The organism is Sulfobacillus sp. hq2 (assembly GCF_002903155.1).
In the GTDB taxonomy this organism is placed as follows: domain Bacteria; phylum Bacillota; class Sulfobacillia; order Sulfobacillales; family Sulfobacillaceae; genus Sulfobacillus; species Sulfobacillus thermotolerans.
In genome coordinates, this window is record NZ_NWUL01000031.1 from 1 (window position 1) to 230,686 (window position 230,686).

Annotated in this window: 222 protein-coding genes, 4 tRNA genes, 1 other RNA gene, 2 pseudogenes and 2 riboswitches (1 of these 231 cut by a window edge); of the genes and pseudogenes, 153 read left to right on the forward strand and 76 right to left on the reverse strand. The window is 51.5% G+C overall.

Annotated features, from left to right (window positions below):
- Positions 1-238: 238 nt before the first annotated feature.
- Positions 239-1,138: a heme o synthase gene (locus tag CO251_RS06880; RefSeq protein ID WP_103375071.1), complete on the forward strand. Its 900-nt coding sequence runs from the start codon at positions 239-241 to the stop codon at positions 1,136-1,138.
- A 142-nt stretch (positions 1,139-1,280) separates the two neighbouring features.
- Positions 1,281-2,609 carry an MFS transporter gene (locus CO251_RS06885; protein ID WP_103375072.1) on the forward strand — a complete coding sequence of 443 codons (1,329 nt, stop codon included), beginning with the start codon at positions 1,281-1,283 and terminating at the stop codon, positions 2,607-2,609.
- On the opposite strand, the gene CO251_RS17180 is transcribed toward CO251_RS06885, so the two are convergent.
- Positions 2,606-3,190 carry a hypothetical protein gene (locus CO251_RS17180; RefSeq protein ID WP_146039012.1) on the reverse strand — a complete coding sequence of 195 codons (585 nt, stop codon included), beginning with the start codon at positions 3,188-3,190 and terminating at the stop codon, positions 2,606-2,608. The two genes, CO251_RS06885 and CO251_RS17180, sit on opposite strands and share 4 nt — an antisense overlap.
- Before the next feature lie 197 nt (positions 3,191-3,387).
- Here CO251_RS17180 and CO251_RS06895 point away from each other — a divergent pair, with 197 nt between their 5' ends.
- The 4 genes from CO251_RS06895 to CO251_RS06910 all read left to right on the forward strand — a co-directional run bounded on the left by CO251_RS06895 (position 3,388) and on the right by CO251_RS06910 (position 7,122).
- A complete protein-coding gene (locus CO251_RS06895) occupies positions 3,388-3,678 on the forward strand; it encodes a hypothetical protein (protein WP_103375074.1) in 291 nt (96 codons plus the stop codon).
- A 380-nt stretch (positions 3,679-4,058) separates the two neighbouring features.
- Positions 4,059-5,861 (forward strand): alpha/beta fold hydrolase, encoded by a 1,803-nt coding sequence (locus tag CO251_RS06900; protein ID WP_103375075.1) that lies wholly within the window; start codon positions 4,059-4,061, stop codon positions 5,859-5,861.
- Positions 5,862-5,922: 61 nt separating this feature from the next.
- Complete coding sequence (locus tag CO251_RS06905) at positions 5,923-6,138, forward strand: NfeD family protein (protein WP_103375076.1); 216 nt, start codon at positions 5,923-5,925, stop codon at positions 6,136-6,138.
- A 12-nt stretch (positions 6,139-6,150) separates the two neighbouring features.
- Complete coding sequence (locus CO251_RS06910; RefSeq protein WP_103375077.1) at positions 6,151-7,122, forward strand: SPFH domain-containing protein; 972 nt, start codon at positions 6,151-6,153, stop codon at positions 7,120-7,122.
- 61 nt (positions 7,123-7,183) lie between these two features.
- On the opposite strand, the gene CO251_RS06915 is transcribed toward CO251_RS06910, so the two are convergent.
- Positions 7,184-8,650, reverse strand: a complete 1,467-nt coding sequence (locus CO251_RS06915) for a DHA2 family efflux MFS transporter permease subunit (protein ID WP_242968394.1) — start codon at positions 8,648-8,650, stop codon at positions 7,184-7,186.
- A gap of 108 nt (positions 8,651-8,758) precedes the next feature.
- Here CO251_RS06915 and CO251_RS06920 point away from each other — a divergent pair, with 108 nt between their 5' ends.
- The 4 genes from CO251_RS06920 (at position 8,759) to CO251_RS06935 (ending at position 11,845) form a co-directional block, all read left to right on the forward strand.
- Positions 8,759-9,655: a LysR family transcriptional regulator gene (locus CO251_RS06920; protein ID WP_103375079.1), complete on the forward strand. Its 897-nt coding sequence runs from the start codon at positions 8,759-8,761 to the stop codon at positions 9,653-9,655.
- Between the two features lie 163 nt (positions 9,656-9,818).
- Positions 9,819-10,823 carry an NAD(P)/FAD-dependent oxidoreductase gene (locus CO251_RS06925; protein ID WP_103375080.1) on the forward strand — a complete coding sequence of 335 codons (1,005 nt, stop codon included), beginning with the start codon at positions 9,819-9,821 and terminating at the stop codon, positions 10,821-10,823.
- Positions 10,824-10,983: 160 nt separating this feature from the next.
- Positions 10,984-11,502 carry an HPP family protein gene (locus CO251_RS06930; RefSeq protein ID WP_158246219.1) on the forward strand — a complete coding sequence of 173 codons (519 nt, stop codon included), beginning with the start codon at positions 10,984-10,986 and terminating at the stop codon, positions 11,500-11,502.
- A 145-nt stretch (positions 11,503-11,647) separates the two neighbouring features.
- Positions 11,648-11,845, forward strand: a complete 198-nt coding sequence (locus CO251_RS06935; protein WP_103375082.1) for a hypothetical protein — start codon at positions 11,648-11,650, stop codon at positions 11,843-11,845.
- Here CO251_RS06935 and CO251_RS06940 read toward each other — a convergent pair.
- The 3 genes from CO251_RS06940 to trxB all read right to left on the reverse strand — a co-directional run bounded on the left by CO251_RS06940 (position 11,842) and on the right by trxB (position 13,722).
- Positions 11,842-12,132 (reverse strand): hypothetical protein, encoded by a 291-nt coding sequence (locus CO251_RS06940; protein ID WP_103375083.1) that lies wholly within the window; start codon positions 12,130-12,132, stop codon positions 11,842-11,844. The two genes, CO251_RS06935 and CO251_RS06940, sit on opposite strands and share 4 nt — an antisense overlap.
- Positions 12,133-12,377: 245 nt before the next feature.
- Positions 12,378-12,647, reverse strand: coding sequence for a ferredoxin family protein (locus CO251_RS06945; protein ID WP_103375084.1), 270 nt, complete (start codon positions 12,645-12,647; stop codon positions 12,378-12,380).
- Between the two features lie 115 nt (positions 12,648-12,762).
- Complete coding sequence (gene trxB, locus CO251_RS06950) at positions 12,763-13,722, reverse strand: thioredoxin-disulfide reductase (RefSeq protein ID WP_103375085.1); 960 nt, start codon at positions 13,720-13,722, stop codon at positions 12,763-12,765.
- A gap of 253 nt (positions 13,723-13,975) precedes the next feature.
- On the opposite strand from trxB, the gene CO251_RS06955 reads away from it, so the two are divergent.
- The 7 genes from CO251_RS06955 to CO251_RS06985 all read left to right on the forward strand — a co-directional run bounded on the left by CO251_RS06955 (position 13,976) and on the right by CO251_RS06985 (position 19,447).
- Positions 13,976-15,397, forward strand: a complete 1,422-nt coding sequence (locus tag CO251_RS06955; RefSeq protein WP_242968397.1) for an amidase family protein — start codon at positions 13,976-13,978, stop codon at positions 15,395-15,397.
- A gap of 64 nt (positions 15,398-15,461) precedes the next feature.
- Complete coding sequence (locus CO251_RS06960; RefSeq protein ID WP_103375086.1) at positions 15,462-16,310, forward strand: cytochrome c oxidase assembly protein; 849 nt, start codon at positions 15,462-15,464, stop codon at positions 16,308-16,310.
- A gap of 36 nt (positions 16,311-16,346) precedes the next feature.
- Entirely contained in the window at positions 16,347-17,168 is an 822-nt protein-coding gene (locus CO251_RS06965) for a histidinol-phosphatase (RefSeq protein ID WP_103375087.1), read from the forward strand.
- A gap of 94 nt (positions 17,169-17,262) precedes the next feature.
- The gene (locus CO251_RS06970; RefSeq protein ID WP_103375485.1) at positions 17,263-18,225 is read left to right on the forward strand and encodes a multidrug resistance efflux transporter family protein; all 963 of its coding nucleotides are present in this window, start codon (positions 17,263-17,265) and stop codon (positions 18,223-18,225) included.
- Between the two features lie 18 nt (positions 18,226-18,243).
- Positions 18,244-18,534 (forward strand): hypothetical protein, encoded by a 291-nt coding sequence (locus CO251_RS06975; RefSeq protein WP_103375088.1) that lies wholly within the window; start codon positions 18,244-18,246, stop codon positions 18,532-18,534.
- A gap of 22 nt (positions 18,535-18,556) precedes the next feature.
- Positions 18,557-19,189: an HAD family hydrolase gene (locus CO251_RS06980; protein ID WP_103375089.1), complete on the forward strand. Its 633-nt coding sequence runs from the start codon at positions 18,557-18,559 to the stop codon at positions 19,187-19,189.
- Between the two features lie 72 nt (positions 19,190-19,261).
- The gene (locus tag CO251_RS06985) at positions 19,262-19,447 is read left to right on the forward strand and encodes a hypothetical protein (RefSeq protein ID WP_103375090.1); all 186 of its coding nucleotides are present in this window, start codon (positions 19,262-19,264) and stop codon (positions 19,445-19,447) included.
- Between the two features lie 126 nt (positions 19,448-19,573).
- Here the strand turns inward: CO251_RS06985 and CO251_RS06990 are convergent, their stop codons facing one another.
- Positions 19,574-19,753: a hypothetical protein gene (locus tag CO251_RS06990; RefSeq protein WP_103375091.1), complete on the reverse strand. Its 180-nt coding sequence runs from the start codon at positions 19,751-19,753 to the stop codon at positions 19,574-19,576.
- A gap of 227 nt (positions 19,754-19,980) precedes the next feature.
- The gene (locus CO251_RS06995) at positions 19,981-21,162 is read right to left on the reverse strand and encodes an acetoin utilization protein AcuC (protein WP_242968399.1); all 1,182 of its coding nucleotides are present in this window, start codon (positions 21,160-21,162) and stop codon (positions 19,981-19,983) included.
- A gap of 99 nt (positions 21,163-21,261) precedes the next feature.
- Here CO251_RS06995 and CO251_RS07000 point away from each other — a divergent pair, with 99 nt between their 5' ends.
- The 3 genes from CO251_RS07000 to CO251_RS07010 all read left to right on the forward strand — a co-directional run bounded on the left by CO251_RS07000 (position 21,262) and on the right by CO251_RS07010 (position 24,681).
- Positions 21,262-23,613, forward strand: a complete 2,352-nt coding sequence (locus CO251_RS07000) for a GNAT family N-acetyltransferase (RefSeq protein WP_158246221.1) — start codon at positions 21,262-21,264, stop codon at positions 23,611-23,613.
- Between the two features lie 89 nt (positions 23,614-23,702).
- Positions 23,703-24,044: a hypothetical protein gene (locus tag CO251_RS07005; protein WP_103375093.1), complete on the forward strand. Its 342-nt coding sequence runs from the start codon at positions 23,703-23,705 to the stop codon at positions 24,042-24,044.
- Between the two features lie 37 nt (positions 24,045-24,081).
- Positions 24,082-24,681 carry an NUDIX domain-containing protein gene (locus tag CO251_RS07010; RefSeq protein WP_158246222.1) on the forward strand — a complete coding sequence of 200 codons (600 nt, stop codon included), beginning with the start codon at positions 24,082-24,084 and terminating at the stop codon, positions 24,679-24,681.
- 117 nt (positions 24,682-24,798) lie between these two features.
- Here the strand turns inward: CO251_RS07010 and CO251_RS07015 are convergent, their stop codons facing one another.
- A complete protein-coding gene (locus CO251_RS07015; protein WP_103375095.1) occupies positions 24,799-25,953 on the reverse strand; it encodes a LysM peptidoglycan-binding domain-containing protein in 1,155 nt (384 codons plus the stop codon).
- An 11-nt stretch (positions 25,954-25,964) separates the two neighbouring features.
- A riboswitch (cyclic di-AMP (ydaO/yuaA leader) is annotated at positions 25,965-26,111 on the reverse strand.
- A 312-nt stretch (positions 26,112-26,423) separates the two neighbouring features.
- On the opposite strand from CO251_RS07015, the gene codA reads away from it, so the two are divergent.
- The 9 genes from codA to CO251_RS07060 all read left to right on the forward strand — a co-directional run bounded on the left by codA (position 26,424) and on the right by CO251_RS07060 (position 36,018).
- Positions 26,424-27,701 carry a cytosine deaminase gene (codA, locus tag CO251_RS07020; protein WP_103375096.1) on the forward strand — a complete coding sequence of 426 codons (1,278 nt, stop codon included), beginning with the start codon at positions 26,424-26,426 and terminating at the stop codon, positions 27,699-27,701.
- A 274-nt stretch (positions 27,702-27,975) separates the two neighbouring features.
- Complete coding sequence (locus tag CO251_RS07025) at positions 27,976-29,154, forward strand: D-alanyl-D-alanine carboxypeptidase family protein (protein WP_158246223.1); 1,179 nt, start codon at positions 27,976-27,978, stop codon at positions 29,152-29,154.
- A 131-nt stretch (positions 29,155-29,285) separates the two neighbouring features.
- Complete coding sequence (locus CO251_RS07030) at positions 29,286-29,918, forward strand: restriction endonuclease (protein WP_103375098.1); 633 nt, start codon at positions 29,286-29,288, stop codon at positions 29,916-29,918.
- Positions 29,919-29,969: 51 nt separating this feature from the next.
- Entirely contained in the window at positions 29,970-30,452 is a 483-nt protein-coding gene (gene ybaK, locus CO251_RS07035; RefSeq protein ID WP_103375099.1) for a Cys-tRNA(Pro) deacylase, read from the forward strand.
- A gap of 466 nt (positions 30,453-30,918) precedes the next feature.
- The gene (locus CO251_RS07040) at positions 30,919-32,292 is read left to right on the forward strand and encodes an ammonium transporter (RefSeq protein ID WP_103375100.1); all 1,374 of its coding nucleotides are present in this window, start codon (positions 30,919-30,921) and stop codon (positions 32,290-32,292) included.
- A gap of 96 nt (positions 32,293-32,388) precedes the next feature.
- Complete coding sequence (gene hemE, locus CO251_RS07045) at positions 32,389-33,465, forward strand: uroporphyrinogen decarboxylase (protein ID WP_103375101.1); 1,077 nt, start codon at positions 32,389-32,391, stop codon at positions 33,463-33,465.
- Entirely contained in the window at positions 33,462-34,385 is a 924-nt protein-coding gene (gene hemH / locus CO251_RS07050) for a ferrochelatase (RefSeq protein ID WP_242968401.1), read from the forward strand. Before hemE ends, hemH begins: the two co-directional genes overlap by 4 nt.
- Positions 34,386-34,390: 5 nt before the next feature.
- Entirely contained in the window at positions 34,391-35,812 is a 1,422-nt protein-coding gene (gene hemG, locus CO251_RS07055; protein ID WP_103375102.1) for a protoporphyrinogen oxidase, read from the forward strand.
- Positions 35,809-36,018, forward strand: coding sequence for a sulfur carrier protein ThiS (locus CO251_RS07060; RefSeq protein ID WP_103375103.1), 210 nt, complete (start codon positions 35,809-35,811; stop codon positions 36,016-36,018). The genes hemG and CO251_RS07060 overlap by 4 nt, the downstream gene beginning before the upstream one ends.
- Before the next feature lie 69 nt (positions 36,019-36,087).
- Here the strand turns inward: CO251_RS07060 and CO251_RS07065 are convergent, their stop codons facing one another.
- Both CO251_RS07065 and CO251_RS07070 read right to left on the reverse strand, forming a co-directional pair.
- On the reverse strand, positions 36,088-37,644 hold the full coding sequence (locus tag CO251_RS07065; RefSeq protein WP_103375104.1) for a fatty acyl-CoA synthetase: 1,557 nt from the start codon (positions 37,642-37,644) through the stop codon (positions 36,088-36,090).
- A 26-nt stretch (positions 37,645-37,670) separates the two neighbouring features.
- Positions 37,671-39,590 (reverse strand): S9 family peptidase, encoded by a 1,920-nt coding sequence (locus CO251_RS07070; protein WP_242968405.1) that lies wholly within the window; start codon positions 39,588-39,590, stop codon positions 37,671-37,673.
- 179 nt (positions 39,591-39,769) lie between these two features.
- Here CO251_RS07070 and CO251_RS07075 point away from each other — a divergent pair, with 179 nt between their 5' ends.
- Together CO251_RS07075 and CO251_RS07080 are read left to right on the forward strand one after the other, a co-directional pair.
- Complete coding sequence (locus CO251_RS07075) at positions 39,770-40,975, forward strand: hypothetical protein (protein ID WP_103375105.1); 1,206 nt, start codon at positions 39,770-39,772, stop codon at positions 40,973-40,975.
- A gap of 121 nt (positions 40,976-41,096) precedes the next feature.
- The gene (locus CO251_RS07080) at positions 41,097-41,369 is read left to right on the forward strand and encodes a TMEM165/GDT1 family protein (RefSeq protein WP_103375106.1); all 273 of its coding nucleotides are present in this window, start codon (positions 41,097-41,099) and stop codon (positions 41,367-41,369) included.
- A gap of 6 nt (positions 41,370-41,375) precedes the next feature.
- Here CO251_RS07080 and CO251_RS07085 read toward each other — a convergent pair whose 3' ends face one another.
- Entirely contained in the window at positions 41,376-42,365 is a 990-nt protein-coding gene (locus CO251_RS07085; RefSeq protein WP_103375107.1) for a hypothetical protein, read from the reverse strand.
- 232 nt (positions 42,366-42,597) lie between these two features.
- Between CO251_RS07085 and CO251_RS07090 the strand changes: the two genes are divergently transcribed.
- Positions 42,598-42,672 (forward strand) — tRNA-Arg (locus tag CO251_RS07090).
- 521 nt (positions 42,673-43,193) lie between these two features.
- The gene (locus CO251_RS07095) at positions 43,194-44,087 is read left to right on the forward strand and encodes an aminoglycoside phosphotransferase family protein (RefSeq protein WP_158246224.1); all 894 of its coding nucleotides are present in this window, start codon (positions 43,194-43,196) and stop codon (positions 44,085-44,087) included.
- A 144-nt stretch (positions 44,088-44,231) separates the two neighbouring features.
- Here CO251_RS07095 and nadA read toward each other — a convergent pair whose 3' ends face one another.
- From nadA to nadC, 3 genes are read right to left on the reverse strand one after another with little or no spacing between them, the layout of a single operon-like run.
- The gene (gene nadA, locus CO251_RS07100) at positions 44,232-45,182 is read right to left on the reverse strand and encodes a quinolinate synthase NadA (protein ID WP_304465936.1); all 951 of its coding nucleotides are present in this window, start codon (positions 45,180-45,182) and stop codon (positions 44,232-44,234) included.
- Positions 45,182-46,696: an L-aspartate oxidase gene (locus CO251_RS07105; RefSeq protein WP_103375110.1), complete on the reverse strand. Its 1,515-nt coding sequence runs from the start codon at positions 46,694-46,696 to the stop codon at positions 45,182-45,184. Before CO251_RS07105 ends, nadA begins: the two co-directional genes overlap by 1 nt.
- Positions 46,693-47,532 (reverse strand): carboxylating nicotinate-nucleotide diphosphorylase, encoded by an 840-nt coding sequence (gene nadC / locus CO251_RS07110; RefSeq protein ID WP_103375111.1) that lies wholly within the window; start codon positions 47,530-47,532, stop codon positions 46,693-46,695. Before nadC ends, CO251_RS07105 begins: the two co-directional genes overlap by 4 nt.
- A 221-nt stretch (positions 47,533-47,753) precedes the next feature.
- Between nadC and CO251_RS07115 the strand changes: the two genes are divergently transcribed.
- Entirely contained in the window at positions 47,754-48,863 is a 1,110-nt protein-coding gene (locus CO251_RS07115; RefSeq protein WP_103375112.1) for a shikimate dehydrogenase, read from the forward strand.
- A 39-nt stretch (positions 48,864-48,902) separates the two neighbouring features.
- On the opposite strand, the gene glnA is transcribed toward CO251_RS07115, so the two are convergent.
- The gene (gene glnA / locus CO251_RS07120) at positions 48,903-50,231 is read right to left on the reverse strand and encodes a type I glutamate--ammonia ligase (protein ID WP_103375113.1); all 1,329 of its coding nucleotides are present in this window, start codon (positions 50,229-50,231) and stop codon (positions 48,903-48,905) included.
- Between the two features lie 180 nt (positions 50,232-50,411).
- Between glnA and CO251_RS07125 the strand changes: the two genes are divergently transcribed.
- From CO251_RS07125 to argH, 7 genes are all read left to right on the forward strand, one after another.
- Entirely contained in the window at positions 50,412-50,888 is a 477-nt protein-coding gene (locus CO251_RS07125; RefSeq protein WP_103375114.1) for a DUF421 domain-containing protein, read from the forward strand.
- 68 nt (positions 50,889-50,956) lie between these two features.
- Positions 50,957-51,949 (forward strand): N-acetyl-gamma-glutamyl-phosphate reductase, encoded by a 993-nt coding sequence (gene argC / locus CO251_RS07130; RefSeq protein WP_103375115.1) that lies wholly within the window; start codon positions 50,957-50,959, stop codon positions 51,947-51,949.
- A gap of 8 nt (positions 51,950-51,957) precedes the next feature.
- On the forward strand, positions 51,958-53,190 hold the full coding sequence (gene argJ / locus CO251_RS07135) for a bifunctional glutamate N-acetyltransferase/amino-acid acetyltransferase ArgJ (RefSeq protein WP_242968406.1): 1,233 nt from the start codon (positions 51,958-51,960) through the stop codon (positions 53,188-53,190).
- Between the two features lie 14 nt (positions 53,191-53,204).
- Positions 53,205-53,966: an acetylglutamate kinase gene (argB, locus tag CO251_RS07140; protein ID WP_103375116.1), complete on the forward strand. Its 762-nt coding sequence runs from the start codon at positions 53,205-53,207 to the stop codon at positions 53,964-53,966.
- Between the two features lie 18 nt (positions 53,967-53,984).
- A complete protein-coding gene (locus CO251_RS07145) occupies positions 53,985-55,160 on the forward strand; it encodes an aspartate aminotransferase family protein (protein WP_103375117.1) in 1,176 nt (391 codons plus the stop codon).
- 22 nt (positions 55,161-55,182) lie between these two features.
- Entirely contained in the window at positions 55,183-56,406 is a 1,224-nt protein-coding gene (locus CO251_RS07150) for an argininosuccinate synthase (protein WP_103375118.1), read from the forward strand.
- Positions 56,406-57,797 carry an argininosuccinate lyase gene (gene argH / locus CO251_RS07155; protein ID WP_242968408.1) on the forward strand — a complete coding sequence of 464 codons (1,392 nt, stop codon included), beginning with the start codon at positions 56,406-56,408 and terminating at the stop codon, positions 57,795-57,797. The genes CO251_RS07150 and argH overlap by 1 nt, the downstream gene beginning before the upstream one ends.
- A 3-nt stretch (positions 57,798-57,800) precedes the next feature.
- Here argH and CO251_RS07160 read toward each other — a convergent pair whose 3' ends face one another.
- The 5 genes from CO251_RS07160 to CO251_RS07180 all read right to left on the reverse strand — a co-directional run bounded on the left by CO251_RS07160 (position 57,801) and on the right by CO251_RS07180 (position 63,007).
- Positions 57,801-58,619 carry an FTR1 family protein gene (locus CO251_RS07160; protein WP_146039013.1) on the reverse strand — a complete coding sequence of 273 codons (819 nt, stop codon included), beginning with the start codon at positions 58,617-58,619 and terminating at the stop codon, positions 57,801-57,803.
- Between the two features lie 151 nt (positions 58,620-58,770).
- Positions 58,771-61,215, reverse strand: a complete 2,445-nt coding sequence (locus CO251_RS07165; protein ID WP_103375120.1) for a cation-translocating P-type ATPase — start codon at positions 61,213-61,215, stop codon at positions 58,771-58,773.
- Positions 61,203-61,934 carry a sulfite exporter TauE/SafE family protein gene (locus CO251_RS07170; RefSeq protein ID WP_103375121.1) on the reverse strand — a complete coding sequence of 244 codons (732 nt, stop codon included), beginning with the start codon at positions 61,932-61,934 and terminating at the stop codon, positions 61,203-61,205. The genes CO251_RS07165 and CO251_RS07170 overlap by 13 nt, the downstream gene beginning before the upstream one ends.
- Positions 61,935-61,989: 55 nt before the next feature.
- Positions 61,990-62,559 carry a hypothetical protein gene (locus CO251_RS07175; RefSeq protein WP_103375122.1) on the reverse strand — a complete coding sequence of 190 codons (570 nt, stop codon included), beginning with the start codon at positions 62,557-62,559 and terminating at the stop codon, positions 61,990-61,992.
- Positions 62,546-63,007 (reverse strand): FixH family protein, encoded by a 462-nt coding sequence (locus CO251_RS07180; protein ID WP_158246225.1) that lies wholly within the window; start codon positions 63,005-63,007, stop codon positions 62,546-62,548. The genes CO251_RS07175 and CO251_RS07180 overlap by 14 nt, the downstream gene beginning before the upstream one ends.
- Before the next feature lie 251 nt (positions 63,008-63,258).
- Between CO251_RS07180 and CO251_RS07185 the strand changes: the two genes are divergently transcribed.
- From CO251_RS07185 to CO251_RS07225, 9 genes are all read left to right on the forward strand, one after another.
- Positions 63,259-64,137, forward strand: coding sequence for an NAD(P)-dependent oxidoreductase (locus CO251_RS07185; protein WP_103375124.1), 879 nt, complete (start codon positions 63,259-63,261; stop codon positions 64,135-64,137).
- Positions 64,137-64,811: an HAD family hydrolase gene (locus CO251_RS07190; protein ID WP_103375125.1), complete on the forward strand. Its 675-nt coding sequence runs from the start codon at positions 64,137-64,139 to the stop codon at positions 64,809-64,811. The genes CO251_RS07185 and CO251_RS07190 overlap by 1 nt, the downstream gene beginning before the upstream one ends.
- Positions 64,812-64,813: 2 nt before the next feature.
- Positions 64,814-65,521, forward strand: a complete 708-nt coding sequence (locus CO251_RS07195; RefSeq protein WP_103375126.1) for a metal-dependent hydrolase — start codon at positions 64,814-64,816, stop codon at positions 65,519-65,521.
- 11 nt (positions 65,522-65,532) lie between these two features.
- Positions 65,533-66,237 carry a hypothetical protein gene (locus CO251_RS07200; RefSeq protein ID WP_103375127.1) on the forward strand — a complete coding sequence of 235 codons (705 nt, stop codon included), beginning with the start codon at positions 65,533-65,535 and terminating at the stop codon, positions 66,235-66,237.
- Positions 66,238-66,276: 39 nt separating this feature from the next.
- Complete coding sequence (locus CO251_RS07205; protein ID WP_242968411.1) at positions 66,277-66,717, forward strand: OsmC family protein; 441 nt, start codon at positions 66,277-66,279, stop codon at positions 66,715-66,717.
- A gap of 91 nt (positions 66,718-66,808) precedes the next feature.
- A complete protein-coding gene (locus CO251_RS07210) occupies positions 66,809-66,988 on the forward strand; it encodes a hypothetical protein (protein ID WP_146039014.1) in 180 nt (59 codons plus the stop codon).
- Positions 66,989-67,088: 100 nt separating this feature from the next.
- Positions 67,089-68,156, forward strand: coding sequence for a redox-regulated ATPase YchF (gene ychF / locus CO251_RS07215; RefSeq protein WP_103375129.1), 1,068 nt, complete (start codon positions 67,089-67,091; stop codon positions 68,154-68,156).
- Positions 68,157-68,173: 17 nt separating this feature from the next.
- Positions 68,174-69,442: a glutamate-1-semialdehyde 2,1-aminomutase gene (gene hemL, locus CO251_RS07220; protein ID WP_173677080.1), complete on the forward strand. Its 1,269-nt coding sequence runs from the start codon at positions 68,174-68,176 to the stop codon at positions 69,440-69,442.
- A 26-nt stretch (positions 69,443-69,468) separates the two neighbouring features.
- A complete protein-coding gene (locus CO251_RS07225) occupies positions 69,469-70,275 on the forward strand; it encodes a prolipoprotein diacylglyceryl transferase (protein WP_103375130.1) in 807 nt (268 codons plus the stop codon).
- Here CO251_RS07225 and CO251_RS07230 read toward each other — a convergent pair.
- Positions 70,235-71,047: a L,D-transpeptidase gene (locus CO251_RS07230; RefSeq protein ID WP_146039015.1), complete on the reverse strand. Its 813-nt coding sequence runs from the start codon at positions 71,045-71,047 to the stop codon at positions 70,235-70,237. The two genes, CO251_RS07225 and CO251_RS07230, sit on opposite strands and share 41 nt — an antisense overlap.
- Positions 71,048-71,085: 38 nt before the next feature.
- On the opposite strand from CO251_RS07230, the gene CO251_RS07235 reads away from it, so the two are divergent.
- Both CO251_RS07235 and CO251_RS07240 read left to right on the forward strand, forming a co-directional pair.
- Positions 71,086-71,325, forward strand: a complete 240-nt coding sequence (locus CO251_RS07235; protein WP_103375132.1) for a MoaD/ThiS family protein — start codon at positions 71,086-71,088, stop codon at positions 71,323-71,325.
- Positions 71,326-71,354: 29 nt separating this feature from the next.
- A complete protein-coding gene (locus CO251_RS07240; protein WP_103375133.1) occupies positions 71,355-71,774 on the forward strand; it encodes a molybdenum cofactor biosynthesis protein MoaE in 420 nt (139 codons plus the stop codon).
- A gap of 19 nt (positions 71,775-71,793) precedes the next feature.
- Here the strand turns inward: CO251_RS07240 and CO251_RS07245 are convergent, their stop codons facing one another.
- The 3 genes from CO251_RS07245 to CO251_RS07255 all read right to left on the reverse strand — a co-directional run bounded on the left by CO251_RS07245 (position 71,794) and on the right by CO251_RS07255 (position 74,464).
- Positions 71,794-72,522 (reverse strand): LytTR family DNA-binding domain-containing protein, encoded by a 729-nt coding sequence (locus CO251_RS07245; RefSeq protein ID WP_103375134.1) that lies wholly within the window; start codon positions 72,520-72,522, stop codon positions 71,794-71,796.
- Between the two features lie 48 nt (positions 72,523-72,570).
- Entirely contained in the window at positions 72,571-73,812 is a 1,242-nt protein-coding gene (locus CO251_RS07250; RefSeq protein ID WP_242968413.1) for a sensor histidine kinase, read from the reverse strand.
- Between the two features lie 61 nt (positions 73,813-73,873).
- Positions 73,874-74,464 (reverse strand): isochorismatase family protein, encoded by a 591-nt coding sequence (locus CO251_RS07255; protein ID WP_103375136.1) that lies wholly within the window; start codon positions 74,462-74,464, stop codon positions 73,874-73,876.
- A 456-nt stretch (positions 74,465-74,920) separates the two neighbouring features.
- On the opposite strand from CO251_RS07255, the gene CO251_RS07260 reads away from it, so the two are divergent.
- Positions 74,921-76,552 carry an APC family permease gene (locus CO251_RS07260; RefSeq protein ID WP_242968415.1) on the forward strand — a complete coding sequence of 544 codons (1,632 nt, stop codon included), beginning with the start codon at positions 74,921-74,923 and terminating at the stop codon, positions 76,550-76,552.
- A gap of 116 nt (positions 76,553-76,668) precedes the next feature.
- On the opposite strand, the gene CO251_RS07265 is transcribed toward CO251_RS07260, so the two are convergent.
- Positions 76,669-77,667 carry a hypothetical protein gene (locus CO251_RS07265; protein WP_103375137.1) on the reverse strand — a complete coding sequence of 333 codons (999 nt, stop codon included), beginning with the start codon at positions 77,665-77,667 and terminating at the stop codon, positions 76,669-76,671.
- 185 nt (positions 77,668-77,852) lie between these two features.
- Here CO251_RS07265 and CO251_RS07270 point away from each other — a divergent pair.
- Positions 77,853-78,044 (forward strand): annotated as a pseudogene (locus CO251_RS07270) (glutaredoxin family protein); the annotation flags it as partial.
- A gap of 30 nt (positions 78,045-78,074) precedes the next feature.
- Here CO251_RS07270 and CO251_RS07275 read toward each other — a convergent pair.
- From CO251_RS07275 to CO251_RS07285, 3 genes and pseudogenes are all read right to left on the reverse strand, one after another.
- Positions 78,075-78,281 (reverse strand): annotated as a pseudogene (locus CO251_RS07275) (thioredoxin family protein); the annotation flags it as partial.
- Between the two features lie 12 nt (positions 78,282-78,293).
- Positions 78,294-78,725: a hypothetical protein gene (locus tag CO251_RS07280; protein WP_103375140.1), complete on the reverse strand. Its 432-nt coding sequence runs from the start codon at positions 78,723-78,725 to the stop codon at positions 78,294-78,296.
- A 191-nt stretch (positions 78,726-78,916) separates the two neighbouring features.
- Entirely contained in the window at positions 78,917-79,144 is a 228-nt protein-coding gene (locus CO251_RS07285) for a DUF2892 domain-containing protein (RefSeq protein WP_103375141.1), read from the reverse strand.
- Positions 79,145-79,305: 161 nt separating this feature from the next.
- Here CO251_RS07285 and CO251_RS07290 point away from each other — a divergent pair, with 161 nt between their 5' ends.
- The gene (locus CO251_RS07290; protein WP_103375142.1) at positions 79,306-79,848 is read left to right on the forward strand and encodes a histidine phosphatase family protein; all 543 of its coding nucleotides are present in this window, start codon (positions 79,306-79,308) and stop codon (positions 79,846-79,848) included.
- Between the two features lie 7 nt (positions 79,849-79,855).
- On the opposite strand, the gene CO251_RS07295 is transcribed toward CO251_RS07290, so the two are convergent.
- Complete coding sequence (locus tag CO251_RS07295; RefSeq protein WP_103375143.1) at positions 79,856-80,134, reverse strand: SHOCT domain-containing protein; 279 nt, start codon at positions 80,132-80,134, stop codon at positions 79,856-79,858.
- A gap of 68 nt (positions 80,135-80,202) precedes the next feature.
- On the opposite strand from CO251_RS07295, the gene CO251_RS07300 reads away from it, so the two are divergent.
- A complete protein-coding gene (locus CO251_RS07300) occupies positions 80,203-80,745 on the forward strand; it encodes an arsinothricin resistance N-acetyltransferase ArsN1 family A (RefSeq protein ID WP_207654635.1) in 543 nt (180 codons plus the stop codon).
- An 11-nt stretch (positions 80,746-80,756) separates the two neighbouring features.
- Here the strand turns inward: CO251_RS07300 and CO251_RS07305 are convergent, their stop codons facing one another.
- The gene (locus tag CO251_RS07305) at positions 80,757-81,344 is read right to left on the reverse strand and encodes a CPBP family intramembrane glutamic endopeptidase (protein WP_103375144.1); all 588 of its coding nucleotides are present in this window, start codon (positions 81,342-81,344) and stop codon (positions 80,757-80,759) included.
- 202 nt (positions 81,345-81,546) lie between these two features.
- Here CO251_RS07305 and CO251_RS07310 point away from each other — a divergent pair, with 202 nt between their 5' ends.
- Positions 81,547-83,679, forward strand: coding sequence for a DPP IV N-terminal domain-containing protein (locus tag CO251_RS07310; protein WP_103375145.1), 2,133 nt, complete (start codon positions 81,547-81,549; stop codon positions 83,677-83,679).
- 5 nt (positions 83,680-83,684) lie between these two features.
- On the opposite strand, the gene CO251_RS07315 is transcribed toward CO251_RS07310, so the two are convergent.
- Together CO251_RS07315 and CO251_RS07320 are read right to left on the reverse strand one after the other, a co-directional pair.
- Positions 83,685-84,509, reverse strand: a complete 825-nt coding sequence (locus CO251_RS07315; protein ID WP_103375146.1) for a hypothetical protein — start codon at positions 84,507-84,509, stop codon at positions 83,685-83,687.
- An 86-nt stretch (positions 84,510-84,595) separates the two neighbouring features.
- The gene (locus tag CO251_RS07320; protein WP_103375147.1) at positions 84,596-85,354 is read right to left on the reverse strand and encodes a trans-aconitate 2-methyltransferase; all 759 of its coding nucleotides are present in this window, start codon (positions 85,352-85,354) and stop codon (positions 84,596-84,598) included.
- A 256-nt stretch (positions 85,355-85,610) separates the two neighbouring features.
- Between CO251_RS07320 and CO251_RS07325 the strand changes: the two genes are divergently transcribed.
- A complete protein-coding gene (locus CO251_RS07325) occupies positions 85,611-86,027 on the forward strand; it encodes a DnaJ domain-containing protein (RefSeq protein WP_103375148.1) in 417 nt (138 codons plus the stop codon).
- A 43-nt stretch (positions 86,028-86,070) separates the two neighbouring features.
- On the opposite strand, the gene CO251_RS07330 is transcribed toward CO251_RS07325, so the two are convergent.
- Both CO251_RS07330 and CO251_RS07335 read right to left on the reverse strand, forming a co-directional pair.
- Positions 86,071-86,556, reverse strand: a complete 486-nt coding sequence (locus CO251_RS07330) for a hypothetical protein (RefSeq protein WP_103375149.1) — start codon at positions 86,554-86,556, stop codon at positions 86,071-86,073.
- Between the two features lie 102 nt (positions 86,557-86,658).
- Positions 86,659-87,615 carry a TrkA family potassium uptake protein gene (locus CO251_RS07335; RefSeq protein WP_103375150.1) on the reverse strand — a complete coding sequence of 319 codons (957 nt, stop codon included), beginning with the start codon at positions 87,613-87,615 and terminating at the stop codon, positions 86,659-86,661.
- 142 nt (positions 87,616-87,757) lie between these two features.
- Here CO251_RS07335 and CO251_RS07340 point away from each other — a divergent pair, with 142 nt between their 5' ends.
- Complete coding sequence (locus tag CO251_RS07340) at positions 87,758-88,387, forward strand: FMN-binding negative transcriptional regulator (protein ID WP_103375151.1); 630 nt, start codon at positions 87,758-87,760, stop codon at positions 88,385-88,387.
- 212 nt (positions 88,388-88,599) lie between these two features.
- Complete coding sequence (panD, locus tag CO251_RS07345; protein ID WP_207654641.1) at positions 88,600-88,992, forward strand: aspartate 1-decarboxylase; 393 nt, start codon at positions 88,600-88,602, stop codon at positions 88,990-88,992.
- A gap of 55 nt (positions 88,993-89,047) precedes the next feature.
- Here panD and CO251_RS07350 read toward each other — a convergent pair whose 3' ends face one another.
- Together CO251_RS07350 and CO251_RS07355 are read right to left on the reverse strand one after the other, a co-directional pair.
- The gene (locus CO251_RS07350) at positions 89,048-90,337 is read right to left on the reverse strand and encodes an MFS transporter (protein WP_103375152.1); all 1,290 of its coding nucleotides are present in this window, start codon (positions 90,335-90,337) and stop codon (positions 89,048-89,050) included.
- Complete coding sequence (locus tag CO251_RS07355; protein WP_158246226.1) at positions 90,321-92,708, reverse strand: TIM-barrel domain-containing protein; 2,388 nt, start codon at positions 92,706-92,708, stop codon at positions 90,321-90,323. The genes CO251_RS07350 and CO251_RS07355 overlap by 17 nt, the downstream gene beginning before the upstream one ends.
- Positions 92,709-92,976: 268 nt before the next feature.
- Between CO251_RS07355 and CO251_RS07360 the strand changes: the two genes are divergently transcribed.
- On the forward strand, positions 92,977-93,915 hold the full coding sequence (locus CO251_RS07360) for an alpha/beta hydrolase (RefSeq protein ID WP_158246227.1): 939 nt from the start codon (positions 92,977-92,979) through the stop codon (positions 93,913-93,915).
- Between the two features lie 132 nt (positions 93,916-94,047).
- Here the strand turns inward: CO251_RS07360 and dps are convergent, their stop codons facing one another.
- On the reverse strand, positions 94,048-94,527 hold the full coding sequence (gene dps / locus CO251_RS07365) for a DNA starvation/stationary phase protection protein Dps (RefSeq protein ID WP_103375155.1): 480 nt from the start codon (positions 94,525-94,527) through the stop codon (positions 94,048-94,050).
- Between the two features lie 238 nt (positions 94,528-94,765).
- Here dps and CO251_RS17365 point away from each other — a divergent pair, with 238 nt between their 5' ends.
- Together CO251_RS17365 and CO251_RS07370 are read left to right on the forward strand one after the other, a co-directional pair.
- The gene (locus CO251_RS17365) at positions 94,766-94,927 is read left to right on the forward strand and encodes a hypothetical protein (protein ID WP_158246228.1); all 162 of its coding nucleotides are present in this window, start codon (positions 94,766-94,768) and stop codon (positions 94,925-94,927) included.
- An 87-nt stretch (positions 94,928-95,014) separates the two neighbouring features.
- Complete coding sequence (locus tag CO251_RS07370; RefSeq protein WP_103375156.1) at positions 95,015-96,181, forward strand: MFS transporter; 1,167 nt, start codon at positions 95,015-95,017, stop codon at positions 96,179-96,181.
- 34 nt (positions 96,182-96,215) lie between these two features.
- Here CO251_RS07370 and CO251_RS07375 read toward each other — a convergent pair whose 3' ends face one another.
- The 3 genes from CO251_RS07375 to CO251_RS07385 are packed head-to-tail and all read right to left on the reverse strand — an operon-like array spanning position 96,216 to position 98,907.
- Positions 96,216-96,584 carry a hypothetical protein gene (locus CO251_RS07375; protein ID WP_103375157.1) on the reverse strand — a complete coding sequence of 123 codons (369 nt, stop codon included), beginning with the start codon at positions 96,582-96,584 and terminating at the stop codon, positions 96,216-96,218.
- The gene (locus CO251_RS07380; protein WP_103375158.1) at positions 96,581-97,012 is read right to left on the reverse strand and encodes a hypothetical protein; all 432 of its coding nucleotides are present in this window, start codon (positions 97,010-97,012) and stop codon (positions 96,581-96,583) included. Before CO251_RS07380 ends, CO251_RS07375 begins: the two co-directional genes overlap by 4 nt.
- Entirely contained in the window at positions 97,009-98,907 is a 1,899-nt protein-coding gene (locus CO251_RS07385) for an MFS transporter (protein ID WP_242968427.1), read from the reverse strand. The genes CO251_RS07380 and CO251_RS07385 overlap by 4 nt, the downstream gene beginning before the upstream one ends.
- Before the next feature lie 180 nt (positions 98,908-99,087).
- Here CO251_RS07385 and CO251_RS07390 point away from each other — a divergent pair, with 180 nt between their 5' ends.
- Positions 99,088-100,941, forward strand: coding sequence for a YhgE/Pip domain-containing protein (locus CO251_RS07390; RefSeq protein ID WP_103375159.1), 1,854 nt, complete (start codon positions 99,088-99,090; stop codon positions 100,939-100,941).
- Positions 100,942-101,069: 128 nt separating this feature from the next.
- Positions 101,070-101,543: a glutathione peroxidase gene (locus CO251_RS07395; RefSeq protein WP_103375160.1), complete on the forward strand. Its 474-nt coding sequence runs from the start codon at positions 101,070-101,072 to the stop codon at positions 101,541-101,543.
- Positions 101,544-101,588: 45 nt separating this feature from the next.
- Here the strand turns inward: CO251_RS07395 and CO251_RS07400 are convergent, their stop codons facing one another.
- Positions 101,589-102,656 carry an AI-2E family transporter gene (locus CO251_RS07400; RefSeq protein WP_103375161.1) on the reverse strand — a complete coding sequence of 356 codons (1,068 nt, stop codon included), beginning with the start codon at positions 102,654-102,656 and terminating at the stop codon, positions 101,589-101,591.
- A gap of 219 nt (positions 102,657-102,875) precedes the next feature.
- Between CO251_RS07400 and CO251_RS07405 the strand changes: the two genes are divergently transcribed.
- Positions 102,876-103,622 carry a M48 family metallopeptidase gene (locus tag CO251_RS07405; RefSeq protein WP_103375162.1) on the forward strand — a complete coding sequence of 249 codons (747 nt, stop codon included), beginning with the start codon at positions 102,876-102,878 and terminating at the stop codon, positions 103,620-103,622.
- Between the two features lie 78 nt (positions 103,623-103,700).
- Here the strand turns inward: CO251_RS07405 and CO251_RS07410 are convergent, their stop codons facing one another.
- A complete protein-coding gene (locus CO251_RS07410; RefSeq protein ID WP_158246229.1) occupies positions 103,701-104,984 on the reverse strand; it encodes a nitrate/nitrite transporter in 1,284 nt (427 codons plus the stop codon).
- A 186-nt stretch (positions 104,985-105,170) separates the two neighbouring features.
- On the opposite strand from CO251_RS07410, the gene CO251_RS07415 reads away from it, so the two are divergent.
- The 10 genes from CO251_RS07415 to aceB all read left to right on the forward strand — a co-directional run bounded on the left by CO251_RS07415 (position 105,171) and on the right by aceB (position 117,524).
- A complete protein-coding gene (locus tag CO251_RS07415; RefSeq protein WP_103375164.1) occupies positions 105,171-105,953 on the forward strand; it encodes an IclR family transcriptional regulator in 783 nt (260 codons plus the stop codon).
- Between the two features lie 43 nt (positions 105,954-105,996).
- Positions 105,997-106,923 (forward strand): LysR substrate-binding domain-containing protein, encoded by a 927-nt coding sequence (locus CO251_RS07420; protein ID WP_207654643.1) that lies wholly within the window; start codon positions 105,997-105,999, stop codon positions 106,921-106,923.
- A 152-nt stretch (positions 106,924-107,075) separates the two neighbouring features.
- On the forward strand, positions 107,076-108,818 hold the full coding sequence (gene gcl, locus CO251_RS07425) for a glyoxylate carboligase (protein ID WP_103375166.1): 1,743 nt from the start codon (positions 107,076-107,078) through the stop codon (positions 108,816-108,818).
- A 19-nt stretch (positions 108,819-108,837) separates the two neighbouring features.
- Positions 108,838-109,617 (forward strand): hydroxypyruvate isomerase, encoded by a 780-nt coding sequence (hyi, locus tag CO251_RS07430; RefSeq protein ID WP_103375167.1) that lies wholly within the window; start codon positions 108,838-108,840, stop codon positions 109,615-109,617.
- A gap of 36 nt (positions 109,618-109,653) precedes the next feature.
- Positions 109,654-110,562: a 2-hydroxy-3-oxopropionate reductase gene (locus tag CO251_RS07435; RefSeq protein ID WP_103375168.1), complete on the forward strand. Its 909-nt coding sequence runs from the start codon at positions 109,654-109,656 to the stop codon at positions 110,560-110,562.
- A gap of 49 nt (positions 110,563-110,611) precedes the next feature.
- Positions 110,612-111,886, forward strand: a complete 1,275-nt coding sequence (locus tag CO251_RS07440) for an FAD-binding oxidoreductase (RefSeq protein ID WP_103375169.1) — start codon at positions 110,612-110,614, stop codon at positions 111,884-111,886.
- A gap of 2 nt (positions 111,887-111,888) precedes the next feature.
- On the forward strand, positions 111,889-113,238 hold the full coding sequence (locus CO251_RS07445) for a (Fe-S)-binding protein (RefSeq protein WP_103375170.1): 1,350 nt from the start codon (positions 111,889-111,891) through the stop codon (positions 113,236-113,238).
- A gap of 36 nt (positions 113,239-113,274) precedes the next feature.
- Positions 113,275-114,738 carry an FAD-linked oxidase C-terminal domain-containing protein gene (locus CO251_RS07450; RefSeq protein ID WP_103375171.1) on the forward strand — a complete coding sequence of 488 codons (1,464 nt, stop codon included), beginning with the start codon at positions 113,275-113,277 and terminating at the stop codon, positions 114,736-114,738.
- Positions 114,738-115,901: a glycerate kinase gene (locus CO251_RS07455; RefSeq protein ID WP_103375172.1), complete on the forward strand. Its 1,164-nt coding sequence runs from the start codon at positions 114,738-114,740 to the stop codon at positions 115,899-115,901. The genes CO251_RS07450 and CO251_RS07455 overlap by 1 nt, the downstream gene beginning before the upstream one ends.
- Positions 115,902-115,940: 39 nt before the next feature.
- The gene (gene aceB, locus CO251_RS07460) at positions 115,941-117,524 is read left to right on the forward strand and encodes a malate synthase A (protein WP_103375173.1); all 1,584 of its coding nucleotides are present in this window, start codon (positions 115,941-115,943) and stop codon (positions 117,522-117,524) included.
- A gap of 67 nt (positions 117,525-117,591) precedes the next feature.
- Here the strand turns inward: aceB and CO251_RS07465 are convergent, their stop codons facing one another.
- The 11 genes from CO251_RS07465 to CO251_RS07515 form a co-directional block, all read right to left on the reverse strand.
- Positions 117,592-119,382 carry an ABC transporter ATP-binding protein gene (locus CO251_RS07465; RefSeq protein WP_103375174.1) on the reverse strand — a complete coding sequence of 597 codons (1,791 nt, stop codon included), beginning with the start codon at positions 119,380-119,382 and terminating at the stop codon, positions 117,592-117,594.
- On the reverse strand, positions 119,375-121,117 hold the full coding sequence (locus tag CO251_RS07470; protein WP_207654644.1) for an ABC transporter ATP-binding protein: 1,743 nt from the start codon (positions 121,115-121,117) through the stop codon (positions 119,375-119,377). Before CO251_RS07470 ends, CO251_RS07465 begins: the two co-directional genes overlap by 8 nt.
- Before the next feature lie 292 nt (positions 121,118-121,409).
- Positions 121,410-123,137 (reverse strand): peptide ABC transporter substrate-binding protein, encoded by a 1,728-nt coding sequence (locus tag CO251_RS07475; protein WP_242968430.1) that lies wholly within the window; start codon positions 123,135-123,137, stop codon positions 121,410-121,412.
- A 615-nt stretch (positions 123,138-123,752) separates the two neighbouring features.
- Complete coding sequence (gene ilvD / locus CO251_RS07480) at positions 123,753-125,429, reverse strand: dihydroxy-acid dehydratase (RefSeq protein WP_103375176.1); 1,677 nt, start codon at positions 125,427-125,429, stop codon at positions 123,753-123,755.
- Between the two features lie 310 nt (positions 125,430-125,739).
- Positions 125,740-126,693 (reverse strand): ABC transporter ATP-binding protein, encoded by a 954-nt coding sequence (locus CO251_RS07485; RefSeq protein ID WP_103375177.1) that lies wholly within the window; start codon positions 126,691-126,693, stop codon positions 125,740-125,742.
- Positions 126,690-127,679, reverse strand: a complete 990-nt coding sequence (locus tag CO251_RS07490) for an ABC transporter ATP-binding protein (protein ID WP_103375178.1) — start codon at positions 127,677-127,679, stop codon at positions 126,690-126,692. Before CO251_RS07490 ends, CO251_RS07485 begins: the two co-directional genes overlap by 4 nt.
- On the reverse strand, positions 127,676-128,623 hold the full coding sequence (locus CO251_RS07495) for an ABC transporter permease (protein ID WP_242968432.1): 948 nt from the start codon (positions 128,621-128,623) through the stop codon (positions 127,676-127,678). Before CO251_RS07495 ends, CO251_RS07490 begins: the two co-directional genes overlap by 4 nt.
- Positions 128,620-129,606 carry an ABC transporter permease gene (locus tag CO251_RS07500; RefSeq protein WP_103375179.1) on the reverse strand — a complete coding sequence of 329 codons (987 nt, stop codon included), beginning with the start codon at positions 129,604-129,606 and terminating at the stop codon, positions 128,620-128,622. Before CO251_RS07500 ends, CO251_RS07495 begins: the two co-directional genes overlap by 4 nt.
- Before the next feature lie 18 nt (positions 129,607-129,624).
- Positions 129,625-131,274 (reverse strand): ABC transporter substrate-binding protein, encoded by a 1,650-nt coding sequence (locus tag CO251_RS07505; protein ID WP_103375180.1) that lies wholly within the window; start codon positions 131,272-131,274, stop codon positions 129,625-129,627.
- Positions 131,275-131,318: 44 nt separating this feature from the next.
- A complete protein-coding gene (locus CO251_RS07510; protein ID WP_158246230.1) occupies positions 131,319-133,691 on the reverse strand; it encodes an alpha-amylase family protein in 2,373 nt (790 codons plus the stop codon).
- Positions 133,678-134,715 (reverse strand): LacI family DNA-binding transcriptional regulator, encoded by a 1,038-nt coding sequence (locus CO251_RS07515; RefSeq protein WP_103375182.1) that lies wholly within the window; start codon positions 134,713-134,715, stop codon positions 133,678-133,680. The genes CO251_RS07510 and CO251_RS07515 overlap by 14 nt, the downstream gene beginning before the upstream one ends.
- Positions 134,716-135,052: 337 nt before the next feature.
- On the opposite strand from CO251_RS07515, the gene CO251_RS07520 reads away from it, so the two are divergent.
- A complete protein-coding gene (locus CO251_RS07520; protein WP_242968434.1) occupies positions 135,053-136,633 on the forward strand; it encodes a glucoamylase family protein in 1,581 nt (526 codons plus the stop codon).
- Between the two features lie 168 nt (positions 136,634-136,801).
- On the opposite strand, the gene CO251_RS17185 is transcribed toward CO251_RS07520, so the two are convergent.
- Both CO251_RS17185 and CO251_RS07525 read right to left on the reverse strand, forming a co-directional pair.
- A complete protein-coding gene (locus CO251_RS17185; protein ID WP_146039016.1) occupies positions 136,802-137,350 on the reverse strand; it encodes a hypothetical protein in 549 nt (182 codons plus the stop codon).
- A 194-nt stretch (positions 137,351-137,544) separates the two neighbouring features.
- On the reverse strand, positions 137,545-138,207 hold the full coding sequence (locus CO251_RS07525; protein ID WP_103375183.1) for a CAP domain-containing protein: 663 nt from the start codon (positions 138,205-138,207) through the stop codon (positions 137,545-137,547).
- A 905-nt stretch (positions 138,208-139,112) separates the two neighbouring features.
- Here CO251_RS07525 and CO251_RS07530 point away from each other — a divergent pair.
- From CO251_RS07530 to CO251_RS07555, 6 genes are all read left to right on the forward strand, one after another.
- Positions 139,113-140,054: a D-2-hydroxyacid dehydrogenase gene (locus CO251_RS07530; RefSeq protein ID WP_103375500.1), complete on the forward strand. Its 942-nt coding sequence runs from the start codon at positions 139,113-139,115 to the stop codon at positions 140,052-140,054.
- A 153-nt stretch (positions 140,055-140,207) separates the two neighbouring features.
- Positions 140,208-140,546, forward strand: a complete 339-nt coding sequence (locus CO251_RS07535; RefSeq protein WP_369825245.1) for a GNAT family N-acetyltransferase — start codon at positions 140,208-140,210, stop codon at positions 140,544-140,546.
- Between the two features lie 139 nt (positions 140,547-140,685).
- Complete coding sequence (locus CO251_RS07540) at positions 140,686-141,294, forward strand: ATP-dependent Clp protease proteolytic subunit (RefSeq protein ID WP_103375185.1); 609 nt, start codon at positions 140,686-140,688, stop codon at positions 141,292-141,294.
- Between the two features lie 147 nt (positions 141,295-141,441).
- On the forward strand, positions 141,442-142,803 hold the full coding sequence (locus tag CO251_RS07545; RefSeq protein WP_158246231.1) for a CCA tRNA nucleotidyltransferase: 1,362 nt from the start codon (positions 141,442-141,444) through the stop codon (positions 142,801-142,803).
- A 42-nt stretch (positions 142,804-142,845) separates the two neighbouring features.
- Positions 142,846-143,589, forward strand: a complete 744-nt coding sequence (locus CO251_RS07550; RefSeq protein ID WP_103375187.1) for an SDR family oxidoreductase — start codon at positions 142,846-142,848, stop codon at positions 143,587-143,589.
- 422 nt (positions 143,590-144,011) lie between these two features.
- Positions 144,012-145,241 carry an MFS transporter gene (locus CO251_RS07555; protein ID WP_103375188.1) on the forward strand — a complete coding sequence of 410 codons (1,230 nt, stop codon included), beginning with the start codon at positions 144,012-144,014 and terminating at the stop codon, positions 145,239-145,241.
- A 77-nt stretch (positions 145,242-145,318) separates the two neighbouring features.
- Here the strand turns inward: CO251_RS07555 and CO251_RS07560 are convergent, their stop codons facing one another.
- The 3 genes from CO251_RS07560 to CO251_RS17900 all read right to left on the reverse strand — a co-directional run bounded on the left by CO251_RS07560 (position 145,319) and on the right by CO251_RS17900 (position 148,800).
- The gene (locus tag CO251_RS07560) at positions 145,319-147,124 is read right to left on the reverse strand and encodes a S9 family peptidase (RefSeq protein WP_103375189.1); all 1,806 of its coding nucleotides are present in this window, start codon (positions 147,122-147,124) and stop codon (positions 145,319-145,321) included.
- A gap of 102 nt (positions 147,125-147,226) precedes the next feature.
- Positions 147,227-147,865 (reverse strand): N-6 DNA methylase, encoded by a 639-nt coding sequence (locus CO251_RS17895; RefSeq protein ID WP_255398125.1) that lies wholly within the window; start codon positions 147,863-147,865, stop codon positions 147,227-147,229.
- On the reverse strand, positions 147,859-148,800 hold the full coding sequence (locus CO251_RS17900) for a class I SAM-dependent DNA methyltransferase (protein WP_207654646.1): 942 nt from the start codon (positions 148,798-148,800) through the stop codon (positions 147,859-147,861). The genes CO251_RS17895 and CO251_RS17900 overlap by 7 nt, the downstream gene beginning before the upstream one ends.
- Before the next feature lie 227 nt (positions 148,801-149,027).
- Here CO251_RS17900 and CO251_RS07570 point away from each other — a divergent pair, with 227 nt between their 5' ends.
- Positions 149,028-149,621 carry a hypothetical protein gene (locus CO251_RS07570; RefSeq protein WP_103375190.1) on the forward strand — a complete coding sequence of 198 codons (594 nt, stop codon included), beginning with the start codon at positions 149,028-149,030 and terminating at the stop codon, positions 149,619-149,621.
- A gap of 351 nt (positions 149,622-149,972) precedes the next feature.
- Here CO251_RS07570 and CO251_RS07575 read toward each other — a convergent pair whose 3' ends face one another.
- Positions 149,973-150,959 carry a hypothetical protein gene (locus CO251_RS07575; RefSeq protein WP_146039018.1) on the reverse strand — a complete coding sequence of 329 codons (987 nt, stop codon included), beginning with the start codon at positions 150,957-150,959 and terminating at the stop codon, positions 149,973-149,975.
- A 274-nt stretch (positions 150,960-151,233) separates the two neighbouring features.
- On the opposite strand from CO251_RS07575, the gene CO251_RS07580 reads away from it, so the two are divergent.
- The 3 genes from CO251_RS07580 (at position 151,234) to CO251_RS07590 (ending at position 154,821) form a co-directional block, all read left to right on the forward strand.
- Positions 151,234-152,943 (forward strand): recombinase family protein, encoded by a 1,710-nt coding sequence (locus tag CO251_RS07580; protein WP_103375192.1) that lies wholly within the window; start codon positions 151,234-151,236, stop codon positions 152,941-152,943.
- A complete protein-coding gene (locus tag CO251_RS07585; protein ID WP_103375193.1) occupies positions 152,940-153,524 on the forward strand; it encodes a hypothetical protein in 585 nt (194 codons plus the stop codon). The genes CO251_RS07580 and CO251_RS07585 overlap by 4 nt, the downstream gene beginning before the upstream one ends.
- Before the next feature lie 166 nt (positions 153,525-153,690).
- Positions 153,691-154,821 carry a hypothetical protein gene (locus CO251_RS07590; protein ID WP_103375194.1) on the forward strand — a complete coding sequence of 377 codons (1,131 nt, stop codon included), beginning with the start codon at positions 153,691-153,693 and terminating at the stop codon, positions 154,819-154,821.
- Between the two features lie 389 nt (positions 154,822-155,210).
- On the opposite strand, the gene CO251_RS07595 is transcribed toward CO251_RS07590, so the two are convergent.
- Together CO251_RS07595 and CO251_RS07600 are read right to left on the reverse strand one after the other, a co-directional pair.
- Positions 155,211-155,295: transfer RNA gene (locus tag CO251_RS07595), tRNA-Leu, on the reverse strand.
- A gap of 77 nt (positions 155,296-155,372) precedes the next feature.
- A tRNA-Leu gene (locus CO251_RS07600) sits at positions 155,373-155,459 on the reverse strand.
- A gap of 116 nt (positions 155,460-155,575) precedes the next feature.
- Here CO251_RS07600 and CO251_RS07605 point away from each other — a divergent pair.
- The 12 genes from CO251_RS07605 to dapB all read left to right on the forward strand — a co-directional run bounded on the left by CO251_RS07605 (position 155,576) and on the right by dapB (position 164,934).
- Complete coding sequence (locus CO251_RS07605; protein ID WP_103375195.1) at positions 155,576-155,983, forward strand: cytochrome c maturation protein CcmE; 408 nt, start codon at positions 155,576-155,578, stop codon at positions 155,981-155,983.
- A 17-nt stretch (positions 155,984-156,000) separates the two neighbouring features.
- The gene (locus CO251_RS07610) at positions 156,001-158,037 is read left to right on the forward strand and encodes a heme lyase CcmF/NrfE family subunit (protein ID WP_103375501.1); all 2,037 of its coding nucleotides are present in this window, start codon (positions 156,001-156,003) and stop codon (positions 158,035-158,037) included.
- The gene (locus tag CO251_RS07615; protein WP_103375196.1) at positions 158,030-158,257 is read left to right on the forward strand and encodes a hypothetical protein; all 228 of its coding nucleotides are present in this window, start codon (positions 158,030-158,032) and stop codon (positions 158,255-158,257) included. Before CO251_RS07610 ends, CO251_RS07615 begins: the two co-directional genes overlap by 8 nt.
- 2 nt (positions 158,258-158,259) lie before the next feature.
- Positions 158,260-159,078, forward strand: coding sequence for a hypothetical protein (locus CO251_RS07620; protein WP_103375197.1), 819 nt, complete (start codon positions 158,260-158,262; stop codon positions 159,076-159,078).
- Positions 159,071-159,799, forward strand: a complete 729-nt coding sequence (locus tag CO251_RS07625) for an ABC transporter ATP-binding protein (protein ID WP_103375198.1) — start codon at positions 159,071-159,073, stop codon at positions 159,797-159,799. Before CO251_RS07620 ends, CO251_RS07625 begins: the two co-directional genes overlap by 8 nt.
- Positions 159,800-159,816: 17 nt before the next feature.
- On the forward strand, positions 159,817-160,464 hold the full coding sequence (locus CO251_RS07630; protein WP_103375199.1) for a heme exporter protein CcmB: 648 nt from the start codon (positions 159,817-159,819) through the stop codon (positions 160,462-160,464).
- 2 nt (positions 160,465-160,466) lie between these two features.
- A complete protein-coding gene (gene ccsA, locus CO251_RS07635) occupies positions 160,467-161,156 on the forward strand; it encodes a cytochrome c biogenesis protein CcsA (RefSeq protein WP_242968440.1) in 690 nt (229 codons plus the stop codon).
- A gap of 27 nt (positions 161,157-161,183) precedes the next feature.
- The gene (locus CO251_RS07640; RefSeq protein ID WP_146039020.1) at positions 161,184-161,405 is read left to right on the forward strand and encodes a CcmD family protein; all 222 of its coding nucleotides are present in this window, start codon (positions 161,184-161,186) and stop codon (positions 161,403-161,405) included.
- A gap of 249 nt (positions 161,406-161,654) precedes the next feature.
- Positions 161,655-162,044: a cobalamin B12-binding domain-containing protein gene (locus CO251_RS07645; RefSeq protein ID WP_103375201.1), complete on the forward strand. Its 390-nt coding sequence runs from the start codon at positions 161,655-161,657 to the stop codon at positions 162,042-162,044.
- Positions 162,041-162,994 (forward strand): methylmalonyl Co-A mutase-associated GTPase MeaB, encoded by a 954-nt coding sequence (gene meaB, locus CO251_RS07650; protein WP_103375202.1) that lies wholly within the window; start codon positions 162,041-162,043, stop codon positions 162,992-162,994. Before CO251_RS07645 ends, meaB begins: the two co-directional genes overlap by 4 nt.
- Before the next feature lie 14 nt (positions 162,995-163,008).
- Entirely contained in the window at positions 163,009-164,172 is a 1,164-nt protein-coding gene (locus CO251_RS07655; protein ID WP_103375203.1) for an acyl-CoA dehydrogenase family protein, read from the forward strand.
- A gap of 9 nt (positions 164,173-164,181) precedes the next feature.
- A complete protein-coding gene (dapB, locus tag CO251_RS07660; protein WP_103375204.1) occupies positions 164,182-164,934 on the forward strand; it encodes a 4-hydroxy-tetrahydrodipicolinate reductase in 753 nt (250 codons plus the stop codon).
- Here the strand turns inward: dapB and CO251_RS17370 are convergent.
- Positions 164,918-165,094 carry a hypothetical protein gene (locus tag CO251_RS17370; protein ID WP_158246232.1) on the reverse strand — a complete coding sequence of 59 codons (177 nt, stop codon included), beginning with the start codon at positions 165,092-165,094 and terminating at the stop codon, positions 164,918-164,920. The genes dapB and CO251_RS17370 overlap by 17 nt on opposite strands.
- 93 nt (positions 165,095-165,187) lie before the next feature.
- Here CO251_RS17370 and cysK point away from each other — a divergent pair, with 93 nt between their 5' ends.
- The 3 genes from cysK to CO251_RS07675 are packed head-to-tail and all read left to right on the forward strand — an operon-like array spanning position 165,188 to position 167,482.
- Positions 165,188-166,117, forward strand: a complete 930-nt coding sequence (cysK, locus tag CO251_RS07665; protein ID WP_103375205.1) for a cysteine synthase A — start codon at positions 165,188-165,190, stop codon at positions 166,115-166,117.
- A complete protein-coding gene (locus CO251_RS07670) occupies positions 166,110-166,571 on the forward strand; it encodes an Rrf2 family transcriptional regulator (RefSeq protein WP_103375206.1) in 462 nt (153 codons plus the stop codon). Before cysK ends, CO251_RS07670 begins: the two co-directional genes overlap by 8 nt.
- Positions 166,571-167,482 carry a LysR family transcriptional regulator gene (locus CO251_RS07675; protein ID WP_103375207.1) on the forward strand — a complete coding sequence of 304 codons (912 nt, stop codon included), beginning with the start codon at positions 166,571-166,573 and terminating at the stop codon, positions 167,480-167,482. Before CO251_RS07670 ends, CO251_RS07675 begins: the two co-directional genes overlap by 1 nt.
- Positions 167,483-167,534: 52 nt before the next feature.
- On the opposite strand, the gene CO251_RS07680 is transcribed toward CO251_RS07675, so the two are convergent.
- The 3 genes from CO251_RS07680 to CO251_RS07690 form a co-directional block, all read right to left on the reverse strand.
- Positions 167,535-167,963 (reverse strand): ribulose bisphosphate carboxylase small subunit, encoded by a 429-nt coding sequence (locus CO251_RS07680; protein ID WP_103375208.1) that lies wholly within the window; start codon positions 167,961-167,963, stop codon positions 167,535-167,537.
- 31 nt (positions 167,964-167,994) lie between these two features.
- Entirely contained in the window at positions 167,995-169,437 is a 1,443-nt protein-coding gene (locus tag CO251_RS07685) for a form I ribulose bisphosphate carboxylase large subunit (RefSeq protein ID WP_103375209.1), read from the reverse strand.
- Positions 169,438-169,581: 144 nt separating this feature from the next.
- Positions 169,582-170,253, reverse strand: a complete 672-nt coding sequence (locus CO251_RS07690; RefSeq protein WP_103375210.1) for a hypothetical protein — start codon at positions 170,251-170,253, stop codon at positions 169,582-169,584.
- Positions 170,254-170,392: 139 nt separating this feature from the next.
- On the opposite strand from CO251_RS07690, the gene CO251_RS07695 reads away from it, so the two are divergent.
- Positions 170,393-170,995 (forward strand): hypothetical protein, encoded by a 603-nt coding sequence (locus tag CO251_RS07695; protein WP_242968442.1) that lies wholly within the window; start codon positions 170,393-170,395, stop codon positions 170,993-170,995.
- 144 nt (positions 170,996-171,139) lie between these two features.
- Positions 171,140-171,697 (forward strand): cysteine hydrolase family protein, encoded by a 558-nt coding sequence (locus CO251_RS07700; protein ID WP_158246233.1) that lies wholly within the window; start codon positions 171,140-171,142, stop codon positions 171,695-171,697.
- 98 nt (positions 171,698-171,795) lie between these two features.
- Here CO251_RS07700 and CO251_RS07705 read toward each other — a convergent pair.
- Positions 171,796-171,872, reverse strand: a tRNA-Pro gene (locus tag CO251_RS07705).
- Between the two features lie 240 nt (positions 171,873-172,112).
- Between CO251_RS07705 and CO251_RS07710 the strand changes: the two genes are divergently transcribed.
- The 16 genes from CO251_RS07710 (at position 172,113) to aspS (ending at position 190,312) form a co-directional block, all read left to right on the forward strand.
- A complete protein-coding gene (locus CO251_RS07710; protein WP_103375212.1) occupies positions 172,113-173,180 on the forward strand; it encodes a glucose-1-phosphate thymidylyltransferase in 1,068 nt (355 codons plus the stop codon).
- A gap of 29 nt (positions 173,181-173,209) precedes the next feature.
- On the forward strand, positions 173,210-173,680 hold the full coding sequence (locus CO251_RS07715; protein WP_103375213.1) for a dTDP-4-dehydrorhamnose 3,5-epimerase family protein: 471 nt from the start codon (positions 173,210-173,212) through the stop codon (positions 173,678-173,680).
- 23 nt (positions 173,681-173,703) lie between these two features.
- Positions 173,704-174,735 (forward strand): dTDP-glucose 4,6-dehydratase, encoded by a 1,032-nt coding sequence (gene rfbB / locus CO251_RS07720; protein WP_369825246.1) that lies wholly within the window; start codon positions 173,704-173,706, stop codon positions 174,733-174,735.
- Positions 174,736-174,809: 74 nt separating this feature from the next.
- On the forward strand, positions 174,810-176,111 hold the full coding sequence (locus tag CO251_RS07725) for a MurT ligase domain-containing protein (RefSeq protein ID WP_242968443.1): 1,302 nt from the start codon (positions 174,810-174,812) through the stop codon (positions 176,109-176,111).
- A 2-nt stretch (positions 176,112-176,113) separates the two neighbouring features.
- Positions 176,114-178,009 (forward strand): selenocysteine-specific translation elongation factor, encoded by a 1,896-nt coding sequence (gene selB, locus CO251_RS07730; protein ID WP_103375216.1) that lies wholly within the window; start codon positions 176,114-176,116, stop codon positions 178,007-178,009.
- 10 nt (positions 178,010-178,019) lie between these two features.
- On the forward strand, positions 178,020-178,721 hold the full coding sequence (locus tag CO251_RS07735) for a PP2C family protein-serine/threonine phosphatase (protein ID WP_103375217.1): 702 nt from the start codon (positions 178,020-178,022) through the stop codon (positions 178,719-178,721).
- Positions 178,678-179,175 carry a hypothetical protein gene (locus CO251_RS07740; RefSeq protein ID WP_207654648.1) on the forward strand — a complete coding sequence of 166 codons (498 nt, stop codon included), beginning with the start codon at positions 178,678-178,680 and terminating at the stop codon, positions 179,173-179,175. Before CO251_RS07735 ends, CO251_RS07740 begins: the two co-directional genes overlap by 44 nt.
- Before the next feature lie 70 nt (positions 179,176-179,245).
- A complete protein-coding gene (gene secD / locus CO251_RS07745) occupies positions 179,246-180,457 on the forward strand; it encodes a protein translocase subunit SecD (protein WP_103375218.1) in 1,212 nt (403 codons plus the stop codon).
- Positions 180,458-180,466: 9 nt separating this feature from the next.
- Positions 180,467-181,366, forward strand: a complete 900-nt coding sequence (gene secF, locus CO251_RS07750) for a protein translocase subunit SecF (protein ID WP_242968445.1) — start codon at positions 180,467-180,469, stop codon at positions 181,364-181,366.
- A 116-nt stretch (positions 181,367-181,482) separates the two neighbouring features.
- Entirely contained in the window at positions 181,483-181,902 is a 420-nt protein-coding gene (locus CO251_RS07755; protein WP_103375220.1) for a hypothetical protein, read from the forward strand.
- A gap of 56 nt (positions 181,903-181,958) precedes the next feature.
- Entirely contained in the window at positions 181,959-182,825 is an 867-nt protein-coding gene (locus CO251_RS07760; RefSeq protein WP_103375221.1) for a cation diffusion facilitator family transporter, read from the forward strand.
- Between the two features lie 13 nt (positions 182,826-182,838).
- On the forward strand, positions 182,839-185,148 hold the full coding sequence (gene recJ / locus CO251_RS07765) for a single-stranded-DNA-specific exonuclease RecJ (protein WP_103375222.1): 2,310 nt from the start codon (positions 182,839-182,841) through the stop codon (positions 185,146-185,148).
- Between the two features lie 26 nt (positions 185,149-185,174).
- Positions 185,175-185,693, forward strand: a complete 519-nt coding sequence (locus CO251_RS07770) for an adenine phosphoribosyltransferase (protein WP_103375223.1) — start codon at positions 185,175-185,177, stop codon at positions 185,691-185,693.
- Between the two features lie 20 nt (positions 185,694-185,713).
- Positions 185,714-187,864: a bifunctional (p)ppGpp synthetase/guanosine-3',5'-bis(diphosphate) 3'-pyrophosphohydrolase gene (locus tag CO251_RS07775; RefSeq protein WP_103375224.1), complete on the forward strand. Its 2,151-nt coding sequence runs from the start codon at positions 185,714-185,716 to the stop codon at positions 187,862-187,864.
- Positions 187,864-188,424 (forward strand): D-aminoacyl-tRNA deacylase, encoded by a 561-nt coding sequence (dtd, locus tag CO251_RS07780; RefSeq protein WP_103375225.1) that lies wholly within the window; start codon positions 187,864-187,866, stop codon positions 188,422-188,424. Before CO251_RS07775 ends, dtd begins: the two co-directional genes overlap by 1 nt.
- 148 nt (positions 188,425-188,572) lie before the next feature.
- Complete coding sequence (gene aspS, locus CO251_RS07785) at positions 188,573-190,312, forward strand: aspartate--tRNA ligase (protein ID WP_103375226.1); 1,740 nt, start codon at positions 188,573-188,575, stop codon at positions 190,310-190,312.
- A gap of 37 nt (positions 190,313-190,349) precedes the next feature.
- Here aspS and CO251_RS07790 read toward each other — a convergent pair whose 3' ends face one another.
- Positions 190,350-190,682 carry a phage holin family protein gene (locus CO251_RS07790; protein ID WP_103375227.1) on the reverse strand — a complete coding sequence of 111 codons (333 nt, stop codon included), beginning with the start codon at positions 190,680-190,682 and terminating at the stop codon, positions 190,350-190,352.
- Positions 190,683-190,821: 139 nt separating this feature from the next.
- Here CO251_RS07790 and CO251_RS07795 point away from each other — a divergent pair, with 139 nt between their 5' ends.
- From CO251_RS07795 to CO251_RS07830, 8 genes are all read left to right on the forward strand, one after another.
- Positions 190,822-191,079, forward strand: a complete 258-nt coding sequence (locus CO251_RS07795) for a DUF3243 family protein (RefSeq protein WP_103375228.1) — start codon at positions 190,822-190,824, stop codon at positions 191,077-191,079.
- Positions 191,080-191,206: 127 nt separating this feature from the next.
- A non-coding RNA gene (ssrS, locus tag CO251_RS07800) (6S RNA) lies at positions 191,207-191,391 on the forward strand.
- Between the two features lie 77 nt (positions 191,392-191,468).
- The gene (trxA, locus tag CO251_RS07805) at positions 191,469-191,789 is read left to right on the forward strand and encodes a thioredoxin (protein ID WP_103375229.1); all 321 of its coding nucleotides are present in this window, start codon (positions 191,469-191,471) and stop codon (positions 191,787-191,789) included.
- Positions 191,786-192,808 carry a low-specificity L-threonine aldolase gene (gene ltaE, locus CO251_RS07810; RefSeq protein ID WP_103375230.1) on the forward strand — a complete coding sequence of 341 codons (1,023 nt, stop codon included), beginning with the start codon at positions 191,786-191,788 and terminating at the stop codon, positions 192,806-192,808. The genes trxA and ltaE overlap by 4 nt, the downstream gene beginning before the upstream one ends.
- A complete protein-coding gene (locus tag CO251_RS07815) occupies positions 192,808-194,130 on the forward strand; it encodes a replication-associated recombination protein A (RefSeq protein WP_173677081.1) in 1,323 nt (440 codons plus the stop codon). Before ltaE ends, CO251_RS07815 begins: the two co-directional genes overlap by 1 nt.
- Positions 194,131-194,249: 119 nt before the next feature.
- Positions 194,250-195,005: a hypothetical protein gene (locus CO251_RS07820; RefSeq protein WP_103375231.1), complete on the forward strand. Its 756-nt coding sequence runs from the start codon at positions 194,250-194,252 to the stop codon at positions 195,003-195,005.
- Positions 195,005-196,786, forward strand: a complete 1,782-nt coding sequence (locus CO251_RS07825) for an FAD-binding protein (RefSeq protein WP_103375232.1) — start codon at positions 195,005-195,007, stop codon at positions 196,784-196,786. Before CO251_RS07820 ends, CO251_RS07825 begins: the two co-directional genes overlap by 1 nt.
- Before the next feature lie 5 nt (positions 196,787-196,791).
- Positions 196,792-197,544 (forward strand): succinate dehydrogenase/fumarate reductase iron-sulfur subunit, encoded by a 753-nt coding sequence (locus tag CO251_RS07830; protein ID WP_103375233.1) that lies wholly within the window; start codon positions 196,792-196,794, stop codon positions 197,542-197,544.
- Between the two features lie 73 nt (positions 197,545-197,617).
- On the opposite strand, the gene CO251_RS07835 is transcribed toward CO251_RS07830, so the two are convergent.
- Positions 197,618-198,841 (reverse strand): nitrate/nitrite transporter, encoded by a 1,224-nt coding sequence (locus tag CO251_RS07835; protein ID WP_158246234.1) that lies wholly within the window; start codon positions 198,839-198,841, stop codon positions 197,618-197,620.
- Between the two features lie 375 nt (positions 198,842-199,216).
- Between CO251_RS07835 and CO251_RS07840 the strand changes: the two genes are divergently transcribed.
- The 12 genes from CO251_RS07840 to sigK all read left to right on the forward strand — a co-directional run bounded on the left by CO251_RS07840 (position 199,217) and on the right by sigK (position 210,658).
- The gene (locus tag CO251_RS07840) at positions 199,217-199,669 is read left to right on the forward strand and encodes an Rrf2 family transcriptional regulator (protein ID WP_103375235.1); all 453 of its coding nucleotides are present in this window, start codon (positions 199,217-199,219) and stop codon (positions 199,667-199,669) included.
- 1 nt (position 199,670) lies between these two features.
- Positions 199,671-200,729: a tRNA 2-thiouridine(34) synthase MnmA gene (mnmA, locus tag CO251_RS07845; protein ID WP_103375236.1), complete on the forward strand. Its 1,059-nt coding sequence runs from the start codon at positions 199,671-199,673 to the stop codon at positions 200,727-200,729.
- 12 nt (positions 200,730-200,741) lie between these two features.
- Positions 200,742-201,212: a PRC-barrel domain-containing protein gene (locus tag CO251_RS07850; protein ID WP_103375237.1), complete on the forward strand. Its 471-nt coding sequence runs from the start codon at positions 200,742-200,744 to the stop codon at positions 201,210-201,212.
- 213 nt (positions 201,213-201,425) lie between these two features.
- The gene (locus CO251_RS07860; protein ID WP_103375239.1) at positions 201,426-201,626 is read left to right on the forward strand and encodes a hypothetical protein; all 201 of its coding nucleotides are present in this window, start codon (positions 201,426-201,428) and stop codon (positions 201,624-201,626) included.
- Positions 201,627-201,645: 19 nt separating this feature from the next.
- Positions 201,646-202,707, forward strand: a complete 1,062-nt coding sequence (locus CO251_RS07865; RefSeq protein ID WP_242968447.1) for an AI-2E family transporter — start codon at positions 201,646-201,648, stop codon at positions 202,705-202,707.
- Between the two features lie 77 nt (positions 202,708-202,784).
- A complete protein-coding gene (alaS, locus tag CO251_RS07870) occupies positions 202,785-205,403 on the forward strand; it encodes an alanine--tRNA ligase (protein ID WP_103375240.1) in 2,619 nt (872 codons plus the stop codon).
- A 28-nt stretch (positions 205,404-205,431) separates the two neighbouring features.
- Positions 205,432-205,707 carry an IreB family regulatory phosphoprotein gene (locus CO251_RS07875; RefSeq protein ID WP_103375241.1) on the forward strand — a complete coding sequence of 92 codons (276 nt, stop codon included), beginning with the start codon at positions 205,432-205,434 and terminating at the stop codon, positions 205,705-205,707.
- Complete coding sequence (ruvX, locus tag CO251_RS07880; protein WP_103375242.1) at positions 205,700-206,443, forward strand: Holliday junction resolvase RuvX; 744 nt, start codon at positions 205,700-205,702, stop codon at positions 206,441-206,443. The genes CO251_RS07875 and ruvX overlap by 8 nt, the downstream gene beginning before the upstream one ends.
- 23 nt (positions 206,444-206,466) lie before the next feature.
- On the forward strand, positions 206,467-207,513 hold the full coding sequence (gene mltG, locus CO251_RS07885; protein WP_242968450.1) for an endolytic transglycosylase MltG: 1,047 nt from the start codon (positions 206,467-206,469) through the stop codon (positions 207,511-207,513).
- Positions 207,514-207,574: 61 nt separating this feature from the next.
- Positions 207,575-208,786: a hypothetical protein gene (locus CO251_RS07890; protein ID WP_103375243.1), complete on the forward strand. Its 1,212-nt coding sequence runs from the start codon at positions 207,575-207,577 to the stop codon at positions 208,784-208,786.
- An 87-nt stretch (positions 208,787-208,873) separates the two neighbouring features.
- Entirely contained in the window at positions 208,874-209,641 is a 768-nt protein-coding gene (locus CO251_RS07895; RefSeq protein ID WP_242968451.1) for an A/G-specific adenine glycosylase, read from the forward strand.
- A 312-nt stretch (positions 209,642-209,953) separates the two neighbouring features.
- The gene (sigK, locus tag CO251_RS07900; protein ID WP_103375244.1) at positions 209,954-210,658 is read left to right on the forward strand and encodes an RNA polymerase sporulation sigma factor SigK; all 705 of its coding nucleotides are present in this window, start codon (positions 209,954-209,956) and stop codon (positions 210,656-210,658) included.
- 842 nt (positions 210,659-211,500) lie between these two features.
- Here sigK and CO251_RS07905 read toward each other — a convergent pair.
- Positions 211,501-212,811, reverse strand: coding sequence for an RNA-guided endonuclease TnpB family protein (locus CO251_RS07905; RefSeq protein ID WP_103375245.1), 1,311 nt, complete (start codon positions 212,809-212,811; stop codon positions 211,501-211,503).
- 51 nt (positions 212,812-212,862) lie between these two features.
- On the opposite strand from CO251_RS07905, the gene tnpA reads away from it, so the two are divergent.
- Positions 212,863-213,279: an IS200/IS605 family transposase gene (tnpA, locus tag CO251_RS07910; RefSeq protein ID WP_103375508.1), complete on the forward strand. Its 417-nt coding sequence runs from the start codon at positions 212,863-212,865 to the stop codon at positions 213,277-213,279.
- A gap of 89 nt (positions 213,280-213,368) precedes the next feature.
- Here the strand turns inward: tnpA and CO251_RS07915 are convergent, their stop codons facing one another.
- A complete protein-coding gene (locus CO251_RS07915) occupies positions 213,369-214,355 on the reverse strand; it encodes a GGDEF domain-containing protein (RefSeq protein ID WP_103375246.1) in 987 nt (328 codons plus the stop codon).
- A 156-nt stretch (positions 214,356-214,511) separates the two neighbouring features.
- Positions 214,512-214,607: riboswitch (SAM riboswitch) on the forward strand.
- A 66-nt stretch (positions 214,608-214,673) separates the two neighbouring features.
- Between CO251_RS07915 and CO251_RS07920 the strand changes: the two genes are divergently transcribed.
- The gene (locus tag CO251_RS07920) at positions 214,674-215,861 is read left to right on the forward strand and encodes a PLP-dependent aspartate aminotransferase family protein (RefSeq protein ID WP_103375247.1); all 1,188 of its coding nucleotides are present in this window, start codon (positions 214,674-214,676) and stop codon (positions 215,859-215,861) included.
- 41 nt (positions 215,862-215,902) lie between these two features.
- Here CO251_RS07920 and CO251_RS07925 read toward each other — a convergent pair whose 3' ends face one another.
- The 6 genes from CO251_RS07925 to sufC are packed head-to-tail and all read right to left on the reverse strand — an operon-like array spanning position 215,903 to position 221,349.
- A complete protein-coding gene (locus CO251_RS07925; protein WP_103375248.1) occupies positions 215,903-216,217 on the reverse strand; it encodes a non-heme iron oxygenase ferredoxin subunit in 315 nt (104 codons plus the stop codon).
- A complete protein-coding gene (gene sufB / locus CO251_RS07930) occupies positions 216,218-217,618 on the reverse strand; it encodes a Fe-S cluster assembly protein SufB (RefSeq protein WP_103375249.1) in 1,401 nt (466 codons plus the stop codon).
- Between the two features lie 43 nt (positions 217,619-217,661).
- Positions 217,662-218,081, reverse strand: coding sequence for a Fe-S cluster assembly sulfur transfer protein SufU (gene sufU, locus CO251_RS07935; RefSeq protein WP_103375250.1), 420 nt, complete (start codon positions 218,079-218,081; stop codon positions 217,662-217,664).
- Complete coding sequence (locus tag CO251_RS07940; RefSeq protein WP_103375251.1) at positions 218,078-219,298, reverse strand: cysteine desulfurase; 1,221 nt, start codon at positions 219,296-219,298, stop codon at positions 218,078-218,080. The genes sufU and CO251_RS07940 overlap by 4 nt, the downstream gene beginning before the upstream one ends.
- Positions 219,295-220,569 (reverse strand): Fe-S cluster assembly protein SufD, encoded by a 1,275-nt coding sequence (gene sufD / locus CO251_RS07945; RefSeq protein WP_158246235.1) that lies wholly within the window; start codon positions 220,567-220,569, stop codon positions 219,295-219,297. The genes CO251_RS07940 and sufD overlap by 4 nt, the downstream gene beginning before the upstream one ends.
- A 12-nt stretch (positions 220,570-220,581) precedes the next feature.
- On the reverse strand, positions 220,582-221,349 hold the full coding sequence (gene sufC / locus CO251_RS07950; RefSeq protein WP_103375253.1) for a Fe-S cluster assembly ATPase SufC: 768 nt from the start codon (positions 221,347-221,349) through the stop codon (positions 220,582-220,584).
- Between the two features lie 207 nt (positions 221,350-221,556).
- Here sufC and CO251_RS07955 point away from each other — a divergent pair, with 207 nt between their 5' ends.
- From CO251_RS07955 to gcvPB, 11 genes are all read left to right on the forward strand, one after another.
- A complete protein-coding gene (locus CO251_RS07955; RefSeq protein WP_103375254.1) occupies positions 221,557-222,066 on the forward strand; it encodes a YqeG family HAD IIIA-type phosphatase in 510 nt (169 codons plus the stop codon).
- 68 nt (positions 222,067-222,134) lie between these two features.
- Positions 222,135-222,488 (forward strand): hypothetical protein, encoded by a 354-nt coding sequence (locus CO251_RS07960; protein WP_103375255.1) that lies wholly within the window; start codon positions 222,135-222,137, stop codon positions 222,486-222,488.
- 32 nt (positions 222,489-222,520) lie between these two features.
- Entirely contained in the window at positions 222,521-223,303 is a 783-nt protein-coding gene (locus CO251_RS07965) for a shikimate dehydrogenase (protein WP_146039021.1), read from the forward strand.
- Positions 223,296-223,883, forward strand: coding sequence for an A24 family peptidase (locus CO251_RS07970; protein WP_103375257.1), 588 nt, complete (start codon positions 223,296-223,298; stop codon positions 223,881-223,883). Before CO251_RS07965 ends, CO251_RS07970 begins: the two co-directional genes overlap by 8 nt.
- 61 nt (positions 223,884-223,944) lie before the next feature.
- Entirely contained in the window at positions 223,945-225,108 is a 1,164-nt protein-coding gene (gene aroC, locus CO251_RS07975; protein ID WP_103375258.1) for a chorismate synthase, read from the forward strand.
- Entirely contained in the window at positions 225,092-225,613 is a 522-nt protein-coding gene (locus tag CO251_RS07980) for a shikimate kinase (RefSeq protein WP_158246236.1), read from the forward strand. Before aroC ends, CO251_RS07980 begins: the two co-directional genes overlap by 17 nt.
- The gene (gene aroB / locus CO251_RS07985) at positions 225,613-226,698 is read left to right on the forward strand and encodes a 3-dehydroquinate synthase (protein WP_103375260.1); all 1,086 of its coding nucleotides are present in this window, start codon (positions 225,613-225,615) and stop codon (positions 226,696-226,698) included. Before CO251_RS07980 ends, aroB begins: the two co-directional genes overlap by 1 nt.
- Before the next feature lie 104 nt (positions 226,699-226,802).
- Positions 226,803-227,891 (forward strand): glycine cleavage system aminomethyltransferase GcvT, encoded by a 1,089-nt coding sequence (gene gcvT, locus CO251_RS07990; RefSeq protein WP_103375261.1) that lies wholly within the window; start codon positions 226,803-226,805, stop codon positions 227,889-227,891.
- 45 nt (positions 227,892-227,936) lie between these two features.
- Positions 227,937-228,305: a glycine cleavage system protein GcvH gene (gene gcvH, locus CO251_RS07995; protein WP_103375262.1), complete on the forward strand. Its 369-nt coding sequence runs from the start codon at positions 227,937-227,939 to the stop codon at positions 228,303-228,305.
- A gap of 5 nt (positions 228,306-228,310) precedes the next feature.
- Positions 228,311-229,642 (forward strand): aminomethyl-transferring glycine dehydrogenase subunit GcvPA, encoded by a 1,332-nt coding sequence (gene gcvPA, locus CO251_RS08000; protein ID WP_103375263.1) that lies wholly within the window; start codon positions 228,311-228,313, stop codon positions 229,640-229,642.
- Positions 229,627-230,686, forward strand: partial view of an aminomethyl-transferring glycine dehydrogenase subunit GcvPB gene (gene gcvPB / locus CO251_RS08005; RefSeq protein WP_103375264.1) — the 5' portion only. 422 nt of this gene lie beyond the right edge of the window; 1,060 of the gene's 1,482 nt are visible here — the first part of the coding sequence; its start codon is at positions 229,627-229,629; its stop codon lies off the right edge, out of view. Before gcvPA ends, gcvPB begins: the two co-directional genes overlap by 16 nt.

Genomic DNA, 230,686 nt, shown 5'->3' on the forward strand with positions numbered 1-230,686 from the left:
TCAGTGTCGACAAAAGCGACAAGGCGGCGAAGACGTCCGCCAGTGGGCGTCGGCCGGGCGCGAGTTCGGACCAGCCCCCGTCGATTCCGGGTTGATTAAGGAGGAGGCTGGTATGCAAATGCCAGCCTTTCCATATTCACCGCTTGGCAAATAGGAAGCGGCAAGTTATAGTTAGTTCGATAGTATTACTAATTGAGTGCCCAATTTTGGGCACAAGCTACAAATGGAGGTCGCGCTAATGTACGCCCAGTCGGTATCTGTCCCGCGGAGCTTCTCGTCTGTCTTGATGGACTACGTGACGCTCATGAAACCACGAATTATTTCTTTATTGGTCGTGACCGCCTATTGCGCCATGGTTGTCGGGGCAGGCCGCCTGCCTTCTATTGGACTGACGCTGTTGACGCTGGGAGGTCTTACGTTGTCGAGCGGTGGAGCTCACGCTGTCAATATGTGGTACGATCGTGATATTGATAAGGTGATGCGCCGCACGAAAATGCGTCCTGTAGCACAAGGTCGAATCCCTGGTTCGCATTCCTTGGCATTTGGCATCATATTGCAAGCGATATCCTTTGTCGGATTGGGCCTATGGGTCAATTGGACTACGGCGTTGTGTTCATTAGGCGGGTTTTTATTCTATGTTTTCATTTATACAATGTGGTTAAAGCGACGGACGCCTCAAAATATTGTTATCGGTGGTGCAGCAGGAGCCTTTCCGCCTTTGGTGGGGTGGGCTGCTGTCACGGGTACAATTGGTTGGCCCGCTATTTTGATGTTTTTAATAATCTTTTTATGGACGCCACCACACTTTTGGGCACTGGCCTTATATAAGCAGGATGATTACCGTAAAGCCGCTATTCCCATGATGCCCGTAGTTCGCGGCGAGCACGTGACAAAAGTGCAAAGCATGGTGTACACATGGTTGCTCTTAGCTGCTTCAGTGGCCCTATATTTTACGGGTACGGTGACATGGGTATACTTGGCAATTGCTGTAGCACTTGGAGTTACCTTTATTGGCTATCATGTTTTTTTGCTCCGGGAGCATGAGCCTGATACAATATGGGCCAAGCGGACCTTTAAATTTTCTTTGCTGTACATGATGGCGATTTTCTTTGCCATGGTTGTTGCGATTCCGCACTAACTGCAATGGAAAGAGTCAACAGGCCACGTGCCCGTGGCCTGTTTTTAATGTACTGGTAGTGATAGTAAAATTTGAAAGTGGGAAAACTGGTGTTGCCGGGGTATAGTGGGACAGAAGACAAGCAAGGGAGGGAGGATCTGGGGTGAAACCGAATTACAAAGTCTTGACGGTGTATCTACTTGGTGTGTTTATCGGCGCTTTGGATACAAACGTATTAGGCCCGGTCTTTCCTGTGATTGCGCGGAGCTTTCATGTGACGCTCGAAGGCGCTGCGTGGACAGTGACGGCCTACACGGTTGCTTATATTGGCTCGACGGTTATGGCGGGCGCACTGGGTGACCGATTGGGACACCGCAAGGTGTTTATTTGGGGAGTGAGTTTGTTTGCCCTGGCCTCGCTGACGGCGGCCTTAAGCCGGGTGTTTACCTTATTTGTCATCGCGCGAATTGTGCAAGGAGCGGGTGCCGGAGCGGTCTATCCTAACGGACAGGCCGAGGGCTTAAAACAGTTTCCACCCGAAAAACATGGAATGGCGTTAGGGATGTTTGGAGCGGTTTTTGGATTGGCTAGTATTATTGGTCCAACGCTTGGCGGTGTCTTGGGTCAGTATTTTGGATGGCCTGCCGTGTTTATTATTAACTTGCCAATTGCTTTAATTGTCTTGGCCATGTTGCGGAAAGCACCGCCCTCGGAAATTGTCACGCGCCCTTTGCCCGATTGGGTTGGTGGGTCAAGTTTCAGCGCCGGTCTGGCGAGCGTGCTGTTGGTATTGATGGGCCAAGGGACTGTCCGTCTTGTGTTTTTGGTATTGGCGGTCTTTTTCTTTGGGATTATGGCATGGCGGCAAAAAGTGGCTCGGACGCCGTTTTTGGATACAACACCGTTGGCCAATAAGGCTGGCATTGCGGTAATGGTCGGAGCGGGCCTTATTGGTTTAGACATGTCTGCGGCGATCTTTGTTCCTGCTTTAGTGCAGGCCGACTTGCATTACTCGGTACTGGAGTCGGGGCTCGCGCTCTTGCCAGCTGCCTTTACAGGGGCCCTGCTGGCAGGGGCAGGGGGTGTGATGGTGGATCGCGTGGGAGCTAAACGTATTCTTGCCGTCGGACTAGCAGCAGCGGCTATTGGTGGCGTTTTATTAGCATGGCCGCCGTTGACATTTTTACGATTTATTTTGGCTATGATAGCACTGGGCATGGGGACCGCGTTCACTATGGGAGCTCCGCTAAATCGCTTGGCGTTGGATTTGTACCGATCAGAGCAAGCAGGCGAAGCGTTGTCCTTGATGGCGGTATTTCGCGCCACAGGCCTCGCGGCGGGGCCTATTTTGCTTACCGCTGCTAAAGTCCTGCACGGATTTACCGGTATGTACGGAGCTGTTGCACTCGCCTCCGTGCTCGGGGTCTTTGTCTTTCTTGTGGTGCCTGAGAAGCCGCGGGGTATGGGCCCGGCGTTTATTCAGAAAACCTAAGGTGTCCCAAAGGCCGCTTCAATCGTGCTAGCAGGCGTTGTACCTTGAAATGAGCGCGTAATTTGTCCGTGCTGATTTAAAAGGAAAATGGCGGGAATCATTTCCGCTTTTTTAGCAAAGGGAGTGGCGTCGGTCGGGTCGATTGTGAACGCCGAGAGAGGAAGATGATAGATGGCCGCATATTCCTGCAAGGTGTGGTCAAGGGCTTTTATTCCCGACCGACTAGCTCCATAAAATGGCCCCGTCCCATCATGCCCCGCGGCGGCGTTATTGGCCGGGCCGGCCACTCCAATCCCTCCCCGGGGTGAAATATCGACGAGAGCTATGCGGATATGGTGCGCCTGACCCCAGTGAAAGAGCTGGGGTTCTTGCCACTTAGCTTCCCATGCGCAGTATTTGCACCATGAGGCCATGGCGATGACAACGGCCCCGTTAGTATCTACGAAAGAAGTCTTCTGCCACTTATCTGCAGCGACGGACCACACTTTATATTTGGGCGCCGCCTGGGGGGCCGTGCCACACCCTGAGAGCCCGAGAACGGATAGGGAGATGAAAATACTAGCACGTAAACGTATGTGCACAATGCTACACCTCGCGTGTTTTGTGGTTATTGTAGCATGCCCAGTTCGGTCGGACTAGTTTTCATGGCTAGGGGATAGCGGAAGAGTTTGTCTGCCAAATAATGGGGCATATTGATTCTATAAGAAATTTCTTTTATTATATAATTCATATCTGTTGTTAGCCTAACATTCAGACAACGGCAGTGGGAGTGGTACAAATGGGCACGGTGGTATTGAGCGCTGTCGGGGTCGACGTGGGTGATGCCTTGTGGATACTCATTCCGACAGCAATGTTTGTCAGTTTCGGATGGTGGATGCTTAAGTGGCTAGGTAATGGGCCAAAAGAATCAGCCTACGGCGATGAGTATCCGAAATGGTTGCAGCCGCCGTCTGAGGACAGACCCCGCACATTACCTCCCACATGGGCAGTAATTCGGGGAGGAAAGCGCAATACTGCCGTTACGGTACGTCCAAGGCGCAAGACCGAAAGCCACCATAGTTCTTCTTAATCGCATCCCACCCGAATAGCCGACTGTTCGGGTGGTTTTGCATGTGAGCTCTGATTTCTCTATCCGCCCATAAAAGGACTCATTTCCGTCTCTTCCTTTCAGGTTATGACGTGGACTCTTTTCGTGTGTATCGAGGCGTCTTAGTATGAGCGTTTTTGGATGGGTATCGCTGCGAACCACGAAACGATGTTGCTAAAGAGCCCCCGAAGCACGTTTGTTGTCCGATCTCCGGTATGTTAGCGACTCGGTGTAGCATCCAAGCGACATCGTTTGAGATGTGGATCCGTTGTACCAAGGTTTAGACCTTGGTGAAATTACGGGTGACTCGACATTGAGGGTCCGTGCAAAAACATTCATACTAGAGACCAAGGGGTGATTTTATGAGTGAATGGGAGTTTAATCCACCAGATTTAGAGGATTTTTTTCGCTATGCCACGATTAGTGCCTATGCCGCTAGCGAGGATGGCGCCCAGATTGTTCTTGGAACAAATTTAGGCGGCGTTTTTGATGTGTGGGGTGTGCGACCCGAAGTGGGATATCCTCACCAACTGAGTCATATGGGGCAAATGGTTCACGACTTGCATTATGACCCGCAAGGTCGATACATACTGGTGAGTGCTGATCACGACGGGGACGAGAATACCCAATTATATTTACTACCACCGCGTGGGGGTTCTCTTAAACCCTTGCGTACCGCGCCAGGGCATCGACATATTGTTCTTCATGTATCTAAGGATGGGAACCGCATTTACTATGCTTCCGATAAAGAGAATGCCCTGTTTATGAACAACTACCGGTTCCATCTTGACACTGGTCAAGAAGAAACATTGATTGTGGGCGCCGAAGGACCCACCTATATTGCTCAGGTGTCGGAAGATGAGACATGGGTTGTTGTGTTGAAGATGTTCTCTAACACATACGTGATGGGACTCTACGGAAAACTGGGTGAGGACACGATGCGTCCGTTGGTTCCAGATCCATCCATCCCCCATGTCATCTATGGGGCACAGTTTTACAAAGAAAGCACCATTTTTGTCACGACCAATTATCAAGAAGAGTTTAGCTATCTAGCCCGGTATGATATCGCGACAGGCACGTTAACTAAGCTTATCGCTCAAGAACGCGAGGATTTGCGCGATATTCAAATCGACCGTAAGCGAAACCGGCTATTTATTATGGGGACAGGTGGCGTAGAAGATCACCTCTATATGGTGGATTTAGACAGCGATGATTGGGTCTTGCAATCATGGCCTCTCCCTGTGAGCGTCGTCGCGAATTGGAGCGTTACCAATGACGGAGTGGTTTATGTTTTAGGGCAATCGGAAATTCTCCCCAATAACTTATACCGTGCGGAACCGTTTCACGCTTGGACTCCGTTGACGGATAATCGCTCCATGGGCATCTCCCCTGCGACAGCCACCAAGGCGACTATTGTTCGTTATCCTTCTTTTGATGGCACGCTTATCGAAGCCTTGTGGTTTTCACCCCAAGCTGACCGTCGCAATGGGTATACCATTATTTGGCCGCACGGGGGCCCGCAAGCGGCCGAACGCAAACAATTTCGTAGCGTTGTCCAGTATTTGGTGAGTCAAGGTTATCAGTTTTTTGCTCCGAATTTTCGCGGGAGTACCGGATATGGAAAGAGTTTTGCGCGCCTCGTAGAAGGTGATTGGGGAGATGGGCCGCGGCGTGACCTGATTGCCGGAATTGAATGGTTGATAGAGCAGAGAATGGTTGAGCCTGGGCATTTGTTCCTGCTTGGAGGAAGTTACGGGGGGTATATGAGTCTACTGCTCCATGGACGGCATAGTGAATATTTTCGTGCGGTGGTGGATTTGTTTGGGCCTTCAGACTTACGCACCTTTTATCATTCCGTGCCAGATTCCTGGAAACCCGTGATGAATCAATTTTTGGGCAATCCCGAAGAAAATCCGGAGAAATTTGTTGAAGACTCACCTATAACGTATGTGGAATATATGACACGACCGATGCTCGTCATTCAAGGGGCCAATGATCCTCGGGTTGTTCAACACGAATCAGACCAACTGGTCGATGCGTTGCGCAAACGCGGACGAGATATTGAGTATATGGTGTTGCCTGATGAAGGACATGGTTTTAGCAAAAAGGAAAACGAGATCGCGGTGTACCGCCAGATTGTGGATTTCCTTAAACGTCATCAATGACACACCACGCTGAGATGACTATGATTAAAGCAAGTACTGTCAAACAACGCAGGTGAGGGAGATGTCATATCGGTCTACGGTTGACCAACTTGTCGGGGCGCCTGGGATAGCCATAACAGCCATTCCTGAAGACCGAACTGGTCTGGGCATTGTGAAGGTGAATGGCCAGCAATGGTCGGCGGCAACCGAGGATCCGGTCGCTATCGCGGCCGGTACAAAGGTGTGGGTTGTCGCGCGTGACCGGGTGGTCCTGATCGTTGTCGCGGCCCTGTCTTGAAAGGGAGTGCCCATGATGGTCGAGTTTTTGATTGGAATGGTATTAATCGTTGTCGTGTTGATTTTGCGGGGGACTTTACGCATCGTCCCGCAAGGCTCTGTAGGGGTTATTCAACGTCTAGGAAAATTTCATCACGAAGCGCCGCCTGGCTTGACGATTAAACTGCCGTTGGTCGACTCGTTAAAACTCGTGAGTACGAAATCAGTCACGGTGGCCTTATCTCCTGAACCGGTTATCACAGCGGACAACGTGAGCCCTGTGATTGATGCGTACTTTTTATATCAAGTCGTCGATGCAAAAAGCTACCTCTATGAAATTGCAAACCCGGAGCTCGCCATTAAGAACATTGTGTCGTCGACCCTGCGTTCGGAGGTGGGGCAGCGTAAGCTGGCCGAGGTTATGACACATAGGGAGCAGATTAATACGGCATTGCGCAACGAATTAGATGAGATAACAGGACCTTGGGGGATTCGCATTGTTCAGGCTTCGATTCGCCAGGTGGATTTGACTGACGAAATGCAAAAAGCGATGGAGGCTCAGAAGAAGGCGGATGCCAATAAATTAGCAGCTATTGAACAGGCGCAGGGACAGAAGGAAGCAAGCATTTTGCAAGCGGAAGGCATGCGGCAAGCCGCCATTGCGCAAGCCGAAGGAGACAAGCAAGCTATTGTCATGCGGGCCGAAGCCGCGAAACAAGCCCGTATTTTTGAGGCAGAAGCGGAGTCCATTGCCATTCGCAAATTGGCTGAGGCCCAAGCAGAGGCGACTCGCGTGATGAATACTGCAGTCTTGAGCCTCGCTGAAAACGAAGATCATGATTGGCGCCCAGAACGCATGCATGCGTTGTTGCAATTGAAGTCCCTTGAAACGTTAACCACTGTTGGCCAATCGCCGTCCTCTAAGCTCATCTTGCCCGGGGATGTGACAGGATTGGCAAGCTTGGTTGATATCTTGCGTCCGCAAGATACGGGTGCGAATTCTTAATCACCAAAGGGAGCAGACCAGGCTCCATCTGCTTTGGTCTGCTCCCTTTGGTCTGTTGGTATTATTGACTGGCCGCGTGGGCTTCATGTAGCGCCGCCGCGTGCTTGGGCTCCCTCAAAAATGATAAGGCCGCAGAGATAAAGGCCATCATCGCCATAACCGAAAAGGCCAGGCTCAAGCCGCGTAAAAAGTTTGTCAACGCCGTATGGTCAACATGGGCGGGTTGACCCGAAAAAATGGCCAACATGACGGGGTGTGGTACTGTGGACGCTACAAGCGCCAAGACCATGCCAATCGAAAAGACGTTGCCGGTATTTAAAAGCATGGTCCGGGTACCGGCAGCAATTCCCCGTTCATGAGCGTTGACCGCGCGCATAATGGCACTGGTATTCGGGGAGTTAAACAAGCCGTTGCCGATGCCGGCGATAACCAACCATGAGGCAATATCGATATAGGGCGTGTTGAGAGAAATTGTGGTGGCAAACCCAATAAGCCCTATCCCCATGACGATGGCGCCAGCTGTGGCCAACATACGGGCCCCAATGCGGTCCGCAAACCATCCCGACACGGGGGCAATGATTCCCATGGCCATGGCCATGGGAATGACGGAAATGCCGGCTTCTAAGGCATCTTCCCCACGAGCGCCTTGAAAATAAAAGATGAACAGCAGAACGATCGCCCCGCGAGCCATGGCAATAAACAAATTAGAGAGGTTTCCCATGGCGAATGCCCGGATGCGAAATAATGAGAGGTTTAAAAGGGGGCTCGGCGCGGTGTTTTCCCAACGAATGAAGAACACAAATCCAGCTGCCGCACTTATGGCTGCGATTAAAACGACCGGGGCGTGCCATCCAACGATCCCGCCCCATGTTATCGCGATAAGGGCCCCTAACAAGCTCAACATATAACTAACGTTGCCAGCGAAATCGATGCGCTGTCCTTGTAAAGGTTTCGTTACGTCATGCAGCTGGCGCGCAGCCCACAAGGTTCCCAGGATACCCACGGGGACATTGAACCAGAAGACCCACCGCCAATTGAACAACGTGACTAATAGCCCCCCCAATACGGGACCTAATACCATGCCGACGGCGATGACAATACTATTAATGCCGAGGGCGAGTCCTAACTGTTTTCGAGGAAAGGCGTCGGCCACAATAGCAGTGGCATTGCCCAATACCAGGGAACCTCCGATTGCCTGAATGGCACGGATTATCAACAAAGCTAGCCCGTTAGATACAAAACCGGCGGCCAAACTGGCCGTGGTAAAGAGCGCAAACCCCGCAACATACCACCGCTTGCGTCCGTACATGTCAGAAAAGCGTCCGACCGTGAGCACCAATATGGTTTGGGTGACCATGTAAGACAGCATGACCCAAATTGCCAACAATGATGACATATGTAGCACACGAATCAATGTCGGCAGGGCCACTAACAACGTGGTGTCGTTCAGCACAGCCATAAACATTCCCATGCTGGTTGCCGACAACGCCCACCATTTATAGGCCGAATCCGGTACGTGTCTGTTCAATGCGGTCACCTCCGTTCTTTTTCTTACTTTATTAAAGACCGCATTCTGTAGACGACCAAGGCATTTTGGGGTATACATAGATATAGAAATAATTTATAGGAGAAAGTGATGGATATCACGCTACGACAGTTAACATGTCTCGTAGCGGTCGCTGATCATGGATCCATTTCTGCGGCCGCTCAAGCCCTTGATGTGGCTCAGCCGACAGTGACTCATCAAATCCAATTACTCGAAGATTTCATTGGGCATCGGCTAATAGACCGGAGCGCCAGAGGGATTACCGTCCGCGCAGAGGGGCAAATCGTTGTCGATCGCGCTCGAGCCATTTTACGGGACGTCGGATCCTTAGCCGACGATTTGGAGGATATCCGCAAAGTTCATGGCGATGTCAAATTGGGCATTATACCAACGGCCTCAGCGTCGCACTTTCCCTTTGTCTATCGTCGTATGCTGACCTTATATCCTGATGTTCATTTGGTTGTGTCGGAGGGCCGTTCGTTGGATTTGGTGGAACAAGTCCGCCAAGGTGATCTGGATTTGGCGGTTGTCACCTTGCCTATTCATTACACGGATATCGATATTGTCCCGTTATGGCGTGAAGAACTCGTCGTGATTGACAGTGCCCAGTCAGGGTTTGCTGAGGAGCCCTTATTGGTGAAAACGTTGGGGGGATATCCTTTTATTGGTCTCGATGCCGGCACAGGTTTGCAGCGTACGGTCCTATCTCTGTTTCACGAGCATGGGATTCAACCGAACATTATCTTTCAAGCGACCAGTATTGCTACGGTCATTGGATTTGTGGCCTCCGGTCTGGGGATTTCCATTGTTCCGAATCAGGCGGTTCGGGTATTTGCGGATGTGGGCCAGGTCGTCGTGAGGCACTTGAATCCGACCGCTTTCCGCCAACTTGCGTTAATCCATCGCCCCCTAGATACGATGAGTACGGCGCTTCGCGTGATTTCCCAAACATTCGCCGCACAAGCACGACGTTTTCCGCAAGGCTGAACGTCAACACGTGGTGCAGAATTCTTGCCAACAACGACTTAATACGCTAAATTAAATGACTAAAGTGCTTTTTTGCATCATCTAGTGCCTGAGTCTTGTACATGGAGGAGCCGTAGCTGTCTGCGGTCGGCATGCCGCCTGGAAGAGCCGGGGAACTACAGAGTTGGAGGCGGTTAGGACGGAACTATTTGACTTAACGATAGTTGGTGGAGGCCCGGTGGGCATGTTTGGTGCCACATTAGCCAGCCTTCACGGCATGAAAGTAAAAATTATTGAGAGTTTGCCGGAATTAGGAGGGCAATTATACGCCCTATATCCTGAAAAGCCTGTGTACGACGTGGCGGGATTTCCTGCTGTACCGGCAAAAGACCTTGCTCTGAGCCTAGTCGCGCAAATGGAGCGCTACCGGCCCGAAGTGGTGTTGAAGGAGTCCGTTGAAACGGTAGAAGCGTTGGCGGATGGCACGTTCCTTTTACATTCGAACAAGGGTGTACACGGTACGCGGGCAATTTTGTTGGCCGTGGGTATTGGGTCCTTTTTGCCGCGGCGAATCCCCGCTCAAGGGGCGGAGAGTTGGGAAGGGAAGGGCCTGCATTATTTTGTGCCTCCCTTAGATACGTTTGCGGGCCAACATGTGTTGGTTGTCGGGGGCGGAGACACGGCCGTGGACTGGGCTTTAGCTGTGGCGGGCAAGGCGCGGCAGGTGACGGTGGTGCATCGTCGGAATGAATTTCGTGCCCAAGAGGACAGCGTGCGACAGATGCACGAGACGGACAATATCAACGTGGTCACGCCCGCTGAAGTTGAAGAGATTTTAGGGGCGGACGAGGTTTCGGGTGTGCGTATTCGCCATCAAGAAAAGGGTTCGCACGAATTGAATGTGGATGCAATTATCGGAGGTTTGGGCTTTCATCCGGATTTGGGTCCTGTGAAAACTTGGGGGCTTGAATTAAAAGGTTCGACCATTAAGGTGGCGCCAGAGTCGATGATGACGACTCGACCGGGCATTTGGGCCGTAGGGGACGCCGCTTTTTACCCCGGTAAGGTGAAACTAATTGCGACGGGATTTGGTGAAGTAGGAATTGCCGTGGCACAAATTCGCACCTTCTTGCACCCAGGTGTCAGCGGGCTGCCTCACAGCACAACGCTTAAGAACAAGAATCGTTAAGGGGTTGTGGAATATTTCCGATCGCCGCCTCGGGTAACCGGGAGCGGCTTTTTTCTTGTTCACTGATGTGTGTCTCAGCCGAAAAATCCCTCAGCTATCTAGGATCCATGGGGGAATGACATGGTACACTATTTGCGGCGGAAAAGGAGGGCCAGATATCATGTGGCATCACCGACTGCATTATCATCGGTTTCAATTGCCTTGGTTTGTTTACGTGTGGTTTTTTCTTATTTTGGGGCTTTTTGCTGCCGTAGATCATCTCCCATGGCGAGTGACCGCATTTCTTGTGCCACCTTTTGGCGCAACGCTTAGCCTCATCGTGTCGTTACCGCAACAACACGTGTCGCAGCCCTTTCCCATCATTGCCGGGGGCACTGTGGGCGCTGGGATTGGCAGTCTGATTGCTCTATGGGGACACGGACCATTTCTGGCTGCGCTGGCAGCTTTGGTGGCGTTTGTCATTCTGCCGCCCCTGGGCATGTATTTTCCTCCGGCGGTGGCATTCGCCATTTTTCCTGTGCTGATTAAAACAAGCCCATGGTTTCCGTTCCTATCGGTCTTTCCCTTTACGGTGGTCGCGACGGGCTCGTCCGCTCTTTTGAGTCGATATTGGAAAGGGTGGCCGTCGTATCCTTATGGAAGCCACGCGGAGCCACTGTCCACAGAAAAATCTCTGTAGACATTACGAAAGCACACAAATTTAAGAAAAAAGCGAGGAAAGGCTATACTTCTGCGGGAAGATCGGCCATAATTCTTTATGCTCTATCTTGTCCACTATTGTCATGAAGCGGCACTCCGTGTCGTTTTCTGATGGAGGCGATACGATGGTTCTGCCTTTAACTTGTAAATTGAACCTATCCATTAAAACAGAAATTTATCAGGCACTTGCCGAAAAAGCACAAAGTTTACAGAAGGATGAAGATACGCTGATTGCGGAAGCTCTTGAATGGTACCTTAATCCCGAGACCAACAAGGTGTCCAGTAATGCGCCGCGGATGGCCTTACAAAAAAGGCGATCCTAGCGGCGCGAGCTGTCCGTCATATGAGACTCTTTATTGCGGTACGCCGTAAGGTCAATAACCCGTCCGGGACGACGAGTACGTGGGGGCGCAATTTGGTGAGCGCGCATCCAAAATAACCAAAAGCCCAAGGCCGATTGGCCAATAAAGAATATCGCCGCAAGAGCTATAGTAATTCGCCATGACGTATGCATCGGCAAGCCTGATTCCGACCGAAACATGAGCACAAAAAGCGCAGTGCTAACCACGGGCCAAGCTAACCACAATAACCCTTTCCGATTAGAATCCATGTTAAACTCACCTCATATTCATGGTACGTCGTTTCACCATTTTTACGGATAGTCCCAAAGAACTATTCTTGGGGCGTCTTGTGATCTTTGGTGGGAACGACCGTGTTCCCGATGAAATGAGGCAATAGATGAATGCAAATTTTTAGCGGTGAAGAGCGTGCGGCGTAAGACTGCTTATAGTTCGCAGGGGATGTCAAAAAAAGCCGAGCGTTAAAAAGCGCTCGGCTGGAACACAACATAGAATGCTATTTTCGATAAAAGGCGGCATTGATTTCAATGTATTTTTCGTCTTCGGGAGCGAGGTCTTCCTCCATGAAGATGGCACCAACGGGGCATTCAGGGACACACGCGCCGCAGTCAATGCACACGTCAGGGTCGATATACAGTTGGGGCGTTGCTTCAAACGCCTCGTCTCCGTCCAAACTTTGCGCCGGGTGAATGCAGTCGACAGGACAAACTTCCACGCAGCTCTGATCTTTGGTGTCTTGGCATAACCCGGTAATGACATGAGCCATAAATCTTCCTCCTTAAATTGTGGGGGATGTCTCCCTAATAGTGCCGTAAAGCTCCCGAGCTGTCAAACAAAATTATGCAACGCACTGCATAAGAGGGCGCTTGTTGGGACGCCGTCTAATCGGGTTCCGACATGGACCAATCATAGACAAATGCGCCTTCAAGATACTTTTCCACATCCATGGCGGCTTTGCATCCGCTGCCAGCTGCCGTAATGGCTTGACGGTAGTGGGGATCCATCACGTCTCCACAGGCAAATATACCTTCGACGCTGGTCGCAGAATTATGCAAATTGGTTTTGAGGTACCCCACTTTGTCCGTTTTGAGTTGGTTATTGAGAAAGCTGGTGTTGGGCTTGTGACCAATGGCAATAAAAAGCCCTTCTGCGGGAATGATATGTTTTTGACCGGTTTTGTTGTCTTGGACTTCGAGACCCGTGACGTGATTGTCTTCCGACACGACACGAATGGGGGTCTGATCCATAGCCCATTTGATTTTCGGGTTCGCATGCGCCCTGTCTTGCATAACTTTTGAGGCGCGTAACGTTTCCCGGCGGTGGACGATGGTGACTTCGGAGGCGAATTTCGTCAGGAAGCTGGCCTCTTCCATGGCCGAGTCGCCGCCCCCGACAACGATAATGGGCTTATCCCGAAAGAAAAAACCATCACAGGTCGCACAAGTAGATACACCATGGCCAATCAATTCCGCTTCGCCGGGAATTCCCAGCATTTTGGCCGATGCTCCCGTAGAAATAATCAAAGCGTCAGCAGTGTACGCTTCATCGTCATTGACTGTAACGTGAAATGGACGGTTATGGGTATCGACGGCGGTGGCCATTCCAAAAACGAATTCCGCTCCGAAACGTTCGGCCTGTTTGCGCATGTTGTCCATCAGATCAGGACCTAAAATGGCGTCCGGGAACCCTGGGAAATTTTCAATTTCTGTTGTTAACGTCAGCTGGCCGCCTGGTTCGTTGCCTTCAATGACAAGCGGCTTTAAATTAGCCCGTGCGGCATAAATAGCAGCGGTGAGGCCTGCGGGGCCCGTACCCAGAATGATAACTTTACGCCGATCCATGAATATCACCTCATCTAATGACATGATGTCTCCGGTTATCTTGTCCCGAAGCCTCCAATTCAACCTGGGAATGCAGCTTGCCGCCCTGCATGTGTCGACGTCACGGACCATGATTGCTCAAGGGGGGTGCGCTCGCGTCCCATTTCAAGTGCCTGGCATTTCCAGTAATTTTTATGATACCCTTGGAGGGTATCGACGTCAATTCGGAGAATCGCCGGTGCGCATCCACAAATTAATGACGGGGGGTTCGCGTGTGTCAGCCATTCAGGAATTTTGGCAACGGCGCCATAAGGGATTGGAAACCGCGGAAGAGTGGGTCTGGACATGTTTAACCGCGATCGCGTCACACAATGCCCGGTTAAATGCTATTAAAGAACTAAATCCATATGCAATGGGTCTAGCGCAAACAGCTGACCGTACGTATGGCCAAGGGGCGGTGGGGCCGCTGCACGGGGTGCCGATTGTGGTGAAAGACAATGTCGCGGTGCAGTCGGACATGCATACAACAGCCGGATCATTGGCTTTGGCCGAGGCGTATGCGACGGGGGAGGCTTTTATTGTCCGAAAACTCCGTGCTGCGGGGGCTATTATTTTAGGCAAAACCAATTTAACGGAATGGGCGAATTTTATGGCAGACCATATGCCCAATGGGTACAGTGCTCTGGGGGGCCAAGTTTTGAATCCCTACGGGCCGGGAGTCTTCGATGTCGGCGGATCAAGCTCCGGGTCTGGGGCCGCTGTCGCAGCAGGAATGGCTCCTGTGGCCATTGGGACGGAAACATCGGGATCGATATTAAGCCCGTCTTCACAAAATTCTTTAGTGGGCATCAAGCCTACGGTAGGACTGGTGAGTCGTTCGGGGATTATTCCCATTGCGTATTCGCAAGATACCGCGGGCCCCATGGCCAAAACCGTGGCAGATGCGGCGCTAGTCTTAAGCGTATTACAAGGATACGACTCGGCTGACCCCGTCACCGCGATGGCCCCAGGATATCCCGATTACGTGAGGGATTTAGATCCCCAAGGCCTCCGTCAAGTGCGTATTGGCGTGCCGCGGCATATCTATTGGGACGATACGACAGACGAAGAGCGGGCCTTGTTTGAGCAGGCGTTGGATCTGATGCGCAGGCATGGGGCGACAATCATCGACCCGGCAGATATTGACACCGCGGGAGCTGATTGGACTTATGATGTCCTCTTATATGAATTCCGGGTCGCAGTGAACGCGTATTTAGCGCAATGGCTGCAAGGGGCGCCTCGGACATTGCAAGAGGTCATCGCATTTAATAGCAGTCATCCTGCTAAAGCGCTAAAATATGGACAGGCTGTACTTATTGAATCTGAAGGAACACAGGGACGCTTGACGGATGCACGTTACTTGCGTGGCCGCCACCAAGACCTCATATGGTCGCGCCAAGAAGGGATTGACCGGACCTTAGCTCGGCACGACCTCGATGCGCTCGTGTTTTTAGGTGCAAAAGGGGCTGACATTGCCGCGAGGGCCGGTTATCCGTCGGTCACCGTGCCATTAGGATATACGCGTGAGGGCCGCCCCTTGGCGATGACATTTACCGGAAGCGCGTTTCAGGAAGCGCGGCTCATACGTATGGCGTTTGCTTTTGAGCAAGCGAGCCAAGCACGCCGAGATCCACAAAAACCGCGGCTGACTGTGTAATTAGTCGCTATAATACTGAGCAGAACGAATGGGTTTGATTTAAGGGGCAAGTGAGGGTGAGTCAATGGCGTTCCTATTTCAGCATTATAATTTCTTTGCGTTATGGCACCCAGAAGTCATGCTGCTGGTTATCATCTTGTTGGTGGTATATTTTCAGCTTCTCGGGCCGCTAAAGGCGCGGTTTGGTGACGACCTGCCTGAGACGCCACTGTTGCAGAAAATTTATTTTGTCGCGGCTCTATTGACCTTTTATATTGCGATGGGGACGCCCGTAAAACTGATAGCCGATGACTACCTTTTTTCGGGGCACATGGTGCAATATGCATTGTTAAGCCTGGTATTGCCGCCATTATTATTGGCTGGGATTCCGCAATGGATGATGAATGCGCTGTGGAAAACGCGGTTTTGGTCAAGATTATTGCGCATTACCACGAACCCACCCTTTGCCATTATTGCCTTTAATGTGATTTTCTCTGCCATAGAATATCCGGCTTTGCTAGACGCCAGCTTACGGTTGGATTGGCTCTATGTCCTAGAATCGTATATTATGCTTTTTGCTGCTATCTTTATGTGGTGGCCCATTTTGGCTCCCATTGAACAGCGTAAAAATCGGCGCTTATCTGTGGTCCGCAAGCGAGGGTATTTGCCTGAATTAGGCATGATTTCCCGAGGCTATCAATTGGTGTATATTTTCTTCAACTTTGATTTAATGATGCCCGCCTTAGTGTATATTATTGACACAAGCAGTCCTTTTTACACATTTTATATTCATGCACCGCGCATTTTCGGTATATCTCCCCTTGCAGACCAGCAACTCGGGGTGCTAATTATGGGATTGTCGATGGCTACCGCGTATATTACCGCATTCATTGCGGCTTATACCAAATATGATGACTCCCATTGGTACGAGTAAAAATACAAAGCAAGGTTAGACAAAGGAGCGCTATGGATGTGGTTTGACCATCATGTGCATATGGAACATGGCCCATACTCGCCATTAGAATACCCTATTGCATGGTTGGAAGAGTTTCTCGCAGTGGGGGAAGGCCGTGGAGTGAGCGGCATAGGAATTGTAGAACATGCTTACCGCTTTACGGAGGCACAAGGGCTGTTGCCCGGAGAGTGGTCGCGCCAACGGTGTCGTTATCCTTTAGCGGGGTATACAGCGTTTTTGGATGTGGTGCGCCCTAGCTATCCCATCGCCGTCGGTTTGGAAATGGATTATGTTCCCGAAAACGAAAATGGCATTCGGACATTTTTGTCGCGGTATCCGTGGGATTTTGTTTTAGGGTCGATTCATTTTATTGGCGATTTTGGGCTGGACGTTAGCGAGATGAAAGAACAATATTTTCACCAGCCCGTGGAAGAAATCTGGACGCAGTATTATGCATATTCAATGAAGGCGGCGCAATCGGGTCTCTTTCAAGCGATTACTCACCCTGACTTGCCAAAAATTTATGGATTCCAGAAGCCACCTGAGTCCTTTTTGCTCGGCCTTTATCGGGAAGTTGTGGAAGTTTTAGCCGATATGGGTGTGGCGTTGGAGATAAATACCGCGGGTCTCAGACGGCCTGTTAAGGAAATTTATCCGCATCCCGCATTGCTTGCTGAAGCGAATAGAGCCCATGTGCCCATTACCTTTGCTTCGGACGCGCACGAACCAGAAAATGTTGGGCTGTATTTTCCACAGGCGCGGGTACTAGCTCGCGAAGCCGGGTATGATACCGTGGTATTTTTTGGTCCTCGCGGTATGGAGCACATTGCGTTGTAATGTCATCATACTATGGCAAAGGAGATATGGTTGAGAGAGGAAAGGAGAACGAGACACAGATCCGACCTGCTATCTGGTCTCTATGCAGAGTGTCATGAAAGCGATTGGGCTGGGTATCTTGGCGTCTTTGTTTTTTGCCAGTACGTTCGTCTTGAACCAAACCATGTCGCTTCATGGGGGTAGTTGGCTCTGGACGAGTTCGTTACGGTATTTTTATACCGTGCCTGTTTTGGCTATCTGGGTTGCATGGCGCGGGGAATTGCCCAAACTGGCCTCCTTGATGACTCGTCGGCCATGGCCTTGGTTTTTGTGGGGCACGGTTGGATTTGGTTTATTTTATGCCCCACTGACTTTTGCTGCTGCATATGGGCCATCATGGGCGGTGGCGAGCACGTTTCAACTCACCATCATTATTGGAAGTCTTCTTGTGCCCTTTACAACCCATCAGAAGATTCCTTGGCGTCACTTATGGCCCTCGGTGCCGATTCTTGCAGGGATCGCGATGGTGCAGTGGCAGAGTCATGTCGCGTTGAATCAATCGTTGTTTGTGAGCTTGGCCGCCGTTTTACTGTCAGCCGTAGCATATCCGTTAGGGAATCGGAAGATGATGGCATTGACGACTGGAGACATTTCCGCCGTAACTCGCATTTTAGGGATGACCATTGGTAGTTTGCCGTTTTGGATTGTATTGGCTGGGATTGCTTCGGTCTCAGCTGGAAGGCCACCCGTTTGGCAATGGGAAGAGACCTTTTGGGTAGCTATGTCATCAGGGATTGTGGCTACGGCACTTTTTTTCCGCGCCACCGACCAGGCTCAAGGCAGGCCGGACACGCTAGCTAAGGTGGAAGCCACGCAGTCTATGGAAATCGTGTTTACATTGTTGTTGGCCCTTATTTTTCACCTACCGGGCCATGCCGACGTGGCCAGTATAGCGGGCATGGCGTTGGTCATGGGAGGCATGGTATGGCATGCAGTGGGGCGTCCTCTTAGCAAATGGGGGCAAACTCGACCTGTAGCGGATGCGTCCAACGTCACGGCAAGCCTACTGGATGACTGAGAAGTCAGGGGGATGCGAATGAGCAAAGTGCCAGCGCGCAGTGCCGTAAAAACGGCTATTCAGATGATTCACCGACTGAAGCCAGGGACGAGCCTTCAAATTTTGAATTTCAAAAAAGATCGGAGTGTCTCTATTGTCCGCCACCCAAACGGGCACATGGACGTGATTGAACAGGGATTCGTGCAACAAGTATGGTCTGTGGACGACGATACCGCTTCGACTGTTTTGAAAGAGGCTATTCCCCGGGAATTTCCACGCAGCCATGAATTGCGATTTACCGTAAAGAATGCCCATGAAAAAGCAGAATAAAGAATTGTTGGAGGGATGAGCAGTGGGCTTGGTCATTTTTGATTTAGACGGTACCTTAATCGACACGGTGCCATTGATTACGCGGTGTTTTCAAAAGGTTTTTCGCAAATATGGCCATCGCGAGTTGACGGATGAACAAGTGCATGCCATGTTTGGCCCAGGCGAGTCTGTGATCTTCGCCCGAGAATTTGGCGAGCGCTGGCCGGAGATTCTCGCGGATTATCTTGAGTGTTACCAAGCGGGACACGATACGGTCACGCTGTCGCCGGAAATTGTTGGCGTTTTGGATGGCCTCGCTAATCTTGGCATTAAGATGGCTATTGTGACAAATAAAGAACGCGATACCACAGATATTACGTTGGCCCATTTCAATTTGCGTCACTATTTTATAAAAATAGTGACGGCAAAGGACGTGGCTTATCCCAAGCCGTCGCCCGAGGGCATCAATTTAGTATTAAACACCTGTGAAGAGAATTCTGCCGACGCGATTATGATTGGCGATACGAATAATGATCGCGAGGCGGCCTTGGCCAGTGACGTGCCCTTTATTCGGGCGTTGTGGTTTGTGCCGTCCAGTGAGTGGGATAAGGACACTACGGAAGTCAAAGCGGAGACTATTCATGATTTGAAAGAAATTCTTCCATACGAACTCTAATGGCAAGAGCGGCTCGTATGAAACCGAATGCTTCCCTTTGGCGTTATGTTTTATATAAGGGGGGCGTAGATCATGCCGTTTGTGACATTTCTAACAGGACTGTTGGTGGCCGGAGCGGTGGTGGTTGTGGGGTCTGCTCTCGTTGTGGTGTGGGCCGTGGCATACGGTTCTGGGCGATATTGTCGGCAGCAGATCCAAAATAGCGGGTCAAAACCTCCGTCAACAAAGGCATGGCAAGTGCGGCAACGTGTATCTTAGCAGGGGGGCGGGTGACCGCCTTCTTTTTTATTTGAAGGTTACCTAAAAAGAAATCCCCAACCATCTGTGTTAGCGAGAAGGTTCGGGATTAGAAGCGCGATAGCGGTAGCCATGCCTCTTATCATATTAAGCAGAGGGCTGCATGGCAGCATGATCGCGGGCAGGATTGTCTAAGCGACTGACATACGAGCATTCTGGGTAATTTTCGCAAATGGCATACACATCGCCGGTCAACTTTAGCGTTTGATAACGTACGGTGTAACGCTGACACACGGGGCAAAGCACTTCGTTGGATGTATTCTTCATCAATATCGGCCTCCTTGTGAACTCTTTCACATTTTGTACGCATTCATTATAGCACGGATCACAACAAAGAGGCGGTGACTAGAGGCATTTTATTTAATTATTTAGCAGATATTTTCTGAATTGGCCTCAATGAGGCTCCATAGGGTCCTTATCAACAAGAAGACATACGTCCTCACCCGAAAGGGCGTAAGAAGAGCGGCCCATGATTTTTTGCGTTGTGGTAGACGTCATAACCACGGAATTAAGCGCTTGAGACGATCGACCGTTTCCCGATTTTGTTGGGTGATGGCAAAGGATTGGGCTACGGGTGGAAAGGATTCAGGAGGATCAAAAAAGGTGGTTGGCAATGGGGGAGATGACAGCGGTTGCCAGGTGTCGAGCCAGGATTGCGGAAGGGGCGTATTCACGTCTAAGGACTGGTCGGACATCTCCGCCCATAACAGGGTCCATGCCCGCGGCACGACACGCCAAATTTCGTATCCTCCACCGCCAGTGGCGAGCCACCGACCGTGTGCATAGGTGTGGGCCCATTGGTGGACAAGAGCTGGAACTTTTGCGTAGAAATCGGTCGTGGCAAACAAGTCCGTCAAGGGATCCCAATAATGGCCGTCGCAGCCGTGCTGACTAATGATAATATCGGGTTGGAAATGCTGTAAGGCAGCAGGGACAATGCGTTCCAAGCATTCAAGCCACGACTGGTTATCCGTATAAGGACGGAGGGGGACATTCAACGCGTAGCCTTGTCCGGCCCCTGTGCCCGTTTCTTCAACGCTGCCTGTGCCCGGAAATAAATACTGGCCGGTTTCGTGAAATGAGATCGTTAGGACATGGGGATCATCATAAAATGCTTGCTGCACGCCATCCCCGTGATGCGCATCTGTATCGATATAAGCAATTCGCCATTGTGTCTTTTCTCTCAGCCAATGAATTGCGACCGTCAAATCATTGTATATACAGAAACCAGAGGCTTGGGCGGCCTTAGCATGGTGCAAGCCTCCAGCGAGGTTAAGCGCATGCATGGCCTCGCCTTGAGCAATGACTTGAGCAGCAGCCAGCGTACCGCCCACGGCCAACCGGGCAGCGTCATGCATCCCGGGAAAGACAGGGTCGTCTTCGGTGCCTAGACCGTATGCTGCTGCGCGCTTAAGCAAAGTAGGATTATTCACATCCTCCAGGTTGGTGAAGTGCTGTACCATGTCAATATACGAACGGTGATGAGCACGGACTAGATCGTCTATCGTGGCCGGGGCGGGAAGCACCAGTTGGTCATCAGAGACTAGATGCAACGCGTCGATTAAACTTTTGGTAGCTCTTAAGCGAACCGGGTTAAAAGGGTGGGTTGCACCAAAATCATATTGGCTGTAAGCGTCGCTATATATAAACTTGGCAGTATCGGTCATTGTCCGCATCCGTTCATTTTTCTTCTATTATAGGGGAGCATGGTCTTTGTTGAGAAGCCCAACGTAATATAATCGAAGCAAGCGGGCAAGACAAAGGGGATGGAAGGCTTGGCTAGAATTATTCTCCGAGATGGACGGGTAGCTGAACTGCGGGAAGCAAGGGATACACCAGAGGATCGGAGAATGCTTCATGAGCTATTTCGCCATGCTTCTGCGGATGATTTGTATTTTCGGTTCTTCCATATGGTTAAAGAGGTTTCGGATCGGGATATTGACCAAATGATCCGGATTGACGGCCAAGGAAAGTCTCTCATTTGCGTGAGTCAGGATCAAATCTTAGGGATTGGCCACTACATTATGACGGATGGGGCTAGCGCCGAAGTGGCATTTTTTGTGGATGACCGCGTGCAAGGCAGAGGCCTGGGAACACTGCTGCTGGAACATCTTGCGCAAATCGCATGGCGCCGGGGTCTCAAACAGTTTGAGGCCTATGTTTTAAGCGATAACCGCCGCATGTTACGTGTATTCCAAGATAGTGGGTACGAAATTCATGAGCAACATGAGTCCGGTGTTATTCATCTCGTCTTGCCTTTACAGCAGACAGAACGCACTCGGGCATTGCAAGAAACGCGGGAAAAGTTGGCGACGGCTGCTTCCTTGCGGCCCTTTTTTGAGCCAGCGGTAGTCGCCATCGTGGGAGCATCTCGGGATTCTCACCGCTTGGGCCACTTATTGCTGCGTCACGTGCTTGAAGGCTCCTATAATGGGGTCGTATATCCGGTTAACTCAAGTGCTAAAGCCGTGTTGGGGGTTCGCGCATATCCTTCAGTGCAAGCTGTGCCCGACGCTGTTGACCTTGTGGTCATTGTGGTCGCGCGTGACCAAGTCCAGAGTGTGGTTCAGGATTGCATTATAGCAGGGGTTAAAGCCGTGTTGATCACTTCTGCAGGATTTTCCGACCTGGATGCAAATGGCGCGGCCTTAGAACAGGATATTACCGCTGATCTGAGACGCCATGGCATTCGTTTGGTGGGCCCTAATTCATTGGGCCTGCTCAATGCGCACCCAGAGCATCCGTTGAATGCGAGTTTTGCACCAGCTCTGCCGCCGGCAGGGTCAGTGGCCATTGCTAGTCAATCGGGCGCGTTAGGCATTGCCATCTTAGACTATGCGGCGCGCATGGGTGTGGGTGTTTCGAGTTTTGCAAGCACTGGCAATAAGGCTGATGTGTCCTCCAATGATTTGCTGCAATACTGGGAAGATGATCCGGCGACAGCCATGATTTTGTTGTATTTGGAATCATTTGGCAACCCGAGGAAGTTTTCCCGTATTGCTAGGCGATTGACGCAGCGTAAGCCGATCCTTGCGGTAAAGAGTGCGCGCACCGTCCATAACAGTGTCCCCACTGAGTCGGGATTGCAGCCTGTGGATAATGAGGTGGCCGTGCAGGCCTTATTTCAGCAGAGCGGCATTATTCGGGCTGACACTTTGCAAGAATTATTTGATATCGCGGCCTTGCTTGGTACGATGCCATTACCAGACGGTAATAGGGTTGTGGTCATTACCAACGCTGCGGGCGCTGCCGTCATTACCGTTGACGCATTGGGGGCGGTGGGACTGACCTTGGCTGAACCACCAGTCGATTTGGGTGTGGATGCTCTGGGGCAACGGTACTATGAGGAAGTCGCCAGGGCTTTAAGTCAGTCCGATGTTGACGCGATTATTGTGCTATTTATCCCGGTGGGGATATCGGAGGCTCAGGGGGTGTCCGATGCGATCCGTCAAGCTGTGGAAGAGCAAGGTCTTAGCAAGCCGGTGCTGGCGAATTTTCTCATGATGGGCCATGGACCCATTGACTATATTGAAAGCCCTACATTTCGCATACCCGTGTATCCTTTTCCCGAATTGGCGGTGAGAGCCTTAGGACAAGTGGCCCGTTATGCAGAATATCGGCGTCAACCCATGGGACGATTACCAGATTTGGAGCATATTCATGTGGATGAGGCGAGAACTTTAGTACAACAATGGCAAAGCCCGGACGAGGCGGTATGGACGGGACCCGTGCGAGCGAGTCAAGTGTTGGACATGGTGGGCCTGCGTAGCCAATTGGCGTTAACGGAGGAGGACCAGGGATTTTGCCGGCTCCGCATCCGTTGTCATATGGATCCTTTGTTTGGCCCGATTCTTACGGCGACACCGGTGGATCAAGAAAATATCAGTCGGAGTCGCTTGATTCCTTTAACGGACCGGGATGCGGAAGTTTTTGCTCAGGCTTGGTTGAGAGGGCAGAAGGGCGCTCCATTTTGCAAGAAGGTGTTAAGCGAGTTGTTTCTGCGGGTGTCTCGGCTGATTGATGAAGTCCCTGAAATTACGGAACTAGAGATTGATGAGGCATGGGTTTGCCATGCTGACACAAAAATTGTAAGTGCAAACGTGTTATTGGAGAGGCGGACCCTGTAGTGCGAGAAAAAATTCTTACGAATAGATACAGGATGCAGGAATATTCTTCATGAATGTCGAAAATTTGTATCTGATAATTTGGGGGGTGGATGGGTACGCTTGCAGCTTGCGCGCAAGAACCCTTGCGGTTGGAGCGGGGTTACGTTTATTGGAATATGAGTGTTAAGACCTGCGAGGGAACTCCGGTGATTGCGGTGGATATTATTGGCCGTATGCCGGCAAGACTGTTTATGCGCCTGAAAAATCGTGGCCAATGTCCCAAGACTTATGCCGAGGTTTTTGTAGCGCATGCCTTGCAATACGACGCGGATGCGACAGAGTATCAAGTTCTGAGAGACACGGGACGTTATTTGGTGACAATTCCCGACAGTCTGCGAACGCTGCAAAAGGTCTTTGAAACGTTCAAGATGTCGGCAGCGACACGAGCCTAATTCGATATCGCTTCAAAAGCCAAAGGAGGGCGGACGCGTGAAATCCCCGGAACAGCCATTGACTCCTGCGCGTATTGCTCATATTCTCGAAGGCTTAGCGATTGATGGCCAGCATTATGCGAATAACACCTACGATCAGCATCGTTATGCGCGTATCCAAGAGTTGGCAAGGATTTTGGGCGGAATTTCTAAGGATGCACCTCCTTTAAGTACGATTACGCCTGTCACTCCTAAAGTGGGGGTGGATGGGGCCGTCTTTAAGCAACGGGAACTGTTATTGATTCGTCGTCGCGACTCTCATCAATGGGCACTACCTGGCGGCGCGGTAGAAATCGGTGAAACGCCGAGTGAGGCGGTTATCCGTGAGGTTGTCGAAGAAACAGGTATCGTGATGCAGGCCGATTACGTTGTAGGGGTGTTCGATAACTGGATGGATCGCCGAGAGACGTCACATCATTTATACCATATTGTCATTCGCGGGCACTATGTAAGCGGTGAACTCTTGCCACAACCAGAAGAGATTGCTGACGTCCAATGGGTGCAGCCGGAGGAATTGCCTCCTCAAGACCAGTTTCACCCGGGACATTATGACCGCGTTGTGAAAGTGCTTGATGGGGCGATTGGCGTGATGGATTAGAGACGCCGAAGGTTCCATACCCCTTGTGTCAAGAGACCAAAGTCCAAGACATGCGTAAGAAAAGAAGAGGAGAAGCAGCATATCGCTTCTCCTCTTCTTTTCTTAGTAAGGGCCCATTTATTGATTAACAAAACCTGCCCCGTAATAATGGTCGACATAAAAAGGCGCATCAAGGTTGGAAACCATGACGGTCTGACCGGGAGCTGGCGCTTCAATAAAAGCTTGGGAATATCCAAGAGATGGATCCGAACCAATATATATACCGACGTGGGAAGCACCCGGGCCGTCAGTGCTGAAGAATACAAGGTCCCCGGGTTGTAATTGCGACTCTGGTATCTTAGTAACATAGTCGTACTGGGCCCAACTGGTGCGGGGCATGGGAATTCCGTTTTGTTGGAACACATATTGCACCAAACCAGAGCAGTCAAAGCCAGTAGCCGGAGAAGTGCCTCCCCAGACGTAAGGCACGCCCAAGTACCGTTCGGCCGTTTGCACAATGGCTTGTCCAAAACTAATGGAAGCATTTTGGGCAGGCAATTGAACAGCAGCGCTCGTAGAAGCCTGTGCGCCAGAAGGAATCGCGAGGACTTGTCCTACGTTTAATACATTGGGGTTACTAAGATGATTGTACGATGCAAGAGTCTCCCAAGAAAGTCCGAATTGCTGCGCAATTCCGGCCAAAGTGTTTCCCGCTTGTACCACGTATTCGCTACGATTTCCGGAGGCGGAAGGCGCTGGAGCCGGTGTTGATGGGGCTTGCGCGGCAGGACCTGCGATGGTCAACACTTGACCGACACTGATGAAATTGGGATTGGATAAATTGTTCCAAGACATCAGTTGTGATACGGTAACGTGAAATTGAAAAGCAATTCCGCCAAGCGTATTTCCCGGTTGAACGGTATATGTTGACCGTGCGTCTGTGAACGGCAAGGCTGCGCTTGATACTGCGGTTCCGCGGTCAGCACCACCGTACCCAATGGTCAATACTTGTCCAACACGAATTTCATTGGGGTTGGCGATGTGGTTCAAGGTAGCCAGCGCTGATACAGTCGTGTGAAACTGCCACGCAATGCTGCTTAGGGTATCTCCGGGTTGTACGGTAAACATACGCGCCGACAAATACCGCGGCGTTGCGCTAGCGGAAGCTGCTGCCAGCGTGTGGGGAGAAGGGGAAGTGTAGTGAGATGTTGGAGACATTCCCATAGCGAATGGGATTGCCATTAAACCCACAGCCATACTGGCAACCGCTTTCTTAGACGGCAATAGATTCAAGAAATAGGCTCCCTTCCTTCGGGTATTGCCTTCGAGGTTAGTTCGCTGGTTCGGGCTGAAGGAGCCCTACTGTCCCAATTGTGACAGATTCACCCTGGATTTTGGTCCAGTAATCCCCCGTACGTAATTGTGCAATTACGATTCGGCGTCGTGGAGTCGCCGAAACTATACGAAAAACCGGTGATTTTGTCATTCCATGCCAAAGGCAATAAAGTGCCAAAATTGGCGATGAGAGACCAAGAAATGAAAATATAGTCCTCAGTCTCAAAATTATATATATGTGGAAGAAAATTCCAGGAGGATAAAAGCGAGGAGTATATAAATAATAACAGATAATAGGACTAGGTGCCAAGGCCATTGTTCCTCGTAAGGAATATTTGGCTTTTAGGCTCACAAGACAAGGATTTATAGAAGTTGTGCGTTAAAATTTTTTGTCGGGAGAATTTTGGTGAGAGGGGACAGGCAAAGAAATGGACGCGAGCGGCTCATTGCGTATTGCAAATGTTCGAATAGAGGGCGATTCGGAATTGCGTCAGGTCGTCATAGAAGAGGGGGTGATTCGGTCCATTCAACGCCAAGACAAAAATTTTGCAGCTGATTTAGATGCCGAAGGTGGTTTGTTGGTTCCGTCTTTGGTGGATCCGCATGTGCACTTGGATGCGGTGCTGACCGAGGGCTTTCCCGCACCTAATTACAGTGGGACTCTTATTGAAGGCATTGAGCGCTGGAGTCAGCGCAAACCTTACTTAACCGAAGAGGACGTTATTACCCGAGCGGAAGAGGCGATTCGGTGGCATATGGGGCAGGGCGTATTAAAAATTCGGTCGCATGTAGATATTTGCGATCCGAATTTAACGGCGTTAAAGGCGTTAATAACCGTTCGGGAACGGGTCCGCGACGTCGTGACCCTGCAGTTGGTCGCTTTCCCGCAAGATGGCATTTTTTGTTTTCCCGACGGGCCGGAGTTGATGGACGAAGCAATGCGGTTAGGGGCTGATGTCGTAGGGGGAATTCCGCACTACGAATGGACAAGGGAGGATGGCATTCGGGATGTTGAGTATGCATTTAAACTTGCGGAAAAATATGATAAGCCCATTGATATTCATTGTGATGAGACCGACGACGATCAATCGCGTTTTGTCGAAACGATGGCCAAGCTCGCCTACGAGCGGGGATGGGGACAGCGCGTTACGGCCAGCCACACCACGGCGATGGGTTCATATAACGACGCCTATGCGTTTAAATTAATTCGTATTCTTGCCCGGTCTGGAATGGCTATTGTCGCGAATCCGCTCGATAACGTGGTCCTGCAAGGACGATTTGATACCTACCCGAAACGCCGTGGAATGACACGCGTAAAGGAATTGATGGCGGCTGGGGTGCCTGTCGCCGCGGGCCACGATTCGATTATGGATCCCTGGTATCCGCTTGGCACCGGCAGTCAGCTATTTGTCGCATCCATGCTTGCGCATGTGGGGCAACTGACGGGTACCGAAGAGCTTAAGCAATGTTTCAACAGCATTACATATGCAGGAGCTCGGGTTATGGGACTTGAGGATTATGGTGTGGCTGAGGGTAAAAAGGCGGATTTAGTGATTTTTGATGTCCCCACCTCAACGGATGCGATTCGCCTGTTGCCTCGTCCAAGGTGGGTAATCGCTGGCGGGAGAGTCGTGGCGTCAACACCGCCGATGACAACCGATGTCTTGTGGAACGGAATCGAACAACGAGTGTCTTATTTACGATAAAGTAGGACGACATATACCACGTCCTTAAGGGGGCATGGCTTTAGCGCCAGATATTGCTAGAGCTTGCCCCCTATTAAAATTGTCATGGCTATCGTAAAGTTTTAAATGAGAGAACAGCGGATTTAGGTGGGTTTTTAAGCATTCTTTTGTCGAAAAAAGGCTAAGGTCGCTAGGATTTCTGATTGATGACGTAATAGGTCGTAACCCAAGAGATGTTCTGGGCGTTTTTTCTATGGGTTTTATACCGAGATCTTTTTTGAAAGGGGCTTGGAGTGTGGCGCGATGGGGATATCTTGCTGGAATAGGGGCCTTGGTGGTGGTAGCGTTTGGGGTCCAAATGGTGCGTCCCGTGGGAGCCGCTCGTGTTCGCACAGTCATCGAACCGCCCACCATGGCGTCGTCTTTACACATGGCATGGCCAAGTGGCGCTGAATCTTATCTTGCGGTCAGCCCGGTTGGAAAGGTCGGTCAAGCCGGACCGGATCAGGCGATTCCCATCGGGAGTGTTACAAAGATGATGACGGCCTACTTGTTGTTAAAAAAATATCCACTGAGCGTATATAGTTCGGGACCTTCAGTGACCATTACAGCCAAAGATGTTCAAGAATATCAACAAGACATTAAGACGCAACAGTCTGTGGCAATGGTTACGTTAGGCGAGAAAATTTCTGAACGTAAACTGCTCGAGGGTCTACTAGTGGCTTCGGGGAATAATATTGCCCACATTGTCGCTCGTTGGGTTGCAGGATCGACACCGGCCTTCACGCGCGAAATGAATCAAGAGGCGCAGGCTATGGGGATGACTCATACGCACTTTGTCGGACCCAGTGGGCTGAATCCGGGCAATGTGAGCACCCCCAAGGATGAAACACTCTTTGCTGAACAAGCGATGACCATTCCAGTTTTTCGTGAAATTGTCGCGATGCCTCAAATTTCGTGGCCGGGCGGAAATCAGCCCATTGAGAACTACAATTACCTAGTCGGGCATGATGGGATTACAGGGGTGAAAACCGGTTCAACGCTATACGCCGGCGGATGTTTTGTGTTTTCCGCGCCGCGTACGGTGGATGGCCAGCCTGTCACCATTTATGGTGCAGTGCTTGGACAACAAGGAACCCAATCCATTCCCCAATTGCAAAGGTCTTTAGACGATGGGGAAAGTTTGATTAATCAAATTGCTGCCCAGTTGCGGGTTGACTCTATCGTGCACAAAGGGGAAACGGTGGCACAGGTGGACGTTCCATGGGGCCATTCGGTATCCTTGGTGGCGGATAAATCATTGAGTGCTGTGGTGTGGCCGGGTCTTGCTGTGCATGAATCTTTGCATTGGTCCGGTGGACCAGATGGCGTTCTAGACGTTAACGATGGGCGCCAGCATTGGACTATTCCGGTATCATTGACTGCCCCCGTTCCCAAGCCCAGCCTTATTTGGCGACTTAAACGCGGACTTTAGGCGCCCACTAAGCGCCCAGTAAGGAGTGCGAATGCGGCCTTGGTGTCCTGTTCGCACTCCTTATTTGTTTGGGGGGGAACCCGCTTGCTGGCCAACATCTAAAGCCCTAGACTAAATGGAGGGTGATCGGCATGGCGTATCACGATGAGATGGTAAAAGTACGGCGCAAACTCCTCGAACAGTATTGGCCGCGAGTTCTGCCTGCCGTGCAGCGCCTAATGAAACAACAAAATGCACCGTTAACCGCCAATCAATTTGAAGCCGTCTGTCTTTGGCTTCAACAGGACTTTCACGTGGGTCAAGTGGACCGGGCTTATCTCGATTTGCTGATTAAGAATGCTGAAGCAGAAGTTCTGTATGGCCAAACAACTCGTGCGACGTTCGGACGTTACGTGACAGTAGCCGATTGTGAAGATATGACGGCCCTCCAGTTTGCGCGTGTGATTCACAAACTCTTTGAACATTTTGGTTATCAGGTTGACCCGTTAGATGAGAGCGGGCTGATATTGCGTGCTCCCATGCGCCCACCCATACTGGTGGGGCTAGAAGTCCACAACATTGTCATCCATCAGCCGGTCATCGACCACGTTATCCAGCGTCAGCGCGAGCATAATATGTCCCACGCGATTTTGGTGACGGTCGGGCGCTTTGGTGAGGATATCGTATTGCCGCTGGGGACGGGAACCATCGAATTATGGGACGGAGACCGTTTAGGTGCATTACTCGATCGCGTTCGGCTGGATCCGGCCGTTTTGCTGAGTTAAGGGGATATTAGCAGTCGGGAGATTCGTTGGGACCATAACGGGGAGGATCTCATGGCTAAGAAAACCATGGCGTGTAGGATTTTAGATACCTACGGTATTGCTTATGAACTGCATGCCTATGCATGGTCCGAGGATGCTTTAGACGCACTGTCCGTAGCGAAAAAAGTACAAATTGAACCGGATAAGATTTTTAAGACGTTGGTCTTGCGAGGAGACCGTACGGGGATTTTAGTGGCTATAATCCCAGGGGCGACGCACATCGACTTAAAACGCCTGGCAATGGTATCGCATAATAAGCGCGTGGAAATGGTTCCCGTAAAAGAATTGCCAGCTCTGACGGGGTATGTGCGCGGAGGGGTGAGCCCTTTAGGCATGAAAAAGTCCTATCTTTGTTATGTGGACCGTAGGCTCAATCGAGAAGATGTGATCAGTATCAGTGCAGGTCAACGGGGACTGCAAATTTTCTTGCGCGGCACGGATTTGATTCGCGTCTTGAATGCCAAAGTCGAAGACATCATCACGAATAGCGATTAAAAGGTATTTTTAGAGTGGGACTGGGACTCCGGTGCCGTAGTCTATCAAAGCGATATGATATTTGTAAGGTTTTTGACACAAGGTTAACCATAACCCACAAAAAGCTAGAACATTGTATTAGGGTGCTTCGACAGCACGCGGCCTCCAAATGGCCCCGTGCTGTCTCGTTATAAAGAGGACTGCGCGTTCCTTCTAATCAAGGTAGGGCGGCCAATGCCCATTTAGCCCCGGGTCTTTGTTAAATAATTTGCAGCTTCCATCGGTGAAATGCGTTGCATGTGAGAGTATAACGCCATATATTACGCACCAAGAGAAATATTTTTGATTTTCTTGTCAGGTATCTTGATTTGCGCCGAGAGTTTATGTAACATTACCTTAAATCGTTACTAAATATAAATGCGTAGATACGCATAATCTTGCAAATATGGTTTTGCCATCTGCCGCCGATAAGGAAAGGAGTCAGCCGATGTATATTCCTAGCCCAAGTTACTTGAATACCGGTGACAATTCGTGGCAATTAACGGCCGCGACGTTTGTGGGCCTTCAAAGTGTTCCCGGTCTCGCTATTTTATATGGGGGAATTGTTAAAAAGAAATGGGCCATCAATTCGGCTTTTATGGTGCTCTATGCATTTTCGGTGGTATTGATTACATGGGTCCTCTTTGGATACAGCATGGGCTTTGGGGATCCCATGAAACTTGGACCGGGTATCTTAGGGGCTATCGTTGGGGTGCCGCATCCGGTGTTAAATAGTCTCTATCAACAGGGGCAAGCTTCGATTCCGCTCGTCAATGGGGCGATGCCGTCTTTCCGGTTTCCGCAATCTACGCTGGTCTATTTCCAGTTTGTATTTGCCGCAATTACTCCTGGCATATTAGCCGGTGGCGTTTTAGGACGGATGAATTTCAAAGCGTGGATGTTATTTGTCCCAGTGTGGTCAACGTTGGTCTATAGTGTGAACGCCTTTATGCTGTGGGGAGGCGGCTGGCTCTCTCAATTAGGCGCGGTGGACTACAGTGGAGGCTATGTGATTCACGTGGCAGCAGGAATCTCCGGGTTTGTGGCAGCGGCTGTTGTTGGACCGCGTATGGTCAAAGACCGTAAAAATTTCAGTCCGAATAACTTATTGATTGCCTTAGCGGGTGCAGGCATTTTATGGCTAGGGTGGAATGGCTTTAATGGCGGTGACCCATACTTTGCCAATGCCGATGCGGCGGCGGCTGTTTTGAACACCAACTTAGCAACGGCATTGGCGTTGATATCGTGGACGATTATGGATATGTGGGCTTCGGGCAAACCGTCGCTGGTTGGGGCCATCAACGGAATGGTGTGCGGGCTTGTGGCCATTACGCCTGCCGCTGGGTACGTCAATGGCTATGGAGCGTTGGCGATTGGTGTCGCAGCAGGTGTTGTGCCGTGGATTAGCATGAATAAACTGGGTCGGACGAAACTCTTCCAGAAGGTGGATGACACGTTGGGGGTATTCCACACCCATGCCGTTGCCGGGGCATTAGGAGGGGTATTGACTGGGGTCTTTGCAGACCCGCATATGTTCGAATACCTTAGTACGAAACTTGGGCAAGGATCCTCTGTAACCGGTTGGGTATATGGGAACTTCCATCAGGTTGTGGTGCAAATCGAGGCATTGCTTGTGATTGTTGCTTACGATGCGGTGATGACATGGGTGATTTTGAAGCTTATAGGGCTCGTGGTGCCGCTGCGAGCAACGGAGAAGGAACTGCATTCGGGCGATATCGCCGTTCATGGCGAGGTTTCACAAGAGGTTGAGGATGATGATGAGTACGATGTAGATGCCGGCAAAGTGGTCGCAGAATATTAAAAGGGCGTAAGGAACCCGCGTGCGCCAGCTCAGAGAAGCTGGGTGTGCGCGGGTTTTATGCTATAATGGGGCGATCATGCGAGGAGGGACCGAGTCGTGATAAGCACTAGCCGCTTTATTGAGGCGTGTTGGGGACGGCCTCATGATAAGGTGCCGGTTTGGTTTATGCGGCAAGCAGGCCGGTATCAAGACGGTTACCGGAAATTACGTCAACAATATTCGTTTCTCGAAATGGCGCATAACCCCGATATTTGTACTGAAGTCAGCTGCCGACCTGTGGAAGAACTTGGGGTCGATGCAGCGATTCTTTTTTCCGATATTATGATTCCGTTGGGGCCGATGGGTGTCGATTTTGAAATTCGAGAACACTTTGGTCCGGTCATTGCGCATCCGGTGCGTACTGGCCGCGATCTCAAACAGCTCCGTGTGCTTGAACCTGAAGACGATTTGCCCGAGGTGTTTGAAGCAATTGAAAAGATCTGTGATCGGCTTGGTACGATTCCCCTCATAGGATTTGCGGGTGCTCCTTTTACTTTGGCAAGCTATCTCATTGAAGGAGGTCCGTCGAAGAATTACCTGCATACCAAGCGCTTGATGTGGGAGCAACCCGAGGTTTGGCGCCAGCTTATGGATGTGTTAGCGGACGCTACTGTGCGCCATTTATCGGCTCAGGTGCGGCATGGAGCGCAGGCCGTGCAGGTGTTTGATAGTTGGATAGGAGCGTTGCCGGTTGACGATTACCGGAAGTATGTTATGCCGTCAATGCGTGCAGTCTTTGCCAAGTTGAATGCGCTGCAAGTACCCACGATTTATTTTGGGACGGGAACGGCTTCGCTTCTGCATGCAATGAAAGAAACCGGCCCAACGGTTTTAGGCGTTGATTGGCGAACGCCTATAAGGCAGGCACGCTCGACCGTAGGGTCAGAGGTGACGCTGCAGGGCAATTTAGATCCGATGACATTAGTCTGCGAGTGGGACATTGTTAAAGAACATAGCACGGCGATTCTTCAGGACATGCTAGGGGATCCTGCCTTTATCTTTAATTTGGGGCACGGCGTGCCGCCAGAGGCTCATCCTGACAACTTAAAACGGCTGGTCGAGTGGGTTCACCAATTTCCGGGCACCCCAGCCTCTCAAGAGGTTGCGGACCGCGCAAAGGGGGCATCATTGTGACGGGCGTTCTCTTGATGTCCTATGGGGCTGCGCAAAGTCGGGATGACTTATTGCGCTACTATACGCATATTCGGCATGGGCTTCCGCCTTCGGATGAACAGTTGCGAGATTTGACCCTCCGTTACGACGCGATTGGTGGGCAATCGCCACTGACACTGATTACCAAACGGCAAGTAGCCGGATTGCAGGCTGCGCTCGATGGCGCATGCCCTGGACAATTTCAGGTGTTCTTAGGTATGAAGCACTCGCCACCCTTTATTGCCGACGGCGTTGCAGCCATCCATGAGGCCAACCTGAAGCGGTTTGTGGGTTTAGTGTTGGCGCCCCATTATTCCTCAATGAGTGTTGGGGATTACTTCCAAGAGATTACCCAAGCGTTGCAATCGTACAATCCTTCACCGAAGTTTTTTGGCATTAGGTCATGGCATATGGACCCGGGGCTGATTCGCTTGTTAGCGCAACGTCTTCGGGAGTCGATGGCGCTGTTTTCGCCTGAAGAGCGCGAGGACTTGGTTGTGGTGTTCAGCGCGCATAGTTTGCCCCAACGCATCTTAGCGCAGGGGGATCCCTATCCGGCCCAATTGCGGCAGACCGGCGAGCTTGTGGCCGAGCAAGCAGGCATTTCACGCTATATATATTCATGGCAAAGTGCTGGCCGCACGCGCGAACCGTGGATGGGGCCAGATATTTTGGAGACGCTTTCTTCTTTGCATACCGAGGGATATAACCATGTGCTGGTGGCTCCGGTGGGATTTGTCGCCGACCATTTGGAAGTGCTATACGATTTGGATATTCAGGCTCAGCAACATGCGAAGGGATTAGGCATGCATATTGAGCGCACGGCGTCCTTCAACGATGATCCAGCCTTCTTGCAAATGTTGGCGTCTGTCGTGTGTAAACATGCTGAACAAATGGAGTGACCAAGATGACGCAGGTAGCAGTGGTAGGGGCAGGATTGACGGGATTGGCTGCGGCCTATTATCTAGAACAGAGCTATGATGGACTTGAGATCGACCTGTATGATCCCCAACCGCATGTCGGGGGATGGATTCGGACAGATACGTCAAGAAATCTTGTCATTGAAGGTGGACCCGATTCATTTCTCGCAACGAAACCTGATTTGGTGGCTCTATGCGAGGCCTTGGGTCTCGGAAATCGTCTGATTGGGACGAATTCGCAGGTGCGGGGGGCATATATCTACTGGAACCATCGTTTCATGCCGATCCCGGAGGGAATTCAAACCGGCGTACCCACGAAGGCTAAACCGGTATTAGCCAGTCCGTTGCTGTCTCTTACCGGAAAAGTCGCGCTGGCGAAGGATTTTGTGCTGCCTCGCGGCACCACGGACGATCAATCTTTAGGACACTTTTTACGCCGGCGCTTTGGCAATCAGATTGTCGACCGTTTGGCCGCGCCAATGCTTTCCGGCATCTTTGCGGGAGATATTGACCAAATGAGTCTTAAGGCGACATTTCCGCATTTACTAGAGGCTGAGCAGCAAGCGCGGTCTGTTTATGTAGGATCTAAACGCCGAAAACCGGCGCCACCTAGTCCTTATCTAAAACGCTATCACAGTGTTTTTCTGACCACGGATCAAGGCTTGCAACAAATTCCCGAGGCAATTGCTCAGCACCTAAAGCATTCGCATCTTTTATTGAACAATGGCGTGGAGAAAGTGGAACCCATTGCAGGCGGAGGATTTACCGTGTATGGGATGCAGGGGGCTAAACGGTATGATGCCGTGATTATGACAACCCCTGCGTTTGTTAGTGCCCGTGCGCTGCCGTTTTTGCCTGACGCGGCGACAAATATTTTGCAAAGCATTCCTTACGCTGATTTAGCAGTGATTGGGGCCGCATATCATTCCGAAGATGTGCCAATGAAAACCGATAAGACGGGGTTCTTAGTTCCGCATCAAACGGGGTTACGGATGACTGCCGTCACGTGGGTGTCCTCGAAATGGCGATATCCTCATGTCGATCCGCTCTTTGTTCTCCGGGCCTTCTATGGCCGTGCCACAGAAAATATTTTGACCTTAAGTGATGATGAGCTTCTCAATTTATACTATGACGAGATCAAAAAGACGATGGGAATCTCCCATGCAGCGGAGTACCAGCGGGTGTTTCGAATTCCTAAAGGGATGCCCCAATACATAGTGGGGCATTTAGACCGAATGCAACAGCTGCACCAATACCTCCAGGCATGGCCTCAGTTATTTCTGTTGGGTGCGTTTGAGGGCGGCGTGGGCATGCCCGACCGCGTCCATCAAGCCTTGGTTATGGCGCAGGCCTTTGGGCCCCGTATGGGCTTAGAGCCAAAATCCGCGGCAGAGCAGGGTCTCCAGTGACACTCATTCTGAATGGCAAGGAGTTTCAAACCCGTGTCAGGACCCTAGACCAATTGCTCGCGGAATTAGCCCTATCCGGGGATATGGTCGTGGTATTGTGGTTTGGAGAAATCATTCCTAGTACCCGGCGGAGCCATCATCCGCTACAGGATGGAGACCATATTCAAATTGCGGCATTCTATGGTCAATGCGTGAACTTGGAGTAACGGTTACTCGGCTATGGCCATGAAAAAAGGGAGGCTTGGGAGAAGCGTCCCTTTTTTTGTCCTAGAGCCCTAGGATACGGTCGATGTCCACGATTGGCGAAGGTCACGCTTTAGGATCTTTCCGCTAGGATTTTTGGGTAAGTCCTGACGGATTTGGAATTCCTTGGGGATTTTATAGGGCGCTAAATGCTGCCGGCACAACTTCAGCCAGTCGTCTGGGTTCGGAGTGGTTCCCGCTTTGGGCACGATGACCGCTACGACTTTTTCCACCCAATACGGGTCGGGCACACCAAATACAGCCACTTCGGCGATGTCTGGCGCACGGTAAAGAACTTCTTCCACTTCGCGACTTGCGACATTTTCTCCTCCGGTTTTAATCATATCTTTCTTGCGATCGACCACCGTAAGATATCCATCCTCATCCATGACACCCAAATCACCGCTGTGGAACCATCCGCCTGCAAAAGCGGCCGCGGTTTGTTCGGGGTTGCGGTAATAACCTTGCATAGCATGGGGCGTGCGGTGGCAAATTTCGCCGATTTGACCAGGGGCCACGGGCTCGTTGACATCGTTGAGGAGTATCGTTTCGACGTTGAGTCCTGCTTTACCGCACGATCCGAGCTTCGACAGCTGTTCGTCGGGACCTAGCACCGTAGCTAACGGGGCCACTTCGGTTTGTCCGTAAAAATTCCAAAAGCGGGTATTTGGGAGACGAGTTTGCAGCTCTACCAACACTTCTCGGGGCATAATCGCGGCGCCATAATGGCCTTTGGTCAATGTGGAGAGATTAGTTTTATCAAACAGGTCTGATCGCAAAAGACTAATCCACACCGTGGGTGGAGCAAAAAATTCCGTGACGCCTTCCGCTTCGATGAGAGGTAAAATGGTCTCCGCCTTGGGAACGGATAAAATGACGTGGGTGGCTCCAAGGTATACATAGGGGCCGAGAAAGACGTGTTGCTGAGCGCTGTGATAGAAGGGGAGGGCATGCAGTACGATGTCCTGCGGGGAAAATCCTCCATCGACGATGACGCTGACGTACTCGCTTATAAGATTGTCGTGCGTGAGCATGACGCCTTTGGGGCGCGATTCGGTTCCGGATGTATAAAGAATTTGAGCGAGGTCGTGGGAGTCTGGATAGTCGGTGTCATCGCTAATCATCGGGTCGGACGGCCCCGGATGGAGCGTCGGCAAATCGCCAAGAATAGTCGCCGTGTCGATGAGCAGAGCTGCTAAAGGCGAATCAGCCAAAACTGAGCGGGCTGCTTGTACTGTTTCGAGAAATTCGGGAGTCGTGACAATGGCCTTCACGCCCGCATGTTCCATAATATAGGCAGTTTCTTCCGCCGATAGCATAAAGTTGATCGGGACCAGCACAATGCCTAGGCGGGCGGCCGCGAAGATGAGAGTGGCGTAGTCGTGAGAGTTTCTGGCGTATACGGCTACATGGTCATGTAGACACAATCCGTGATCCGATAGGCGCTGGGCCATGCGTAAGACGTCATGTTCCCATTCCATGTAGGATTGTCGTGTGTTTTGGTAAATGATAGCGGTTTTTTGGGGAAATCGTGCTGCCGATCGGTGAAGCAAATCATACAGCGTTTGGCGATGAATCATATCACTCATGACAACCATCCTTTCGAGAGACTATTTCAGGAGATAATCTCGACGGGTTCTACAGGCGTGGGAAGGTCAAATCCGAGAATGCGGCTATAAAAATATAATTCTGCTTCGGTCGCTCGTTGTATATTTTCGGCCTGTCTGAAGCCATGCCCTTCGCCGGCAAAAGCAAGATAGGCGACGGGAATATGGTTGCTTTTCATCTTGTTGACCATCATTTCGGCTTGGTTGGGTGGTACGATTTTGTCGTCTAGTCCTTGAAAAAAGATAATGGGGGCCGTGATGTTCTCTGCGTGATAGAGCGGCGAGCGCTCTATATAGACTGATTTGGCTTCCGGCCAAGGCCCTACCAAATTGTCCATATACCGCGACTCAAACTTATGGGTTTCGCGGGCCAGAGCTCCGATATCGCTAACACCATAGTAACTGGCGCCTGCTTTAAAAACTTTTTTGAACGTAAGACAGGCCAAAGTGGTAAATCCGCCTGCGCTGCCGCCCCGGATAACCATCCGGTTAGGGTCAACGAGTCCGTGCTGGGCGAGAAATATTGCCGCATTGGTGCAGTCGTCGACGTCGACAATCCCCCACTGGCCCATAAGGCGCTCACGGTAAGCCCGTCCGTAACCGGTACTGCCACCATAGTTAACATCCGCAACAGCAAATCCGCGCGTCGTCCAATATTGAATGCCGATTTGAAAAAGCGGGTTGCTCGCACTGGTTGGCCCTCCATGGCTTATCACAATGAGCGGAGGGCGTTCGCCTTCGGGAGCTATGACATTGTGATTGGTGGGGGGATAAAAGGTCATATAGCTGCTTTGGCCTTGCTCGGTTGGGAACTCTAGTAGTTGCGGCACGCTGATATCTTGCGAGTCTATAGGGAGCATTTGCGACGATTTGATGAGGGTTGGAACACCGCGCGTGAGAGGCAGTTCGACAAGAGCTTCGGGTTGTGTCCAAGATCCGGCGATAACAAAAATCGAGTCGTGGTCCAAAACCGGATGGGTGAAAAATGTGTAGGGCGTTACGATTTCATCAAGGTGTTGCGCAGGGATGTTGAGGAGTCCGATATGCCACGTACCATGATGAAAATAGGTCGCGACAATCGTGTCGGCATTTTTGTACACATAGTTCGCCAATCCAAATACCCATGCGGGACGAGCAAATTCCGCAGCCATGGGATAGATTGCGCGTATTCGCTCATTTTCCCACCGGTAAAGATTCCAAAAGCCCTCGCGGTCAGAGATCCACGTGAGGTGACCATCGGGTGACCATACGGGTTGCATAACGGACTCTGAAGATGATCCCGTGATTTGCCGAGGATTTTGAAGATGACCCTGGGCGTTGATCGTCGCGGTCCACAATTGAGTGCCATCCCACGGCATTTGCGGATGGTTCCATGTCACCCATGCTAATGTCGCGCCGTCAGGGCTGATTCGTGGATCGGCGTAAAAGTCGTTGCCGTGTACTAAGACAGTGCCGTAGAGATCCCCATTGGGGTCGACACTGACGATGGACGTTTCGGCTTGGATATCGGATTGACGATGATCCTCGCGTATACACAACAACCGGTTGTGTAAGGCATCAAAGACAAGGTCGGCATATCGCATAGCGCCTTCTGCGGTAATGGGAATAGGGGCTTGGCCTGGATTTAATCGGTATATTCGCTGATCGGAAAAGTTGGTGAAAAAAATGGTGTCTTCATGAACGGTGTAACAGCGGCCGCCATATTCGTGTGCGCGTGTGCGCGCGTTGAAGGGAGCTGGTGTCCTATCTTCAATCGTCCCATCGTCGCGACGACCGACAATCACATTACGGCCTTGATCAGATGGACGCGATTCCACCCAGTAGATAGCGGAGGGGGTATGAGTTAATTGGTCAAGATGAATGGTGTCTTTTGTTAACATGGCCGTTGAGATCGGCGATGACCAAGAACCATAGGGTTGGGTTTTCAAAACGCACAGGCTCCTTTCACGAACGCCTTGTCTTTGCTGTCTATCATACTGGAATTTTTGGCTTAAGCATGCCAAGCCGTTCAAAAAATTGCAGGAAAAGTCGGCGGGGAGGGAATAATCGCCGGTCATCCATGCTATAGTGCCCATGACACTCATGTTGCTGAAATGGGACGGCTGTAATGTTGTTGAGAACGTGGAGCAATGCGCAAGTTTTTCTTCTCACCGAGTTTCCTTGGTCGGTGACTGCTGCATGGATGGGATCATACCTGTCTTTATTTTTGCTGGACCAAGGTCTGTCTGCAAAAAATTTAGGATGGACGATTGGGGTAGGAGCTTTCGTCCAACTTTTGGGACTGGGCTTATCTGGTACGTTGACGCGGCATGTCGGACGGAAGATGACCATTATGTCCGGGGATTTCGCAGGGTGGATTGTCGTTTTAGGAATTTGGACACTGTCACATTCCCCTTGGGTGTTGGCATTGGGGCTTGTGCTCAATCAAGGGTCAGGGTACGTTGGGCCCGCATGGAATAGCTTGTTTAGCGAAGACGAGCAGGTGCATCGTTTGCCCCGCTATTTTCTTCTACTGCAAGTTCTGACAATCACCGGTGGGTTGATTCTTCCTCTCATTCGAGGATTTGTCATGAAAGAGGGCGTGGTCGCTTCAGGGCATACCCTACTGGCAATCTTTTGGCCGAGTGTCGCTATGGCATGGACGATCAGAGCCTTAGCATTGCGCGAATCGACGGCGGGTAAGGTTTCTATGCAGCAACGCCTGCATGTGTCTTGGTCAGTCAGGCTATCTCATGTGCGTCAAGGGCTTCAGGGCCCAGGGTTTTATCTTGCCGTATTGCGGATCCTCGTTATGGTGCCACTGTTAATGGTGGCGGCCTTTGTACCGTTGTCGTTTGTGTCGCCTAAAGGATTACACTTGGTGGCCGCAGATTTGAGTTTGCTACCCATCGGCGCGGTGGGTGGGGTCCTGATATTAGCCGTGGTTCGACGGATGATGCCGACATGGACGCCCACCCAGCTTATGGGTCTGGGCCTTGTCTTTCTTGCTTTGGGTTATACCGGACTTACGTTAGGACCCCAGGGACAAATTTCTTGGGTTCTTCTCGCATGGGGCCTTGTGATGGCCGGACAATCGCAATTTGCGAGCAGCCATACCAGTGTATGGATGACGTGGTTGCCAGATGCCGTGCGGGTCGACGTGCAAGGATGGATTGGCATGATTACAGCGGGTGGAGTAGCGGTGTTATCGCCTTTTTTGGCTGAGGCATTCATCAGACAGCCGCGGTGGGTATTTGCGGGCCTTGCCTTTTTATTTACGGTCTGCATGGCTTTATGGGGGCTGTTGCAGAAATCTATGAAAACACGTGGCTGATATTCTGATAGAAACGCGGTGGCAATACCCGAGATTATTTCGTGAATGCGCTACATGAATTGGGGATGAGCATCATAGAATCAGCCGAGGACAAAGCACAAGCATTAAGGGAGGGGTCCCGGTGGACTGGAAAGTATTATTCTCGACTTTTGGCTTGATATTTTTTGCCGAATTAGGTGACAAGACCCAACTGAGTGTGATGACGTTGTCGGCACAGTCCGATTCCGCTTTGTCTGTCTTTATTGGGGCGGCGCTGGCTTTGTCAGTCAGCGCCCTATTAGGAGTAATTTTTGGCGAAGCCATTACGAAATTAATTCCGACGCAATACATTCATCTCGGGGCAGGAGCGGCTTTTGTGATTTTAGGATTTTTGTTGATGACGGGAAAGCTGTAATGGCCTCTAGGCTGAGGCCGCCGGTTGTTCCACCACATATTGTTCGGGATGAGTCTTAGCCGCTGTGCTGGCGATGGACCAGATGAGGAGAAATAACAAAGGGGCTGCGTTGAGATTAGCGCCATAGGCTGGACGCAAGCCAAAGCCTTGACCTATCCACCAGAATAACAAGAGGTCAAGAGATATGATGCCCCAAAATAAGCCGTCATATCGTTGACGAAGCATCAATATCACAGCAAACGCCATCAGGGCAGACAGTATGACGTTGAAGAGCAAGGGTTGACTGTGAATAATGAGTTGCGCACTGTGTCTCATTAATAGAGTCACGGTCGGTTGCGCTTTGTCGATATAGGGGATCCAGATAGGAGACCAGGCATTATAGGCGTCAAAGTGGATGACTTGCCAAATTGTGCCTATGCTCCATATGCCGATAAGCCCTCTTGACAAGATACGCGGTACTTGATGGTTACTCCAAGACGACACGGGCATGAGAAGCGCTGCAGACGCAATGAAGGCAAGAATTCCTGCCCCAGGGCTGCCTAGTACTAACGACGCAGAACGATGTGTTAATCCGCCCCAGCTTTCTCCGGCAGACCACAGAAACAAGGACCAGATCGCGGAAACTCCTAAGGCAATGCGTCCGGTGAGGTTTTCACGTTCCGTTAGTAGAAGGATGCCCAAAATCAACTGAATGATGATGCTCCAGATGGTATTTGCCACGGTATGGCGTGCCCAATACGACGCGAGGTTCCATAATAGCGGGTGGGGTTTTAAGGCTTGTAATGACGCAATAGCCATCGTGGGCCATATTTGCAGTATCGCACTCAAAAACCAAAAAAGGCCAAGACCATACCATAGGCGTGTGCGTCCAACCGGGACTACAGGTTTTTTGGATTGGAATACAAAGAGCATAATGACTTTAGCGCCAATGCCAAAAAACAGAAAGATGAGCACATCTTCCAATGTCTGCTGATAGGTTATAATCACATCAGTCATAACAAGCCTCCTTGAATGTTAAAATCTATCGATATCCTCACTCGCTTACCTAACTCTGCGGTTGACACTAGTATCACCTTAAATGAAGCGCTATGATTTGTGCAACGCAGGGACAAACTCGTGTCCACCGCCTTAGGGGAATTATGACCTGCTTGCGTTTTAGGGTGCGGACCGAGAAGCGTAATTTGTCCTTGCGAGCACCTCATGAAAGTGTTATCATAATAAAGCTGTTGCGCCCGTAGTGAAGCGGATATCACGCAGGCCTCCGAAGCCTGAAGCAGGGGTTCAAGTCCCTTCGGGCGCACCAAACTTTTGAGCGCGATTTCTTTTAGAAATTGCGTTTTTTTCTTTTCCACAAATCAAACCGCTCCAGTCTATGAATGCTTGTCTATTGATGAACAGGGCAATATTGTACGAAACCGAAGCATAGTTCAATTTCTCCACGCTCACGCAGTTGGGCTCATTAGTATGGCAAATGAAGGCGGCCATTGGACCGTAACTTTTTCCCGACATAGGATTAACTATATGATGATGAAGGTTTTTAGCAGGGAAATCTTTCAGATCTGGTGTATTATTAAGGTGAGGAAGATTGTTGTCTGACAGAACTCTTGACGAAAACACCGATTGATCCCATTGAAAGACGTAACGAGGCTAACATAGATAAAACAAAGGATGCCCCTGTCCAATTTATAAAATTGAAGTCTAACACATGTAAATATCTGAGCTCATTAGCGGTCGTTGACATAGTTAGTAACGGACTTAGCAAGCTGGTAACTTCCAATGTGCTTGCTGGTCCCATGGATGACGAAAAAAGTGGTGGGGCTCAAAATGGATGTACTACACTTAGATGAAAGTGTGCGCGCACACGTTGTTGCGATCACGGGGAGCCCGGTGACGAAGGTGCCGATGATGGGCGTCGGAGGTCCCGGCATTCTGAAGTTTCAGGGACCGCAGGGTGAGGTGGTGTTAAAGTACACCAATGCACCGGAAGCCGTTTTTTATAAGAACTGCGCGCCGATCGTTAGAGGAAAAGGGCTAGGGATTCCGGATGTCTATGCCCAAGGTGATGTGGAGGGAAAGCCTTGGGTGCTAATGGAAGTAATTCCGACCATAATCGGGCCTCCTTATATTCCATGGCTATCCAACCAAATTGAATATTTGGCTCGGTTGCACTCGCTAGGCCAAGAGTCGCCTGATATGTTGGGGACTTTACCTACACGTTTGGTGGCATGGACGCCCCAAGACGTTGACGATGCGGTGTCCCTCTGGGAGGGCGATGATGCCGCTGCATTGGTCGATTTTCTCCATATGCCATGGCCTCCATTAACCGGTAAGCCGGTCCTTATTTCTGGAGACCCTAATCCGACAAATTGGGGGAAGCGGGTTACCGGGCAACTGGTGTTGTTTGATTGGGCCGAAGCATCGTGGAGCCATCCAGCGTATGATTTGGCAGTCCTTTGTGGAGGATTTCCTGATGAAGGTACAGTGAAGGACGTCGTGGAACGATATCTCGAAAGGACCACAATACCGGCCTCAGGCCATGTTGATCAGTGGGTCTCGTGGGTGCTGACCGCTAAATTGGTCTCCTTTGTATGGTTCGCCGCGTGGTGGAGGCGTGGGCAGCTGACCAAGGCCGCTACCGCCGGCATTAATGCGCTGCAAAAGGGTCTGGTGCCATGGATTCGTGCCATACGCCCGGCGATGTCCTCCATGGGCCTGTGAATGCTGCCGTAATGTGGGGGCAACCATCGATAAATTTGAAGGCGGGATTAGTTCTCCCAGCCTGATGAGGTTGTTCAATGAGCCGTAAAGGGTGGCCCTCCACGGCCCGGAATGTGAACATGCGAATGGTAAGACGTTTGGGATCTAGGCGATCTGAACCATACGTTCGAGTGGAATAAGGGCTCGGTCCCGAATAGGAGAGGGCACGCGTACTTCATAACGATGATAAAGTAGAGCGTCGCGAATCTTTTCCAATGAAATCTTATTCATGTATGGACAAAGCGCGTCGTCATGGGCAGCAATAAAGGTTTTATCCGGATTTTCCTTGCGCAATCGGTGCAAGAGTCCTACCTCGGTGGCCACAATAAATTGTGAGGCGACAGATGTACGGGCATGCAGCAACATCCCATCTGTTGACAGAACCAACCCAGGAGTTTTGGGAGGAATGGCCAATGCTCGCGTCGTGCAGCCACATTCGGGATGGATGAGTAGTTCGGCATCCGGATTTTTCTCTACCACCGCTGTCATGGCCTCATTGTCAATCGCTGCATGAACGTGGCATTCACCGTGCCAGATGTGCAGGTTCTGACGTTTTGTGACGCGTTTGACGTGGGAGCCTAAGAAAAAATCGGGTAAAAAGAGGATATCTTGCTCGGCAGGAATGTGTTGCACGACCTGTACGGCATTCGAGGATGTACAACAATAATCCGACAACGCTTTAATAGCCGCGGACGTATTCACATAGGACACAACGGCAGCGTTGGGATAATTGGCCTTCCACGTCATCAACTCCTCTGGGGTGATGGTATCAGCGAGTGAACAGCCGGCTTCCGGGTCCGGAATGAGGACCGTTTTGTCTGGGCACAAAATGGAAGCGGTTTCCGCCATAAAGTACACGCCAGCCATCACCAGTATTCGAGCAGGAGTTGTTGCGGCCCACCTGGCCAAAGCCAAGGAGTCTCCGACAAAGTCGGCGAGGTCTTGCACGGGCCCCGGTTCATAGTTGTGCGCTAAAATCACTGCCTGTTCTTTTTCTTTTAATTCAGCGATCTCGTCTATGAGAGTCATGATGTCATCCTTTCTGTTCGAACTCATTAAACATGGGTTAGAGCTGTGAAATGAAGACCGTGTTCCACGTGTTGAATGAAGTGCCCTTGTTGTTCAGGGTCTGTCTTGGGTGCATCGGCACGAAAGTGTGCTCCGCGGCTTTCTGTGCGTTCGTAGGCTGCACGTGCGATAAGCATGGCGAACCGAAAGAGCCAATGATCATTTTGGTTTATTAAGGTGTCGAGTATGGCTAATGCTTGGGTGATCGATTGTTTTGTTCTGATGACGCCAAGATGTTCGTCTAGCAAACGGCCCATGAGATCAAGTGCCTCGTCATCGCGAAGGACAGCGGTAGTCGGAGGATGGAGATTTATGGCCTCGGATTTGGGAGCGGGCCGTGGATGGTGGGTAATGTGATAGCCAACACGCTGTCCGAATACCAGTCCTTCTAAGAGAGAGTTGGATGCCAAGCGGTTGGCGCCGTGGACTCCCGTGTGAGCCGCTTCGCCGACGGCATACAGCCCTTGGACGGTTGTTTGGCCAAAGACATCGGTGCGAATACCTCCCATGCAATAATGAGCTCCGGTGTGGACGGGAAGGCGGTCTGACGATAATTCATATCCACGAGCAGCGACGAGGGCAGATAACTCACCAAATTGCTGATTCACTTCCGCTGGGTTTACGTGTTTTAGCGAGAGGTAGGCCGCTGGTTGCTGAAAGATAGCCCGAGCGACTTCATCACGTGGTGCCAACTCTTGTTGGGGATGCGTGAGCATAAACCGCCGATCCTCTGGATCTAGGAGATGCGCTCCGAGTCCTCGGAGGGCTTCCGTCAGCAATAACGCGTTGCCACGGGGCACGTCTTCAGCGAGTACGGTGGGATGAAACTGCACAAATTCGAGGTCTGCCAACTCCGCGCCCGCTTGATACGCCAGCCAGTGGCCGTGGCCTATTGATGTTGCGGGATTTGTTGTCGTGTGCCATAGCGCTGCGTACCCGCCGGTAGCTAGTACGGTTGCAGATGCCCATAAGGGAAAGGGAGGACCGGACGGGGGACGGACCCAGACACCTAGACAATGACCGTTTTGGTTGGTAATTAATTGTATGGCGCGTCCTGTAACCCAGCGGATGCGGGGATTTCGGCGCGCTTGCTCATAAAGAAAATGTGCGATAGCCTGCCCTGTTAAACCTCCAGGCGCGTGTACAATGCGTGGATGTGAGTGGCCTGCTTCCAGCCCCAATGCCGGAATGCCGCTTTGCCGCATGGCGAATATGCCGGCTTCAATCATGGGCAACAAAATGGTCGGAGCACTTTTGGTTAGAATATCTACTGCTTCCTCATGACATAATCCACGCCCCACCCGTACGGTATCGTTGTAGTGATGGTGGGGATAATCATCAGCGCCGAGGGCTACGGCAATTCCACCTTGTGCTCGGTAAGTACTGCTAGTGGTCCATCCCTGAGGAGGCACACAGACTGCGACGTCCGCAAAGCGTGCGACCTCTAAGGCTGTCATCAGACCACTAATTCCTGCCCCGACAATGACTGCAGAGATCTTCACGAAAGTGCCTCCCAATCCATGCCAATATCAACGTGAGGTGCGGAGTGTGTGAGATATCCTAATGACACGGCGTCCACCCCTGTTTCCGCGACGGCTCGCACTTGGTCGGGGCCGATACCCCCTGATGCTTCGACAAATACCCGGTGGTCTATCATCGCGACTGCTTGTGCAAGCATGGTGAGAGGCATATTGTCTAAAAGAATTCCATCGACGCCTGCTGCTAGTAGCAGGGGAATTTGGCTCAACATATCGGCTTCGGCTTCTACAAAGAGAACGTGAGACGCATGCTGTTTCACGTGGGACACGGCTGCGGTAATACCGCCCATGGCGGCAATATGATTGTCTTTAATTAAAATGGCATCATATAACCCTTGACGATGATTCGTTCCCCCACCCGTTCGCACGGCATATTTCTCCCACAGGCGCTGACCAGGACGGGTTTTCCTGGTATCTAAGATGGTGACCGGAAGACCTTGCACAGCTTGTACAGCAAGCTGGGTAGCGGTTGCAATGCCACTAAGCCATGTCAGAACATTGAGCGCGGTACGCTCTCCTGTGAGCAAAGCCCGAGCAGGCCCTTCAATCTCAGCAAGGACAGCACCTGTTTGATGGTTTTCTCCGTCTTGACTATAAAGCGTGATCGTCACATCATGACTTAGCTGATCGTAGACGGCTTTTAAAATGGGTAAGCCGCAGACCACTAGCGGTTGTCGGCTCTTGACAAGCACTCGGCCTGTCCGGTGGGGAGGAATTGTGAGCTCAGTGGTAATATCCCCTGCACCAACATCCTCTTCAAGCCCTAACCGGGCCAATCGATTCCATGACCATGCTTCCATAGCATCCTCCTTGTCAACTGTCTTGACACCTGTAGTATAAGAGGCTGATGGGGCTATGGCAAGAGTCTTGCGCACGGTAGCGTGAAACGAAGAGTGGTCTGTCAATGCCACAGCGTTTTTCAATGGAATCACTCATTGTATCCTGAACGTTGTGAGTGGGTTGGGGTTGCCTGTGAGGTATGGTAAAATGTGCACATAGCTGTGCACAGGAGGTGTCCCGGTTGCGTCGTTTTGCCTTTATTCTTCATCCTTTGCGTTTTGATGACTTTGCTCGCAAGTACCCTTTTACGCGCTATCTTCCCCAACGATTGGTCGAGTCGGCATTTAAACATGTGAACCCAGTATTAGCTGGTCATGTGACGGGGGTTCGTTCGTTGACGGGTGAAGAATTGGAAGGATGGCTGATTGGCTTGCCCCTCACGCCCGAAATCATTTTAAATTCTCCTTATGACTGGGTTTTGAAAAAGTTGGAACGGGCTGGAAAAATGGCAGAAGACTTGGGCGCCGAGATTTTGGGCTTGGGGGCGTTCACAAAGATTGCAGGAGACCGGGGAGTGACGTTGGCGGAGCGTCTTCAGATTCCTGTCACGACGGGGAATTCCTACACGACTGCAACGGCTGTCGAAGGTACATTGGCGGCGGCCGAACGTATGGGGATAACCCTGCCAGATGCGCAGGTTACAGTGCTTGGCGCCACGGGATCGATTGGGCGGGCGACGTGTTTTGTTTTGGCGCCATCGATCCGTCGATTGCGTATTGTGGCGCGTCATCAAGAGACGTTGGACCGCCTTGCCTACGACTTGGCGCAGCAGTTTCCCCAGTTGTCCGTGGAAACTGCTACGAATGCCCGCACGGCGGTTCATGATGCAGATATTGTGGTCGCGGTCTCATCGGCGCCTGGGGCTATTATTGAACCGGAAGATTTAAAGCCCGGAGCGGTCATTACGGATGTAGCCCGCCCTCGCAATATTTCTTCGGTTGTGACCAAGGCGCGTCCCGATGTCCTTGTGTTAGATGGTGGTGTTATTGAAGTGCCGGGTGATCAAGCGGACATGGGTTTTAATTTTGGCTTTCCTCCCAAAATGGTCGAGGCTTGCATGGCGGAGACGATGATTTTAGCCTTGTCTTCCCGCCTAGAGAATTTTACTATTGGAGCAGAAATTGAAGTGCCGAAGGTGGAAGAAATTCACCGACTGGGGAAAACGCACGGGTTTCATCTCGCGGGGTTCCGGCGCTTTGAGCGGGCTATTGACGCATCGGAAATTGAACTGATTCGCAAGCGAGCACAGCTTGGGGAAGGTCAGCAAGAAAGTGCGGCGGACAAGGGGTAAAGAGGTCCTCGTTCCGAAGTGGAGCGAGGACCCTTGGGGCTAATACACCGTGAGATATTGGTCGACTTCCCAGTCATGGACTTGCTGGCGGTAGACTTCCCATTCAATCCGTTTAGCTTCCAAGAAGCGTGAGAAAATATGATCACCCAAGGCTTCGCGCATGACGCTGTCGCGTTCAAAATAATCCAAGGCTTCTCCTAGGTCTTCAGGGAGATTTTGAATGCCGTATTCCTTCCGTTCAAAGTCGTTCATGCGGTAGATATTGCGTGTTACAGGGGCGGGCGCATCAAGTTTACGACGAATGCCGTCCAGTCCTGCTTTTATCGTGGAAGCTAAAGCTAAATACGGGTTGCCAGAAGGGTCCGGGGAGCGGAGTTCAATGCGCGTGGCCGGCCCTCGTGATTGAGGGACTCGAATCATGGGACTGCGGTTACCCATAGACCAGGCAATATACACCGGTGCTTCAAATCCCGGCACTAAGCGCTTATAGGAGTTGACTAAAGGATTTGTGACGGCTGTAAAGGCCTTGGCATGTTCGATGAGTCCTGCAATATAACGCAACCCGACTTTGCTGATGCCATCAGGGTGTTTGGGGTCTTGAAAGGCGTTACTGCCCTCGTGAAATAACGCTTGATGAAAATGCAAGCCAGACCCGTTGACTCCTTGGAGAGGTTTCGGCATAAACGTTGCGTGGAAATTGTGTTGTAGGGCAATCGTCCGCGCGACAAACCGGAAGGTGACAATGTTATCGGCCGTTTTCAACGCGTCATCATAGTGGAGGTCGATTTCATGCTGACCAGGAGATACCTCGTGATGCGTGGCTTCAATCATGATGCCCATTTGTTCTAACGCGAGTACAATCTCGCGTCGAATCTCTTCGCCCATATCGACGGGGGATAAATCAAAATACCCCGCTTGGTCAACAGTATGAGTGGTTGCCTTACCATCGGCATCCCGTTGGAATAGGAAGAATTCGGGTTCGGGTCCTACCGTAATTTGATAGCCCATTTCCTCTGCTTCACGAATAACGCGTTTCAAAGTGGTCCGTGGGTCGCCAGCAAAAGCCGTCCCATCGGGATTCTTAATGTCGCACATTAACCGAGCGGTCAAAGCTTCTTTGGGAGTCCATGGGAAAATGGCAAAAGTATCCGGATCGGGGTCTAAATACATATCAGATTCTTCAACCCGCACAAACCCTTCAATCGACGAGCCGTCAAACATAATCTTGCCATCAAGAGCTGAGGACAATGAATGCAGCGGGATGGCCACGTTTTTTACGATACCTAAGATATCAGTAAATTGCAGACGAATGAACTTGACGTTCATTGCCTCCGCTTGCTTTAGCACTTCGTCCTTGGTCAATCCCATAAATCCTCCTTGGTTTAGGCGATGGTGCTTGTCCTTGAAGGTTCTCGTAACAAGCAGCCCATATCATTTTTTAATTATACCCTTCAGTCGTTGTTTGGCGCTAATACCGGTCGAATGTTGCATAGCTTGAGTCGTTCACGTAAACGCTACGACTAATATTATCGGATAAGGAGTGAGCTAGTGGAAGAGTTATTGACGTTATTGTGGCGGACAGCTCTATTATGGCTCGTGGCCCTGTTGGTTTTCCGCATGATGGGAAAGCGGACGTTGGCGAAAATGGGCCCTTTCGATTTTGCCGTGATTATTATGATTGGTGAGGCGGTTGCCATCGGCATGGAGGACAGTCAGACGCCTCTGATTAATGCGATTGGAATCACGTTGTTACTGGGTATTTTGCAGTATGCATTAACATGGCTTAATGTACGTTTTCGCTGGTTGGAAAAGCTGACACAAGGCAATCCTTCCGTGATTGTACAAAACGGGCAAGTGGATTCCCATGTTCTGAAAAAAGAACGCGTCTCAATGGCCGATTTAAACATGGAATTGCGTAAAAATGACATTCCTCTAAAAAAAGTGCAAGAGGCGCGTTTGGAGCCGACCGGAGATATTACCATTAAGAAAAAGTCTAGCAAGAAAAATGGCGGGTCTCAGGGCTAGGGAGCTTGGAATTTCTTCTTGTATAAACATTCTTTCGTTCGTATAATAATTCCTGAGGTGACCCGGGGATGCGAGCGGCAGTGGTAGGGGCTACAGGATATGCAGGGCAAGAGATCGTGCGCATTATCATGCGTCATCCAACGCTCTCCTTAGTGGCCGTGACGTCAGAGAGGGAAGCAGGCTTGTCGACAGACCGCTTGTTTCCCTTTTTGCGTGGAGGGCCGAAAATATTTGTCAGTCCTGACCAATTAGAATACGAAAGTTTCGACATCATTTTCAGTTGTCAAGGTGCCAAACAAGCGACCCCGTTGTTCACGCAGTGGCTAGAACGTGGGGTTAAGATAATGGACTTATCCGCAGATTTTCGCTTTGTTGACCAAGGTATCTATGAAACAGCCTATGGCTCTCATCCGGCGCCAGATTTATTGCGCTTGGCTCAAACAGGATATGCTGATGAATTAGACATCACCTATGCACCAGACCGCCCTCTCTTTGGCAATCCGGGATGCTATCCGACCGGATTTTATCTAGCGGTTGGCCCTTTGGTCGCTGCGGGGTTGGCATGTCCACTTGTCATTGTCGATGGGAAATCTGGCGTGAGTGGCGCAGGACGCAAACCGCAAGTGCACCTCATGATGGGAGAAATGGCAGAAAATGTGGCGCCATACAATAATCCTGGGCAGCACCGCCATACATTTGAAATGGAGGCGGTAACTGGCGGTTATGTGACGTTTCAACCGCATCTTATGCCAATGGCGCGAGGAATGGAGCTCAGCATATATATTCCGAATTGCTCCTGGTCCCTTGACTATATTGTGGACTGTTGGCATAAGGCCTATGACGGGAATGCTTTTGTCGACGTGTTAGCCCAGGGACAAAAGCCTGAAACACAGCGCGTGCGTGGCACGAACCGAGCAGAGTTGGCAGCGGCATGGGACAATCGTACGCATATGGCCGTGCTATACGTGACGTTGGATAATCTAGGCAAGGGTGCCGCGGGTCAAGCGGTACAGCATGTAAATCAGTGGCTGGGGTGGCCCCAGACTTTAGGGTTGGAGTGAGAAGGACCATGCAGCAATTCATTGAACCGCCGCTCTCAGGTATGATGTGGCAAGATGCGACAGTAACCTATCCACAAGGCTTTCAGGCCTATGCGGCGGCCGCAGGCTTGATTGCCGGGCGTCACGATATGGCATGCCTTTGGTCAGTCGTCCCGGCGGTGTTTTCTGGGTTGTTTACCACCAATCAAGCGGCGGCGGCACCCATTACCGTTACAAAACAAGTTGCGGCCAAAGGCTGGTGTCAAGCGATCATCATCAATGCCGGTAATGCGAATGCGGTGACGGGCCAAGGGGGACTTCAAGACGCCTATACGATGCAACAGTATATGGCCGACCATCTGGGGGTAGCGTCTGAGCAGGTGGCGGTGGCGTCAACGGGCGTTATTGGTGTACCGTTGCCGATGGACCAGGTTCAACAGGGCATGAGCCAGTTGGTGGACGCTTGGCAGCAGCAGCATTCCGACGGAGTCAAGGCCAGTGAAGCCATCCTTACAACCGACCGAGAACCGAAAACTTTGGCCTGCGACGTGACGCTTAGCTCAGGTGTTGTTCGTATCGGAATGATGGCGAAAGGCTCCGGCATGATTCATCCACAAATGGCGACCATGTTAGCATTTTTCACTACAGATGCGGCTATTGAGAAATCCATTTTGGATGAATTAATGCGCCAAGCCGTATCTCGGAGCTTTTTGCGGGTGTCAGTCGATGGGGACCCATCGACCAATGACATGGCAGTGATTCTAGCGAACGGACAAAGTGGGGTCCACGTAGGAACACCAGAGGACATCGCGCAGTTTGGCAAGGCTTTAGCGCATTTGGCGCGCCAAGGCGCTCGGATGATTGCCCATGATGGGGAAGGCGCAACTCGTCTCATTACCGTGCGCGTGCGGGGGGCTGCCACTGAAGAGGATGCGGCCCTAAAGGCGCGCACGGCAGTTCGTTCCAATTTAGTCAAAGCGGCTGTCTATGGAGGCGATCCCAATTGGGGGCGGGTCATTGCATCCGTGGGGAGCGTGGGGCTCCCGTTTGATCTCTCCGCAGTGTCCTTATGGATAGGGACCGTATTGGTTCTCGAAGGCGGGTTGCCGGTGCCCATGGCAGAAGACCAGGCGCATAACGAGTTAGAGGCCGATGAAGTCGTCATGGATGTCCTCATTGGCAATGGACCGGGATTTGCCGAAGCTTGGGGATGCGATTTGACCGAGCAGTATGTCGAAATTAACGCCCATTACCGGACTTAAATGGGGGTGGAACATTGCGCGTTGTAGTAAAGCTGGGCGGTAGCGTGTTGCAGCCAACAGACTCAGAGCCGGCTGGGATTCAAGAGATTTCCCGCTTTGTCCAAGAAGGACACGAAGTGGCCGTTGTGCATGGAGGTGGCCCGGCAATCACGAATAGTCTGACCGAAGCCGGAGTGCCGGTGACTTTCTATCAAGGACAGCGTGTCACGACTCCGGACGTTTTGCGTCATGTTGTCCGGGTTTTGCGAGGTGAAGTGAACATGGAACTAGTTCTGCGGATGAACCATGCCGGCATCGCGGCGGTTGGCTTAAGCGGTGCCGATGGGCAGCTTTTCCGTGCCTCGCGTATGCATCCGCCCGAATTGGGCAATGTCGGCGTCATAGACTATGTCGCGACCAATGTCGTGACAGCACTGTGGCGCGCAGGTTTTGTGCCCGTCATTGCGCCCTTGGCCATAGGGTCAGACGGTAATGAAATTTTGAATTGTAACGGAGATGGGGCCGCATCGGCACTCGCCAGGTGGCTGAAGGCGGATGTCTTGGTGTTTTATACCGAAAGTGGGGGGCTTAGGGAGAGTCCGGAACCCAGCGCCGGATTGGTGAGGCGGATTTCGGAATTAGAGATTGGTCAGTGGATAGCTCATGGACGGGCCACCCAAGGAATGGTTCCTAAATTGCAAGCGGCCCAGGACGCTCTTAAACAGGGAGTGAAAACGGTGCTGATTGGTTCCTATTACGATTTTGAACAGGGCGCTACGGAAGTGGTCAAGGGGTAAAGAAAGAGGGTAAAGATTGTGATACCAAGCAATCATTTAATGCCGGTATATAACCGGTATCCGGTGGTATTGACGCGTGGTGATGGGGCGGAAGTTTATGATGTGCAGGGACGTCATTTCTGGGACTTTTTAGCGGGCATTGGCGTCAATTCATTAGGCTACAACCATCCGGCAATGCAAAAAGTCTTGGCGGATAGTGCGGCTTTGATTCATACGTCGAATCTCTTCTGGACCGCCGAGGGCATTGCGTTGAGCAATAAAATGGCGGAGATAACAGGTGGCTACCTCTCTTTGTGGTCGAATAGTGGTACAGAAGCCAATGAAGCGGCGATCAAACTCATGCGCCGGTATGGCAAATCGGTCAATAAGCAAGCCATTTTAAGTCTCACGGGTGGGTTTCATGGTCGCACGATGGGTTCTTTGTCCGCTACATTTGTCGCAGCGTATCAAGAGCCATTTGCGCCGTTAGTCCCGGATTTTTACGAAGTTGAAGCGGGCAATATTGAAGCCTTGAAACAGGCCATGGAACAACACCATCCCTGCGGTTTGATGATAGAGTCTATTCAGGGTGAAGGCGGTGTGGTGCCGTTGCCAGAGGGATACTTAGCGGAGGCGGCGGCCGTTGCCCGGCAATACGACTGCTTGTTGATGCTGGATGAGGTCCAAACGGGCATGGGCCGAACGGGTCAATGGTTTGGGTTTCAGCACGAAAAAGTATCGCCAGATATTATTACGGTAGCCAAGGGCTTAGGCTCGGGAGTGCCCATTGGAGGGATGTTGGCCAAGCCTGAGATAGCGCAATATTTTGTTCCTGGCGATCACGGGACGACGTTTGGGGGCAATCCCTTAGCAGCACGGGCGGGGCTCTGCGTAATTGAATGGCTCGAACAGGGCGGGCTAGACCATATCCAACGGATTAGCGGGCTGTTGGAACAACGCCTACAACAATTGGTGCGCGAATACCCCGATATTGTCGAAGGATACAGAGGGCGGGGCTTAATGTGGGGTCTTATGGTAACGGCACCGGCAAAAGATTTGGTGCAGGCGGCTTTGGATCAGGGACTCATTTTAAATGCGCCCAAACCTCATGTAATTCGTCTATTGCCGCCACTGGTGGTAGAAGAAGCGGGTATTACGGCGTTTTATGATATTTTGAGTACAGTGTTAGAACAGTGGCGTCAAGGGGCGCACTGAAACTTCGAAGGAGTGTGGCAACGTGGTTAAAGGTGTAAATCCCGGTGATACGGTGGTTTTGGCGTATTCGGGAGGACTCGATACGTCTATCATTATTCCGTGGTTGAAAGAGCATTATGGTGTTGAAGTGGTTGCGTTTTGCGCGGACTTAGGACAAGGCGAAGACCTCGATCAGGTACGGCAAAAAGCATTGGCGTCGGGGGCAAAAGATGTCGTGATTAAGGATTTGCGTCAAGAGTTCGTCGCGGACTACCTGTTTCCCATGCTGAAGTCCCAAGCGGTCTATGAGCATGTCTATCTCTTGGGCACGGCAATTGCCCGCCCCTTGATCGCTAAATATTTAGTGGAGGTAGCGCACGAGTATCAGGCGTCCGCGGTGGCCCATGGGGCTACGGGTAAAGGGAACGACCAAGTGCGGTTCGAGCTTGGTGTTATGGCGTGGGATCCCGCGTTGAAGGTGATTGCACCGTGGCGCGAATGGGATATTACTGGGCGCGTTGAAGCAATGGAATACGCCAGACGTCACAATATTCCCGTAACAGCGACCAAAGAGAGCCCCTACTCTCGAGACCAAAATCTTTGGCATATTAGCCATGAAGGTGGGGTGCTGGAAAACCCAGCTGTTCCAACCCCTCAGGATGTCTATACGTGGACAAAATCGCCTGTTGAGGCACCCGATGCTCCGCAATGGGTAACGATAGCCTTTGACCAAGGGGTGCCAGCGGGCCTTGATGGGGAGCCCCTTGAGGGATTAGCCTTAATGAATGCCGTGAATGAACTGGGTGTACGTCACGGCATTGGGCGGGTCACAATGGTGGAAAATCGACTGGTTGGAATGAAATCGCGCGGGGTGTACGAAACGCCAGGAGGAACCATTCTTTATGCGGCGCATCAAGGCCTCACCAGCATCACGTGGGACCGGGAAACGGCGTTGTTTGCTCAAACCGTTGCCTTACGGATGGCTCGTTTAATCTATGATGGACAGTGGTTTTCAGCGCTACGGGAAGCTTTGATGGGGTTTGTAAATGAAGCCAATCGCGTAGTGAGTGGCAATGTCACATTGATGTTGTATAAAGGCTCTGTCACGGTCCATGCGGCGGTCTCTCCGTTTTCGTTGTACTCGGAAGACTTGGCAACATTTGATGGCGGACAATACGATCATCATGATGCGGAAGGATTTATTCATCTTTTTGGATTGCCTTTAGCGGTTCGCCAACGGGTCATGCGCCGGGGAGGACGACATTAATGGAGGATATGGCGCGTAGTCCTCGCTTGGCTCAAGGCTTGGACCGCAATGCGGCGCATTTTACGGCTTCTGTTTTTTTTGATTGGCGACTATTGCCTTACGATATCGCGGGGTCCATGGCGCACATTACGATGTTGGCAGAACAGAACATTGTCACTCAGGAAGCGAAAGAGCAAATTCTCGCAGGCTTAGAACAGGTCCGTCAAGAGTGGGAGCAAGGTACGCTGACGCCCCGCGTCGAATGGGAAGACGTGCATATGAATGTGGAGGGTCGCTTGGGGGAAATTATTGGCCCCATAAGCGGCGTGCTGCATACGGCACGAAGCCGCAACGACCAAGTCGCTGTCGATATGCACTTATATATGCTTGATGTAGCGGAACGCTTGAAATCGTTGCTTTATGCGTATATCAAGGCGCTTACTGACCGTGCGGAACAAGATTTCGGCGTGATTATTCCCGGATACACGCACATGCAAGCGGCGCAGCCGATTTTGCTCTCACATCATTGGCTGGCCTATAAGAGTATGGCCATCAGAGATTTCGAACGCCTTCAGCAATGGCAGCAACGGACCAACTTGTCGCCGTTAGGCGCGGGTGCCTTAAGTGGGACTCCATATCCGACAGACCCCGCGCGAACGGCTTCTTTGCTGGGGTTATCCTCTGTCTATGACAATTCCGTAGACGCCGTGTCGGACCGTGATTTCTTGCTGGAATTTTTGGCTTGGGCCGCCATTACGATGGTTCATTTGAGCCGATTAGCTGAGGAATTGGTATTGTGGTCCAGTGTGGAATTTGGATATGTGCGGATTTCGGATGCCTATTCTACCGGGTCCTCGATCATGCCGCAAAAACGCAATCCCGATGTGGCGGAATTGACCCGGGGCAAAGCCGGCCGAGTCATTGGACGGTTACAAGGGTTATTGACGACCATGAAAGGATTACCTCTTGCGTATGATTCCGATATGCAAGAAGACAAAGAAGCGGTTTTTGATGTCGTCGACACAATGGACGGAGTCCTCACAGTGGTGCCGGGTATGCTAAACACTTTAGAAGTCAATCGCGAGCGCATTGCCCGGCGCATTGGCCAGGACTATACGGCAGCCACCGACCTCGCCGACATATTGGTACAAAATGGGATGACGTTTCGCGAGGCGCATCATTTAGTTGGAATGTTGGTCACAGAACTTGAAAAACACGGCAAAGGCTTTGGGGATGCGGACCCTGACTGGTTGCATACAGTGGCCCCGGAAATTCAGCCTGAATGGTTGAGAATGTTGACGCCGGAAAGGCTCGTGGCGAAGCGACTGCAGCCGATGGGGACGGCACCGGAGCGGGTCACGGAGCAAATCCAAGCAACCCGCCAGTGGCTTGCGGAGCATCAGCCAGTGTAGGTGTTAGGGTTTGGCCGTTTGGTGTCCCCATGGCTTTAGAAAGAGGTAAATGCCTGGCGCTAATAAGCCGAGATATAAGACGACTTGAAGAAGAGTGGGAGATTGGGCATATCCGATAAAGGTATGAAGCAGGTCGCCTAAGGCTCCTGATTCGCGTAGGTAACGTCCACTGTGCCACAACACGCGTCGTCCCCAAGGAATCCAGTGCAGGGCTTGGTAGTCTTCAACCCCGTCACTTATTAAGGCATCCGCAAATAGCAGCAGCAAGACCCCAAAGATGCTAAAAAATGTCCGCAGCGGGATGCGGCGGCCCAAATGGTACATCCAATAACTAAGGCTAAGGCCCGTAGCAATACCGAGAACGGCACCTGTCAAGAGTTGGGCAGGTGCCGTTCGAAACGAGAGGGCCAGCACGAAAATGGTGGTTTCCAAGCCTTCTCGACCGACCGTCACACCTGACAGCAGTGCCAGCGTCCATCGAGAAGAACGAGTGAGCGACCGGGCGACGTCGTGTTGTATGTGATATTTGAGATGCTGGCTTTGCTTTTTCATCCAAAAACTCATGGCCGTCAGCATCACGGCTGCGGCAAAATAGGTGGTGCCTTCGAACCCGATTTGTAAGCGTGTTCCTCTGTAACGGTGGATGTTTTCCCAGACGAAGGTGCCGATAGCTGCATCACTCACTAAGGCGATAACGGTGCCGGTCCATACCATAAACGTGAGGTCACGGCGTCCGATTTGTCGCAGATAGCTCAAGATGATCGCAACAATCATGCTGGCTTCGACCGATTCACGGGCAAAAATCACGAGAGTTGGCAGCAATGAATTTGACGCCCCTTCCTGGTGTAGTGGCAAGAGCGTACGAGTCTGTGCCTATTGGTGTCAAGCATTGCAATGATAGCGATGGTCTTTTGAAACGGTTGATAAAAAAACCCCCGAAAGGGGGCTTTAACACGAGGGGATCTGTCTATCTTTAAATGCCTAAAAATGCCAGAAGCGCCAGACTGGTACCAACACCGATCACGACACTGGTCCCGACCACATACCGCTTGGGGGAAAATCCTAAAATGCGCAAGGAGTTGGCCAAGACAAATGCGGATGACAAGAGCATAGCTACCGCCGCAATGAAGGGGCCCGTATATCCCATGGCAGCAGCGGGCAAAGCTAAGGCGTTGTAAAACAATGCCCAGAGCAAGTTTTGCTTGATGATGCGCGTCACTTGTTTGCTTGTGGTTAAGGTATCCACCAGACTCATCAAATTGGGGCGGGTTAGTGTCAAATGGCCAGCTTCGATAGCAATGTCTGAACCTGTGCCCATGGCAATCCCCAAATGCGCTTTCACTAAGGCTGGCGAGTCGTTAATGCCATCGCCGACAAATGCTACATGATGGCCTTCTGCTTCGAGTTTCTCGACCAACGCAGCTTTGTCCAAGGGTTTTTGACGGGACAAATAATGTTCGATGCCGACTTGGTTGGCCACGAGCGCAGCAGCTTCGGGAGAGTCACCAGTGGCCATCCATATCGCTAGTCCTTGCGCCTTCAGTTGGCTGATGGCCTCACGGGCCTGTGCTCGCAGTTGGTCTCCAACGCTGAGAATGGCACGGACATGACCATCGACTTCCAGTTTGGCAATCGTACGACCCTCGTCGCGCCATGTGGCCACGCGCTCAGCCATGGCGTCATCGAGCTGTTCGTGCCCTTCTAGCGCTCCAATCCGTAAATGGTGGTTGTCAAGCTCTCCCGCCACACCCCATCCGGGCTCCTCGGAAAAGTTTGCTATCGGACGGAGGGGAGTGCCGGTCTGTTCCACATATTTCGAGACTGCAGTGGCGATGGGATGTTCGGACGCGATTTCCAAAGAGCCTACCATCTGCAGTACTTCGGGGGTTTCGGGCCATAGACCGGTTAAGGTCATTTGCCCCGTCGTCAATGTTCCCGTCTTATCTAAGATTACGGTGTCGACCTCCGCGGCGCGCTCAAGGGCGTCATCACTGCGCAACAGCATTCCATAGCCCCCTAGACGCTGCGCACCTGCCAAGACGGCTAAAGGGGTCGCTACGCTCAAAGCGCAGGGGCAGGCAATCACAAAGACTGCAATCATGTTTAACAGCGCAGGGGCGGTACCGACTTTGGCAATCAACAACCAATAGAGGAGCGTAAGCACACCGGCAACCAGAACGGCGGGAACAAAAATCCGGAGAACACGGTCGGCTAATTTCCGCCATTGGCCTTGAGCGCCTTGTGCCGCTTTCACAAAACGAGCAGTTTGTGCCAAAATCGTATCGCTTGATACCCGCAGGGCTTGAATCACAAGGCGTCCTGTCGAGTTGATGGTTCCAGCATAGACCGTGGACCCGATTGATTTGTCGACGGGCACGGCTTCACCAGTTAAAAAGGCTTCGTCAATGGCCGAGTGTCCATCAAGCACGGTGCCGTCTACCGGAACTTTTTCCCCGGGCCGGACGACAACGTGGTCGCCGACTTGGACTTGGTTAATATCAGTCTGGACTTCATGGCCGTCTTTAAGCACCCACGCTGACTTGACACTGAGCCGCGATAGCATGCGCACAACGCCGGCTGCGCGGTTGCGAGTGCCCACTTCCAAATTGCGACTCAGGAGTAAAAAGGTAATGAACATCGTGGCAGTATCAAAATACAGATACCGCCCACCGGCAAAAATCGTATAGACACTATAGCCATAAGCGGATAAACTGCCGATGGCAATCAACAGGTCCATGGTCGGCACGCCGTGGCGCAAAGAGGACCAAGCGCCGCGCAAAAAAGGCCAACCACTCCAGAAAACACTAGGTGTAGCGATAGCCCAGAGACCGTATTCTAGCGCCTCACGTAGGCTGGGAGGAAATGTCGGTAAATAGCCGGACCACACCGGTACACTGAACATCATAACAAAGACGGTGAGAACGGCCGAGACGCCAAAGCGGCGCAACAGCGTCAAATCTCGATCGGACTCAAGGTCTTCGTCATCACGGTCGCGCTCTTTCGCATCATAACCTAATTTAATAATTGCGTCTTCCAAGTCCTTGGACGACGTGGTGGCAGCGTCCATCGCCACTTGCGCGGTGCTAGTGGCAAAATCAATTTGAGCGCCAAGAACACCGGGCATGCGTGTCAGGACTTGCTCAACCAAAATGCTGCACGACGCGCACCACATCCCGTCGATATCAATGGTCACCGTTTTAGGATCCGCATTTAGGCTAATGACCGGCGGGGTGGGCACGGTAATGTTCTCCCGTAAATTCTCCCAATTAATTCCCGGCCGACTCTTCAATTCTTTGATTTCTTCATCGCCTAATAACCGCCAGAGTTCTCGGCAACCATGACAGCAAAAGATGTGCCCATCGCCAGGTACCTCAGTAATAACAGGCTGCTCGCATAAATAGCATGTTAAAACAGCCATGGGTTCACCTCCGGAATCCAACCATTGACAGCAAAACCTCTCAACATGAACAAAATCCCGCTCAAGGCAATAAGGGCAGCCGCAATATAGGTGAACTTGCGCCCTTTGAGTCTCTTGCTACCATACCAGCCAGCAGCGGCAACGCTCAAGAGGGCCGGGCTTGTGCCGATGCCAAAAGCCAGCAAGGTTACGGCGCCTGCCCAAGCAGAGCCCGTCGCTGCTGCAGATAAGAGCATGGCAAAAATCAGACCGCATGGATGAAACCCTAAAATCAGCCCCGCAAAAAATGCGGCTTGAGGAGTTCTCACACTCATCAATCTACGGAAGACTTTTTGAACGGGTTTCCACTGCAAAAGAGACCAGCGTTCCAAAAATCCCCCACCATGACCAGTCCGAGCTTCGTCGATGGCCCAAAGAATCATCATGCTTCCGCCAATAATTCCGGCCGCAGCTTCAAATCCCGTGGCATGCGCTGCTGTGTTTACAAAGTGACCGAGAGCGCCAAAAATCGCGCCCATAATCACAAAAGACAAAATGCGCCCTAGGTTATGGGCAAGATGACTGGTGACAACCTGTCGCCCCGGATGACGGGCGGTGTCATCGGACGACTTAAAGGACATGCTAAAGGCCAGGACAAATGGGCCGCACATTCCTGTGCAGTGCAAAAATCCCTGAAGAAGACCTACACCCAGTGCCCAAACAATAAGCGTGCTGCTCATCTAAGTACTCCTTGTATACGGTTCGCCGCGGTGGCCGAACGCGTCTGTAGGACGGCTAACACCATCCGTGTCCCGCTAATACACTGCCAATAATCATCAGAGCCATGGCAGGGGTCACCAACAAGCCCAGCCAAGATTGACGGTCTAAAATGATGTACCACGAGGATCCCGCAATCACGCCCATCAGATACAGCAAGAGATCTGCTTCGACCAATAAAGGGATATGGGTATCTATGAATACGTTGAGGGACGGGATGATAAACAAAAAATCCACGGCCATTCCCAATAATATCAATGCGATGGATAGAGCTTTTATGCGCCTGGTACGCATCTCCTCCGAGGAGTCGGGCATGAGTGCCTTAAGGGCACCACTTGACCATCTAGCTACCCAAGGTCCTAATGCCAATCCACCTAACAACCCTGCAATGAGAATGAACGTATATTGTAGAGTATGGTTATCCACACAGCCATGAGCATCCGCGATATCGCTCAGGTGTTGAATATGATAAGAAACGGCAACCGCGTAGCTCACAAAAGAAACGATGAGAGCCACATATCGCCATGCCTTATTTCTAATATCGACGCCGGTGGCGGCATTGTGAGAGGATCCTTTAATCGCTGACATTGACGGAAATGTTCTCCTTTGTATGATGCCCCAACGCATCCACGTTCGCGGTCATATCCCAAGTACCTGCCATAAGAAATATGCCATGACCTTGGTAATGCCCATGCCCCACATTCTGAAGCACCATGGTTTGATGGGGCATATCCATAATGGTCATATGCAGTGAGACAACAATATGGGCATTCGTGACAGGTTTCCCATTTGCCGTACGTAATGATACATTCACGTTAAAGGGCTTTAGGGCCACGAGCGGATGGGGGCGATAGCTCCAAAGGCTCGTCATGCCTGAACTTTTTATTGTGATGGTGCTGGGCTGGTGCGTGGCGGATGGCGCTGTCTGCCCACACGCTGATAAGGATAACGTCAGCAAGGCGCCTCCAAAGACCATGCCCAGGGTTCGTTGCTTCCTTATAAATGTAGGCATAAGCGAGCTATCGGCGGCTCTCAACAACACCATCTCCTCAATGGCTATGACAGGATGCATTTCTTTCGCTATTATAGCGCAAGTCGACGGAATCGGACGAGGTGGTGCATGAGGGAGATGGTGCCTTTGAATCCTAATCATGGACTAGATGGGTGAAATACCTGGTTCCAAAGAACTATAAAGCCTAGGGGAATATGGCGATTCCTTGTTTTTGCGTGTGTTTGGGATATGATGAATTATTACGGTAAGGCTCAGAGCGTTAAGGAGGCAGACAAATGGAAGAGCATATTGGCTTTGTGGGGCTTGGAGTGATGGGTCAGAAAATGGCGGCTAATCTGATGCGCCATCAAGCTATCGCCATCACGAATCGTACGCCCTCTCGGGGTGCAGCTCTCGTCGAAATGGGGGCTGACTGGTGTGAGACGCCTGCAGCCGTGGCAAGGGTGAGTACCATTATTTTTACCATGGTGTCAGACGATGATGCCTTGCGGGCCGTCGTAGAAGGAGAAGGGGGTCTGTTACACGAGATAAAACCAGGGATAGTTGTTGTCGACCATTCAACGGTATCGCCCGCGCTGACCAAAGACTTGGCGAAGAAGGTTCAAAGCCGGGGAGCGGCGTGGCTTGATGCACCTGTTACGGGGGGCGATGTCGGGGCTCAGAATGGGACTTTGACCATCATGGTTGGCGGCGAGGAGGGTGATTTTACTCGGGTTCGACCCTTCTTGGAACAAATGGGACAGCGCATTTTACATGTGGGAGCCGTTGGTCAGGGACAAACTTTGAAACTGATATCCAATATGGTCTCTGCCATTAATTTGATGGCGGCGGCGGAAGGTTTGCAGTTTGGTCTACACCAAAATCTAGCCCTTGACGACTTAGCGGCGGTCATGAATTGGGGATCCGCGCAATCGTACGAGCTCACCAAAGTCCTGGATCGCTACAGCCACAACAATTTTGCACCGGGATTTTCCGTGGCCAATCGCCTCAAAGACTTAAGATTAGCGGTGAACTTAGCCAAGGAATCGGGTTATACAGCGGACTTAGGAGCATGCGCGCTTCCTTTTTACGAAGCGCATGACCGACAAGGCTACCATGATCAGGATGAAGCAAGCTATGTCTTGCGGTGGCAGTCTGCGGAGCGCGAGAATTAATGGCTCCACGGGCGGTTCTTCTTTTTGACCTGGATGGCACCATTTTGGACACCACCGAGCTCATTCTTGCCAGCTTTGTCTATACCTTTAAAGAAGGGCTGGGTGAGACCGTGAGTCGCGAGCAAATATTGCAACACTTTGGGCGCTCGCTGGATGACCAATTTCGTATCATGCGACCTAATTTGAGTGGTGAGGAAATCGATCGCTTGGTGGCCTTATACCGAAAACATAATCACGCCTACCATGATCAGATGATTGCGCTCATCCCCGGTGCGGATGTGGCGTTACATCGGTGGGCAGAGCAAGGTGTTCCAATGGGGGTGGTAACATCCAAACGCTTAGATATGACGAAACGTGGACTTCAGCAATACGGGCTGTGGTCGTTGTTCCAAACAGTGGTGCATCACGACAGCACTTCTCGTCATAAGCCTGATCCTGAGCCATTGCAATGCGCTTTGGCCAATCTGAAAGCGCGTCCGGAGGACACGTGGTATATTGGTGACAGCCCCTATGACATGCGAGCGGCGAGGGCGGCTCAATGTGAGGCTGTTGGCTTTAGTTACAATACTTTTAAAGCGGAAGAGCTGGTGGCAGCTGGTGCCGGTCATTGGGTTCAGAGCTGGTCAGAACTTTATTCATGGTGGGAAATTAATCATCACAAAAGTGAGGGATAAATATGGGACTTGATGGCGCAGAATTGACATGGCTGGGACACGCCTCTTTTATTTTAAAGTCCCCTGGCGGGAAATATTTAGTGTTTGACCCTTGGTTGGAAGGCAATCCAAAATGCCCTCCGGCCTTTTATGCATGGGATAAAGCCGACTATATTTTATTGACTCATGGCCATTTTGACCACATGGGAAGTGCGGAGCCTTTGGCTAAGGCGACCGGTGCGACCGTGGTATCGAATTTTGAAATAGCGACCTATTTGGGATCTAAGGGTGTGACCAACACGGTTGGCATGAATAAGGGAGGGACCGTCGACTTTGGCGACATTAAAGTGACGATGGTTTATGCTGACCACAGCTCAGGCATTAGCACGGAAAACGGTATTATTTATGGCGGCGAAGCCGCAGGCTTCGTGGTAACGCTTGAAAATGGACTGACGTTGTATCATGCCGGAGACACGAATGTCTTTGGAGATATGGCGCTCATTAAAACACTTTATCAACCCGACATTGCGCTATTGCCCATTGGCGGGCACTTCACTATGGCTCCTAAAGAAGCCGCGTATGCAGCAAAACTGCTAGGTGCGAAGACCATTGTTCCGATGCACTATGGTACATTTGATGCCTTAAAGGGTAATCCCGAGGCGTTAAAGGACTTATTAGTGGGAACCGAACATACGGTCATGGTATTGGCTCCGGGACAAACGGTGGCCTAGGAGGACATATCATGGCAGAGAAAAAGCCTCGGAAACCGAAGACGTTTGCACCGTCGCTATCAGGACGGTGCTTGCGGTATACGGTCATGGACCTCTTGGGATTTGGGCGACACATCGCTCCCGAGGCGCTTGTTGCCATGCATGATGGAGCCTCTTTACACAAGCGATTTCAGCAAAGCTTGGGCGATTTATATGACGTCGTGGGGGTTGAAGTGCCGTTGAAAGATCCGGTACTTCATGTTTCAGGGCGTATTGATGCGGTGTTGAAAGAAGGCGACCACCAAGTTGCTGTCGAATATAAGACGGTTCGCGATGACAAGTTTGCAGCGGTGCGGGTAGCGGGCCCCTTTTTTGACCATTGGGCGCAGTTGGCGTTGTACGTCAACATTGGCGGTTATGATGCCGGGCGTTTAGTGGTTGAAAATCGGGAAACGAATGAACGGCTGATGTGGCTGCAGTGGCCTGATGTGCATTGGAAGAGCTGGTTGGTCCAGCGCATTAACACAGCCCAAACCTACCAAGAGAAGCGTACGTTGCCTCCGCGCGAGGTGAGTCTGAATTGTCGCCATTGTGATCGGTGGCAGCGTTGTTTTAAGTCCGAGGCGGAACGTGAAGCAGCCATTGCTGAACATCCGCTTTGGGAACCGCACCCAGCGGCTCCCGAGATTATTCAAGAGGGCGATCCGGTTTGGCGGCAACGAGAAGATATCCAATAGCAATCCATGGAGATCCAAAACTAGGAGGATTGAACGCACATGGCGCACGTCGATGTTAAATTTACGGGGGGCATGCAATTTGTCGGCACAGCTCCCACAGGCCATTCCATTGTAATGGATGCTGCTCCAGAGGTTGGTGGTCAAAATTCTGGGGTGCGACCGATGGATTTGACGTTGATTGCTTTAGGAGGGTGTACGGGAATCGATGTGGTGTCGATTTTGCAAAAAATGCGTGCACCCGTCAAGAGTTTTACGATGGACATTGATGGGGATAGAGCGCCTGATCATCCCAAAGTTTATACCACGATTGTCATCAATTATCGGTTTGAGACCGAACACGATATTCAGGACAAAATTTCGCGCGCGGTGCATTTAAGTCAAGAAAAGTATTGTAGTGTGTCCCAAATGCTCGTCAAAGCCGCGACGATCGAAGCCAGGATTTACATTAACGGCAATTTAGCGGAGACGATAGCGCATTAACATTCCTTCCCCTTTTTGCACATGAACCTGCTAGGGCTCGGACATTCTAGCTCTAGGCCAACGTTCCATGGTCGGGAAAGGGGAAGAGGAATTGGACGAACACGAACAAGACAAGAAAAAAATTGCGGACCTCAATCGGGAGCGTTTTCAGCAAGAAGTGGCGCGGGAGCTCGGAATTGATTTGAGTGCAGCGGATGCGAGCCGCCGCAGTATCCCGCTGAACGATGACCCGGCAACTCAAGAGGAGGCCCAGGACCACTCTCCAGAGTAAGCTGGTAGAGGAAGACAAAGAAACCTAAAGCTATGCACGCTTTAGGTTTCTTTGTCTTCTCCCATTGAGTATAATCGGGAAAGAAATGGGGGGCCAAATTTTGGACGTAGGATTAATCGGTCTGCCACTTGCGGGCAAGACGACAGTATTTAATTTGTTGACAGGAGCCAAGGCGGAAACAAACGATTTTGGTTCAGGCAAAACAGAATCGCGACGCGGCCTTGCGCCAGTTCCAGACAGCCGACTGGATCGTCTGGCGGAGTTATATCACCCGCGTAAGGTGACGCCTGCGCAAATTGCGGTGGTCGATGTGCCCGGGCTTAATCGCGCGGATAACGGAGGACCCAACCGATTTCTTAATGATGTGCGGTTGGTGGACGCTCTAGTTCATGTAGTGCGCGGCTATGCTTCTGATATTGTTGGACCCGCGGATCCGCTCCGCGACATTGAAGAAATGGAATTAGAATTAGGATTATCTGATTTAGATTTATTGGAGAAACGCCGGGTCCGGATTCAGACGGGGAAAAAGATCACAGCGGAGATGAGACAGGAGCTGGATTTAATTGATCGGTTGATAAATGCGTTAGAAAATGATCAGCGCTTGAATCAAATGACGTTGCAAGATGACGAGCTGCGTTTAATTCGCGGGTATCAGTTTTTAACATTGAAGCCAGCCGTTTGGGTTATTAACTTAGACGATGAAGCATTTCAAGCCGGAGACTTTCCCAACCGTGAAGCCATTTTAGCCTTAGCACAAGATAAAGATGTCCCAGTCGTCCTGATGGCTGCGGCATTAGAGCAAGAAATGGAAGAACTGGATCCAGAAGATCGTGCCGCCTTTATGCAAGACTTGGGAATTCAGCAGTCGGGGCTTAAACGTGTGGCGCAGGCTATTTATGATAAATTGGGGCTCATTTCTTTTCTTACGGCAGGCGAGGATGAGGTGCGCGCCTGGACTATCGCTCATAATACCACGGCTAAAGTGGCTGCTGGGAAAATCCACTCGGATATTGAACGGGGATTCATTCGCGCCGAGGTCGTAGCTTTCAGCGATTTGGATCAATGGGGCAGTATGGCTAAGGCCAAAGAACATGGCCACGTCCGCCTTGAAGGAAAGGATTACGTGATGAAAGATGGAGATGTGGTCAATTTTCGCTTTAATGTCTAGTGGGAGGAGATGTGGGGATGGAACACTATTGGGAGAAAGCGCAGCAGCTGATTCCCGGCGGCGTCAATTCGCCGGTTAGGTCATTTAAAGGTGTGGGGGGCTCGCCGTTTTTTGCCCGTCAAGGCGAGGGGCCCTATCTAGAAGACGAGGAAGGGCGACGTTATATTGACTACGTCATGAGTTATGGTCCATTAATTTTAGGTCATGCGCATCCTGCGGTCGTCAACGCTGCCTCTGCCCAAGCCGTCAAAGGATTGAGCTATGGGGTTCCTACAGTGTTGGAAGTGGAAATGGCGGAGCTTTTAACCCAAGCCGTGCCGGGCTTGGAAATGGTGAGAATGGTTAATTCTGGAACTGAAGCCACCATGTCTGCCATTCGGGTGTCTCGTGGAGTCACAGGACGGAGTCGAATTGTGAAATTTGCCGGATCCTATCACGGACATGGCGACTCGTTGTTAGTCAAGGCGGGCTCTGGGGCAGCGGCTATGGGGATACCAGATTCTCAGGGCGTTCCGGTGGCCTTGGCGGAGCTAACCTTGACGGTACCCTATAACGATATTGAGGGGTTAAAAGCTGTCTTTTCCCGATTTGGTCACGAGATTGCAGCGGTGATCTCGGAGCCCGTTGCCGGCAATATGGGCACGGTGTTGCCTTCCGAGGAATTCTTAGCGACCATTCGCCATCTTACCCGTCAAGCCGGAGCTTTATGGATTGTGGATGAAGTGATGACAGGATTTCGGGTAGACTGGGGAGGGGCGTCCCGACTTTTTGGCCTAGAACCCGATTTGGTTTGTCTGGCTAAAGTTATTGGGGGAGGAATGCCCGTGGGGGCTTACGGAGGGAAGCGGGACTATATGGAACAGGTCGCTCCTCTAGGACCCGTGTATCAGGCCGGCACGCTCTCTGGCAATCCTGTAGCTATGGCTGTGGGACTTGCACAGTTACGAACTATTGGCGGACCGCAGTTCTACCCTCCCCTTGTCGAAAGGACACGGACATTGGCTACCGGATTGGTCGAGGCAGGAAAGAGACATGGGATTGCTGTGAGTGCTAACACGATTGGTGCCATGTTTACTCTTTTCTTTCGCGAAAGTGCTCCGCACAATTTTGATGAGGTTAATGCCTCAAATCGTGCACGCTATACCCGGTTTTTCCATGGGATGTTGGAAGAAGGGATTTTCTTTCCCCCTTCACCGTTTGAAACAGCTTTTCCTTCGGCAGCGCATAATGATGAAACGACGCAGGCGACATTGGAAGCAGCGGAACGGGTGTTTGCGCGGATCTAGACTGATTCAAAGAAAGAGGACAAACCTTGGATATTCCGTGGCTGAACCCATTTGCTTTTAAGATCGGGCCAATTGGGGTGCATTGGTATGGTATTTTTATGGTCATGGCCATTTTAGGCGGTGCATATTACCTGATTGAGCGGGGCAAGCAATTGGGAGAGGATCCGGATTATCTCTCGAACGTCACGTTGTGGACTGTCTTATGGGGGGTCATTGGGGCACGTCTTGTGTTCGTATTGGCGAACGAACCCCAATGGATATGGAACGATCCCTCACAAATCGTGCGAATTTGGGATGGGGGATTGGCCTATGATGGAGCTATCGGATTGGGAGTATTGGCGTTATGGTACCAATTGCGCCAGAAACCCTTGGAATTTAACTATCTTGTCGATTGGACTGTGCCTGGTATTGCCTTAGGCATTTTTATGGTCCGCATTGGTAATATCTTCAACCACGAAGTACTGGGTCGCATGACAGAACTAGGCTTCGGACGATGGCCCGAACAGTTAATTGGCTCCTCTATAGGCATTTTTCTCTTAGTGCGGTATTTTTGGATCGAACGCTACCGTACACCACCGCCGGGATATCAATTTTGGTCTGCGATGTTTTATTATGCTTTGTTGCGCGGTTTTATTGGAGAAACCACGAGGGACAATCCGCTGTATGTTTGGCACTATCTAAATCCCTATTGGGGCATTGGGTTTACGACGTTGATGCAACTCTTTACGCCTGCCATTTTAATTTTTACAGGGCTGATGATGCGTAGAACTTGGCGAAAGTCAGCGACGCGGCTTATTCCTTTGGATACGGCACTGGATTCCCCAAAGCCTTAGGGGTGTGTCCAAAAACAATGACGGGGGTGCCTAATGCGCTGAAATCCCACACCCAACGCGCATTATTCACGCCTTCGGTGGATAGTTGAATGCAGCCATGGCTCTTAGGGACGCCAAAGTGATGGTTCCACCATGCCCCATGAATCGCGATGCCACGGAAAATGTACTGGGCGTACGGAACATGCTCAACATCCCAATAGTCTTTTGTACCGGGGATCCCTCCGACCATATGATCATCGACTACGCGTCGGTAAATCCAAAACGTACCGGTGGGGGTGGTCCATTGGGGAGATACGCCGGTGGAGACGGGCATGATGCGCACACGGGTGGAGCCTTCATAGGCTTCAAGTGTCTGATCAGTGAGGTTGACGCGCAGTATGTGCGCGTCACCCGTCGCAAAGGTGGTTGTAGTATGAAATTGACCTTGATGGAACGATACCGTTATGATGGAGTGGGCTGGCCAAAATCTATCGGGCATAAGGGTATAGTCGGTGGGGGTGGTGGCCGTGACGTGAAAGGCCAAAGCCGGATGAACATGGAGGTCTTCTAGCAAAATTGCACGGGCCTCTGGATGGTCGGTTTCGAGCTGGACGCCGTAGTCGATGCCAACAGGGCTATGGGTCTGTGGCGTAAAGTAAGCGGGGGCGTCTGTCGTATCATGCACCGAGGGGTTTATGCGGTTAAGGGATAAAGAAATCGTCCATACAAAGATGACCGCCGCAAAAAGTGCAAACTTAAACTGTCGGTAACGAATGATGCAGTGCCTCCTCACATAATGGGGGGTTTTTCCAACGAAAGAGGGTGCCCGCCATGTCGATTATGGTCTTATTCTTTTCTTTTGCTGCTGATCGTATGAATGCTCGCCAAAAACTCTATGATCTTGATGGCACCATGACAGTCAAGGAGTTTTTTGAAAAATTTTTAGTAAAACCTTTAGGGGATCCGTTTGACGCGTGGCTTTTCAGTGTCAATCAAGAGTGGGTAGACGGAGATGCTCAATTGCACGATGGGGATGAAGTAGCGGTCGTTCCCCCTGTTAGTGGAGGGTAATATGGGAAAACGTATCCCAAGGAGGGTTTATGGACGTTTATCAGATTACACAACAAGTGATTGACCCGTCGGCGCTCCTCCAAGCGTTGGAAGATCCAGGCGCAGGGGCGCAGGTATTATTTCTCGGGACGGTGCGCAATGAATTTGAAGGCCGTGCCTCAGAAGGCTTGTTTTATGATGTCTACCCACAGATGGCGGAAGCGCAAATTCGTAAGATAGGCGAGGAATTGAAAGAGGAATTTTGTGTACGTCATATTGTCATCGTCCACCGTATTGGCTCTCTTCCGGTGGGGACGATAAGCGTGGCCGTTGCCGTCTCCGCTGCCCACCGGGATGCGGCATTTGCCGCTGCGCGCGCGGGGATTGATCGGGTAAAAGAACGTGTGCCGATTTGGAAAAAGGAACATTGGGCCGATGGGTCAAGTGCTTGGCACGATGACAAAAGTTGAGAGAGTGTCTTTAGAACGCCTAGGTAATATTAAAGAGTTCCTTGACCTTTTTGACGTTGGATCGACTAACGACCACTTCACTGCTCTGTTTGTCTTTCATTTTTAGAAGGTAAGTACCATTAAAATAGGGCATGATTTCTTTGACCTGGTGCATATTGGCAATAAAACTGCGGTGGGTCCGCAAGAATGTCTCGCTAGGCAAGCGTTCTTGCAATTCTTGAAGAGTAAAACGCGTCGGGTAGCGGTCGTGATAGGTGTAAATGTAAATAATTTCATGTTCAGCCATAATAAAAATGATGTCATTGGTATTGACCGGAATGGTATGACCTCCGGATTCACACGGCACCCAAGTGAGGACATCGGATGTGGTCTTCGGCGTGGCGGTATCAAGATCGGTCAAGCGACGAATGGTCTCGGCAATACGTTCACTACTGACGGGTTTAAGCAGATAGTCGACGACTTGGACCGCAAACGCATCCACGGCGTACTGTTCGTGCGCTGAAATAAAGACCACGCTTAGTTGAGGACGCTTGTCTTTTAGAATGCGAGCGAGCTCCATGCCTGACATGCCGGGCATCTGTATGTCGAGAAAAACCACGTCATAATCCAGAGCTTCGATGAGCGAGAGTGCTTCTTTGGCCGTCTGCGCTTCCCCAATGACTTCCAATACATTTTGGTAGGGTTCGAGTAAGAAACGCAGTTCTTGGCGAGCGGGATATTCATCTTCAACGATTAGGGCTTTTAGCATAGACAATCCTCCTCTATTTATGCGACGGTCGGTGCAGTGTTGGGCGCTTTAGGCACCCGTGCTAGCGGTCGAAGACGGCTGGCATGGAATTACGACTCGTACCGTGGTTCCTTTATCTTCGGAAGATCGCAAGCGTAGGCGATATTTAACACCGTAAAGACCGATAAGCCGTTCCGAAACATTGGATAGCCCCAAGCCCATCCCTTGACCGTGTCCCATTTCAAAAATTTCCCGCTGGCGTGATTTGGGGATGCCATGCCCATTATCAGAGACATAGATAATCGTATGATTGCCTTGGTTGCGAATGCTAACGCTGACCATACCGGGACCTTCTTTTTCGGCAATGCCGTGAATGACTGCGTTTTCAACCAGTGGTTGAATAATGAGGACAGGAACTGAGCGGTGCAATGCCTCGGGTTGGATGCGCAATCGGTAACGGAGCTTATCCCCGTAGCGAGCTTTTTCTAAATTCAAATAGGTTTGTACATAGTCAATTTCGTCTTTGACGAGCACCATCGATCCTTTATGCGCTAAGGAACGCCGAAAGAACGAGGCCAGCTGGATTAATAAGTCGCGGGCTTTATCCGGGTCGGTGCGGGAAAAGGAGATAATCGTGTTAAGGACGTTAAACAAGAAATGCGGACGAATTTGAGCTTGCAGAGCCTCCAGACGGGCCGTTGAAGCGAGGCTACGCTGCCGGTCCAATTCGGCCACTTCCAATAAAATAGAGAGGAGTTGGGCAATCCCCTCGGCAAGTCGGCCTGCGCGCTTCGGCAAAGTGCTCTGGTTTGCGACATAAAGTTTAATGCAGCCTACTGATTGACCATGAGAGATCAACGGAGTAATAATGACAACGCCGAGCTGACATTCATCGTAAGCTCCTTTGAGTTCCTCGGTTTTTAAGATTCTTTGGACCCGTTGCTCCATCACTTCTCTAGTGGTATTCGAAAGGCTTGAGCCCGGATTATGTTGCGGGCAGGGCTTGCCAGCCCATCCTAGGACACTGTTCGTGTCGGTAATCGCCACAGCTTCAACCCCAACCGTTTGCTGAATGATATTGGCGATATGCTGCGCTGTCTCCCGATTGAGGCCTTGGCGAAGATGGGGCAAGGCGGCATGACCAATTTGAAAAGTTGTTTCCGCTGCATCTAATGTTGCTACCGAGGAATCTTGTAACAACGTGGCAGGACGACGCCGCTTTTGGTTGAGGAGCCATCCTAGGGGAACAAGGATGGCCAAAACGGCTAAGACTTGTTGCCATAACGTAAGGGGCGCCGTGACAATCAGCACGACCAAAGCGACAACGGGCAGGATAAAGATTAGTCCTCGTTTGATAAATGGTCACCTTCTTCTATAATGTCCAAGGCTGTAAGGTGACGCCTTTTTGGCGCATGTCCTCAAGTGCTTTGGCGCTGTCATCCGGTCGAACATTGACGCCTTTCATGGCATTGGTGACCGCAATCGTATGAAAGCCTTCCGTGACGGCATCTAGGGCTGTAGCCCGGACACAGTAGTCGGTTGCTAGTCCGCTAATATAGACGGTCTCGACGTCGAGTCGATGGAGCCACGTTGCCAACCCGATAGAGGAAATGTGGCCGCTTTCGGCCAAAAATCCTTCAAAGCCACTGTAAGCATCCACAGCGGGGTCAAATCCCTTGTAAAAATATGCAGCGCCTTCAGGAATCGTCAGCGACGGATGGATCTGGCAGCCCACGGTGCCTTGTACGCAATGGGGAGGCCATGGGCCCCCTTGGGCCTGAAAAGACACATGGTTTTCAGGGTGGAAGTCTTTCGTCAAGACAATAGGTTGGCCTTGCAGCGAAAAATAGTTAAGCAAAGCTTGAATGGAAGGAATAATTGTCTCCGCATCCGGCACCGCTAATGTTCCTTGAGAACAAAAATCGTTTTGGAAATCCACCACAATTAAAGCATCTTGTCCCATCGGTTGTAACCTCCTGAGGCCTATCTTATGCCATTTTAGTGTGGTGGACACAGTGATGCAAATCCCTATTACACGGAATTCGATACAGAATGGTGGCCAAGGATGAATGGGTACGGCCCTGACAAGACGTCTGATATATTGCACAAGGGATATCGGCTGAAAATCGGAGATTTGGTCCAAAATAAGGACGGAACAAGATGATATTGATCGTTTTTAATCGGGGGTTTGGAGATAGAAATAAAATACTCCCCAATGCATGAAAAATTAGTTTGGCAATTAGGCAGGAAATCAGACATTTGTGTCGAAGTATTATAATGTGCTGTGGCCACGTTTAATTAAAGACGCCCACAGCCCAGAAATTATTTCTTATCTTTTTGGTTGAGCGTGGGAGGCTCTCCGTTTTCAGACAACATGTAGGTTTTAGACAAAATGATACCGTAAAGAGGAGGCACCACATTGATTAATTTAGAGCGGGGCTTGAAACGTGAATTATCCTTTCTCGATCTGACCATGTCCTCGCTGGGGGCCATTATTGGATCCGGATGGTTATTTGCGGCCTTTACGGCGGCGTATTTGGCGGGACCGTCATCGATTTTCAGCTGGGTCATTGGTGGCGTGATTGTCTTGTTCATTGGCTTGGTCTATGCTGAGCTAGGTTCGATGATTCCGGAATCCGGGGGCATTGCGCGCTATACGCAATACTCGCATGGGCACTTGACGAGTTTTATCGTCGGGTGGGCCGCGGTGATTGCGTATGCGTCGGTGCCCGCCGTAGAAGCCGAAGCGACAGTGCAGTATATGAGTCACTTTTTCCCGGGACTGTATGTCAAGTCCACGTTGACTACGTCGGGGTTGATTTTCGCTGCCCTGTTGATTGTGGCCTTTTTCACCGTGAACTACTTTGGAATTAAGGTGTTTGCGCGGATTAACACACCGCTCACGATCTGGAAATTTTTCATGCCGACGTTGACGGTGATTGTGTTGGCCATTGTCGGGTTGCACGGCACCAACTTCAGCCACATTGGGGGATTCATGCCGATGAAATCCTCGGGAATGTTGGGGGCGGTCGCGTCGGCCGGGATTGTGTTCTCCTACTTGGGCTTTCGGCAAGCGGTGGACTTGGCGGGAGAAGCGAAAAATCCCCAACGGGACGTGCCTCGCGCCTTGATTGTGTCGATTGTGATCGGCATTATTCTCTACACCTTGTTGCAGGTGGTCTTTATCGGAGCACTCCCCACCTCGGTGTTGGGCAAAGGCTGGGCCGCGATTGCGTCCAATGCGCAAATTGCAGGGGCGCCGTTTGCCCAGTTGGCCATTTTTGCGGGCTTGTCGTGGTTGTCGACCCTGTTGTTTATTGATGCGTTCTTGTCGCCCGCCGGCACGGGCAGTATTTATCTGGCTTCCACGACGCGCGTCTTAGACGCGCTGGGCCGCAATGGCTATATGCCCAAGGGCTTAGCGAAAATCAACCCCAAGACGGGGATTCCCAGCATTGCCTTGGTGGTCGCGGCCATCATCAGTTTGATTTTCTTGGCCCCGTTCCCGGCGTGGCAGTCGCTGGTGGCGATTGTGTCGGGAGCCACCGTCTTTACCTACATGGTGGGACCGATTTCGGCCGCCGTGTTTCGCCGCACGATGCCCAATGTACCGCGGCCCATTCGCTTAGGCGGCTTGTCGTGGATTGCGCCGGTGGCGTTTATTGGCGCGTCCTTGATTATCTACTGGGATGGCTGGGTCGCTGACGAGAAACTCTTGGGCATTATCTTGATTGGCGTGGTCCTGTATTTGATTATCAGCGCCATTGTGCCGCAGACGATTGCGAAGCCCTCGGCACAGTCATTTAAGTCCAGCGTATGGATGGTGTTCTATCTGCTATTCATGCTGGCGATGTCTTATTACGGCTCGGGTGTCTTTGGAGCCCCGGCTAACCACGGCAAGGGCTTTATTCCGTATCCGTGGGACTTGGTAGTGATTGCGGTCGTCTCGTTGCTGTTTTACTACTGGGGGGTATCGAGTGGTTACCGCAGCAAAGCGGCGGATGAAGTGTTGGAAGCCCTCGAGGAAACCCGCGAGACGGGCGCGTTATAAAGGTCAGTCCCGAAAGGCTAGCAATCCCATTAAAACAAAAGGCGGCTCGTAATGAGCCGCCTTTATTGTTATTTATTAGACGCGAGACTGATGAGACGCGCCTGTACCAAGTTCTTTCAACCTGACAGGGTTAGGTGGCGCGAGAGCTCATCGCTCACTTTTTGTACTCCACGCTGGACCTCCTCGGCGGGCACTGGCGTGGGGGGAGACATTGTTTCTGCAATACGTGCCCATGCTTTATGATAGGCCTGTGCGTAGAGAAAATATAAATTATCTAATTCATCACGAGCGCCAGCCGTGAGGCTGGCTTGTGTTAAGTCATAAGTGACGTCCGTTGTGTGCGGGGTTTGCCAGTGCGGAGCAACGCAATGACTGATTAGCCACTGTGACTGCGGTAGATAGAGATGGTCGAAATGGTCGGGGTTAATGCCGCAATGCAGAAAAAGAACAGAGTGCCCCGACGCCAGAGCCCGTTTGCCGACGGCGGCCATGAGGGCGTGAATCTCTGATCCCGGGGGACTGATAAGGAGGTGGCGGCGTTTTGCGGGCCAACTTGCATCAGTCACAGGTGAATAGGGTCCCTGGGAGGATAAGGCTGTCCCAAATGCATGGAAGCTTTGACCGGCCTTTGGTATTGGGCATACAGAGACCATCTCCAATAATCGTTGTTGAACATCATGTACGGCCGCGGAGAGTTGGGGTACTGTACGCCAAAACTCACGGATATCTTGCAGATAGTCACTGGCGATGCGGAGGTGCCGGTAGACATCAGGAGGCAGCGAGGGATAACGCACGGTAGGCGCGTCTAAACTAACCGTGTCAATAACGGCGGTTACTCCGCTGATCTGCCATGATGAGTGATCCATGATAATAGCGGTATGACGTGATGGGATGACAAGCCCTGTCAAAAGGTTGGGATTTAAGGGTTCATGAAAGCGCCACAGCTCTATACCGTCTAGGTTATCGGCGAACGCTGTAAGAACAGCGGATATCGTCACATAGTGTCCCTTAAGAGCGATGATGTGGCGGGCATTTTTCAGCCATTTGGCATAATAAGAACGATATCCGTGGGCGGTATGAGCTGCGGCTAGGATATCATAATGTGCGACGGCCATTCTTCATCACCTCCGGCGTTGCTAATCACCATACGTGGGAAGGATGAAAGTGTGCCATTACGGCGAAGTTATTGCCGTTAAAATACCTCTAGGGGTATAATCAAGGCAACATATATTGTTTCTATGCGGGAGGTGGGCATATGGCCGTTATTGTGTATACCACACAAACTTGACCCCATTGCCGGAGCGCGAAGCGGTTCCTGCAAGAGAGGAAAGTGCCTTTTAAAGAGGTGGATGTTTCAAAAAGCGCCCAGGCCGCACAGGAATTGCAACGCAAATCCGGACAAACCGGCGTGCCGGTGATTATTGTCAATGGGACAGTCATTGTGGGTTTTAATCGCCCTAAATTAGCTCGAGCACTAGGGGTGAGAGAATAAAAACAAGGCCCGTCTTGGGCCTTGTTTTTATTATTGACCAGCTGCCTCTAACACAATTTTTAACAATTGGTTCTCGGGGACAGCTCCTGTGACATCGAGCTTGCCGTTGACGACGGACTTGGGAACACCATAGACATTATATTTGCCTGCGAGGTCTGGGAACTCGCTTGCGTCCACCATGTCTGCCACTACGTTGGGTGATTCTAGAGCCATATCATGTGCCAGGCGTACAGCCCGGGGACAATATGGTCACGTAGGGGTGGTAAATACCTGGATGTGCACAGGTTGCGTTAACTGCGCCAGCGCTTCTTTGGCTTTGTCTGTCAGATTGACCGTGTGGGTTGAAACTGCTTTGATGTCTTCAAGAAACGCACCAAATTCATGCCCACTGGGAATGCCGACAAAACGTATGCCGGTTGCACGGCCTTGGTTGTCTAGCAAGTTGGCAATAGGACCAGAAATTGGCTCGTTACCGGGATGTCCGGGTTCTAGAACAGGCGCTTCGGAGGTTTGGCTCACCATGACCAAGTCGGAAAGATCCGCTACTTCATTGGCCAAGTCGGTAAAGACTTGAGCGGTTTCCGCTTCAGGACCCGGATAAATCTGAATAGTAACCGAATCCTTTAAGTCTTGAAAGAACTGGGTGACTTGGTCACGAATTTTTTCATCCAAATAAGCCACGTTTTTCACCTCCTTATGTACTGGGGTAAAGACCGCAGGGCAGATGGACGAATCGGGATGCATCAGCCAAGATAGTGCTGCAATCTGGAACCCAGGAAAATTGTTAAAGACCACTGGTTGAAGGTGATCTCCCGATGTGTTTACCTTAACATGTAACCAATTGTTGTCAAGAGCTTTCTTGTCGCACTGGTTTATGCGTGGGAATGGCGCCTGACCGTCGACCAGTTTAATACATCGTATAGCAAGCAATAGCCGGTAACGGCGGTCACAAGAATGATCCCACCTAAAGCCGACATTATCGCGGTGCCGACGGTAGACATGGCAGTGGTTAGGGGCCAAATCCATAAAACGGCAACGATGGCTAGGCGCACGAGACGATCAATAGGTCCGACATTTTTTTCTAGACAGGATTTTTTCATGTCAATCCTCCCGTCTTATTGTGCTAAGTCATCGTCCTATTTATGTGTATGCTTCGAGATTCTTGTAGTGTTTTTTCGCTGAAGGGATGAAAAAAATGATTAAACCGCAGTAGAATGACAGTAAAAGCTATGACGAAGATAGCTCGAAAGGAGGAGCCTGAATGGGGCATAAAATTTATGTGATTCGGCATGGACCCGTTCAAATGAACCGGCAAGGCGAGTGGTCTTTATCGGCGACTGGGGTGGCGCTCACCATTGAATTAGCTCGGAATGAATCGTGGGAACACATGGGCTTTTTGTATTATAGCCCCGAACGGGCAGCCCGCCAGACGGCGCGCATTATCGCACGTGTTATAGGTGTCCCCTCACGGTCTAATGAGGAATTACGTGATATCAACGGTTGGGGATTGGCAACGGGCCAAATCATAGGAGGGCCAGGGGGGGAGGACCGCGAAGCCGCCATAGACCGTATAAGTATGTGTCTTAAAGAGTTAATGCGAGCGAATCCCGGTCGGTCCATTGGCGTCGTCGCGCATGGGCGCATTTTAGCCTTGTTTTATAGTCATATGCTGGGGCGCTCGGTGTCGCTGCTGGAGTGGTTGTCGGTTCCGGTTCCCGCCGTGTGTGTCATCGACGGAGATTCATGGAAAATAGAACGAGCTTTTCAATACAAAGAATTGTCTGATAATAATCAAGATTGGTAATAAAGCCCTACCAATCTTGAGAAGGCGATCGCGATTTTAGCAACCGTTCAACAACTTGTTCAAACTCTTTGTCTGTGAGCTCTCCTCGAGCATAGCGGTCTTGAGCGATTTCTAAGGGTGTGGGCTTCGGTTCCGGCAGGCGATGTGCTACCGTGGGGTCGACTAACCACCGGCGCCGATTCCTAGGCCGGCGCAATAAGCGCAAGGAGAAACGCCACAATAACAGCAGCATAAAGAAGTTAAAAATCGCGGTAGGAATTTCGGTAGACGACTGCGGCAACATCATTGGGCACCTACCCCCTTGGCAAGGCTAGCGTTCTTCCTTTATCTTAATAGCTAATGCGGGAATGCTCAATGCTAGCGGTGACAGAAAATTTTGGAGGATGGTTAAATATTGTGGATGTGTCGGTAAGAGTCGCGCAAAGTCAGGACCTTGAGGCGATTCGTGGGATTTACAATCAAGGCATACTGGACCGTATCGCGACCTTGGATGCTGAGCCCAAGAGTCCGGACGATATGATGATATGGTGGGATGCTCATCGAGGACGCTATGGAGTTTTGGTCGCCGAGATTGGACATCAGGTGGTGGGTTGGGCATCCCTCAATCCTTATTCTTCTCGTCAGGCCTACCGCGGAGTAGCAGAGCTGTCCATCTATGTGCACCGTGAGTACCGAGGACAACACATTGGACAGCAGCTGTTAACGCAGTTAGAAATCTTGGCGCGCCAACACCTCTTTTATAAAATTGTTCTCTTTACATTTCCCCATAACATGGCGGGTCAACGGTTGTATACCAAAATGGGTTACCGGGAAGTGGGCATTTTCCAGCGTCAGGGATATCTTGATGGAGCATTTGTCGACATTATGGCCATGGAAAAATTTATTCAAACACTATAGCCTTGCCGGGATTACAGAAGCCCTCGGGATAGGGTCAGATGGCCTAATCCGGGAGCGATCATCGCAATCAGTGTCGCTATCATTACGATAGTTGTTGTCCAATGCGACTCAGGCCCGTAAGGGCAATCGGGAATGGTGCGCATGTGGGGAGAGGGGAGAAGCGGTCGGGTTTTTTCTCCGCTTACCGTAAACCCTAACCACCATTGAGCGAGATTCCAGCCAAAATGCGCCGCGACCGCGGCCCAAAATCCCCACCAAATAAAGATCGCCCCTAAAATCGTACTGACCAGAATGAGGTTGATAATGGCACTATAGGATAGAGTGCCGTTTGTACGGTGGGCCACCGTAAACGCTGCGACTGATACAATAAATGCGGGCCCTAGTCCAATAAAGCGGCTCGCCACTCCTACTAATAGCCAACGAAAGAGGCCTTCTTCGAACAATGCCATCACGAGCAGCCACATTCCCAGACGTAATTGCTTCGGAAATGCGACGGGGTCGCGGACAGGGTGTTGAATCACCTGATTGCTAAGACGCAATAAGCCCCAGACCATCAAAAACGCGACGATACTGCCACTAAAGCATGCCATAACGGTCATCGGGAACCTCCTGCAAATGGAACGAGACATTGGTTGGATCGATGTAAAGCGGGCGATACACGTACGGTGACGGATGGCGGTCCCGTAGGCAACGTCTCATGGTTTGTTCTCTTTTATCATAGTACAATGAAACAGGTATGACGGGAAACAACGATACGACTGACCAGAGATAGTGAATTGGCGATTAGAGGGAGTAGACATAATGCAAACTGACAAGAAAGTGACGTGGGAGCAAATAGCAACGGTTCCCGCGCCTGGGCTCAATGTCCCCATTCATTGGAAGTTTACACCAGACAATCAACATCTGACCTATTTGGCCCCGTCTGGTGATAATCCTGCGCTGTCGTTATGGACGCTTGACTTGTCAACCATGGCGTCTCGGGTTTTGGCGGGTCCAAAGAGCACGCCAGGTCATTCTCTTGAGGAGGAATTGCGACGCGAACGGCAGCGAATGCCGTGGGAAGGCATTACCCACTATCAATTTGCGCACTCTAAGGCACATCGTGTGTTGATTCCACAAGGCAGTCAATTATGGCTCCTAGACATCGACAGCATGGAACAATTTTTCCTGGCACCTGCCGAAGGCGCAGAAGATCCCTACCTTATGGGAGATGGCGAGCGGGTTGTGTTTGTACGAAATGGTCAGTTGTGCTTGTTCGACTCCGTGTCTGATACCGTGCGCGTATTGGCTGAGCCGCGCGAAGCGGGGATGACGTGCGGGCTGGCGGAATATGTTGCCCAAGAAGAATTTGATCGACCCCACGGATATTTTGTGAGTCCGAATGAAGAGTGGATTGCGTTTGAAGAAGTGGATGATCGCCACATCCCGATTTATCCTATTGTTCATTGGGATGAGGAAGCTACGCGAATCGAGACGCATCGCTATCCCTTCGTCGGGCATGCCAATGCGCTTTTTCGCCTAGGTGTGGTGGAAATCGCTTCGGGCGCTACCGAGTGGGTAGACGTCCGGGGTTTTGCAGACGGTTACTTGGTGGATGTCCATTGGTCCCCAGATAATCGACTGGTGGTATCGCTGTTGACGCGTGATCAAAAAACGCTTACGGTGTTCGCCTATAACCCGCAAACCCATCAGCAGACGATTTTGTGGACGGAGCACGCTGATGATTGGATCAACGTGACCCACGATATGTGGTTTTTAGATTCGGGGGCCATTGTGACGACTAGCGAGCAAAATTCAGACGGGTTTCGTCATGTGGTTCTTCGGGAGCCAGGACGACGCGAGCGTTGGGTGACGTCCGGGGCGTTTATGGTCACGCGGATTGTGGCGCTTGCGCCATCGCAGGACTATCTATTTGTAGAAGCCACCAAGGAATCGCCGTTGGAACGCCATCTATATAGGGTGGAGTTAAGTACGGGTCTTATGGAGCGTCTAACGGAAGAAGCTGGGGTGCATTTCACGGTTTTCTCCAAGGACTGCCGCTGGTATGTTGACCAGATATCCAACTTATCGCATAGTCCAGCCGTACGCTTGGTTCAACGCAGCCACGAGGTTGCGCCAATCGTGTTGCATCAGCCTATCGATGCACGAGACGTGGCCCTATCAGAGCCAGAATTAGTGGAAATCCCCGCTCATGATGGCACCATCTTGTATGGCGCAGTGTACCATCCCCAGCAGATGACGGAGGAGAAGGCCCCTGTTGTCGTCGCGGTCTATGGGGGCCCTCACGCGCAGATGGTGACGAGAGACTGGCGTCTGACGGTGGATTTGCAGGCTCAGTATTTAGCTCAACACGGGTTTTTTGTCCTTAAGGTCGATAACCGGGGAAGCGCCAACCGCGGCAAAGCTTTTGAAACCGCGATCAATCGCCGCTTTGGTACAATTGAGCTCGACGACCAGATTGCCGGAGTGCAGTGGCTCGGCGATCATTATCCTGTCGATCTCAGACGTGTGGGGATCTACGGGTGGAGTTATGGGGGCTATATGACGCTTAGTGCGCTTCTTAAGGCGCCGGATGTATTTTCTGTTGGCGTAGCAGGCGCTCCCGTGGCAGATTTTCGCTGGTATGATACAGCCTATACCGAACGCTATATGGGTACCGATGAGACAAACCACGAAGGATATGAATACGCATCCACGCTAAATTTTGTACACAATCTGCAGGGGCAGCTGCTGATTATTCATGGCTTCATTGATGAAAATGTCCATTTCCGTCACACAGCCCAAATGATACAAGCGTTGACAGCTGCTCATAAAGACATTGCGCTGTTGGCGTTGCCCAAGACCCGTCATATGCCCCGTGGCTATGATGTGTTGTACATGATTGCGAAAGGCCGTAGTGAATTTTTTGAAAAGCATTTAATGGGCCAAGCTTGACTGACTTATGATGTTGCCATGGGAGCGACCATCATCGCTTTGGTGTATCCCATGACAAATCCCAATTCGCTAGCGTGACGCTCCGTGGCGCTGCCGGGGTCGGTTTGGATAATCGCCCACTCGCAGTGGGCCTCGGCGGCCATCTCTAAGCGCTTGGCAATGAGCATGTGATGGAGCCCTTGATTGCGGTGGGTGAGTTGTGTGCTGGCGGCAAAAAGCATGGCGATGGGGCCTTGAATAGAGATTGCGGCCGCGGCTCCCCAGACGCCATGCACTTTTGCTAACACGCCCGTCGAGCTGTCGTGCTGCAAAAAGCATGTAGCAAATGTGATGTCGTCAAGAGAAGGCGGACCATCGATTTTAAAGCCGGATGCCACAATGTGTGCCCATTGGGACACAAGCGGCGTGTTTTCTTCAACTATCTCGATCGAACCGACTGGGGGGAAGAAATGACGCGGTCGAGAACAGAGTGGCTTATACCAAACGTGGGTAAAATGGTCGAGGCAATACCCGTGGTGCGCCAACACGCTGAGCCATGTGGGGTCTGAAAACGATGTAACCTCTATACGTGCAGGCATGTCAAACTGATCATAAAAGGACTCGATTGCGGCTAGGTCGTTTTCATTGCCACGGCATGGCAGGCCGAACCCTGACGCATAACTAAGTGGCGACAGGTGACCTGCAAAAAGTGCTTGTCCTCCGTCCCGGGACATGTCTGCGAAATCTCCACCTGGCTCATAAGTCACATAGCGCGCTAAATGCTGCCGGTGCATGGTGGTTTCGGTTTGTTCAAAGGCTTCTACCAAGTCTCTATCCAATACGGTCCTCATATTCCGCCTTCTTTCGATGACGTAGATAGCAATAATCTTATCAGGACGTCGGGGCTTTATGGGAGTGTGTTCACATCTAGCGTGAGCTAAAGGACTCGCAAGGTGGCGTTGAATGGGTTCGTGGGCTTCGTGGCGAGAAAAAAGGCGCGGCCTGAAAATTGTGGGTCAGTGGACAGAGAGACGCCTTTCATTATCTGTATCGCAGAGAATCCGGTCTCACGGAGCAGCTGCGCCACCATTGATAGTTTATAGGCTCGTTGTTGCAGGACAACATCGGACCTAATCCATTGGCGGTCGTGCAAGATGAAAATAGTCGCATTGAAGGTAGCCAGTCGGGACCGTAAGTCGAATTTGCTGTGAAACGTTGCGACGTGGTCGGGATGAATCATGGCGTCAGTGCGAGTCCACTGTGCTTGATATTTTTGTAAAGTGTTGACGTCAAAGAAAAATTTTCCTCCTGGCTCGAGCGTGGCGAAGACGCGCGAAAAGACTGCCATTAAATCGTCTGCCGTGAGCATGTGATTTAAGCTGTCAAACAGCGAGATTACGGCACTCGCCGGGTGGTCGCACGCGAATGTGCGGGCGTCTTGCAATAAAAGCTGTGCGCCAGGTGCTTCCCGTTTAGCATAAGCGAGCATGTTGGGTGAGTTGTCGATTCCGGTCACCGCAAATCCTTGAGAGACCAGATAACCGGCGGTCTGTCCGGTTCCACAGCAGAGATCGATGATATGTCCCCCAGGCGCTAGCGCTGACAACAATACCCGGGATAACACGGGGCGCACCGTATAAGAGTAGCCCGCCCAATGCCGATAGTACAGCCAAGCAAAATTATCATACTCGGTCATGCTGAGCCTGCCTTTCTATGGGGAACATGAAGCCATAGTCTCTTCGAGTCAATCCATCACGTGGCCAAAGAGTTTATGGTTTGTCACAAACGAAGTGTATGATGGCCCCATGGATGCGTCAAGACTGAAGGCCGACGGGCCTAAGGTTCACAGCGTTTGGAGCGAGTATTGTTCCATGCTATGATGAGGTTAATGATAAAGGGACGGTGACGACAATGTACATGGGAGATTTTGCTTATGGAGGCGAGGATGGTCCATGACACGCCAAGATGCGGCGGATTTGTTAGGCGTTGGTGTGGATGCTGATCCTCAAGAAGTCCAGCAAGCATTTCGGCGACAATCGCGGCGCCTTCATCCCGATAACGGGGGAGAAGCGTCCCAATTTATTTTGTTGCAACGCGCTCGGGATGTTATGCTGAATCCTGCTGATGCAACTCAAATGAAGGCACAGATTAGTCCTGCACCCTCTGTTAAACCCTTGTTATCCTATCCGGTGCGGTTGTCTATTGCCGCGATAAGGCACCCCCACTTGCGTTCTCGCGCCTTGAAGACATGGATCGCTATTATCGTCGGGCTACCGCTGGTCTATTTGATTGCGCATGAATTGTTCGCGATCGTCATGCTTCCCCTTATGGTGGCTTTGATAATTTGGATGGTGATTCGGTCGCGGTAAAAATCGGGCCCCCATCATAGTGCAGGGGGCCAACGATATCTACTTAGTGAGACGGGCTGACTTCAAAAATGCCATAGAGGCCGATACCGCCATCCTCTGAAACAGGGCAAATATACGTATAAATGCCAGCTTGGTTTGCCGTGAAATGGGCTTGGCCGCTTTCTTGGGGATTGGTGACGCCAACCTCAGAGCCTACAAAGGCAAGCGGCTTGTGTGCTGCACTTTGCGGGTTCTGAAATGGTGGCTTATCAGCAATCAAGCGCCACCCATGTGGATTGGCTGTGTCTTGGTTTTGGAAATTTACGGTGACGTCGGATCCTAAGGGAATAATGATGCGCGGATCGTCGAGTCCACCAATATGAAACATCACATCTGAAAACTCTCGCGATAGGGCTGCGACGTCCATCTGGACGTGTTGGTTGTGGAAGATAATGCGATTTTCTTGGGAGTCTACACTAGCGTCCGGAGGAGGTGTCATGGCAAAATGCGTAAAGTGGGTACTAGTCGCTGATTGCAAGTGCTGGTCCATTATTTTCGTCTCCTTGTCTGACCCAAAGTGCCCTAAACAAAATCAGGACGGTCCGTGCTATTATGCGCGCAGCAGACGGTGGGCATACCATGCGACGCGGATTCAGCGGATATCGGTGGCGGTTAAAAAGAGCACGTGATCGTCCGCCTCCAGTACAGGATCGTGTTCGACGCCTAAAATCACATGGTGCTCATGCACAATACCCAGCAAAATGCCGGGATAACGGTGGCGAACTTGGCTCAAAGGCAGGCCGACCCACTGTTCTTCTATGGTCCGCTCGCGGAGCACATAGCGCTCTGAGCCTAATAAGCTCAGTAAGAGGTCGGCAGCGTGCGGGGTTTCAAGGCTTTTGGCTACAGTCTGGCCTAATAAATTATCGGCGGCGACGGTATGCTCGACACCTAAATCCTTTAAGGCTTCAGCCACTTTGGCACTTTGGGTGATAGCCATAATTGGTAAAGTTGGTGCTAAATGTTTTAAAGCAATAGCTGTTAAGAGCACCTCGCCATCCGTGGCTCCTGAAACCAACGCTTGCCGTGCCGTCTGCGGACGCGACTTGGCCAATACTTGGGGATTTGTTGCATCACCGGAGATCAATCGAACGCCTTCAGGAACCGAGCTAGGAGGCACATCAGCTACGACCACGACTTGAGATTTTTCCTCGATAAGGTCGTCGAGCAGATGGGCGACAGTGGCGCTAAATCCATACACGATCAAATGGCCGCGATGGTCCCAAACTTTTTCCAACCCTAACACTCTCCTTATGTGTATCGACGCAAGAATTGCCGCCCAACCAGCAAATACCGCACCCATAAGCGGAATGGTCGTTAACATGACCCCCATGGCAATGACGCGGCCTGCCGTATTGTGCGGGGTGACATCTCCGTATCCTACCGTAGTCGCCGTGGTGATGGCCCAATACAGGGCAATGAAGAATGAGGTATGCTGCGTGATGGCAAATAACGTCGCACCACCAATCATGCACAAGACGGCCATCACAAATAACACGAGAATCTGGTGTTGTCGAATTTTTTTCCAGAGTACAATAAAGATAGTCACGCGTCCTATCCTCCTTGGCGTTATTTTACCGCGAACCACGACAGGACGCCTGCCGTGTTGGCTTTATCAAGACGTAAAACGATGGCGTGGTACAAATTAGTGATGACGGCAATAGCACTGTGAGTTTAGAAAGGTGGACACTATGTATATTCCGAAAGCCTTTCAGCTTCCCCCGAGCGAATTAGCGAATATCTTGTGGCAATACCCTTTTGGCGTGTTGACTTCTGTTCAAGGACAAGACGTTGTGGCGACACATCTTCCTTTGTTGTATCGAGACGGAGAAAATCCGCAATTACTAGGGCATTTGGCGCGGGCGAATTCTCATTGGCAAGGATTAGCGGGGGCGTCTGTTTTGGCCATCTTTTCCGGACCGGATGGGTATATTTCCCCGGAATGGTACGGGGAAGAGTTCAGCGTGCCGACGTGGAATTATGTAGCAATCCATATTCGCGGGACCTGTGAAATTGTCGATCAGGCTCCGGGTATTGCCGACATTCTTCAGGCCCTATTAAAGCGCTTCGAACCCCAAACGAAGGCTCTGTGGGAAGAAAAGTTAACCAGGGCGCCCTATGTGCAGATGTTAGAAGAAATTGTTGGCGTGCGTATTCATATTACAAGTGTCGAAGGCAAAGCTAAACTGGGGCAAAATCGCTCGGTGGCGAGTCGCATCGGGGCCATCTTAGGGCTTAGACGTACGAATGAGCCGGTGAACCACCGTCTTGCCGCTCTTATGGAAGAAACGCTGGGGCCAGATGATCCATTGGAGTCATAATAGCAACGGAAGGATTCATTGGACAAAATTTCCGTAGAAGAATATGGGGTCAAGAGGCCGCGATTGTTGGCATAGTCATTCCAAGGCGAGCTCAGGGAGATAAATGGACGATATGGGACTTTATGGCGTTTTGACAGTCCTATAAGCGGGTGGTAAGGTATGGACGGTAGTTGGTAACATGACGCGGGGTTAAAAGAAAAGAGGTGTCGGCTTTGCAGTATCGCATGTTAGCCGCAAAAATTCACCGGGCTACGGTGACCGAAGCCAACTTAAATTATATTGGGTCTATCACTATTGACCAGGCGATTTTGGACCAAACAGGGCTAAAGCCCTACGAAATGGTTCAAATTAGCAACCTATCTAATGGGGCGTTGTGGCAGACGTACATTATTGCGGGGCCTCGTTTTCAAGGGGATATTTGCCTCAATGGTCCTCCTGCGCGGTTGTTTAGCCCCGGAGACTTGGTCATTATCTTGGGATTTCGTCTCTATAGCGAAGAGGAATTAGCGTCATATCACCCAGTGGTCGTGTTTGTGGATGAACGCAATCAAGTCACCGAAGTCGTGCACGAAGAAGCACCGTTTGAGGTACATGGGTCGACCTAGGGATTAGAATCATCGTGCAAAAGCCGTCTGCTGGGTCTATCCCCATGACGGCTTTTTACACGGTCAAAGACTCTGGTGCTTCTACGACACTTTCAGGGATACTAAAGCGGTAAATGGTCCAGAAGGCTAATGCCATAAAGACGAGGGGAATACCGCTGATGAGGGCACGAAAGCCGTCTTGCACGCTAATAGAGGCATATCCGTGCGCATTAGCATGGTATCCTGTACTGTGAAGCACAATATAGAGCAACAGCGCTTGCACGGAGACGCCGAGACGGAGAATAAATCCATTGATGCCGTAGAAAATGCCCTCACGACGGCGGCCCGTTTGGCGTGCATCGTAGTCAATAATTTCGGCCATCAATACATCAGCCAACGTTAAAAATCCTGCTAATCCTGAACCTAAAAACACAGCGCTCACAAGGACCATAAGCGGTCCATGGGCCCATAACAACGGTAGTAAGCCTGCGGCAATCCACCCTATAGTCCAACGTATGGACTGATGGGATCCAATTTTTCTCACCAGTCGTGTCCATGGTAAGATCAGAATCATGGCAGTGACAAAGATACTGGCTAAGACGAGGGACAGCATACTGTGGGACAAATGCAGAACATACTTCGCATAAAATGGAAGAACCGCCGGCACGAGCCCTAATGTCAATTGGACGAGGAAATTCATGGCGAGGAACTGGCGAAAGCCTTGCTCGTGCCTTAGAATACGTGGGCTTTCCCATAAAGACCAGTGTGGCAGAGACGCTATGGAGGGTTCCTCGTGGGAACCGAAGAGGGAGAGGAAGAATCCAGCGGTTCCGATAGTCGCGAGGATGAATCCCATGGCCGTCCACCCCAAATGGCCGTATAAAAGGGGAGGGGCGGCAACCCCAATCAACAGAGCAATAACTCCCACGACTTGTCGGGGGAATTGGGCCCGTGTGCGCTGTTGGACAGAACGAAACATTTCCGGGAATAAACTCGTCCAATTAAGTACCACGGTCAAATAGGTCAGGTCAAAGAACATGACAATGAATAAAAAGTATGCCGGAAGCCATTGGTGGGAAACCACCGGGTGCCAGAGAAAGAAAAAGAGAATGCCAACCGGGAGGCTCAATCCGGCAATATACGGGATACGGCGTCCAAACCGGGTGCGAGTACGGTCTGACCATTGGCCAATGGCGGGATTTAACACGGCATGCCAAACACTTTGAACGGCCATTGCGGCGGTAATCGCGCCTAAAGGAGCTCGAAGATGGTCAATATAGAAGAACAGGGCAAAGGTAGCAAACGCTTGACTAAAGATATTGCTGCCTAAGTTACCAAGCGCATACCATTTAGGCCGAATAGCCATCACGGGAATCTCCTTTCTTATCATGCCATAAGCGAACGATACAGGTTAATGGGGTTACAGCGCCGTGCAAAGAAAGTACGACGGCGCCCTCAAACGCCGCAAACTGGCAACGGCTACCTGGGTTTAAGCGTACCTTGACGGCGCTATGAGTGCCTTTTGGCAGGTGCGTTGCGTAAACGGGCATAGCTATAGAATCATCCATGGGACACAAACTCCCAGCTCTCGGTTGATACTGCCAGACCAACGTGCCGCCACTTGGCAATGCCCATTCTCCTGTGGTGGGATCATCACCACAACTCATATAGAGGGTGAGGTATTCAAGGGCGTGTGGCAGATCGGTTCCAGGCCCTTGTCCAATGGGGATGAATGAGTCTACAATGCCTTCCATTACTTCATCTGCAATCTCAACCCCTTCCATCAGGGGGAGGGTGGCGCCAAGGCGTACGTACAAAGGCAGGCGGTCATCGGGAATGGCCGCTGAGATCCACTGCGGGCCCGTATATATTGTATTGGTCCACCAGCAGCGCCACGATCCGGTGGGAAAATAGAGACGGTGTTGCTTAGAAGATCGTTTCGTCACTGGAATGACCAAGAGATCGGATCCGAGCATAAATTGTTGATCCAGCGTCCAACTGACGGGGTCGGTGGGAAAAACCATATACATGGGACGCACGAGGGGCAGTCCGACCTGGGTGGCTTGCACGGCTAAGTGGTGAAAATACGGATAAAGGGCAGTATGTAAGCGGGTATAACGGGTATAGACCTCTAAAGTTTCCTCATCCTTGGTGAAATGCCAGTTTCTGGGGCGTGCCGTGCCATGATGGGTGCGCATAACTGGCAATAGGGCGGCCAGTTGGAGCCAGCGCCAGTATAAGAGACGTCCAGAGGGCTTGGTCAAGCCAAACGTCATATAGCCCGCGATATCAGTAGCCCAGTAGAAAAATCCTGCGACTTGGGCGGAAAGCACTTGGGGAATGACAGTGGGCAAGCCGTCAGCTTCTTCAAAGTCTGTATCGGAGTCTCCGCCCCACATGACCGGAGCCAGGCGATGCGTTCCAACCCATGCGGAACGGACAAAAAACGTATAATCCCCTGATGGGCGGGCGTTGTCCCAAAAAGTCCGGTTAATCTGCTGCCAAAGTAAAGGATACCGATTATGGGTATGCCAGCCTGTCGTCTTATCAGCCATGATGGCGTTAACTGGGAGATATTCGCCAAAATCGGCCATCCACCCATCGAAGCCTAGCTGCCGCGCTGGCTCAAAGAGATGCGTCGAGATCCAACTTTGGGCGTTGGGATGCGTCAGGTCAAGCTCGCCATGGGCAATTCCTAAAATGGGAATGCGGACAGGTAAGCCTGATGCATCTTGCACGAGCATGTGGTCCTTTAATGCCTGTTGATATAAAGGGGTGCCTTCTGTGACCTCGGGGCAAAAATATCCAAGCATCTTAAAGCCGGTCGAATGGAGCTGATGGGATAAGGCAGGAAAATTAGGGTACAGACTCTGGTCCGGCTGATGCGTCAAAGGGCGCATCCAAAACCGCCGGGCGTTTTGTTGAGAACCCATCCAGTCTTCAATCCAAATCGCACTGGAGGGGATGCGCTTATTCCGTAAAAATCGGCTCAGTGCCTGAGCTTCAGCCTGGCCTTGTACGCTATCATTCCAAGGAGCAAATATCCACGCGGGAGGCTGGGGCGGGCGTTGGAGGACGGCGAATTGGCGTGTCATCACCTGTTCGGGATCCTTTCCCGCAACAACGTGCAATGTTGTCTGATGCGACCAAATTTGGGCGCGCCGCCATGTTGATTGGAGGTGCCACCGGATCATTTCAGTAGATTCAAACCATGCGCTATATCCCGCTGAACTCAGCCATAAAGGGACCGATGCGTAAGAGGCATAAGGACCTTTGGGAAAGGGAACAAAGGGCAAAAACTTCAGCCACCGTGACCATCGTCCGAGTCCGACGGGTCCTTCTTCTACCCATGAGTCAAACCGTGCGGGGGGATGAATACTGTGCGTGTGTTCGCCAAATCCCTTCCAAGATTCTGCCGCGGGAGTTTGCCAAACGATCTCAAGCAGCGCATCGGGATATTCCGTTTGCACCTCGATAACCGTGTGCCATGGCTCAATGGTGGTGAGCGTTAGGGTCAAGGCGAGATGACGCGCACTTCGCAATGTCACCCGTAAGACGCTGGAATTTAGCCATTGGACATCTCCGGCCACAATGGGAACGATATGGGTAGGGCGTCGCCGAATGAAATCCCACGCCATCACCCGCCTGATTTTAGGGGGACGAGTTTCAACGATGCGCCACGACGAAAAGGGCCATCGCATTAGCGTTTGGTCGCCGTAGCCAATCTCCAAGGACAAATCGGCATCCCTGAAGGTGTAGCTTATTGGATAGGACCCTTTTACATGAGGTGATGACATAGAACGGACATCGGCTCCCCTGGGAGTTTTTCTTGATTATATCAGGATTGATAGGGGGCATAAGCTTTTAAAGGTCTTAGATGATTGATAAATGCAAAAGTCTTTAGGGATGTTCGTGCCTCGTTCCCGACGATCGAGTATAACAAAAGAAGAAAGGAATCGAACGGGCCCCGCATATTCGGGTTCCCCAGCAAAAGGGAGGATAACTGTGCCATTAGATCCGACTGTCCAAGAATATGTTACGCGCATTCAAGCGCTCCATGCCCCTGCGTTGCGAACGTTAACGCCCGAACAAGCTCGCGAAGGTTTTGTTGCGAGCCAGAAATTGTTGCAAGCCGCGGCGCCTATGACCCCGAACATTCTCACTGAGGATTTGATGATACCGGGCCCTTATGGCGAAATTCCCGTGCGCGTATATGCTTCCGCTCATCAAGAGGCTGTTCCTTTAGTCCTGTTTTTCCACGGGGGTGGCTTTGTTTTAGGTGACATCGAGTCCTATGACCATGTAGCTCGAGCGCTACAAGCTGCATCGAGCGCTGTCGTGATATCAGTCGGCTACCATCGGCCCCCTGAGTTTAAGTTTCCCAAACCGGTGGACGAATGTTTTGCAGCCTTGCATTGGGTTATGCGTCACGCGACGGATTGGAATACGGACCCTCATTGCCTTTTTGTGTCGGGGGACAGCGCGGGTGGTAATCTTGCTGCGGTTGTGGCGCAAAAAGCGCGACACGATGGAATCACGCTAAGGGGACAGATTCTATTTTATCCGACAACTGATATGCTTGCAGTCACTGCCTCCAAACAAATCTTTGGTACACAATATTTGTTGCAAAATGATGATATGGCATGGTTTGGAGAGATGTATTTGCGCACCGTGGAGGATGCTCTATTGCCCGAAGCCTCGCCTGCTCGGTTGCCCAATCTAGCGGGGCTGTCACCAACGTTTATTGCCACCGCAGAATATGATCCATTGCGTGACGAAGCCGAGGACTACGCGCATGCATTGCAGGCACAAGGCGTCGATGTATGGCTTCGCCGATATGAAGGTGTCATCCACGGATTTGTTTCGGTGCCGTTTTTCGCCCAAGCTAGCGCGGTTATGCGAGACGCCGCGCGATTTATTCAACAACATTGCGCTCCATCTTAGACGGCACTTGCCGTCTGACAGCTAGGTCTATTTAACGCCAATGCTTGCCGCATGGCATGGCGTCTGACGATAAAAGGAAAAAGCCACGCGTCCATGACAGGGGCGTGGCTTTTTAAGTACCTTGATGCCCGATTAGTTCACGTGCGATTCTACAAACCATAAATCTTTATCCAACTGGCGGGAAACTTCGGTAAATAGGTCGGCGGTATCGGCATCGCCTAAAGCTGCGGCTTCGTCAATGGCCCTACGCATGGAATTGGCGACGTCACCAATGACATCGGCTAGGCGATGGATTATCACTTGGTCTCGGCGGTCTGATGCAGTCCATGGCGCAAGCGTTGTGGTATTTGAGATGGTTTGAGCACAGGTATCCACGGCTGCGCCCAGAGTCGTCACGCGCTCGGCAATCATATCGACAGCTTCTAGCACGTGGCTTGCGATCTCATCAAATAGTTGGTGATAGGCAATAAAGTGAGGCCCTTGAACATTCCAATGGGATAATTTGGTTTGGAGGTAGAGGTCGGTCATCAACACCAATTCCTGATTTAATAGGGCGGTCAATGCGGTACGATTTTCAGCCGAGAGATCTATCCGTGTGGAGCGTAACATCATTTATCACCTTTCCTTTCTATATAGGAATATATACTATAAAGGAATTAGTGTCAAGAATTCCTTGGGGGGATGAAATTTTGTGATAGCTTATCAACGTCTTCCCTTGGACAATACAAGCCTCAGGTTTCCAAAAAATATTTGTGATAGCATGAACAAACGTAATGTGAAATGGTTCACAATATCAGAACATCATGGTAGACTATTTTCAACAACCTGAGAAGTGAGAGGAGAGCATGCTATGGGGCAACATGTGATGTCTGCACCAGACAGGGAAACTTCCCAGCAGACTTTAGTGGATAAATTAGCGGTTGTCGTGCTCCTTGGACTCGCAGCGGCCGGAGGATTATCGGTATTGGGTCTGGTATATGCGGGATTGGCTACTGTCGGACACGTGTTGTAACAGAAGTACAACGCCTCCAATAAAACGGAGGCGTTTTTTGCTGTCCCCTTCTGAAAAAAGCGTATCATCAAGGAGGGGGGGAGGTTCGTGCGTGTCCGGCTATGGGCAGTCAATGGGGCGGGACTGGCTTTTAACGTCTCGTTTTTGATGCTGGCGTTGTTGGTCCCGATTGATGCAACGCGTTTAGGATACCATGCTTGGGTTGTGGGATTGTTGGCTGCAACGCCTGGCGTTATGCAGTTACCCGCCCGCATTTTAAGTGGGCCATTGACAAGTTTTTTTGGAGAACGCCGCCTGCTTTTGATCACCTTTGCCGTGGGTGCTTCGGCAGGCCTCTGTGCGGCCACAATTGATATTAGGGTCGTTGGGTTGATTCTTGCGCAATTGTTGATTGGAGCGGCTCGGGGGGTTTTTTGGACGGCTGCCCAATCGCTGGCGTCCAAATTGGGGAGTGACCCAGCGCGTAATCTGGGTCAGTTTACCAGTGCCACCAAAGCGGGAGCGCTATTGGGAATCGCCACCTCGGGATCAGTTGCCGGGATTTGGGGAATGCCCGTAGCATTTGGCTTGTCCGCGTTCTTATCGGTCGTTGCTGGGGCATTGGCTTGGACATTTCCCACGTTTGCTACGGCGGCTACCGGGGCTGACTTTATGAACGCGGTGAAATCCCTAGGACCAGTGGCGAAGAAACCGGTGGTCGTGGTGAGTGGTTTGGTTGCATTACTGACCGCACTGCCGCAAGCTCTCGCTCAATCTTTTTATCCTATAAAACTCTTGAGCTTGCACATGTCAGCACAAGACGCGACCGCTATCACGGCCTTGCAGAGTTTCGGCATGATTGCCGCGGGATTAGGCGCCACAATTCTATTGCGGCGCTGGGGATTTCGACCCGTGATACTGGGAAGCATTGCGCTGTTAGGAATGTCTGTTGCCCTATCGAGTACAGGCACTGCAACGCTGGTAGCTGTGTTCTTGTTATTGGGAGGCATTGCGGCGGGGCTTTTGAATGTCGGATTTCTCAGTGCGGTCACAATGTATGGGGATGCCTCTCAGCGAGGACTGTATTTTGGAGTGACACAAGTGTATTTTGTGTTGGCCATGATTGCAACCCCGGTAATTTCTGGTCTGCTGGTGGTAAAAACCTCATTGTCTGCCATGTTCTTAGCCGATGGGGTCTTTACCCTAATAACCGGAGCCGTGGTGTGGGGATTGTGGTCATGGGGTTTTCGCCGTGCGGAGCCCATTGCACCGTGATAAAACGGCAGGCTTATGCCTGCCGCTTTTGAGATTAGGCTGGTCCATCGTGCAGAAGACGTCGCATTAATTCATTGAGTAGCGCATCGGTATCGTCTTGATTTTGTACAGGCGTTGCCACCGCGCGTGGCTTTTCGCGTAGCGGCGAAGGTTCGGGTAAGGGTGTTTGAGGAGTTGGCTGACGGCTCATATGCAGGCGCTTGGGAACGACCGACGCATAAAAGCCTGTGAGGCCTACGACGCCTAACACGACGAATAGCCCGCCAAATATGGTGGCCAATGCGAGGCTTGCCGTCCATATATGATGGGAGTGAGGTGCCGGGAAGCCAACGATAGCAGGCGATAAGATGAGCCATAGCCCCCCTAAAATGCTGAGTCCTGTCAGCCATGAAGCGCTTTTCATTTGAGTCCCTCCCCGCGTGCGGTCGTGTGAGGTTGATGGTCTTGGGAGATGTCGAGCAAGACGTCTTGGGCGAGTTGGCGCAATTCGCGCTCCCAACGTTCTTCTTCGCTTTCGGGGACAACCACTTTAGGCTCTCGCGCAGTGGAGACGTCTTTAATGTCCTTAGAGGAAATGGCCTGATCGGGAGCTTCACCTTGCGAGAAGGTTATCTGCTGGGGAGTCCATTGTTGGCGTAATTGACGGATCCACAACGTTAAGGCAATGCCTGAAATGAGGATCATTCCCAACCCTGTCCAGAAAAACGTCTGGGTTGTTTGGTTCCACGGTCCCGGCGCGTGACGCATGTATAGCCATGGGCTTGCCGTAAGGACAGCGGCTAAGATGAGACTCAAGGCGCTGCTGGTAATCGGCCAAAAATATCGTCTCATTGTGCGATACTTCCTCCTTTAGTGCGGTGTGTTGACATGTTCTTGGCAAATCGTTTAGGGTCTGTGGCAATCATGAGGAGAGACAACGAGCGCTTGAGCAAGGCTTGGGCTTCAACGCTGTCATCTTGTTTAAGCTTTTGACGACTTGCATAAATGCCCAGCAAAGCAACGGCCAGATAACGGCGCTGTAACGGATCGGTTGGGCTTAAGGAGGTCTTGACTTCGTCTTCGCTGTAGATATATTGCGGTCCGCGAAGTAAGGACGCGATGGCGGCAATGAAGGAGATTACCGCTGAAAATATAAAGACGGTGCGTAGGGCGCTCATAAAGGGATTCGCAATCAAATGAGGAAAGAATTCACGGCTGATGAGCACTTGCGTACTGGTAGCCGGGAGACTATGCAACACCGCTGCTGGTAAAATGGTTTGAATTGGGTTGTATCCGAGCAGGGCCGCAAATAGGGCGGCAATCGGGGGCAGATGGGAGAGTCCGGCGACTAAAGTCGCAGGCAAGTGAAAGGCCTGAAGCCCATGGCGCATGGCGTCAGGGAGTTTTTGATTCAGACCACTGATGACCATCGTGAAGAACAGGCCCATACTGAGCATCATCCCTGCGTTCATAAAGGTGGAACGCATGCCGGATGCTGCCCCGCGGTAACGGGCAGGGACGCTGTTCATAATGGCTGCAGAGTTTGGCGAAGCAAACAATCCCATGCCAATACCAAGTAAAAAGATTGCTCCCGCAAAAGTCCAGTAATGAAAATCGGCCGGCAGGCTTGTTAGCCAAAGAAAACCAGTGGCGGCGACGAGCATGCCTGCTAAGCCAAACCAACGGGCTCCAAATCGGTCCGAGAGGCGTCCGCTGACAGGACCGGCAATGAGAAAGCCTACCATTTGTGGGAGCGTGTCAATTCCCGCCTGCAATGGGGTGTTGACAAAGGAGACACCGTGTAGGGGCAGCCAAATGCCTTGAAGCCAAATAATGAGCATAAACTGCAGACCGCCTCGGGCCACAGCGGCCAGAAGCCCTGCAATATTGCCGGCACTGAAGGCTTGATTGCCAAACAGCCGCATGTTGAACATGGGTTCTTTGATGTACATCTCAGTAACAACGAAAATGGCTAGCAGCACAAGCCCGCCAATCAGGCTGATCAGAACAAAAGGACTGCTCCACCCAGTGGCATGATGGCCATAAGGCTGGATGCTATAGGTCAGTCCCAACAATACGCCCAGAAGTCCCACCGCAAAGGTGATATTGCCGATCCAATCCAGGCGCAGCGGAGAACGCGGTCGACCGGATTCTTTCAGGGCGACATACGCCCAAATGGTGCCCAACAGACCAAAAGGGACATTGATTAAAAAGACCCAGCGCCAATTAATGGCCGCCATCAGTCCACCTAAGACGATTCCAATGACCGCACCGCCAATCCCAGCGACTTGGTTCAGTCCCAGGGCAAAACCTCGTTCATTTGTAGGAAAGGCATCGGTCAAGATGGCTGCACTATTGGCAAACAAGAAGGCTCCGCCAATGCCTTGGACGACTCGAAAGATGATGAGTTGCCATTCGCCTGCTGTTCCGTGGCCCCATGTAATAGACAATAGAATAGAACCCAGTGTAAACACCGCAAATCCTAAATTGTACAAACGTACGCGACCATAACTGTCTGATAAGCGGCCAAAGGAAACCAAAAGAATCGTGGTGGCCACGTTAAATCCCATCAAAACCCAAAGGAGCAATCCGGTTTGCCCAGGCGCCAAGGGATTGACGTGAATGCCCCGAAAAATAGCCGGTAAGGCGATGATGACACTCGTGCCATTGATAGCGGCCATTAAAATGCCCAAGGTGGTGTTAGACAAAGCGATCCATTTATAAGCCACGCCGTGCGTTTTGGCCACACTGTACCCCCCAATCAATCATAACGTTAACGTCAATGTATATCTGTCTTGTTGATTATATCGTCTTAAGCAAAAAATAGTAAGGGACGTCGTGTTTTCCACATCCCAATGAATCCACCCATTGAAAAGATTTGAAGCAGCTGTTAGTATACTGACTAGTCAGTACAAAGAGGTGAAAACATGCGCTCGCTCTTATTAGGAACCCGTAAAGGGTGGTTATCCATGGCGGCTATTGCGATTGTCCCATTGCTGTACAGCGGGGCGTATTTAAGCGCCTATTGGAACCCTTATGGGCATCTTAATCGTCTGCCTATTGATGTTGTGAATCAAGATCTTGGGGATCACGGAAAATTTCTCGGCCGCGCTGTCGTCAAAAAACTGCCACGGGGATGGGATATTCATCAAACCACGCAAGCTATGGCACAGCACCAGTTAGAAGAGGGGACAGCGGATTTAGCCATTATTATTCCCAAAAATTATACCCGACGAATTATCCATCACCAATCGCCGACGGTGTCGTTTGTTGTGAACCCCGGCAGCAATTATCTCAATGATTTGGTGATGCAAAAAGAGAGTATTGCGTTGACGAGCGAACTCAATAAGGCGTTGCGTAATGTCAGTCTCGCGGATATGCGATACAATCTCAGTCACGCAGCGTCTGATACACATATCCTCAGCAACAGCACTATGGCGTTGGGGCAGGCCGGGCTGCGCCTTGCGGCCGATGACCACCAGTTGGGTCAAGCGCTTATGAGCGCATCCTTAGGGGGGCAAGAGCTCTTTCATGGGGCGATGGGGATGTCCACAGGGATGAACGATTTAGCCCAGCATCTTGGCACGCTTTCTACCACAATGCAGCAAGTGGCTCAAGGTGCCACCAAGACGGCTCAGGGGATTAGTTCAAGCCAACACATGCTGTTAGATGCCGCTCAGCAAGAAGAGGCCGTGCTGTCCATTCTCTCTCGGCAGATTCAAGCGATGGCGAGCCCTCAATCGACACAATCCATAACGCAACAACAAACGCAATGGGCAGCAGTAGCGCAGCAGCTGTCTCAAGAGCAGGGAAAGCTTGGGGCACTTGAAAAAGCGCTAGACAATCCTTCATCAGTCACCTTATGGCCCCAAGAAGCAAAAGCCTTGGCAGAAGGAGTCGTGCAGGCGGATCAAGCCGCCAATACCTTAAGTCAACGTAGTAAGATATTAGCTGCGTCCCAGGAAGGTCTGGCTCAGAAGTTATCACAATCGGCTTCTGCCGCTGAAGCCATGGGATCAGGCGCTATGCGTTTGGGGTCACATTTGCATACGGTAGGATATGATACCCAGGTTCTGGGGAAAAAGTTGCAGGAAGCTGCAGGTGATCTCAGTTTTGTCGCAGAACCGGTAACGGGGAAGTTTGTGGCTCTCGGACCGCACAGCAACTACGGTAAGGGGCTCTCTCCCTATTTCTTGGCGCTGTCACTTTGGGTCGGAGCTTTGGTGGCGACAGTGATTGTACCAGGCGGTACCCGCAAGGGTCTTGCTCTGCGTCAATGGACCAGTTTAGGGCTGGGCTTAGCGCAAAGTATCATCTTATCTGCGGGGATCTTGTGGCTATTGCCTATGAACCCCGTTCACCCTTTAATTTTTTGGGAGACGATGATAGCCATTGCCGTGACCTGGTGGACGGTTATGCGTTTGTTATCGGAAAAACTAGGAGATGGAGGGCGGCTTTTAGGTATCGTGCTTTTAGTGGTCCAGTTGGCGGGCTCAGCGGGCACTTATCCCATTCAGCTCTCACCCCCCATATTCCAAGCCATTCATCCATACCTTCCCATGACATGGGCTATTCATCTCCTTCGCTACGCAATTTCCGGAGCTTTAGCTGCCAGAGTGGGGCGCAATGTTTTGTGGTTGGGGTTGGTAGCCGTGGGGGCCTGGGGCATCACTCAGTTTATTCCGGGCCGCATCCCTTTTAATTCCCCACCGCTAGAAGAAGGGTTGGACGAAGCGGCTGATGTCTCGGTGAGTATTAGGGGTGCTGCTCCTCCTATGTAATAGGGTATGCCGTATGAATTGAAAAAAGGCCGCTTATTCAGCGGCCTTTTATAGACGAAACAACGAGAAAGCGCCCGCGGAGTAACCTGCAATGGCATATACTTAATATTTAATGAAGGAGGATGATGATGTCCATCTACGATTTTACCGTCGAAGATTCTAAGCTCCAACCGAAGCGTCTCAAGGATTATCGCAATCATGTTGTACTGATTGTCAATACCGCCAGTCAGTGTGGTTTTACTCCCCAGTACGCAGGCTTAGAAGCCCTTTATGACGCCTTTCATGATCAAGGTTTGGAAATTTTGGCATTTCCTTGCAATCAATTTGGTCAACAAGAACCGGGGAGCAATGCTGAAATCCAAGCCTTTTGTCAAACGCAATATCACGTTACGTTTCCCGTGATGGCGAAAATTGATGTCAATGGAACTACGGCACATCCGTTATATCAATATTTGACCGCATTGGAGCCGGCAGGACCTATTGCCTGGAATTTCACCAAGTTTTTGTTTGACCGACAAGGCCATTTGATCCAGCGCTACGAACCCGCCGTAGAACCCGAAGACCTGAGGGCTGTTATACAACACGCTTTGGACTCCTTGTAAGGAGGGTGACTAGGCGAGGGACCAAGGGCGCGCTGGTGATGATGCTTAGGGCTCTTCAACATAAACGCTCCAAGCTTTGGCTCCAGCGCGCAAGGCGGCAACCACGATTCCGGCGGTCGGAACAGCAAATAACGCGCCCCAAATGCCAAGCCAATTGGCACCAATTAACAGAGCTGTGACCGATAATACGGGATGCAATCCCACATTGTCGCGCATGATGCGGGGCCCGAGAACGTCGGATTCCAGGAGATGAATGCCCAGTAAAAGAATGAGCACTTCGGGAACCCGAGTAGCAGGATGTTCCAACAAGGCAAAAATAAGAGGCAGTAAAGCGCCAATAATGGGGCCCAATAGGGGGATTAATTCCCCTAGCGAGGCAATAAAGGCGATTAAAATGGCGTCAGGCAGGCCAATTAGGGCACTGCCAACGCCAAATGCTAGACCAATTAGAAGCGACAATAATAATTGACCGCGCACATAACCTCCCATGACCCGGACAACGGTGTGTTCCACGGCGGCAAATGCTGGGCGAGATTTTTTCGGGACCAAGTGTTGGAGCGTTTCGCCCATGCGGGGCGCATCTAAGAGAAGATATATCGTGATGAAAATAATTAACACGGTGTCGACGAAGCCGCGAAAAATACTGCGCACGATAGTAAAGGTATCGTGCAAGGCGGCTGTGGAGGTCGCCGTGGCGTGTTGCAACGCAGTATGTTCGATTTGACGCATATTTAAGGGGATGCCTGCTGTGTTCAGTGCATTGACAATGATAGGGACCAATCGCTTTAAATCAGCCGGCAATTGTCTGGCCAGATGTTGTGTTTGAATTACGATAATGCTGGATAAGCCGCTTAAACCGCCAAAGATGACTAATAGGGCTCCCGCCATGACGATGAGCACGGCCCAACTTCTCTTATAGCGCTGGGCAATAGCGGTCACAAGGGGATTCAATGTAATAAAGAGGGTTCCTGCTAATAGCAAGACGATGACTACTTCATGGAGTCGACTGAGAATGCGTTCGGCGGCAAAGAGAATGATTCCTGCCATAATAATGACCATGAGCGTATCGCGAATGGTGGTCAAGCGAGATGTTGAGTGATGAGACGTGTTCACAGGCAGAACCTCCGGTGTTGAATTCGGGATCAGTCAGGGTGCTCCTTAGTATTCTGCCATACTCGAGGCGATTTAAAGGGTTGACATATTCTCTGTATCCGAATAGCTGGGGAATGTTTACAGAGAATCTCCGGGTTTAACCTGCTATACTGGGCGTAAAAATTCCGCAGGAGTTTCCCTTTTTCGGGATTTTATTCAAAAATCAGGAGAGGATATCACATGGTTCGCCCTTATATTACCGAAGATTCACACGGAAATTTTACAGTTACAGTGCGGGGCCTATCGGTTGTATGCACCACCGAAAAGCGGCCAAAGCGCCGGTCTGCGGCGATTCAGGTCTTGGCCGATGGACAGGTTAAAGTCTTAACACCGCCGGGATTTACGACGGAACAGATCCGCGCTCTCCTTTATGACAAAGCAGAATGGATTTATAAACACTATCGGCAACCTCGCAGTGAGCCGACGCTGGCGTTTGTTACGGGCGAGACCTTTACGTTACTCGGGAGACCATTAACCTTACGTATTAAACAGATCCCAGAGTTGGAGAGTGAACGGGTTGAGCTGTTGAATGAAACGCATCTGACGGTCTTTGTGAGACCCAATGCCGTCCAGCCAGACAGGGTACGCGACTTATTAATCCAGTGGTATAAGGACCAGGCGCAACAGCTGATTCCTGAACGACTCACCCGGTGGGCCCGCTATATGGGGGTAAGGCCCTCGTCGTTGAAGATTCATGCCTATAAGAGTCGGTGGGGTTATTGCCGCGGAGATGGCCAAATTGCAATTAATTGGCAGGTTATTCAGGCTCCAGCTGATGCGGTGGATTATGTTCTCGTGCACGAACTGTCGCATTTGAAATACCCGCATCATCGCAAGGAATTTTGGGATATGGTGGCGTTATCGTTTCCAGATTACCCTATCCACAAAGAGTGGCTCCGATATCATGGGCCTGCCTTGCAGTGGTAGCGGTGTGAAATGGTTAGGCCCTGGGGTCCAGAGCATTCTTTCCGGAGCCCAGGGCTTTTCCTACGATTGATATGGCTATTAGCCGTTAATGGAGTGAGAACGAGGCGTTACGACCTGCTCTTCGGAGGGCAGAGGCATACGACCAGCAATCACGTTGAGCACCACGCCGATGGCGGATAGGACGGTCATGATGATAAACACCCCATTCCAACCTACGGTAGGAACTAGAGCCGAAGATACTAAGGGGCCTATGGCGCTCGTGGAATTAGAAATGAGTCCCATACCAAAAGCTCCGGCACCAATCAAAGCCAACGGGAAAATTGTGCCGGGGGTGGCCCAGTAGTTGGGGGGCAACATCATCATAAAAGCATTGACGATGACGGCAAACATTAAGAGTCCAAAAGATGCATGACCAAGCATCAGCACCAGCAAAGCCCCTAATCCCATAAGAATGTTGGCTGCTGTCATGACTTTGAGACGGGCACGGAAAACACCGGAATGCGTGGCGTGCTTGGCGGACATGGCATCTCCCAAAAAGGCGCCCACAAAAGCCGCGACGAATCCGGCAATTCCCCAAACAAACATGAGGGTTCCGACTTGATTGGTATGATAGCCTAAATGGTAGGCATATGAGGGTAAGAAGCCGCCCACGCTAAACAAGGTCCATGTCAAAGGTATTTGCACAAAGCCCATCATCCATGTAATGCCCAGTTTCCATGCGCTTTGGTGTTTTGTGGATTGTTGTTTTTCTTTGAGCAGCATCTCCTGCAAGGACTGGGCGTTGCGGGCAAAGAGAAAATAAATGACCGCGCCGACTATCATAATCAGTCCCGTAATATAGTACATCTCGCGCCAGCCTAAGGATTCTAGACGACTAGACAAAAGACCGCCGACAGCGCCCCCCAAGGTAATGGCTCCTAATGTAAAAGCGAGCGAGCGTCCTCGTTCACTAGGCCGGAACCATCCGGATAGCTGCAATGAGAATAAGGCGAGCATCATAATCATCAACCCTTGCGCGAACCGCAAGACTGTTAATAGCCACAAACTGGTGGTAATGGGCAACAGAAATTGTGGCACAATGAGAAGAATTTGCGCGACCAGCACGCCTGTTTTCACTCGGGTATCAAATATTCCGCCATGTCCCAAAAAGAATGCGAGAAACAGTCCAATCGAGAAACTATCGACCCCGTAGGTGTTCACCGTGGCCGGATTGAGGTGAAGCGATTGAGCGATAGCGGGGGAGGCCACACCAAACGAAGTCAGAGCCACAAAACTTGTGGTCATCAATATGCCGGCAATAATGGCCATAACCCATCGATAGGAAGACTGCTGTTCTGTAGTCAATTGTGGCTTTGCGGCCATTAGAGGTCCCTCCCAAGAGTACATTCTGAGTAAGAAAAAAGACGGTTATTTTGCAGTGGAGAGTGAGTGTGTTGATGCACGGACAGTGTAGAGGGAAATTTAGTAGAAAATCAAGACAAATGGAACAAAATTCTGTATGGTAGAACAGTCAGATCAATCAGTGTTTTGCATGAAAAGGAGGCGGCTATGGAAGATTACACGGTCCAGTCAGTGGATAAGGCGTTGAGTCTGTTAGAAGCTCTCAGTGAATTTCCGCACGGTGTCAGCATTACCGAACTCTCTATTCGCCTAGGATTGTATAAGAGTACCGCCCACCGCTTACTCGGCACGATGATGAAACGCGGTTACGTTGAGCAAGATGCTGAGACAGGAAAGTATAAGCTGGGTTTCACCGTTGCCGATTTAGGCATGCGTCTTTTATCGTCTATCGATATGCGCCACGAGGCGTTGCCGTTTTTACAGGAAATGGCTGAAGTTACGGGCGAAGTCGCTCATTTGGCGCTGATGGATGGGCGAGATGTGGTTTACATCGAGAAAGTAGACAGTGCTAGCACCATTCGCATGCACTCGCGAGTGGGGATGCGTGTTTATGCTCATGCGACGGGTTTGGGGAAAGCCATGTTGGCGGCCATGTCAGAAGCTGAAAGTCGAGCGTTTGTCCAGCGTTATGGCCTGCCAAAGCTCACCGAACACACGGTAACGGACGCTGAAAAGTTGTATAAGGAATTTCAAACCATTCGTCTAACAGGCTGTGCAGTAGCCAAAGAAGAGAACGAGGTGGGGATTTGCTGCGTAGCATCGGCGATACGCAACAGCCGTGGACAAGTTGCAGCGGCGTGTAGTGTTTCGGGCCCTTGCTCGCGGATGGATGCGAATAAAATCAAACAAGTTATGCCGTTGGTTAGGGAGATGGCGGAAAAGATCTCGAGTCGTTTGGGTTTCAGAGCAGGCGTATCCGAAACCGTCTAGGCGGTGGTAGGAGTTTGTCGACAACATTCTTGGAGGGATGGCATTGGAGCTACGACAATTGACCTATTTCGTAGCGGTTGCGGAAGAATTGCATTTCGAACGCGCTGCGCGCCGATTAAGTATGACCCAGCCACCTTTAAGTCAGTCCATAAAACAATTGGAAGAAGAATTGGGCGTGGAACTCTTTGAGCGCAGCCATCGGCGCATTCGCTTAACTCGGGCTGGGGAAGCGTTTTTGGAAGAATCGCGGCGTGTGCTGCAAGCGGCCAATCACGCAGTTGAACGTGCTAGGCGTGTCGACCGCGGCGAATGGGGACGATTGACGGTAGGGTTTGTTGGATCTGCGACTTATGATCTTTTGCCGCGCGTCATTCGCATATTTCGTCAGGAATATCCTGATGTGACGGTCGAAACCCTAGAACTCTCGACTCCAATGCAAATCGAGGCGTTGCGTCATAAGCGCATTGACTTAGGGGTGCTAAGACCCCCAGTTGATGATCCGGCGGTTGAAACGGAAACGGTTTATTCAACTGCCTCTGTGCTCGCGATGCCGAAAGCGCAAGATATGAAGATATCGGGGCCTTTGCATTGGAAAGATTTACGGGCTATGCCATTTGTCCTGCTGTCTCCTAAAACGTGGGAGTGGTATTATTACCAAATTTTAGCCTATGCAAGGGAGGCGGGATTTGAACCCAACATTCTGCAAGAGGCCATGGAATTTCAGACGGTGATTGGGTTAGTGGCCGCAGGTATGGGGGTGGCTGTCGTGCCCAAGTCAGCGCAAAACCTGCACACGGAGGATGTGGTTTATAAAACGTTAATTGGGGGACACCCGCAAGCGGATATGGCGGTCGGATGGCGGCGCGGAGACCAATCTTCCGCGCTTACGGCATTTGTCGAGGTGGCGCGCCGCATTGGTCAAGACTTATTTGCGTGTCAGCAGCCTATTGACGCCGAAACATTCGGATAACCTTGGTGAATGAAATAAAATGCGAATTAGACACCTGTGCATTCTTGGCATAGTCTGACTTATATCATTTTTTCCGTTTCTTGAGGAATTTTTTATGTTCCCACCGGAACTGAGTTCTACATCGTAGAACGGAAAGAAGAAGGAGGATGTTTATGCCAAGAATGACCACAATGGAGGCGGCGGTAGCCGTCATGGCGCAAGAAGGGGTGGACGTTGTTTTCGGTATTCCTGGGGCGGCCATCTTGCCCTTATACAAAGCCTTGTCCCAAAATCCTGCAATTAAGTCGATTACTGTTCGGCACGAAGAGGGTGCTACCCATTCGGCAGACGGTTGGGCTCGGGCGACAGGTAATGTGGGGGTCGCCATTGGAACATCGGGACCTGCCGGGACAAACATGGTGACCGGTCTTTACACAGCATGGGCTGATTCGATCCCGATGATTACCATTACGGGGCAGGCTCCTCGGGCGCAATTGCACCGGGAAGGATTTCAGGCGGTGGATATTTGTTCGATTGTGAAGCCGGTGGTTAAGAGGAGTTTTTTGGTCATGGAACCGGCTCAAGTGCCGTGGGTGTTTCGCGAGGCCTTTCGCATTGCTCGCGAAGGGCGTCCGGGGCCCGTGCATATTGACTTGCCTCTTGATGTTCAACAGGCCATGATTGATTACAATCCAGAAACGGACCACCGTTTGCCGGTCTTTCCTATGCCTCCGTATCGCCCTGCCATAGAAAAGGCACTCGATATGTTGTTGCAGGCGAAGCGGCCCATTATATTGGCGGGCGGGGGCATCATTAACGCGAACGCTTCGGATGTGTTGAGGGAGCTCGCGGAGTACTTGCAAGTTCCTGTGTCGCCGACGCTGATGGGATGGGGTACGATACCGGCTGATCACCCCTTATATGTGGGCACGGTGGGGATTCAAACCCAAACTCGCGCCGCTAACCAGATTTTCTTAGAATCGGATTTTGTTCTTGCGGTGGGAGCTCGTTTTGCGGAGCGTCACACCGGCAATTTAGAGGTGTATACCAAGGGTAGGAAATTTGTGCACATTGATGTGGAAGCAACGCAAATTGGCCGTATTTTTCAACCGGACCTTGGCATTGTTGCCGATGCACGCCTCGCCCTGGAAGCGCTTTTGGAAACAGCAAAGTCTCGGGTAGCTCGGCAACAACCACGAGAATGGGTAGAACGTGTCGGGCTCTTAAAAGAATCCAAGGACCGGCGCATGGATATGGACACGGTGCCCATTAAGCCGGCGCGGGTTTTTAAGGCGCTGAATACGGTGTTTGGCACCGACGCGATCTTTACGACGGCGATCGGATTGTATCAAATTTGGTCGGGGCAATTTCAACATGTGTATAAACCGCGCCATTACCTGGTGTGTGGCCAAGCGGGTCCATTGGGGTGGGAAATACCTGCGGCCATCGGGGTGAAATGCGCTCGCCCTGAAGAAGAAGTGGTTGCCGTGGTAGGGGATTATTCTTTTGAATTCCTCATGGAAGAAATCGCTGTAGCCGTGCAATACCATATCCCCATGGTGATTGTCATGCTAAACAACGGATATCTTGGCCTGATTCGCCAACCGTCGAAGTATCAGTATGACATGAATTTTGGCGTGGATATCAGTTACGGGATGAATGAGGACCGGGGCATGGACAATGTGTTGGCGGTGGAAGCCATGGGAGGCTTAGGCAAGAAAGTGATGAATCCGCAAGATCTTGAATCGGCCATGCGGTGGGCTCAAGAGGCATCTCAGACGCACCAGTTGCCCGTGTTGGTGGAAGTCTTTATCGAACGGGAAGCTGATGCGGCCATGGGCCCGAGTCTCGATCAGATTCGTGAGTTTGACGAGGTGATCGATCGCGACATTGCGCTGGCTTCAGAACGCCAATAATGAAAGGCAGGACAATGTGATGATACGCTATGCTGCTAATTTATCGTTGTTGTACCCTGATCGACCGTTTTTAGAGCGTTTTGACGCCGCTAAAGCATCGGGTTTTTCGGCGGTAGAATTTATGTTCCCTTATGCTGCGGGTCTTGATGCGGTACAAAATGCATTGGCCCGCAATCAGCTGAAACTTGTCTTATTCAATTTGCCGGCAGGACACTGGGAAGATGGCGAAAGAGGGATTGCCATCTTCCCTGATAGACAAGAGGAATTTCGCGCGGGCGTTGCCGAAGCCATTCGCTATGCCAAAGCTCTGCAGTGTGTGCGCATCAATTGTCTTGCAGGTGTTCGGCCTTACGAGTTGTCGGAGGACGAAGCTTGGACAACGTTAGTGGCCAATGTGCGGTTTGCAGCCGACCAGCTCGCTGAGCACAATATTCGTCTGCTTGTTGAAGCGGTTAATTCGTTGGACATTCCTGGATTCTTTTTGAACACCCCTGCGCGCGTTGAGCAGCTGTTGGACACGGTTCAGCACCCTAATGTCTTTCTTCAATACGACATCTATCATGCTCAGCGCATGCAAGGGGAATTGATTGGGACCTTTAGACGATTGGCAGCGCATATCGGCCATGTGCAGATTGCTGACAACCCGGGACGTCATGAACCTGGGACTGGCGAGATTCATTATGACCATGTCCTGAACGCGTTAGATGATGCGGGATATGGTGGCTATGTAGGGTTGGAATATATCCCGGCAGGCGATACCGATGAGGGCTTAAGGTGGCTCCCCCGCGAAAAAAGGTAATTCACTCCCCAAATATTGACGAAAGGAATGAGAATCATGAAAAATGAGAAAGGCACTCTACCCCGAATAGGATTTATCGGTTTAGGAGTAATGGGGGAACCGATGGCCGCCAATCTTCTAGAGGCGGGGTATTCCCTCACGGTGTTTAACCGCAGCGTGAAGGCGGCGGCGCGTTTGGAAGAGCTCGGAGCCCATGTGGTGAATACTGTGGCAAAAGTGGCCGAATCCAGTGATGTGGTTGTAACGATGTTACCGGATACTCCCGATGTTGAAGCCGTGTACTTTACAGACGATGGGCTCTTGGCTTCATCGCGTCCGGGGATGTTGCTGATTGACACGACCACAGCTAGCCCTTCCATTGCGCGACGAATCGCCCAGACTGCTCGAGAACGCGGAATTGAAACGCTCGATGCCCCCGTATCGGGGGGTGACGTAGGCGCTAAAGCGGGGACCTTATCCATTATGGTAGGCGGCGAGGAGGCGGTCTTTGTACGAGCCCTACCGATTTTCGAGGCTATGGGTCGGAATATTGTCTATATGGGCCCGGCCGGCGCGGGTCAGGTCACGAAAGCCTGCAATCAAATTGTGGTCGCGCTGACTATCGAAGCAGTGGGTGAGGCTTTTGCGCTGGCCGAGAAATCTGGCGTGGAATTAGATCGGGTGCGGGACGCGCTTTTAGGTGGATTTGCCCAAAGTCGAATTCTGGACCTGCATGGCCAACGCGCCTTGGAACAACGATATAATCCGGGCTTTCGCTTGAAATTGCATCATAAGGATTTAGGGATTGCGTTATCGTCTGCCGCTGAATTAGGAGTTTCTCTCCCGCATACGGCAGGAACCAGAGAAATGATGAATGTATTGCTTGCCCACGGTCATGACAACGAGGATCATTCGTATTTAATTCAGTATCTAAGGAATTTGGCACAGGCGGATTCGGTGATTTAACCACAACGCGCCCAGGTGTGCACAAGGGGAAGCGAGGAGACACAGGAGTATGCAAGATGTAGCCGCGTTGTTAGCAGAGATCGTCGAACCATCGGCCGTGGACCCGTCTCCAGACGCAGAGGTCTATGGTGTCCACCCGCATAATGAGGAGCAAATTGCTGAGATTTGTCGTTTGGCGTCACAGCATCGCTGGCGCGTCGTACCACGAGGCCGCCCGTTAGAACGGAAGGCTCAAGATCCTACTATAGCAATCTATACTGATCGCATGGTTGGAATGAGTGAGTATTCGCCAGGGGATATGATTGTCAGTGTCCGCAGCGGGACCTTGTTTGAGTCTTTGCAGAATGCGCTGCGAACACATCAACAGATGTTAGCACTGGACGCGGTTTGTGATGCACGCGCGACCGTGGGAGGGTTGGTATCTTGCGCAGCCTATGGGCCGTCTCGTGTTGGCTATGGGACTTTGCGAGATCTGGTGACGGGTCTTCGTGTGGTGCGGGCTGACGGATCCGTCATTCAGGTGGGGAGCAAGGTCGTGAAGAATGTGGCAGGCTATGATTTGCCCAAGCTATTCATTGGATCTCATGGCAGTTTGGGTGTGATTACAGAATGTACCTTCAAGTTGCACCCGCTACCTCGCCACCGCGCATTGTTTGCGGTAACCGGTCCTGCCGCTGAGGTCGGTTCTGTCTATCAGATAATTATGCGGAATGCGTTAACCGTGTCGATGTTAGAAATGGTAAGCGCCACGCAAGCTCCTAACACTATATCATCGCATGCGCCAAACGCCTGGACCCTTTTGGTGGGGAGTGATGAACCGGCTACGGCAGCGCAGGCCTTGCAAAAGCAAATTCGTGAGATAACGAAGAGTGCTAACGTGTCTTTAGAAATCCTTGAAAATGATGACGTAACGAAATATTGGGAGCATTATCGTGCGGCGCTTATCTCTGCTGAGACGACTGTGCGAGTACAGATGGCGCCGACACAGATGGTAGAATTTGCCGATGCCTTGCAGCACACGCTCTTGACGCAGGAGATTGAGGCATCGTGGTCATTCACCCTCAGTGATGGGGTCGGAAAAATTTATGGATATGGTGACACCGAAGACCATGCGAAAACGTTGGTGAGAACAGTTGTGACCCATTGTCAGTCGTCAGGCGTGTCGTTTGTGATTGAACGGATGCCTGCCGACGTGATGTGGACAGAGCCTATGATGGAAAGCCGACGACTCCATGCTGGTGAATGGCGACTAATGCAGCAAATAAAGGCAACTTATGATCCATACGGCATTTTGAATCCAGGAGTTTTTGCTAGGGGGATGTGACCATGGTCAAGTCTGAAGCGCTGACAGATCGCAGTAGTGAGCAGACGATAAAAATGTTTGCCGGCCCAGACCCCGATGAATATTCCAAATGTGTACACTGTGGATTTTGTCTCGAGGTCTGTCCGACGTATCAGCAATTATCCGATGAAAATCATTCGCCTCGTGGCCGTGTGTTTCTTATAAAGCAAGTGGCCGAAGGCACATTGCCGTTGGAAGCTGCTGAAGATCCGGTATTTACCTGTTTAGATTGTCGAGCTTGTGAAACCGTGTGTCCGTCTGGGGTTCCCGTTGGCCATTTAATCGAAATGTCACGCGGACAAATCCATGCGGCCCGAACGCAAGCGCAAAAGCAATCTCGGCGGGAGCGGTGGATGCTACGAGGCCTCTTTAGTCATCCTAAGCGCTTGCGTCTTGCCGGCAATATCTTGCGCTTTTATCAAGTCTCGGGTTTACGGCAGCTTGCGCGATCGGTAGGGGCCTTAAAACTGTTGCCATCCCATTTGCAAGAAATTGAAGCAGGGCTGCCTACAGTGCCACCCAAGCCAAAGGAGCGGTCGCTCCCCTTGCCGGTTCCCCATCCGGCTTCTTCGTCTGGCCGACAGCCAGTGCGTGCGGCTTTACTAACGGGGTGCGTGATGGATGTCCTGTTCGCAGATGTAAATGATGCAACAGCACGGGTAATCGCTCGTAATCACATGACGGTAGTGGTGCCCGAAGGGCAGGTATGTTGTGGGGCGCTGCATGTGCATGCAGGGGATCGCGAGGAAGCGCAGGCCCTGGCCCGGCGCAACATTGATGCGTTTTTAGGCGCAGGAAGCGACTTTGTTGTGACGAACTCTGCTGGCTGTGGTGCGGCTATGAAAGAATATGGGGACCTCCTCCGTGATGATCCGGCGTATCGGGAGAAAGCCAAGACGTTTAGTGCAATGGTTCGAGATATTTCCGAACTCTTAATCGAACAAGGATTTGATCCCCCAATCGGATCACTCGACCAGCAAGTCACGTATCATGATGCCTGTCATTTGTGTCATGCGCAGGGTATTCGTGAGCAACCCCGGCAATTGATTGGTGCGATCGCAGGTGTCGAATTAGTTGAAATGCCCGACTCTGATAGGTGCTGTGGTAGCGCCGGCGTGTATAACCTCACCCATCCTGATATGGCTCGTCAACTCTTGGAGAGAAAAATCACGGATATCCCAGCGCAAGCCGAAGCTGTGGTGATGGGCAATCCGGGCTGCATGATTCAGATTCGCGCGGGATTGGCAGCGCGCGAACGCTCCACACCGGTGTGGCATACGGTGCAGCTCTTAGATATGGCGTATCAAGCGGAGGACCAAAGTTCAAAGCGATAAAGACTAGTTTGTGGGGAAGAAAGGACGGTGTATCCGATGTTGCCTGAGCCTGTGATACACGAACTCGAGGACATCGTAGGACGGAACAACCTTATTGTGGATGAGCACCGAATCGTCGCCTACGATTGTGATGCATATGTTGCAGAAAAGTATATGCCAAGTGCCGTCGTGTTTCCGGAAACGACGGAACAGGTTGTGGCTATCGTGCGCTGTCTGGGCCGAGAAGGTATTCCTTTTCTTCCTCGTGGCGCAGGAACAGGCCTTAGCGGTGGGGCTACGCCACTGAACCATGAAGTGGTAATTAGCTTAGCTAAGATGGATAAGCTATTGGACCTTGATTTTGAAAATCGGCGTGCGACGGTGCAACCCGGTTTTGTCAATTTACGGTTGACCAAAGAGATGGCCAATGACGGGTTTTATTATGCACCGGATCCGTCAAGCCAGTCGGTGTGTACCATTGGGGGGAATTTTGCGGAAAATTCTGGGGGCTCGCACTGCTTAAAATATGGGGTGACCACTAATCATGTGGTAGCGGCGGAAGTGGTACTGCCTTCAGGAGAGGTCATCACGGTGGGTGAGCCTTATGGGGATTCGATTGGCTATGACCTGCTGGGAGTGCTCGTGGGTTCCGAAGGCACCTTGGGAATTACTACAGCCATTACAGTGAAAATTCTTCCCAAAGCACAAGCGGTCAAAACGTTTTTAGCATATTTTGATCGCGTTGACGACGCATCGCAGACCGTATCGGATATCATTGCGCAGGGGATAGTGCCGGCGGCGTGTGAGATGATGGACCAGTTGATGATTCATGCGGTGGATAAAAGTGTCTATCACGTGGGTTATCCTGATGATATTGAAGCAGTGTTGCTCGTCGAGATCGATGGGATGCTTGAGAGTGTGGAAGACAATGCGCAGCGAGTATTAGATGTGTGCAATCAAAACCGCGTCAGAACGGTCCGCGTGGCCCAAAATGACCGTGAACGGGCACTATGGTGGAACAGCCGGAAAATGGCGTTTCCTGCCATTGGCCGCATTTCCCCAGATTATTTAGTGCAAGACGGCGTGATTCCACGCACCAAATTATCAGCGGTTTTGCAGCGTATAAGCGCTTTAAGTGCGGAATATGGGCTGCGGGTAGCCAACGTGTTTCATGCGGGAGACGGAAATTTGCACCCGCTCATTTGCTATGATGCCCGGATCGAGGGTCAATTGCAGCAAGCACTGGCCCTAGGCCAGCGTATCTTAGAAGTGTGTGTGGATATGGGGGGAAGCATTACCGGCGAGCATGGAGTCGGGATTGAGAAAATCGGCCACATGGCTTACATGTTTTCAGAACACGATCTCAAAGCGCAACAGGACTTGCGTGACGTGTTTAATCCGCAAGGGTTGTGCAATTCCGGCAAACTCGTGCCAAGACCTGGGGCTTGTGTTGAGGATAGAAGTATGCATCACGTCGTGCCCCCTATTTTGGTGGCCGTCGGCCCAGATGGCGGGTCCTAATGAAGGTTGTGGTGGCACCGGACTCATTCAAAGGAACATTTACCGCCCAACAAGCGGCGATGGCGATGGCGGAAGGCATTGCACAAGCAAGGCCTGGGACTGACATCGCTTTGAAACCGATGGCCGATGGTGGGGAAGGAAGCTTGGACGTCGTGCTCAGCGGCACGGCTGCACAGCGGGTGTCGATGGCGACGGTCGATTCTTATGGACGGGAGATTACTGCGGAATACGGTTGGGATAACGGCACGGCCTGGATCGAACTCGCACAAGCATCTGGCTTGCATTTTTTACCCGAGTTTCTTCATCACCCGGAGCAGAGAAATCAGTGGGCGATGCGTGCCTCGACATGGGGGACGGGGCAGCAATGGCGTCATGCATTGGCACGTGGTGCACATACCATCTTTTTTATGATTGGGGGCAGCGGCACCACGGATGGGGGCTTTGGATTGCTTTCAGCTTTAGGCGCGCTGTATCGATTTCAAAAGGAGGTGGTGCCAGGGACGGATGCGCGCCAATTAGCGTTGCCTGTACAAATTGAAGAGGTTGAGACGGTCCGTCAATTGCTTGCTCCTATAAAAATCGTAGTGGCCACCGACGTGACCAACCCCTTATGGGGGCCTCGTGGTGCGGCGGCGGTGTATGGACCTCAAAAGGGTCTTAGTCCTGCAGGCGTCCGGCAGCGTGATGAGGAATTGCGGCGGTTTGGGGAGGCGTTAGTGCATGCGGCCAAAACAGCCGACGCCTCGGTGATGGAAGAGGAAGGAATGGGGGCTGCCGGAGGTGCAGCCTTTCCGCTTAGGGTGTTGGGACGCGAGGTGCGCATGGCACGCGGAGCCGACTTAATGGTGACGGCCACTGGACTGGCAGAAGAGATTGCACAGGCGGATATCGTTTTTACGGGAGAAGGAGCTACCGATGCTCAGACGTTGTCGGGCAAGGTGCCTATGGCGGTGCTGAACTTGTGTCGTCAATATCAGAAGCCTTGCATTGTGGTGTCTGGCCATTTAGGGGAAGGCGCGGAACAACTTAAGACCTTAGGGAATGTGTGGCTAGAGCAGGCCACGCCGCGTGGTGCCACAGCGCAGGACATTCAACAGCACGGATATCAGTGGATAGCGGAGGCGGCGGCGCGGGCTCTACTATTAGCAACGTCGGGAGCATGATGAGCAAGGGGATTGCAAAATGAGGAGGCAACAGCCATTATGCGTGACACAACGAGCGTGACCATTACCGGGACGATGGGAACCGATTACGAGACAGTATTAACGGACGAGGCATGCTATTTTCTTGGCGCCTTGCACGAAAAATTCGAAGACGAGCGGCAAGCGCTATTAGCAGAGCGTCAAGTGATTCAGCACCAAATTGATCAAGGTCTGTGGGCTCCGGCTCCAAGTCCAGACCGAGGAAATTGGACGGTCGGCGCGATACCGGCGGATTTGATGGACCGGCGGGTTGAGATCACAGGACCGGTAGACCGTAAGATGGTCATCAATGCCCTCAATTCCGGGGCCAAGGTGTTTATGGCCGATTTTGAAGATGCGAATGCGCCAACATGGGCGAATATTATTGAAGGACAAATCAATCTCACCCGAGCCATTGAGCGACGCATAGATTATACCGCTGAAAACGGGAAGGCCTATCGTTTGGGCGACAAAGTGGCGACCTTAGTCGTGCGACCGCGCGGATGGCATTTGCTGGAGAAGCATCTAGAGGTGGAAGGCGTCCCTATGTCGGCCAGTCTGGTAGACTTTGGCCTGTATGTTTTTCACAATGCCCAGACGTTGTTGCAACAAGGAACGGGGCCCTATTTCTATTTACCCAAATTGGAGAGCGCTCGTGAAGCGCGTTTGTGGAACCAGGTCTTCGACTTCACGGAAGATCGCTTGGGATTGCAACGCGGCACCATTAAGGCGACGGTGCTCATTGAAACCATCTTAGGGGCTTTAGAAATGGAAGAGATTCTTTATGAACTGAAGGACCATGCGGTGGGTCTCAACGCCGGACGATGGGATTACATTTTCAGCATCATTAAGAAATTCCGTCATGCACCGCAGAGCGTATTACCAGACCGTGCCGCGGTGACGATGACCGTTCCCTTTATGCGGGCCTATACACAAAGGTTGGTACAAGTTTGCCACAAACACGGAGCTCATGCGATGGGGGGGATGGCCGCATTTATCCCCAGTCGTCGCGACCCCGCCATTAATCGCGAAGCGTTAGCGAAGGTCCGGGAGGATAAGACGCGCGAAGCGAACGATGGGTTTGATGGAACATGGGTTGCCCACCCGGATTTGGTGCCGGTGGCTATGGAAGCGTTTGACCGGGTGTTAGGAACCGCGCCGAATCAAAAACACGTAATGCCCCAAGAGAGGGTGTCCCAAGAGGCGTTGCTCACCTTCACAGTGCCTGGGGGCCGCATTACCGAAGCGGGCATCCGTAACAACATTAGTGTGGCCATTCAATACATTGAATCGTGGTTAAAAGGGCAAGGCGCGGTGGCCATTTTTCATTTGATGGAAGATGCTGCCACGGCTGAAATTGCTCGGGCTCAGATTTGGCAATGGATTCATCAACACGCTGTGTTGGACGATGGCCGTACGGTGACGCGCGAACTGGTACAAATGCTAGAGGAAGATGAAATCGCCAAACTCCGCCAAGAACGTGGGGAATCAGCCTTTAACGCAGGCAAATTTTCCGAAGCCATCGCACTGTTTGAAGAGGTGGCATTAGGGGAAGATTTTCCAGAGTTTTTGACTATACCAGGCTATGCCCATTTGGCGTCATGATGTGCCTTAGGCGGTGATACTAAGGTCCCGGGCGGAATGAAGTAACATCCGCTCGGGGTGTCTTTATTTAGAAGCCTTCCGCGTTTGCGGTGAGCTGGGATTTCTGCAGCATCTCGGCATAGGCACCATGATGGGCGACCAGCTGATCGTGGGTGCCCGATTCCACGATCCGTCCTTTATCGAGCACATAAATGCAATCGGCGGCACGTATAGTCGATAACCGGTGAGCAATAACGATTGTTGTGCGGTTTTTGGCGACTTCGATGAGCCCCTGTTGTACTGCGATTTCACTCATCGCGTCCAAATTGGCCGTGGCTTCGTCCAGGACCAAAATAGAAGGATTGAGGACGATGGTGCGGGCGAATGCGAGCAGTTGGCGCTGGCCAGCGGACAAATTCGATCCATGCGGGGTTAATGGGGTGCTATAGCCTTGGGGAAGTTGAGAAATGAAAGCATGAGCCCCTGTAAGACGAGCCGCGTGGACAACTTGCGCATCAGACACGTCTGATCGGAAGAGGCGAATATTGTCAGCCACGGAACCGGAATATAAATTCACTTCTTGCTGCACAACGGCTACCCAACGATGCAAGTCAGCCTGACGGACCTCCCGAATATCTACATGATCAATGGAGATGGTGCCGCTTGTGACGTCGTAGAAACGGGCTAACAGACTGATGAGCGTACTCTTACCGGCTCCGGTTTCACCACAGATGCCAATAAATTGGCCGGGGAGAATGTGACACGTGATGTCATCAAGAATCGGGCGACTGCGGTCGTAGGCAAATGAGACATGATCAAAGTCTATTCGTCCGGTAATGGCAGGCGGTGTAATCGGACGGGGCGGATCTTTTATCGCCGGAGGCGTGGCTAACACAGCGCTTATACGTTCGGCCGAGATCATAGAAGATTGTAAGGTATTCCAATTTTGGGTGAGAGAGTTAATCGGCTCAAAGAATTGTTGGATATAGGATATGAAGGCATATAAAACGCCAATTTTAATAGTATGGTGAAAAACGGCCATGCCTCCCGCCCAAGCCATAAACGCTACCGCCAAGTTGCCGAGGAGGTCAAAGCTTCGGTTAAAAAAGACATCCCAACGAAATTCATTCACATTGGCCGTCTGAAAGGGAATGTTGAGGTGGTTAAAGGCCTCGAGCTGTTTATCCTCTTGGTGAAACACCTGGATAATTCGCATGCCGGTCAAATTTTCGGCAATGAATCCAATCAGTCGGGATTGCCGGGATCGGGTGGTGTTGTAGATTTTGTGCAGGCGCGGGCGGAATATAGCGGAAATGACGACGATAATGGGAATCACCAACGCACTTAATAAGGCGAGTTTCCAATTTAATAAGAACATCGCACCCATTACCAAAACAATCGTTAATCCATCGCGGATGACACTCAGCAAGAATTGCGTAAAAAATTGACTAATGCGGGTCGTGTCACTGGCTACGTTTGTGATCAGCCGACCGGTGTCATGAGACTCGAAAAAAGCCATGGAAAGCGATTCAATGTGGCTAAATAGGTCAATGCGAATTTGCCGGACGACTTGCTGGCCTGCTGATGCGATGACACGGGTTTGCCATAAATTGGCCAACAGGCCCACTAACGTAATCCCTAAGTACGTGGCTCCAATCGCTATGAGCGGCTCTAGGCGGCCATGGGGAATAAGGAGATAGCGATCAATGGCTACCTTGACGAGATAGGGTTGAATCACTTGGGTCAGGTTATACACAATGACCAGGGCTACCACGCCGGCAAATAGCCGGGTATATGGGCGCGCGTAAACCAGCAATTCTCGGATTGTGGCACTGCTAGGACGCGAGGCAGACGTTCCTGGCTGGGGAACATTAGCCATGGGTTTCACTTCCTTGCGATTGAATGGCATAGAGCTGGGCATAAAAGCCTTGGCGCTGCAACAGTTCTTGAGGTGTTCCAAATTCCACTATTTGACCTTCTTCTAGAACCATGATGTGGTCAGCCAACCTAAGAGATGAGAGGCGGTGACTGGTAATGATGAGAGTACGGCCTTTCTGATGGAGCCGGCGTAACGCGCCTAGAATCGTTTGTTCTGTGAGGCTGTCGACGGCGCTGAGACTGTCGTCCAAAATGATGATGCGAGCATGGGTTTTTATCAGCGCGCGGGCAATAGCAACGCGTTGGCGCTGGCCACCGGATAAGGTTAATCCATGCTCGCCGACCACCGTATCGAAGCCTTCTGGCATGGTTTGCACGGTGGCTAGAATGTTGGCTGCTTGCGCCGCCTGACGTATTTGCGCCGGATCTTCTTGGGGAGTCGGAAAGGCAATATTATGGCCAATGCTGGAGGAAAAGAGAAACCCATCTTGGGGCACGTAGGCAATGGCCTCGCGTAAGTCGGCTTTGGCGACATTGCGGATATCGGTCCCTCCGATGGTTATGGCTTTTTCTGGTGGGTCTAGCTCCCGAACAAGCAAGCGTGTTAGCGTACTTTTCCCAGAACCCGTACGGCCGACAATACCAAGAATGCTGCCCTCTGGCACCGTAAGGGAGAGGTGTCGAAGAGCGGGAGTCTTGGCATCAGGATAGGTAAACGTTAAGTCATGAAAGACGATAGGACCATGTACGGGCAGATGCTGCGGCTCAGCAGGTTCGGTGATTTGAGGTTGGGCTTCGAGCAAGACTTGAATGCGCAACAAAGACGCGGACGAATTTTGAAAAATATTAATGACATTGCCAAACTGCATCAGGGGGCGTACCAGCATGCTGAGGTATACGGTAAAGGCCACAAATGCCCCCAGGGTGATATGGTGAGACAAGGTGAGGGCCCCGCCATACACGAGGGCAATGGCAAAGCTGATGCCGCTGAGCAGCGGAATGAGGGCTTGGAATGTTGTATTCAGGCGAACCAAATGCATGGAGTTATCATAGACGGAATCGGTGCGTTCCGTGAAACGCCGGACTTCCACTCCTTCATTTCCCGCAGACTTGACCAGGCGAATACTTTGCAAGCTTTCTTCGGTCATCCCGGCCATGGCTGATAGAGATTCTTGGACCACCCGCGACTGCTGCCGAATTTTTGGGCCTAGTTTGACCACGACCACCGGGATAAGTAACAGGGGAATGAGGCTAATAACGGTTAATGATAAATTGATATGGCGAATGGTCATAAACAACGTGGCCACAAACAAAAATACGGCCTGAAGCGTTTGGTTGATGCCGCCTGCCAGTGCTTGACGGATGGCCGGTACATCATTGAGGACATGGGACAATAAATCGCCCGTGGTATGTTGGTTAAAATAGTCCGCGTCGAGATCTTCCCAATGGTCAAATAACAGCCTGCGCAAATCTCCCTCAAAGATACGCGCTAACTTCCCGACTGTGAATTGGCCGAAGCCAAAAAGGATGACGTAACCGATGGAAATCACGGCAAGGTCTTGCGCGTAGCGGTCAATACCGTGGGGCGTAATACCCCGTCGAAATTGGTCAATGAAATGACCGATAATGTCAGGAATTTGTACTTGGAGAATCTTGGATACGCCTACCGCTAAAATGGCGAGAATATATTCCATCCCATGTTTGCGAAAGAACTGCCGAACCAGTCTTTGACCCACACCCGCACCTCAAATCACTACGCCCATTTTTTTGGAACGTCAAGGGAAATAAGAAAATTGGACCTGCCCAACGGGCAGATCAACCAGGATGCCTTTTCTTTGGTCGAAGGAAATGTTTGCGCATTTCACGTCGACCAAAGAAAAGGATTCATCTTCATGTTACCATACTTCGGCTAGGCGGACGAAGCGGAAAGGATGGTAGGATTCTTCGGGGGAAGAAGTCGTTAGCAACGTATCTTGGCGTCAGGCACTGCCCTCATGGACAGTGCCTGACTGGTACGACTTTTAGGCCTTAGGGGGAGACCCACCAATAATTCGGATGGATGTTTCCGAATGTCCCCAATTCCGTGCTCACACCATGAATCGTGTCCGCGTGAACGATAAATTTAGGCTCCATGGGCAGAAATATCACCCCTGGTAATTGCTGCGCGACATACATTTCATACCGGTAGAGGCGGTGTAGTGTCTGCATTGGAGTCCCTGGTTCATAGGTGGCTTGTATTAATTGGTTCATTTCGTGGTTGCTGTAATCTCCACCATTTTCGCCCGCATCTGTTGCAAATAAGCTTCCTCCTGTCGGATACGGGTCATTGCCATAGGTCCATGCGGCTCCGTCAGACCAATCCACCATAGCCCATTTGCTGGCGTTCGAGGGCCCATAGCTGACCACGGTGTCAAAAGTTTGGGGCACTAAGTGGACCTCGATGCCTTCTTGGGCCCAATTGCTTTTCATCAGTTGCACCATGTCTGCAGCGCTTTGCGTCCCGGCGGCATAATCCAAGGTAAAATTGAGCGCCATTCCCTGCTTCGTCATCACGCCGTGTACCTCATGCCATCCGTTTGTCAGCAAGAGCTGCTTGCCGCGGGCAGGATTAAAGGGATACAGAGGACGAGTGAGGGCGGGATTAAATAGGAAGGTTTTAGGAAGGGGGGCCAAGGAGGTATCGTCGATCACGCCGTATCCGTGAAAAATGTGCGCAATCATACCGGTTTGGTCGACCCCCATCTGTAGGGCTTGGCGAACCGGAAGTTCCGAAAAAGCTTTCCCAATTTCGTGGGGAGCAGCAGGGTTTAAGTTTAAAGCCACATAATCGAAGCCCGGTCGATATAGCGCGGTAATTTTGTCATGGGGAATCTCAGAACGTGCACCGAGTAATCCTACGCCTAAATAACCGACATTAATGGCACCAGTTCTCAATGCCGCGAATTCGGCAGCCGATGATGTTTCATATTTAAAAACGACACGACTTAGATAGGATTTATGGCCGTCATAGTGTGGATTGGGTACGAAGGTCCAATAATTACCAGGCTGGTAGCTAGCCAAACGATAAGGGCCGTCAACCACTTGATAGACGGAATTCGTGGGCATGTTGGCTACTGAATTTATAAAGGACATTTCTTTGGCCATATTCTTTGGGTAGCGGTCCCATATTGAACGGGGCACGGGAATTATTTCCATCAATCCATTGCGGATAAACCATTCGGGATTGCGTGGAACGGTTGTCGTGATTACGACGGTATGGGAATTGGGTGCGACAACGCTTTTCCATGTAGCAGGAATGCCGCCAGATCCTTCTCCCGAAAAAGCCCACGAATAAGGATTGTTGGGCATTGAGCCCGCTTGCATAATATCCCATGTAAAGACGACATCTTGGGCGGTGACCCTGTGCCCATTTGACCAGTGCCATTTGGGATTTAGGTGAATCGTATAGACAGTGTCGCTTGCATTCCATGTCACGGACGATGCAAGGCTATGCTGGGGCTCAAAGTGGCCTTGTTGATTAAAGTATACCAGGGGCTTATACATCATCAAATCTGTTTCAAAATTGACGACGGTATCCGCGTTTAGTGAAACGAGGGGAAAAAACCAGTTGGGTGATGTTTGCACGGGCAGTGCGTAAACAGCCGTTCCTCCAAAATGCGGAACGATGCGAGGCGCGGCATTAGAACTTGGTGTGCCGCATCCTGCCAGTCCGATAACGATTAAGCCGCTCATTGCGACTTTTATCAGCCTATTCAATGTACCGGCCTCCCTATTTAATATATGGCGGAATGGTTACAGCATATGGTGCATAAAATTGCAAAGAATATAATATTAAATGCAATAACCGTATTATATGGAATAAAACGGCACAAATACAAGGCGTATGTTCGTGATCTACATCACTAAATCAACAAATATAGTGAGTTTTTGTGATATGATGGAAACAAATGGTTAAATGGCAATCGGCCAGGTCGGGAGGGACCAGAATGTTTCACATTATTAATGTGCTATTCGCGTGCTTAGCCATCGGGGCCTCAGTATTTTATGCTCTGACACGGTATTAATTGGATTGGCGCCATGAACCTGCACCGCCAGGGAATTGAGTACCGGGTGACAGGGGCGATCGCGGCAGGCCCGCGGTCGTGAGGGCGACGTCAACCGCCCTACGATGCGACCCCAGCCCAAGGAAGGAGATGGCGTTCAGCCATCGGACGCACTTCCGGGGAGTCGCAAGCTTAAGGCGTTGGCCTTACGTGTTGGCGTGGTATGGACCACAATAATGGGTATGCATAACTTCAGGGTAATCTGAGGATGGTTCGCATGGTTTTGTTATGAATAAAGAGGGACGGCCCACGTGTGGCCGTCCTGATATTACTCTATGGTGGGGTCGTCCGACAAAACAGCTCCCGTGTCGGCCGAGGTGACAAACCAGCTATAACGCCGTAACCATCCCGTTTTAATTTTGGGCTCAAAGGGTTTAAGTGCGGCGCGTCGACGCTCTAGCTCGTCCTCATCAACCAACAAGTCAATACTCCGATTCGGGATGTCGATGCGGATGATATCATTATCTTGCACTAAGGCGATAGGACCGCCTGCCGCCGCCTCAGGCGAGACATGGCCGACACAAAAGCCGCGGGTACCCCCGGAGAAGCGTCCGTCGGTAATTAGTGCCACGTCTTGGCCACGGCCCATGCCCATTATGAGCGAGGTGGGCGATAGCATCTCGGGCATGCCTGGTCCCCCTTTAGGCCCTTCGTAGCGAATTACGACCACGGACCCCGGCTCGATCCCGGCCCGAATGCCTGCTAAGGCTTCATCTTCGGAGTTGAAAACCTTGGCGGGTCCTTCGTGAACGTCTTGGCCCGTCTCAATAGCGGCAGTTTTAATCACGGCGCCCTTCGGGGCCAAGGATCCACTTAAAATGGCAAGACCTCCATCGGTACGGTAGGCATTCGCCAACGGCCGAATCACCTCTTCGTCTAGCGATTCATGGCCTTCGTAATACGCGCCAAAGGACGTACCTGCTACGGTCGGCCGATTGGGATGGAGCAAGCCATCAATGTGGGACAGTTCGCCCAAGATTGCGGGAATGCCTCCAGCCCGGTCGACGTCTTCCATGTGCCACGATGAGGCCGGGGAAACTTTGCAGAGATGAGGAACGCGGGTCGATATTTCGTTGATGCGTTCTAAGGGGAACGTCAGACCGGCCTCATGGATGAGGGCTAACGTGTGCAAAACGGTATTGGTAGATCCGCCCATAGCCATGTCTAAGGCAAACGCGTCGGCAATGGCTTCAGGCGTGACAATATCACGAATGACGACATTGTCCTTGACCAGCCGAATGATGGCTTCACCGACTGCTTGAAACAGTTCTTGACGCCGTGGGTCGGTGGCGAGTATGGAGCCGTTTCCGGGCAACGCGACGCCTAGCGCTTCTGACAAGCAGTTCATAGAGTTGGCTGTAAACATTCCCGAGCAAGAACCGCAGCTCGGACAGGCCACGGTCTCTAATTCCAACAGGTCGTTCGAGGCCATCTTCCCGGACGCAACAGCGCCTACTCCTTCAAAGACGGAAATAAGGTCGACCGATTTACCCTTCCAGCGTCCAGCGGCCATGGGGCCCCCTGAGACAAATACGGTGGGGATATTGACCCGTAGCGCTCCCATCAACATTCCCGGAACTATTTTGTCGCAGTTGGGAATGCAGATGAGACCATCAAATGCGTGAGCGCGCACCATGGTTTCGATGCTGTCGGCAATAATCTCGCGACTGGGAAGAGAATAGCGCATGCCAATGTGGCCCATGGCAATGCCGTCATCAACGCCAATGGTGTTGAATTCAAACGGGACCCCACCTGCATCACGCACAGCTTGGGCTACTGTTCGGCCAACCGCGGATAAATGAGTGTGGCCAGGAATAATTTCGACAAATGAATTGGCAATAGCAATAAATGGGCGATCCCATTCGTTCTCTTTGACGCCGGCGGCGCGTAACAAACTACGGTGAGGGGCTCTATCAAGGCCTTTTTTAATTGTATCGCTTCGCATATGACTCCTTTCACGGACGTGTGGACCAAAGGCCCCTATCCTTCCATCACTAGTCGATTAACGCCTGGCTCTCAATGACAGTCTGGCTTGCCAAGCAGTATAAGGGTTTATGCGCCTATTGTACAGATTTCTGCGGGTGAAAATTGTGTCTTGCTTGGTAAGTATGAATAACCCAATGCCTTAATCACGAATGCATTTATTGCTTCCTTTAATAACAAGCATATTTAGTTTATAAAGAAAGAATAGCCCAAGCCGGCTGCCATAAGCCAGCTTGGGCTGGAGTCGCCATGGATGTTTTTTGCTAATGCGCCTATGTGTTGAGGAAACAAGCGGCTTGATGGCTTGGTGACACGGTCTTCAGTTCCGGCATGACCTGTGAGCATTGGTCCATAACGGACGGACACCGCGGAGCGAACGGACAGCCGATACGATCGGCAGACAAATCTGGAGCCCCTTGCATGGTTTCAGGCAACGGTCCCTTATGTGGCGATCCGGGCGTCGCGGCTAAAAGGAGTCGTGTATAGGGATGGGCAGGAGCTTGCACCAGTTCTTCAGCGGTCGCGATTTCAACGAGTGAACCTCCATACATGACAGCGATGCGATGGGACAAGTAACGGGCCGATGCCAAGTCGTGCGTGATATAGAGATAGCTGAGACCTCGGCGTTCTTGTAACGACTCTAGCAAGGTCAAGATTTCGGCGCGTAATGACACGTCCAACATGGACACCGGTTCATCGGCGACGATAAAGGAAGGACCGCCTGCTAACGCGCGGGCGATGGCCACGCGCTGCCTTTGACCACCGGAGAGTTCATGGGGATACTTTTCCCGAAAGACCGCACTGGGGGTTAATCCCACCAAGGTTAAGAGTTCATCCAGCGCCTCTTGCCGTTCATGGCCCTTGAGATGACGCAGGCGGGCGAGTGGGCGAGCTAAATGATGGCCAACCGTATGAAAAGGATTGAGAGAGGCAAACGGGTCTTGAAAAATCATCTGGGCGTTGCGGTGGTAGCGCATCAGAGCGGACCCGTGAATATGCGTAACATCCTTTCCCTCAAACCATACGGTGCCCGCGCTTGGCGTCAACAGCCGAACTAATGTACGTCCCATGGTTGTTTTGCCGCTCCCTGATTCGCCCACAAGACCCAGCGTTTCTTGTGTGGCAATATGCAAGCTCACCGCCCGGGATGCCACAAGATCAGGGGCGCCTGGGCGCGGGAACCGCACGGTAACATGATCGGTGGATACGAGAATCTTAGCACTCATGGCCTTTTCACCTTCTCAACAACGGGATCTGGCATCGCATGACAACGAATATAAACGCGTCCGCTTTTAGAGGGTAAGGGGGTTGTTCGGCACATGGGCAGGCGTTCAGGACAACGGTCAAAAAATGGGCAGCCGGGGCCCAGCTGTGTCATGTCCGGCGGTTCGCCAGGAATCCCTTCAATGCTCACCTTGGTGCCCACCAAACGGGGAGCGGCTCGCATGAGCCCTTGGGTATAGGGATGATGTTCGCGGGCGTCTTCCAAAGCCATGCCGCGGTCGGTAATTTCCATGATTTCTCCGGCGTACATTACCGCAATTCGGTTGGCTAAACCCGAAACTAAGTTGAAATCGTGGCTGATAAACAACACCGCAAGCTGGCGCTGTTTTTGGAGCGCGGCGATTTCGTCCAAAATCGAACGCTGCACGACAACATCCAGTGCTGTGGTCGGCTCGTCCATTATCAGGACACTGGGATCGAGAGCGAGCGATAAAGCAATCACCACACGCTGGCGCATGCCCCCAGAGAGTTCATGCGCATAACTGCGGGCGACAGCGGGATCTAGCCGCACCTGTTCTAGGAGATCGGCGGTGCGTTTAAGAATTTCGTCACGCGTGATACCGGGGATGTGGGCTTCCATCGTATCCGCAAAATGTTCCTGAATCGACAAGACAGGGTTAAGGGCGTTCATAGAACTCTGAAACACCATAGCAATTTTGCGCCACCGCGTCAGTCGCAATTCTTCGGGCGTCAGCTGATAGAGATCTTGTCCGTCAACCAGGATGCGGCCGTCGACGGTCGCGACATCGGGTTTGAGCAGCCGCATAACCGCCTGCGCCATGGTTGATTTCCCACTGCCAGACTCTCCTACGAGTCCAAGAATTTCGTTGCTGGCAATGCTAAGCGAGACATTCCGCAGGGCTGGTACCAGCCCGCTTTGGGTGATATAAGAGACGTGGAGCGAATCCACCACGAGGGCCTCAGTCATGACGATGCTCCTTTGCGCGATTTAGGGACTTTGACTTTGTTGAGGCGCAAACGGGGATTTGAGACTTGGTCAACGCCGAAGTTAATTAACGAAAGGCTGAGACCAACGAGAGCAATCGCTAACCCGGGAGGCACAATCCACCACCATGCGCCGTTTAGCAAGGCTTGCCCTGCATCGGCCCAATAGAGCATCGTGCCCCATGTAATGACGGTAGGGTTGCCGAGACCTAAAAACTCTAAACTGGCTTCGGCTAAAATAGCAGCGATTGTGGCAAACACGAGGTTGGCTACCACCAGGGAGAGCATATTCGGCAAGATCTCCCCAATGAGCACGCGCCATTGTGTTTCGCCCGCTAACCGTGCAGCGATGACAAAATCACGCCGCGCCAGTGATAGGGTTTGGGCTCGCAAAATACGTGCACCCCAAGCCCACCCGGTTAATCCAATGACGAGAGCAATGGTTACTGGCCCGGTTTGGTGCACGTAGGCCGTGATGACGATGAGCAACGGTAATCCCGGAATGACCAGCATGATATTGGTGAATGTCGCCATAACAGTGTCAATCCATCCACCGAGATATGCGGGCAACATGCCAAGGATGACAGCGAGTGCGGTGGCAATAAACCCTGCAAAAAATCCTACCGACAACGAGATACGACCACCGTAAAGGAACTGCGCCCAGACGTCTTGACCACTCGACGTGGTTCCGAGCCAGTGATGCCAGCTTGGCGCCGCTAATGGGGTAAACTCTGTCGACGATGGACTATATGGCGTGAGCCAAGGTGCAAAAATCGCCCCAAGAATAAATATCAACAGAATGATGATCCCGACGAGAGGTCTCTTATCCCGCTTGATAATGCCACTCCATTCCTTCCAACGACTACTGCGGTGGGGCGGCGTCATGATGACGGGTGGTTGGGGATCGTTATGCGCTGCCTGGCTCAATGCGATGCACCTCCCCGAGTTCTGGGATCTAACTTGCCATATAATAGCTCGACCAAAAAGTTGGCTACCAGCACCGAAAAGGCGATGATAAGGAATAGACCTTGCATGAGAGGGTAGTCTTCGTTTTGGACCGCGGCTAACAGTTGATATCCAAGCCCGGGATACGAGAACACCACTTCGGTGAGCAAAGCGCCTCCCACTACAAACCCGATGGCCATGGCGAACCCTGTCATGCTAGGCAATATCGCATTGCGCGCCGCATATTGGAACATGAGGCGGTTCGACTTTAAACCTCTGGCTTCCCCGAAGAGAACATAATCTTCGCCTAAGGTCTGTACCATATTGTTGCGCATACCAAGCAACCACCCCCCAATGGAGCTGATGATGATGGTCAAGGCAGGCAATATGGCGTGATACAGCATATTGCTGATAAATGCGAATGACCATGATGGCGTCAAACTCGAGGAGTAGGCATGCGCCATCGGAAACCAATGCCAGAGGTAGCCTAGTAGATATAGGAGAATCAACGCCAGCCAAAAATAGGGCAGCGCGGCGGTAAAGGTGGATACGGTAGGAAGGATGGCATCCCATTTTCCTCCGCGATGCCATGCTGTCCAAATACCCATCATGACGCCAATGAAAACACTGAGAACCGTAGCCACCCCGACAAGGCCCACGGTCCATGGAAGGCTTTCTGCAATAATCTTGGAAACCGGCACAGGATAATAGGTCAACGACAATCCCCACTGGCCATGCACTAAATTGTTGAGATAGGTGAGATACTGACTCCATAAGGGGGTATGTGTAACACCAAACTGCAGCTCGAGAGCATGCAGAGCTTGGGGACTAATCTGCCCTTTAAAGCGGCCAATCATAAGAATGGCAGGATTGCCCGGCATGAGCCGGGGCAACACAAAATTGATGGTTGCCGCGGCCCATAACGAGAGCAATAAAAACCCGAGACGCCTTAAGATAAAACGCATAGCAAAAGCCTCCCGTAACTAAGATCGTGGCGTCAAATGCGTCAGAACAATGCCCTCCGCAGGGTAGTTGTAGGGAGCAGGCTGTGCGTATGGATTTTGTGCCGTAGGCCATCCGGTGAAGTACTTGGTGCTGTACTCAAACCAGGTGGCACCGTAAATCAAGGGAATAGCTGGGAGATTCTGAGCCACAGCTTTTTCCAAGGTGTAAATAGCTTGACGCTGTACAGCTAAATTACTGGATGTGCGGTATTGGTTCAACGCTGCGGTAGTCACCGGGTTGGACCATTGTTCGAAGTTGCCGGGATTCTTGGGTTCCAATAAGCTCTGGTACAAGTAGTAGGGAGTAGACCCTGCGCCACTCCATGACATCGCCAGCTGGTAGTTGCCCGTCGTGATGTTAGAGTAGTAAGCACCGAAGCTAAGCTCTTGCACCGTTGCATTAATCCCAATTTGTTTCAAGTCCTGTGCCATCAACGAGCAGTCCGTATCCCAGTCCGTCCACCCGGTTGGTACGTCAATGGTGAAGGATAGCGGGGTGCCGCTTGGTGTGGTAAAGATCCCTTGTGCATTGCGTTTAAACCCGGCGGATTCCAATAATTTAATCGCCTTACTCGGGCTATAGGTAAATTGGGTGTCCTTAGCGGGCAAGTTGGGATCTTGCCAAGATTTCTCGGGCGGCAAAATCAAGGCCGTCGGGGTTGCGGGCTTTTCATAGCCGTATTCACCGACTTTCCAGAGTTGAGTCCGGTTGATGGCGTCACTAATGGCTTTGCGTACGGCCAAATTGGATAGTATGGGGTTCTTGAGGTTTGGATACAGCATGTTCGTGCCGCCTACAGAAAACCAATAGTGGTTGTACTGGGGATCTTTACTGACATAGACACGATTAATGTGCGGGAAGAAGAGGTCAGTCCAGTCAATTTTACCGGAGGCAAGCGCCAACGTCGCACTTTCATTCCCGGAATAGTCAAGGTATTGAAGCTTTTTGACCTTGGGTTCGCCTCCCCAGTATAAGGGGTTTGCTTTATAAGTGTACGCTTGAGCGGTGAAGCTGTCCACAAGGTAGGGACCCGTGCCAACGGGGTTCGGATTCGTAACCGTGGCGGGATTGGCGTACGTGCTCCAAATTTTTTCTGGAACAATATAAACATCGTCCAAGACGAACTGGCCAAAGGGCACGTCGGCTGAGTTGAATTGAAACACCACTTGGTTGGTGCCTTGAGCGGTTACGGAGTTTAAGTGCGTCCAAATACCGCTAGTGTCCAAGCTGGGGAATTTCTTCAAGATATCAAAACTGTAAACGACATCGTTAACGGTCACGGGTGTCCCGTTCGACCATTTGACGTCAGGACGCAAAGTCACCGTTAACGTCTTGTTGCCATTGCTCCACTGGTAGGATTTTCCTATTAACGGATAGACTTGGGGGCCTACTAAGTTGAAGTAAAACAGTGGTTGATAGATTAAGCCAAGCGTACCACTTAATGCACTAGACGAATAAGGGTTGAAGTTATCTGCAAAGGCGCCATTCAGACCGGGAATAACCACGAGGGTATGTTGCTTAACGGGAGCTGCGGTTGTAGTCGGTGTGGTTGTGCCACAGCCGGCAAGAGCTAATAGACTGGTGCCCGAAAGAAGCGCGGCAAGTGCGCCCATTTTTACACGTTTCATGGTTAGGAATGCCTCCTTAATATTCTCTCGAAATGGTGACCTGGTTATCGACTGCCCTCTGCCAAGATGTCGGCGACGACGGAGGGATCTTGGACAGTCGAATCGTTTCGGCCGAATTGCAAAATAATAGGCTGGGCCTGGCCATCTTCCTGCCACTGGATCGTGACGTGGCGATTTGCGTATTCAATCGTGGCTTGCCCGGAGGCTAGTGCGATCTGACTCGCAAGCTGGGTGTACAGCTTAGAATGACCCGCGTGAACCCCGCGGTGAATGACAAGACTCTGGGCGTCTAGGGTAATTTCTGCGTCAGTCTGCATGACCTGGATGGACGTATGGCCTAGCGCCACTCGGTTATAAGGCAACATGAGACCAGACCTTGGCGGAACGGTGACGTCCCATTCCAATGCATCATGCCAGGCGTTGCCAGCAAGGGAAACCGTGGTAGACTGTTCGGTTTCGACTAGATTATGAAGGAATAGAAATCCTCCTGATGGCCCTTCGCGTCGCGTAGCGTGTAACGACGCATTGGAGAGCGTGAGACCAAGACGGCATCCGATTGCTTGGGCCAATTGACGGACTACGTCATGATAGTACTGATATAAATCCGGCAGTGCGCACCCCATAACAACCACTTGGCCTGCGTCCACCGATTGGCGGGTAATGATGGCGCCTTGGGATTCTCCGCGGGTAATGCGGCCTAATACTTCCGTTGTGGCACTTTCCGCCAGCGTTCCGTAATTGGCACAGAACACCGAAGAAACATCAAGAATCGTTGCCAGTCCGCGTTGCGCCCACGCGGTGGTTTTGGGAAGACTCAAGGTGTCGGCGAGAATACGGCACGGTCGCCCGGCCAAGTCCCATTCAGGAACGCGCGGACCTATGATTAACGTACCGCCGTCTTGAACGTAGGCGGAAAGGCGCTCTTGTGTCCGTGCATCCATGTACCGACAAGTGGCCACCCATAGTACAGGAATGCGCTCGGGATCGAGGACGCTCTCTTCTTTGTCCACCGCTACAGCCTCTGCGGTCAAGTTCGCTGCGATGAGAATGCGGTAAATGCCGTCAAAATGCCAATTGTCTCGTTCGGATACGATTTCTTGCAAGATAGCAGCTTGCTCGGGATTTCCGGGATTTTCTGTCAAGTAATAGGCAGAATAGAACCCAATATGGATGTCTGTCACTGGCTTCGTTTGGGCTAGGGTTGAGCCATAGGTGCCAAACAATGCACCTAAATGAGCCACTACCTGAGATGAAGGACGCAAGGTGCCATCACTGGCTATCGGCGCTTGCCATTCATGACGTGGGCCAAACAAGCCGATATCTCCAGGATTATCGCCGCCCGCAAGCATATACCAGTTCAACCCATTTAATCCGTACGACACGCTGACACGCGCGGCCAAATCGAGGTCGGAGGGGTCGATGTGGGGACGGTCTTGAAATCGTCCCGACTGGAATTCTGGAGAGAATAGCGGAGCATCGGGTGCATTGGTTGCTGCGGTATAAGTGACGGCCAGAGCCAAATCATGAAAGTTATCGTATCCCACCCGACCGGGGTAAAAATCTCCGCCTAAAAAGGCACCGGGGACATGACGTGCCTCAAACAGCTGAGACAGGCCGATCGGATAGTCATTGCCGCGACTATAAATAGAATAGTCACGAAATCCATGCACGTTGATGATATAGGGCGAGGGCCAACCGTGACGCTGGCTTTGTCCACTCAGATGGGCCAAATACTGGGCACGATACTCTCGCCAAAAGACCCCTCGCTGTAGGTAGTCACTGTGGCCATACGGAGCGCTACCGGCAGTGTTTGCCAGAAAATCTTGGTACTGCTTTTCAATATCGGGACGTTGATCGGGCATCATCGTCACCCAATGCAGCATGCCTACTTCGTTGTCGAGTTGGCTCAGAATAATCGGGCCGCCATTGTGGGAGAAATAGGGAGCAAGCACTTCACTCACAGCCGCATACCAACGATCGACAAAGCTTAAAAAAGTAGGATGCAGATATGTGACCATGCGGGTAGGATGTGGACGTCCTTGGCTGTCTAGTGCAATGATTTCGGGATGGAGGTCTAACAGCCAGTCCGGCAACCCTTCTTGCCGCAATTCTGACATAACATAGGGACCCGGACGGACGAACACCATCAGGCCTAATTGACCCGCTAGTGCAATAAAGTCTACCACGTTGCGCCGCGGGTCGGTATGACCGGTGAAGTCAAAAAGCCCTGGTTCAGGTTCATGCCACAGCCACGGGATGTAGGTGCTGACTACATTGATCCCTAAACCCTTCACCGTGGCGAGACGATCTCGCCATTGGGACGGATCCATCCGAAAATAATGAACTTCGCCGCCATAGAAAAAAAGGGGGTGATTATCTAATTCGAATGCCTGATCATTGATGTCAAGGCGCGGCATAATAATTTTCGCCTGCTTTCTTTTCCTGAGGTACGGTGGACCCTCGAACGACCAGTGTAGTCGGCAAAATGATTGGCGGGATACGTGTTTCGCCATTTAACGCCCGATCTAATTGCATCATAGCCGCTCGACCTAATTCATACATGGGCTGATGAATGGTTGACAGCCCGGGCGTGACGTAACGCGCCAAGCGGATATCATCAAAACCCATTACGGCTATGTCCTGGGGAACGCGGAGATTTTTTTGGGCTAGGGTTTGCATAACGCCTAACGCCATTTCGTCATTGGCGGCAAAGACCGCGTCAGGGATCAGGCCATTATTCAACAAAGCGGCCATGGCTTGCGCTCCCCCTTGTTCCTTAAAGTCTCCGTGCACAACAGGCACCGTCATTGTGTCCACCCCGGCTTCTTGTAAGGCTCTGAAGAACCCTCGGTGGCGCAGCCGGCTATCCTCCGAGTCAATAGGCCCTGCAATAAACGTGAAACGAGAGTATCCCATCTCCAAAAGATGTCGGCCAGCAAGATATCCGCCTTCCTGATGGTCCGCAGCCACCGCTGTCACAAAATCTGATTGGAGATTGGCCGATAGGGATCTATCCAGCACAACCACAGGCAGACTCGCGCTCGCATATTTGCGCAGGTCTTTGGATTCGATGGCCGGGTCTAACACGATAGCCCCGTCTACGCGACCCTCTCGTAACAGTCTTAAAGATCCTTGCAGGTGGTTTTTGGAGAGACCGGATACAATAGTTGTGAGTCCTAAGGTATCCGTAACCTCTTCCACTCCTGCAATAAGCTCAGAATAAAAAGGGCCACTTAAATTGTGTAGAAACACTCCAATCGTGTTCGTCTTCCGAGTCCGCAAGTCACGCGCGCTACCATTAGGCCGGTAATGCAATTTTTCGACTGCTATGGACACGCGCTCACGAGTGGCCTCCGAAACACGATGAGGTTGGCTTAAGAATAACGATACCGTCGACACGGAGACATTTGCGGCCCGCGCAACATCACGGATAGTAGCCACAAGACACCTCCTTCGAAACGATTCAATCAGTATCTTGGTGCAAAGCGATCATGATGTCAATAGGTTAGGAATTAAAAGAAGGATCACATCAATTCAGATAATAGGAGTTTTTGGGGTTGAAACCCGTGATTATCAGCGCGTTTTCTAAGGATCTACGCGAAAACTCAAAAATTCCCGCCAAAAACCCTAGGCAAATCGACAAGATGTTCGTGAGAAAATTTTCAACGTTTGGTACTTGACAGTAATAAAACAGTATTCGAATAATAACTAGCGAATCGAAATGATTCGATGGGAAAAAGTATCATCAATCCGGAACACTACATAAGGGGGAACTGTCATGCCTCATAGGTCTCGCAAAGGTACCACGATCACCCTCGCCGGAGCAGGAGCCGCGGTCCTCGGTCTATCCAGTTTGTTGGTCTGGTCTCCGATTTCTGCGGCCGCTAGCCCGCCATCAACGAATCTTGCAGTTACAGCGCCGATGTCGGAATCCTTGGCCCCGGCCCCACCTTTAAAGATGCTCTACGCTGGACAACCATTGACGGCTCAGCAGCGACACTCCCTTAAGGGGATAGCAAAGAGAACATGGAAGTTTTTCTCGATTGATGTGAACCCCCAAACCGATTTGCCCATGGATAATGTGGGTTTTCAAGGAGCGCCAGCTCAGGGTGCGTATACGTCGCCCACCGACATTGCGATGTATTTGTGGAGCATTACAGCAGCTGCACAGATGCATATTATTCCCGCGCACCAAGGATACGCGTTGGCTAATCGAGAACTGCAAGCGATTCAAAAACTGCAAAAATGGAACGGTTTTCTGTTGAGTTGGTATGACACCAATACTGGCGCGGCTATTAATGGGCCGGGGCAAGGACCCATTACGTCAACGACAGGGCAATTTATCTCTACCGTAGATAATGGTTGGTACGCATCGTCTTTAATTGTTGTCCGCAACGCTTTTCCCGGTTTAGCACCGCAAGCTTCGAAATTGTTGAAGGCCATGAATTTCGGGATTTTCTATGATAATGGCGATCAAGCCACCAATATAACGGCCGGACAAATGTACGGCGGCTATTATGCCGGGGAGGGACCGGCATCATTCGAATATGGCAACCTTAACACAGATCCTCGAATTGCTGCGTATGTCGGCATGGGAACGGGAACTTTGCCCGGAGACGTGTGGTGGCGCACGTGGCGTACCCTTCCGGCTGACTTTACTTGGCAGACCCAGGTACCAAACGGGCCGACAGTGACTTATACCGACCCGTATTCTGGAAAATCTTTTTCGGTCGTAGAAGGGCACTACACCTATGACGGGATTACCTATGTACCAAGCTGGGGTGGGAGTGAATTTGAAGCGTTAATGGCTCCGCTTGTCGTTCCCGAGTCGACGTGGGGGCAAAAGAGCTTTGGTCTCAATGACATCAATTATGCGCAGGCTTCTATCGACTATGCGACCCAGGCGTTGAAATACCCGGTATGGGGTCTGTCGCCGGCCAGCGTTCCCGGTACGACTGGCAACTACGCAGCCTACGGTGCTTATCCAATGGGGTCAGGGGGAACGGGCAATGCCTATGCGAATACGGCGGTGACTCCATACGCGTCCTTTTTAGCGCTGCCATTCGTGCCTCAAGAAGCGTTCCAAAACATTCAAAAGCTGCAAAGCCTATACAACGTCTACGGGAGGTACGGGTTCTATGATGCCGTCAATCCTGTCACCGGCACAGTGGCGCCCCGTTACTTGGTTCTTGATCAAGGGATGATTATGGCGGGGATCGACGATGCATTGATGCAAGGCGGTCTGCAACGCTACTTTGCCGAAGATCCTGTGGGTCAACATGACAAAGCCTATTTGGAAATGGAGCGATTTTCCATTACGCCTGCGCCAGGATTAGTGCTTCATAACGGAGATCAATAGCGCACAAGTCTGGTGATGGATCGAATCGTTTGAAATCCGGGTATGGAGGGATCGGCGTTGGTGATGACCCGTAGACTCCTAATAACGTGATCTGTTAGCGGCCCGCTTGCCGAGTGGCGTAGGGCCGCCCCTTCTATGCTCTTGGATCCACCAAGAGGTTCTTTAATGTCACCCGCGGCGAGGAGATGTTGCGGCGGCCCGTGGCGGCGGGGCAGAAGGATATCCCGTGACATGGGGCCTTTTTAGAGGTTGGCTCGCCACTGCCGACGCGGCAATGGGAGCGTGAGGGATGGGGAGCGCGGCGGGCGTGGATGCAACTGGCTCGACCGAGCGCTTCAGGTACAGGGGCGTTAGGGTCGGGTTTTGTGGGTCGTTTGCCGCTGCCCATAAGAAAAGTCCCCAAGCCACACGAGATAGCGTATCGGTTGATACGGTCGTAGGGTCGAGCTGCAGGTATAGGGTGTGGCTATTCCACCGCGGGCTGCGTTGTCTTGGCCAATGAGTTAAAATCCCTAATATCCGCGCCGCTTGGCGAGTATAGCGGGTAGCAACAGCACTGGATAAAATGGCAAAGGGGCCCATAACAAGCTGGAGATTTAGGGCGGCGCTGTTGGAGGGTTGTAAGATGTGCCACGACGTGAGAGCTTGACGCAGGTTTTCTGCGCTATTGGTAAGGTCTGGTGATACGGGATCAACTGAGATACCCCAAGATTTCATTTTTTTCACCCGGGATTACTCTATTCGCTGGTATGGCTAACGGTGACCAAATTGATACAGCAAAACCATAAATTTCCGGATAATTTTTGCAGGCAGTTGGCTGCCTGCCCTTAATTCGTAACAAAATTCCGTCGGCTGCAAACGTCAAGAACGGGTCCAAAGGACAGATAAAGGAAAAATTTTAGGTCAAACCGTCAATATTGAGTGCTAAGGTTTGGCCCCATGAAAAGTTCAGAAATGGCCACGCCAGACCCCCACGGAACAACGCCGACCCCGATCTGGGTTTCATACGGATTTAAGATATTGGCTCGGTGGGGTGCGGATGCCATTAATAGCGAAAAGGCTTGGGTCACCGTGCTGGCCTCGGCAATATTTTCTGCGCCCATGCCTTGCGCCCTAAGGCCAGCGGCTTCTTCCATTTGGATAGGCCAGCCGTAAGGGACCATGTCGCTCGTAAAGGGACCGTTGCTAAGTGCTTGCGCCCGTTCTTGTGCTAATGCCATCAAGGTATTGTTGACAGTGTAAGGTAAAAGGCCGGCTTGTTGCCGAGCGTGATTAATCAGGTCAATCATTTGTTGGGCTTGCGATGATAAGCCGACGGCAGGCGCGGGTGCTGGGGCGACTTCGGTCGTTTTGATGGGAGGGGTGCTGGTTATGGCATATTGCGCTTGTCCCATGGTTTTGTATGCGCTTTGGACGCTAGCGACCGGAAAAGGCGTAGCAATGCCAGCTTGAATGCTTGTTGTTGTGACTGGGGGCGTAGCGGGTTTGGCGATATGTATGGTCGTCACGGCTGAAGGAATAGTTAAAGGGGTTGAAAGCCCAGCGGCGAGCAGTAAAGCGGCAAAATAGTTCATGAATGTTAACCTCCGTCTCCATAGTTAGGCACATCAAATCTCTTGTACAGTAGGGGAATGAGGGGACCTTGGGCAAATGGCAAATGGGTGTTTGCGCTCGCACAATGTGGAACAAAAAGGGAAATTTGCCAGATATCGTTCTGTCATAGCAAATTTCCCTGTAGTTCCATTATTTAGGTAAAGTAAGCGTCCGCATGTATTAACTTGCCTGGGGCGGAAATAAGGGACTGGGCGGGCAAGCTAGTACGGGACCGACTTGCGGACACACGGGCGGGACACAGAAGCCGTAAGTCGGAATCAATAATTGAACCGTAGCGGTGGTCTGAAAGAGCATGCACAAGGTTAATGTGCAGCTGATGTCACCGTTTGGCAGGTTGACACACGTGCAGGCTCCTGAGAGTATCGTACACGATGGCGTTGTGCCACTGGGGTTATACAACGTCACGTTTTGCGTAATGACGGCGGTTTCCGGCAGGGTTACTCCAGAGGTGCAGGTGACAGAATAGTCAACGGAAATGATGAATGTGATATTGTTGTAATCAGTAGCGCTGGTTGGTGTGACGGCACCCACTGTGCACGATGAGGTCGACAGATCTATCGCACAGGAAGAAATGGGGCAAACGGCAGATGGCAGAAATGTTTGTGTAGTCGTGATGGTCTGTGAACAGGAGTCATACACCTTATCTACGACAATGCAATCAATTTCCGTTGTTGGAGGGCATCCGGTATCTGGGCAAGGACCGGGGCTAACACTGGCCATGAGAACGACCTTCCTTTCACTGTTCATCTCTTTGCTAAGGAATGGGAGCTCTCCCATTCGCTGGATAATATATGGCATCTATTGGCAATTGGTTCCTGAAACAAGCAATGTGACTTTACGGTCTTGATAGGGGTAGAGAATGGATATGCGTGATCCGTTGATATTGGTATACAATCAGAATCCTGAACCCATTGCGGACTATCTAAGGAGGCACGATTGTCCGGGACGTGTGGTAACGGCATCTCATGCAGATGACGCACAAAAAGCGATAACGGAAGCCGAAATTGTCTTTGCATGGCGATTGCCGTCACCGCTTTATGCTGCCGCACGCCATTTGCGCTGGATTCAAAGTATGGGAGCTGGCGTCGAGGATATTGTCGTGAATCCTCATATTGGGCCGGAAGTACTCATGACCCGTATTGTGGGCCAGTTTGGTGTGCCCATTGCGGAGTATGTTTTTGCTGAACTTTTGTACCACGTAAGAAACTTGTCAGAAGCACGCCGCTTGCAGCACGCGCGGCGATGGCAGGGGTTTTCTGTGGATTCTTTAAAAGGACGCACCATAGGCGTTGCGGGACTCGGGTCGATTGGGAAAGAAATTGTTCGCAAAGCCCGCGTTTTTGACATGCGGGTGGTGGGACTCAGTCGTCATCAACCTGTCGCAGGGCTTGTTGACCGTGCCTTTAATGATCGGCAGTGGATACAGTTTGTACAAGATTTGGACTATTTGGTACTGGCCTTGCCGTTGAGTGCTCAGACCGCAAGGGTTGTCGATGACACGATATTAGGGTATATGAAGCCCCATGCCATAATTGTTAATGTGGGCCGTGGGCGAGTAATTCATCAATCCGCCCTCATACAAGCGCTTTACAGGGGAGATATTGGGGGTGCCATCTTAGATGTTTTTGAAGACGAACCATTGCCGCTGGATAATCCGTTGTGGGGGTTACCCAACGTGGTGGTGACGCCCCATATTTCCGGCCCCAGTGTTGATGAGGAGGTAGCCGCGTTCTTCTTACGCAATCTAAAGCGTTTCTTGGGAGGAGAACCCTTAGAGGGTGTTGTAGATCGGGAGCGAGGTTATTAGGTGGCGAAAGCCAAGGGGGTTATATAAATAATTGAAGTAGACGAGGTACATAGCGCGAGACAGTGGCAATTATTTCGCGAACTGGTTGAAGAGTACGGCAATACTCGAGGCTTTTCTCTAGAATTTCAAAACTTTTCAGCAGAACTCGAAAAACTGGCGGATATTTATGCGCGTCCTTCCGGCTCGGCTTTGCTTGCTTTCCACAAGGAACACGCATGTGGGTGCGTTGCCCTAAAACGGTTGGAACAAGGCATTTGTGAAATGAAGCGTCTGTATGTCCGTCCTTCTTGTCGTGGTTACGGTCTAGGACGCCAGTTGGTCGAAAGAATTATGGAATTGGGGCAAACGCTTGGCTATGAGCGGATGCGTCTCGATACATTAGAATCGTTGACGGCAGCGCTTCATCTCTACCGGACGTTGGGTTTCTATGAGATTCCACGCTATAATGATAATCCGCGTCCTGATGTCCGCTACTTGGAACGCCGGTTATAGGAGGAGCTTTGCAGAGGAGCTAACTATTGACGGAAGCCATGGGGATATGTTCTTCTGAAAGGGTGAGGCAGCGAGGCTTTTCTTTGCTCGTATCTAGAAGGCGCTCAATACATAGTGTCAAGCATAGGGGGGAATGAACATGCCGCTAATACCCATGGTGGTCGAACAGACCAACCGGGGAGAACGCTCTTATGATATCTATTCACGGTTGCTTAAAGAGCGCATTATCTTTTTAGCCGGGGTCGTCGATGACGATATGGCAAACCTCGTGGTGGCTCAACTCTTATTCTTGGAGAGTGACGATCCCGATAAGGATATTCACCTTTATATTAATTCGCCTGGCGGTTCCACCACGGCTGGGATGGGCATATACGATACGATGCAATATATTAAGCCTGATGTCTCTACCCTTTGTGTGGGCATGGCCGCTAGTATGGGAGCGGTGCTGTTAGCGGGAGGCGCGGCTGGGAAACGTTATGCGTTGCCGCATGCCGAGATTATGGTACATGAGCCGTCGGTTCAACGCATGGGGGGAAAAGTGACAGACGTTGAAATTTCCATGCGAGAATTGCTGAAGACCCGTGAACAATTGTCGGCCGTGTTAGCGAAGCACACCGGCCAACCGCTTGAGAAGATTATGCGGGAGTTGGAACGCGATTATTGGATGACCGCTGAGGAAGCCAAGGCCTACGGCATTATTGATGGGGTCACGGTGCCGCGTGCCAAGAACTCGGATGCCAAGGAGTAAGTCTAGTTTTAGGTTAGAAAATCATAAAACAGCAGCCTTTCTAAGGGCTGCTGTTTTATGATTGTGCGAGAATATCCGGTGATGGCAGGCGGTATAATGAACGCCTAGGTGTTTAAGAAGATCATGATTAGTGAGGAGGTGAGGAAATTGCTCACTAAGATTCCTCAACCTATCCGTGTGATCTGGCAAACGTTGACCCAAGAAAGCCAGACATTTTTAGTGGGGGGAGCCGTACGGGATTTGTTATTGGGGGAGATTCCTCATGACTACGATTTTGCTTCGGCTCGCCCGCCCGCTGAGGTAATCCGTTGGGCCCATTTGCAGGGATGGCAGGCCATCTTGACAGGCGCGGCTTTTGGCACCGTGACACTGCGACATCCTGCTTATCCCAATTGGCCGGTAGAACTGACCACCTTCCGCCTTGATGGCGCGTATAAAGATAGTCGTCATCCAGACGACGTCCAATTTAGCAATAATATTGTAGACGATCTGTCTCGTCGCGATTTTACGATGAATGCCTTGGCGATGAGTATTGATGGCCAAGTGGTCGACCCCTTTGAAGGGCAGACGGACCTCAGAAATGGTGTGATTAAGACGGTGGGTGATGCCGCAGTCCGGTTGCGTGAAGATCCTTTGAGAATCTGGCGCGCCGTAAGGTTTGTCGGGAAAGACCATGGAGGTCAGCCCTTTACATTGGCCCCAGAGACGCAAAATCAGATTCAGCAGAATGGTCTTTGGGTGTTGCGGATAAGCCCAGAGCGGCAGCGCGATGAATTGTGGAAGTTATTGGGCACCCCGCACTTTGATCATGCGCTGCGCACCGCTGATATGCTGGGGCTCTTAAGTTTGGTATGGCCGGAATGGGCCGCAACCCGAGGATTTGCGCAACATAATCGTCACCACGCGTATCCAGTCCATGTACATTTGCTTGCGACGGCGGCTCACGGCTCGTCTGAAGTATTACGACTTGCGGGTCTACTCCATGACATTGGCAAGCCTGAATGTCTTAGCTTAGACGCATCGGGACAAGGACACTTTTATGGGCACGAAGTCATCGGGGCTGTCTACGCCGAAAGGATGTTGCGTCGTTTACATTTCGACAGCCACACCATTCAACATGTTAGGAACTTAGTCGCTCATCATATGTATCCATGGGAATCGGTGGGGGAGAAGAGGTTAAGGCGTGTAGCTCGGGAATGGGGCTGGGATCATGTCGAAGAACTGTGGGAATTGCGGAAGATGGACGTGGTTGGCAGTGGTACGGCCGAGAATTGGATAGAGGAGTCTGTTGTACGGGAGCGGTGGCAAAGCGCCATGGTCAAGGCGGGTGAGCATGGGTTAAAGCCTGCGGTGGGGGGGCGAGAGATTATGATGTGGACTCATCTCCAACCTGGTCCCGAAGTAGGACAGTGGGTGCGTCAAATCCAAGACTGGATTGACGAAAATCCTTCGCGCAATACGCCTGAGCAAATTAAGCAATTTGTGGAAGCGCATCTGGGGTTATCCTAAGAAAGTCAAGAAGTCATTAAGCATGACAAGGAGGAGATTCATGTGAAAGGAAAAGTCGCATTGGTCACGGGAGCAAGTCGCGGTATTGGGCGGGCGACGGCCCTCTTGCTTGCAGAGCGGGGAGCTGAAGTAATTGTGAACTTCGTGAATAATGCTAACGCCGCAGAAGACACCGTCCGTGCCATTCGCGAACACGGAGGCCGTGCGGTGGCGTGGCCTGCGGATGTGCGCCAGGTTGATGACGTTGACCGCATGGTACGACATATTGATGAGCAATGGGGACGCCTCGATATTCTTGTGAGTAATGCGGCCATGCCTTTTACGATGAAATCATTGGATGATATGACATGGCAGGAATTTCAGCAAAAGCTTAATGATGAATTACAAGCAGCCTTTCTCATGACCAAAGCCGTCATCCCGCTCATGGCGCGCCATCATGCAGGCCGTATTGTTTATGTTGGGAGCGGCCTATCCAAACACACGGCGCCCCGAATGGCAGCCCACGGGACGGCCAAAGCAGCATTGACGCAATTTGCGCGTTACGTCGCTACGGAATATGGTCCTTTAGGGATTACAGCGAATGTTGTCTCACCTGGATTAGTTCGCACCGAAGCCACAGCCTTTCAATCGCCAACCTTCTTGGAGCATGTTGCCCAAACTACGCCATTAGGGCGCGTTGCGGAACCTATCGATGTCGCCCGCGTTATAGCGATGTATGTATCCGACGATAGCGGATTTGTGACCGGCACTTATATTCCGGTTAATGGTGGAGCAGCCATGGAGTGAGCCCGTTCGCGAACGGTGTTGTTGACTAACCCAAACATAGAAGGTGTGCGTCTGAACATTAAGCGACGCACGCTTTTGCATTGATTGCTTAAGCTTTGGGGCTTTTTTTCTGAAGACCTTGTTCACTCATTGTGCCCATATCGATAGTTCTGGATGCATGTATTCCCGCGGACGAAAGTCGTTGCCATCTAAAATCAGATGGCCTACCTTATCAAAAGAGCTCGATTTATTTCCGTGAGATACCGAGAAAATATGCTCAATATATGAGAAGAGTTCGGATCAGAGATTGCGAAACGAGGTCAAAAAAACAGCGGACTCTCTACCGCGCTTTTATACTATGAGTATAAACGACCGTAAACTATAAGTCTATTCTTTCCACGACATTTTCCTTATGATGTTCGCATCCGGCCGGAAAACCGTGAATGAGAGGAAATGAAAACGTGTGGACATTGGCTAAAGGGCCATTATCCCGGGATCCTTTTCGTTGGTTCTTTATGGGCCGGATGCTTTCTCTGTTTGGTAGTGCGATGACGCCCATTGCCCTGGCTTTTGCCGTGTTGCAGTCCCGCCACGGGCCACAGCTGCTGGGGTATATCTTAGCTGCGCAGTTGCTTCCCCATACTCTTTTCTTACTTGTGGGTGGCAGTGTTGCCGATCGGTACCGGCGTGATCGTTTAATCATGCTAGGTAATATGGGAGCTGGCTTGTCCCAAGCCGCCATTGCCGCGGTGGTATTGACCGATTCCGATCCCGCGTGGATTATCCTTTTGGCTATCGTAAATGGGGTGCTTGAGGCATTTACAGGCCCGGCTATGCGCGGCATTGTCCCGGAGTTAGTCGACGTTCCAGAGATCAAAAATGCCAATGCCCTTCTCAATGCGGTGCGTGGCGTGGCCCGCATGGTGGGGCCAATAGCGGGAGGGATGTTTGTGTCAACCATCGGGGGAGGCTGGGCCATTGTCATAGATGCGAGTAGTTTTTTTTTGAGTGCGGTGTTTATGTCGCGTGTGCATCTGCCGTCTCACGTTGTCAGCCATCATGATCCTATCGCAATCGTGGTTCGGCAGGGCTGGGATACATTCCGTCACAGTGAGTGGATATGGCCCCTGACCGGGGCATGGTCCATCATGAATGCGTTGCAGATGGGAACTTGGCAAGTCTTAGGGCCCATTTACGCTAAAGATACCTTTGGCGCTACCGGATGGGGTGTTGCATTGAGCATGCGAGCTCTCGGAGTGTTTTTGGGGAGTCTTTTCATGTGGCGCCTTAGAATTTCTTATCCATTGCGGACGGCTATGATGGCGGCAGCCATCATGGGGCTTCCCATGATGGTGCTGGGACAAGGACTTTCGCTGTCCTATTTGCTGGGATCTGTTTTGATGGCTGGCTTTGGGGCGTCGGTGTCGGAGGTCTTATGGAATACGACACTGCAGCAAAGGATGCCATCTGAAGTCTTGTCGCGGATTATGGCTTTTGACGATTTAGGGGCATATATGTTGATTCCGGTGGGAGAAATTGTCGCGATTCCTTGTGCAAACCGTTGGGGCCTTCACCCCGTGGAAATGGTGGCCGGGGTGGCCTTTATGATGACCGCATTGACGCCGTTATGTTTGCGGCAAATCCGCCGCATGACGGTATCTGCTGAGAGCTGATATTCCGCGAACGAGACGATACAGAGAATCCGTAGAGTAAACGGGACATAGGGCATCTGCCCTATGTCCCTAAAATTTTACGCATTGTGCATCAGGTGTTTTTCTAGAAAAGACGCGATGCGCGGATACAGCGTGAGGCGGTTTTTCAATTTGACGACACCGTGACCTTCGTCTTCAAACAGCATGTATTCAACGGGAAGGTTTTTGGCCCGCAAGTGCTTTACGATCTGTTCGGCTTCGCTGACCGGGACGCGGGGATCGTTTTGGCCATGCACGACCATCAGCGGGGCTTGAATGTTGTTTACATGGTAAACAGGAGAAATCGTTCGAAAAAACGCTCGGTCATGGTCTAATGAACCGTACTCCGCTTCGCGAAGTTTACGCCGGTATGGACTGGTGTTTTCCAAAAATGTTTCTAAATTGGCGATGCCGACAATATCGACTCCGGCCGCAAAAAGATCAGGGTAGGTGGTTAATCCGGCTAAGACCATAAAGCCGCCATAAGAGCCACCCATGAGTGCTATGCGGTGGCCGTTGATTCCTGGTTGATCGCGCAGCCATGTGACCAAGGCCGCAAGATCCTTGACCGAGTCCATACGCTTTTGCACATCATCCAAATGGACATACGTTTTGCCATACCCTGCGCTGCCTCGCACGTTTGGCGCGGCAATCGCAAAACCGCGGCTAAGTAAATACTGATAAACGGGATTAAATCCCGGCCGCTCTTGCGATTCCGGGCCACCGTGCACAGAAATAACTACGGGGACGCGTTCGCTATGAGGCTGTTGGGGACGATATAGCCATACGGGGACCATAAGACCATCGAAGGAAGGAAATGCGTGAAGGGTCGGTTCCACAAATTGATGAAAATCTAGGCCAGATCGAGATGCCCAGGTGATCGGGGTTGTTTCCAAAGGATTCAAGTGGACGCGATAAACATTGGGGTTATGGGTGGCATCGTGATAAGTTAAGGCTAAGTCCGATCCATTTGGATGCCAGTCGATTTGGGCAATCACGCCCTTTGATAACGACTGAATGGGCTCAGTCATTCCGTTTGCAGACACATAGAGCTGCGAATAGCCTTGGCGATTGAGAACATATGCATAGTGTCCAGACGGACGGTGCACTGCAAGATACTCGACATCGTATGGGTCTTGAGTTAGCCATTCCAGACGGCGAGTTTGTCGACGCCATAATGCGAGGTGGGTAAACTCAGCATTTTCATCGCTTGCCATCAGCACATCCTCTTGGGGGCCCCAGTACTGCGCAAAATTGTATTGGGCATTTCCCTGATGCGGCGTCAAATGCATCATTTCGCCCGTGTCGATTATCAGTTCGTACAATTCATGGTTGAGGTTCGATAAATGCGATACGGCTAAAAGGCGCCGATTATCGCTGGAAAAATCTAAGACGCGCCACCATCCTTGGTTTTTCTTAATCAACTGACTCTGGTCAAAGGTGTCTCCAGTTTTTAAGAGGTAAATATCATAGTCTTGACCATTGCGGGCATTGCTTGTGATGGCTAGCCATTGGCCATCGACGCTGATGGCTCCGAGATTGTACATCGCAGCCGGGTTATTGGTTAAGGCGAGTATGTCGGTTCCATCTTCATTAGTGAGATAGAGCTGGGAATTTTCGTTACCGCCTTGGTCCATGGCAAACAACAATTGGGCTCGCTGAGGAAGGGGCCACACGTCCATGACACGATTGTCAAAATCTGTGACTAAGTGAGGCCATCCACCTGATTCATTCATCACGTAAACTTGAGCCGTGCCCGTGAGGTTCATCAAAAACACGACGTGATGGCCACTGCCCGTAAAGCGAGCGCCAAAAGCTTGCCGAATTCGCAGAAACTGCTCAATGGTGGGGTTGTTTGTTGGCAAGATATTCCTCCTTCGTGGGATAGACTATTCTTAGTGTTTCCGATCAAACACGGGTGTGTCAAATCGTATGCGAAGAAGGGGAGTAGGCGATTTAAGAGGTCTCTATGACCGGGACATTTTAACCATGAATGGAAAAAATAAAAAGGCTCCAACCACAGGATTTGTGTTGAGGGTACGGATGGATGGACGAGCCCGAATGGGGTCGAATCGATTCAGGAGGGAAGCCAGAATCGAGCCGTACATCTTGGCTTCTAGTGCAGCACGCTCCGTCTCCAGATCGCGCAACTCTCGAATGACGGCTCCAATGTCCACGGTCTCGGCTTCGACGGTGGTATCCACATAGCGCGAGATATTCAGGGTGTAGTCATTCTGACGAATTTCTACAAGGGAAACGACCCGCGCATATTTGTCCACGTCTTGATAGCCGAGATAGGCATCCACGATTTTGGCGCTGTCGGCTGGACGCAGGGTGTTTTGGTTCTTACCAGCGAGAAAGTCTCGGGACCCATCGATGAACAGCACGTGGTCTTGGCGATCCTCAGGGCGGGACTTCTGGATGTTGAGGATACAGGCCGGGATCCCCGTGCCATAAAACACGTTGGGAGGAAGTCCGATCACAGCATCGATGAGGTGATCTTCGAAGAGACCTTGGCGGATATGTTGCTCACTGTTACCTCGGAACAGGACCCCGTGTGGCATAACCACGCCTAAGCGTCCGGTGACATTGAGCGTCGCTACCATGTGCTGCACAAAGGCGAGGTCTCCATAGCTCTTGGGAGGGAGTCCATAGCGGAATCGCCATAACCATCATGCTCGGCTTCTTCTCGGCCCCAGCCCTTCAAACTAAACGGGGGATTGGCGATGACCCGGTCAAACAGCATCAACTCGCCATGCTCCACTAGCTTAGGATCGCGGATCGTGTCACCTTTCTCGATGCGAGCATCCACTAAGCCGTGCAGGAGCATGTTCATTTTGACGATACTCCAGGTGTTGAGATTCTTCTCTTGTCCATAGAGGCTGATGTTCTTGATGTTGCCTCCATGGGCTTGGATATAGTGCACCGATTCGATCAACATGCCCCCAGATCCTACGGTAGGGTCACAGATGCGCATGCCTTCGGTGGGTTGGAGCAGTGCGACGAGGAGTTGGACCACATCGCGGGGTGTGTAAAACTCGCCGCCTTTCTTGCCTGCATCGTCTGCAAACTGGGCGATGAGATACTCATAGGCTCGGCCCAACATGTCTGGCTCCGGGAGGTCATGGTTGCCGAGACGCAGTTGGCTGAAGTGTGCCATGAGGCGGAGCAAGACCTGATCCGGGAGCCGGTCCTTGTTATTAAAATCAATGCTGACGAGGACGCCTTCGAGTCGACGATTTTGTTCTTCTAAGGCTTCAAAGGCGGTGTTGATGGCCTCCCCGACATTCACCGCGATGCTCTGCAGATGTGCCCAGCGTGCTCGGGCGGGGAGAAAGAACTGGTATTCGACGGGATCTTCGGGATCGGAACCGGGTTCTTGTCGCAGGGCTTGGTATTCATCTTCGAAGACGTCGTTGAGACGCTTCAGAAAGAGGAGTCCAAAAATATAATTTTTATAGTCCGCCGAGTCAATGCTGCCCCGGAGGATGTTGGCGGACTCCCAGAGATGGGCTTCCAGTTCTTGCAGGGTCAGAGCCATGTATATTGGAATCTCCTTCCATTCGACAATCGCTTTGTGTATAGTCAGATCATACAGGATTGGGGTGGAGTTGGGGAGAGGTTTCTGTGCAGTTGTTGGTTTATTGGCGTGATGTTTTGTCGGCATCGTTTGCAAGAGACACTTTAGAAGCCGCGTCAACGAGTTGTTAAAACATAAGTCGAGATGGTCATGGTTCAATATAGATTTATAAAGATTGGTGGAGATTGATGATCAAGCTATTGGCATCGATTCACACACGATTGAAGAAAATCAACAGCCACCAATTCGAACGCATGGAATCGGCATTTCAAGGTAATTCTATGTTGATGCCCATGCTTCTCGATTTAGCACACAGACAGTTAGCACAACAATTAGATGCAACAAATTCTATAGAAACTAAAGCCGTTGGCGTTTTGGCTTTTACGGGTGTCATTTTTGCATTATCAAGCAAGCTTTCCTTAGGTGCACTGATTGCTATTCCGTTCGTTTTCGGTATAATTTCAGTATGGTGTTCCATAATAACTCTCCGACCAGAACAATACAAAAACGGACCCGATTTAAATGAATTTTATAATTTGATTATAAAAGAGCCACATACCGATGTACAAAAGCTGATGTGGAGGGAAATTGCGAATCACTTAGCAAGCAATAAAAAAATAATGATTAAAAAAAGTAAGTGGCTCAAAGGTGCATTGATTTTTTTGATTTTGACCGCAGCAAGTCTTCCGGTATTAACAGTGTGGCAACATTACATAGGAGGGGAACCACATTATGTCCAAACGGGTACGTCAAAAACCATCCCAACCCCCAAAAAATTCTGAACAAAATCATGGTTCTGATTTACCGCCATCGCGGGTCAGGGCTAATACTCTGAACAAATCCAATTCAGATCGTCCAGTAACCCCTCCCTCATCGAACGAGTCTCCACGGAAGAAGAAATAGCGATATCTTTTACAGGGAGAGTTGCGACAGGCTTGCTGATTTATAAAAAGGTCATGTAAAAGCGGAATTCTTTCCAGCGCAGCCCCTGTGTACCCTCTCCCCCCACATAGAAACCCTTACGACCCGTCCTCAGAGCGATAAAGCGCACACGTGGCCACACGTGGGGAGTATAGTAAGGCCAGGGACTGCGAGGCACTGGAGAGAGCAGTTATATCATAAGCTGGGGCGCATCAGCTCCACCCGATGAAATCTGGAATCGAACGTAATAAGATCCATTGGTGAATAATAACTGCAATTAAGTCCTCATCACTGTTGTAGTTTTTGACCTCCTCCCTTCCGCCTTCATAGAAGATGTTGACATCCCATCCTTGTGGTGCCGTGGATATCCAAACGAGCCGCGTCGTACTCGTCGGATGTTTGGGGACGACGAGCCATTTTTGACCATACGGACTATTTTGTTGTTTTAGGTTTAACACCACGTCCTGTGGCGCAACATTGAGACTGTAAGCACTGAATCTTTGGTTCCAGAGCTGTTCAAATTGTGAATACTGGCCCAGGGTATGGATTGATGACAAGAGGATGGGGATTGCAATATCATCGCTCGCAAGAGGAGCGCCAGTAGTGTTCCATTGCTCAAAGTAACTCAGCATCATGTCGAAATCTTGTTCCATGGCATAAATCTGTGCCGCAGTCAGTAGTAACCCTGCCCGATCTACATCTGCTTCATGGTCCAGTGCCTTTGTCAACCAAACGAGACATTCCTTACGGTGAGCAACAGGCAACTCTTGGGGAGGGTCAAAAGAAGTGATACCAGCCACCGTCCCGACATTGGCCGATTTCTTCCACTGGCGTTGCCCCGGAACGAGATCGATGAGATAAGCTCGCCGCGTCTCGTTAAATAGACGCCTCAGCATTTCGGTGCGTGCTCCGGGAGCCGAGGGCCATGCCGAGAGCGCTTGTTCCATTAGATCAGTAGCCTCCGAGAGGTCTGGCGTCATTACCGATTGGGTCCAGTAGCGGATGCCGGTAGCCCACTGCGCGGATTGCTCGTTGAGCTTCGTTTCGTGTTCGTGGTATTTTTGATCAAAGCGTGCATCTACTTGTTTATGAATCTGCGTCAAGGTGACGATGGCGATAATGCCGATGAGAATGCCCCCATAAGCGGCGATGCCACCAGTGAGTGATTGGATGATTGTGATCATATTTGATGAGATCAACGATATTGGCCCCTTCCTTTGTCATACCAAGGAGATTCGACACTGTCCGGCTAAATTCCTTGCACCGCGTTATCAGCGCTGATAACGCACTACTCCCAGACCCCGGCCTCTCACAGCGCACCCCCGTCCGTCATTCTCGGTAAGTCTCCGCATAGAGTGGACAACCTCCTCATCTCTCGATCATACTGGAGTAGAGACCATAGGAGGTGGAACCCCCACGAAGACCAGAAAAAGACTGCAGATTAAACAGCACGAGGGGCCAGACCGAGTCCTGTTGTATGCCCGTGTCAGCTCCGAGGATCAGGCCCAGAAAGATTTGTCGATCCCCCAGCAACTCCTAGAGATGAAAAAGTACTGTCAACAGCAAGGCTGGATTGTCGTCCAGGAGTTCGTTGATCCCGGCGTTTCTGCTAAGGACGCGGACCGGCCCCAGTTTCAAGAGATGGTAGCCACGGCGAAATCCAAGTCTGCCGCCATCGATAAGATTGTGGTGCATAAGCTCGACAGATTCATGCGGGATGTGGACCGGTCTCGGATTTATAAAGCCCTGCTGAGAGCAGAAGGCGTGACGGTGGTCTCGATGTCTGAGCCTTTTGATGCGGACCAGCCGATAGGCAAGCTCATGGAGACCTTGCTGGAAGCCTTAGCAGAGTTCTACTCCGCTAATCTGGCGATTGAGACGAAGAAAGGACAGCGTCAGAATGCACTGCGAGGCTGGCATAATGGGGGCAACGCGCCCTACGGCTTTGAACTGGCGACAGTGCAGGATGACAAGGGTCAGGAGCACCGGACGTTTATCTTAGCCGACGCGTCGAAAGTGGAGACGGTGCAGCACATTTATCAGTGGTACACGGACGAGGGGCTAGGGATTGCACGCATTGCGAAACGGCTGAATGACCAACATGTCCCGTCTCCCCAGAGCAAGTCCTCGAAGGGCTGGACTCCTTCGGTCATCCACCGCATCTTACGCAATCCCTCATATACCGGCTCTCGGGTCTGGAACCAACAGCCCCGGTATGGCGGAGGGAGCTGGAATCCCAAGGAGGAGTGGATCGTGGAGCCCGATGCTCACCCTGCGATCATCACGCCAGAAATCTTCGAGAAAGTGGAGGAAGTGGCGACAGCCCGGAAGGTGGCTCAGTTATCCAGACGCAGTGACCCTAATGGGAGCACCGGTGGCAAGCCGGTTCACACTCAGAAAACCGAGCGCAGGACGTACAACCTCTCCGGTTTGGTGCAGTGCGCACAGTGCGGTTCGAACTACATCGGGGACCCTGCCAGTCGTCTCCGTGCGGACGGCACCAGGGTTGTCTATCGGAGATATGTCTGCATCGGACATAAGAAACGGAAGATCTGCAATACGCACCTGATTCCTGCGGATGTGCTCGAAGGTGCAGTGGCACGGGCTCTGTTGCAGTGGATGGGACGGGACCCAGCGAATCGGATCCAAGCGGAGACCATTCTGGCGCAGATGGCGGAGACCCAGCAGACCTGGCAGACTCAGATGGATGCATTGCTGGCCCAGCGAGCAGAGCAGAAGGCCCAAGCGGACAAGGTCTTGGATCTGCTCATGGACATGGGGACGAGTGACCTGTTAAAGGAGCGGTTGAATATGGTCCAAGGCCAGCTGGCTCAGTTAGACTTGGAGATTGGGAGGCACAAGGAGTCTGCACCCCCATCGATTGATTCCGTGACGTTGCAGGCTGCGCTGACGGTCTGGCGGAACATTTGGTCTGATGCGCTCCGCCAGCACAAATGGGATGAGATGGCGCTCAAAACTCTGTGGTGGAAGAACGCGCTGAGACAGGTGATCGAGGGGATGACGGTCAGTGCAGACCAGACCACGGTGGAGGTGCGGTTGTCCTTGCCGATCGAGCTCAGTGCGGAGCAGGCAACCGAGTGGGTGGAGAGCTGGGCCGGTGATGCCGTGACTGCAGTGCCAGCGGGACTGCGGGTGAGTGTAGTAGAAAGTGTTGTAATATGAGGAAACCCATTGCGTGGATCATCCTTATGTCTTCAATGGCGTCGTTAGCCGTGCTAACATGGCTTCAGATATTACTCGAAAAGTTGCTCGGTTTATTGGGCCGAGGCTATATCAGGTGGATTGTAACATTGTTGATTGCATTAGTGATTTATCTCGTATTTCTTAACTCTTATGCAGTGAGAGCGTTGTCAGCTACATACTGGATCACGGTGGTAGGGATATTATTGGCGGGATTTTTGACAGTTTGGCTCACTATGCGAAGCTACGATCAATCTTATGATCGCTACAGGTCATGGGCATTCCTCGGGGGATTGCTTAACGTGTTGGTGTTATTCCTTTTTCCGATAATTCCTTTTGACGTGTTTTTGGCTCTATACGTGGCTGTGGGTACTATTCTGCTGACGGTCGCATACGAAGTGGCTCTCAAATCAATGCGCCAGTGGATTACCACATTACCATCCCCTGCGACCTCTGCAGGAGTAGCGGGAATATTAATTTTAATTTTCATTATGCTACTGGTTTTTTCCAAAGATGGACTAAGCAATTTGAATACATCTGAGAAAAAATTCCCTGAACAATAATTGGATAAGCAAAACCGAGCGTTGCTTATTTAGCCCACTAGGTGTGGATTATATATTAGATACCATTACAGAATGGCAATCAGGTCTTCGGTTTTAATTCGTAGAAGCAGGAGCTCGAAGCCATGAGATATGATGATATACTTATGAGTAGGAGGGTCATCATGCTATGAAACGGACGCATACGAGCATTTTTCTTCTATTTCCTACTTTATTGTTAGCAGGGTGTGGCACGACCGCAAACCTCGCAGCGCCTGGACATTCGGTCGCTAAACCGTATAATCAGGTTAGCACTGTCACTGCTAGTGTGTTGCATGTAGGAGAGATTAATCAGAACAATCACTTTTGGGTTTATTTTTTAGTCAAAAATAGTTCAAAGCAACCAATTATTTTTACAAATAATACCGTGGAATTGACATGGACAAATCACGGGCAGACATATAATCAAGGTACAGTGCAAACGGGATACATGCAGAATAATACGATTGGTGGAACCACTCCCTTCCAGATTGAAGCAGGACAATCCCAAACGGTGATTGGAGATTTTCCTCAGTTAACAAACATACCAAACCCCGGTAGTGTGAAGTTGGTGCTATTACTGTCCGGCAACACTTATCAGGCCACGGCTATCCAACTGAACAGTAATGAAGCGATTAATCTGGCAGCACTGCAAAAGGCGCAAGCTAAGGCAGCGGCTCAACAACAGGCTCAAGCGAATGCGGCTGCCGCCGCCCAACAACAGCAACAGTTACAAAGCAACATCAGCAGTGCAGCCTCAGCAGTGGAAGGCGATATCCAGCAGTTAAGTGCATCTCTGCCTGCCTTGCAACAGGACTTGCAACAGACGACGGCAGATCTACAAACGGAACAAAAGGACCTTGGGACTACTTATCAAGAGGAGCAGACGACTCTAGCCTTGGCCGCTCAGCATCCGAATGGGGATGATGGGCAAGTTGGCAGTGATGCAGGCCAGGTAGGTTCCGATGCAGGGCAAGTAGGAGCGGACCAAGGGCAGATTGGGAGTGATCAAGGCCAGCTAAATTCCGATTTGGCATCGGTGCAAAATGACGTCAGTCAACTACAAAGTGACGACCAGAATCTTCTATCTCTTGAGCAACAATTACCGAACTATCAGCCTTCGGGAGGTCTGCCGAGCCAGAGTGCTGTAAAGTCCGCCATTAACCAAGCCAACAATGCGATGGCTAGTGCTAATAAACAGATGAACAAAGATTTAGCCGCAGCGCAAACGATGGTCAATGAAGCCAATCATGACGCGACCGTGGCGGGACAGGCGCAATAGCTAGGGTATATTCATCTGTCCCATCTCTGAGTCAACGTTCCCGTAGGAAGCCGAGCGTCCAAAGAGGCTGTTTTTTCTATCAAGCGATCCGTACCCCCACGGACACATCTGTGTCTGAGGGGGTTCCGTGTCTTCTGGCCCTACCGTGACACTGTTGCGAAGATTTAGGACGCTCGCAGGGTGATTTATGGTAGGAAGTGGAGAAAATGAGTGGGGAGACCAGGAGTCTGGGCGGATGATATGGGTAAAGAGAGGGAGGCGGGAGAGATCATGTCACGCCAGGGGGACGACAGGACGATGCGCCAGAATCCTGCAACACCTCGGATGTGGCATAAAAAAATCACCCGGAGGTGGTTGGAAGCATGTCAAAAGTCTCAGGACAACAAAAATGGTGCCGGGAGGGGGACTCGAACCCCCACGGATCGCTCCATACGCCCCTCAAACGTACGCGTCTGCCAGTTCCGCCATCCCGACAAAAATTAAATTATCATGAAAAGGAGTACGTTATCGCAAACCTCTTCACACTATTTTCGGCTTGTTTAAACAAACAATGGTGCCGAAGGTGGGACTTGAACCCACACGAGCTTTCGCTCACGGCGCCCTGAACACCGCGTGTCTGCCAATTCCACCACTTCGACACTCTCTAAAGCCTTTGAGGTGCAGAAATGAGTGTATCATGTTTGACCCACTTGCGCAAGATGAGAGGGAGCTGCATTAAAAATACCAAATCTGGTAGCAAAGTTGAGGGTGGCACATGACTAAGAAGCTCAGGATGCAGATTGGGACGTTTGTCATACTGGGAGCATTAGCGTATTTGGGCTTTCAGGGGGCACACAATTTTTCTAATTACTTTGTTACGGTGAGCCAATATCGGCATCAAATGAGACGGTTGGCTGGTATGGACGTACGGGTGCAAGGCACGCTGTCTGCTCAAAGCGTCCATTACAATGCGGCGACGAGTACCTTACGGTTTTCTCTGGTATCAAATGGAGAAAGTCTACCCATTCTATATCACGGTGCAATGCCTAATGAACACTTCAAAAACGCTAGTGCAATTGTCAAGGGAGAAATGGATTCTCATGGGGTTTTTGTGGCGCAGAAACTAGAAATTCAGTGCCCCGACCATTACGCGCCTGCGCCTAATGCCACAACCGAACAGTGAGGTGAAGAGCTGTGGATATGCCGGATTTAGGGCGTTTAGCCTTGCTCCTTGCCGGAAGTAGTGCGCTGTATACCGCATGTGCCGGTTTTTGGAGTTACCATGTGAAAGGTGCACGATTGCGCGAAAGTGTGCGAGGTGCTGCCTTAGCCATCGCCGTGGCACTGACAGCCTCTGTCCTTGTTTTAGAATACTTGTTAATCACCAGTGATTTCAACGTACAAGCGGTTTATAACCATACGGATAGGGCGTTGCCGCTGTTATTTAAAATGGGAGCATTGTGGGGTGGAGACGCGGGTTCAGTGTTGTTTTGGGCATGGCTTCTCTCGTTGTATACCGCCTATGCTGCTTGGCAAGGATGGCCGCGCGAGCGTCGGCTCACACCCGTGGCGGTGCCGCTTTTAGCCGCCCTCTTGGTATTTTTTACAGGCTTATCAAATTTGGTGGTCAATCCCTTTCGCCTCACGGGGGGACACCCGCTCGACGGCGTGGGTCTTGACCCGTTATTGCAAAACTTCGTCATGACGATTCATCCGCCGGCGATGTATATCGGGCTCATCGGTTTGGCCGTGCCCGCTGCCTATTTACTGGCGGCTCTATGGACACGAACGCCTTCGCGGGATTGGCTTCCTGTGGTTCGGCGCTGGACGTTATTTGCTTGGTTATTTCTGTCAGCAGCCATTGTGTTGGGCGGTATGTGGGCTTATATGGAATTAGGATGGGGTGGTTACTGGGCATGGGACCCGGTCGAAAACGCCTCCCTCATGCCGTGGCTAACCGCAACCGCTTTTCTGCATGCATTGCAAATAGAAGAACGTCGGGGCATGTTTCGGTGGTGGACCGCCTTGCTTGGCCTATCCAGCTTCTTATTGACGTTAGTGGGGACATACATTACCCGCAGTGGGGTGTTGAAGAACTCGGTTCATTCCTTCACCGGCACAGGGGTGGGACCATATTTTGTGGGATTGTTTTGGGCATCCGTTTTGGTCTCGAGTGTCGTGTTGATTTTACGCCGTGATCAGTTGTCCGACAAAATAGTATTGAGCCATATCATTTCGAAAGAAGCCCTCTATTTGTTATTGGAAATGGTTTTGGCGTCATTGACCGTTATTGTTTTAGTTGGAACATTTTATCCCGTGATATCGAAAGCCCTCCATGGGTCCACAGTCGTTTTGACGGTCCACTTTTTTAATACCTTAAGTACGCCCTTGTTTGTTGTATTGATCGGATTAATGGGCATAGCTCCTGTCGTTGGGTGGCATCATGCGCGTTTGCAACAGCTTTGGCAGCGCCTATGGATACCTTGGGTGGTGGGGATTGTCTCCTGTATCGCCGTGTACCAACTAGGATTTCAGACATTAAGGTCCTGGGGGAGCGTTGGAGTCGTCGTCTTTGCCATGACATCGATGCTTCTCGACTTTGCGCGCGCTACTCGCGCTAGGCAAAAGGCGGGGATTAGGAGCGCGGGTCGGGCGATATACCACACTATTGTCCACAATCGCCGCCGTTATGGCGGCTATGTGGCGCATCTTGCCTTTTTGACGATAGCTTTGGGTGTGATCGGATCGCATGCGCGTCATGTGGCTGTTACACGCACCCTGCAGCCAGGCCAATCGGTCGTTTTACGCGGATATTATCTGCGCTATGAAGGATTGGGCGTCCAGGAACAACATGGTGACCAGTTGCTCACGGCGCATGTCGCCGTGAGCATTGGACGCCATCATGACGTCCTTATGCCTGGCCTGGAATTTTTCCCAGGGGATGCACAACCTGTGGCCCGCGTTGCCATTCACAGCGGGGTTATGAAGGATTTGTATCTCGTGTTAGAAGGCACACCAGGAGGAAATGCGGCAACCATTCAGATTTTTATAAACCCGATGGTGAGCTGGATCTGGATGGGCATGTATGGCTTAGTCGCGGGCACATTGCTTGCGTTGTCGGCTCCGGCCTTTGGCGATGCAGTTAAGGTGCGTCGTTGGGAGTGGCTTCAAGAAGAGCGGCGCCGCTTGACTGACGCGGCTTTGACGACCGCGGATGGGGGGCCCAGCCATGATTAATGAGTGGGCGATATTGCTATCGGGTGCTGTCATTGGACTCGTCTATGGCCCTACGTGGAAAGTCGATGAATCGGGAACGAGCTCCTCTACCAAGGATAACGAGGGGTTGGACGAAGCCATTGATGAAGCCTTGCAATCTTTTTGTGGGGCTTGTGGGGCCCTTAAGGAACGAGATCTAGGACAGGTCTGTCCCCATTGTGGAGCGATACAGGAGGATTGAGCATGTACAAGCGCTGGGTACTGGTGATTATAGGACTGTTGGGGGTGGCTCTGCCGGTGAGAAATGCGTGGGCTCAATCTTCCCCGTCTATACGCCTGGAAATGCTCGTGCTGCTCCCGGAACGGGGGCGTCTCGCTGTCTATGAACAAATAACGTGGGCGACAAGGGTCCGTGATCCAGTTATAGGGATTTTGCCCCAAGCGCAGGCTATTCACACCTCCACAAGAGCGTCGGTGGAGCCCGGTGGAATCCTTGCGATGCAAGGCCATTCTTTGCAGGCTTCAGCCCGTTACGATGTGCCGTGGAACGGACGCTCAGGGCAATACCGGCTTCCCGCCATGTCGAGCATTGGCACCGTCGCGTTACTTATCCCTCAAGGAGTTCGTGCGCCCGCGGTTCTTAATCCCACATGGGTATTAAAAGAGCGAGGAAAAATTCCCGGGGTGGCTAATGGCCCGGTATTTAAAGAATACATCACCACCATGGTCTCGGCGGGAGAATCTGTGCCCATTGTGTTGGAAGGCAAGGGCGAGGTGGGACCTACGATGTCCTTTCAGCCCCAAGGTCCTAGGTGGGCTATGCCAACATTGAGCGGCCTCATGATGGGATTAATGGTCGGCGTTGTCCTAATTGTGAAACGCTGGCGACCAGTCCCTAGTGGTCAGGAGAATGGTCTTGCTGACTGGGACCGGTTGTTAAGGGAGCTGGCGGTGTTGGAGGCTGCCCATAGTCGACGTGAAGTGCCCAGGGACTTCTATGAAGCGGAGCGGAAGGAGCTGCGCCACGCTTTAGCTCAATCAAGGGGGAATCTTGATGGCTAAGGAAATCACAGGGCCTATTTTACGCGCCCTGACGCTGTGCAAAACGATTGGCGCCCATGCGGTCTTGAGAGAGGTTTCCTTTAGCATGGAGCGTGGATCCGGCCTTGCGATTATGGGGCCAAATGGAGCGGGCAAGAGCACGTTGTTGAAGGTGCTGAGTGGCTTGTGGGCACCTTCTGGGGGAGAACTTTGGCGTTTTGGGAGGCGTGTCGGTGATGAAACAAGCAGCGACCAGCGTGTAGTGTTGCTCGGCCATCACTCCTTTTTATATCCATCCTTAACGGCTTTTGAAAATCTCCTGTTTTATGCTCATTTGTGGGGATTGCGAAAAGCCAGGCAGCGGGTTGTGGAGGTGCTGAGGCAAGTCGACTTGTTATGGGCCCAGAATGACCTTCTTCAGACATTTTCACGGGGCATGGTCCAGCGGGCGGCTCTGGCGCGGGTTTTGCTAGCCGATGCCCAGCTGCTATTGCTTGACGAACCCTATACCGGTCTTGATGGGGCCGGGCGACAGCTGTTGGACAGGATTTTGGGTGATCAAAAAAGGACAGGGCGCAGCTTTATTCTTGCGTCACACGATGAGGATGACGTCATACGTGTGGCGGATGCGGTAGCCCTATTAGTCGGTGGACGCATGGTGTGGTGGTCCTATACCGACAAGCTGAGACCGGAGCAGTTGCAAAGAGTGTGTCGGGGCGATTATGACAAGGAGGGGGCATAATTCGTAAATTTTGGTGGATTTTATATAAAGACGGAGCCGTTGAGCTAAGGCGCCGTGACCGGTGGACCGTGATGATGATTTTTGTGGTGATGATGGCGTTCTTGTTTGCACTGTCTTTGGGCTCACATGTCGCAGACTTGCATGCAGCTTTGCCGGGGATTTTATGGATGGCTTTCCTGTTTGCGGGCATGATAGGCATGGGTAAAACCTTTGCCAACGAAGTGCGAGAAGAGGCCTTAACGGGATTGATTCTAGCTCCCGGAGACAAGATAGCGATTTACTTAGCCAAGCTGACCGGAGCCTTTGTCTTCATGGTTCTCATTGAAATTGTGTCGACACCACTTTTTTTGGAAGTGTTTCAAGTACCGTGGAGGGGCCCATGGACCTTGTGGCTCTTGATTCTAGCCCTAGGGGCCGCCGGATTTGTTGAAGTGGGGACCTTGTTATCGACCATGAGTGTGCACACGTCGTCAGGTGATTTGATTCTGACCATGCTGCTTCTGCCTTTGGAAATTCCGGTCATGATTATGACAGTGCAGGCGACGCGGGATTTATTGACCCTGACACGCGCTGGTTTTTGGTTATGGATCCACGGGCTCATAGCGTATGATGCCATTTTCTTGGTGCTGCCGTTAATGCTTTACGACTATGTTTGGGAGGTTTGACCGTGAAGAAATTGGTCAAAGCAGATGGGTGGTATTGGCTCTTGCTGCCGCTCATGGTGGGGGCTTTATATCTGGACTTTGTGTGGAGTCCTGATGACCGCATTCTCGGGGCGAGCCAACGCATTTTCTATTTTCATATGGGAGCGGCCGCTGTGGTGTTGCTGGCTTTTAGTATAACGGCCGTCGCCAGTGTGACTTACCTCTTAACGCGCAACTTGGCATGGGACGTGTGGGCCGCTGCATCAGCAGAAATTGGCACGGTTTTCACGACTATGGTATTGGTCAGCGGAACTTTATGGGGGCGTGCTGCCTGGGGCATTTGGTGGACGTGGGATCCGCGTCTGACCTCGACACTCATCTTGTGGGTGCTTTTTGCCGGATATTTGTTGCTGAGAGACAGCTCAGACAATGTCTATCGGCGGGCCACTTATGCCGCGGTACTGGCTTTGGTGGCGTTTGCTGATGTGCCTATTGACTATATGGCGATTCGGTGGTGGCATTCGATTCATCCTGTGGTGATTACGGCTCATGGCGTCAATATGGCGCCGCGCATGGTCGATGCCATGCTCGTTTCCATTGTGGCGTTCATCGGGCTGTTTGTGACGTGGATGGTGATTCGTGTTCGTCTATTGCGGACCGAAATGGCGATAGATCAAGTAAAAAATTTGTGGCGTGGGCGCGCTGGCGTGTAGCTTGCCCTAGCGAGAGGAGCGTGTAAGGTGATGATGATGACGGCTCAGGAAAAAATGTATCTGCTGTTCTTGTTTTTAGCGTATAGCGCGCTATTTGTTGTTATGTTTGGGTTTATGTTCAAAATGCTACAGAAGACCAGACAATTGGCGCGGGATATTGCGTTATTGGCGGATGAAGAAGGAAAACAAGACTTACCCGTGGCGGATGCTCCGTCTGTAGCACCTCATGTGCGCAGTCGGGAATTGTAATCTATCTTTTGACGTTTCGTTCTCTACTTTCATCAGGTGGCCTTATTAGCCTGTGCTCAGCCGGGTACGGGCTAAAAGGGTGCCTTATTCGACGTGATTCATTCTTATGTGTGGCCTACGCCTTTTTGTCGCGTTATTCTCCTGTTCTTCTATCCGAAAATGGTACACTGAGAGGGATTGCAGAAGGTGTGACGCTGTTTGGTCTTATACCATAGAATGTTATCATTCGGAATGCGAGGAGTGAATCGCATGATACGCGTGCTAGTGGCGAAACCTGGTCTTGATGGACATGACCGGGGGGCCAAAGTTATTGCCCGGGCCTTGCGAGACGCGGGAATGGAAGTCATTTATACGGGTCTCCATCAAACACCCGAGCAAATCGTGGATGCGGCATTATCAGAAGATGTCGACGTTTTAGCGATTTCAATTTTATCCGGGGCACATCCGACGCTTGTCCCGCGCATTATGGAACTGCTGCGTGCCAACGACGTCGATGATATGCTCGTCCTCTTAGGAGGCATTATCCCCGAAGATGATGTACCCGCGATGAAGGCGGCGGGCGTCCACCAAGTCTTTGGGCCAGGAACGGACACCCAGGACATCGTAGACTTTATTCGCCAGCATAAAGGGACAGCATGATGGATCTCGAGACAGTGTACCAAGGTATCCAAGAAGGACGCAGGCGCGCATTGGCGCGGGGTCTGTCATGGGTGGATGAAGGCTCGGACCGCGGTAATGCCCTGTTGGGAAGGCTGTTTCCTCATGCCGGGCATGCCCATGTGATAGGAATTACTGGGGCGCCCGGTGTAGGCAAGTCGACGCTTGTGAACGCCTTGACCTTGCACTTACGCAAAACAAAGCAGACCGTAGGGATTTTGGCGGTCGACCCTTCGAGTCCTTTCACTGGCGGCGCGATTTTAGGAGACCGCATTCGCATGCAGGATTCGGTGGATGATCAAGGCGTCTATATGCGAAGCCTCGCCAGTCGAGGTCACGTAGGTGGATTGTCGCGGGCCACCTTTGGGGCGTTGACGTTGTTGGATGCCGCAGGATTTGATGTAATTCTCATCGAGACGGTGGGGGCGGGGCAAGCTGAAGTCGATGTTATGCGTTTTGCCCAAACGGTGCTGGTGGTCTTGGCGCCTGGCCTCGGTGATGATATTCAAGCGATTAAAGCCGGGATTTTGGAGATTGGTAATATCTTTGTCGTCAATAAAGGGGACCGAGAAGGGGCCGATCGGACGGTCCGGTCGTTACGGTCTATGCTGGGACTCACCTCCACATCGTTAGATTGGGTACCGCCGATTATTAAAACTTCCGCCGATCGCAATGAGGGTATTGGCGAGCTTGTGCAGGCTATTGAAGACCATAAAGCGTACCTGACGAATCATGCGATTTGGGATCAGATGCGTGAACGGCAGGCTGAAAATCTTCTCGAACAGGCCTTAGAAGATATGGTGGAGGCCGTGAAGAAGGAGAGCCGACGGCAAGGCGAGTGGTACCGTGCGGTATCTAGCATTCGGCAAGGAGAATCGGCGCCTGCGTTCGCCCGCGAACTCATCAGCCAGTGGTTACAGAAGAACGGGTGAAGGAGAGGGACAAGATGGCTCTAAGCATTCTCAATGAAGAAGAAAACGCAATTCGTGATGCGATTTTAGCGCTTGTCAAGGACACTATTGCGCCAAAGTCCCAAGCATTTGATCGGTCCGCGGTATTTCCGAGAGAAAATATGGAAATGCTGGGGCGTCAAGGATATTTGGGAATGATTGTGGATCCGAAGTGGGGCGGTGCAGGTGCAAGCTATTTGGCGCAAACCTTGGTCGTGGAAGCTATTGCAGCCGCTGATCCTGCGACGGCGGTGATTTATGAAGTGCACAACTCGCTTCATATCGAAGGGATTTGGCGATTTGGCACGGATGAGCAGCGGGCACGCTTTTTACCGGCCTTATGTCAAGGGGACGCCATTGGTGCGTTTGCCATTACCGAGGCCGAATCAGGCTCCAATGCGGCGGCAATGCGAACGCGGGCCGTCAAATCAGGATCCGAATACCGGCTCAATGGCCGAAAGGTGTTCATTACCAGTGCCGGGGAAGCGGATTGGTATATTGTATTTGCTACGGTCGATCCAACCCTTGGTGAGAAAGGTATCACGGCTTTTTTGGTGCCAAAAGACGCGCCTGGCCTTCACTTTGGGCCGCCGGAGGATAAATTGGGGATTCGTGCGTCACGCACCTCTGAAGTCATTTTAGATGATGTCCGAGTACCAGAGGAAAACCGTCTGGGCCAAGAAGGGCAAGGCTATTCCATGGCCTTATTTTTGTTGGACGGAGGACGCATTGGGATTGCGGCCCAAAGTGTGGGCATTATGAGCACGGCTCTAGAGCGGTCATTGGCGTATGCACGTGAACGCGAGCAATTTGGGCGGCCAATCGGGCAGTTCGAAGGGGTGCAGTGGCGGTTAGCTGATATGGCAACCGACTTACATGCAGCGCGGCTGATGACCTATGAAGCGGCTCACCGCCGTGAAGAGGGACCAGCCCAACGTCCTTTGTTCGCAATGGCCAAGTTATTTGCGTCCGAAAAGGCGGTACAACATGCCGCTGATGCGATTCAAATTTTTGGGGGATATGGCTACATGCGTGAATATGGCGTGGAGCGCTTGCTGCGTGATGCAAAAGTGACGGAAATTTACGAAGGCACCTCGGAAATTATGAGGTTAGTCATCGCAAGTCGACTGCTCAAAGAATACGATTTAGGAAACATTTAGGAGGATCTCATGGCGACGAAGATTCCTGTGGTGTTGGCCGGCGCAACCGGCAAAACGGGAAAGGAGGTGGGACGCGCTATCGCTCAGGCGCAGGACATGGAATTGATAGGTGCGGTGGGTCATTCTCATGTTGGGATGGCTCTAAGCGATTTATGGAGCGAGCCGGGGCTTTCTGTGGTCATTCGGGGAGCTGTGGACACCATTGACGCCTCGTATGCGGTGCTCGTAGATTTCACGGAACCAACGTCGGCCTATTCGCGGATCTTAGAGGCTACAGCAAGAGGATGGGACCTCGTCGTGGGCACAACAGGATTCTCGCCCCTTCAGCTCGATGCGATTCATGACCGAGTACAACACCAACAGAACGGTGCTGTCCTCATCGCAAATTTTTCCTTAGGCGCATGGATTATGGAGCGATTGGCCCAAGATGCAAGCCGATATCTTGATCAGGCTGAAGTCATTGAAGCACATGCGGCGACCAAACGCGACCGGCCCTCTGGGACAGCGAAGCGTATGGCCCGCCTCTTAGCGGATGGGTGGGGGCGAAGCGTCGAAGATATCCCAGTGCATTCCATTCGACTCCCAGGCATGGTGGCCCATCAAGCGGTGATCTTCGGTTCGAGTGGTCAGACATTGACGTTACGCCATGATGTGCACGACCGGAGTGCGTATGCGGCGGGAGTGCTGGCCGCAATACGGCGCGTTCACGAATTTCGTGGCAAGGTTGTCCAAAATCTGGGCGACGTTATTGTTCCGGACTAGATGATTCGCTTTCTTCGGCGATGCGACGAGCAATGTTTCGAAATTGCTCCCGCATGGGCGTAACGGGGGCTCTCAAATCTCGCAAAATGTCTTCTTGCAGTTTTTGCAGAGCCTGTTCGGCTTCAGGAACTAGCAGCTTCTTCTTTTTACGTGTCATCATATAGCCTCCTTGGGGCTAATATGCCTCATTTGGGGTGATATAATAATCACCACAATGGTTATAGGAATAGACGTATATATGAGGTGATGACCTGTGAAAACGTTTGGGTCCGTATGTGACCTTATTGGACAGACTCCTTTGGTCCGGCTCGAAGGACTTTCGCAAACGTTGGGTGCTACGGTGTTGGGAAAACTCGAATCGTATAACCCAGGGAGCAGTGTGAAAGACCGCATTGCATTAGCGATGATAGAAGATGCCGAACAGCAAGGACGACTGCATCCTGGAGGCCTGATCGTCGAGCCCACATCAGGCAATACGGGAGTCGGGCTGGCCATGGTCGCGGCGCGGCGCGGTTATCGTTGTATTCTGGTCATGCCTGATTCTGCATCGGTGGAACGGCGCATGCTCTTTGAAGCGTTTGGAGCGAAGGTCGAGCTGACACCTGGGCGGCTTGGCATGACGGGGGCCATCAACCGCGCTAAAGCTTTGGAGGATGAAATGGGTGCGGTCAGTTTGCACCAGTTTGATAATCCGGCGAATCCCATGGTGCACTACCGCACGACCGGCCCCGAAATTTGGCGGGATACCGACGGAACAGTGACCGCATTGGTGGCGGGAATCGGTACGGGAGGGACCATTAGCGGCACGGCACGATATTTAAAAGAACGCAATCGTGATATCAAGGTCATTGGCGTGGAACCAGCAGAATCGGCGGTGTTGAGTGGGGGACAGCCGGGCTCTCATAAAATCCAAGGAATTGGTGCTGGATTCGTCCCCGAAATCCTTGAGCGGTCCCTCATTGATGAGGTTATTCCCGTGCCGAGTGACGGGGCTTTTAAAGCTGCACGTGATCTTGCGCGTACCGAAGGGCTACTTGTGGGGATCTCGAGCGGGGCGGCATTGGTCGGCGCTGCGCAGTGGCTCCAACATCAGGATCGTCCGCAGGTCGTGGTGGTAATCCTTCCGGATTCGGGGGAACGGTATCTCAGTACGGCGTTATATCGGGAGGACGCCCATGTTTAAGCTATCTTCGGGCTTTAGGTCTGGATTGCGAATATTGGCGGTATTGGCTGAGCACGGGTCGGAGTCGCCCGTCCCAATTAGCCTTATGGTTCCTAAGCTCAATCTGTCCGACAAATACTTGGAGCAGCTTTTGATGAGTCTCAAACGGGCGGGTTTGGTTCGGTCAGTGCGGGGAGCCAGTGGGGGATTTGTTTTAGCCCGTGCTCCCGAAATGATTTCTCTTCTCGACATATTGACCGCACTACAGGGTCCCATAGAATTTTGTGATTGCGGCGTGCAGCAATGTCAGGACTGTCTTAGACCTGAAATTTGGGAGGCACTCGAGGTGTGCCTGGGCAGCTCCCTTGCGAGCATCTCGTTGGCGCACCTTATCGGCCAGGCGCCTTTTCAGATTATGGCCCACTCAGTTGTGTTGCCTGATGCGCCCTTGTGGCAGGACGGGGCAGGGATTTAATGGCTCATGAGTTGCTTAATCTTCACCATCTGAAGATCTTTCAAACCGTCGCCAAACATCTCAGCTTTTCACGCGCGGGCGAAGAACTGATGATTAGCCAATCTGCGGTGTCGATGCATGTCAAAAGCTTGGAACGTACCGTGGGCATGCCGTTGTTCGAAAAAGTGGGTCACCGTATTCGGCTCACAGACGCTGGTCACGCGTTATGGGAGTACAGTCAGAAGATTTTTGCGCTAATGGATGAGACGTGGCAAGTGCTAGGCGCTATGCGTGGGGGAGAATTGGGTCAACTCCGTGTTTCGGCTGATACGACGGTTGGTGTTTATGTCGTCCCTGAATACCTAGGCCAATTTCGGCGGGCATTTCCCCATGTCGCTATTATGTTGGATGTTGCCAACCGGACGGCGGTCATGGACCGTATTGCCGCGCGCGAGAGCGATTTAGCCGTGATGGGCCAAGTGCCTGATAACGGGGAAGATTGGGATGCGACCCCGTTTATGGAGAATGATTTGGTGGTTATTGCGCATCCTGACCATCCTTTAGCGGGTGATCGGGAGATTCGCGTCGAAGAATTGGCGCAAGAGGGATTTCTCGTGCGTGAGCCGGGATCTGGAACCCGGGCCACAATGGAGCGCTATTTTCAGACGGCGGGCATACCGTACCGTGTGAATAGGGAATTGGGAAATAATAGCACGATTAAACAAGGCGTGGCTAACGGCTTAGGGATTGCGGTTATTTCGCGGCAGGTTGTCCAGTTGGAACTAGAAGCGAAACGGTTGGTGATTTTGCCAGTGCAAGGCTTCCCCCTAAAACGCTACTGGTATGTTGTCCATCTACGCGGTCATTATCTCCCGCCCCCCGCCCAAGCATTTAAAGCGATGTTGCTGGCTTCCACGCGTGTTAAGGCTTAAAGCACAAAAGAAAAAAGAGCGGCCTCCCGCCGCTCTTTTTTCTAAGCGTTTATTAGTCGGTGAACCGTTCGCCTGAGGGCTTGTCAGTGGCGTAACTGTGTAACGTGTACCGCATACGCCGGTCTTGTGCTTCTTGACGGATGAGTCCAAAACCGGGGTCATTAGCGGGCCGGTTGACAATGAAGGACATGGCAATCGTCTGCTTCCCACGCCGTTGGTCATAGGCATTGAGGCGAATATAGTGATTCGGATAGGCCTTGCGGCATTCGTTGACTTCATACAAAATGGCCGCCGGGTCTTTCAAATCGAACATGGGGAGACCCCACATGCTCCAGTACGTGTTGCGCGGGTGCGGGTCATCAGTAAATTCGAGACTCATCGGCCAGTTGTGGTCAAGGGCCCAGTTAATTTGATTTTTAATCTCGTCATCTGAAAACGGCGGCAGGAACGAAAAGGTTCCTTGCGTCAAATAGAATGCCATTCAAAATCCTCCTTTGCTGGTTGCAGCGTGATTAGACACTCGGGGTCGGAATAGCGTCCGGGGTGTCTGTGGACTGGTAGTTGAACGTCACGTCTTTCCAAACGTCTAGGGCCGCCTGAAGAGCAGGGGACATCTTGGCCGCTTTTTGCAAAATCTCGGGACCTTCGTTGAGAATGTCTTTGCCGTCATTACGGGCCTGAACCATAGCTTCGAGTGCGACACGGTTGGCCGTGGCCCCAGCTGCAATTCCCATCGGGTGTCCAATTGTTCCGCCACCAAACTGCAAGATGACATCGTCACCAAAATGGTGTAATAATAAGTGCATTTGGCCCGCATGAATACCACCGGAAGCGACGGGCATTACGCCGGGCATGGAGCCCCAGTCTTGTTCGAAGAACAGACCTTCTTGTAAATTCACCGCTACTTTGGCATCACGCAAAGTTTTGTAGTAGCCATGAATCATGTCGGGATCTCCTTCAAGCTTGCCGACCACGGTTCCGGCGTGGATGTGGTCTACGCCTGTGAGACGCATCCATTTGGAAATGACGCGGAACGATACGCCATGGGTTTTTTGACGCGTGTAGGTGCTGTGTCCCGCACGGTGCAAGTGAAGAAGCATTCCATTTTTTCGTGCCCACTTGGCCATGGACTGGATAGCCGTGTAACCAACGGTCAAGTCGACCATGATGATGACGCTTCCTAATTCTTTGGCGAATTCGGCCCGCTCATACATATCCTCCATCGTCGCGGCGGTTACGTTAAGATAATGGCCCTTGACTTCTCCGGTATCGGCTGCAGCGTGGTTGACACCTTCCATCACGTAGAGGTAGCGGTCACGCCAGCGCATGAAGGGCTGAGATCCAATGTTTTCGTCGTCTTTGGTGAAGTCTAGTCCTCCACGAAGGCCTTCGTAGACGACACGGCCATAGTTGCGCGCCGATAGTCCCAATTTGGGTTTCATGGTAGCACCTAAGAGAGGGCGACCATATTTGTCAAGGTATTCGCGTTCGACAACGATCCCGTGGGCAGGACCTTGAAAGGTTTTGATGTAGTGCAAGGGAATGCGCATGTCTTCGAGGCGTAAGCTCTTGAGAGCCTTAAATCCAAAGACGTTACCGATAATAGAGGACGACAAGTTGGCAATGGAGCCCTCTTCAAACAAATCAATAGAGTAGGCGATATAGGCAAAGTATTGATCTGTACCTGGGACTGGTACGACGCGGAAGGCTTTGGCCTGATAGTTTTCAAGGTCCGTTAGACGGTCCGTCCAGACAACCGTCCACGTGGCGGTCGACGATTCTCCAGCAACAGCGGCTGCAGCTTCTTCAGGGTCTACGCCTTCTTGGGGAACGACACGAAATACGCAGATGACGTCGGTGTCGAGGGGTTCATAGTCAGGCCTCCAGTAGCCCATTTTTTTGTAGGGTGTAACACCCGAAGCCCAGCGGTCTTTGTTTGATTCAGTTGCGCTCATGAGTCTCCTCCTTTAAATTACGCATAACATCTTAATTTCCGACAATTTAATACTTTTGAAGCATAAGCAATTTATGCTTTAAGCATACATGAGGACTTATTATTTGTGAAATATGGATAAGTTTAAAAAAACATAAAGAAAAGTTTATGGTTGAGATAGAGTTTCGGACGATGTAGGCGGATGCGGTGTTTCGCTTAACAAATGACGAATCAGTCGCATTTGGCTGGTTAATTGAGATTCTTGAAGGGTGGGTTGCCCAGGCATTTTCAGAACAATAGGATTCAATAGGGCTTCGAGATTTTCGATGGCCTGCACGACAGAATCGGGTAAAAAGAGTTCATTGGCAAGAAAAAAGTCGACTGCGTGTTGATAGTGGCGTTTGCATTGACGATGCAGACAGTCAATATACAGCGCATTTAATTCATGGATAATGGCTTGTTCGCCAGAGAGGGAGTGTTCACGGTCTAAGATTTTGGCAATTTCCTTTTTTGAGGCCCCTACGGTCCGTAACGTTTCTTCAATATATCCTTGATGGGTTAAGGAAGCAAAAGGGACTGCATTACGGACGACGGCTAGGCTGGTGCGGTACGCACGATAGAACTTCTTGTAAAGAGTTGCATAGATTTTGTGCTGTTGAGCCTTTAGTTGCGACGACGCATATTCGCCTTCGCGCAAGAGTTGGTCGAGACGTTGCTCGTAATGGCGTAAGAGGGCGGTGTGATGGGTTCGCACAGTCCAAAATGCCACCGCATAGGCGCCAGCCAGGGATATCACTAACGTAAACACGGTTGTGATCCGTAACGTTTCTAAAGACATCGCGAACTCCTGTTTTTATTTAGTGTATCACGATCGAAGAACAAGCCCGCAACTTGTAAGGAGATTATAAGGACGATTTAGCCAAAAATAACCGGTATAAAATCATGCCGTCAGCCTCATCCTTCAACCGAGGTGTCCTATGGCAGTTACATTAGAGATTGAAGTGGATGGATTTGAAGAATACCCTATCCGACTCGATTCTGAGCAGTTAGAGGTTCACGGCCGTCATATTAATAGCGTCATTGACATTAGCCATATTACTATGGAACGAGGTACCGAGCTAGGCGTATATGTCAAGCGTCTAAACGAGACGATTGCTCAGTCGAAGTTCCATATGCGCTATGGACTGCTTGTGCATAACGTTTCGCCACCTGTTTTGAGGGCTGATCTATCATTAATCCATTTTAGGGAATGCAATTTTGAGGCGACAGACTTTTCGGGTTCCATCATTTCCGGTCCGCTATCTGTTGAACGCTGCATTATTGACGGCCAGTTGCCCCCTCTTTCTATCGGAGGCAATGAACTTTTTCGTTATCCTCCTGGCAAAGCGGCGCGCGAATTAGGAATTACAGACGTGAAAGATGTTTTGGTGTTAAGATGGGGGCTTACACAAGATGCGCGTCATGTAGGTCAGGCTTTTTTGTGGTTAGAACGTCGTTATCCGAAAACAGAAGAAGTGCTTGCCAGAGTCTTGCGCGGACTGCCGTCTCGTCGGCCTCGCTATGTGCATTGGACGCCTTAGACAAATATCCCTCACTCTATTAGATGCAGCATATCGAAAAATCTGCCGATGTTTTGACGTGGGTAATGCCGCCTTAACATGGGCTTGCTGGCTTATGATACGCTTTTAGAGAAAAGCTGTACTAATAAGGTTAGGGGAGATGTTATGCAAGCGGCACTGATTATCATTGATGCGCAACAAGAATACTTTGCACCACACGGACAATGGGTGGTTAAAGGCGGAGCGGAGTCGTTAGTCCAGATTCAGCGCTTGTTATCGGTTTGGCGAGAGAACCAAGGCGTAGTTGTCCATGTTGTTCATGAAGCCCTTGACCCTGGCTCTCCTGTATTTCGTTTGGGTTCCCCTGGGGTGCTAATGCATCCTGATATAAAGGTCATGCCAAACGAACGCCTTGTAACAAAGCACTTTCCCGGTGCATTCACGCAAACGCCCTTAGACGCCTATCTTCGCTATGCTGGAGTTGACACCGTGGTCATCACAGGATATCAAACCCACCATTGCTGTGATGCGACTACGCGTCAAGCGCGTGAGCGTGGTTTTCAGGTAATATTTGTTGGAGATGCCACAGGGACTAGGGATTTAGAATTGCGTGGGGAAACCGTACGAGCGGAGGATGTTCAACGTGTGACGCTTGCTGCAATGACAGGTTTTGCTGAGGTGCTTAATGCCGAGGAAACTATAGCAAGATTAAATAACGAGTAAAGAGTGGGATTTGACATGCGAGGTCCGCTACAGGAGAGGACTCTTTTATTGGGTAACTGAAGAACATCATAACATGAGATTGCACAAGACATTATAAATGGTCGGAGAGACAGGATTTGAACCTGCGACCTCCTGCTCCCGAAGCAGGCGCGCTACCAAGCTGCGCTACTCCCCGACGCCCGAACGACATTGTACCGTCTGTTCTTGGTTTTTGTCAAGATGTGCTGCATTGGCGTAACGTCCTCTATGTCACGCTGTTATTATAAACTGCCTGTCAGGTCGTTCTTGTCGGTGCGGTTTTTCTGGTTTTCCCTGGGGCACTTGCCGCCATTTATTTTAATGCGTCAATAAATGGTCAAATTCTACAGAGACGGCTACAATATTTTTGTCAAAGACATTTAAAGGGAGTCGATTGATGAAGCTCAAAGGGTTGCTCCTCGCAGGAGGAACGGGAAGTCGACTACGTCCATTAACCTATACCGGGGCCAAGCAACTGATTCCTGTGGCCAATCGGCCCATTTTATTCTATGCCGTCGATGCTATGGTTCAAGCGGGTATTGAGGATATTGGTGTGATTACAGGAGAGACCGGCGAAGAAATTCGCGCTAAACTCGGTACGGGAGAGGCTTTCGGATGCCATTTTACCTATATTCCTCAAGCTGCGCCATTGGGGTTGGCTCATGCCGTGAAAACGGCGAGGAGTTACTTGGGTCAAGATCCATTCTTAATGTTTTTAGGAGATAATTTACTGCGCAGTGGTCTAAAAGATCTTGTGGACCGTTTCAAGACGGGACAATATGCGGCTTCCATTTTGCTGACGGAGGTTGAAGATCCCCGGCAGTTTGGGGTGGCGGTTGTGGATCAAGGACGTGTCGTCCAGCTGGTGGAAAAACCGGCTGAGCCACCGTCTCATTGGGCGTTAGTCGGGGCCTACTGTTTTAGTCCGGACATTCATGAAATCGTCGAGATGCTAAAGCCATCAAAACGCGGTGAATATGAAATCACTGATGCGATTCAAACATTGATTGATCAGCACAAAGTGGTAGATGCGACATTTGTACAGGGATGGTGGAAGGATACTGGACGCCCACAAGATGTCATCGAGGCAAATCGCTTAATGTTAGAAGATATTCCCACACATATTCTTGGGCACATTGATGCGTCTAGTGAAATTGTCGGGCGCGTGCAATTAGGTCGCAAGTCACAAATTCAGCATAGCACGATTCGTGGACCCGTGGTGATTGGGGACAATGTGATTATCCGTGATAGTTACATAGGGCCATACACCGCGATTGGTGATGGCGTCACAATTGAAGAGACGGAATTAGAAAACACGGTGATTTTGCCCGAGAGCCATATTAGTCATGTGCCGGAGCGCATCGATCAGTCTCTGATTGGTCGTGCGGCGGTGGTTCAAGGACGCTCCCAGCGCCCGCGTGCGGTACGGTTGGTGTTGGGGGACCAAAGTCGGGTCGATTTATAAAATAGCGGAACGTTTAGGAGGTTTTTCACGTGAGCAATTTTGGGGAAATTGATGGGGTCAAGGTAAAAAAACTCATTCGCCATCCCGATGACCGTGGGTTTTTTCAAGAGATTTTGCGTGATGATGATGATCTTTTACGCAGATTTGGGCAGGCATCCTTGTCGATGAGTTATCCTGGCGTCATTAAAGCCTTTCATTATCATGAACGGCAAGACGATCTGTGGTTTTTTCCCGTGGGCTCAGCCCAAGTGGTGCTTTATGACCAACGGCCTGAGTCGCCAACGTACAAAATTACCCAGGTTCTTTATCCCAGTGAAATGAATCCGATTCTTATTGTCATTCCTGTAGGTGTGGTTCATGGATATCGTGTGTTAGGCAATACGCCGGCGATGATTGTGTACTTTACAACCGAATCCTATAGGCCCCAGGACCCTGATGAAAAACGGTTACCGTGGAATGATCCGACGATTGACTTTGATTGGCGCACGCAGAATCGGTAAGGGAGAGACAAAAAGTGAGGATTATGGTAACGGGCGGCTTGGGGTTTATTGGTTCACAGATGGTGCGTTGGCTGTTGGACAATGAGCCGGATGTCGACATTATCAATGTGGATGCGTTGACCTATGCAGGGAACCCGGCCAACGTTGCGAATTATGCTGACAATTCGCGCTATCAATGGATTCACGCGTCCATTGCAGACCGGGCGCAAATGGAGCCGTGCTTTGCAGACAAACCAATCGATGCAGTCATCAATTTTGCTGCGGAATCGCATGTTGACCGCAGCATTCAGTCAGGGGTTCCGTTTGTCGCGACGAATGTCCTAGGCACACAAATTCTTCTGGAATTAGCCCGCACTTATCATGTGCCCCGGTTTTTACACGTGTCAACCGACGAAGTCTATGGCAGCCTTGGACCTAATGGCCTGTTTCGGGAGACCTCACCGCTTCAGCCGAACAGTCCCTATGCGGCGAGTAAGGCGGCGGCCGACTTAATGGTGTTAGCTGCGGCGCGCACGTATCAACAAGACGTGGTGATTACCCGCTGCTCCAACAACTACGGGCCTTATCAATTTCCAGAAAAGCTCATTCCCCTCTTTGTCACCAATGGTATCGAGGGTCAGCCATGGCCGCTCTACGGCGATGGCCGTAACGTGCGTGATTGGCTGCATGTTGAGGACCATGTGCGGGCAATTTGGGCGGTGTTGAACTCAGGCAAGAGCGGCCAAATTTATAACATTGGAGGACATACAGAAAAGTCCAACTGGGAGATCGCAGAAGACTTGCGTGCTATTCTGGGACTTCCTGCTTCCGTCATCGTGCCAGTGCCTGACCGTTTAGGACATGACCGTCGCTATGCCATGGATGCCCAGAAAATCACGAAAGAATTGGGGTGGGAGCCTCGTATCGCTTGGGAAGACGGTATTGCAAGTACGGTCGCATGGTATCAACAGCATGAGGATTGGTGGCGTCCACTCAAGACGGGCGCATACCGGGAGTATTATCGTCAGCAGTACGGAGAGAGCGGGACCACTCGGGCCCCGTCAGCATCTCGATGAGGTTCGCGCTCGCGGTTTGGCTTGGACGTATTACGGGGTGGGTGAGCCGGTTAACAGGGCGTGGAGGCAGCTCATTGCCGGGACTGGTGGCGCGGCGCATTGATCCGAAAGTGTTTATGCGCCTAAGTGCGCATCTACGGCAAGGCGTCATACTCTTGACAGGCACTAACGGCAAGACGACGACGGCGGCCCTGGCCAGTCATCTCTTGCGTGCGCGCGGCTTGCGGGTCATCCACAACCGGGCTGGCGCTAATTTAATTTTAGGACTCACGGCAACATTGGTTCAGGCGAGTCGATTTCGATTGTTGCCCACAGCAGATTTGGCGCTGCTGGAGACCGACGAAGCGACGATGCCCAAAGCAGCGCAAGAAGCGTGCCCCAGGGTCATTGCCGTGACGAACTTTTTCCGAGATCAGCTCGATCGTTACGGGGAGCTGTCAACCACGGTCAATTTCGTTCGGCGGGGTATAGAATCCTTGGCGGACGATGGGTGGCTGGTACTAAATGCCGACGACCCGCAAGTTGCGTATTTAGGCCAAGAACATCCCCACGTTCTTTATTTTGGCGCAGATCTTATAGGTCAAGGGCAGCACGCCGGAACCTACGATGTGGCCGATGCGCGCTTCTGCCCGCGATGCGGGACCCTTTTGCAGTACCAGCGTTTATACTACGCGCACATCGGAGTTTACGAGTGTCGCTACTGCCAGTTTAAGCGGCCAGTTCCTGACCTTCTCTTGGTGGATTGGGAGCCCGGCATGCCTCTGATGCGTATTGACTTTCGCGGGGAGCAGTTTGCAGTTCCTAATCGGTTGCCAGGCTTATACAATGCCTATAATGTGTTGGCTGCTCTGAGTGTGGCCTTACTTTATGAGGTGACGCCGCACGAAATTCGAGAGGGATTGGAGGCCATGCGCCCCGCGTTTGGGCGCATGGAAGAAGTGCGCATTGGAGATCGTGTGCTGTGGTTGGCGCTTGTTAAAAATCCGGTTGGATTCAACCAAGTCCTGGAGACCATCCGCCAGGATCCGCGCCCGGATAAGCATATTCTCTTGGTTATCAATGACCGTTACGCAGACGGTCAAGACGTATCATGGCTTTGGGATGTTGATTTTGAGTCATGGGTCGCAACGCAAAGGCACAATACCTTTTGGACGAGTGGGATTCGCGCGCAAGATATGGCACTGCGTTTGCAATATGCCGGTGTCAATCCTGAACACATTACGGTGATTGAGAACCCCTCTGAAGCCATGGACGATTTATTGCGGCGGACGACGGCAGAACACGTGACCTATATCACTCCGACCTATACGGCACTATTAGAGGTGCGTCAGTATTTGACCGACAAGGGGTATACCAAGCATTTTCGGGAAGGGTAGGGATGACGTTGGCTGATATTTATCAAAGGCCTCTGATCATCGGTACGGCTGGGCACATCGATCATGGAAAAACAACGCTGACGCAACGGCTGACGGGGGTCAACACGGACCGGTTGCCTGAAGAGCGTGCACGCGGTATCTCAATTGATTTGGGCTTTGCCGACTTTACGTTGCCCAGTGGGCAGCATGCGGCCTTAATCGATGTGCCGGGACACGAACGGTTCATCCGCAATATGGTGGCAGGCGTCCACGGCATGGACGCGGTGATGTTGGTGGTGGCGGCGGACGAAGGGATTATGCCCCAGACGCGTGAACATTTGGATATCCTGACCTTGCTAGGCGTCTCTCGTGGGTTAACGGTGATTACCAAAGCTGATACAGTCGAACCGGAATGGCTGCCGATTGTCGAGGAAACGGTCCAAGAGGCCCTTCGTGGGTCGTTTTTGGAACAGGCACCGATTGTTACGGTGGATTCCGTGTCCGGACGGGGCCTTGCCGACTTGCTGAACGCTTTGGAAACGGTGGCCCGCACGGTGCCGCCGCGTGATGCGACAGGTTTTGTCCGTCTGCCTATCGACCGGGTATTTTCGGTGCGGGGATTTGGCACGGTCATCACGGGAACCTTGGTGAGTGGCACGCTACGGCCGGAAGATGTCTTAGAAGTGGTGCCAGGAGACCATTCAGTCCGCGTGCGCGGACTAGAGGTCCATGGGCATAAGGTAGATTATGCGGTAGCGGGGCAACGGGTGGCTGTGAACCTCAGTGGCATTGACAAGGACCACGTGCACCGGGGCCAAATGTTAGCGGCTGTCGGAACGGTGAAGTCTGTCGATGTGATAGTCGTGGAGGTCTTGCTATTGGCGAGTAGTCCTATTTTAGAGCAGCGTACCCGAGTGCATGTGCATTTAGGGACGGCTGAAGCGATTGGACGAGTCTATTGGTATGATCGCGAATCCCTTGAACCCGGCGACACAGCTTTTGGGGAAATTCGTTTAGAATCTTCTATTCCCGCCATCCGTTACGACCGGTTTCTTATTCGGTCCTATAGTCCTGTCTTTACGGTGGGAGGAGGACGGGTGCTTGAAGCCGGAGTGCATCATAAACGGAAAGAAGCTGGTCTGCTTGGTCATCTAGCGCTTGTTGCCAGTGGGAATACCAAGGCGGTCGTGTTGGAGCAGTTACGCGCGTGTGATGCTCCTTGCAGCATTGAAAAATTGGCTGAGAGGGCGGGATACCGGGTAACAGAGATTGAGACGCTATGTCAAGACGACCCCGAAATCGTTTATGGTCCGGACCGCCAAGTGTTTTGGAAGCCGTATTTGCCCGATCTTATCAGCACGGTTCAACACTTTCTTGGAGAATATCACCAGGATCATCCTCTGAGACGCGGCATTGGCCGGGAACGTCTTCGCGACAGTTTGTGGCCCAAGTGGTCATTGCGTAGTGTCCTCTTTGTGGTCCACTATGCCGAGAATGTCGTTGTGGAGGGCGAATGGGTTCGCCTGGCTGATTTTGTTCCGGTTGTGGAAGGTGCGTGGGCCCAAGAAATTGAGTCGGTCTACCAAGCGATTGACGCGTCAGCGCGCAAGCCTTTGACGGTTGAGCAGCTCATCGGTATGACGAGTATTCACACGGAGCGTTTTTTCGATATCATTGATTATTTGTTGAGTCAAAAACGCTTAGTGCGACTGGAAGAAGGCATCTATATCTCCACGCCGGTGTATATCGCAAGCCGGGATATTGTCATCAAGGCCTTACAAGAACGCGGGGCTCTTACGACGAGCGAATTGCGCGATGTATTGGAAGCGAATCGCCGATTTGCGGTACTCTTTTTAGAATTGCTAGATGCGTTGCATATCACCAGGCGGCAAGGGGAAAGCCGGACATTAGTGAGTTAGGATGACAGATATGCGAATTGATGTAGCATGGTCTAAGGTCCCCAAAGGAGGCTTTGGGGAGAGCGGAGACACGATTGAACTGGTTGAGCGGCCTTTAGGCGGCGTCTCCGTTATCTTAGCGGACGGACAAGGATCAGGCGTGGCGGCGAAACGGATCAGTCGGTTGGTCGCGATGAAGGCCGTGAGCTTGATTGCCGACGGCTCCCGGGATGGCGCTGTCGCAAGGGCTGTGCAGGATATGTTATATACAGCCCGTGAAGGGCGTGTAACGGCCACCCTGGCCGTCTTGTCTTGCGATCTCCATACGAAAACCATGGTAATTGCCCGCAACACCCCTGTGCCAGTGTTAGTACGGCAGGACAATGTGGTGTTCCGGCTTGAAGGAGGCGCTGAGGTCATTGGAACCTATCGCCGCACACGGCCTGCGATTACGGAGCTACCTCTCGTAGAGGGGACGATTTTGCTAACATTCTCGGACGGCGTGACAAATGCCGGTAAACGGTACGGTAAGTCCCTTCCTTGGGACCAAATCCAAGAGGAGATGACGGCTTTAGATATTCATGATCTCCAATCGTGGGTGAATGGTTTGATGATGCAAACGCTCCTCTTAGACAAGGACCGGCCTGGCGATGATGTGAGCATTGTGGCGTTAGCGGTCAGAGGCGGTGATGACAGCGCCATACGGACACTCTCCGCGAGCATTCCCTACTAATGGCATTATTTTAGTGGGAGTCTGTGCAGCCGGAAAATCTACGATATCCGGTGTGCTGGATCGCTATGGCATCATTGCGCAGTCGGTCGCTCAAGAGCATTCGTCAGTTCCCACCTTGTATCGCCGCAAAGGAGACCATCCGGTGGTGGTCCTGGATGCGGCAGTGGAGACAGTGCGGCGAAGACGGCGTATGGCATGGACTCGCCAGCATTATTGGAGACAATGGTATCGCTTGATTTCGGCGCGCCAGGCGGCCCGCCTCATTGTCCGCACGGATCCCTTAACGCCCGAAGAAGTTGCGGCAGTGATTGTGCAGTGGTTTGATCGCTGGACGGGCCTTGACGTGTTTTGGAGCCAGAATGATTCGTCTTATACGGTCCGAGAGCAAAAGCAGATCAGACTGGATGTTTGTTATGGCCGGGGCGTGCCAGCCTTAAAGGCTCCCAAACCTTAGAACCCCGTGAATTGACACTGCTTGAACCCCCGGACTATAATGAAACGATTTTAACCCGGGGGGCTTTGCAATGCGTCGAAAGAGCAAGATTAAGTTTTTTGCCCTGGTTGCGGTGCTTATCGCAGCCCTTTTTTACTTTTTACAGGTGAATCCTGTGGCGAGCCATCTCCGCTATGGATTAGATCTTAAAGGTGGCGTCACCGCAACATATCAAGCGGAACCATCACCAGGTCAGCCGGTGAACAGCCAAACCATGGCACGCGCGATGGAGATCATGAACTTTCGCGTAAACTCTTTAGGAGTTTCTGAGCCGGTTATCGAACAAGTGGGGTCTAACCGGATTACGATTGATTTGCCGGGAGTCAAAGATCCCGAACAAGCACTCCAATTTTTAGGTCAGACCGCCGTGTTGGAAATAAAGAATCCTGCGGGTAAAGTGGTCGTGACCGGGGCTGACTTGTCGTCTGCAACGGCCGGTGAAGCCAACGGCCAATACGTCGTCAATTTGACTTTTAACCACAAAGGCACAGCTTTGTTCGCGGCGGCTACTAAGAAATATTTAGGGAAGGAACTCCCCATTTATTTAAATGGCAAGTTAGTGGAAGCGCCAGTGGTGCAAAGTGTGATTCCTAATGGACAAGCCCAAATGAGCGGAAACTTTCCCACTTTAAAGAAAGCCCAACAAGTGGCGTTGCTCTTGCAATCAGGCGCGTTACCGGTGAATTTAAAAGTTCTGGATGTGCGTACGGTCAGTGCGACGCTAGGCCATGCATCGGTTGAAGCAAGCAAAATGGCGGCCATCATAGCGATTCTCTTAATCGGGGTGGTCATGATTTTTTGGTACCGGTTGGCAGGTTTTGTCGCGGATATGGCGTTATTAATCTATTTGCTGCTGGTGGTGGGGGCATTGTGGAGCATACACGCCGTCATCACGGTGCCGGGGATTGCGGGGCTCATCTTGTCAGTGGGAATGGCGGTCGACGCGAATGTGATTATATTCTCCCGCATTCGAGAAGAAATAATCAACGGGAAGAAACCCGGAGCGGCGGTTGCAGCAGGGTTTCGTCATGCCATTCGGGCTATTTTGGACTCTCATGTGACAACCTTTGTTTCCTCGCTCATCCTCTTCTTCTTGGGGACCGGGGAAGTGAAAGGGTTTGCATTGACGCTCATGATAGGCACAGCGGTTTCCCTTCTCACGGCGGTTTCGGTAACAGGCGTCGTTATCCGCTGGGTAGCCGATGCGGGGTGGGCTAAAGTGCGCACCATATTTGTGGGCTAGGGGGCTGGCATGATGCGGTACCATTTCGAATTTGTCCGACATTGGAAAACATGGTTTGTCCTCTCGGGATTGCTGGTGATTTTGGCGTTGGGAGCCTTTTTTATTCGGGGTTTGAACTACGGGATTGATTTCACGGGCGGTACGCAGATGAATCTTCAATTCCTACGCCCGGTGACTGTAACCCAGATTGACCACGTGTTGGATGCTGACCATTTAAACGGCAGTACCGTCGTGTTTCTCGGCAAAGGACATGACAATGTGTTAATTACCACCCCGACCATTTCGGAGCATGAGCGCGATGCCCTGCTGTCGCAGTTATCAAGGCGGGTGGGGGCATTTAAAGAGATCTCAACCAGTCGTGTCTCATCGATTATTGGCAAACAAACGGAACAGCGGGCCCTAATCGCCGTGGTTTTAGCTGTCATTGCGATTATTCTCTATATCACGATTCGGTTTGAATGGCGGTTTGCATTGTCGGGGATTTTAGCCATGTTGCACGATGTCATTATTACCGTCGGGCTCATTGCGTTGATTCATATTCAGATTACCGAGTACTTTATTATGGCCGTGTTGACGATTTTTGGATATTCGATTACCGACAAGATTATTGTTTTTGACCGTATTCGGGAGAATTTGGCCGTTCGCAAAAAGAATGACCCGCTGGATGATTTGGTGAATAAAAGTCTGAATCAGGTTCTAGTCCGCTCCATTAACACATCAACCACCGTGATTATCGCATTGCTGGCGTTGTTGATTTTTGCGGGGAGTAGCATTCGAGACTTTGCCTTGACGATGTTGTTTGGCGTGATTTTTGGAACGTATTCATCGATTTTCATCGCCAGTCCTATCTGGTTGTTGTGGACGAAACGGGAAAAAGGCAAAGGCAAATCGCGGCCGGCGTCCGCTTAACGAAGGTGTGTATTCAGTGAGAACCCAGTCGTGTGCTGGGTTTTCTCATTTTTGCGCGATATGACAGAATTTGGGGCATGATAAGGAGATATCAGGAATGTAAAGGGGGCAATCCCGTGGGATGGCTTCTAGTGCCGGTATTGGGCGTCTGGCTATGGGATGGCCCATGGCTATTGATTTTGGTATTGGCGGAGACCGTATGGCGGGTGGGGTTTCCGTATTGGGGGGGCTCTTTGCTGGCTCTTCAATGGGGAGTAGCAGCAGCCTTAGAATGGGGATTCCACCGTCTTTTGCCTAAACGTCCCGTCGCCCGGAGTAGGCACCGGCTCCTACGAGAGTCATGGGTGTTATTATGGTTGTCCTTATTGCTCACACCCGTGCCAGGGTTGGTGGCGTGGCAAGGCACGGTAGGATTTGATGCGGCCGTCAGGCTCCAACGGTTTGGTCAGGATATGCGTAAGATTGTGATGGTGCGTGGCGCCAAGTTCGTAGTGGCCTTATTGTGGTTCGTTATGCTGACGCGCCTAAGACCATAACAGTCCATGGTACAATAATAGAGCGGGAGGAGTAATCGGAAAACGGGTGAGACGGCGTGATTGATGTCGACGGAGAGCTACAGACCAGTACCCGAAGTGCAGCGTGGGGAGCCCTCGGAAACTTTATTCTCATGGCATTGAAAATTACCGTGGGGATTATCGGAAATTCTCGCGCCCTAATTGCGGATGGTATTCATTCTGGTGCTGATCTTGGATCGTCCATAGCGGTCATCATCGGGTTGCGTGTTGCGCGCATACCGCCCGACGAAGGACATAATTACGGGCATGCCAAAGCTGAAGCCATTGCGCAGAAAGTCGTAGCGCTCCTGTTGATTTTAGCAGGATTTGAAGTGGCCAATGGATCAATTGCCGCGTTAAGCCACGCGAGTCAACATCCCACCCTGTTGACCTTGATTGTGGCTGCAGGCGTTATGATAATCAAGTGGGTCATGTACGTGCGCCAAAAAACCATTGCGACGCGTACCGGCAGTCACTCCTTGATGGCGTCCGCCTTGGATAACCGGATGGACGTCATTTCTTCTGCAATCACCACGGGTGCGATTTTAGCGGCCAAGTGGGGAGTTCCGCACGGTGATGCCTATGGTGCGCTGGCGGTGGCGGCATTAATCGTCTGGCTCGGCATCGAAATCTTTTCGCAAGCTGCAAACGATTTGATGGACCGCGCGGCCGATCCACAAATTGTTGATGCCATCCGTGCCCACTGTACGATGGTCGATGGCGTCGAAAAGATTGCGGAGATTCGAACGCGCGTATCGGGTACTCAAGTTCTAGTGGATTTAAAAATTGTGGTGAATCGACACTTAACGGTATGGGAAGCGCACGAAATTTCACACCGGGTTAAACGTGCGGTCATGAGTTTGCCGCGGATTCAAGACGTGATGGTGCATGTAAATCCCGATTAACGTGAGGATTGGAATGGTTGGCACGAAACGGTATCGTAACGCAAATTATGTACTCAAGGCATTAGCGGCTCATGAAATGCACGCTTATCAAGCCTTTCAACAACAAAGCGGGTTAGAACCCGTGGTCTCTCGAATTTTGTGGGGCCGAGGCATTCGCTCGGTTCAGGCGGTCCTAGACCTTCAACGCAATGACCAGACGTTGAGCCGTCCCTACGAATTACCCGACATGGGGGAATTGGTGGCGCTACTTCGGACGGCTCGCCGACGCCAGCAACACGTCCGCGTGTATGGCGATTACGATGCTGACGGCGTAACCGCGACGGCTGTCATGGTTCGGGGTCTGCAGTGGGCAGGGTTTGAGCATGTAGACTATTACATTCCCAACCGGTTTGATGAGGGTTACGGACTGCATGCTGACGCAGTGGATTTAGCGGTGCAAGCAGGTGTGGACGTGATGGTGACCGTCGATTGCGGGTCAAGTTCGCCTGATGCGGCACAGTTGGCACGCCAAAAAGGGTTAACCCTTGCTATTACCGACCACCACGCCTTGCCGCTACAACTTCCCGATGTGCCGGCTTTAGTCAATCCTGAGCGCATGGCCCAGCCCAATCGCTTGTCAGGAGCGGGGGTAGCGCTTCAAGTAGTCAGGGCGATGTTAGACGATGAGGTCCCGGACTGGTTCTACGCGGTGGCTGCCATTGGCACCGTTGCCGACGTGGTGCCCTTGAGGGGGGACAATCGCCTGATTGTCAGGAAAGGATTGCAGGCCTTGCAGAAAGGAGTCTGTGTAGGGGTTGACGTCTTGTTAGGCGACCGTATTAAAGACCACCAGCAAATCGTAGCCGACGACCTCGCGTTTTTTGTGGGCCCCCACCTCAACGCCTCGGGCCGGATGGGCGACGCGCGTCCGGCCGTGGCACTGCTTCTTGCCGAAAGTCGGGAAGAGGCCAGTCATTGGGCTCAAGACCTTAAGGCGCGGAACCAGCTGCGGCGCGAAATAGAAAAGGACCTGGTGAACCAAGCCCTAAATCAAGTGCCACTCGATGGCTCGGGACAGGTGCCGGGATTTGTCGTAGTGGCTGGCGACCACTGGCATCATGGGGTTATCGGCATTGTGGCTTCAAGACTCAAGGATCGTTTGAAGCGGCCGGTGGCGGTAATTGGGTGGGATGGGGAGACCGGCAAAGGATCGGCGCGTTCGGTCGAGGGGTTGGATCTCTTCCAGCATTTGTGGAAAAATCGAGATGTCTTTTTAAAACTGGGAGGACATCGCGGTGCCTGTGGGTTTAGCTTATCCAAGCAAGATCCCTATCGGTTATCGCAAATATTTTCCGAAGCGCTGCCGGAAGACGTTGTGCGCCAGCAGTTTGTAGGAACCGCGGTGGACGCCGTCGTGGACGCGTCAGAGCTGACACCTAGGGCCGTGGAGCAATTGTTAGCTCTCGAACCGTACGGTCATCATTTTGAACGGCCGCGACTCGCGGTGCACGGCGTTGTTGATGGGTGGCGTACGATGGGAAGCGATGCTGCGCATTTATCTTTAATGCTTGTGAACCATCCCTACCGTGTCGTTGCATTTGGACAAGCGCAAATGGCACAGACCCTAGTGGAAGACGGTCCTGTGGAATTTATCGGCAGCCTCATGCTTAACCAATTTCAGGGTAAGAAAACGGCACAGTGGCAGGTTGAGGAATTTGTTGGGGTGGCAGCAGGCCGTAAGTCATGGCGCCAGGCCGTGCGATTTGAAGCCGTGACAAAGCCGCTTTCCGGGCGCGTGCTTTATATAGTAAATAGCACGCGCGAACAAAAGGCATGGGCTAGTCAGTTAGGGGCTCAAGCGTGGTATCATTATTGGCCGGATGGCGCATGGGTGGGGCATGAAACCGCGGTTCAAAACCAAGAGATGGTCGCCATTGTTGTGAATCAATGGGACCGGTGGCCTCGCTTGTTCCATTGGGCCGACCACATTGTCTGGCTCACTGCGCCCGTTCACCATATGGCTTTGCGTACGGCGTCGGCGCTCCTTAAGGAACCGGCGGGCGTGATGTGGATAAGCCCGGATATGGCTCCAGAGCCGGTCATCGGCAAGGCGCGAAGACTCTATCCGACACGTGAAAAATTGGCTCGATTATGGAAAGCTTGGGAGCGAGGTCAGGCACCTTTGCTGATCGGAGGACGCGTGTTTCATGAGTTGGGATTTCAGCGCGGGTGCAAGCCCGCCGAGCGCCGGGCCTTAAGCTTCAGCCCAGCATACCAACGAGCGCAACAGCATTGGCGGGCTATAGAACAGGACTGGAAGAAGCCCCTGAAAGATTGGGAGTAGAAGCTTAAAGGGTGAGGAGGGTCAACATGGCATGGACACAGTGGGTAAGAGAAATCCCGGATTTTCCTTTGCCGGGCGTGTTGTTTCGGGATGTACTGCCGGTTATGGCCAATCCTGAGGCATGGCATGAAGTCTTGGAGGCATTGGAGGCGCAATTGAGACCGCTTCAGCCGGATGCTATTTTCGCGCCGGAAGCACGGGGATTTTTAATTGCGGCGCCGTTGGCAGACCGCTTGCATGCGGGGTTAGTCCCTGTGCGCAAGGCGGGAAAGTTGCCAGCCCCTGTTCTCCAAGAAGCATATTCGCTAGAATATGGTGAAAACCAGCTTGAGGTAGAAGACGACCGAACTTTGGCGGGTAAACGTGTCATTATTGTCGACGACGTATTGGCCACAGGAGGCACGGTGGCAGCCACAGCGCGGCTGGCGAGCCGACTCGAGGCCCATGTGGTGGCATTTGCCTTTTTAATAGAGCTAAAGGGCCTAAAGGGTCGCCAAAAGTTGGATGCCGGGGTACCGGTGCTGAGCTTGCTGGTTCAGCCGTGAAAGAATGGGGGGGAGCTGTCATGGAGCAAGTTAGCATGGCAGAAAAACTTGGATTTTCGGCCGACTCTCCGGAAGCGGAACAAATCGCGGAGGCTATCGATTTTGCCCGCCACGCCCATGAAGGGCAAAGCCGCGCATCTGGAGCCCCCTACGTGGAACATCCGCTGGCGGTTGCGTCTATTCTCGCCGACTTGCGAATGGATGTGCCGACGATTATCGCGGCCTTATTGCATGATGTGGTGGAAGACACCAGCTACACGCTCAAAGACATCGAAGACCGTTTTGGGTCTGAGGTCGCTCAATTAGTAGACGGCGTCACCAAGTTAGACCGCCTGGAGGTGCGTACGCGGGAAGAAGAACAAGCAGAGAACCTTCGTAAAATGCTTTTGGCGATGGCCAAAGATATTCGGGTGATTCTCATCAAGCTAGCTGACCGTCTTCATAACATGCGTACCCTCAAACACTTGACGGCGGACCGCGTTCAACGTATTGCGCGCGAAACGATGGAAATCTATGCTCCCTTAGCGCACCGTTTAGGGATCTTTCGGATTAAATGGGAACTCGAAGACTTGGCCTTTCAACATTTGCAGCCGCAAGAATTTCAAATGATGAAAGAATTGGTGGCCAAGAAGCGTCTGGAGCGAGAAGCGGCGGTTGAAGCGGTGACGGCCGAGTTGACGCGGCGACTTGAATCGATGGGAATGGTGGCGGAATTATCCGGGCGGGCCAAACACCTCTACAGCATATACCAAAAAATGTATAAGCAAGGCAAGGATTTTTCTCAAATCTATGACTTGGTCGCTGTGCGGGTGATGGTCGAAACGGTAAAAGATTGTTATGCCGTACTAGGTTTGGTCCACTCCTTATGGAAGCCCGTACCGGGTCGATTTAAGGACTATATTGCCATGCCCAAGTCCAATCTCTACCAAAGCTTGCATACGACGGTCATGGGGCCAGAAGGGGAGCCCTTAGAGGTGCAAATTCGCACCTTTGAGATGCACCATACTGCCGAGTATGGAATTGCTGCCCACTGGCGCTATAAAGATGGGGGCAAAGAGGACCGCGAGTTTGAACAAAAACTGTCGTGGTTGCGTCAGCTCTTGGAGTGGCAACGGGATATGCGTGACGCCCGCGAGTTTATGGACACGCTAAAAGTCGATCTTTTTAGTGAAGAAGTGTTCGTCTTTACCCCCAAAGGGGATGTGCTCGATTTGCCCGCGGGTTCCACACCCATCGATTTTGCCTATCGCATCCATACCGATGTGGGCAATCACTGTGTGGGGGCGAAAGTCAATGGCCGTATTGTTCCCCTGACGACCGCACTGGAAAACGGGGACATAGTCGAGGTTTTGGTCAATCGCAAGTCGCCGGGTCCGAGTGTGGACTGGTTGAACATTGTGCAGACGTCTCAAGCCAAGAACCGCATACGGCAATGGATTCGTCGGGAAAGACGCCAAGAACACTTAAGCCGGGGCCAAGAACTGTTGGAGCGGGAACTTCGCCGGGCGGGGTTAGCTTTACAACATGACCGTCTGCAGGAATTGGTTAAAAAGGTTGGCTATGGTACAGTAGACGAGCTAGCGATAGGGATTAGCGACGGGATGATCAATCCGGTGCAAGCCGTTTCCCGCTTGAAAGACGAGCTGGGTCGTAGTTTAGAGCCCGTCGTGGCGCCGGTTGCACCGGTGAAACGCGAAGTGACTGTCCCAGTGCGCGGTGAGCAAATCTTGGTCCGCGGCCAAAATCGGTTGCTTACGCGTCTTGCGCGGTGTTGCCAACCGGTGCCTGGCGATCCCATAATTGGATATTTGACCAGGGGGCGCGGTGTTTCTGTCCATCGACTCGATTGCCCAAATCATAAGGAGCTGAGTCGAGATCCGGAGAGGCTGATTGAAGTGAGTTGGGATACGACGGAGGCAGAATTGGCTCCGCATCCTGTTGAATTAGCTGTATTTGCCTGGGACCGGGCTGGATTGCTGGCTGATGTGGCCAATGTGGTGGCCGACGCGAACATTATCTCAGCGAAGGCCCGAGGATTTAAAGACCGGACTGCGGTCGTGAATGTGAGGTTGGAAGTGAAAAATCTAACACAGCTGACACGGATTATCCAGCGTCTTGAGGCGCTCCCCTATGTTGAGCGGGTTGAGCGTGTCAGCCACGAGAAACTCTAATGCGAGCCCTATTACAGCGCGTGAGACGCGCGTCCGTCGCGGTAGACGGCCAAAGCATCGCATCGATCGATACGGGGTTGCTTCTCTTTTTAGGGATTCATCCGCATGATAACCGGGATATCGCCCGGTGGCTATCCGATAAGGTTCTGAATTTGCGGATCTTTGACGAACGAGGCAAAATGAATCGCAGCGTCTTGGACGTTCAGGGCGGGATCTTGGTGGTCTCACAGTTTACGTTATATGCCGAAACAGTCGATGGACGTCGGCCTAATTTTTCTCTGGCCGCTTCACGTGACGTTGCCGAGCCGCTTTATGAGTACTTTGTTGAGTTATGTCGCGCCAAGTCAAACCACGTGGAGACTGGACGTTTTGGAGCACCCATGGAAGTTTCCTTGATTAATTGGGGGCCTGTTACGCTCTGGGTGGATAGTGCGGAACGCAAGAAAAACCGTGTAGCCCACGAAGAGCGACCGTCTGCCCATGGCACCCCTAAGACGTCACATGGACTTAGACCGTCGGGGACGCGTCTTAGTGGGCAAGCGGACAAAGGTAAGGCCTAAAAATTAGCACCCCTTAATGAAGAGCCTTAGGAACCGCGACTGTGGTTTAGTTAGTGTCACACGGTTGATTAAAAATGGAGAGGCCACGACGTTGGCCTAATCATAAACCTCTAGAAAACCGCAAACATAGACTGGGGAGGACCTTTTGATGGAAGGACGCACACATTACGCGGCCGCTGTAACCGAGGAACTTATTGGGCAAACAGTGACCGTAGCGGGATGGGTTCATCGGCGGCGGGATCATGGCGGTCTGATATTCATTGATTTGAGGGACCGGACGGGTCTTGTTCAAATTGTTGCGGAACCTGTCCACGCTGAAAATTTTGCGGAGCTCGACCGAGTGCGTGCAGAATTTGTCGTGGCGATTACCGGAATGGTGCGTGCTCGACCTATAGGCATGGAAAATCCCGAATTGGCATCTGGTCGTATTGAAATCGAACCGCTGCGCGTGACGATTTTATCGGAGGCGAAAACGCCGCCGTTTATGCCGGCCGAAGCCGAGAATGTGGATGAGATGTTGCGTTTAAAATATCGTTATATTGATTTGCGGCGGCCTTCCCTGCTTGGGAATTTTATGCTGAGAGATAAAGTGTTGATGGCTGTGAGAAGCTTTTTTCATGCCCACGGGTTTCTCGATGTCGAGACGCCCTCTTTAGCGCGGTCGACTCCAGAAGGGGCCCGCGACTTCTTGGTGCCCAGTCGTCTGGCTCCGGGGGAATTCTACGCGTTGCCCCAAAGTCCGCAGATTTTCAAACAATTGCTGATGGTGGCAGGGTTTGATCGCTATTACCAAATTGCCAAGGTCTTTCGCGATGAAGATTTGCGGGCCGACCGGCAACCGGAGTTCACGCAAATTGACGTAGAAATGTCGTTTATGTCGCAAAGTGAAATTCTCGACATGATGGAGGCCATGCTTCGCCAAGTCTTTTACGAGAGCTTAGGGGTCGAGGTTGCACCGTTTGAACGGATGACGTGGCAACAAGCCATGGAGGGATATGGCTCGGATAAGCCGGACTTGCGGGCCGGCGAGCCATTAATGGATTTGACATCAGCGGTCCGTGCTCATATTGCTTGGCCTGTTCTGCAAGCGGCACCGTTTGCGGGCGGGGCAGTCATGCGCCATTATCAACCCACGCGAAAGCAACTCGATGGGTGGGTTGAATTCGCAAAGGGTCAGGGCGCTAGCGGTCTGATCTGGATTGTGAAAAGTGGGGAGGGACTGCGTACTTCGGCCGGAAAATGGCTTGACGAACAGGCATTGCAGCATTTAGCAGCGGCTGCGCGGTTGGGGACCGATGACACCTTGATGATTGTGGCCGGAGAAAAATTCCCCAGTTTAGCGGTCTTAGGACAGATGCGGCTTGAGTTTGCTCGTCAAGAAAAGCGGATAGAGGATGGCTGGCGATTCTTATGGGTCACCGAATTCCCCTTATTTGAATGGAGTGAGGAAGAGCAGCGTTTGGTTTCTGCACATCACCCTTTTACCATGCCACATCCTGAAGACATCGACTTAATTGCTACCGACCCATTACGCGTACGTTCGCAAGCCTATGATGTGGTGCTCAATGGTACGGAATTGGCGTCTGGCAGCCTGCGTATTTATCAGCCAGAACTGCAAGCAAAGATTTTTGCGGCGTTGGGACTAGACCCTGAGGAAACAGAAGAGAAATTTGGATTCTTAATTCATGCCTTTCAATATGGGGCTCCACCCCATGGTGGTATCGCGTTTGGCTTAGACCGCCTTGTCATGTTAATGGCGGGCGCAAGGAGTTTACGAGAGGTTATTGCCTTTCCCAAGACCGCCAAAGGCGTGGACCCGTTGATGAATGCCCCAAGTCCTGTCAGTACCAGCCAACTCGATGAAGTGGGCATTCAAATTAAAAAGTGAGGGGACGTAAAAAGAAGAGAGGCGTCCCCTCTCTTCTTTAACGGACCGCCGTGGGAATAAATAGGTCAACAAGGCCGATGATAAATGCGGCGATGAAGGCCGCCAAAATAGATACATGCATGCCAGGCACTACAAATTGAGCAAAGTAAATCACAATAGCCGAGACGATAAAGCCCACAAGTCCTCGCCCATAAGGCGACGCAGACTTTCCAAACATGACTTCGATCAAATACCCGGCTAGAGCAATCACTAAAGCTGCAAGCATCGCCGACCAAAACCCTAAATGGGAGAATCCCGGAACGACGTAGCCCATGAACATTAGCACTAATGTCGCCACAATAAAACGAACAATGGTTCCTACCCAGCTCACGATGTTGCCCTCCTTTCTTCAACATTGTTAGTGTGGCGAAGACCCTCAGAATTATTCCCCTCATAGTTTTTCGGACTAGCGTACACAATAAACGCGGAGCACTTGCTTACGCTCCAAATTGACCCAGGGAGGGATTCCTTTGGCAAAGGGTGTGCCGCAGTCATTTCATGAGTTAAAGTCCCGTGTGGCCGAGAAACTCCAAAATGGCGCCAACCAGGAACACGTCCAAAATGAGGTCGTTGACATGGGAGATGCCATGTTGCAAGCCGGGGTTGAGCCGAAGAATGCGCAGGACCGGGTAGCAAAGCGGATGTGGCAGGCAAGCGGACCTAAACAGAAAGAGATGCTTGCAAATATGGTGACCCGTATGGCGAAGGATGACGACGAACTCTCTTAACACGATCAACAACTCAGGCCCGCGTGCTTCGGGCCTGAGTTTTCTTCCTGTCGTTTCCCGTAACTGGCAGAATGAGGTTCGGGATGACAGTTGCATTGAGCGTCCGCGCTTATTATAATAGAGCCAACAAATCCGGCTGTGTACGTGAAGACGACCGATATGTTTTGAGCCAACATCAGAACATAGGGAACCTGATCCGCAGTTAATGGCCGTCCGGCCCTGAAGTTAGGGGACTGCGAAAGTTAACGGGAGGTGCCCACCTGCGTAATGCAGGTTCAAAACGTCGGGGTTGCACGGCATGGCGGGGCTAAGAAAGAGAGGATAGTTCGCTATCTTCTCTTTCTTTGTGTTCCCTGGTATCATCGAGGGTGAAATTGGAGGCGAATGTTTTGGCAGATAATGTGGTCACCGTAAATCAATCTAATTTTCATTCCGTGATTAGCAATTCAACCGTCCCTGTTGTAGTCGACTTCTGGGCGGCTTGGTGCGTGCCGTGCCGTATGATTAGTCCTATTCTTGAAGAAGTGGCTCAAGAGCGGCAGGGGAACATCACCGTTGCGAAGTTGAATGTTGATGAAAATCCTACGATTGCCGCGGAGTATGGCGTCATGAGTATCCCTACCTTAATTAAGTTTCAAAGTGGACAGGAAACCTCGCGCGTTGTAGGAGCTTTGCCGAAAGCACAGCTTCTCAAGAAGTTGGGTTTATGAAAAAAGTGGTGGATTTGCGCTCAGATACGGTCACGAAACCGACGGCGGCCATGCGTGATGCGATGTTTCAGGCGGACGTCGGTGATGATGTCTACGGGGAAGATCCCACCGTGAATCGGTTGGAAGAAGAAACGGCTAGACTGTTGGGCAAGGAAGCGAGCCTTTTTGTGCCATCGGGGACGATGGCTAATCAAATCGCTTTGCTAGCTCATACCGAGCGCGGCGATGAGGTTTTTATCCACCGGGACAATCACATTTATTTTTATGAAGGTGGCGGAGCGGCCATGTGGTCGCAAGCCACCTTTACCCAATTGGCAGGAGAAGAGGGCCTGATGGATCCCGAGGAACTGAATGACCGCATCCGCCCAACCAATATCCACCATCCTCGGCCCAGGTTACTGGCTTTAGAAAATACGCATAACCGAGCGGGCGGCGCGGCGTTATCTCGAGAGCGCATAGCGCCCATCATCCAAGTGGCACGGGCGCATGGTTTGGCCGTTCATCTTGACGGTGCACGGATTGCTAATGCCGCCGTAGCTTTGGGGGTTTCGATTGCCGTTCTAGCTGCTGATATGGACTCAGTGTCCATGTGTTTGTCGAAAGGATTAGGAGCGCCGGTGGGTTCGGTGTTGGCCGGACCCAGAGGTTATATTGAGCGGGCGCGTGTCTACCGGAAATGGTTGGGGGGTGGAATGCGGCAAGCTGGCATTTTAGCGGCTGCGGGCTTATATGCGCTAGAGCACCATATTAATCGGTTGCAGGATGATCATAGACGAGCTAAGCGTCTCGCTGATGCACTGCGCGAACAGGGCTTTTCCGTTAGTTTACCATCGGTGCCGACAAACATGGTCATGGTCGATCTGGAGCAGCCAGCTGATTTGGCCATTCAATTTCTAGCGCGTCAAGATATCTTGGTGGGCGCCATGGGGCCCAAACGCTTGCGTTTAGTGACCCATCTTGATGTAAGCGATGCAGATATCGACCGGACAATCGCGGGATTTGTTCAATTGAAAGGCTGATGGCAGTGTCATACGATTTGTTTGCACAATCTGGCGACAAGAGTCGTGAAGCACAGGCACCGTTAGCCTGGAAGCTGCGCCCACGAACGTTGGATGACGTCATTGGACACGAACATCTGACGGGACCACAAGGCCTTTTGCGTTCCCTAGTGGCTTCCTCACTGCGCTCCGTTATTTTTCATGGGCCGGCCGGAACGGGGAAAACGACTTTAGCTCGGATTCTTGCGGATCAAACGCACGCAGCCTTTGCCGCCTTGTCTGCCATTGATATAGGAGTTAAAGAAATTCGGCAAGAGGCGGAACGAGCTAAAGAGCGTTGGCAATTGCGCGGGTCAGGGACCGTCGTGTTTATTGATGAAATCCACCGTTTAAATCGCTCACAACAAGATGTATTGTTGCCCTTTGTCGAAGATGGCACATTCGTGTTAATTGGCGCGACCACCGAAAACCCTTGGGTATCGATTAATCGAGCGCTATTGTCCCGCTGTTTGTTGATCGAACTGAAGACTTTAAAAGTGGAGGCCATTGTTCAAATTTTGGAGCGCGCATGGGCGTTGCGGATGACGTGGTGGCATGAGGGGGCCATTGATGATGGCCTCTTTCACCAAATCGCGGAACGGGTGGGAGGCGATGCCCGGCTAGCGTTAAGTACGCTTGAACACATGGCATTATTGGCGGACACGGTGCCAACCAATGTCCTCACGATAGCCTTAGGTGACCGTGTGCTGGCCTCGAGTGTTCATTATCATGACCGCGCGGGCGACGCGCATTACGATCTCACCTCAGCGTTCATTAAATCAATGCGCGGCTCCGATCCCGATGCCGCACTTTATTGGTTTGGGCGCCTCCTCGCAGGGGGAACCGACCCTCGCTATGTCATGCGGCGCATCTTGGTTCATGCCGCGGAGGATGTGGGATTGGCAGACCCGATGGCTCTTGTGGTGGCTCAAGCGGCGTGGACGGCGCTTGAAGCGGTGGGCCTTCCCGAAGCGCGCATTCCCATGGCTCAAGCCGTCTTGTACATTGCGTCGGCTCCCAAATCTAATTCGGTGGTCACAGCACTGGCGGAACTGGACAGTGCCCTCGAACGTTGGCCTCAGGCAGCGGTGCCTAGCTACTTACGCGACAAACATTATGCTCCGATGGGTGCCAGCGCTCCCCTTTATCAATATCCTCATGATTTTCCTATGCACTATGTTGACCAAGCCTATTTACCCGATGAAATGGCAGGCTTACGCCTATACCATCCTTCAGACCAAGGTTCTGAAAGAGTGCGTGCTCAGAAGTTAGCGGCGCTTCGTCAAGGGCGCCATAATATCTGAATCTTTTGCCTAAAAACACAAAAGAAATTACACAAATCGGGTTAGGTTATACTTTAAACGTCTTGAAGCTGCCACATGACACATCGGTAGCAACAAAACGCTGTCAAGAGGGGGTTGCCATGGCACAGACAAGCCAACCCGGCGTCAATCATCCCAAACCTCGCTTAGGGAAGATGCCCTATTGGGTGGAGCCGGTTTTTACACTAATAGCATTTAGCGGATTTGTGATTTATGCGTTATGGGAAGTGTTATTTCATAACACGGGAACGTATCACAATTATGTGTCACCGTTTTTTTCACCGGACATTGCTGGGTGGTTTGGAGTTCACATCTTAACCGCGTTGTATGTCGCGTGGATGCCATTTGTTTTTCGTTTCTCGTGCTATTACTATCGTAAAGAGTATTATCGTGCCTTTACATTCCATCCATTTGGCTGTGCGGTCCCAGAACCCAAATCGCATCAGACGCGTCCCTATAAAGGGGAATGGAAAATCAATAACTTGCATCGCTATACGTGGTTTTTAGCGGTGTTCGTCTTAATCTTTTTGTGGAAAGATGTCGTGCAAGCGTTTATATTCCCTAACGGCTTTGGCGTGGGCGTGGGGTCTTTGATTTTGTTGGTGAATGCGATTTTGCTAACCGGCTACACGTTTTCGTGCCATGCGTGGCGCAATATGATTGGCGGCCGTAAGGACTGCTTTTCGTGTACAGCACATGGTAAAAAGCCTGTAAGCTATGGCATTTGGCGCCGTGTATCGGCCTTAAACGTCTTTCACGGCTGGTGGGCTTGGGCTTCGATGTTCTCTGTATGGATTGCCGACTTATACGTGCGCTTGCTTATTATGGGCGTAATTCACGATGTGAGGTTATTCTGATGAATATCGAGACGATGGAAACCCATGCATTTGATGTGTTGGTATTAGGATCCGGAGGCGCTGGATTGCGCGCTGCGGTGGAAGCGGCTTCTGAGGGTGGAGTCTCTGTGGCCATTGTCGGGAAATCATTGTTAGGCAAAGCGCATACGGTCATGGCTGAAGGCGGAGCGGCAGCGTCCATCGGCAACGTGGATGCCCCGGATAGCTGGCAAACGCACTTTTATGACACGATGAAAAGCGGCCATTATATCAATAATTACCGGACGGTCGAAGTGTTTGCCAAAGAAGCACCGGCACGCGTACTGGAGCTTGAGCAGTGGGGAGCGGTATTTGACCGGACGCCGGAAGGTCGGATTATGCAAAGAGCTTTTGGTGGGCACTCTTTCCGCCGCTTAGCCCATATTGGTGACCGGACAGGGATGGAGCTTTTGCGAACGCTGCAGTATAAGGCGATTTCTATGGATATCAAGGTATTCCAGGAAGTGACGATTACTCGACTCCTTATGGATGGGAGCCGCGTGGCAGGAGCTATGGGTTACTACCGGGCCGATGGTCATTTCATTCTCCTTAAAGCTAAGGCGATTGTCTTAGCGACCGGTGGTTGGGGCAAAGTGTATAAGGTGACATCAAACTCTTGGGAAAGTACCGGCGATGGGGCGGCTATGGCGTACCGGATCGGAGCCGATTTGAAGGATATGGAAATGGTGCAGTTCCATCCAACGGGGATGGTCTGGCCTCCGGGCGTGGCGGGTTTATTGGTCACGGAAGGAGTGCGTGGCGAAGGTGGGTTGCTCTATAATTCTGAAAAAGAGCGCTTCATGAAGCGTTATGATCCAGAGCGTCAAGAATTGTCAACGCGTGATGTTGTGGCTCGGTCCATCTTTAAGGAAGTCCAAGCCGGACGGGGCACACCCCATGGGGGCGCATGGCTCGATATCAGTCACAAGAAAGCCGACTTTATTAAACAAAAGTTGCCTGGAATGTACGAGCAGATTCTTACCTTAGGGGATATCGACATTACGAAGCAACCCTTTGAGGTGGCACCCACGTGTCATTACCAAATGGGCGGGGTGCAAGCACACGCCGAAACCTGTGCAACAACGGTGCCTGGGCTGTTTGCCGCGGGAGAGGTGGCTTGTGGATTGCACGGCGCCAACCGGCTGGGCGGAAATTCCCTCGCGGATATCCTCGTCTTTGGCCGCCGTGCAGGTATTGCGGCGCGTGATTATGCTACCTCTCTTAAGAAGGCTCCTGAGATTGATGACACGCAAGTGGAGGCCGAGGTGGCCAGGATTTTGGAGCCATTTAATCGCCCTGACGGGGAAAATCCCTATGCGATTCATCAAGAGCTGCAAGAAGCCATGTCGACCCATGCGGCGATTGTACGTTCGGAAGACGATCTAAAGGTCGGACTCAATAAGATCCTCTCCCTTAAGGAACGCGCGAAACGGATGGGAATTAAAGGCGGACGAGTCTACAATCCGGGATGGCATGCAGTGTTCGATGTCGAAAATATGCTGCTTTTGAGCGAGCTCATTGTCCGCGGAGCCCTTGAACGGAAAGAAAGCCGTGGCGGACACTGGCGTTCTGACTATCCAGACGAGCTGCCGGAGATGGGGAAATGGAATTTTGTCCATCAATATTCTGAGGACGGAGACCGTATTACGCGGGTCCCAGTACCCGAAATGCCTCCGGAATTGGCGGAGATCTGCGCTCGTCCCGTCGCGCCCGGCCGGGAAAAGGTTGCGGGATCGTCTCAAGTCCCACCAAGAAAGGAGTAGTCGCCATGGCTGATGAGTTTATCCTCAGCATCTTTCGGGGTGATGCTGACGGAGGCCAAGAAGTTGAATACCGAGTGCCGCGCGTAGAAGGAATGGTGGTGTTAGACGCGGTGCACCATGTTCAAGCCCATGAGGCGCAAGATTTAGCCGTTCGCTGGAACTGTAAAGCGGCCCATTGCGGTTCCTGTTCGGCGGAGATCAATGGTGTCCCGAAACTCATGTGCAAAACGCGTCTTGATGAGTACGAAGGCCAAACGGTTCACATTCAACCGATGAAGACGTTTCCAATCATTAAGGATTTGGTGACCGATGTGTCGTGGAATTATGAGGTCGCCAAAAAAATTCCTGCATTTCACCCCACGGTGGCGGCGCCATTCCGCATGCAGCAATGGGATGTGGACCGAATTCAGGAATTTCATCATTGCATTGAATGTTTTCTGTGCCAAGATGTCTGTCATGTGCTGAGAGACCATCAGGAGAAAAGTCAGTACTACGGACCGCGGTTTATGGTGAAGATGGCTGAATTTGAAATGCACCCCATGGACCGCGCGGACCGGATTCCTCAAATTAAAAACGAGGGCGGAATTGGTCTGTGCAACGTGACGAAATGCTGTACGAGTGTTTGCCCACAGCATATTCATATTACCGACAACGCTATTATCCCGTTGAAAGAGCGAGTGGCTGATCGCTATTACGACCCGATTCGAAACTTTTTCCGCAAGCTCGGCGGAAAAGGAGACGAGTCGCAACCCGAATAAGGTATACCAATATGACCCGCCAACACGTTTTGGGTGTTGGCGGGTTTGCTATATCCAGATGAGAAAGGTTGGTTTATGCGCCCACCGCAGATTTTTTCCTGGCTTTACCGGCGATTTTCAAGGTGCCCAAGGTTCCTAAAACGCTAAATAGTGTCACATAAGCCAAAGCCCATTGGTCACGAGCGCTAATATCCAGGCCCGGCCCCGCCGACAGAAGAAATCCGATGCCCCAAGGAACACACACGGCGGAAAGAAATCCTGCGGTATTCGCTATGCCGGAGGCCAGCCCAATATTGTTGGATGTAAAGGTATCGCGGATGACGGCAAACGTCAAAACACTGGCTCCGTTGGCAAACCCGAGAACAAGAAATATTGCGGCGAGAATAAACCGGGGTAAAATCGGCGCAAAGGCTGCAAAAGTGCCCCAGGCGAGAACGTCGACAATGCCGACTAAGACATAAGGGATCTTACGTCCGAACCGATCCGACAAAGGCCCGACAATCGGACCCGCCATTAGTGAACCCAAAAGGGCAAGGGCCAAGTAATACCCGCCTTGAACGGCATTCATTCCATACAGGGTGTGGAGCATAGGTATGGCAAATAGGCTGGCAAAACCCAAAAAAGGCCCCATGAATCCCCAGTGTGCCAGGATAGGAGCCATCATATCCCATGGCTTGTGGAAGACGGTCCGGATGTTGGGACGATAAAGACCGGTAGCTAATGGGGGACGCACGGGGGTGGTGTGCTCTAAAAGCCAGGCGCTAAGGAGCGAGACCACGACTAAGACGACGCCTAAGGCCACAAAAGGCTCACGATATCCGTCGCGTGCAATCCACCAAGCCAAGGGAAATGTCGAGAGTATGGCGCCCAAATTGCCGGACATGCCGACAAAGCCTAGGATGCGTCCAAAAACTCCCGCGTCATACCATTTCCCTAACACGAGGACAATGTTTAACCAGACCATGGCGTCTCCAATTCCTACGATAACACGTGAGAAGATAATGGCATGAAAAGAGGTGCTGGTACCAAACAGGATCGTACCTAAACCGTCACAAAAGGCGCCCAAGGCAAGGAGGCGTTCCGGATGCATGCGCACCGCAAACAATCCCACGGGAATTTGTAACGCCGCATAGGTTAAGTATTGGGCGACTGTCATGAGGGATAGGGTGGTAGGCGCAATTGCATACTGCTCCATTAATTTTTGGGCAATGAGGCCAGGACCTGTTCGCTGCATAAATACTAGACAATACATCGCTGAGACGGTTACGAAAATCAACCAAGCTGTTGAGCGTTTCACAAATATTTTATCGTCCTTTCCCTGCACGATAAAGCGCAGGCAGAGCCTCCTTCCCAGTACTATAGCAGATTTCTTAAGGCGGCTGTGCAATGGCGTTGGAGACGGGAATGTGAAAAACATCACGAATATCCCGGGCATGTGTGCAGCTATTTGACGAATGGTGGTAAAATATTAATAACGAATCCGTTTATGGCTGCGGGATTACGGAGAGGATGAGCTTCTTCATAATGCGGACAAAGTAGTGCTTTATGACTAGTTACTTTGTCGTTTTTAGTGCCCGTATCCAAAAGAATTGAAGAAGTGACGAGATGCCATTGACCATACGGTTGGGCACGTGATAAGTTGAACCAAGAGAGGCAAGAGGGTGGGGGTTACATGATTAAAGTGTCGAGCAAGGGCCGTTATGGTGTAAAGGCTGTGTACGAGCTCGCCTTGCATTATGGCCAAGGGCCCGTTGCCGTAAGTTGGATCGCCAAATCTCAAAACATTTCGGAGCAATATTTAGAACAGTTAATGGGGCCATTGAAACGTGCTGGGGTTGTTTTGGGCATGCGTGGAGCTCAGGGCGGGTATACTTTATCCAAACCTCCATCGGAGATTTCCGTCAGTGATGTCGTTGATGCCGTAGAAGGTCCCATTTCGCTAACGGACTGTAGCTCGGAGGATGCTCAAGGCTGTCCTGATATGGACCATTGTGTGGGGCCAGATGTTTGGAGCCGTGTCCAAGAGGCGTTAGTAGAGACGATGGCGTCGATGAGTTTTCAAGATTTAATTGAGCTGCAACGGGATCACTTTAAACGCAATATAGCCACTTTATTAGGAGGATAGTATGGCGAAAACCGTCGTTGTCGGATTAAGCGGTGGCGTCGATTCTTCGACAGCCGCCGCTTTGCTTTTGGAGCAAGGCTATAACGTGATTGGGGTAACGATGCGCCATTTACCGGCTGAAACCACGAACAGCTGTTGTTCTTTGGAGGCGATGGTGGATGCACGGCGCGTGGCCAAAAAACTGGGTATTCCCCATCATGTAGTAAATGTTGAGCAAACCTTTTTCCAACGGGTCATCGAACCGTTTGAAGAGGGGTATTTAGCGGGTATTACGCCTAATCCCTGCGCAATGTGCAACCGGTATATTAAATTTGGAGCCATGTGGGAGTGGGCGTTAGCACAAGGGGCAGACTTCTTGGCGACAGGCCATTATGTCAGGCGCTATGAAAAAGACGGGGTCTATTACTTGGCGCGTGGCGTAGACCATGCCAAGGATCAAAGTTACTTGTTGTACACCATGACTCAAGATGACTTGGCGCATCTTCTTTTCCCGCTTGGGGAATACTACAAGGAGGATAGCCGAGCCATCGCAGAGCGCTATGGATTAGTAACGGCTCATAAAGCTGAGAGCCAGGAGTTGTGTTTTGTCCCTAAAAACGATTATCAATCGTATTTAGAGACGCATCGGCCCGAGGCTCGCCAAGTGGGCGAGATCGTTAACACGGCTGGACAGGTTTTGGGTCACCACCAGGGGATCGCTTTTTATACCGTGGGCCAGCGGCGGGGTTTAGGGATTACCGCTCGTGAACCATTATATGTTGTCGGTGTTGAGGCTTCGCGCAACCGGTTGATTGTGGGGAGAAAGGAAGAAGTTCAACAGTCTCTCGTCCATGTCCAGGATGTCAATTATGTGATTCCTGGTGTGGAGGGATTATTGCACGGAGAAGCTAAGATCCGGTATAACATGGAGCCGCAACCGGCTTTGTGGGAGGCGGAGAATGATCATGCGCATATTACGTTTCATGACCCGCAATGGGCTATATCGCCAGGACAGGTGGCGGTGCTTTATCAAAACGATGTGTTATTGGCCGGGGGAAAAATTTACGTGCCTCAGTCATAGGAGCGTCTAGCCATGGTGACCCGTTGGCATTTGTTACATTTGCCTGTCAGTATTGCAGGAAGGCGGGGATCATGGGGCTGGGTCGATGATATTTATTGTCGGTGGCCAGATGCCGTGGTGGAGGGTTTTAGTGTTCACACGGCTATCAGCCGCCGATTTGTTCCAGCTGAGGCCATGCGGGTGACCCCCATGGCCTTATTGATTGATACACCAAAATATGCGCAAAAAATGCCGCGTTCGTGGTGGCACCATCGGCGTCGCCAAGTGGTATCCATCAACCAACCCGTGCGTGACCAGGATGATCAGCTCGTGGGACGCGTGAAAGACTTTGTAATTGATGAAAACAGCCTTGCCATTCACCATATCGTCGTCAGCCGAGGATTATTGGAAGACCTCATGACGGGTTCGTTATTGATTCCTGCGCACCAGTTTTCCATTGACAGCAATGGACGGATTAAAATCCACCCGACCGGGGCAAGATAGAGGCATCACGCGATAAGGAGCGAATGCCATGACAGACCCTTTATGCCCTGCATGCCATGGACGCAATGTGGGTCGAGTGGGTACGGGACAGTACTATTGCTGGGAATGCTTTATCGAGTTTTCTGTCAGTCCCCGGGGCCTACGCATGTTTCGTGTGGAAGCAGATGGAGAGCTATCTCGAATTGAGGACTGTGGTCCGGAAGGAGTGATTTCATGAGAAAATACATGTCCGGAATTGTCACGGGAGCTCTGGTGGGGGCAGTGATGGCGGGCGTCTGGATTTTGCGTCGGCCCGCCACAGGAACTTACCGCAAGGCGCTGCGTAGTGCTAGTCATGTTGCGCCTAAGGCGTGGAAAGCTGCACGTGCCGGGGGACGAGGCCTGGTGCATTTAGCGAAGAGGCGACTGGGCTAAATAATCCGTGAAGATCGACGTGAAAATTGATGAGAAGGACAGTTTGGCGGTGGCCAGAGGGCCCCAAAAATATTATCGTTGGGGACTTCTGGCTGTCTTTTGCGTGGGTGCTGTGGCCATTATATGGAGCGCACGGGTGGTTTTGTTGCCCTTTGTGTTTGCCATAGTGATTGCATATCTCGTGGCCCCGCCGGTGGAATGGTTTGTGAAACATCATGTGCACCGAGTGGTAGCCATTTTGTTGGTCTATGCCGCTTTGGGAATGGTTATTACGGGAGTCATTGTCTATATGGTTCCCTTATGGGTTCAAGAGACCGTCAAGATGATCCATTTGATACCCGCTTTGACGAGGCAACTTCAACAGACATGGAACTATTGGTTGATGCGGTTTCACCAAGCGCCCATGCCTCTTTCGGTGCGGCGGGCCATCGATGAAACGGGGGTCCGGTGGGAGAACAAATTATTTGGTTTGTCAAAAACGGTGCTAAGCACCTTGTTTGGGGTATTGCCTGGTCTCCTTAGCCTCATTGTGTCACCTATTTTGGCGTTTTACTTGTTAAAAGACATGGACCGGATTCGTGCCCGCTTTTGGCAAGTTATTCCGGTCAAATGGCATGCCGAGGTGTACGTGTTGGGCTTGGATATTGACCGAGCGCTTAATGGATTTATTCGTGGTCAGTTGTTGGTCGCTCTGGTTGTTGGTGTGTTATCGGGTTTATGGGTGGGGATTTTGGGGATCCCGCTGGCTTTGTTGATTGGCGCGATAGCGGGGATTACGGATATTATTCCGTATGTGGGCCCTATCGCGGGGGCTTTGCCTGCTGTAGTTCTTGCCTTGGACCGATCATCGTGGACCGCCATTTACGCGGTCATCGGATTTGTTGCAATTCACCAACTTGAAGGAACCGTTATCGGCCCCAAGGTCATGGGGGACTCAGTCGGATTACATCCGCTGGTCGTGATTTTTGCCATCTTGGCGGGCGGGGAAATTGGGGGCGTTGCAGGCCTTCTCCTGGCTGTTCCAGCAACCGCCGTAATCAAAGTCGTGATGGCCCATTTATACCGCCGTCTGACAATCTGACTTGACCATGGCAGTTAGGCCCCATTACAATGAGAAAGATTAGCAATGCCTGCGTGTTGCGGCAAGGAGGATTTTCTATGCGTTCTGCCGAAATTCGGCAAAAGTTTCTTGATTTCTTTGCGTCGCATGGACATCACAAGGTTCCGAGTTCGCCCCTAGTACCTGCTCAAGACCCTTCGTTGCTTTTTACCAATGCGGGCATGGTGCAATTTAAGGATGTCTTTCTTGGTAAAGAGGTGCGCTCCTACAAGCGCGCTGTCACGGTTCAAAAATGCATGCGTGCTGGCGGTAAACATAATGATTTAGATCAGGTAGGGAAGACGGCGCGTCACCAGACATTTTTTGAGATGCTGGGAAATTTTTCCTTTGGGGATTACTTTAAACGCGATGCCATCCACTATGCGTGGACGTTTTTGACTGAAGTGTTGCATATTGATCCGCAGAACTTATGGGTCACAGTGTTTGAAACCGATGATGAAGCGTATGCTTTGTGGCAAGAGGTTGCAGGGGTATCACCAGACCGAATCGTCCGGATGGGCGAAAAAGATAATTTTTGGAGTATGGGGGACACTGGACCTTGTGGCCCGTGTTCTGAAATCTTTGTGGACCGCGGAGCCGAGTATGCCTGCAGCGACCATTGCGGGTTGGGCCAGTGTGAATGTGACCGTATTCAGGAAATTTGGAATCTCGTTTTTATGCAATACAACCGTTCTAGCGACGGGGTGTTGACACCATTGCCGCGTCCCAGTATTGATACCGGCATGGGTTTAGAGCGCATTTCCGCCTATTTGCAGGGAGTCAACTCTAATTTTGATACCGATTTACTTCGGCCCTTAATCTCCGCCATTGAGGCGCTTTCCGGCAAAGTCTATGACTCTGGGCCGGAAGGCATGCCGTTTCGGGTGATTGCGGATCATATTCGCGCCATCACGTTTCTCCTCGCTGAAGGCGTGTCATTTAGCAATTCCGACCGTGGCTATGTGATGCGTCGGATTTTGCGTCGGGCTGTGCGTTTTGGTCGTTTGCTTAACTTTCAAGAGCCATTTCTGCATAAGCTCGTTCCTGTCGTTGAGGATGTGATGGGCGGTGCCTATCCAGAAATTCTGGAGGGCGCGGCGCTTATTCAGCAAAGCATTGAGGAAGAGGAAAGACGGTTTCGGTTAACCCTAGAGGCTGGCATGAAGGTGTTGAATGAGAAGCTTGATGCGCTCGAACCTGGCGAAACGCTGTCGGGAGAAGAAGCGTTTGTCCTCTATGATACATACGGCTTTCCCTTGGATTTGACACTGGATGCCGCCGAGGAACGTCACATTGCCGTGGATCAAGAAGGGTTTGACCAAGCGATGGCAAGCCAAAGGGCGCGTGCGCGCAGCGCACGAAGCCATCATCAGGAGGTCCAAAATCTCCCGCAGCTGGATGCCACAGAATTTGTCGGCTATGAGCACTTGACATTAGAGGCCGTCCCGGTTGAACACCTATATATCGGTAATGACGCCGTGACGCGCTTGATGACGGGAGAGTCGGGATGGCTGCAGGTGCCCATCACGCCCTTCTACCCTGAGGGCGGAGGTCAAGTGGGGGATCAGGGCACGATTACAGGACCCACAGGGGTTTTCCGTGTCGAAGATGTGGTCAAAATGCACGGTACCATCTGGCATTATGGGACAGTCTTGGAAGGTTCGGTGCGCGTAGGTGATGAGGTAAGCTTGGCCGTCGATCAAGGCAAACGTGATGATGCTCGGCGCAATCATACAGCAACACACTTGTTACATGCCGCGTTGCGGACGGTTTTAGGCACTGGCGTGCATCAGACAGGATCGTTAGTGGCCCCCAACCGTTTGCGCTTTGACTTTTCCTATCCGCATCCGCTGACACCGGATCAAATTAACGCAATTGAAAATCTGGTGAATGGCTGGATATTAGAGAACATCCCTGTGATGACTCAAGTGATGGCTAAAGAGGAGGCCTTACAAGAAGGGGCTCTGGCATTCTTTGGCGACAAATATGGGGAAGTTGTGCGCGTTATCACCGTGTCTGGAGCAAGTCAAGAATTGTGCGGGGGCACGCATTGTTCGGCGACAGGCCAAATTGGTTTGTTTGCTATCACTGAAGAGAGCTCTGTGGGAACCGGTTCACGCCGTATTGAAGCCGTTACCGGACGCAATGCCGTGAATTGGGCACGCGGTTTGCGCCAGATCGTGCAGGATGTCAGTCAATCCCTACATACCGCGCCGACGGATTTGCGGTCGAAGGTGGAGGATCTTGTCCAAAATAGTAGGAGTTTAGAAAGCCGCCTTGTGGAACTCGAACGCCAACATCGCTTTGCGCAAGGCGTAGCGCTTGCTGAGCATGCTGCTCTCTATGAAGGTCAACGGATAGTGATTGCACAAACAGCCGCCGAAACGGTGGAGGCCTTACGTCAAGTGCTGGATGGTGCCAAGACAAAGGCCGATGGAGTAATTTTAGCGGCAGACCATGGTGAGCGAGCGTCATTAGTTGTATATTTAGGGAAAGATTTGATCGCCCGAGGCCTTGATGCCCGAGCCTTGGTGAAAAGTCTGGCCGTGTTTATTGACGGCGGAGGTGGTGGTCGCCCGGACTTGGCTCAGGCCGGCGGTAAGAATGCTCAAGGAATCACGGGCATGCTAGCCGACGCGAGGCGGCAACTATCCGAAAAACTCGTGGCCGCGGGATAACAAATGATCACAAAGGAGGATGGGGACGATGGGGTCGACAGATGAGACTCGCAGGCTTTGGGGGCGTCAAGAAGCAGCGAACCAGGCTGATGCGGTGTTACGTGAAGTCTATAGTGCCCTGAAAGATAAGGGGTATAATCCCATTAGCCAGCTTGTCGGGTATTTGTTATCCGGCGATCCTGCCTACATCACGAGTCACCAGGGGGCACGCAACTTGATACGGCGTGTGGAACGAGATGAACTGCTAGAAGAACTCTTACGGCAGTATGTCGCCCATGTGGAAACGACCTCGCCCAATGGCTAATTCACGCATAATGGCCTTGGACGTGGGGGATAAATGGATTGGGGTCGCTATCAGCGATGAAACGGCACTTCTGGCCTCCACTAAGCCGCCCATAAAGCGCACTTCAGAGGCTCAAGATGTTGAGCGCATTGTGGCTTTGGTTTCTGAGTGGAATATCAACGAAATTGTGGTAGGCTTACCATTGAACATGAATGCAAGCGTCGGTCCCCAGGCCCAAAAAACTTTGAAGTTCGTCGACGCACTTCGAGCGCAGGTGTCCTGCGATGTGGTGACATGGGACGAACGCCTAACCACGCGACAGGCCGAACGCTTGCTGATTGAACGCGACGTTCGGCGCGAAAACAGAAAAAAATTGGTGGATGGTCTAGCGGCCGCATTGATTTTGCAGGGGTATCTAGATCATAAAAGACACACCCAACCAAGGGAGGACATCACAATGGCGGATGACAAAGATTTGTTAGGGCATGGACCTGAGGAAGAGGACGAAATAATTACGTTGACGGATGAAGACGGTAACGAACATGAATTTGTTGTCGTCGATGTCATTGAGGTCGAAGAACAGGATTACGCGATTTTATTGCCAATTGACACAGAAGAAGACGAAGAAGCTGAAGCCGTGATTTTGCGTTTGGAAAAGGACGACGACGGTGATGATGTATTGGTGGATATCGAGTCGGAGGAAGAATGGGAGAAAGTAGCTCAAGCTTACGAAGAACTTTTGGATGAAGATGAGTAAGTGCATGAGTCGGGAGGGAAGCGTTGTTGTTGCCATCCCGTAACCTCTATCAGCTTAATCGGCGGCCTAATCGGCGCGTCTGGACAATGCTAGGGACGGCGGCTTTACTAGCCGTCCTTTTGTCTGGACTATGGGTTTGGCGCCAGTTACAGCCTGTGAACCGACATGATTCCCATCCCCAATATGTGAAGGTTCAATCCGGGCAGAGCGCGTCGTCCATTGCGCGTGTTTTGCAAAAACGCGGTCTAATACGTTCCGCTCTGGTATTTCGCATTTTGAGTCGCACGTCGCATCTATCGCGTTCGCTGGAAAGCGGAGTCTATCGTATTCGTCCGAGTGAAACCCCTCAGCAGATATTGCAAGCGATGCGAACTGGCGAGGTGGTCACTATTCGCGTAACGATTCCCGAGGGCTATACGGTCCAACAAATTATTACCCGATTGGTCGCGGCGCATATTGGGTCTAGTCCCGCAACCTACTTGTCATTACTTCAACATCCATTGCCTGGAATGCCAGCTCCGGCACCGGGTGTGCGAGACCCCTATGAAGGTTATCTGTTTCCTGCCACCTATAAATTTGCCTATGGGACGACCCCCGCGCAGGCCTTAGCCATTATGTGGCAGACTTTCGAGCGCAAGGTGGAGCCGCTCTATTCCAAAGATCGCACGTCATTGAGTTTCGTGCAGTGGGTGACCCTCGCATCGATTGTGCAGCGGGAAGACAAGGAACCGCAGGAAGCGTCTGGTATTGCTGGAGTGTTCGTCAACCGACTTGTGGCAGGAATGCCACTACAAAGTGATGCAACGGTTCGTTACGCGTTAGACAATAGCATTCGTGGACCATTAACGTACACCAACCTAACCGTGGTCTCGCCGTATAATACTTATTTACACAAAGGATTGCCTCCTGGTCCCATAGCCAACCCAGGTATTGTGGCCCTAAAGGCGGCATTAGATCCCAAGGCCGAACCGTATTTATATTTCTTAGCGTTGCCTGACGGACGTGTACTATACGCAACAACATATGCCCAGCAATTGGCCAATATCGCCTATGTCAATCAACATCCTTAAGTATTAAATTGAAAAATATGGAAAAACTCCTTAGTAGAATTATACGAAGGGAGTTTTTCTTGTGCAGTGGACACGCCGTATGTGGACAACAACGTCAGCGGCCGTTTTGGTGGGAATGATAGTGCTCTCCTGGTGGTTTTTGGGGCGCCCAACGGAACCCACGGGTTTTTCTTCGGTGCCCACGATGGTGACAAATCCCGTCAGCAATATCATGGTGATGGGAGCCCATGACCAGCCGCTGACTACTAGGCGGTGGGTGCCCGCTTTGGTTATCGTGCCATCACGGCTCCCCGCTTGGGCACAGCGTGAATTGTCTTCGCGTTATACCATTAAAGGCAAGCGTTTAGCCCAAGTTCTTTGGGACGGACATTCCCATTTTTTTCAAGAAGCGTTGCACTGGGATATTGATGGCCTCTATCCTACAAAACTTCAAGTCGTTATGGCCCGCCATGGCATACCCCAAACTTTTACCGCGCGCGTTGCGGGTCAAGCGTGGCATAATGACGTCGTAGCGTGGAATGGAAACGGCTTTGCGAGCCCAAAACGGACGATATGGACGACAGTGAATCCGAGCTTTATCAATCAAGTGACCTCGGCACTCCCCGGAGGAGGCAGCGTTGTCGCTGTGACTGGTGACGGTGGGCTTCTTGGACAAGTAGGGTCTCCAGCCGGCCGTGCCATAAGTTGGCAGCCGCACCCAGTGGGGCAGGCGTTAACGCCCCTCATGATGGCCTTAGCGTTAATGAACCCGCATGTCATTAAGGGACTGTCTATCAGTCTACCGGAACAAGTGTTACCGAGTCTTGCTCAGCACTGGGGAAACAAAGGAATAGCGCACGGATTGAAGATTCTAGGGTGGGACGATCAGGGGACACTTCCCGGCCAACTGCTACCTAATCCTCCTCTTCCGCACATGACTAGCGCAGTGATGACCACAGGACGGGATCTGTGGGGCACTCCGGATGAGGTCGCCCATGCTTATCTCCCTTTTATCACAAGCGGACGGCTCGTGCCTCTACACTGGAATGTGGAGAAAGCAACGGCCATAAGAGGTCCAAAGATTGTGACGCCCCAGATCCTAGAGGAAATTAATCGCGCGATTCCTACTGAGGTTGTGGGCGGCATTGTTTTTCATGTATGGCGGCCAGATGCGAATTTCGCTATAGCGTATACAACCTACCACCAAGGAATGGTCCTTGTATTGGAAGGGCCTGCAACAGCGCAAACGCTGACCCTTGTCGACCGTGCGGGCGCGTGGCTGGGGCAGGGATAAAATGCGCTATGAAGTAGGAAGAAAGCCGTAAGCTCATAAATCGGCGGAGAGTCTCCCGGAATACGGGAACGTGCAGGTTGACTTGAAATGTGGTCTGGGGTCGATTACAGTGAGATTATGAAACGAATTAAGTATAAAGCCGACCTCGATGCTCAGCAGTTGCAGTGGTTTCAAAGGCAAGTACTCGACTGGTATCGTAGAGAAGGGCGTGATCTTCCGTGGCGGAAGACAATGGACCCCTATCATATTGTGGTGTCGGAAATTTTGCTGCATCAGACCACTGTTAAAACCGTTCAACCGATATATGAGAAGTTTCTTGATACCTTTCCCACTATACAGGATCTTGCCGCGGCACCACTGGAAGCCGTCAAGTATATTACCGACCCGTTGGGATATAAAGTGCGGGGTTCGTGGTTGCATCAAATCGCGCAAACGGTTGTGAATGACTATGCGGGTCAATTTCCGCAGACCTTAGAGGAATTGCTCGCCCTGCCGGGCATAGGGCGGTATACCGCGGGGGCTGTGCTGTCATTTGCGTTCGGAAATGATGCCCCCATTGTCGATACCAATGTCAACCGCTTCATCGGTCGTTATTTTGGTATTGAGTACAAACGCACGAATGCTGAAATTCAACATCAGCTGTGGGCCGTGGCAGAGGCTATTGTGCCGACTGGCCAGGCCCGGGAGTTTAACAATGCCTTAATGGATATGGGCGCGATGGTGTGTACAGCACGCAAGCCGTACTGCCTGGTGTGTCCGGTATCCCAAAGCTGTATACAGTTGCAAGATGATGGCGTGCGGGCTGCCGAAGAGCGCGTGCAATACCGGATCCGAGAGCGTGCCCAGGGCTCGTAACAGAATCCCCATGGTTTCGAATAAGGTGTTCCTCGTAGGTGACCGGATACGGTTTTCTAGGAGGGTCAATGGCAATTATTGCGGCGGACTTCCTCACTCATGGAGATGAAGTCCGTTTTTGTATTGAGAAGCTGGGTTGAGCCCTCTTTCTTTACTCTTTAGGCGCGATGGGTTCTCATCCGTCCGAGATGGACGGCTATGGGGCTATTCGGTTAGAGATTTCTTGTGGTGACATGCACAGTCGTCATGATGCCTTCATATCATGAGGAGGCAACGAATTTGTGCGTGTACACGCGAGGGGGCGTGAGAACCATGGGTTTAGGATTGTTAGCCTTAATTGCCGCAGCCGCGGTCCAAGGGGCCATCTGGCTTTCAGGATATATTGGAGGCAATGCGTTCCCTCAACCTCTGTCTGATTTAGAGGAAAAGGAAGCCCTTGAAGCGATGCAACGGGGCGATTTAGAGGCCCGGCAGCGACTAATCGAACACAATTTGCGATTGGTTGTGCATGTCGTGAAAAAATACAATAATAAAGGAACGGATCCCGATGACTTAATCGGTATTGGCGCCATCGGTCTCATAAAAGGTATCGACACCTTTAACCAAGCCAAGGGGACTCGGTTGGCAACGTACTGTGCACGATGCATTGATAACGAGGTATTAATGCACTTGCGCAATCAAAAGAAAGTTAAAAATGAGGTCAGTATTTATAGTCCCATTGGGATTGACCGCGACGGAAATGAAATTCTGCTCATGGATGTTTTAGCGGGTGGAGAGGAAGTTCCCGATACGGTCGAGGTCAGCATGATTATGGAGTGGGTCACGCAGTTTGTCGAGAGTTTGACGCGAAAAGAACGTTTGGTGCTCAATCTTCGATTTGCACTCAATGGGCAATCTCGGCGGCTAACTCAAAGAGAAATTGCCGATCGTCTAGGAATCTCACGCAGCTATGTCTCGCGCATTGAAAAACGGGCCGTCGAAAAGATTTTAGCCGCCTTAAGTCTTCCTGACGCCTAATGAGAGATGGTTGAAAAGTGCATTCAATTATGAACCCGTCTGCACCGAAGCATCTCCCATGTCAGCGTGAGTCAAGGGCGTATCGTGCGACCATATTTGCTGTTCTTTTCGTGCTAGCGACGGATGCGTGATACCAGTTGGCGGCAGGATTCAAAGCCGCCTCTGCCGCTATAAGCTGGGGTCCGTCCAATTATAATTCACAGCGAACACCATCATTCAAGGAAAAACCAAGGAAAAATTCATGTTGGGCGAGACAGAGCCCACCAGTGTATTGCGAATCCCAACGAAACCTCCTAACCTTCACGAATTTCCGTGACCGTGAGGACTCACGGCTTACCGCTAGCGAATACGTGTTAGAGCCGGGCAATTGTGCGTCCGGAAGGCGCCCGGTATGCTTAGGGAATATGGCTACAGAATGTCGGCTAGTGCCAAATCCAGCGAGAACCATTCAGCTGAATACCTCCATGGGTCTTCAAAAGTGTGTCGGGCCCTACTAATCATGGCACGTATAATAACGCTACGGCTCCCCGAAGCGTCGCTACGACTTACCCACATATTCCCGAGGGGGTCCTCCAGTGTGAAGACGTGTTCTCCCCTAAGAAGGGCCTAAAAAGGCCTCAGGGTGTTTGTTAGTGGCATATCCTCGAACTGCACGTCAGGTCCTTTCCGCTCGTGAGGATATGGCCGACGCCGACATTGGGCTGCTGTTGATGACGGCGTCGGCCGCCATTGCGGAATTGGACACCGACTTTATCCCGCGGTCAAAGCATGCGTGCCATGGTGTCTTTGTAACTCGTAAAGGGCACCATACTTACGATACTTGTGATGTTGAACTCCCCGCCCTAAAGGGCGGAGATTCTGGGGGAACCGTGGTCGCTGCGTCGCGGGGTGTGAACCCCTCGGAGTGGTCCTCCGGACTCGCTATCGTTTATCCCACCAGCAACATGCCGGGGTTCAGCCGGACTACGCCTTAACGCCCTTTTGAAAGGAACGGGACGGCGATACGTGATCCGTTGGGGTACCAAGAACTCCCCGGGGCGAATCTCTCCATGCATCCCCGTGTTGAGGATGTTCACCGCGCCGACGCCATCCCGGTGTGCTTGATAGTCACAAGCGCGACAATGGTAGGTGCGGCCCGCCACCTTGTTAAGGTGGCCACAACGCGGACACGTTTGCGACGTATACGCTTCGCTGATCGGCATCAGACGGATGCCATGACGCCGGAGTTTGTATGCCAAATAGTGTTCTAACCGTCCGAACTCCAGCGCCCCGACGTCTTGGTTCATGCGTCGGGATCGTCGATGCCGTTTTTGATGATTGAGCGTGCTGAGATCACCCGCATAGAGAACGGTGAGCTGTTGCGCCACACCGAACGCGACGATCTGGTTGGCGGCATGATGGAGGGCATTCCGACTCACCCGGTTGACCTGTTGGCTCAGACGGTGCCGCGCGCGGTTGAGACGGCGGCGCCGTCGCGACCCGGGTTGCGTGCGGCGCCGTTTTTTCTGGAGCTTGGTCAGCCCTTTGGCGCGGCCCTGCTTGACGGATCGCAGGCCCCGACCCGACACGGCGAGGGCCTCTTGGCCATCGGAGACCATGCCGCGGTGAATGACGCCGATATCGAGGCCGCCCACCTTTTCGGACACCGGGGGTTGCGGATCGTCGAGGATGCGGGTCACCGTCAGAAAGATCTCGCCATAGCCCAGCTCCGCCTGGACCATCGTCCCGGTCGGTAACGCATCGGGAAGCCACACCCGAATGGGTTCACGCCCGCGCCCGAGAGACAAGCGCAGATGCGATCCCTGCATTTGGAGGGCTTGTCCCTTAAAAATGGGGTTGAAGTATCGGCGGAATCGCCACGGATAGCGTGCCTTTTTATCCCCGTTTTGGCGTTTGGTACGCACCCCGTCAATCGTGGCGGAGAACTTTTCGATGAGGGCTTGGACGGTTTGCGCATGCAGCGGAAAGCGCCGTTTGACATGCGCTTTCAGTGGAGATTCGGTGGGCCATCGCCAATGGCGTTTGCGGCAGAACCGATGGATCGTGACCAAACGCGTCCACAAGTCGCCCGCTGATCGCCGAGCAGCGGAGGCTTTCGCCCCTTCCGTCGGGGGCACCGACACGCGATAGGGGAAGACGATGGTTTCTTGCATCGATCTCCTCCTGAGCTTGACGAACTCTTGGGTCTATTATACCCTTGGTCTATGGCGAACACAAGCGACTACAGAACCGGCAGACACTGTGTCTTTCACTTACACGTGCATTTGGTCTTTGTGGCGAAATATCGGCGGTTGGTCTTTACGAAAGAAATCCTGGAGGACTTGCGTACCATTTTTTCTGACGTGTGCCAGGACTTCGAGGCCACCTTGGAGGCATTCGACGGCGAGCGGGACCATGTGCATTTGCTCATCACTTATCCGCCTAAGGTCGCGATTTCTCGCCTGGTGAATAGCCTCAAAGGCGTCTCATCGCGATTGATACGTAAGAAGCACTATCCGAGCATTGAGCGGGCGCTGTGGGGCGGCAGTCTCTGGTCGCCGAGTTATTTTGCGGGATCGGCTGGTGGAGCACCCCTCTCCATCATTCGGCAATACATCGAACAACAGGAAACCCCGGATTGACCCTTGCGGGGTCAGCGCCTGATAGCTCCGCCCTGAACGGCGGAGCTATCAGGCGCATTTGATAAAAAGGTATCTGTCACCATACGGTTTTAGGCACTAGATAGGGGATAAAAGCGGGGTGGCGACAGAGTAGAAACGCATCCTTTGCCATGATTTTTCGATTGATATAGCGCTTTATCAGCTTGGCGATAGAGATCTTGAAAGCGTCTGCCGTCGTCAGGATAGCGCGCAATGCCGCCCGAGACACCGAACGGGAATGTCTTAGAGGGTAAGGCTTGAGCCATGTGTCGAAGATGGGATATCACCTGTTCGGGTTGTCCGGCAAAGGTGAACCATAGGCCAAATTCGTCTCCACCAATCCGTGCGAGACCGTCATGCGAACGGATGAGGGATCGCCACGATTGTGCCGTTTGTTGCAGAAAGTGGTCGCCAGCTGGATGCCCAAACTGGTCATTTACCGCTTTGAACCCGTCTAAGTCTAAAAGGATCAAGAGGCCTGGAATATTTGAATACAATTGGTCATGTCGTTCGATTAACTCTTCCAGCCCTCGGCGGTTTAGAAGTCCCGTCAGCGGGTCTTGATAGGCATAAGCCATTAAGTCAGCAACCTTTTGGCTTTGTTGGGCAATTTCGTGGTGGAGAAGATCATTATAACTATCCAGTGCTGTAGCTACGTCCCAGAGCCAGCGGGTCCTTACTAACCGTAAGGGGGGCAGACCATCACCCCACTTTTCCTGCATTTCATGGTAGGCAGGGAAGTATTCGTTGAAGAGACGGATAAACCAAGACGGGCTGATGTGCGCACGCATATGAGCTGTCCCCATATGCCTACTAGTTTCGGATGATATAGCGAGCCTAGGATCTTGCGCGAGGGTGTGAAAGTGCCCTTGTAACATTTGCGTAAAGCGTTCCCATGTGACAGTTTCAATGATGGTACGCATTCCATCATGAGCCTCGGCAACGGTCAGTGCACGACCAACAAATTGTGTATGAATGGCATACAGTCCGTCGCGATGGGTTTGCCATATTTCCTGGTCGCTATCACTCCACGGGAAAAGCGGATTGGTTGATTCCATGAATGCCCCATTCTTCCTAATGTGAAATCCTTCTTTCTATCATGGCATTCATTGTTGGAAATAGCAAGAACTGCCATTTATTGCCTTAGATGCGAAGATAATTGATGGAAGACGTTGATTGCCGTATCAGTTTATGATAAAGTCAGCTTGCTTAGCCTCTTATCGAGAGTGGCGGAGGGACTGGCCCGATGAAGCCCGGCAACCCCTTGGGGTGCTAATTCCTGAAAGACGTAATGTCTTTCGAGATGAGAGGGAACGGGTTGTTGTCCGTCCTCCCTCGGTGGGAGCTTTTTTTTATGGAAAAGGAGGCGGACATCTATGCCGCAATGGGAACGTGATACGTGGTTGGTTCATGCTGGGACCGATTTTTTTGGAAATTTAGAACCTACGGCTCTTCCGATTTATCCATCCACGAGTTATCGATCACGATCAGGCGAAGAGCTAGATCAATTGATGGGTGGAACTCGCGAAGGTTTTTCTTACGCCCGTCATGGGAACCCCAATGTAGCGGCTTTGGTTGAGGCTATGAAGGTGTTGGAGCATGCCGAAACCGGTATTGCCACAGCTTCTGGTATGGCGGCTATTGATGCGGCTCTTTACGCAACGGGATTAGCACCGCACGATCGTGTTCTGGTCTCCCAAGATATTTATGGGGCCTCATTAAGTCTGTTATCAAGCCTATGGGCTGAGTTTGGCGTTGAGACTGCCGTCGGTGAGTTTACCGACGCTGATGTATTCGTGTCCATGTTGGCCGAGGTTCGGCCGAAAGCGGTTCTAATCGAGACCATTTCTAACCCTCTTCTGAAAGTGCTTGATGTGCCAGAGCTGGTAAGGTTGGCGCATGGCCATGGCGCGCAGGTCATTGTGGATAATACATTTGCTACACCCGTGATGTACCGACCTGCGGAGTGCGGGGCTGACCTGGTGGTTCATAGTGCTACCAAGTATTTAGGAGGGCATGGCGATGCCATGGGGGGCGTTGTTTTAGGGCGCCAGCAACATGAGGAGCGCTTGCACCAATATCTCAAATTGCGTGGGGCGGTCTTAGGTCCTTTTGAATCATGGCTTATCCACCGAGGCCTGCGGACATTAGGAGTCCGCTTTGAAAAGCAAAGCGCAAATGCGTTGCAGGTAGCTCAAAAGCTCCAAGCGTCTGGTCTCTTTACGCACGTTTATTACCCACTATTTGCAGATCATCCCACGTACGCAACGGCTCAGCGACTGCTCCCTAACATGGGCGGTGCTGTGGTTACACTGGAATTGTCGGGCGGAAAAGACCGTGTATTTCGTTTTATGGACCGCCTAGAACTCATTGCTTCGGCAACGACGGTGGGGGACGTCTACTCTTTGTGCCTATATCCGTTAATTGCTTCACACCGCAACCAAACTCCGGAGCAACGGGCACAAATGGGCATTACAGACGGAACCATTCGTATTTCTATAGGGCTAGAAGACCCAGGAGACATTGCCGGTGACTTGATTCAGGCTGCCACGTTATCGGCTTAATGAAAAAGCACAACCAGACACGAGCTGGTTGTGCTTTTTGGCTATCCTTCGATGTCAATGAAGAGATCTGAACCTTCAACTTTTACCGGGTAGGTGCGAATGGGAGCATAAGCGGGAAAATGCTTCGCCTCCCCAGTCCGCACATCAAATTGACCGCCATGCCTCGGACAATGAATGATGTATCCGACAAGGTCTCCTTCACACAGAGAGGCTTCGGCATGGGAACACAAATCATCTGTGGCGAAATATTCGCCGTTGACCTGATATAACGCAATGTCATCGTCTTCCATCGGCACAAGAAACGGTTCACCGGCAACGATATCATTGACTGATGCCACGCGTACCCACTGTGCCACTTAGCCAATAGCTCCTTCCATCTCAAACTTAATCAAGCGATTCATTTCCACCGCGAATTCCATCGGTAATTCCCGGGTAAAAGGTTCAATGAATCCCAAAATGATTAGACGGGTGGCTTCCTCTTCGGATAACCCACGCGCAGTGAGATAGAATAACTGCTCTTCACTGACTTTTGTCACGGTCGCCTCATGCTCCATTTCAGCATGGCTGGTTTCGACCTCGGAATAGGGCAGGGTGTCATTGACTGATTCGTTGTCTAACAACAGCGTATCGCATTTCACGTTCGCCTTAGCTCCGGTCGCTGTTTTATCAAAATGAACTAACCCACGATAAGTCGTTTTGCCCCCATGTTGGCTAATCGATTTAGATACGATTGTCGAGGTGGTGTTTGGAGCCATGTGAACCATTTTAGCTCCGGTATCTTGGTGTTGGTTCCGGCCCGCAACAGCAATAGAAAGCACGCTGCCCCGGGCTCCTTCGCCCATTAGATAGACAGAAGGATATTTCATGGTGGCTTTGGAGCCAATATTGCCGTCGACCCACTCCATGGTAGCATTCTTATAGGCCACGGCCCGTTTCGTGACTAAATTGTAGACGTTGGAAGCCCAGTTTTGAACGGTCGTGTAGCGCATCCGGGCTCCTTCTTTCACTAAAATCTCAACCACAGCAGAATGCAAAGACTCTGAATTATAGCTTGGCGCTGTACAGCCTTCAACATAGTGACCGAACGCATTATCTTCTGCAATGATCAACGTTCGTTCAAATTGGCCCATGTTTTCAGAGTTAATCCGGAAGTATGCCTGTAAGGGGATATCGCAAGTGACTCCCTTCGGGATATAGACGAAAGAGCCTCCAGACCATACCGCCGAATTTAACGCGGCGAACTTATTGTCTTCCGGAGGAATTACGGTGCCAAAATACTCTCGGAAGATTTCCGGGTATTCTCTTAAGGCAGAATCCGTATCGGTAAAGATAATGCCCTTTTCTTCCAAGTCCTTATGAATACTGTGGTAGACCACTTCTGACTCGTATTGTGCGGAGACGCCGGCTAGAAACTTTCTTTCCGCTTCCGGAATGCCTAATCGCTCGAACGTGTCTTTAATGGCCTTAGGCACATCGTCCCATGTTCGGCCTTGATTCTCGGAGGGGCGCACGTAATACACGATTTGGTCAAAATCTAATTGGCTGAGGTCAGCTCCCCAGCGCTGTATAGGTTTTTTGAAAAACACATCGAGCGCATGGAGGCGGAAGTCCAGCATCCATTTAGGCTCTTGCTTGATGCGCGAGATTTCTTCGACCGTCTCTCGACGCAAGCCGCGCGCAAATTTCAAAACGCTGACATCGCCATCATTAAAGCCATACTGATACTCTTCGTTGACAATTGTTGGTTTGCTGGCCATTATAGTCCCTCCTTAAACGTCTCAGATCTTTGGGGTTAAGCGGCTAAGATGGTTCGGTTAAAGCTTTTTCTAAAGCATTATGGGCCAAGGTGGCGCACTTAACACGGCTGGGAAACTGAGACACGCCGTGCAACGCTTCAAGATCTCCCAGGGGTACGGTTGATGTCCCTCCTGTGATGAACGTTTTAAAATTTTGGGCAAGGGCAAGGGCTTCGCTTACAGGATGCCCGATTACCGCTTCGGTCATCATGGAGGCTGAGGCCATACTAATAGAGCAGCCCTGGCCGCTAAAGCGAATATCTTCGATAAGGCCGTCGTGAATCTTTAGCTCCAATTGAATTTGGTCGCCACACGTCGGATTTAGCATGCCCACGACTTGTGTCGGGTTTTCCATGTGACCGAAGTGGCGCGGAGCTTGGTTATGGTCCAGTATTGTTTCCCGATACATATCGTCCAAGTTCATCGTGTAAAGTACCTCTTTGTCTCCTCAGTGGCTTCAATGAGCGCATCGACATCGCGACTGCTGTTATAAAGGTAAAAGCTCGCCCGCGCCGTTGCCCCTACGTCTAATAGATGCATGAGGGGTTGAGCGCAATGATGGCCAGCTCGAATGGCCACACCCCGCGAATCGAAGACTTGTGCCACGTCATGAGGATGGATTCCTGTTACGTTAAAAGCCACGACACTAGTTCGGGGCGCCGGCGGACCATACACGGTAATACCATCAATAGCCGCCAAACGTCGGTATGCTTCTTCAGCCAATTGCTGGCTGTGTAGGGCAATGCGGCTCATGCCCACCTTTTGCAAATAATCGACCGCTGCGCCAAGGCCAATTGCCCCCGCGATATGGGGAGTGCCGCCTTCAAACTTTGCAGGAAGTTCTGCCCACGTTGCAGATTCGCGGTCGACGTAGGCAATCATCTCGCCGCCGAATACGACAGGATCCGCCGCATCTAGTAAACTGCTTTTGCCCCATAAAATCCCTATCCCTGTTGGCCCAAGCATTTTGTGGCCCGAGAAGGCTAAAAAGTCTGCGCCCATGGCTTGGACATCCGTGGGGAGATGCGGCACGGATTGTGCACCATCGACGACCATGATGGCACCCACTTGGTGTGCCATGTCGGCCACCTCACGAATAGGATTAAACGTCCCTAGCACGTTGGATACGGCAGATAACGTGACAATCCGTGTGCGGTCCGACAGCTGGGCTTGCACTTGGTTTAAGGCAATGGTGCCATCAGCCTCTAGTTCGATATAACGAAGACGAGCACCGGTTCGGGCCGCTAATTGTTGCCAGGGAATAAGATTGGAATGATGCTCCATGGGTGAAAGGACGATTTCGTCACCGGTTTCCAGAAATTTGTCACCCCATGCACGGGCTATGGTGTTTAAGCTCTCCGTCGTGCCGCGTGTGAAAATCACTTCTTCTGGACCCCGTGCATTGATAAATTGCGCAATTTTAGCACGTGCGGCCTCCATGGCGACCGTCGATTCTTCGGCTAGGGTATGCACACTTCGTAGCACATTGGCATTGGTGGTCTCATAATAGTATATGAGACTGTCAATGACGCTACGCGGTTTTTGTGATGTGGCCGCCGAATCTAAATACACAAGCCGGTGGCCATTAATGGGACGCCCAAGAATCGGAAAGTCTCCGAGGTCAACCAGAGCAGGGATCATTGATCCAACTTCCTTTCTACCGAATCCCAGACGGCGTTCCGTAAGAGGTCTGAGGGAATGGCGTCGACCACGGGAGCTAAAAAGCCATGAACAAACAACCGAATCGCTTCTTTTTCAGACAGTCCGCGCGCCATTAAATAAAATAAGGCAACTTTGTCGATAGGGCCGGTGCTTGCGGAATGTGCTGCAAAGACATCGTTTTCGTTAATGAGTAAGGACGGAACGGCATCGGCACGGGCATCGTCGGAGAGCATGAGCGTTTGCTCTTTTTGGCGACCGTCGGATTGCACGGCCCCGGGTTTAATATCGGTCACCCCATTAAAAGCGCTACGCGCTTTGTCCTTCATGACGCCTTTCGCAATGATGTGACTCGTGGTATGTGGGCTGCTATGGGTAATGCGTGTGTCAAAATCCTGGCGTTGTTTGTCCGCACCAAAGAAAACCATAGTATGTGTGCTATGGGCTCCGGGATTTAATAATTCCGTATGATCGGAAGCAATCGTAATGTCTCCACCAAACTCCCCAATACTCCAGTCGATACGCGCATCGCGATACACATGACCTTGTCGCCGCATAAACACGTCACTATGCGCCGACAGATTTTGTAAGGAACCGTAATGAACACTCGCGCCGTCCTGCGCTGAAATCTCTACGGCGCCTAAAAACAGGAGCCGTTCGTCGCTTGAGGCCGAGACGTAGCGTTCAATGATCGTCGCATGGCTGTTCACCCCCATAATAATGAGGCTGCGCGGGATCAATCGCCGCGCCTGTGAATCGGCGTAGTGCAAAATAAGAATCGGCGTCTTGAGCGTGACGTTGTCGGGAATATAGATAAAAGCTCCGTCATCCCAGAGGGCTCCATTCAGGGCATCAGACCTTGAAGCAGGTTGGCCTATAACGTGACCAAACACGGGTTGAATCCGATTTTGGTGTTCGACAATGGCACGAGACAGCGCCGAGACGATGATCCCTTGGCGCAAAGCTTCCGGAGGTAAGGCCTGCTCTTGTAGATGACCATTACCAAATGCTAGGTACGCGTCGGACTGTACAGTTGCTAATACCGAGGCAGGAATGGCTGTGGGGAGTAGGGGATCTTTAAGCCCACTAAGATCGGCGTGTCGGCCGCGCAGAGGCGTTTTAGAACGCTCAGGCCACGGAAGATCTTTGGCGGCTTCGAGGGCCTGCTTGCGCATCGCCACAACCCATGCAGGTTCTGACTGTCGCAACTCCTCGAGATTATCTAGCCATTCGAAATCTGTTGATGTGGTCACTGGCATCCCTCCTCACTGTACCTGGTCGAGTAAAGCGGTGCGTACCCACTCGTATCCCTTAGATTCTAACTCTTCCGCTAACTGGTAATCGCCGGATTTGACGATACGGCCGTCCATCATGATATGAACCACATCGGGTTTCACATACGATAAAATGCGCTGATAATGGGTGATGAGTAATACGCCAAAATTGGGACCAGCTAAGGAATTAACACCTTTGGAAACAACTTTGATGGCGTCAATGTCCAAACCTGAGTCAATTTCGTCAAGAATAGCAATACGCGGTTCCAGCATCATCATTTGAAGAATTTCATTCCGTTTCTTTTCGCCACCGGAAAATCCTTCATTAAGATACCGGTTGGCAAATTTGGTATCCATTTCGAGAAACTTCATTGCGGCATCCAGTTTGTCCCGGAATTCTTTTAAGGGAATTTGGTTGCCCTCCCCGCGGCGTGCATTAATGGCCGTCCGGAGAAAATTTGCCGTGGTGACGCCAGAAATTTCACTAGGATACTGCATGGCTAGGAATAACCCCGCTCGTGCGCGCGCGTCAGTCTTCATGGCCAAGACGTCTTCCCCGTCTAAAAGGATTTGTCCTTGGGGCACGGTATAGTTGGGATGTCCCATTAAGGTTTGCGCTAATGACGTCTTGCCCGTGCCGTTAGGCCCCATTACGGCGTGGACTTCTCCACCTTGGACAGTTAAGTTAACCCCTTTTAAAATGGGTTTATGATCAATTTCTACATGTAAGTCTTTTATCTCTAAAACTGGCTTGGACATGGAACCCCTCCTACGCACAACCGATTTCTGAGTAATTTACTCAGTATTCATCTTTAGTGTATTCCACTAACCGCAAAAGTCAACCGCTGAAAGTTTTAGGAGTCCGCCAGCAGGGGCAAATTTCCCGGCCTAATTCCGGGCGGGGAATGTCTAGATACTGCATAACCCATGGTATACTGAAACAAAATAGAGGAAAGGAGGATCGGCGTGATTAAGATTTTACAACCTCGGCTTTTTCTTGCCTCTATTTTTGACTTAGATCTGGCATCACTTAAGGCGCGCGGTATGCGTGGTTTAATCATGGATTTAGATAATACGCTTGTGGGATGGAATCGTCCGGATATGAGCCAAGAGTTAATAGCATGGCTTCAAGAAGTCCGTAATCACGGCTTTAAGATGTGCATTGTCTCTAATAACCTGACGGAACGTGTTGAAGAATTTTCGAGGAAATCCGGAATTATGTCGATTCCTAAGGCGGCGAAACCCCGTAGGCGGTCATTTTGGCTGGCTATGAAGCGCATGGGTACCGGCCGTCACGAAACGGCTGTGATTGGTGACCAAGTCTTTACGGATATTCTTGGCGGCAATCGATTGAAGCTGTACACCATTTTGGTGCATCCGATTGACACCCATGAATATTGGACAACCAAACTTGTGCGGCGTTTAGAGGGGCATTTTGTCAGGAGACCGCGGCGTCCGCAAAGTTTTTCGCACTAAGGACAACACTCGACAGATTCTGAGGGCCCCTACCCTTTAGCATAAGGCTATATGGGAGGGAGTCGCACATGGTGGAATCTATAGGGATTTTAACGCACAATCAGGATATGGACGAGATTCTTCGGCGTGTGTTGGCTCCGTATCGAATCGTTTGCGTAAACGACCTACGAGGGCTTCTGGCGTTGAAAGACCCCGAAGGCACAGGTCGGGTGATTGTCGATTGGCTTCAATGTTCAGCCCCAGAACGCCAAATGCTTCGGCGCTGGGAACAGAATCACCAAGTTGTACTGATCGATATTTCCGGATCTTTATTGCCGAATAAGCGTCGTATTGTCTTTATGCCACCGTTTTCGTGGAAGGGCTTTATTAGGGCATTGACTGCCACAGACCAGCGCTGGAAGCGGCAGCGTGCAACCCCATAAGGGAATTTTTGGGTGGAGATGTGACGGTCGTAATGGAATTATACGCAGTCTTTGGACAGCCTATTCATCACTCTTTGTCGCCTCAAATGCATAATCGTGCGTTTAGTGCTACCAATCGTACAGCATTTTATCTTCCCGTGGAATGCTCTCCCAAGGAGCTATTGCCTAAACTTGCGGCGTTTCACGACTTAGGTGGACGTGGCGTAAACCTCACGCGTCCTCTTAAAGAGACGATTATTCCCCATTTGCGTGCTCAATCCCCTTGGGTAGAAAAAACCGGCGCGGCCAATACGATTTTGTGGGAAAACGATGGATGGGTGGGCGACAATACTGACATTCAAGCATTCGTTGCCATGGTTCCTCCCGCACCCCATGCACAGAGCACGGCTTTGGTATTAGGTCAAGGTGGGGTTGCGCGCGCGTCTGTCGCGGGCTTAGAAGTGTTGGGCTATCACGTGTCGGTGATGGCTCGCCCTTCGCAGAAAGCCAGGTGGCATGCCTCGTGGATTGCTTGGCAGTGGGACACATTACATCTGCCACCGTATGACGTGATTGTCAATGCTACGCCGCTTGGACAAGATGGAGAAGGCGAGTGGCCAGACACCGTTAAGTTTTTGCCGCATACGACCATTGTCGATTGGGTCTATCGCCCTAACACCACCCGCCTTATTCAGCAGGCGAGACGGGTGGGCGCACATACTGTTGACGGACTATCCCTTCTAGTGAAACAAGCCTCTTTAGCATGGATGTCATGGTTTGGCACAGAGGGTCCCTTTGCCGTGATGGCGGAGGCCGTCAGAGACTATTATGATTAAGGACGTTGTGGTTGCGATCCTATGGGGAGGAATCGCTGTCGGTTCGGCCCCTTGGTGGGGCGGGACGGAAAGGGTGGGCTGGCGACACCGAATAGCCCTGGGAGCGGCGATTGCTGCCATGGATGTAGCGGCCTTGATGGGAGATAGGCACTGGCTATGGACGGATGCGGGACTCTTAGGGATCTGGATGGTGGTTGCCGATATCGACTGGCGTGAACACATCATTCCGAATCGCCTCGTTCTGCTGACGGTTTTTTGGGGACTCATCATGACGCCGTGGACGCAAGCGGCCTTTCTGTCTCATGTGGGAATGGGGTTAGGCCTCGTTGGATTTTATCTCCTAGTGCACCTGTTTACGCGCGGAGGTTTAGGAATGGGCGACGTGAAATTTTCTGGGGCGCAGGGCTTTGTTCTAGGATGGCCTCAAGGGGTATTGGCGTCGGCTATGGGCGTGTGGGCGGCTGGGCTTTATGCTTTGATATTATTGCTCGCATTTCACCGAAAGAGGCGCCACGCTATCGCGCTTGGACCTTTTTTAGCATTTGGAGGGCTTCTTGGCTTATTAGGAATTATGCATTAATTATCCAATAGATGGATCATCGAACAAAAACGTGGGTCAGAATAGTCTTTCGAAAGGACGGATGAAATTGGCACGATGGCAGTGGATGACAGCAGGAGAATCTCATGGACCGGGTCTGGTTGGCATTATTGATGGGGTTCCGTCATTAGTTCCCGTTACGTCCACCTTAATTAACGAGGATTTGGCGCGCCGCCAAAAGGGCTATGGGCGCGGCGGACGAATGGCTATTGAAAAAGACCAGGTCGAGATATTTGGCGGCGTTCGCCATGGAAAGACGCTAGGGAGCCCTGTGGCGTTATTGGTGAAAAATCGGGATTTCGCCAATTGGTCGGAATCGATGGCGCCGGACGCCGGGACTCCAGACCGGATCGTGACGCGCCCAAGGCCTGGGCACGCGGATCTGGTGGGCGGTATCAAATATCAACATCGGGATTTGCGTAACGTATTGGAGCGTGCCTCGGCGCGTGAAACGACGATGCGGGTAGCGCTTGGAGCCGTTGCGCGGTCATTCTTGAACGAATTGGGGATTGGTGTGCGTGGACATGTGATTAGCATAGGTGATATCCACGTTCCCCATCAGGATTATACCCTGGAAGAAATTCAAGAGACAGAAAATTCTCCAGTGCGCGTCGCCCATAAGGCAAGCGAAACAGCTATGCTTAGCGCCATTGACCGGGCGAAAGAGGCAGGAGACACGCTGGGTGGGACATTCGAGATTAAAGCCTTTGGATTACCCGTCGGGTTGGGCAGCTATGTTCAATGGCACCGCCGCATTGAAGGGGCCTTAGCACAAGCGTTGTTGAGCATTCCAGCCATGAAAGCGGTAGAAGTGGGATCAGGCTTTGCCCAAGCCGATGTGCCCGGGTCCGCGGTGCATGATGCGATTTGGTGGGACAAAGACCAAGGCTTTACCCGTTTAAGCAACCGAGCAGGAGGCATTGAAGGGGGCATTACAACTGGCATGCCGTTGGTTGTTCGTGTCGCCATGAAGCCGCTGTCTACGTTACTTTCGCCACTCGGGTCGTTTGATATAGACAGCAAGGAGCCCTTTTTAGCCCAGGTCGAGCGCTCTGATGTGACGGCGGTACCTGCGGCAGTGGTCGTGGGCGAAGCCATGGTCATGCATGTATTGGCCGACGCCATTTTGGATAAGTTTGGCGGCGATAGTCTACCAGAAATTAGGGAACGCATTGAGCGGTGGGACGCATATGGACGCCAATACTAAGCGTCATCTCTTGCTGACGGGCATGATGGGGAGTGGGAAATCTACGGTTGGCCCAGGGGTGGCCAAGGCCTTGAAGTGGGACTTTTATGATCTCGATGCGGAAATTGAACGCACCGCTGGAAAATCTGTAGCGGAGATCTTTTCTCAGGAGGGTGAAGGATATTTTCGGCGGCTGGAATATGAGTGCTTGGAATCTCTTCTGGGATCGCCGCGCCCTTCGGTAATTTCTTTGGGAGGCGGCACTTTGCTCGATGAACGGAGCCGGGCGAAGGTTCGGGATCATTGGGTCGTGTGGCTGGATTTAGCTCCTGAGGAGTTATGGCGCCGTGTGCAAAAGACACAGCGCCCTCTTGCCCAGAAGGACTTTGAAGCCTTTAGAGCTCTCTATGCTGCGAGACGTCCAGTATACCGCGAAACCCAAACTTTTTATCTGCGGTGCGATCATTTAGACCCCGACCAAATTGTTCATCGCATTCTACCCTTAGTTCAGGAGGGGGCCTCATAATGGCATGGCACGAGATTTCCATTGAAGCGCAAAGTCGGGCGATATCTCACGTTGTAATTGGGCACCAGACCCTAGCGGGGTGGCCTTGGACGTCGTGGATTCCCAAGGGAAGCCCCGTAATCATTGTGGCAGACGAGCGCGTGCAACCGGTGGCTCAGTCTATCCAGACACGCCTTGGCGCAGAAGACGTGAAGACTCTATTGTGGACGGTTACGATTCCAGAACAGGATAAGAACCTTCAGACAGTAAATACTTTATACCAACGAATGGGAGAAAGTCAGGTCACCCGTGATACGGTGGTAATTGCGGTGGGGGGTGGTGTGTTAACAGACTTAGTCGGTTATGTGGCGGCTACGTATTTGCGTGGACTGCGTTGGATTGCGATTCCCACAACCCTATTGGCCCAAGTGGATGCAGCCATTGGGGGAAAAGTGGCGGTCAATACCGCCTTTGGCAAAAATCTCGTAGGCGCATTTCACTTGCCCTCAATCGTTGGGATCGACACCGCAGTTCTTGAGACATTGCCCCTGCGTGAGTGGCAAGCAGGTGTTGGGGAAGTACTCAAATCCGCACTAATTGCAGGGCCTCCCTTAAGCGATGCGTTGTCAAGCGAGCTTCCCCCATTAGGTACAATGAATGACTGGTGGGCTGCTGTTATTGGTGAGACGGCTGCTCTTAAAGCGCGGATTGTCAGTGAGGATCTCTATGAGCGCAATACCCGTATGTTTTTGAACTTTGGGCACACCGTCGCGCATGCCCTCGAAAATTATTTTGGGTACGGTACGTTGACGCATGGAGAGGCCGTTGGCTTGGGTACCTTGGTCGCCCTCGATCTCTCCGAAAAAGTGCTGAACATGCCGCGGTGGGTCGAAGAACAGGCAAGAACTTGGATGGCACGATGGACGTTGCCGAGTCGGGCCCCTGCTTTTGATTCGCAGAAATTGATGGGCATTATGGCCCAAGATAAGAAGGCACGGGCATTTGGATTGCAGTGGGTATTACTGGCTGATATCGGGAAGCCACAAGTTGTCACATCGGTACCAACGGATGTTGTATTGGACAGTCTGCAGGTGATTCAGCCGTAGATCTCTGAGAAGTTTTATGATTGCGATGCATTGCGTCTCACGGTATCATCATACTGTTAAGCTACCACATCACCGCGCGAGCGCAGATAAAAGAGGGGACGTTGTTGAAACAGACGCCATTGACCGGTTGGCATCGTCAACATGGGGCGAAGATGATGGAGTTCGGGGGCTATGATATGCCCGTCGAATATACTGGCATTATCCAAGAGCACGAAGCCGTGAGGACCCAGGTCGGGATGTTTGATGTGTCTCACATGGCAGAGTTTTTAGTAGAAGGGGCTGGGGCTGCGGAGTTTTTAGACAAATTGGTGACCAATCTGCCGTCCCATCTAACAGTTGGCCAGGCATTGTATACTCCGATGTGTTATCCGCATGGCGGGACCGTGGATGACTTATTAATTTACCGCAAAAGCCCCGATCATTTTATGATGGTTGTCAATGCAGGGAATTACACCAAGGACTGGGAATGGGTCACCCAACATGCGACCTCCTTTGCCAATGTTCGAGTGGTGGACATTTCCCAGCAAACGGCGTTGATTGCTGTTCAAGGTCCGCAAGCATTAGAGCGGCTGGCGCCGTTGACAACGATCCCTTTAGGCGACATTTCTTACTACCATGCAGTCTTTGACCAGAAGGTTGCTAGCCTTCCCGCACATATTTCACGAACAGGATATACGGGTGAGGATGGTTTAGAACTTTACGTGGATGCAGAGCACGCTTTAGCTTTGTGGGAACGTCTTGCAGAACTAGGCATTCCCCCCATCGGCTTAGGTGCGCGGGACACTTTGCGTCTAGAAGCGCGGCTACCTTTATATGGGCACGAATTGACGGAAGATATTTCCCCATTAGAGGCCGGTGTGGGAATGTTCGTGAAATGGGAAGGGCATAGTGATTTTATTGGTAAAGATGCCTTGGCCGCCCAAAAGGCTAAAGGACTTCAGCGTAAAGTGGTGGGGCTGGAGCTGAATGGAGGTATTGCGCGTTCAGGGTATCCGGTTTTTACAGCGGAACATGAGCTTGCAGGATATGTCACCTCGGGAAGTTATTCGCCCACTTTAAAAAAGCCTATTGCGTTGGCATTGCTCGATTCCTCTTATGCAACGATTGGGCAAGAGTTTCTGGTGGAAGTGCGCCATCGCAAGGTGCAGGCCAAAAGTGTTAAAACCCCTTTTTATCGGAGACCGCCGCGCTGATATGAGAAAGCATCAAGTGGCTATTACACACGAGGAGGCAGAGGCATGAATATTCCGGAAATGCTTAAGTACACACGGGACCATGAATGGTTAGACGACAAAGGGACGGTTGGGATTACCGATTACGCGCAAGAGTCTTTAGGGGATGTGGTGTTTGTGGAGCTTCCGGCAATCGGACAGACACTGAAGGCGGGCGAGTCGTTTGGGGTGGTAGAGTCCGTGAAATCCGTATCAGACTTATATAGTCCAGCCGATGGCACGGTGGTCGCTGTCAATGAGGCACTGAGCACGACGCCAGATCTGATTAATCAAGATCCCTATGGCCAGGGATGGATTATCCGCATCGAGATTACCGGTCAGACCGAAGAATTATTGGACAGCCAAGCATACCAACAACAGGTTGAAGGAGAATAACTTCATTGCGCTATATTCCCCACACGGATGCTGACAAAGAAGTCATGCTTAAAGCGCTCGGAATTGACAGTGTTGACCCGCTGTTTGAGGATATTCCCGAGGCAGCGCGCTTAGATAGACCGCTGCAATTGCCTGACGCTCTCTCCGAAATGGAATTGCAGCAACATTTGTTCCAATTAGCGTCACAAAATTTGAGCGTTGATCAAGCTGTTTCCTATTTAGGGGGAGGCTTTTACGACCGGTTCATTCCCGCCGCCATTGCCCAGCTTGTTGAACGCGGGGAATTTCTGACGGCTTATACTCCTTATCAACCGGAACTATCGCAGGGTACACTCGCCTCGATTTTTGAATTCCAGACGATGATCGCGAGTCTCACCGGTATGTATGCCGCACAAGCCTCCATGTATGACGGGGCTTCGTCCGTAGGCGAGGCAGCCTTTTTAGCCATGGCGCATACACGGCGATCGACCCTGATTGTATCAAAGACGCTAATGCCTGACAGCCAACAGGTGGTGCGTACGTATGTAGCGGCGCGCCAGGGCGCAGTGCTCGAAGCAGAGACGCTCGAAGACCTTGAGCAGTTATTGGCGTCACATGATGTCGCGGGTGTGATTTGGCAATATCCCGATGTGTTTGGACACATTTCCAATCTTCCAGCCGTCATCGATTTAGCTCACCAGTATGGGGCTTTGGCAATCGTGTCTTCCGATCCCGTCGCACTGGCGCTTTTGCGTCCTCCGGGGGAATTTGGGGCGGATGTGGTCGTTGGTGAAGGTCAACCGTTAGGAAACCGATTAAATTATGGGGGCCCGGCTTTTGGTTATTTTGCGGTGACGGAACCATTGGTGCGTAAAATACCTGGGCGCTTAGTGGGAAAGACGGTCGATCATCAGGGCCGACGTGGTTTTGTCTTGACCCTTCAAGCACGCGAGCAGCATATACGCCGCGAAAAGGCGACATCGAATATCTGCTCCAATCATTCACTTAATGCTCTGCAGGCGACGATTTATATGGCACTGTTAGGACCCGAAGGGTTGCGCGACGTGGCGTCGTTAAGTGTTAACAAGGCGCACTACTTGGCAAATAAATTGGAACAGCTGGGATTACCGCTGGTGAATCCCCATGAACCTTTCTTATATGAATTTGCCGTAAAGGTGCCAAAATCTATTAGCGATCTTAATCAACACCTCTTATCCCGTGGCATTATCGGCGGTTTTGATATGGGCCAATGGTCGGCTCAATGGCAAGGCTATTGGCAGCTCGCGGTGACCGAAAAGCGTAGCAAAGGCGAGATGGATCAGTTTGTAGAAGAGGTGAAACAATGGATGTCCCGGTGATCTTTGAAAAATCCGTACCGCATCGCCGCGGGATTCGTCTCCCCGAGTCTGACGTGCCGCCTGTAAAGATCGATGAAGTAGTGGGGGAGAATTTTGTCCGCACATCACCCTTGCATTTGCCAGAGGTGTCTGAGCTGGATGTAGTGCGGCACTATACCCACTTGTCGACGTTAAATTATGGTGTGGATACCGGCTTTTATCCCTTGGGGTCTTGTACGATGAAATATAATCCGAAAGTCAACGAGGCCGTTGCGGCTTTGCCGGGATTTGCGGATATTCATCCGTTGCAACCCGAATCGACCGTCCAGGGCATGTTGTACCTGATGAAGGCGTTGGAAGAGGCCCTTGCCGAAATATCAGGGATGGATGCGGTCACCCTGCAACCTGCTGCAGGAGCTCATGGGGAACTTACAGGAATTCTGATTATTCGTGCTTATCTCGAAGCGCAAGGACAGCATCGCACTACGGTGATTGTTCCCGATTCGGCTCACGGGACCAATCCGGCGACAGCGGCCATGGCAGGGTTTCATGTCAAAATTGTCCCCTCTAATGCGCGCGGCGGGGTGGACGTGCAAAAGCTTCGCCAGATGGTTAATGAAGAGACTGCCGGGTTAATGTTGACCAATCCGAATACCTTGGGCTTGTTTGAAGAAGATATCTTGGAAATTGCGGACATTGTCCATGCCGCAGGGGGCCTGCTTTATTATGACGGGGCTAACGCCAATGCGATTATGGGAAAAGTGCGCCCAGGCGACATGGGCTTTGACGTTGTGCATTTAAATCTTCACAAGACGTTTTCTACGCCGCATGGTGGGGGAGGCCCAGGCGCAGGACCGGTGGGTGTCAAGGCCCGGCTAGAGCCGTTCTTGCCGGTGCCGCGGATTGTGGGCCAGGAGGGTCATTATCGTTGGAATTACGATCGCCCTCAGTCAATCGGCAAAGTACGATCTTTTTATGGGAATCCCGGAGTCTTGGTGCGGGCCTACGCGTATCTGAGGAGCCACGGAAGCAGTGGCTTAAAAGCTGTCTCGGAGACGGCCGTAT

What these genes read in the sequence shown, in the direction of transcription:
- CO251_RS06880 (WP_103375071.1), top strand. Translation starts at nt 239, where the DNA reads ATGTACGCCCAGTCGGTATCTGTCCCGCGGAGCTTCTCGTCTGTCTTG.
- CO251_RS06895 (WP_103375074.1), top strand. Translation starts at nt 3,388, where the DNA reads ATGGGCACGGTGGTATTGAGCGCTGTCGGGGTCGACGTGGGTGATGCC.
- CO251_RS06900 (WP_103375075.1), top strand. Translation starts at nt 4,059, where the DNA reads ATGAGTGAATGGGAGTTTAATCCACCAGATTTAGAGGATTTTTTTCGC.
- CO251_RS06905 (WP_103375076.1), top strand. Translation starts at nt 5,923, where the DNA reads ATGTCATATCGGTCTACGGTTGACCAACTTGTCGGGGCGCCTGGGATA.
- CO251_RS06910 (WP_103375077.1), top strand. Translation starts at nt 6,151, where the DNA reads ATGATGGTCGAGTTTTTGATTGGAATGGTATTAATCGTTGTCGTGTTG.
- CO251_RS06920 (WP_103375079.1), top strand. Translation starts at nt 8,759, where the DNA reads ATGGATATCACGCTACGACAGTTAACATGTCTCGTAGCGGTCGCTGAT.
- CO251_RS06930 (WP_158246219.1), top strand. Translation starts at nt 10,984, where the DNA reads ATGTGGCATCACCGACTGCATTATCATCGGTTTCAATTGCCTTGGTTT.
- CO251_RS06935 (WP_103375082.1), top strand. Translation starts at nt 11,648, where the DNA reads ATGGTTCTGCCTTTAACTTGTAAATTGAACCTATCCATTAAAACAGAA.
- CO251_RS06940 (WP_103375083.1), bottom strand. Translation starts at nt 12,132, where the DNA reads ATGGATTCTAATCGGAAAGGGTTATTGTGGTTAGCTTGGCCCGTGGTT.
- CO251_RS06945 (WP_103375084.1), bottom strand. Translation starts at nt 12,647, where the DNA reads ATGGCTCATGTCATTACCGGGTTATGCCAAGACACCAAAGATCAGAGC.
- trxB (WP_103375085.1), bottom strand. Translation starts at nt 13,722, where the DNA reads ATGGATCGGCGTAAAGTTATCATTCTGGGTACGGGCCCCGCAGGCCTC.
- CO251_RS06960 (WP_103375086.1), top strand. Translation starts at nt 15,462, where the DNA reads ATGGCGTTCCTATTTCAGCATTATAATTTCTTTGCGTTATGGCACCCA.
- CO251_RS06965 (WP_103375087.1), top strand. Translation starts at nt 16,347, where the DNA reads ATGTGGTTTGACCATCATGTGCATATGGAACATGGCCCATACTCGCCA.
- CO251_RS06970 (WP_103375485.1), top strand. Translation starts at nt 17,263, where the DNA reads ATGAAAGCGATTGGGCTGGGTATCTTGGCGTCTTTGTTTTTTGCCAGT.
- CO251_RS06975 (WP_103375088.1), top strand. Translation starts at nt 18,244, where the DNA reads ATGAGCAAAGTGCCAGCGCGCAGTGCCGTAAAAACGGCTATTCAGATG.
- CO251_RS06985 (WP_103375090.1), top strand. Translation starts at nt 19,262, where the DNA reads ATGCCGTTTGTGACATTTCTAACAGGACTGTTGGTGGCCGGAGCGGTG.
- CO251_RS06990 (WP_103375091.1), bottom strand. Translation starts at nt 19,753, where the DNA reads ATGAAGAATACATCCAACGAAGTGCTTTGCCCCGTGTGTCAGCGTTAC.
- CO251_RS06995 (WP_242968399.1), bottom strand. Translation starts at nt 21,162, where the DNA reads ATGCGGACAATGACCGATACTGCCAAGTTTATATATAGCGACGCTTAC.
- CO251_RS07005 (WP_103375093.1), top strand. Translation starts at nt 23,703, where the DNA reads ATGGGTACGCTTGCAGCTTGCGCGCAAGAACCCTTGCGGTTGGAGCGG.
- codA (WP_103375096.1), top strand. Translation starts at nt 26,424, where the DNA reads ATGGACGCGAGCGGCTCATTGCGTATTGCAAATGTTCGAATAGAGGGC.
- CO251_RS07030 (WP_103375098.1), top strand. Translation starts at nt 29,286, where the DNA reads ATGGCGTATCACGATGAGATGGTAAAAGTACGGCGCAAACTCCTCGAA.
- ybaK (WP_103375099.1), top strand. Translation starts at nt 29,970, where the DNA reads ATGGCTAAGAAAACCATGGCGTGTAGGATTTTAGATACCTACGGTATT.
- CO251_RS07040 (WP_103375100.1), top strand. Translation starts at nt 30,919, where the DNA reads ATGTATATTCCTAGCCCAAGTTACTTGAATACCGGTGACAATTCGTGG.
- hemG (WP_103375102.1), top strand. Translation starts at nt 34,391, where the DNA reads ATGACGCAGGTAGCAGTGGTAGGGGCAGGATTGACGGGATTGGCTGCG.
- CO251_RS07065 (WP_103375104.1), bottom strand. Translation starts at nt 37,644, where the DNA reads ATGAGTGATATGATTCATCGCCAAACGCTGTATGATTTGCTTCACCGA.
- CO251_RS07075 (WP_103375105.1), top strand. Translation starts at nt 39,770, where the DNA reads ATGTTGTTGAGAACGTGGAGCAATGCGCAAGTTTTTCTTCTCACCGAG.
- CO251_RS07085 (WP_103375107.1), bottom strand. Translation starts at nt 42,365, where the DNA reads ATGACTGATGTGATTATAACCTATCAGCAGACATTGGAAGATGTGCTC.
- CO251_RS07095 (WP_158246224.1), top strand. Translation starts at nt 43,194, where the DNA reads ATGGATGTACTACACTTAGATGAAAGTGTGCGCGCACACGTTGTTGCG.
- nadA (WP_304465936.1), bottom strand. Translation starts at nt 45,182, where the DNA reads ATGAGTTCGAACAGAAAGGATGACATCATGACTCTCATAGACGAGATC.
- nadC (WP_103375111.1), bottom strand. Translation starts at nt 47,532, where the DNA reads ATGGAAGCATGGTCATGGAATCGATTGGCCCGGTTAGGGCTTGAAGAG.
- glnA (WP_103375113.1), bottom strand. Translation starts at nt 50,231, where the DNA reads ATGGGATTGACCAAGGACGAAGTGCTAAAGCAAGCGGAGGCAATGAAC.
- argC (WP_103375115.1), top strand. Translation starts at nt 50,957, where the DNA reads ATGCGAGCGGCAGTGGTAGGGGCTACAGGATATGCAGGGCAAGAGATC.
- argJ (WP_242968406.1), top strand. Translation starts at nt 51,958, where the DNA reads ATGCAGCAATTCATTGAACCGCCGCTCTCAGGTATGATGTGGCAAGAT.
- argH (WP_242968408.1), top strand. Translation starts at nt 56,406, where the DNA reads ATGGAGGATATGGCGCGTAGTCCTCGCTTGGCTCAAGGCTTGGACCGC.
- CO251_RS07165 (WP_103375120.1), bottom strand. Translation starts at nt 61,215, where the DNA reads ATGGCTGTTTTAACATGCTATTTATGCGAGCAGCCTGTTATTACTGAG.
- CO251_RS07170 (WP_103375121.1), bottom strand. Translation starts at nt 61,934, where the DNA reads ATGAGCAGCACGCTTATTGTTTGGGCACTGGGTGTAGGTCTTCTTCAG.
- CO251_RS07175 (WP_103375122.1), bottom strand. Translation starts at nt 62,559, where the DNA reads ATGTCAGCGATTAAAGGATCCTCTCACAATGCCGCCACCGGCGTCGAT.
- CO251_RS07185 (WP_103375124.1), top strand. Translation starts at nt 63,259, where the DNA reads ATGGAAGAGCATATTGGCTTTGTGGGGCTTGGAGTGATGGGTCAGAAA.
- CO251_RS07190 (WP_103375125.1), top strand. Translation starts at nt 64,137, where the DNA reads ATGGCTCCACGGGCGGTTCTTCTTTTTGACCTGGATGGCACCATTTTG.
- CO251_RS07195 (WP_103375126.1), top strand. Translation starts at nt 64,814, where the DNA reads ATGGGACTTGATGGCGCAGAATTGACATGGCTGGGACACGCCTCTTTT.
- CO251_RS07200 (WP_103375127.1), top strand. Translation starts at nt 65,533, where the DNA reads ATGGCAGAGAAAAAGCCTCGGAAACCGAAGACGTTTGCACCGTCGCTA.
- CO251_RS07205 (WP_242968411.1), top strand. Translation starts at nt 66,277, where the DNA reads ATGGCGCACGTCGATGTTAAATTTACGGGGGGCATGCAATTTGTCGGC.
- hemL (WP_173677080.1), top strand. Translation starts at nt 68,174, where the DNA reads ATGGAACACTATTGGGAGAAAGCGCAGCAGCTGATTCCCGGCGGCGTC.
- CO251_RS07235 (WP_103375132.1), top strand. Translation starts at nt 71,086, where the DNA reads ATGTCGATTATGGTCTTATTCTTTTCTTTTGCTGCTGATCGTATGAAT.
- CO251_RS07240 (WP_103375133.1), top strand. Translation starts at nt 71,355, where the DNA reads ATGGACGTTTATCAGATTACACAACAAGTGATTGACCCGTCGGCGCTC.
- CO251_RS07245 (WP_103375134.1), bottom strand. Translation starts at nt 72,522, where the DNA reads ATGCTAAAAGCCCTAATCGTTGAAGATGAATATCCCGCTCGCCAAGAA.
- CO251_RS07255 (WP_103375136.1), bottom strand. Translation starts at nt 74,464, where the DNA reads ATGGGACAAGATGCTTTAATTGTGGTGGATTTCCAAAACGATTTTTGT.
- CO251_RS07265 (WP_103375137.1), bottom strand. Translation starts at nt 77,667, where the DNA reads ATGGCCGTCGCACATTATGATATCCTAGCCGCAGCTCATACCGCCCAC.
- CO251_RS07285 (WP_103375141.1), bottom strand. Translation starts at nt 79,144, where the DNA reads ATGAAAAAATCCTGTCTAGAAAAAAATGTCGGACCTATTGATCGTCTC.
- CO251_RS07290 (WP_103375142.1), top strand. Translation starts at nt 79,306, where the DNA reads ATGGGGCATAAAATTTATGTGATTCGGCATGGACCCGTTCAAATGAAC.
- CO251_RS07295 (WP_103375143.1), bottom strand. Translation starts at nt 80,134, where the DNA reads ATGATGTTGCCGCAGTCGTCTACCGAAATTCCTACCGCGATTTTTAAC.
- CO251_RS07300 (WP_207654635.1), top strand. Translation starts at nt 80,203, where the DNA reads ATGCTAGCGGTGACAGAAAATTTTGGAGGATGGTTAAATATTGTGGAT.
- CO251_RS07305 (WP_103375144.1), bottom strand. Translation starts at nt 81,344, where the DNA reads ATGACCGTTATGGCATGCTTTAGTGGCAGTATCGTCGCGTTTTTGATG.
- CO251_RS07310 (WP_103375145.1), top strand. Translation starts at nt 81,547, where the DNA reads ATGCAAACTGACAAGAAAGTGACGTGGGAGCAAATAGCAACGGTTCCC.
- CO251_RS07315 (WP_103375146.1), bottom strand. Translation starts at nt 84,509, where the DNA reads ATGAGGACCGTATTGGATAGAGACTTGGTAGAAGCCTTTGAACAAACC.
- CO251_RS07320 (WP_103375147.1), bottom strand. Translation starts at nt 85,354, where the DNA reads ATGACCGAGTATGATAATTTTGCTTGGCTGTACTATCGGCATTGGGCG.
- CO251_RS07325 (WP_103375148.1), top strand. Translation starts at nt 85,611, where the DNA reads ATGACACGCCAAGATGCGGCGGATTTGTTAGGCGTTGGTGTGGATGCT.
- CO251_RS07330 (WP_103375149.1), bottom strand. Translation starts at nt 86,556, where the DNA reads ATGGACCAGCACTTGCAATCAGCGACTAGTACCCACTTTACGCATTTT.
- CO251_RS07340 (WP_103375151.1), top strand. Translation starts at nt 87,758, where the DNA reads ATGTATATTCCGAAAGCCTTTCAGCTTCCCCCGAGCGAATTAGCGAAT.
- CO251_RS07350 (WP_103375152.1), bottom strand. Translation starts at nt 90,337, where the DNA reads ATGGCTATTCGGCCTAAATGGTATGCGCTTGGTAACTTAGGCAGCAAT.
- dps (WP_103375155.1), bottom strand. Translation starts at nt 94,527, where the DNA reads ATGATGTTACGCTCCACACGGATAGATCTCTCGGCTGAAAATCGTACC.
- CO251_RS17365 (WP_158246228.1), top strand. Translation starts at nt 94,766, where the DNA reads ATGGGGCAACATGTGATGTCTGCACCAGACAGGGAAACTTCCCAGCAG.
- CO251_RS07375 (WP_103375157.1), bottom strand. Translation starts at nt 96,584, where the DNA reads ATGAAAAGCGCTTCATGGCTGACAGGACTCAGCATTTTAGGGGGGCTA.
- CO251_RS07380 (WP_103375158.1), bottom strand. Translation starts at nt 97,012, where the DNA reads ATGAGACGATATTTTTGGCCGATTACCAGCAGCGCCTTGAGTCTCATC.
- CO251_RS07390 (WP_103375159.1), top strand. Translation starts at nt 99,088, where the DNA reads ATGCGCTCGCTCTTATTAGGAACCCGTAAAGGGTGGTTATCCATGGCG.
- CO251_RS07395 (WP_103375160.1), top strand. Translation starts at nt 101,070, where the DNA reads ATGTCCATCTACGATTTTACCGTCGAAGATTCTAAGCTCCAACCGAAG.
- CO251_RS07405 (WP_103375162.1), top strand. Translation starts at nt 102,876, where the DNA reads ATGGTTCGCCCTTATATTACCGAAGATTCACACGGAAATTTTACAGTT.
- CO251_RS07410 (WP_158246229.1), bottom strand. Translation starts at nt 104,984, where the DNA reads ATGGCCGCAAAGCCACAATTGACTACAGAACAGCAGTCTTCCTATCGA.
- CO251_RS07415 (WP_103375164.1), top strand. Translation starts at nt 105,171, where the DNA reads ATGGAAGATTACACGGTCCAGTCAGTGGATAAGGCGTTGAGTCTGTTA.
- gcl (WP_103375166.1), top strand. Translation starts at nt 107,076, where the DNA reads ATGCCAAGAATGACCACAATGGAGGCGGCGGTAGCCGTCATGGCGCAA.
- hyi (WP_103375167.1), top strand. Translation starts at nt 108,838, where the DNA reads ATGATACGCTATGCTGCTAATTTATCGTTGTTGTACCCTGATCGACCG.
- CO251_RS07435 (WP_103375168.1), top strand. Translation starts at nt 109,654, where the DNA reads ATGAAAAATGAGAAAGGCACTCTACCCCGAATAGGATTTATCGGTTTA.
- CO251_RS07440 (WP_103375169.1), top strand. Translation starts at nt 110,612, where the DNA reads ATGCAAGATGTAGCCGCGTTGTTAGCAGAGATCGTCGAACCATCGGCC.
- CO251_RS07445 (WP_103375170.1), top strand. Translation starts at nt 111,889, where the DNA reads ATGGTCAAGTCTGAAGCGCTGACAGATCGCAGTAGTGAGCAGACGATA.
- CO251_RS07450 (WP_103375171.1), top strand. Translation starts at nt 113,275, where the DNA reads ATGTTGCCTGAGCCTGTGATACACGAACTCGAGGACATCGTAGGACGG.
- CO251_RS07455 (WP_103375172.1), top strand. Translation starts at nt 114,738, where the DNA reads ATGAAGGTTGTGGTGGCACCGGACTCATTCAAAGGAACATTTACCGCC.
- aceB (WP_103375173.1), top strand. Translation starts at nt 115,941, where the DNA reads ATGCGTGACACAACGAGCGTGACCATTACCGGGACGATGGGAACCGAT.
- CO251_RS07465 (WP_103375174.1), bottom strand. Translation starts at nt 119,382, where the DNA reads ATGGCTAATGTTCCCCAGCCAGGAACGTCTGCCTCGCGTCCTAGCAGT.
- ilvD (WP_103375176.1), bottom strand. Translation starts at nt 125,429, where the DNA reads ATGCGAAGCGATACAATTAAAAAAGGCCTTGATAGAGCCCCTCACCGT.
- CO251_RS07485 (WP_103375177.1), bottom strand. Translation starts at nt 126,693, where the DNA reads ATGAGTGCTAAGATTCTCGTATCCACCGATCATGTTACCGTGCGGTTC.
- CO251_RS07490 (WP_103375178.1), bottom strand. Translation starts at nt 127,679, where the DNA reads ATGACTGAGGCCCTCGTGGTGGATTCGCTCCACGTCTCTTATATCACC.
- CO251_RS07500 (WP_103375179.1), bottom strand. Translation starts at nt 129,606, where the DNA reads ATGCGTTTTATCTTAAGGCGTCTCGGGTTTTTATTGCTCTCGTTATGG.
- CO251_RS07505 (WP_103375180.1), bottom strand. Translation starts at nt 131,274, where the DNA reads ATGAAACGTGTAAAAATGGGCGCACTTGCCGCGCTTCTTTCGGGCACC.
- CO251_RS07510 (WP_158246230.1), bottom strand. Translation starts at nt 133,691, where the DNA reads ATGCCGCGCCTTGACATCAATGATCAGGCATTCGAATTAGATAATCAC.
- CO251_RS07520 (WP_242968434.1), top strand. Translation starts at nt 135,053, where the DNA reads ATGCCTCATAGGTCTCGCAAAGGTACCACGATCACCCTCGCCGGAGCA.
- CO251_RS17185 (WP_146039016.1), bottom strand. Translation starts at nt 137,350, where the DNA reads ATGAAATCTTGGGGTATCTCAGTTGATCCCGTATCACCAGACCTTACC.
- CO251_RS07525 (WP_103375183.1), bottom strand. Translation starts at nt 138,207, where the DNA reads ATGAACTATTTTGCCGCTTTACTGCTCGCCGCTGGGCTTTCAACCCCT.
- CO251_RS07530 (WP_103375500.1), top strand. Translation starts at nt 139,113, where the DNA reads ATGCGTGATCCGTTGATATTGGTATACAATCAGAATCCTGAACCCATT.
- CO251_RS07540 (WP_103375185.1), top strand. Translation starts at nt 140,686, where the DNA reads ATGCCGCTAATACCCATGGTGGTCGAACAGACCAACCGGGGAGAACGC.
- CO251_RS07555 (WP_103375188.1), top strand. Translation starts at nt 144,012, where the DNA reads ATGAGAGGAAATGAAAACGTGTGGACATTGGCTAAAGGGCCATTATCC.
- CO251_RS17895 (WP_255398125.1), bottom strand. Translation starts at nt 147,865, where the DNA reads ATGGTAGCGACGCTCAATGTCACCGGACGCTTAGGCGTGGTTATGCCA.
- CO251_RS17900 (WP_207654646.1), bottom strand. Translation starts at nt 148,800, where the DNA reads ATGGCTCTGACCCTGCAAGAACTGGAAGCCCATCTCTGGGAGTCCGCC.
- CO251_RS07570 (WP_103375190.1), top strand. Translation starts at nt 149,028, where the DNA reads ATGATCAAGCTATTGGCATCGATTCACACACGATTGAAGAAAATCAAC.
- CO251_RS07585 (WP_103375193.1), top strand. Translation starts at nt 152,940, where the DNA reads ATGAGGAAACCCATTGCGTGGATCATCCTTATGTCTTCAATGGCGTCG.
- CO251_RS07590 (WP_103375194.1), top strand. Translation starts at nt 153,691, where the DNA reads ATGAAACGGACGCATACGAGCATTTTTCTTCTATTTCCTACTTTATTG.
- CO251_RS07605 (WP_103375195.1), top strand. Translation starts at nt 155,576, where the DNA reads ATGACTAAGAAGCTCAGGATGCAGATTGGGACGTTTGTCATACTGGGA.
- CO251_RS07610 (WP_103375501.1), top strand. Translation starts at nt 156,001, where the DNA reads ATGCCGGATTTAGGGCGTTTAGCCTTGCTCCTTGCCGGAAGTAGTGCG.
- CO251_RS07615 (WP_103375196.1), top strand. Translation starts at nt 158,030, where the DNA reads ATGATTAATGAGTGGGCGATATTGCTATCGGGTGCTGTCATTGGACTC.
- CO251_RS07620 (WP_103375197.1), top strand. Translation starts at nt 158,260, where the DNA reads ATGTACAAGCGCTGGGTACTGGTGATTATAGGACTGTTGGGGGTGGCT.
- CO251_RS07625 (WP_103375198.1), top strand. Translation starts at nt 159,071, where the DNA reads ATGGCTAAGGAAATCACAGGGCCTATTTTACGCGCCCTGACGCTGTGC.
- CO251_RS07645 (WP_103375201.1), top strand. Translation starts at nt 161,655, where the DNA reads ATGATACGCGTGCTAGTGGCGAAACCTGGTCTTGATGGACATGACCGG.
- meaB (WP_103375202.1), top strand. Translation starts at nt 162,041, where the DNA reads ATGATGGATCTCGAGACAGTGTACCAAGGTATCCAAGAAGGACGCAGG.
- CO251_RS07655 (WP_103375203.1), top strand. Translation starts at nt 163,009, where the DNA reads ATGGCTCTAAGCATTCTCAATGAAGAAGAAAACGCAATTCGTGATGCG.
- dapB (WP_103375204.1), top strand. Translation starts at nt 164,182, where the DNA reads ATGGCGACGAAGATTCCTGTGGTGTTGGCCGGCGCAACCGGCAAAACG.
- CO251_RS17370 (WP_158246232.1), bottom strand. Translation starts at nt 165,094, where the DNA reads ATGATGACACGTAAAAAGAAGAAGCTGCTAGTTCCTGAAGCCGAACAG.
- CO251_RS07670 (WP_103375206.1), top strand. Translation starts at nt 166,110, where the DNA reads ATGTTTAAGCTATCTTCGGGCTTTAGGTCTGGATTGCGAATATTGGCG.
- CO251_RS07675 (WP_103375207.1), top strand. Translation starts at nt 166,571, where the DNA reads ATGGCTCATGAGTTGCTTAATCTTCACCATCTGAAGATCTTTCAAACC.
- CO251_RS07680 (WP_103375208.1), bottom strand. Translation starts at nt 167,963, where the DNA reads ATGGCATTCTATTTGACGCAAGGAACCTTTTCGTTCCTGCCGCCGTTT.
- CO251_RS07685 (WP_103375209.1), bottom strand. Translation starts at nt 169,437, where the DNA reads ATGAGCGCAACTGAATCAAACAAAGACCGCTGGGCTTCGGGTGTTACA.
- CO251_RS07690 (WP_103375210.1), bottom strand. Translation starts at nt 170,253, where the DNA reads ATGTCTTTAGAAACGTTACGGATCACAACCGTGTTTACGTTAGTGATA.
- CO251_RS07695 (WP_242968442.1), top strand. Translation starts at nt 170,393, where the DNA reads ATGGCAGTTACATTAGAGATTGAAGTGGATGGATTTGAAGAATACCCT.
- CO251_RS07700 (WP_158246233.1), top strand. Translation starts at nt 171,140, where the DNA reads ATGCAAGCGGCACTGATTATCATTGATGCGCAACAAGAATACTTTGCA.
- CO251_RS07710 (WP_103375212.1), top strand. Translation starts at nt 172,113, where the DNA reads ATGAAGCTCAAAGGGTTGCTCCTCGCAGGAGGAACGGGAAGTCGACTA.
- rfbB (WP_369825246.1), top strand. Translation starts at nt 173,704, where the DNA reads ATGGTAACGGGCGGCTTGGGGTTTATTGGTTCACAGATGGTGCGTTGG.
- selB (WP_103375216.1), top strand. Translation starts at nt 176,114, where the DNA reads ATGACGTTGGCTGATATTTATCAAAGGCCTCTGATCATCGGTACGGCT.
- CO251_RS07735 (WP_103375217.1), top strand. Translation starts at nt 178,020, where the DNA reads ATGCGAATTGATGTAGCATGGTCTAAGGTCCCCAAAGGAGGCTTTGGG.
- CO251_RS07740 (WP_207654648.1), top strand. Translation starts at nt 178,678, where the DNA reads ATGACAGCGCCATACGGACACTCTCCGCGAGCATTCCCTACTAATGGC.
- secD (WP_103375218.1), top strand. Translation starts at nt 179,246, where the DNA reads ATGCGTCGAAAGAGCAAGATTAAGTTTTTTGCCCTGGTTGCGGTGCTT.
- secF (WP_242968445.1), top strand. Translation starts at nt 180,467, where the DNA reads ATGATGCGGTACCATTTCGAATTTGTCCGACATTGGAAAACATGGTTT.
- recJ (WP_103375222.1), top strand. Translation starts at nt 182,839, where the DNA reads ATGGTTGGCACGAAACGGTATCGTAACGCAAATTATGTACTCAAGGCA.
- CO251_RS07770 (WP_103375223.1), top strand. Translation starts at nt 185,175, where the DNA reads ATGGCATGGACACAGTGGGTAAGAGAAATCCCGGATTTTCCTTTGCCG.
- CO251_RS07775 (WP_103375224.1), top strand. Translation starts at nt 185,714, where the DNA reads ATGGAGCAAGTTAGCATGGCAGAAAAACTTGGATTTTCGGCCGACTCT.
- dtd (WP_103375225.1), top strand. Translation starts at nt 187,864, where the DNA reads ATGCGAGCCCTATTACAGCGCGTGAGACGCGCGTCCGTCGCGGTAGAC.
- aspS (WP_103375226.1), top strand. Translation starts at nt 188,573, where the DNA reads ATGGAAGGACGCACACATTACGCGGCCGCTGTAACCGAGGAACTTATT.
- ltaE (WP_103375230.1), top strand. Translation starts at nt 191,786, where the DNA reads ATGAAAAAAGTGGTGGATTTGCGCTCAGATACGGTCACGAAACCGACG.
- CO251_RS07815 (WP_173677081.1), top strand. Translation starts at nt 192,808, where the DNA reads ATGGCAGTGTCATACGATTTGTTTGCACAATCTGGCGACAAGAGTCGT.
- CO251_RS07820 (WP_103375231.1), top strand. Translation starts at nt 194,250, where the DNA reads ATGGCACAGACAAGCCAACCCGGCGTCAATCATCCCAAACCTCGCTTA.
- CO251_RS07825 (WP_103375232.1), top strand. Translation starts at nt 195,005, where the DNA reads ATGAATATCGAGACGATGGAAACCCATGCATTTGATGTGTTGGTATTA.
- CO251_RS07830 (WP_103375233.1), top strand. Translation starts at nt 196,792, where the DNA reads ATGGCTGATGAGTTTATCCTCAGCATCTTTCGGGGTGATGCTGACGGA.
- CO251_RS07840 (WP_103375235.1), top strand. Translation starts at nt 199,217, where the DNA reads ATGATTAAAGTGTCGAGCAAGGGCCGTTATGGTGTAAAGGCTGTGTAC.
- mnmA (WP_103375236.1), top strand. Translation starts at nt 199,671, where the DNA reads ATGGCGAAAACCGTCGTTGTCGGATTAAGCGGTGGCGTCGATTCTTCG.
- CO251_RS07850 (WP_103375237.1), top strand. Translation starts at nt 200,742, where the DNA reads ATGGTGACCCGTTGGCATTTGTTACATTTGCCTGTCAGTATTGCAGGA.
- CO251_RS07860 (WP_103375239.1), top strand. Translation starts at nt 201,426, where the DNA reads ATGAGAAAATACATGTCCGGAATTGTCACGGGAGCTCTGGTGGGGGCA.
- alaS (WP_103375240.1), top strand. Translation starts at nt 202,785, where the DNA reads ATGCGTTCTGCCGAAATTCGGCAAAAGTTTCTTGATTTCTTTGCGTCG.
- CO251_RS07875 (WP_103375241.1), top strand. Translation starts at nt 205,432, where the DNA reads ATGGGGTCGACAGATGAGACTCGCAGGCTTTGGGGGCGTCAAGAAGCA.
- ruvX (WP_103375242.1), top strand. Translation starts at nt 205,700, where the DNA reads ATGGCTAATTCACGCATAATGGCCTTGGACGTGGGGGATAAATGGATT.
- CO251_RS07895 (WP_242968451.1), top strand. Translation starts at nt 208,874, where the DNA reads ATGTGGTCTGGGGTCGATTACAGTGAGATTATGAAACGAATTAAGTAT.
- sigK (WP_103375244.1), top strand. Translation starts at nt 209,954, where the DNA reads ATGGGTTTAGGATTGTTAGCCTTAATTGCCGCAGCCGCGGTCCAAGGG.
- CO251_RS07905 (WP_103375245.1), bottom strand. Translation starts at nt 212,811, where the DNA reads ATGCAAGAAACCATCGTCTTCCCCTATCGCGTGTCGGTGCCCCCGACG.
- tnpA (WP_103375508.1), top strand. Translation starts at nt 212,863, where the DNA reads ATGGCGAACACAAGCGACTACAGAACCGGCAGACACTGTGTCTTTCAC.
- CO251_RS07915 (WP_103375246.1), bottom strand. Translation starts at nt 214,355, where the DNA reads ATGGAATCAACCAATCCGCTTTTCCCGTGGAGTGATAGCGACCAGGAA.
- CO251_RS07920 (WP_103375247.1), top strand. Translation starts at nt 214,674, where the DNA reads ATGCCGCAATGGGAACGTGATACGTGGTTGGTTCATGCTGGGACCGAT.
- sufB (WP_103375249.1), bottom strand. Translation starts at nt 217,618, where the DNA reads ATGGCCAGCAAACCAACAATTGTCAACGAAGAGTATCAGTATGGCTTT.
- sufU (WP_103375250.1), bottom strand. Translation starts at nt 218,081, where the DNA reads ATGAACTTGGACGATATGTATCGGGAAACAATACTGGACCATAACCAA.
- CO251_RS07940 (WP_103375251.1), bottom strand. Translation starts at nt 219,298, where the DNA reads ATGATCCCTGCTCTGGTTGACCTCGGAGACTTTCCGATTCTTGGGCGT.
- sufC (WP_103375253.1), bottom strand. Translation starts at nt 221,349, where the DNA reads ATGTCCAAGCCAGTTTTAGAGATAAAAGACTTACATGTAGAAATTGAT.
- CO251_RS07960 (WP_103375255.1), top strand. Translation starts at nt 222,135, where the DNA reads ATGGTGGAATCTATAGGGATTTTAACGCACAATCAGGATATGGACGAG.
- CO251_RS07965 (WP_146039021.1), top strand. Translation starts at nt 222,521, where the DNA reads ATGGAATTATACGCAGTCTTTGGACAGCCTATTCATCACTCTTTGTCG.
- CO251_RS07970 (WP_103375257.1), top strand. Translation starts at nt 223,296, where the DNA reads ATGATTAAGGACGTTGTGGTTGCGATCCTATGGGGAGGAATCGCTGTC.
- aroC (WP_103375258.1), top strand. Translation starts at nt 223,945, where the DNA reads ATGAAATTGGCACGATGGCAGTGGATGACAGCAGGAGAATCTCATGGA.
- CO251_RS07980 (WP_158246236.1), top strand. Translation starts at nt 225,092, where the DNA reads ATGGACGCCAATACTAAGCGTCATCTCTTGCTGACGGGCATGATGGGG.
- aroB (WP_103375260.1), top strand. Translation starts at nt 225,613, where the DNA reads ATGGCATGGCACGAGATTTCCATTGAAGCGCAAAGTCGGGCGATATCT.
- gcvH (WP_103375262.1), top strand. Translation starts at nt 227,937, where the DNA reads ATGAATATTCCGGAAATGCTTAAGTACACACGGGACCATGAATGGTTA.